The sequence below is a fragment of the Candidatus Enterococcus leclercqii genome (genome assembly GCF_009933135.1).
Lineage (GTDB): Bacteria > Bacillota > Bacilli > Lactobacillales > Enterococcaceae > Enterococcus_C > Enterococcus_C leclercqii.
The window spans coordinates 1-178,292 of sequence record NZ_MAEH01000010.1; the positions used below are offsets into that span (position 1 = coordinate 1).

The window sequence follows — 178,292 nt, forward strand, 5'->3', positions numbered from 1 at the left end:
TTTGACGAAGAGCCGTTTTTTATTGCTACAGATAGGAGTAGGCTCAATTTCTAAGGGAAAAATACCAAACGTGAACCACACGAAAAAGACAAGTGACTTCCACTGTTTTTAATGGAAGGTACTTGCCTATTCATTGATAAAACGTTCAAATACAAAGGCGCTTCGAATGTATTCGGAAGCAGGGACCGTCCTCAAGAAAGAACAGACAAATCAACCTTTTTTCAATTGAATCATATGGAAGCTTTGCTTTTCCAGAATACCGGAAAGATGACCGTTTTCAAAGGTAACACTGGTGCCAGCTGTTGGTACGACGGTGGCAGGAGCGCCTTCGGTATTGACGGCTTTTAGATTGTCGTGGTGCAAGATTGTGTGTTTAGCCAAGAGATAGCCTTCGTATTGACGGAAATCACAAGTTAGTTCTAGATCATCGGTGAGGTCTTTGTTGACAGCAAAAATTGTCAGCAGGTCTTCGTTGTCATTTTCAATTACTACGGCATCCAAGTAGGAAGAGTCGCCATAACGGCTTGCAAATGTCGGTGCTTTGGTTTGAGTGTGCAGAACATGTCCGCGACCATGATTGGAGATCATTTCAAAAGGATAAAAAATAGTCTGTTTCCAGGCGCCAGTGTCAGAAGTCATAATTGGAGCAATCACGTTTACCAGTTGTGCTAGACAGCCGATTTTCACCCGATCTGCATGGCGCAGCATGGTGATCATCATGCTAGCTACTAAAAGCGCATCTTCAAAATTGTAGACATCTTCTAGCTGATGGGGATGTTGGCTCCAAGGCTCAATCTGCTTGTCTTGCTCATTGGAGTGATACCAGACATTCCACTCGTCAAAGGAGATGTTGATGTTCTTTTTGCCACGACGCTTGGCCTTTACTGCGTCGCAGATAGCGATGACTTCTCGAATAAATTGGTCCATCCCGTCTGAATTTGCCAGGTATTGCTGGCTATTGCCGTCGTGGTTACCATAATATTGATGCATAGAAATGTAATCTACTTGATCATAACATTGGTTTAAGACGGTATCTTCCCAGAATGCAAAAGTGGGCATGTCTAAGTTGGAGCTACCGCAAGCCACGGTCTCAATGTTGGGATCCACCATCCGCATGGCTTTACCGGCCTCTTCAGCAAGGCGCCCATATTCCAGTGCTGTCTTATGGCCTTCTTGCCACGGCCCATCCATTTCATTACCTAGGCACCAGAGCTTGATATCGTGGGGTTCGGCAACTCCGTGTTGGCGGCGCAGATCGCTGTAATAGCTGCCCTTTTTTAAGTTGGTGTATTCGATGATATTTTTTGCGGCTTCGATGCCGCGAGTTCCCAAGTTGACGGCCATCATTGGCTGGGTGTTGACGGTTTTGGTCCACTCCATAAATTCATTCAAACCGAACTGATTGGATTCCACCACTCGCCAAGCAAGGTCGATTTTATTTGGACGCTCTTGCTTAGGCCCGACACTGTCTTCCCATTTGTAGCCTGAGACAAAGTTACCGCCAGGGTAGCGAGTGATTGGAACATTCAGCTCACGAATTAGCTGTGCAACATCTTGTCGCAAGCCGTTTTCATCTGCTGCCGGATGTCCAGGTTGATAAATTCCTTCATAAACACAGCGACCCAAGTGCTCAACGAAGGAACCATAGATCCGTTGGTCAATTTCGGATAAAATAAAGTGTTTGTCGATCATAATTGAGGCTTTTTTCATAAGAAGTACTGCTCCTTTACTTTGTTTTCACCTAAAGTATAAAAGCAGTGCGCTCCTGAAAAAAGGAACTTATGTCGCAAAAGATTGATGCTTTCTCCGATAAATTTCTTTATCAAAAATAGCATCTTTGCTTAGACAGTAATTTACTGATAGAGGATTGACAAAATCTCCCCTTCTTGGGAAACTTGAGAAAATGAAAAAAGGCAGGAAATAAGATGGAAGTCACCTTCTGCGGGTATCATACCCACAATGTTAACCACGACCGAATCTATCGACCAGAGGGACTGGGAGAATACTTGTTTTTGTTGGTGTTGTCCCCTATGACCTTTATTTTTGCGGATGGGAGCACACAACAGGCTAAGCGGGGGGCATGTATTCTTTATACGCCAGGGACTTTTCAACACTATCAGGCGGAAAAGGAGTTTTTCAATAGTTTTGCTGAATTCACTGGTGCGACTGCTGCGGATTTGCCGGAAAAATTGCCAGTGAACCAATTGTTTTATCCAGGCAAAGATGAAAGTCTTAATCGGCTATTGCAAAAAATTCATCGGGAATACCTCCAACGGTTGCCGGAGAGCAGCGCATTAATCCACTTGTATTTGCAGGAATTATTGCTTTTAGCGGCTAGAGGTGCGGCCAATTATCAGGTACAAACCAGTGATCCTTCCTTGTACCACGAAATCCATTCGTTACGTCTTTTGATGCTGGCCAACTGTGAACAAGATTGGTCAGCAGAAAAAATGTGCCAATTATTACAACTAGGGAAGAGTCAGTTTTATCGATTGTATCGGGAGTATTTCCATACGACACCAAAAGAAGAATTGATTCAAGCAAGGCTGCAATTGGCAGTTTATCATATGACCAATCGCTCCATAACCATCCAAGAAGCAGCGTTTCAAGCAGGATTTGCCAATATCAATCACTTTCACCGTCTCTTTAAAAAACGCTATGGCTGTACTCCCATGCAATATCGTAGTTGAGGCTTGTCTATTCGGATAAAGGCAGCTTAAATGTGATGTCGCTGCCGATTTACTAAAGGAGCGCTACCCGTTAATAAGTAAAGTGAATAAAATATTTTGGCTCATGCAAAAAAAGCCGTGACATTTGTCCTGTCAACCTCCCCGAAGCGAAAAATACCAAACGTGAACCACACGAAAAAGACAAGTGACTTCCATTAAAAATAGTGGAAGTGACCTGTCTTTTTGTTGTTAAAAATTGGTTCAAGCGCTGACTAGCTTTTCAAAAAGCGCTCTTTGTATTCATCGTATTCTTCCTGAGTGATCAGACCGGCTTCTAGCGCCTGTTTTCGTTCTTTGAGTTTTTCATAATTGGTTTCTGTGGTCAATTGACTATTGTTGGCAGGTGGAGTAGTGGATAACTTGTGCCGATTGGCGGTAGTAATTCCATCCATCACGCCGTCTTGCATGTCACTTTTGCTATCTTCCAAAAGTTTGGCGATGTCAAAAACTACCCGTTTGGTCCAGAAGATACTGAAGACTTCGCGAAAACTCTCGATTCGCAGGGAGCCCCAAATGATACGGGTATTGGGATTGATGGTATTGATATTGTTCAAAGGGATACTCTTGTAATCGTTGTTGAAGGGTACCCAGCGGGCAAAAATCAGCCGACCAGAATTGGTGATAGCATAGGCGGAAAAACCTTTACAGCTGAAATAGCGGACTTTGCCTGTTTGGGAATCATGAACGCGTTCATGAAAATCTTCGTGGGATTCACCGGTTTCTGGATTGAAATTTTCCTTGTCTTCCGGATGATGACGAGCGATAAAAGTCGCCAATGCTTCTTCATCTTTTCCCAACGCGTTTTCGATTAGCTTGAAGTGTTTCTTCTGCAGCCAGCCACCAATCAGCGGGGTCATATTAAAGCCCAACTTGTGGTTGCGGGCGTAGGCATACATTTCCTCAGCTTTTTTCATAAACAACCCAACTCCTTGTATTCTGTCGAAAATAGGCAATATAGCTAGTAGTCGACGAGTTCAGCTCAGTCGTACTGGTGCTGTTTTCTTGCTATCAGTATAGCATACTGTCGCTGTTTTTCTGCCGAACAAGGTTGTAAGCTAATGCACATGAACAGTAAAAAACGCCTGCACCGAAATCAAGTTCGGCAACAGGCGATATCTTGTAAACTAAGCACGTATGGTGTTGTCATACAGAGTTTAGCGTAAATCTTGTTTTTTCAGCGGGTCTCTAAGTCGTGAAGAAATAGGCCGCTCAGCAGTTTGGGCTCAAACCACGTGGATTTCGGCGGCATAATCTCGCCGGCATCCGCAACATCCAGAAGATCTTGCATCCGAGTGGGGTACATAGAAAAAGCCAGATTCCAATCGTCCTCGTCTACTAAGCGTTCCAGCTCTTTAGGGCCACGAATACCGCCAACAAAATCAATCCGCTTGTCAGTACGAATGTCCATAATGCCAAAGATTTTTTCAAAGACTTGTTTTTGCAGCACAGAGACATCAAGACTACCCACAACATCCTCCGGCAGGATTGTCGGTTTGATGGTCAGTGTGTACCATTCATGAGCGACATACATCTGGATTTGTCCTTTGGCAGCAGGTTTCTTCACACCAGATTTGGCCACTGTAAAGGCGGTCGTTAACTGATCAAAAAAGTCTGAGGGAAGCGGCACCTGTAACACTCGGTTGTATTCCCAAATGGCTAATTGATCATCTGGAAAGATGATAGAAAGAAAATAGTCGCTTTCTGGGCTATTGGTTTGGTCCGCGCGTTTTTCCAAACCGACTTTGACTGCCGATTCTGTCCGATGGTGACCATCTGCAATATATAGCGCTGAAATTTCTGCAAAGCCGTCTGTGAGCGCATTGACTACCTCAGTGTCATCAATCACCCAGACTTTGTGGTTCACATCGTGGAAGCTGTCGAAATCATAGACCGGTGAGTGCTCTGTCTGCCAGTTGGCCATCAATTCTTGGAGGGCATTATTTGTACGGTAGCTCAAAAAGATGGGACTTGTATTGGCATCGCAAGCTTTAATGTGATTGATGCGATCGACTTCTTTTTCCGGGCGAGTAAATTCGTGTTTCTTAATCTTGCCTGAGACGTAATCATCGATAGCAGTGGTCGCTACCAGGCCAGTCTGGCTGCGGCCCATCATAGTCAGCTCGTACAAATACATGGTAGGAGCAGTTTCTTTTTTCAGCCACCCCTGCGCTAGAAAAGCTTGTAGATTAGCTGCAGCCTTTTGGTAGACCGCCGGATCATAAGGTGACAATTCTTCCGGTAGGTCGATTTCTGCCTTGTCGATATGGAAAAAGCTATAAGGATTGTCTGCAGCCAAGGCTTTTGCTTCTTGAGAATTTAACACATCGTAGGGCAGGCAGGCGACTTTATCAGCTAAATCTTCGGCGGGACGAATCCCTTCGAAAGGGCGTACCACAACCATCAGCAGCCACCCTCTTTGTTTTTAATAACCCGCACACGAACAATCTCAGGGTTTTTCGTCAACTTAGCTGCAACAGCTGCGACTTTATCTGCATCGTCTTCGTTGATATCCACCAGCGTATAGGCAAAATCATCCCGTCCGCGATTGATCATATTCTCGATATTGATCCCTTCTTCGGCGACAGCTGTGGAAATTTGCCCCAGCATGTTGGGGACATTTTTGTTGATAATGGTTAAACGATAGGGGCTGTTGAAGGCCATTTCAACAGTAGGAAAATTGACGGAGCGTTTGATGACGCCGGTTTCCAAGAAACGTTTTAAAGTCCGGGCGGCCATTTTGGCACAGTTAATCTCCGCTTCGTCTGTTGAAGCCCCCAAGTGAGGGAGGACTAGAACTTTATCATTGTGCAGTAGTGCTTCATCGGCAAAGTCTGTCGTGTAACCCGCCAAATCTTCGGCTTCCAATGCCGCCAAAACAGCCGCATCATCCACGATGCCACCACGGGCAAAGTTGAAAAGTTTTGCAGTTGGTTTCATCTTGGCGATTTCAGCAGTACCAATCATTCCTTGGGTCTTTTCGGTTAAGGGCACATGGACTGTGATAAAGTCGCAGGTAGTCATCAGTTCATTAAGATCATTGGCGCGCTGGACGCGACGAGAGATGCTCCAAGCCGTATCGACGGAAACAAAAGGATCAAAGCCCATGACTTCCATGCCTAAACGATAAGCATCATTAGCCACCATCGCACCAATTGCCCCCAAGCCGATAACCCCTAGTTTTTTGCCTTCCAGTTCGTGACCGGCAAACTGCGCTTTATTAGCTTCCGCTTGCGCTTCAACATCAGCACCAGCTAGAGTTTGGACCCATTGGGCACCTTGCAAGATTGGTCGCACGGATAATAATAGGCAGGCGATTACCAGTTCTTTCACCGCATTGGCATTGGCACCGGGCGTATTGAACACAACAATGCCTTTTTCTGTGCAGGCTGGTACGGGAATATTGTTGGTGCCCGCGCCGGCCCGAGCAACAGCTAACACAGATTCGGGAAATTCATAATCGTGCAGTTTTTGGCTGCGGAGAATGATTCCCTCCGGTGTGTCGCTTTCGTTGATGGCGTAATTTTCCTTGTCAAAACGAGCCATTCCTTCTGGGGCGATGGCATTGAATGTTTTAATATCGAACATCTCAGGCACCTCCATTTTCTTTTTCAAATGCTTCCATGAAAGCAATCAGATCCCTGACCCCTTGTTTGGGAAAGGCGTTGTATAGACTAGCCCGCATGCCACCAACCGAGCGATGACCTTTAAGATTTTGGAAGCCAGCCGCCAAAGCTTCAGCGTTGAACTTTTTGTCCAACTCGGCATCGCCAGTCACAAAAGGAATATTGGTGATGGAACGGCTGTCTTCTCTTACCGGGCTTTTAAACAGGGCAGAGTTGGCGATAGCCTCATAGAGTAGGCCGGCTTTTTCCTGATCTTCTTTCAAAATTCCCGGCACGCCGCCTTTTTCCTGTAACCATTCAAAGACCAATTTGGCGATGTAGATAGCAAATGTCGGTGGAGTATTATACAAGCTGTCATTGTCTGCTTGAATTTTATAGTCTAACATTGGTTCCGCTACTGGGCACAAGCCGATGAGATCATCACGAATGATGACTACCGTCAAACCAGCAGGACCGATGTTTTTCTGGGCTCCCGCGTAGATAATACCGAAATCTTCTACTTTATAATCATTTGCTAAAATATTTGATGACATATCAGCTACGATGGGAACTTTGCCAGCTTTAGGAATACTTTGATAGGCAGTACCTACAATGGTGTTGTTGGTGGTGATGTGGAGGTAGGCAGCTTCTTGGTCAATCATATCTTCTGTGATTGTCGGGATATGGGTGAATTTATCAGCTTCTGAAGAGGCGATGACTTCCACTTCAACGTTTTCCAAAGCTTTAGCCGCGCTGATAGCCTTTTTCGACCAAGAGCCGGTATTTGCATAAAGGGCCTTTTTGCCTTGAGCTAAGTTCAAAGGAACCATTGAAAATTGCAGGCTGGCACCCCCTTGTAAAAATAAGACCTTGTAATTATCGGGAATACCCATCAGCTCCCGCAGTAAGGCTTCAGCTTTCTTGATGATGTCGTCAAATAAGGAGGAACGATGACTCAACTCCATTACGGACATGCCACTACCCCGGTAATCTAAGAACTCGGATTGCGCCTTCTCCAACACTGGTTTTGGTAACACAGCAGGTCCGGCAGAAAAATTGTAAATCGTCATTGCATTCGCTCCTTTTCAAATTTTCATTCTCTACCCAATCAAGATTGAGTTATCGCTTAGTGTAACAGATGTTGTTGGGAGTTGGAAGAATATTGTGAAAATTTATACACCTTTTCTCTGATTGTTCGGAAAAATCTTGGTATTTTTTCATTCTTTATGCTTCTGTATCCAAAATACCAGCTGGTTTCTGTATATTCAAACATAACGATTGCTATAGGAAGACGTTTATACAAGAGAGTTCAGACAAAGTGGTAGTAGGCTGAAAAAATCCGAAAATAGGCTGAAAACTATCACCTTTTATTTTGAAAACCGCTGATTTCCAAAGTTTCTCTTATTTTAAGAAAGCTCACTGTGAAAAGATCCCGGTTCTGTTGTATAATGTCACTTACTGAACGCGACCTTCAAATCGTTTATTCAGAATCTATAATGAAATGATGGTGAAAACATGACAGACAACAGCAAGACTCGCGTTGTTGTGGGCATGAGCGGCGGGGTGGACTCGTCGGTAACAGCGCTGATCCTGAAAGAACAAGGCTATGATGTCATCGGGATCTTCATGAAAAATTGGGACGATACGGACGAAAATGGTGTCTGTACCGCGACGGAGGACTATAAAGACGTAGCCAAAGTTGCTTCTCAAATCGGGATTCCTTACTACTCGGTGAATTTCGAGAAAGAATACTGGGACCGCGTGTTTGAGTACTTTCTGGCGGAATACCGGGCTGGTCGGACGCCAAATCCAGATGTTATGTGCAATAAGGAAATCAAATTCAAAGCATTTTTGGACTACGCGCTGGAGCTGGGCGCGGATTACGTGGCAACCGGTCATTACGCACAGGTCACTCGCGACGCTGACGGAACTGTCCATATGCTACGGGGTGTTGACAACAACAAAGACCAGACTTACTTTTTGAGTCAGCTTTCCCAAGAGCAGCTACAAAAAACGCTGTTTCCTCTGGGGGGCATGGAAAAGTCCGAAGTCCGGGCAATCGCTGAAAGAGCAGGCTTAGCAACTGCTAAGAAAAAAGATTCCACCGGTGTTTGCTTTATCGGTGAAAAAAACTTCAAACAATTTTTGAGTAATTATCTGCCAGCTAAAAAAGGCCAGATGGTTACTGTGGATGGTGAAGTCAAAGGACAACACGACGGATTGATGTACTACACCATTGGTCAGCGTCAAGGCTTGGGAATTGGTGGCGGCGGAGCTACGCAAGAACCTTGGTTTGTCATCGGTAAGGACCTCAGCACCAACACCTTATATGTTGGGCAGGGCTTCCACAATCCGGCGCTTTATGCTGATCGTTTGGATGCCAGTCAGATTCACTTCACAACTCAGAAGGATAAGCCGCAAGAATTCCGCTGTACTGCTAAATTCCGTTACCGTCAGCAGGATGTGCCAGTGACAGTACGTTTGTTGGAAGGTGATCGAGCAGAAGTGATTTTCGATGAGCCGGCTCGGGCAGTTACACCGGGACAGGCAGTCGTTTTCTATGACGGTATGGAATGTCTCGGCGGCGGGTTGATTGACCACGCTTACCAAAAAGCTGAATTATTGCAATATGTTTAACAAAAGCAGGAGTCTCTCGTTGGAGGGGCTTCTTTTTTGTGTTTTAAAGGTAGAACTTTTATTTTGGGAGTCATAAAAAGCTAAATGAATTCAAGCCTTTTTCACTTTTTTCGATTTTCTTCAAAAAAAACCTGTTTCTAGAAATGAGAATAACAGCGATTTCAATTAGAATGTGGTAAAATTAAACTGCAGAAAACAATGAGAGAAGGAGGCGGCCAGATGCGCTTAAAGGAATTTTTTAGTAAGGAAGAATTGTGGGTGTTGGATGAGGAGCTGTTCCATGAGGCGTATTATGAAATTTTGGAGGGACGCTGGCGACATCACAGTGACAGCTGCGCCCAACAATTTCAGAAGTTGGAGGCGATGGACCGCCGCCGTTATGCCCTTAAAGCTGCCGAGGTCTATTTGCAGGACTTGCCGGAATGGGAATTGGAAACCTATTTCTCCCGTTATGGTAGCCGACATTTGGACACGGTAAGAGAAAGCCGCCAAGATAGCAAACTAAAAATTTGAGCCTATGGGAGCGGCTAGGTTGCTGGCAACAGCTGTAAAAAGAGGCGATATTTAGACGCCATTGTCATGAGAGGCAAAAACAAAGAGCAGAGGGGCTGAAAATTTCAGTTGCCACTGCTCTTTTTTTGTGTGAAATTTCGGTACTTTGAAAATCGGCCTATACTATTTTGCCAACAGCACTAGCAGTTGGTACAGGTTATTGGTATACTCTAGTCAAAATCACTTGTTAGGGGGAATTGTTGTGGTTAATGATCCGTTTTTTGAATTAGGGGAAATGCCTATTTTGTTCAAAGTCATCCCGGCACTGGTTGTACTGCTTTTTGTGGTTATTATTGGAACAGTCCTTTATCGACTAATCAAAAATGTGTCTTCACCAAAAGAAGTGGTATTGGCCACTTTGATTGACAAAAATGCCGCGACTCAATGGAATGGCGAAACTTCTTACACCGATTATATGCTGATCTTTGAAGATAAGCATGGCAAACGAATTGCTTTGGATGTCAATCGTAAGGTTTTCAGTCAGCTGGTGGTAGGAGATAGTGGCCGTTTAACTTATCAAGGCAGCTGGTTCAAAGACTTCGAACGAGTCGCTTAAGCGGAGTCAGCCGATAATTAGCGGCGCTTTGCAATGCTTCTCGTCTTCAGAATAAAAGGAACAGCTAGACACGAATATTATCAAAAGGGAATGTGATGTAAGTTACTTCCAAGTGCTAAACAGCGTATGTTTAACCACAATTAATAAAAAGGATACGGATAAGGAAAATTTGTGACCTTATTTATGTCTTAGTCCGAAGCGAGAACATTACCACACGTGTAAAGAGAAGTGAATTAGGCTGACTTGGCTTGATGAAATCAAGGTTAGTCAGCCTTTGACATTTTTAGCAATGAAAAGCCGGCAATCTTCCAATGATTTTTAATGGAAGATTGTCGGCTTTTGGGGGCTCACATTTGGTATTGTTCGCTTCGTAGGACGGTGACTCAACTATTGGCACAGCCCCTTTGGGTGAGCTCCGTCATCTGAAGGGGTGGACAAGTAAGAGAGCCAGCTACCAAAGTTGGCAACGGTTTGGCTTAATTGCCGGTATTCTCATTGTTTTGGCGATGACGACGGATGTCAGCAGTATTTTTTCTCACTAGCAAGTAGTTAAGCAGGACTAAAAATGAGGTAGAGATAAAGACACCGCGGTAGCCGAAAAAGCTAGAGATAGACGAGCCGATCATAGGCCCAAAAACATTGCCGGTAGCTTGGAAGGACTGGTTGTAGCTGAAGATACGTCCAGCAGCATGATGCGGCGAATATTTGGTAATCAGTGAATTGACTGCCGGCAATAGACAAGCATCGGAAACGCCAATCAAAAAACGCAATACGCCCAGCTGCCAAACATTGGTGACAAAGGCCATCGGGAGATAGACAAAAATGGCTAGGATCAACCCAGCTGCCAATATGCGCTCACTGCCGATGCGGTCTCCCAGTCGACCCATCCGGGGGGCGGCAATTAATGTCGCGATACCGGGGATGGAAGCGATGATACCGCTGACTAAGGTGACATTCCCATGACCACCTAGGAGCTGGCGAATGTAGAGGCTGATGATGGGGCTGATGGAATTATTGGATGCTTGAATAATCATGGTGGTGATGAACATTCCCAGCACCACCTTGGGATATTTCAATTCTTTTAGAATTGCAGAGGCTGGCTGCAGAGCTTCTTTTTCCACCGGAGTAAACTCTTCATGAACAAAAAGCAGGCTCAAAATAAACACGATAAACAGAATGGTACCGGTAATGAAAAAGGTGGTTCGATAGCCAAATGCAGTAGCGGTGAGTCCCCCTAAGAGCGGGCCTAATAGTTGACCGGTGACTGCTCCGGTGGCCAAGGTACCCAAGACTTGGCCACTGCGGGCTTTAGGAGTGCCAGTAGCCACAAGGGCAGTGGCATTTGAAACATAGCCGGAAAAGACGCCTTGTAAAAGCCTCAGACCCACCAGCTGGTAGACGTTAGTGACCAGTCCCATCAGCGAAATCACGACTGCCATACCCAGACTGGCTCGCAAAAGCATCAATTTGCGGCCTTTTTGATCTGCTAAACGTCCCCACCAAGGAGAAATTAGCGTCGTCACCAGAAATGTGGCGGAAAAGGCCAACCCGCTCCACAAGTTCAGAGCCTGGGAGGAAAAATTTCCCAGTGTATCTATGTAAAGGGACATGAAGGGCATCACGAGGCTAAAGCCAATCCCCGCCATAAAGGTACCAAACCACAAAACGATTAGATTCTTTTCCCAGACCGGACGTGGCTGGCTGAGTTTTTCTTTCAAACGTTGAATGAGTATCGACAGCAAATCAAGCGCTCCTTTTAAAAAAATTTAAGATTAAGTAACGGTGGTTCTTTTTAACGGATTTTTGGAGGTGGTTTGCGTAAGAAATACGTAACAACCGTTTTTTGTTAACAAATTTGAACCAATAATAATCATAGTACAGGTAAGATCGAACAGCAAGTTGAGAAATTTTGAGAAGTGACAATCTGTAAAATGTGAGAAAAAAATTTTCACTTCTGCAAATATATAAATACTTTAAGCTTTTCAAACAGAATCCTTGCCCCGCTTTAAAAAGGCGGTTAATATTGTCTTATCAAGTTTGGGTATGGAACTCTTCGAACAAAAGAAACGAAGGACATGTGGGGACATGATTCGTCGGTGACTTAACCGAAGAGCTTTACTACACGAAATCATTTCAGGGGAAAAGGGAGTAATGATATGTATCAAGTCATTGTAATGTATGGGGACAATGAGCCCTGGTGGTTCTTTGAAGATTGGCGCCGTGATATCCGCAGCCAAGTGGAATTTGCCGACGCTGCCAAAGCCAAAGCCTTTTACAAGCAGGAATGGCAGCGACTAGCCCAAAAATTTCCCAATAGCTCTGCCAAAGCAAATTTTCTCAGCGCCTTCTGGAAAGAAGACGATGAGCGCTGGTGTGAAGAATGCGACGATTATATCCAACAATACACCGGCTTGGCGCTGCTGAAGGATTACCAACCTGTCAGCGAAACTAGCGAACGAGATTTATTTGAAAATCTCCATGCTGAACAAAAAATCAAAAGCTGTCAGCGGATCAGACAAGATCCGGCTGTAGTCTGAGGTGTCGCCAGTGAGATGGCCCCAAAATTTACTGTCACCTTATCCGGATCCTACTCTACCACTGCTTGCTCTGTTCTAAAACAGGCGGGCTGGGTCAGCCAGGGTCCGGATTTTGTTGTGTCTGTTAGTAAAAACAGTTTTCGATGGAAGCTGCCGACAGCAGTGTTTTACGACTTCGATCCGCAAGTTTTCTAAGAAGTACTTACAAGGGGAAAGGCGAAGATAACAGAGGTGGCGCCGCAGAGAATTTGATTGTAAAATGGTAGGAAGACAACGCACTGTAGCTGCTGGCGAGAATCATTTTTTTAGCGACAGCTTTTGATAAAGGAGAGAATCATGGGAAAAAAACTAATCGTGACTGAAAAACCCAGTGTGGCTAAGGACTATGCCAAAATATTGGGAGCCAAACCCCAAGGACGGGATTATTTTGAAAGTGATCGCTATTTGATTACCTGGGCTTATGGTCACCTGCTGACTTTAAAACTGCCGGAAGATATCGATCCGGCATGGCGTACCTGGCAGATGGAAACCCTGCCCATGATCCCCAAACAGATTGGCTTAAAGCCGCTACCAAAGACTTCCCGTCAGTTGAAGCTGATTGGCAATTTGGCAAAACGCAAGGATGTCACCGGTGGCATAATCGCTACTGACTCCGGTCGTGAAGGGGAAGCTGTTGGTCGCTATATTTTTGAATGGCTGAAATTCAGCAAACCGTTGGAACGTCTGTGGATTTCTTCTCAGACTGAAAAAGCCGTTAAAACGGGTTTTGCGCAATTAAAACCGGCGAAAGATTATGAAAATCTGTACCAATCCGCAGTAGCGCGGGGCAAGGCTGACTGGTTGGTAGGACTAAATGTGACCCGTGCATTGACGGTAAAATACGAGGATAACCTCAGTGCCGGCCGGGTCCAAACACCGACATTGAACCTCGTGCATAGCGCACAGGAGAAGTCAGAAAAGTTCATTCCTACAACTTACTATTCGATCGACTTAGTACATGGCAACGAAACAGGACGATTGCAGTTGAAAAACCCGCAACAGTTCACCGAGCGGCAGCAGGCTGAAGATTTTGTTAAAGAACTGGCAGGCAAGATTGGTAGGGTAACCGATGTCTCGGTCAAAGAAAAAGCGGTGGCGGCCCCGCTACCCTATGATTTGACGGAGCTGCAACAGACTGCCAATAGCCTGTATCAGTACTCTGCCAAAAAGACTTTGTCGATTGTACAAAGCCTGTATGAGACCCATAAAATCGTCAGCTATCCCCGGACGGATTCCAAGTATTTGCCAAAAGATGTGGCAGCAACGATGAAAGAGCGACTGCAGGCTTTGGCAGGGTACGATGAGCGTGCCAAGCGCTATCTGGCTCAAGGCGCGACGGTTCGGCAGACGGCAGTCTTCAATGATAGCAAAGTGACGGATCACTACGCTTTGATACCCACAGAAGAACGGCCTCGGTATGAAAAACTGAGCACTGATGAAAGTCGCGTGTATAATCTGATCGTGGAACGTTTTTTGGGACTCTTCGCAGAAAAATACGTGACTGCCACCACCAAGGCACAAGTGCAGGTGGCAGATGCTGTCTTCTACTTCAAACAAGAAAAAGTTTTACAAGCCGGTTGGAAAGCAGAAACGAAAGAAACCAGCCAAAGTACTTCTAAAACAGACTGGTCAGCAATCAAAAGCGTCAAAGGTGATTTCAAAATCAACAAAGAGCTCACGAGTGCGCCAAAACTGGCAACAGAAGGTACGCTTTTGGCGCAAATGGAAAAGTGGAACCTGGGGACACCTGCCACTCGTGCTGAAATCATCGAGAAGCTGTTGAAGTCTGAATTGATGGAGCGACGGGGTAACTTTTTAGCAGTAACTCCTAAAGGGCGCCAACTGTTGTCGCTGGTAAATCCTTCATTGGCTTCGCCAGAGTTGACAGCTAAGTGGGAACGCAGCTTGGAAGCCATCGCTAAGGGTCAAGAAAATCCTCGGCGCTTCTTACAAGGCATCGAAGCAGATACTAAGCGTTTGGTGGCTGAAATCAAAGCGTCAAAAGAAACCTACAAAGATTTTTCACTGACTACGAAAATCTGTCCAGAGTGCGGATCGCAATTGCGAGAACGTAACACCAAAGATGGCAAAATCTATATCTGCAGCAACAGTGAGTGTAGTTATCGGCGACGCAAAGATCCTAAAGTATCCAATCATCGTTGCCCACAATGCCACAAAAAAATGGAAATCATTGACGGAAAAAACGGCGCCTTTTTCAAATGTAAATTCTGCGGCATCACCGAAAAGGTTCCCGACAAACAAGAGCGAAAGAAAAAAATGACCAAAAATGAAGAACGACGGCTGATGAAGCAGTACTCGCAAGCAGAAGATAACGTTGAAAGTCCTTTAGCAGCAGCTCTGAAGGCCGCAATGGAAAACAAAGACTGAGCTATAATCTATCGTAATCATTAGTCCTGCTGATTACGATTTAATGAAATGACAGAAAGGAGGAAGAGTTGTGAATTATGTGATCGTCGGTCTTTTTGCATTTTTAGGCGGAAATCTTCGGTATGGGGTTAGCTTACTGTTTCCCAAAGTGAATGGCTTTCCGATAGCGACATTGCTCGTCAATCTGCTGGGCTGCTTTTTGTTTAGTTGGCTGGTGAAGCATATTATGGCAGACCGAGATATGAATGGTCGTCTGATATTAGGTGTCGGGACAGGTTTTTTCGGCGCCTTGACCACGTTTTCGTCCTTTGCACTAGATACGATACAACTCTTCCAAGCCGGAAATATCGGCGGCGCATTCGTGTATCTGTTGGTGTCGATTGTAGGTGGCCTGCTGTTTGCATACCTGGGAGAAGCTGTCTACCATCCCAAAGAAGGCGGTGAGGAGGTATGATGTCTTTTCTGTTAGTCGGTCTCGGTGCCTCGCTGGGGGCTGTCACTCGGTATGGGATCAACCGTTTTTTTGAAAAAAGGCCCCATCCTTACCCATTTGCTACTCAGCTAATCAATTTGACCGGCGCTTTGCTGTTGGGAATTTTTGCCGGCCTCCATCTCAATCAGTCCTGGTATTTGTTTCTGGGTACCGGTATGATGGGAGGCTACACCACCTTTTCTACCTTCAATTTTGAACTGTTTACTCTATACAGAAATGATCGGCCATTGTTTTATACGTATTTTGCTATTTCCTATGGCGGCGGATTGCTATTGAGTTTTGTAGGGGTTTTTCTCGGCAGTTTATTGAGCTGAGGCGTTTTTCAGAAATTGTTGATAATAAAAGCCAAGCTCCTTCCACTGTTTTAATGGAAGGAGCTTGGCTTTTTTGGTTCCCCTTTGGTAGTGTCGCTTTAGAGGAGACTGGAGGATTGTCACCGCCTGCTGTTTTTTGTGCTATCTATGAGGAGATCGAATTTTTCAGTGTCTATTTCATGATATCGTAGACGTCTTTAGAGATTTTGGAAATCGTTTCGTAACTAGAATTATTAGTCATGACGCAGATAATGTAGGGCTGTTTGGTGTAGACAATTCCGCAGTCATGGGCATAGCCGTAGAGATCACCAATTTTGTGGGCGACTCTGACTGGGAGATATTTTGGCAGTCGCTGGCTGTCGTAAGTGGTGTTGGATAAATAATCAAGGACTTTGCCGCCGTTGTGATACATCTCTTTTAGAAGCAGAGCATTTTCTTTGGCGGAAACATAGCGGAATCGGTCCCACTTGCGCCCGACAACGCGACTGATCTCATTTTTCATCTTTTGATCATATTGATTGGCTCCGTAATAGCCAAGAAAATTAGCCCCTTGATTGTCGGAATACTTACAGGTCCAGTTCATAATCGTATCCAAGCTGTACTTTCCGCCAAAAGGCTTCCCTTGCAGAATGCCGGCGCCGCCTCTCATATAAGAAAGTGACATGGTATTGATTTTGTCTGTATAGGTATAGAGCTTTTTAGAATCCAGCTTTTTCTCATTGATTAGTTTTTGCGTGTAATACAAGACCGGGAGTTTACCAGTGCTGGCGGCCATGAAACTTTGATTGCCATTAATCTGGGCGGTTTGCCCATCAGTAAGACTCATGACATAGATACCCACGTTGCCTGCTTTGTATTTCTTGTTCAGCATGGTTTGGACTTTACTCAGTTTGCTTTTGGTAGAAGTTGCAGTTTTGGTGGCATCGGCGTTGATATAGCCGTACCACTTGCCTTTTTCATCATATAAAGAAAGATACTTCGAGCCGTTGAAGTGACGGTAGTAGCCCTGAGCAGTGAACAATTTACTGCGGTAAGAGGAGCTGCTTGCTTTTTTCTTCCAGGAGAAGTTTTGCCACAGACTCCAGTTTTGTTTGGTGAGAATCACCTGTTGGCCGCTTTTCTGCCAAATTCCTTGTTGACCGTTAGCCACTTTGGCTCCACTGACGTTTAGATAACCTTGCCACTTGTTTTTATTGTCATAAAGACTGTAATAGATGGAACCGTTAAAATGGCGGTATTGTCCCTTTGCTAAATAGGTTTTAGTAGCGAGAGTACTACTTTTTTGTTTGGCGTTCCAAGAAAAGCTGCTCCACAAGGTGTAATTTTTGCTTGTAACTGTGACGTATTTGTTCAGCTGCTGCCAACTACCTTGTGCCCCGCTGGTGAGGGTGACTCCGGTAGCGTTGATGTAGCCAACCCAGTTATTTTTATTATCGTAGAGACTTAAATACGTGCTGCCGTTGAAATGCTTGTATTGGCCTTTTGCCCGAAACGTTTGTCCCATTACTGATTTGGAGGTATTCTTTTTAGTCCAGTTAAAGCTGCCCCAGATGGTATAATTGGCACTTTTAATCGTAGCATAGCGGCCGTTGTTCTGATAATTCCCCTGTGGACCGGCGGTATAAGTGACGGTGGCTTCTTCGACATAGCCCACCCAAGTATCTTTGCCGTTGCGCTTTTCATAGACGCTGAGGTAATTTTTCCCATTGGCGTGATAATAGATTCCTTTAGCTAGCAAGACCCGATTCAAAAAAGCGGCAGTATTGTGCTTGTTTTTGAAAGTAAAATCTTTCCAGATCACAGTTTGACTATTTTTCAGATATAGGTAGCGACCGTGGCTGCGATAAGTTCCTTGCGCATCTGTCAAGGTGGCAGCAGACTGAGGCAACCAGCCAATGACTTTGCCGCTGCTGCTGACTTGATAAAAGGTAGTACCGTTGAAATGTCTGGCTTGAGCTGTGATTGTCAATGTGCTTTTTAAAAAGTCGGTTGCGGGGCGAACCTTGCTTCCGCCGGCGTCTTGCCAGATGACTGCTTGAGTATCGCTGATGACAAGATAACCAGAAAGTAGTGTTGGGGTGCCGAAAGCATCAGCAGCAAATGTGCCAGCCGTATCTTTGCCATAAATCAGTTGGCCGGTATTTGTTGCCAATTCCAATAGATGGCCGTCAGCTGCTTCACTGCTACGAAGGATTTGTAATGTTTGACCCGCAGTGATTCCGGTGGCGGGCTGTGTTGTTTGCGGATCATTAAAGAGTGCCTCAGGATCATTTACAGTGAAATAACCTGCCGCTTCGATCCAATCAACCTCTGGCAGGTCTTGCGTCTCAGTGTCACTTGTCGGCTTTTTCTCCCCAATATCCTGGGTGCCAGAAGGAGGAGTTTCCCCTGAATTAGCGGTGCTGCTGTCTTGAGTGGTACTTATCGAGCCTGTCTCGTTATCAGAGCTGCTATTGGTAGACGAGACAGCAGGGGGATTGCTGCTGTCATTGGTCAATGTATCAGAAGACGATTCCTCGTTTTCAACGTTGATTCTTTGACCACTGCTGGTGGATGTAGTGGTGCTGGAGAAAGTTTCCGCCTGAACCACAGGGGAAAAGGACATGCTGACCAACAGTCCTAAAGTAAGTAAACCAACTTTTTTCATTTTTATCCTCCTTAAAAATTGCCGACTACTTTCTTTTTTGCAAGAAAAGAGCCTATTAATTTGATTATAGCATCGAGCGGGAGTTTTCGTCTTGTTTCAAATGAAAAGAGCAGCGTGGAAATCGGTATCTAAAAAAGGGCACGTTATTTGCTGAGTTTTGCTAATTTGCTCAAAAAAAAATCTTGTTTTTTATTGACACACAGACTGAAAGCGTTTACTATAAGTGTGAAGTTAACCGGTTTCTAAAAAATAGACTGGATAAAGGAGGTTCCCAAATGAACCATGTGACCATCCAAGATGTCGCCAAGGCAGCGGGGGTCTCCAAAACCACCATCTCTCGCTTTCTTAACGGTAAATATCAATACATGTCAGAAGAAACCAAAGAAAAGATTCAGGCTGTCATAAAAGAGCTGGATTACATTCCCAGCAAACAAGCTCGCTCATTGAAATCCAAGCAAAAATATTTGATTGGCTTAATTGTAGCTGATATTGGTAATCTTTATTCCATGTATCTGATCAAAGCGGTGCAAGATGCATTGGCAGATACCGAATACCAGTTGGTGATGATGAGTACTGACAATTCGTTGGAAAAAGAAAATCACGCCCTAAAAGAATTGGCAGGTCAAGACATTGCCGGTATTATTTTGCAGCCGGTGGATCGCGTAGATGCGCCTTACGAAAGCTTAAAGAATTTTACGGTACCGATAGTTCTGATTGACCGTTATCTGGAACAGGTCTCTCATCCCAGTGTGTTGACAGATAATTTTGTTGCTACTCGGCGGATGGGTCAGCTGATTGTAGCGGCAGGGTACAAAAAGATTGTCCATGTTAGTGAACCATTGCAGGGAATCAGCGTACGTCTTGATCGTCATGATGCTATGAAGCTCACCGCACTGGAAAACGGTCTGGGCTTTACGCTGATTGAAGCAGAAGGTGGCCGCGGCTTAACCCCCGAGAAAATTACAGCCGAGATTGACGGACCAACAGCATTTTTCGCAGCTAACGGAAATGCGCTGCAATCACTGGTAACTGTTTGCAAAAAAGGTGGTCTTGGCTATCCGGAAGATTTGGGACTGGCAGGGTTTGATGATTGGTTTTGGGCAGAGCTTTTGACGCCTACTATCACTAGCATCCACCAAGACCCAACCGGAATTGGTCGACAAGCATTGGAGTTATTGCTGCAAAAAATTGCTGGTGGAGATTTCAACGGCCGTTTGGAAATTGCTGCCAATATTTTTCAAGGTGATTCCTTGTAATACATTAAATTCACAACTGTTGCCGGGGCAGGTCCTCGGCGCAGCCAGGGTAGTTAACAATCAGAATGGAGTGAAAGAATGCAACCAATTATGATCAATACGATTGTCATGTTAGGGGAAGAAGGACTGGATCAGGCAACATTTGTGAAACGGCTGGCACAAGCTGGACCGGTGATCGGTGGCGTGGAGATTCGCCAAGAATTGCTTCCACAAGATGAATTTGCACGAAAAGCATTTTTTTTGGAACTTTTAGAAACCGGTACACAAAAGAATTGGCAACTCTTTTATTCGGTACCACAAAGCCTGTTTACCGCAACGGGACTAAATCCATTGTTGGAAAACTGGTTAGCAGAAGCCGCTGCGTTCGGTGCCGTTTCAGTCAAAGTCAATATTGGTGAAGTAGCAGGAATTAAAGCTGTTCATCCGCAAGAGCTCACCAATCTGTTAAGTAACTACCAACTGCAACTCACTATTGAAAATGACCAGACCGAAGCAAACGGCCGACTACAACCAGTTACTGAGGCACTGGCAGATGTCACAGCCGCCTCACTGCCTGTTGGTTACACGTTTGATGTGGGGAACTGGCTGGTGATGGGCGAAGATCTGCAGCAGGCATTTACCAAATTGCAGCAGCAAACAACTGTCTTACATTTGAAGAATGTCGCTAGTAACCGCCAGACGACACTCTTGGATGATGGCAGCGTTGCCTGGCGAGATTACCTGTTGGCAAAAGTGCCAGTGATCCTGGAGTACCCGATGGCATTTACAGAAATCGCCGGAGAAGTAGCCAAAACTCGAAATGCATTGTCAGAAAACAAGTGATACAAGCGACTGACAATTTTTGAAAATAAAGAAAGAGGGGAAAAGCAAATGGCAAAAGTAGTCACAATCGGTGAACCGATGATCATGTTCATTGCACAGACAGAAGGCGCGTTAAAAGATGTTGCAAGTTTTGACCGGTTCATCGCTGGAGCTGAAATCAATGTTTCTATTGGCGTCAAACGACTAAATCATGACATGACGTACATTACTCAAGTAGGCAACGACCCATTTGGAGCATATATCAAAGAATTTATCGCCAATGAAGGAATCGCTACAGACAAAGTTTTCACACATGAAAGTTACGGGACAGGTTTCCAATTGAAGAACAAAGATAGCCAAAACGATCCAGAAGTCGTCTATTTCCGTAAAGGTTCAGCCGCTTCACATTTAGGTGATACGGAAATCGAAGAAATTGACTTCACTGACGTGGACTTGTTGCACGTCACCGGCATCTTCATGGCATTGAACGAAAATACTTATGCTTATGTGAAACAGTTGATGACAGCTGCTCGCAAGGCGGGTACCCTGATCACCTTTGATCCAAATCTACGACCAACCCTTTGGCCGAATGAAGAAACCATGATTCAGCGCATCAATCAAATGGCAGCGCTTGCGGATTATGTGCTGCCGGGAATCAGCGAAGGACAACTACTGACTGGCCATGAAACAAAAGAAGAAATTGCTGATTTCTATCTGGCACAAGGTTCCCGCGGTGTAATCATCAAATTGGGACCAGCAGGGGCTTATGTCAAAGTCAAAACGGCTACCGGGGAGTTGGAAGAAACTGTCGCCGGCTTCAAATTAGCAGAAGTCGTCGATACAGTCGGCGCCGGTGACGGATTTGCAGTCGGCGTCATCACCGGACTCTTGGAAAATTTGAGTTGGCCAGAGATCCTGACTCGTGCCAATGCCATTGGTGCAATCCAAGTCAGCCATATTTCCGACAATGAAAACTTACCGACACCGGCACAACTGGCGTCATTTATCGCCGACCATGAAGGGGGCAAAGAGTAAATGAAGATCCAAGCAGCTATCGACCGAGTGCCATTAGAAGCGGCCATTGAACTGGTAGAGCAACTGCAAGCAGCTGACATTATCGAGCTGGGCACCTCCTTATCCAAAGATTTTGGACTGGCATCTGTCACAGAGACCAGAGATTTGCAGCGAGCGGGCAAACTATTGGCAGACATCAAAACCATCGATGAAGGGGAATATGAATTCCGCCGCTATTTTGAGGCTGGAGCTGATATTTTGACTGTGATGGGCGCTTCTGCCAAAGCAACGCTAGACATTTGCTATCAAGTGACGCAAGAATTCCAACGGGAAATGCTGATTGATCTGCTGGAATGCTCTGATAAGCGAATCGCTGCTATCGCTGACAGCTATCCCAATGCCATTTACGGAATGCATTTTGCCAAAGACGCTGGTCGGGTGACTGACGTTGCTGGTCAGGTTGCTGCCTTTAAAGAAAAATTTCCGGAAATTCGACGAGTTGCATTGGCAGGAGGACTGAAGTTGGCTGATATCCCAGCTTTAAAAGCAGCCGGCTTGGAAGTTGCCATCATCGGTTCGGCAATTACCGGTGCGAAAGAGCCAGCACTGGCACTGAAGACATTTATGGAGGCAGCAAAATGAAAAATCAAATGATGGATACCATTTTAGCCGAGGTTCACCAAGTAATCGATCAAGTAGAAGAGCCACAACTGGCGGCTTTTGTCCAGTTGTTACAGCAAGACAAACGAGTTTTTCTTTTAGGTGAAGGCCGCAGTGGTTTGCAAGGGAAAAGTTTTGCGATGCGCCTGATGCATATTGGCCGAAAAGTTTATGTGATTGGGGAAACCATTACCCCTGCGATTGCGTCGGAAGATATTCTGGTGGCTATTTCCGGCTCCGGCAAGACGGGACAAGTCCTGCAGCTGGCACAAAAAGCCGTGGACCAGGGTGTGACTGTCGTAGCTGTCACGAGTTCGACAGATTCACCACTGGCACAGCTGACACCCCATAAAGTGATCATTCCCGGGGCCACGAAAACTGGAAGTGGCGTGGCATCAATCCAACTATTGAGCTCGCTGTTTGATCAGAGCCTGCACTTCGTATTGGATTACGTCACTTTGGACCTCAGCCAAAAGCTGAATATTTCCAATGAAAGTGCCAAAGCTCAACACAGCAATATGGAATAACCTTATCGCTCTTTAAAACCCAGCGTCTAATCAACCTAAACGTCAAAACAAGACTTCAAGTTTTCAAAGTATACTTCTTTGAAACCAGACAATCCGAATCACCGGCAACATCACCGAGAAAATAGAATTTTCGAGGCCAGGCGTCTAATCAACCTAAACGCCAAAACAAGACTTCAAGTTTTCAAAGTATACTTCTTTGAAACCAGACAATCCGAATCACCGGCAACATCACCGAGAAAATAGAAAAAGAAGGAGGAAACATTTATGGATTTTGCAATTGGTATCATTTTATTGATCACGTATTTCCTGTTAATCCGCTTTGCTGCCAAGGGGGGCAACCTGATGGTGGGCTTCTTCGTTATGGCTATCGTCTGGGCCGGCTTTAGTATCTTAGGGGGCCGCCTTACCTGGGACGAGGCTATGGTGAATATTTTCCAAGGGGGGCCTGAAAGTTGGGGAGCCACTGCAGTAATTGTTATTTTTGGTTCTTGGTTCGGCCGGATCTTGATTGAAACGGAGATTGCGTCCAGTCTCATTAAAAAAACAGTGGAGCTCAGTGGTGAAAATCCGCTATTTACGACAATTTTGCTATCGTTAGTTACTACACTGATCTTCACTTCGACATTCGGTGCCGGTGCCGTCGTTGCCATCGGGATCATTGTATTGCCAATCCTCATGTCCCTTGGGGTACCGAAAAAGCTGGCAGTGACTAGCTATCTCATGAGTGTCGGCTCAGGGATGTACGTCAATATCGTATTGTTTAAACAAATGCAGGGGATCTTTCCGGAATACCAATACGACATGAACTATTTGAAATTCGGCTTTGCTGCGCTTGGTGTGCAAACGTTGATGATTATCTTGATGTTGGTTTTCGGATTGCGTAAGAAAAAATCTTTCAACTGGGCGGCGACGGCTGCAACGATCGAACGTAAAAAGGACATTCCTATCTACGCTTTGTTGACACCGGTGATTCCCGTTCTCTTGGCGATTGGCTTTAACTGGCAGCCAATTCCAGCCTTTATCGTGGCATCGTTGTATGCGCTGGCTGTTACCGGTAAATTGCCTAACTACAAAGAAGGCACACGCTTAATTACTCGCACATTTTATGAAGGAGTCGTGGACGTTGCGTCCTTGTTAGGCTTCCTGTTTATTTTGCCGATGTTTAATAAAGCATCTGGCGTGGCAGCACCTTTCTTCCAAGCTGTTCTTGGCGATATTGTGCCAACCAATTCATTGGTTCTTTGTCTGGCCTTTGCAATCTTGATTCCACTGGGCTTGTTCCGTGGGCCACTGACAGTCTTTGGGGCCGGCAGTGCTACCATCGGAATCTTGCAGGCAATGGGGGTCTTTCCTGTCAGTCTGTTGTTCCCGCTGATTTACATCCCAACCATCGCGATGAACCTGTCTACCTGTCCGACGCAATCTTGGAACTTGTGGGCGCTAAATTACACCAAGGTGAGCGCCAAAGAGTTTATGTTGACCGGTGTACCGTGGGGCTGGGTAGCTGGTGCAGTTAATGTGATGATCTGTTACTTCATGTTTGGTTAAGGAGTGGATAATATATGAAACGAGCAATCCGTGTCGGCATTGACGTTGGGGGTACCCATACGAAGGCTGTGGCAATTGACAATGATACATTTGAAATCGTGGGGATTGGTTCTGTGAAGACCACTCATGACGATGAACTGGGGGTTTCTGCCGGGGTTGTCCAAGCATTTGAAAAATGTTTGAAAGATAACGGCATCGCCCCTGAAGAAGTGACTTTTATCGCTCACAGTACGACACAAGCGACCAACGCACTCTTAGAAGGAGATGTGGCGGTGACTGGTGTCGTGGGAATGGGCAACAGTTTTATGGCAAAACGCCAAGCGAAAATCGACGACATTGTTTTGGATGAGACCGGTAAACGTCGTATCAAAACCCATAACCGCTACATTCCACTGAAAAAATTTGACCGAGACACGGCCAAACGTACCATTGAAGAGTTGGTGGGAGCTGGCGCTGAAGTAATCGTGGCTTCTGAGGCTTTCGGCGTGGATGACAATCTGGAAGAGCAGGAACTAGCCGCCGTGGGTAAAGAAATGGGCTTGGAAGTTTCTCAAGCTTCTGATATTAGTAAAATGTATGGCTTGTCTAAACGTACTCGAACAGCGGTGATTAACGCATCAATTTTGCCGAAAATGTTTGAAACAGCTGACAGTACCGAAGATTCTGTTCGCCAAGCGGGGATCAAAGTACCGCTGATGATCATGCGGGGCGACGGCGGGGTAATGGATATTAATGAAATGCGCAAACGGCCGGTTTTGACCATGCTTTCCGGCCCAGCAGCCTCCACAGTCGGAGCATTGATGTATTTGAAAGCATCTAATGCGGTGTTCTTTGAAGTTGGTGGTACCAGTACCGATATTGGTGTCATCAAAAATGGCCGCCCGATGATTGATTATTCCGTTGTCGGCGGGCACAAGACGTTGATCAGCTCATTGGATGTTCACGTTTCCGGGGTAGCTGGTGGTAGTATGGTTCGAGCTGACAAGAGTGCCGTTGTGGCGGTGGGCCCACGTTCAGCCCATATCGCAAAACTGCCTTATGTGGCTTTTGCAAAACCGGAAGACATCGTTGATCCAAAAGTTGTGCGCATTCAACCGTTAGAAAATGATCCAAATGATTACATTGCTATCGAAAGTGCCAATGGCAAACGTTACGCCATCACAGTAACCTGCGCAGCCAATGCACTGGGGCTGGTGAAAGAAGGCGACTACTCCTATGGTTATCCGGAAAGTTGTAGAAAAGCTATCGGAGCTTTGGCAGCAGAACTGGGAGTTAGTATCGAAGCTGCGGCCACGCAGATTATGGACAAAGCCTCAGATGTCGTTATCAAAGTCATCAACTTTTTGGCAGACAAGCACAAGGTGGAGCGCAGCCAGATTTCACTAGTCGGCGGCGGTGGTGGAGCGACAGCACTGTTGCCATACACAGCCAAACGCATGGGTCTAGGCTATGATATCGCCAAACACGCAGAAGTCATCTCTTCCATCGGCGTTGCCTTAGCCATGGTTCGTGACGTCGTGGAACGGGTCATCCCGAACCCGGCACCACAAGATTTAGAAGATATTCGCAACGAGGCCATTCAATCGGCAACTAAATCTGGCGCATCTCCAGAAACCATCGAAGTCCAAATGGAGATTGATGCCCAAACCAATAAAGTACGGGCAATCGCTACTGGTTCTACTGAAGTGAGAACAACGGATCTGGCTGCTAAAGTAGATGAAGCCGAAGCTTTGAAACTAGTGGCAAAATCCATGCAGGTGGCTGAAGAAAAAGTATATCTCATTGAGGAAAATGACTACTTCTTCTGCTTTGGCACAATGAAAAATGACAAGCAAGAGATGCGAATCATCGACAAAAAAGGCTTTATCAAAGTTCAACGAGGGGATGCCGAGGCGAAAAAAGCGACTGTCGGCGGAATTCGCAACATCGTTGACAATTACTGGGAAGATCTGGCTGTCTACAAGAGCGATATCAAACTGGCTCCGGATATCTATCTATGTATTGGTGCTAAAGTTATCGACTACACGGGGATGCTGGAACTGTCTCAGCTGCATATGGTGATGGATACGGAACTGATGCAACACGGAGGCAAAGAAGAAGTGATCGTCGTAGGCGCTCGGAATAACCTATGATAAACGTGAAAGCAGCTCTACATGAGGCGCTGGCCGCTGATCCATATCAAGATGCCTTGGCACAACTAGCTGGTGACCGCTTCGGAAAGAAGATTGCGGCAGCTGAAAGAGCCGAACTGACAACCGCAGCTTTGAAAATCGGTGTGAAGCTGGCAGAAAAACTCTTGCGGGACCACTCACTTGAAATTGAAACCACCCAGGATTTGGCACCACAAACAGATACTGAAGAGCCGTTCGCTGCCGACCTTGAAATTGGTCGTGAACCACAAGCATCAGCAAGTGGCAACAATCAAAAGTGGCAGCCATTACTGGACACGGCCGATTTAGCTATCCGCTTAGGAGCCTTGGTGACTGAAGCTGAATATCCGATTGCCCCGGAATTTACCACCATCGGATATTTTGAGACACCCAATGAAATTTTCATCAATCGCTATTTTGCCCGCTATGATGCACAGCTCGCAGCTGCCAAAATGCCTCTTTTGCGCTACGATTCATGGCGCTCAGTTGTAATCGCCCATGAACTATTTCATTATCTGGATGAAACGCAAAAGGCAGTTCCACTGCAGGAATATCGACTGAAGCTGTGGAAGCTGGGACCGTATACTCATCAGACAGAACTTCCTATCTTGCGGGAAATTTCTGCGATGGCTTTTGCCCAAAGACTGACTGGCTGGCCCTTTTATCCTGGTCGCCTCAGTGAAATGCTTTTGAAACTGACCCAGCTTAAAGAATCTTCAGCCTAAAAAGGATCCCTGCATATCACACGGCAGGGATCCTTTTTTGCTAGTGTTCATTTCTTGCTTGCATTTACTCGCTTATTAGTCGCTGAACCCACAACATTCCGAGCGTGATTTTCTCTCAGGTAGCGGTCTTTTACCGGGCGAGGCAGTTTTTTGAAGGCGGCTTCGGCTTTGGTGGCTTCGCTGCGAGTTTTGAAAACTTCCGCATGGATCATAGTCAGGGGCCGGCGACTTTGAGGATGGGTATACTTGGCCCCGATGCCGGCGTTGTGTTCTGCCAGCCGTCTGGTGAGATCCGTGGTGTAGCCGCCATAATAGCTGCCATCCCGACAATGAAGAACGTAAAAATAATGCTCAGTTGCGGCCATTTCCAAATAGCATCTCCTTGATTTCTTGGGTGTATTCGCCATCTGTGCCATAAGTAATCAGCGGCGGTGCGACTTTAAAGCCGTCTGTCTTACCATCCTTGATTCCTTCGACCAACAAAATATTGGCGTCCTTGTCGGCTTTTGGATAGACAAAACGCACACGCTTAGGAGCAATCCGATAGTCTGGCATCAGTTGCATGATTTCTAAAAAACGCTCTGGTCGGTGAACCATCACAAAGCGGCCGTTCATCTTGAGCATTTTGGCGGAGACCCGCAGGACATCATGGAGATCAGCGTGGATCTCGTGGCGGGCAATCGCCAGGTGGGGATTGGGATTTTTATCGTTTGTTGGCAGATTTTTGAAATAGGGAGGATTACACAGCAACAGATCTACTGAATCAGCGGAAATCACCGACAAACTGTCTTTTAAATCCAACTGATGGACTGTAATCTGTTCTTCCAATCCGTTCAGTGCGACACTCCGCTGAGCCATGTCGGCGAGCCGCGGCTGCAGTTCCACCATTTCGATTTGCGCCAGTGTTTTTTTTGCAACGAACAGACCCACCGCACCGTTACCCGCACACAAGTCGACGATTTTGCCTCGTTTGGGAATTTTGGGGAAATTGGCCAGGAGCACTGCATCCAACGAAAAGGAAAAGACTTCGCTACTTTGAATGATGCGAATATCTTCGGCATACAGCTGATCAATGCGTTCACCAGTATGTAAGTCCATCAAAAGGCCTCGTTTCTGTAGTTTAAGTAGAAAGCAGCAGCCAGCTTGCGGCCACGCTCTTTAACAAAATTTAAAATGCTAAAAAGCAGGGCATCAAGCGTTAGTCACCTGCTTTGCAATAAATTGTATTATACTATGTCCGGCGGTTTTGGCAAACTGCAAAAAGAGACTTGTCACTCTCGCAAAAGTTTTGCATACTAGAGTGTGTCTGAAAACACCTGTGACAATTGGCGCGTCTTTTCATTCAATCAAGATGAGAAGGCCTTTCTGAACTCGCATCTGATTAGTGGTCTTTTATGAAAGTCACGATAATGGTTTAATTTTCACGGTGTTTCTAGCAATTCTCTACCAATAAATCAATTGTAAGAAAAGCCTCAGGAAAGGTTGATAGTATGTTTTATTCGTTTATTCGCGTTGTGGCACGAGTCGTTTTATTTGTGGTCAACGGACGGGCTGATTTTCAAAATCGGGAAGCACTGCCCCAAGAGGAGAACTATATTCTGGTAGCGCCACACCGCACCTGGTGGGACCCCTTGTATATGGCAGTCGGTGCACGGCCGAAAAAATTTGCTTTCATGGCTAAAGAAGAACTTTTCAAAAATCCCATTTTGCGATTTATCTTAGTCCATGCCAATGCATTTCCCGTCGATCGTAATAATCCGGGACCTAGCGCAGTGAAGACGCCAATTAAGTTATTGAAAAATTCCGATCTTAGTTTAATCATGTTTCCTAGTGGCACGCGTCATTCCACTGATCTGAAAGGCGGCATGGCACTAATCGCTAAAATGGCCAAAGTCCGAATCGTCCCCAGCGTATATCAAGGGCCGCTGACTTTCAAGGATCTTTTGAAACGCCGCAAAGTAAAAATGCGTTTCGGCGAGCCTATCGACATCTCAGACATCAAGAAGATGGACAAAGAAGGCATGGCCGAAGTCGAACGTCGTATCCAGGCAAGCTTCGACCAGCTGGATAAAGAAGTCGACCCAAGTTTTAAGTATGAAGTGAAGTAAGAATAATTAGAACAATGGAAAATCCTCTGGCTCAGTGTTGCTAGGGGATTTTTTCTAGGCCATTTTTACTTTTTTTCAAAGCGATCTTTTTTAAGTTGCTAGTTTTCCTGCGTTTTCCATTTTCTCTTTTTGTTTCTAATAAACGAGGGTTTGGAAAAATTTGAAAGAGATGTAACCAATGGGAAAGTTAATTGTTATATAGGTGGAAGGGGGAGAAAGATGGATATTGGGCAATATGAACAGCAGTTGATTACAATTGCAAAAGAGCTCATCGCATATCTGATTAAAGCTGGTGCCAGCAAAGAGGATGCTCAAGATATCTCTCAGGAAGCCTTTGTTAAATTATTGGAAACAGAACTTGTTTTGTCGCCAGATAAATTACGTGCGTGGATGTATCGAGTTGCGATAACCAGATACTACAATCTTTATAAGCGGAAGAAGCGCTACCTTGAATTAATTCCAGAAATTATTTCTAAGTCGCAATGGAGTGACATAATACTTCCTGATAGCGGTCTCATCACTGCTCTAGGAAAGCTGGAATTAGAAGAAAGTCTACTCATTTTGATGCGCTATGAGCAGGAGCTTAGTGTCCGTCAGATTTCTGTAATACTGGAAATTAGCGAGAGTGCGGTGAAAACTCGGTTATTTCGAATCCGAGGCAAGTTAAAACAATTTATTGAAGAGGAGTAAGGATAGATGGAAAAGTTGGATGTAGAATTTGAAAAATTGGCTCGTAAGACAAAACGAAAAAGAACGATAACTACAATACTGATTTCAATAATTTGTGCAGTAATTATTTTTTGTGGCGGAATCTTTGGAATCGAGTATTTGAGTGGGCAACATCGGCAACAATTGATTGAGAAAGTCGGTATGGAAATTCAAATCAATTCACCTAATGTCCAAACCAAGGGGTGGTCATTTTCAAAAGACTCACTTTTTGGAGGGACAGTGATACATGACAGCTATAAGAATATCAATGGCTATTATGTGAAGTGGAGCAATATTTCTTCTAAATATTCATGGTTGGGAGCGGACTTTGGTGGCGATAGATCAGATATGATTTACAATCAAACTAGTAAATTCGATATGGATGAGGAAAATTATCAAAAAATTGCTCATTTTTACAATAGAAAATTAACAGGGAACAATAAAGAGCCAGAGCGGCAAATTAAAGAATTATCAACGATGACGGGGTATGTCGGTGAGCTAGCGGTTACCTTCGATAGAGACTATACGTACCAAGAAATATTGTCATTGATCCCTGATAATTTGATGATTAATTGGTACTGGTTAGGGGTCGCTGGTAAAGATGATCCGAATCTAAGCGATGAACAGGGCTACTTTGGTATCCAAGCAGAAGACACTGAGGGAACCCTGACTAACGAACAATACGATGAATTTCTTCGTGTCGCCAATAAGTATGGCAACCTAAAGGAAAATGAAGGAACAAAGCGCTCACCATTATTGCGTATGCTACCAACTGTGACAAAGGAGTACAAGACACTTGCTGCTACAAAGTTTGCGGGGGTTATCTTGACTGGCAATACCGAAAATTTTGCGCAAATCAGCAACGTCCCATGGATACACGCGTCTTCCATCGGTGCTACGGTTCAGAGACTCCCATATATTCAGTCAGCCAAACAATGAATCGCTGCCGCTTTTCTGGAGTAAAAAAAACGATAGATTACAAATATCGGCTCAAACAAGGACTGTTTGAGTCTTTTTTTATACTGTTGAATGTACTTTACTTGCAAGGAATTTTATCTCTAGAATAAATTTTTCGAAAGAGCTGCAGCTAAAGTGTTGAGTTTTGCTTCAGTTAAATACCTTTGTTTGAAATCACGGAAAAGTACAGGGTGCATCGACAATCCCGACTTTTGAATTGCCATTCCCGACATCTGCTTTTTAAAGAATTGTCTGGCGGTGTTACTATTCGTAAACTGAAGAAAAACAAAGGAGTGTGGCAAGGATGGGGAAAATCGCTGATCGATATTTTGAAGTCGACCCTTGGGTAATAAAAGAGAGGGGCTTGGATTCGGCCTATAGTGAGGTTGCGGAATCAATTTTTTCTTTAGGCAATGAATATGCCGGTGTTCGTGGCTATCATGAGGAAGGAACGACAGATGCTAGCTTGTTGGGCAGCTATTTTAATGGAATTTACGAAAATGGTCGACATTTAAATCGAGTTCAATACAAGGGGATTGTGCAGCGAATTCATTTTATGGTAAATACTGTCGATTGGTTGTACACCAGAATCCGACTAGATGGCGAAGCAGTAACAATCGGTCAAAGTCACATCACAGACTTTAGTCGTGAATTGGATTTGCGCAGTGGCATTCTGACTAAGAATTATGTGGTGACGTTGTCTAGTGGCAAAGCGGTAAAATTATCTTTTCGTCGTTTTTTGCATATGGAAAAAGTAGAAAATATGTTCCAAGAAATCACTGTTACCCCTCTTAACGAGCCAGTCACACTGGAAATGAAATTGGGAGCAGACTTTAAAACCAAACATTTCGGAGAAGATTATCGGTATTGGCAGATTTTAGAAAAGAAAGTCCTGCCTCAAGGTGGCGCAATTTTGGGGGAGACCAACACTACTAAACAGACGCTGTTGTCAGCCTTCACGCTGGATTACTCGCAAGTACCGGATCAAGTAGCTGATATCAATGAAGAATATTTTGTCGGAAAACAGCTCACGGTTTCTTTGGAGCCGCAGCAAAAATTTCTTGTACGAAGACACGCAGTGAATATTGCTGAAAAAAGTGGCAAGGGTCAGAAGGATTGGGTTAGTGGACTTGATACGGTAGAAGAAAATTTCAAGTTGACTTGGGAAACAGCTCAAACTTCCCAACGAGCCTATTGGAAGCGGGTTTGGCAAAATGAAGATATTGAAATCGTGGGAGACGAGGCACAGCAGCAGGGCATTCGCTTTTGTATTTTTCAATTGAATCAAACCTATCATGGACAAGATCCTCGTAACAATATCGGTGCTAAAGGATTGACCGGTGAAGCCTACAGTGGACATGCTTTTTGGGATACGGAGACCTGCTGCCTGCCTTATTACCTGTTTTCAAACCTGGAAGCCGCTAAAAATCTTTTGGAGTTTCGTTATCACACACTGGATCAGGCCCGTAACCGTGCCAAAGAACTTGACTGCCAAGGGGCCTGTTATCCTATTGCCACATTAAATGGAAATGAATCCAGCGATTTGTGGCAACATGCTTCTTTGCAATTCCAGCCAAGTTCTGGGGTGGCTTTTGCTATTTGGCACTATAGTAAATTTGCCGATGATCGTGCATTTCTCTATCGTCACGGCTTAGAAATGCTTTTAGAAATCAGCAGATTTATGGTGAGTCGAGGGGATTGGGATCAAAACGGCGAGTACTTTGGGTTGTGGTCTGTCATGGGTCCAGACGAATTTCAGATGATGGTCAATCATAATACTTACACCAATCTGATGGCCAAGTTCAGTATTGACTACGCACTGACTTTGCTGAAAGAAGTGCAGCAAAATAGCCCACGAGACTATGAAGCCATCCTAGCTAAGACGGCAGTGACTGAAGAAGAATTAGCACAATGGCGTCGTTGTTCCGATCACATGAAGATCATTCAAACTGAAACGGGACTCTTTGAACAACACGAAGGCTTTTTCCAATTGCCGCATGTGGATATCCACAAGATTCCAATTACCGATTTTCCTTTGTATCATCACTGGTCATATGATCGAATCTATCGAAACGATATGATCAAGCAGCCAGATGTTCTAATGTTTTTGTTCCTGCTTAATCAGCATTTCACGACTGAAGTTAAACGTGTCAATTATGATTTTTATGAGCCAAAAACGATTCATGAGTCCTCATTGTCTCCGGCAATTCATTCGATTTTAGCAGCTGAGCTTGGAAAAGAGTCAGAGGCCAATTCATTTTTTGAATTCGCTACTCGGATGGATCTTGATAATTACAATCGCAATACAAGAGAAGGGTTGCATACAACGTCGATTGCCGGTGCTTGGATGAATATCATTTATGGGTTTGGTGGTGTCCGTAGTGACGCTGACAAGTTAGTAATCGCGCCGACGATCCCACAAGATTGGGACAGTTATTCTTTCCATCTTCATTATAAAGGGGCCCATCTTTTCATAGCCGTCACAAAGGCTGACTATCGTATCGATATGATGGACAAAGCTGAGCTATCAATCCTTCTGCAGGGCAAAGAGGTTCTTTTAAAAGAGGGGAGCAATACCTTCAACTGGGGATAAGAAAAGGCGTGAGGCTTGAATTTGATGGCCAAAATCAACAATTCACAGTTAAGAAGAGAAAATCCTAGTCTCAAAAAGCAAGTCCATTATCAAAGAGCAATAATGGACTTGCTAGAAAGGAGCAGAAGATGCAACATATTTTGACGGAAGATGGCTTTCAGCCGGAAGCTGCGGTGCATTTTGGTAACAAATTTTTGGTAGCAAACGGATATTTGGGTGTCCGAGGAACTTTGGAAGAATACACCAAAGAGGAATTAACTGCAATCAATCTTGCTGGTTTATACGATCAGGTTCCAGATAAGTGGCGTGAACCAGTCAATGCGCCGAATCCTTTCTTTACGTTCATTCGTGTAGCTCAACAACTGGTGAGCGTCAAAACGCAGGTGCCAGTGTCCCACAGCCAAAGTCTGGATCTATATACAGCTATCCACCAGCGACGTTCAGAGTTTGCTGTTAAAAACAACCACATTACGATTGAAGCCAAACGAACAGCTTCAGCGGCAGAAGTCCACACTTTATTGCTGGATTACCAAGTAACCGTTACAGAAAAGACGACCTTGGAGATTGTTACCGGAATTGACGGAGACATTTGGGATATCAATGGTCCCCACTTGCAGGACTATCAGATGGAATCTGGTCAGATTTTACAGTTGACAGCTGCGACTCAAGAAAGCGGCCAACAGGTTTCTGTTGGGGAAAAAGTTTTTAGCGAGACGCCGCATGAAGAATATTTCACTGTCGATCAAAAACACTTATTACGACATTTGTCATTCAAACTGGACGCAGGTGAGACGGTCAAAATCAGTAAATTGATTAAGATCTACCATAGCGGTGAGCAACAGAATCCACAAAGAGCATGCCGAGAAAGTTTGGTAACAGCGACAGCAAAAGATATTCAACAAGCTTGGGAAGCCCACAAAAAAGTTTGGCAAGCACGTTGGGCACTGACAGATATAGAAATTGCCGGTGATGAGGCGGCAGATTTTGCCTTGAGGTATAGCCTGTACCAGCTACAAATTATCGCTCCTCATCATTGCAGCGGACTATCCATTCCTGCCCGCGGTCTTTCCGGTCAGACCTATAAAGGTGCTGTTTTCTGGGATACAGAGATGTTTATGATGCCGTTCTTTTTGCATCATGATACAGAACTGGTTCGAAATCTGTTACAATATCGGATTGACAGTCTGACTGAAGCACGAAAAAAAGCCGCTTCATACGGCTATCGCGGTGTATTTTTTGCTTGGGAATCTCAAGAAGGCGGCTTTGATGCTACTAGTGATTACAATGTGGTAGATGTTTTTACTAAACGCCCACAGAGGACTTATTTTAAAGACAAGCAGATCCATATTTCTGGCGATATTGTCTATGCTCTAAAACAGTATTTTCAATATACAGGTGATGATCAACTACTACTTGCAGGTGGTTTGGAATTAGCATTGGAGGCTGCCCGTTTCTATTTGTCTTACTTATATTACAAGCCGGAAAAGGATCATTATGAATTGATCGATGTTCTCGGTCCAGATGAGTATCATGAGCGGGTGTACAACAATGCTTACACCTCTAAGATCGCACAGTTTACGATGACAGCCGTACTTCAGTTGACCGAAGAGCTGAGGAGTCGTCACCCAGAAGCAGTGACAGAGATTTTGGAGAAACTAACTTTTTCAGAGGATCTAGCCGCATTAAAAATCATGGCACCGAAGATATTTGTACCCAAACCGGCTGCTTCTACTGGACTGATTGAGCAGTTCGATGGCTATTTCAAACTGGAGGATACTCTTCCAAAAATTCTGAAACAGCGCTTGCTAGACCCTAAAGAATACTGGGGCGGGGCTTATGGAGTGGCTAGCGATACGCAAGTCATTAAACAAGCAGATGTAATTATGCTCCAGTACTTATTCAGCAATGAGTACACGCAAGAGGAGCTGACCAAAAATTGGCAATATTACGAGCCTCGAACTGAGCACGGGTCATCTTTGAGTGCGTGTATCTATGGGTTAACAGCTTGCTTGATTGGAAAAGAGGAGTGGGCTTACGACTATTTCATGAAGACAGCAGAGGTAGATCTAACCGGTGAAAGCAAAAGCTTCGCTGGTGACTTATATATTGGTGGGACGCATCCAGCAGCTAATGGTGGGGCTTGGATGGTAGCAGTTCTAGGTTTTTGTGGGCTGAAGATTACCAAAAACGGGATTCAATCACAACCACGACTGCCGCAAAAATGGCGACAAGTAAGTTTTAAGATTTGCTATCAAGGGCAAACTTACCAGATTAACTGTAGCCACGAGGGCAGTCAGATGACAATTATCTAATCAAAAAGCAAAGATAAGTCAGGTTTAGCCCTTTTGAAAATGTATTACAAAACCAAAAAAGACGAACGACAGCACATCAAATTGGCCGTTGTTCGTCTTTTTTTAGTTCACTGCCCCAAAAACCTGCAGCTCGGCATCAGGCTGGAAAAACTTCATGCGCTTGCTATCCTCAGCTTATGAACAACGCCAGACACGACACTAGCCGACTGTTTCTTGGGGGCTGTTGCGGTATTCTACCGGTGTAATGCCAACTTCTTTTTTGAAAATTTTAGTGAAATAGGAATAGTTGTCATAGCCTACTGCACTAGCAATCTGATAGATAGGTTCATCGGAGTGTAGTAACAGACTCTTGGCTAAGCCTAATCGTTTTTCGGTGATATAGCTTACCAGGGTCTGACCCGTCTCTTTTTTGAAGACGCGTGCCAAGTGGTCTTCGCTTAAATAGACAATCTCTGCCAATGCTTTACGGTTCAAATCCTCGGTAAAATGCTTGTCAATATAAGTGATTAAAATATTGGCAATCGATTGTTTGGATTCGGTTAAACGAATGTAGTCGCGAGCGGTATCAAAATAGTAAGTCAAGTACTCTAGAAAAGCCTCTAACGAATTGTAACAACGCTGTAAACGATAGTCGTGCTGGGGATTTTGGAAAAGCTTATGGGCTAAAATTCCTTTTGAATCTAAGAAGATTCCAGTTTTCTGAGTGATATCCAAGCGCAGACTTTTTAGGACACCTGCGGCTACCAATCCTTGGAACTCAAAGGTTTTGATTTGATCTGCCAGCTCACTGCGAATTTGGCAAGAATCTGCGCTCAGTAAGAGATTGGCAGTTTCTATCGGTATCTCGTGATAGCTTGGCAGCTCCGGCAAACTGCCTCGAAGTAGATATAGACTTTGCGCGTGACCAACCGTTTTTTCCAGAAAGCTATACAGAAGTTTGGTCTGAGGCAAGATAGTCTCCAAGATAGCTGTTTCTCCGGCTACAATCTGGATATCATGTTGGGTAATTTCAGCCAATCGCTCCCGAAAGAACTTGAGCTTTCCCGGTAAATCTGCACTTTGACTCTGAGGAATTTTCAACAGCAGAAAATATTTTTCCGCGCAGTTGTCTAACTTGAAGAGTGCGGCTAAGCGGTAAGGGAACTCCATCTGCAATAAATCATCTACTGCTGTTTTTAGTAGTTCGCTCCAAGTGATTTCGCTGGCAGAGAGTTCAGAAAATGCTACTTTCAAACTGATAATTAGTGGTAATAAGCGTTGATCAGGTTCCAACCGAATACTCATCTTTTGGATATCATCAATAAAGGAGGCTTGTTGTTCTGCTGTCCGCTGCGGCTTTCGCAGGTGATCATACCAGAAAGTCCGTTCCAACAGATAGCGGTCATTCGGATTCAAGATCGTGGTCTGCTTTTTATCTAGAATTTTACGGACAGCCTTTTTAATGATCAATTCCAGTTTGTCGTATTCAATAGGTTTCAGATAATACTCAAAACTCTCCAACTCGATGGCTTTTTGTGCATAATTGAAATCGGCATAATTGGTCAAAAAAATCGCCTGAACATCATACTTTTCTTGCCGAATCCAAGAAAGCAGCTCCAAACCGCTGCCACGGGGCATTTCAATATCACTAATCAGCAAGTCAATTCGCTGATCTTTAAGTACAGCTTGTGCTTGTTGCATGTTAAAGGCGCTGAAGACCTGCTGAATTCCGAGGTCTGCCCAATGGATTTTTTCTTGTAAGGCTTTGATGATATACCGGTCATCGTCCACTAACAAAATATTCATTTCCTATTTCTCCTCCTGAGTGATGTAAAATGCTGGAACGAGCGGCTGGTTAAGCGTCAGCTGAAGGTTCGGAAAGATCCTTAAAAGGAATGACTAGCTGTATCCAAGTGCCATGTCCTTTTTGATTTTTGAAAGACAGCTTGTATTTGGAACCATACAATAAATCCAAACGTTCCCCGGCATTTGTCAAGCCAACGTGTTTTCCCTCTGGGGTGACTAGCGATTTACGCTGAGTAAGCTTTTCTAGAACTTCTGGCGGAAAACCGTAGCCATTGTCCTTGATGGTGACAGCGTAATGAGACTTTGCCTGATTGGCAAACCCAACGTCAATGTCGATGACTAAGTTTTCATCGACGGTATAAGAATGTTTGACGGCATTTTCGATAAAGGTTTGCAAAATTAGTGGTGGAATAGCAGCTTGCAACAGATTTTTATCTAAGCGTAGATAGGTTTTCAAGCTGTCACCATAGCGTAGTTTTTGTACTGTCAAATAGTCTTCGATATGGCTCAGTTCATCGGCTAAGGGAACAAAATCTTGATTGGATTGAAAGAGGTACCGCAGATATTTAGAGGTGGAGAGAGTGAGCTCCTCGATTTCATGGTAGTTCTCTGTTTGGACCATGCTGTGAATGGTCGAGAGGATATTTAAATAAAAATGCGGCTGAATCTGTGTTCGTAAATAATTCAGTTCCATCCGTTTTTGTTCCAGCTCAGATTCGTAAACATTGATTCTAAGATTTTGCATCTCTCGTACCATGCCGGTAATTTGATCATTGGCATTGTCCAGTTCAGCGATTCCTTCGTCGATTAAAAGAACGGGTTCTTCATTGGAGATCCGAATCAGCCGGTCGGTAAATCGTCTCACTGGTCGGATTACCCGTGTCTGAATATAAAAGAGCATAAACAACGACAATCCGCCGATCAAAATCGGTAGCAGTAGCATCAAAAGCTGTAATAGAATCATATTCTTGAAGGCAGATGGATAGTCAATCGCTACAAAAACGTCAAAAGGCAGCTGCGTGTCGGTTTTTTGAAAGGTCAATATGGGGTTGCCGAAAAGAAGATTAGCAGCACCGACACCAGGATTTTCAGGCCTTGTAGTAGTTACCATTCCTCTATCCCCGACCTCAATAGTCTTTAAGGGGGCTAATATTTTTTCAGTTGCTACCACTGCATAAATGGTTTTTCCTTCGTAATTGACGCTGCGATAGAGATACTCTTCATTGTAAAAAGTCACTTTGTCCCAATTATTGCTAGCGCCACTGGTAGTGATTTGACGCTTGGGTTCTAAAAAAAACTTCTCCAGCTGCTGATAGGCACTGTAATCGATATGGATAGCCGAAGCATTGGTAAATCGCTGATTATCGGCAGTAGATACCAGAAAGGTCCAATCGACATTGGTTGAATACATAAAATCAGTAACCCGAGTGCGAAGCTTGCGCAAGCCAGTGTCGAACTCGTTGTGGCTGGTACTTTTTGAAATCTCATCAATGGAAGGCTCATGAAGTGCACTCCAAAATAGGAAGTGATCCACGGCATTCAACTCTTTTTGCAAAGACCCAGCATAGATTTGGACGGAGCTTGAGAGTTGGTTGATGTTTTGTTTATGAATTGTACTGATACTTAAAAAACTCAAGATAAAGTTAATAATCAAAATCGGAATTAGCAAGATAATCAGCATCTTAGCGTAATAATCGATGGAATGACTGGAATTGGTGATTTTGATATTCTGCATGCGTTTTCACCTCTCTTCTTATTATACTGTATTTCACTTTGGTGCCGGTTGCACTTTTACGACAGCTTTTTGTCAGTTGTCGGAATTGTACACAATGAATAGTAAGCGGATTCACATCATGACGGAATTCTGCCTGAGAAGGCTATTGATTGTTCTATAACCTAAAATGCTGCCCCGCTATAATCAAAAGTGTAAAAGGGAGTCGGCGGACTTGCTAGTGTAATAACGGCCTGCTGATTGAAAAAGAGGAATAAGGAGGAGACAAAGTTTATGGAAAAGTCGATTCGTCCGGCTGTTGAAAAAAAGGGCTTCAAAGATTTGTATAAGCGTAAGATCAAAGGCAGCATACCACTATATGCCTTATTGCTGCCATCCCTGATTTTGCTCATCGTGTTTGCCTATGTACCGATGGGAGGGCTGATCATCGCTTTTAAAGACTACTCACCGGCACTAGGAATTTTGAAAAGTCCTTTTGTAGGGATAAAGCACTTTATTCAGTATTTCAATTCGTTTCAGTTCGGAGTCACTTTAAAAAACACCTTGAAAATTTCTATTTACAGTATTGCTGTGGGATTTCCACTGCCGATCATCTTAGCCTTGATCTGTAATCAGATTCGTTTGGAAAAATTCAAGAAATTCTTCCAGGTAACGACCTACTTGCCGCATTTTATTTCTACGATGGTGATGTGTGGGATGCTCTTATTGTTTTTATCCCCCAATAACGGTTTAATCGCAAATGCTTTGAAATTGCTAAACATTGATATGCCGAATCTGATCTCTAATCCGAATCGTTTTGCATCAGTCTATGTTTGGAGTGATGTCTGGCAGCATGTCGGCTGGGACAGCATTATCTATTTGGCGGCTTTGTCGGCGATTGATCCTACGTATTATGAGGCGGCAACGATGGACGGAGCTACTCGGCTGCAAAAGATCCGCCACATTGATATTCCGCTGATTATTCCTACTGCAATGATTCTGTTGATTTTGCGGGCGGGCGGTATCTTGAATGTCGGATTTGAAAAAGTCCTGCTGTTACAAAACCCTCTAAATCTGCAAGGTAGCGAAATTATTTCGACCTATGTGTATAAAGTCGGAATGCAAAATTTCCAATACAGTCTTTCTACTGCAATCGGTCTGTTTAACACTGTTGTCAATGTCATCGTTTTGGTTTTCGTCAACTGGCTCTCCCGCAAGACGACCAAAACCGGTTTGTTCTAGGGGGTGCAGAATATGGAAATGACGAAACCAACCAAGAAAGCTTCTGTCAGCAAGTGGCGGAAAAAGCCAATGAAGGAACGAATCTTTGACGTCATCATTTATGGCAGTTCCATCTTATTAATTTTATTGATTGTCTATCCTTTATGGTTTGTCATCATCGCTTCTTTCAGTGACCCAGCAGATGTGGCTAACGGAAATGTCTGGTTTTGGCCGAATGAATGGAAGTTAGATGGATACAAGGCGCTGTTTCAGCAATCATTGATCTGGCGGAGCTACTTGAACACAATCCTTTATACGGTGGTAGGTACAGTTTTCGCACTGATTGTTAACATTCCTGCTGGCTACGCCTTATCACGAAGCGACCTCTATGGGAAAAAATACCTTTCTATCTTTTATGTGATCCCAATGTTTGTCAGCGGGGGCTTAATCCCAATTTATTTGACGGTCAAACAAGTTGGACTGCTGAATAATTTTTGGGTGATGGTGATTCCTTTTGCAGTCTCCAGCTACAATATCATCGTTGCCAGGACTTTTTTTGGTAACAGCATTCCTGAAGGCTTATGGGAGGCTGCACAAATCGATGGTTGTAGCACTTTCCGCTACTTTCTCAGTATTGTAATTCCTTTATCAAAAGCTATCTTAGCAGTTATTGGTTTGTGGACGGCGGTAGGAATTTGGAATTCTTGGTTTAATGCATTGATCTATTTGACAGATGAAAATTTGCAGCCATTGCAATTGATTTTACGGCGTTTGCTGATTACCAATCAAACACTGCAAAGTCAGGCTACCGGTAGTCTGGCTTCGGAACTCAGAGCGACTGCCGATATGATGAAATACGCCGCCATTGTGGTTTCAACCGCTCCTATCATGATGCTCTATCCTTTCTTGCAGAAATACTTCAATCAAGGGGTCATGATCGGTGCGATCAAAGAATAATCCATTATATAATTAATTATCTAGGAGGAAGAAAGAATGAAGAGAAAAATGGGCGCTTTTTTGACAGCTGCAGCGGTCTTGGCACTGTTGGCTGGGTGTAGCAGTGGTTCAGGAGACGATGCAGCCAAAGATAGTGATACAAAGAGCAGCGGTTCCGGCGGGGAAGCGAGCTTTAAAGTGGCTACTGTTCGTTGGGCCGATTGGGGAGATGACTTTCAGAAAGGCTTTTTGGCAGACAGCGCCAAAGATGCTGGGGTTAAAATTAATTGGGATGTCTACTTAAATGCCGATTGGGCTGACAAAAAATCTGTCTTGCTGGCCGGTGGAGATCTGCCTGATGCCTTTTTAGGCTCCATTACGCTGAATGATGCCGAAATCGCTCAAAACCAGGCGATGTTTATTCCCTTAGAGGATTACATCGAATCAAGCATGCCAAATCTGAAAGCAGCGATGGAAAAAGAACCTAAACTAAAAGCGTTGATTACCTCACCAGATGGACACATTTACAGTCTACCTAAAAAATTGCCAATGCGTCCGCTGATTGATAATCAATTGTTTATCAATCAAAAGTGGCTAGATAATCTCGGGTTGGAAATGCCAGACACCTATGAAGACTTTATCAAAGTATTGACGGCCTTCAAAGAACAAGATGCCAATGGAAACGGTGATGCAAACGATGAGATTCCTTACGGGGCAGGAAATGCTGACCCAACATTTAGTTTCATTCTGCCCTTTGACAATCGTCGTGGACAAGACCAAACCTATGAAATGTCTCTGAAAGATGGCAAGCCGGTCTACCTACGCACAGAAGAAAGTTACAAAGAAGGGATTGCCTGGATGCATGACGCATATGCTAAGGGACTGATTGATCCAGAACTCTATACACAAGACCAGTCCATGTCTGATGCGAAACGGATGGATAAAAATGTGTCTCTTGTAGGTGTTTCTGTTGGATGGACAGCTGATGCAACATTTGGTCTGCATGCAGATGAATACGTGGCTTTAAAACCATTAAAAGGTCCTGATGGGGAACGGTATGTCTTTTCAGATCCAGACCATTACAACTATGGTCGCAATGAGTTGATGGTTACTACAGCTTGTAAAGATCCAGAAGCATTACTGAAATGGGCAGATTCTCTGTACACAGATGATGCAAGTATCCAAACTTACTATGGATCTTTCGGTGTAGGCACTGAAAAAGACGGCGACAAATACAAAGTTTTGCCTCCACAAGGGGAAGAATCTGCTGACTCTTGGGCGTGGATCAATTCGTTGCGAGATTTTGGACCAAAATATGTTGAAGATGGATTCAATGACAAAGTTGAAATCGATGATACACAAGGTGATGGCTTGAAATTGAAGCTGGATGCTGAAATCAATCAGTATGCATTGCCTGCTTTTCCAAATGTCAACTACTCACCTGACGAGTTGAATCGGTTGTCTGCTATTTACGTAGATATCAGTTCTTATGTGACCCAAATGGCTTCTAAATGGGTTGTTGAAGGCGGAATTGATAAAGACTGGGATGACTATCTCAAACAATTGAAAGCAATGGGCTTGGATGATTTCATGAAGATTCAAAACGATGCCTACGATCGCTACCAAGAAGCAATCAAAGGTTAGTGTTAGTATCGATAGAAATAGGGGGTCTGCGGGTACCCTATTTCTTACATAGCAAAAATTTCGGGGAATATCTCGAGAAAGCAGAGTTTAAAAAGTGTGTAAAAAATGAGCTATGAAAAAAATGCAGAATAGATGCGATTACGAAATGACCGGCAATGCAGCAAATGGTAAGGATAGCTATGAAAGGAAGAAATCACTATGACTAAACTTTTTAATGTGGAGCGACCTTTGATGCGACTGCTGGCTCGAATCACGGATTTGGTGTTACTGAATCTGCTCTTTATCGCGACCGCACTACCATTGGTGACGATTGGAGCAGCTTGGAGTAGTCTTTTAGCAAGTTGGCAGCGAATCCTACGAGGACAAGAAAATAGCGTGACAGTCAATTATTTTCGGTTATTTCGGGAGAACTTGAAGCAAGGTACCATTTTGTGGGGAATCATCTTAGTGCTCAGTGGTACATTCTTTTTGGATTACCTGCTGCTACAACAAGTTACTGGTGGACAACGACTGTTAGGCTTGTTTGTTTTGATGCCTTTTGTTTTTTTGTTGCTGGCATTGTCATCAATCTGCTTTGCCTATATCGGCCGTTACCAGGACCCCCTCAAACAAATCGCTAAAAATGCACTGGCAATTTTGGTGAATTTTTTTCCGCAGATTTTACTCGTGAGTGCGTTCAATGGGTTGCTTATTTACGGCACAGTCAGTTCGCCGGAGCGGTTGCTAACTGCTATTTATATCGCCACGTTTTTCGGGTTTTCACTAGCTGCCCTTTTAAACAGCGTGATCATGAAGACAGTCTTTGACCGCATTGAAAAAGCTACCAGGAAATAAATTTGATGAAACGAAATTAGGTTCTCACAAAAGCAGTACTGTTATTGTAACAGGCTGCTTTTTTATATGCTGCACTTGATATGACAATTCAAGATATTAAAATAAGAAAGATCATGTATATAAACTTGCTAGTCTATCATACGAATAATTCAAAAGGAATTAAGCTGATAAAAATATATGAATGATTAGTGAAATGTCAAAAAAAAGATGATAGTTTCAGGAACAATAAATAGATTCTGATTTAAAAGCCTAGGAGGGAACTCTTACGCTTTTTTAGTGCCTATAGGAGAATTGTCTAAACCTGATTTGAAGGCTTTCAAAATTGTAATACCGCGATAAAGCAGCGTTAAATACAGACTGACAAGGGTCAAATAAAAGAACGCGCTTGATATTTGTGATTAAGTGGGGCAAAAGTCAGAAAACGATATGCTAAACTGTTAATGTAAAGTTGGAATTCGAGAAAAGTCTAGTGTAAGAAATTTAAAAAATGTCCGCTTGAGTATGTCGAAAAATCCTTCAGCCTGCCAATAGCTGGATGACAAATTTCGATGCTAGAGACAGTAAAATTCAGTAGTTTCAGTCCAGCTGCATTGCCAAATCTACATAGAGAATCCTCTATAGCCAAAAAGTGGTTGCCTATTAAACAAGAAATAGGAGGAAAAGATATGAAAAAGTTTGGCATCTCTGTTGGTTTAATTGTTGTTTTAACCTTAGGATATTTGGGGTATTCAATCTATCAAAAGAATCAGGCAGATGAGAAAATCAATCACTACTTAGTTGAGCAGGGGCTCCCCGAAGAGCAAATCATAACAATAAGTGAAATTCGCTATGATGAGAAGCTGGGGGTATATAAGCAATATTCCAAAAGAATTACCACCAAAAAAGATACCGAAAAGTGCCGTCAAGAAGTTATAAAAGCAGGCGCATTTCTGTCAGGAGAAAAACTGCAAAATAAAGAGAGCCTAACCACTGAAAATTGCGAGTTGGCGTATTACTGCGTATTAGATTTGAAAAACAATCGGGTAACAGTTCAGTACGTAATTTCAGGAGACGGAACGACCGATTCGCAGAAAATAAACGCACAGTTTGCCTACCCACTTCTAGGTAAATGAAGAGCTGCAAAAAGGGTCAATTGCTATTAAAGCGGCATCTCCAAATCGCTTGTGACATGTATTGTAGTGGGAAGCGCACCTATAAACAAAGCGGGAAAACGAAATGAATCATAAGTGGATACTTTAGGTGGTGTTTCAAAAGCCAATTGTTTTGAAAAATTGCAGAGAAGTAATATTGATTTACCAATGGCAGTAAAAAATTGATAGTGAACGAATCAGTTCTAACCAATGAACTGGCATAAAATGAATAGATAAGGAAGCGGTAGAATGACCAATATTTTAATGAGTCTATTTTCTAAAAAAGAAGAGTGGAGTCAAGGACTAGAAACGTATCTTGCTGGCAAAAAAGTGTTTATCTTGGCTTTTTCCTTTGCGGCAGAATACATTCATTCTTCAGAAGAGTGGGACCGCGCTTACAGCCGGCCGGATGGTTATTATTATGCTGGTATGATGGAAGCATTGACTAGTTATGGTGTTGCAGAAAAAGATATCAGTTGGGGCAATTATTTTGAAGACACTTCCAGAAAACTGCAAGCAAAGATTCATGAGGCGGATGTTCTCTTTTTACCCGGTGGAGCACCAGATGAGTTTTTCAACCGCCTAAAAGAAAAAAAACTCATAACTACTATTCAGCAGTTCACGGGAACGATTATCGGGTTTAGTGCAGGTGCCATGGTTCAAATTCAAGAGTTCCATATTACTGAAGATGAACACTACAAAGTATACAGTTATCATGACGGATTAGATTTGATCACAGAATTTGATGTTGAAGTCCATTTTGAGACAGAAGACACCATCATGCAGGAAAGTATCCAACGCTGCTTGGAAGAAAAGAAAAACGTTGTCTATGCCATAGGAAATGATGGTGCAGTGATCGTTGAAGGAAAGAGTATTGTAACTCTTGGCAATGTAAAAAAATACAAGAGACAATACCACTAATAAAAATATATCACTATATGTATATTCTATGCATAATGATTTTTGGAGCTCGCGAGCCAATCTTTCAAGTCTCGCAACAATTAGTGGGGGTAAAATATGAATGAGCAAAATGAAGCATTAAAAGAGTATCTTTATACCAATTTTTTGGTTCATGAAATACAAGGTGAAGACCTTTTTACTCACCAAGAGGAATATGAAAAGGACAATGCCGCAAATTCATACATGAATACAGCGGGTTTAAAAGCGAGTGAAATTTCTTTTGTGATCTTGGCCTTAGAAAGGACAAAGGCGACTGAAAAGTATTTTTACGAAGAATTTGGGTATATCAATATCATGGCTCCTAAAGGTGAAGGTGCAGAAACACAGCCGGAATACATCGTCATATTTCTGGCGAAAAACTTTCCCTATTTCTCAGTAACCAGTTCATTATTATTTGTAGAACTAAATGTTATGGGAGGCGTCGATGACAAAGAGATTCAAGAACGGTCTACAAGATATTTGGAGTATCAAAGTCATGTGGGATTTTTAAAAGAGTATCGAGAGCGTCTAAAGGAACTAAACTTGGAGTAGATGATACTCAGTAAGAATCCACATAGATTATCATGGAATTGTTCATTTTACATGGTCTTTTAGGGTATTAATAAAAATACTACTGATGGAAAGCGCAAATATTGAAGCAGTGGCAGATGTTTTTGAAAAAAGTTAGTACTAACTGCCGAGATGAAATGAGTTGTTTGGAGTATGCTCTATTGTCATTTTTAGAAAATATTACTATAGCAGAGTTTGTGAACGGATCATTTGGGTTAGTCAAAACTAATTCACAAAAAGTTGGAAGCTTGGATAATTCTCAAAAATGTTTGATTGAAAATTTTCAAGGCGAATATAAGCAGAGTAGTAAATGTTTTTCAAATACTATAAAATTAATAGTAGTGATTTCTTAAAGGAGAGAAATGGCTAATATGGATTGGTATAAAAATAGAGAAGGACAAGCAGAACATCTAGTTTATCTGGATAACGAGGGGAAAAAATTAGAAAAAATGATTAATGGTCAGAAATCCATGATCATACGCGGTGCTGCGGGGAAAAAAGCCCACTAGGCGGACGCGCAAAAGAGGGAGATATTCTATATTTTGTTGAAAAAGGTGGAAATATGGAAGTGACACATCGCGGTGTATTAAACAAGGTAGTAGAAAAATACAAGATGTCCCCCGAAGAATCTACAGTGTTCATTAAAAGCTTTGACAAAGAACTTAATTTGTCTGAGAAGCAGAAAAGTAGATGGTATGGAAAAAAGTGTATTGGAATATATGAGATTGATCATTTAGAGAAGATAGAGTCTTTCTACTATAACAGAGAAAAAAATATGGATGACTGGGTTATTACCGATAATATTAACGACATAAAAAAATAATTGTCCCAAATAACTATTGTGTTTTTATAATTATAATTCAAATATATTAGGAGGAAGAATATTTATGATATTCTCCTTTTTTGTATCGAAAGGATATACTCAATTGATATCATGAATATTTCAAATTGACAGTTCGACCTTGTTAAATCATTTGATCGGCTGCCGTAGCTGGAAATTCGGGAGCAGAAACTTCAATGGTAGATAACAAGCCAAAGGACAATATTAATGAACTACCTAAAACCAAATGGCAAATCAATTTCATTTCAAATCATCCTAACCAAACCTGTATTTACGTCAAGCTATTGTTTGCCTCTTTTGTTACTCCAATCTTTCAAGATACCTGGCATTTTTGACCAGCTCCAACAAAAAGAACCTAATAAAGCTATACCTATTAAGAGATATATCCATTCCATTGCAATCGTACCCCTTTCAATCAGATGTTCTGAATAGACAATATAAGTATACCATATGTTGAATTTGTCAATTCTTAAAACCGAAAAGTATAGGAATTAGATTGTCTGACATATAAGTTCTCAAAGAGAGCGTGATATGTGTAAAGCGCCTCTTTTATACAGACTTATTTCTCAGAAGGTATACGGTATTACGAAAATGTAAGGGAATACATTTTGTTTGAAGAGTATACTTGAGCTGTAACATATAGTGAGAATACAAAAAAAGTGCAGTTTCTTTTTTGTGTAAAAAGGTAAGAATGGTGAGCCTTCTGTGAGTATTTTTGTATCTTTAGGGTGGAATCTGGATTCAGAGCCTCTTCCAATGGCCTCGGAAAGTATCTGCCAATTTCACTTATAACGTTTCTCAACTTAACATATGAGGCCCCCGTATAGCTGCCCAAATTAACAAGGATTTGAGTAGATACGCTATCAACTAAGACCTATTCCGACAACAACAGACCTATTAAATAATAATTGCACACCATCTAACTAAGGAGAAGGGAGGAAGCACTATGTTTCTATATGTACTGCTAGGAATAATTTCAATAATTACGGGAGCGCAGTTCTATCTATTTTCCAAAATACTGGGGATCACTCTTGTCCCGTCGATACTGCTTATTATTGTTGGAATACTTTCAATCTTAATTTCGTTTATTGTATCTGTGAATGGGGATTCCAAAGATTCAAAGAATGGAAAAAAATCGTAGTGATGGTTAAGGGTTCTTAACTGTCTCAGGCATAGATTGCCGCCTCTTTAAAGGTAGGCAATCTATGCTGTCAAATGTAGCAAAGTGATCAAGGGAAAAAGCGAACGTAGACTTCGATACCTGCAATGCCGAAAATGAAAAGACATAGACTTAGGGCTACCTGAGTAATTTCCACCGTAGCTATTCCCTGAAAGGTTAAATAGGCCAGTAATAGGGTCACCGTAACTGTGGAGCACCAACACCAGATATTAATTAAGGTATTGCGTTTTTGATGGAAACGTTCATCTTTGTATCTAGATTTGGTGATATCTTTTTTTAACCATACTACTAGTGACAACCCAATAATCGTCCCAATCCACCAGCCAGGTTGAAAAACGGACAGTGACGTCCCACCGCGTCCGATAGTAAGACCTCCCAAAGTAGTACCAAAAATTACCGAAGCAATGGTAATGATGAGCTGTTTGATTTTGGATAAATGATCTCTTTTATTCATTTTCATCTTCCTCCAGTTGAAATATCTGTTCGATAGTCACACCAAAAAACTTAGCCAGTAATAGCGATAATTCCAAACTGGGATTATACTTTCCAGACTCAATAGCATAGATTGTCTGACGGGAGACAGACAAGGCGATTGCCAGATCTTCTTGTGAAATTCCAGCAGAATTTCGGAATTCTCTGATTTTATTTTTTACTAGTATGGTAAGACCTCCTTGAGTGATTTATTAGTAAAGATATCTTTGCTTTTTTCGGGTAATCTTCTTAGTGACATCAGAGGAAAATATGGAAGCTTGAGAAAAAGAGATTCAATCGAGAAAAGTGTAAAGAGTAAATGACCTATACTTTTATTGATAGGCAATCATCTAAATTTCGGTAAAATTGAGTTATGAAACCGAATATCCTTCATGCTATTTTCTTTGATCATCACCACAATTGGGAGAATTTCCTAGAAAAGAATAGACGTTGAATACGATCCGTTGTGCAAAAGGAAGTTCGTAAATTTCAATTCTGTGGAGATATTAGAAATGGCTACCGACTATTGGTTTGCGAAGCTTGTCATGATGTGAAACTGCTCCCGCTAAAATGTAAAGGTAAGTTTTGCCCGAATTGTGCTACTGGCGAGAATCAGTAATGGACTGAAATTACGGCAAATGATTTGTTGGTTGGGACTCATCGTCACGTTGTTTTCACCATTTAGAAAACTACTTTTTAATACAAAGTAGTTGACGACTTGGCTACTCTGTAATATTATGTAGCTGTTCAAAGGAGTAATCACAGTAATCAGTTTTAGCGTAGATCAGCTACTAAGTATTACAAGATAGAGGTGGAGACATGAATGATTTAACCGAGATGCTCAAGGGGATTTTAGAAGGTGTGATTCTTGAAGTCATTAGCCGGGGAGAGACCTATGGCTATGAGATTACGAAAACCTTGCAAGATTTGGGTTTTGACGATGTGGTGGAAGGAACGGTTTATACGATTTTGATTCGTCTGGAGAAAAAGGCAGTGGTATCGACTGTGAAGCGAAAAAGCGAAATCGGTCCGATGCGAAAATTTTACAGTTTGAATGAAACGGGAAAAGAAGAGTTAGAACATTTTTGGCAAAAGTGGGGCTTCATCACGGAACGCCTGTCACGCTTAAAGGAGCAATAAGATGAAACGAGCATACTGGGATTTAAAATATTTGAAACAAATCAAGGAAAATTATAAGCAAGAACTCAAACGGCTGGAGGCTTTGCCAGCGGACTATCAGCAAGCGTTCCAAGAGGTTTCGGAGTACTTAACGGTAACTTATGGTGGCTTTGATGGGCTGGATTTGATGGATACTCAGCTTCGTTTAATCGATTTATTGGAAGAGGTTGCTGTCAGACAGATTCCTGCTCGGGAGTTTGTGGGAGAAGATGTGGTGGCCTTTGCTAAGGAATTTGGGCAAGCCAGTGATTTACCCAACTGGCAAGAGCGCTACTTTGAGAAGCGTCAGCGAAAACTCAACCAACGTATTCAACGTAAATTAGGAGGGAAGAAAGATGAAACCCATTGAAGGAATCAAAAAAATTATCGCGGATAAAAAAAAGTGGCGGGCCTACGCCGAAAGAGTAAAAAAACTACCGCCAGACTATCGCATAGTCTACAAAGAAGTCGAAAAATACTTGTTCAATTTTTCCAGTGGTGATGGGATCGATACGGTGGCGGGGATTTATCAGTTAATTGAATTCCTAGAAGAAGGAGCGCAAAATCAGATTCCGGTTCTGGCTTATGTGGGGCAGGATGTGGGGGAGTTCGCAGAGAATTACCGCAAGTCTTTGGCCACCCAGTCTTGGGCGGATGATTGGCATGAAAAGGTACAATAGCAGTATAACTTTGTACCTTGAATGGGTGAATCGCTGCGGATTTAATTCTCGTGATAAAGAGGTGAACGAAATATGATGGATCATATTGAACTATATGTAAATGACTTAGAAGAAACAAGAAAGTTCTATTCTACTTTGCTTTCCCTTATGAATTACCAGCTTTATCAGGAATGGGAGCATGGATTCAGTTACCGGTATAAAACATTTTATATTGTCTTTGTCCAAGCTGAAGAGAACTATCGAGAAAAAGGATTTCATAGAAAAAACATAGGATTAAATCATCTGGCATTTTCGGTTGATAGCACAGAACAGGTAGATCAGATTCGAGTAAGAATGAAGGATTTTGGTGCCAAAGAACTGTACGTTGATAAGTTTCCTTTCGCCGGTGGAAAAGATCGCTATACTTTCTTTTTTGAAGATCCAGATCGTCTAAAATTAGAAGTTGTTACGCAAGCTTGTTAATTAAACTTACTGATAGCGAAGAGTTAAAGTGGAGCATGTATGCAGCAATTGATTATGTTATAATAAGGTTGTTATTGCAATCGCCTTCACGAAAAGGGGGATTTTTATGCTAATCTCTGGAACATTGTGGTTCATATTTTCATTTATCCTATTGGTAGTCAATCAAATATACAGTGATTTATATTATAATTCATCGAATCCCCTAATGATAATCCTTGCTATTATTTCGTTTATGCTAGGCATATTATTTTATTATCAATATTACTCGAATAAAAAACAAGGGAATGAAAGTAAGTGATTTTTTTTTCCGCAATTACGATAGAAGGAAAATTGAACTACAAGAGTGGATTTTCAATGCCAGAAGCTGCATATGTTGAATGACGTTTGCAACTGGGGAAAGAGCATTTAGGGTGACTTGGAAGGTCATACGAAAATAATATCCTATTCCATAGAACGAGGTGAGGAAAAAATGAACAAAGAATTGCGTAAGTCATTTCTATTTGCGCTTATTATGGCCTTGATCTCTGGTAGTCAGATGTTAATGGTTTTGTTTTCTCATCGCGCGCTTTGGATAAAATGCTTGTCAGTACTGATCTTTATCATAATCCTCGCCCTTTGGACTTGGGTTTTTTATTGTAATTTCAAATTTAGTAAAGTATTGAATCAGTATGCACAAGACTTCCATTTAACGCCTGAAGCTGTGGCACATGCCACAGGTCAAAGCCGTTATGATTTTTATTATCTAACCGGTAACAAGACGATGGTTTTTTATAGTGGTAACGTAAAAAAGCGAAAGCATATTATTGAAAGTCTAGTAAAGCAGTATGGAAAAATACAGGATTAAGCTGAAATTACTAGACTCTTTTGATGCTGGTAATGCAGAAGTGAAATAGTTGAATAATACGGAAAATAAGCCCGTCGAATCTCGCTAAAGGTTACGACAGGCTTATTTTTTTCTTGTCATTACTGATTTTCAAAATCAATGTTGCAAAAGCTAACGCAAACATAACGCTTCAAAAACAGTCGAAGCTATTCCTTTCTAAGGAAAAGCACACAATCAAAAGTCATAGGTATTCCCCTTTTATGAGAGTTTGCCATTTTTGTTATTCCTAGATATTAATCAAGCGGAGAGGCACTTCATTTGTCAAACTGGCTATATAGGTGAAGTGCTCCATCGAAAACCTGATAGACTTGGTCATATTTCTTCAACGTCACTGATTGAGTATCATGAGTTACTTCAATGTATATTCCTTGCTGATATTTTACCAGAAAGTCCAAAATAATTTGCTTAGATTTTTGGTCAACTCCAGTAAAAGGCTCATCTAAAAATGTAATTGGAAAATCAAAATTCAGCATTCGAAGAATACAAATAATCTGACGCTCACCGCCACTTAATTCAGAAATGTCATGATAATTTATTACTCGATTTTGAATAGATTCGGGTAGTTCGTTAAGTAACTGATTCACTTGTGGATTCAGAGGATAACTTCCAAATAAAGTTACATTTTCAGTAAAGGAAGCTTCAAATAAATGTTCTCTTTGTTGTAGTGTGAAGATAGATGCAGTTCGATCACTTGTATTTATTGGAACATCATCAAAGTAAAATGAACCAGTAGACGGGGTCAGTTCACCGTTTAGTAACTTAACCAGTGTTGATTTTCCAGCACCGCTCTGTCCAATGATAGCTGTAGGATGAAACTTTTCAAAAGTTACTGCATCAATAAACATCTTGTACTCGTTTCTTTGAAAACTAAGATTGTTAATTTCAAAAACTGCTACCTGTCTTGGTGGATAATCAGATTCCTCTAATTCCGGGAGTTCTAGCTGCTCTTCAATTTCCGCAACAATATCTTTTGAAGAATTCAAGACATTTATACAACTCAAGACTCCTTGCATGGATCCAATCAATTGACCCGTGTAGAGAAATGCTGCACTGACGGCACCTAAGCTTATTTCATCATGTAATAGTAAGTAGCCAGCTAAGGAGAAAACTGCCAAGTTCATCAAATTAGTTCCGATACTATTGGTCATGTCACTAAGAACTCGGAATTGACCGAAGCGAAAGTTTTTTTCTTCGGATTGTGTCAAAGAGTCTTGATGCCGTTTTCGAAAGATCTTAATTGTTTTCTGTTGTACATATTTATAGCCAGAGAGTAAATCCAATAATAGACGGTTGTATAGTTTTAGTTGGCCTAATTGTTCCTTTCGTAGTTTTGCCAATTTTTTCTGTGTAAAAATTGGCAAAAGTGAGGTTCCAACTGAAAAGATTATAATAATCCCCATCAGTCTTAAGTCTAAAACAAATAGCATACTACCACAGTAAATGAGCAAGTTTGCAATACTTTTCAGGAGATCAATCCAAGCACTGAGGTAATCTTCGTATACAGCATCTACATTGTTATTTATGATGCTCAAATAATCTACAGGTTGTGCTTGTTCAAATTTCTTTGGCTTTTGTGAGATAAATTTCGAGAATAATTGCTGCCTGATTTCCAAGTTGAAATCTCTTGATAATTTCCATTCCCACAAACGATTTAAGTATTCAAAACAGTTGTTTAAAACAACCAATATTAGAAACCAAATAAACAGTTTTCCAAGATAAGGCGCTCCAAGGTTATATTTATCCATAAGAAGTTTTGTCATCATTGGAAAAAGAGAAGACGTCAGAGAAAAAATACCGTAAAAAATAAAGCCTGCCATAATGGTCCATTTCAGTTTGTTGATAAGCTTCTTCATCTATCTTTCCTTTCAAAAAAGATCGAGGAAGACCTCGATCTTTTATACCGTTCTTAGTTTTTTATCAAAGCAGAAGGTTTCATAATTTTTCCAAAATTTTAGTGATGAAACGTTTAACAAAGATTTATACGTTTTAATCATACGATTCAGGTTAGCCATTAGTTCGACTAATAGACCGGTATATATTGATGAATTCGAGTTATAGCTGAATTGAACAGTTTAGTTATCCATACCCGTGCGGAGATCTATTTTATTGTGCTGAATAACTCATCTATGAACAGTATAGATGAGTTTTATTTACTTGAATAGTGATAGATTGAGATTTTTGACTCTTAGTATTTCTTTATAACAATAGTTGGATTAGCTGAAAGTGAATCTATTGTTAGCTTGTAGAGAACGGCAACTTTAGTTGATAGATATCTATAGTATGAGATGAAAGGCTATATGGAAAGTGTTCAATAATTATATATTGAAATAATTGGTTTTTGATATACCAATAATTGTATGGTTTATAGAGTTGTTGTTGAAAACGAGATTATACGGATATTTTGTTAAAAATAAAGAGAGGCTCTAGGATTTCTTGGAAAAAAAGAGCCCGTAGTTTGGTGGGAGTAATTGCTAAGTTCTGATAGAAAAAGAAGGTCGGCATTATTTTTTGCGTGATATACTATTTATAACACCGCGAGATTAGTGATGATTTGTAGATATTGCAATACAAAGGGTACGAAACTATTAACGGGACAGTATCACTGTGCAAATTGTGAACTGGATTTTAGTGAGAACCAAAAGGTATCATTTTAGATATATATCAATCAATAGACGAGCAGAGATAGGATAAAAAATAATGCATTTTTAATGTCTTTATATTGAAAATCACATACTGATAAAAATATAATCTATGAGGTGGAAAATGAAAAAGGTGATGCTTTTTTTCTTATGTATCTTAGCAGGTTGCAGCAGTCAAAAACTTGAAAGTACAGCTGTAGAATTAGAAGATTCAAGGGTGTATTCTAAATCGGAGATACAACAAGGTGTGAGGGTAATTGAGCAGAAGTTTTCCGAAGAATTCGAATCTGGGCGGATAACTAAACTACACTATAAAGATGAATATATCGAAAAGATAAATGAATGCTCTGATGAGAAATCCTGCATGGTATTTAGAGCTGAGATGGAGTTTCCAAATAGAGACTCTAATCATGAACAGAATGCGAAAGACAGGTTCGATAACTGGTACTGGTATCTCACTTATAACACAGCTGAAAACAGGTGGGGTGTTTCCAATTATGGCTTTAACTAAGCTTTTTGCTGCTTGGTACACTAAGTATTGTGGAGCTTAAATGAGTCTTTAAGAATTTGAATGTTTTAGCTTGCGATTTTTTTGAGCGGCTTTTTCAGGAAGTTGTGAACTCAACTGGCGCAAACTTAAGCGTCTAAAAGGTTGCTCAATCAAATTATCCACCTTCAGACACAAGGAGTTTACACAAAATTGTACTCGCTTTTCGCTGCGATCTGAACTCGGTTCCGGCGTTTGACTAGGTTCAAAAAGGCGCCCACTAAAAATTTCTCCAAAGCACTTCACGAGTAATCTCAAACAGTTCGTCGTAAAAATTTAATTGAGGAATACTCGAGTAATGTAGGAATCGAGCGTGTGGCCGATAATTCCGAAAAAGTATCGCTTTCCTTATAGGAAGGGGATACTTTTTTGATACATTGACTATCTTATGTTGGTGAGTTTTTGCTGATCGAGTTGTAGTTTAGAAAGATAGCCCAATAAAGGAATAGTATGTTGTGTGCGTCTAATTTTAACACCATGCCTGTTCTATCACTAAATTTGTCTTGATTTTTAAATGTATTGCTATCGTTAGAAGTCAGTTGTGTTTTTTATTAGTGTGTAAAGGGATGCTTGAAATAGGTGAATATAACTCGTAGTATCTAATTTTAAAGCTGTTGTAAGCGCTGTAAATGTTTTGATATTATATTACTATAACCATTAATAGGAAAGACTAAATTATTTTATGGATATCGCTTGTTTTGAAAATGAAGGTGTTGGTAACTGAGAAACGGTGGTTTTCTAGACAATTTAAAAAGCGGGGACTCGTATGAAACAAAGCATGCGCCACTTGAAGCAGTTCGCTACTCTTTTCACTCGACATAGAGCTGTAATTTTTAAACTAGGGACTATCTATTTTTTTCGTGGGATTTTCCCGACAATGTATATGATTGTGCTTGGAAAGATGATTAATCAGTTTCTGGAACAGTTGCAACCTGACACTCTAGTGGTAGAACGTTTGTTACCGCTAATTCTGCTGCTGGGAACGCTCTATTTTCTACAAAGTCTGGTAGCTCATAGATTAGATATAGCAAATGTGCGGTTTGAGCTCTTCTGTGAAAGGACACTTGAGCCGGAATTGGTAAAGCGGCATTTGGCGACTCCTTATGAAGTGATGGAGTCTGAAAATTACAAAGATCAGGTTGAGATGATCTTTAATGATTTTTCAGGACGCATTGCTACAGCTGTGCGGAATACATTTGAGCTTTTGTCGGTAATTTGTTCGTTCTTATTAGTGCTCGCAATCGTTGCCAGCAAAAATATCTGGATTGGCCTGGGTATTCTTGCAATTACGCTGCCGCTAATTAAGATAACTATTGAGAACGGTAAAAACAATTATGCTGTATTTTCAGAGTTGATTCCATTGAGAAGGAAAAATGAGTACAAATTTTCCTTATTTAACAGTTTTGAGTTTGCTGAGGAGCGTCTGGTATTTGATAATAGTGATGCATTGGATAAGTTTTACGATGAAGATTGGGAACAGATGTATCGAAGGGAGAAGAAGCTTGCCTTTCCATTCTTTATGAAGATCAATGCTGTGACTGTTTTTTCAAGTCTTGTGAGTATCTTTACAGCACTGATTCTGATCGTCCCAGTCTATTACGGGCAACTTTCTATCGGATTCTTTATTGCATTGCTTAATGCCCTCATGATGGTGATGAACGCTGTTTCAAATGAACTACTTCCAATTGTGGAAGACTACAGCGAGAACTGGGAATATATGGCTGCTGTAGGGGCTTTTAATACGCAGGCCAGTCAGTTATCGGACTTGGAGAAAATGCAGATGCCGCCTGAAATATTCGAACAAATCCGTTTTGAACATGTTTCTTTCAAGTATCCGGGGGCCACAGCGTATACGCTGAAAGATGTCTCCTTTGAGTTAAATAAAGGCTCAAAGTATGCTTTTTTTGGAGAAAATGGTTCAGGGAAATCTACTATTATCAAACTTTTGCTAGGCTTGTATGGCAATTATGAGGGCAACATCTACTTTGGTGAACTTGAACTCCGGACTCTGAATAAGACCGCCTTAAGGAGTAGCTGCAATCTTATGCTACAGGACTTTAATCATTTCGCAATTCCAGTTTTTGATTTCCTCAATCTCAATGATGGTAGTTGTGAGGCGAATAAAATTGAATGGAATCAGGAGTTAAAGGAATTGCTTGGCCCCGAATATTTGGCTGATTCCTTGATGTTGGGAAATATCCACCAACAAGGCATTGAATTGTCTGGCGGTCAGTGGCAAAAGCTCCTCTTTTTAAGATGCAAGCATCAGATAAAAAAATTGTTCATTTTTGATGAACCTTGTGCTTCACTGGATTGTCGCGCAGAAAAACAATTTTATCAGGAAGTCGAAGGGTTATGCAAAAATGACCTGGCTATCTTTATCTCTCATCGAATGGGATCCGTTTTTTTAGCAGATGAAATTTTTGTTATTCACAAGGGATCCATCGAAGAGTCTGGAGAATTTCGAACTTTGGTAAATAACGGTGGTCTGTTTAGTCACTACTATCACAATCAAAAAAGTTGGTATGAAGATGAAGAAATTTGTTAAGTTATTTACCCTTTGTTTTTCTTTTGACAAGATGCGTACAATCTGGCTGGCTCTCCTTTTATTGGCTACGAGTCTTTGGTCTGTTCTAAAAGTAGCATCATTGTCAAACATGATTGATGTTTTATTTGCCGCAGAAAGTCTGAATGAGCGTATTGCGAGCATTATTGGATGGGGCGGCTTTGTGATTTTTTCTCACTTGCTCCATGCAATGACCAGTTATTCTCTGAATGGAGCTACTCGACGATTGACCCATCAGCTGAATCGTCATGTTGCGAAAAAAATTCCGGCATTGTCACTGGAAGCTGCACATGATCCCGATTTTCTAGAGGCATACACTACATATCATACTGCTGTAAGGGAACTTCCCGTCACTTTCATTGGGGTTCTAAAGATTTGCTTTGATACGATTCCGTTTCTGATATTTATCAGTGTATTAATTGCTAATTATTATTTCCCGTTGATTGCAACTGTGCTTCTATTAATTACTTTGACAATCGTAACCATGCGGCGTAATCGAAGTACAGATACTCTTACCAATGCTTATGAGACAAAGAAAACGGCCGAGTTGAAAAAGTCCTACTATCAATCTCTGCTCTTTAAAGACCGGGCTTTACTGGAAATCATTGCAACACAATCAAAAGACCGTTTTTTCAATTTTTATGCCAATAGCAACAATCAGTTATCTCAAGTTGACGAAGAAATAAGAACTTTTCACCTAAAACAAAAACAAAAAAATATGATTCTCAGCGTTTTGGGATATCTCCTAGTTCTTGCTATCTTTTCTGCCGCGCTGGTGACACAACAAATTACGATTGGTGAATTTATCGCGCTGCTTTCCATCTCCGAAATGCTCGTGGAAAATACCAAGGCTGGCTGGGCCACCTATTTTGAAGCAATCCGCGAAAAGTACGTGTATCTCCAATCTTTCCATGATTTTACCGAAGCTACCTCTTATTCGGTGGTGCCTGCTCGTCTTGAAAAAGCTCATCAAATTCATTTAGAAAACATTAGCTTTCATTACCCGGGTACTTCTGAGAACGTCCTTCACGAGGTCAATTTGACGGTGACAGCTGGCGAAAAAATCGCCTTCGTAGGGGAAAATGGCTCTGGGAAATCTACTCTTTTGAAACTGATTTTGGGTCTGTATACTCCGACAACCGGTCATATTCGCTATCAAGAGGGCAAGGGAAATTCCCGCCGGTTTGGTAAGATTTCCGGGCTTACCCAAAACTATAGTCGCTATAAACTATCCTTTCAGGAAAATATTGCTATTGGCGAAGATGTCACAACAGTCAATCCTGCGTTCTTTCACCAAGCGATTGCTCCTTTACGTTTGCAGCAAAAATTAGAACCTCAGGGGATCACTGGGACTACCAATTTGAGTAAAGATTTCGGCGGGTGCGAGTTATCCGGCGGTACTTGGCAGCGGGTTGCTCTGGGAAGAAGTTTCTACAAACCAGCTAATTTTCTGTTTTGGGATGAACCCACATCAGCGATTGATCCTCTAGAGGAAAAGCGACTTTTTTCGGTCTTTGAGGCTGCTGGGAAACAAAAAACAACTTTGCTCGTAACTCATAAATTAGCTGCTGCAAGACATGCGGACAGAATCTACGTATTAGACAAAGGTGAAATTATTCAACAAGGAACTCATCACGAGTTACTGACTTTAAATGGCAAGTACAAGGACCTGTGGGAGACACAAATTTCACTTTTTAAAGAATTGTGATTTCGTCACTAATTAGAAAGACTCCAATAACAGAGCGTTTCTTCGTCGTGCTTTCCCCTTACTGAGGGAGGTTAACTGCAATGCTAAAAAAGGGCTCTTGATTTTTATTGAACCACTTGATAAATGACAACAACAAAACAGGCCAAAAGGAAGGCGAAAATTGAGCGCAAATAGCGTCTTGTCAAGATAATACAAATAATTAAGGAAAGATGGTTTTGTGATTTGGTCTCGCTTACAATTTCGAATGTTATAATTAGATTGATATACGAAAGGTCGAAAACTGTAGTGGAGAATTCTATTGTAGCGATGTTCTAAGAGTGGAGGGATTTCATGGATTGCAAAAATCATTTTTCCGGAATCAGCTTTTTCAAAAATGTGGCCAACAGATGGTTTTTTCTTATAGGAGCAATGGTGTCCATACAATTTCTTCTGGGGCAAAATATCGCTGAACTGAATGAAACATTATGGACTGTTTTATTTGTAATAGCTATAGGAATAACTATAGTTAAATATTTTAGACAGTCAGATTAGCTGCTCCGGCTCACCTCTTAGAACAATAAGGGAGAAGCTTGGGTCTAATCATTATTTTCTACCTCTGCTCTTAATTTTGGACTGTCGTTCTAATAAGCGCGCTACAAGTAATCAAAAAGGAATACGAAACTGCTAAAGTAGAAAAAGGTACACGCCAATAGGTGAAAAAGAGTGTTCCATTTAGTTTGAAAGAGAATCTTGTGCTGATTCTCTTTTCAAGCGGCACGACTTTTTCAAACCCCAAATTTGGGCTTAGGAATTGCTTATTGAGGGTGGAGTGAAGATATCAAGAGTAGAAACAGCTCGTTTAGACAGGAGTTTTTTATGAAAAAGTATTTATGGGCAATTCGTGGCTATATCATTCTCGGAATTGTATTAAATTTAATTGAAGCATTTCTTACCTCACTTTTTCTACTGTTTCCTGGCTGGATTGTAGACAATTACCACAAAGGACTTTCGTACATCATCTGCCTAACTGCTCTTTATTCCGGTATTTTTGTCCTCTATCTTATAAATGCCTATTTCTCAAATCGTGTTTCAGACTATCGGCGCATAAAATTTGAAAAGGAAATAAAAAAGGATTTTTTTAATTCCACGATTGGAAGGGATTATGAAAGCTTTCATGAGTACAGCAATGCAGGGTACATTTCCATGCAGGCCAACGACATTACAGAGATGTGTCAGAACTATTTAAGTCCGTTACTAGCAATTTATAGATCGATTTTATTAATCCTGGTCTTTGGAATTTCGTTAGTTTTATTTGTGAATGTTTGGGTGGCATTGGTTATTTTGATCTTTTCGATTCTGGTCGTCTTTGTACCTAGAATTACAGCAAAAAAATTAGCACAAAAAAATGAGGTTTATTATGCACGTTTGGGGAACTATACAAATGTGATTAAAAACTTCTTCGATGCCCACGATATTTTGGATAGTTCTAGTCGAAAAACGATTACTTCTCTCCATGAAGATGAGCTGGACGATGTTCTGAATTCAAATATGTCTTTCCGAAAGACGAACAGCTTAGCGATGGTCATCAATGGTGGTGCAGTTGAATTTGTGGCGGTCATCACTTTTATTGTGGTTGCCCTATTGCTCTTTCACAATCAAATTACTGTCGGAATGGCGACGATTTCTTTTACCTATAGCACGCGATTTATCGAGCCTATTTATGAGCTTAATGTTTGTTTAGGTAAGGTAAACTCGGTAAGAAAGGTTCAAAAGAAACTACTTGGAATTATCAATGAATCCAAGCGTCAAGAAAATAGGACAATAAAAAAATTCCGTACCATCGAAACTTCTGTCTTGCATAAGCAGTACAAACACGCGAGTATTCATCTTCCAAGCCTATCGTTATCTTTTCCTAAAAAATATTTGATAACAGGTGAAAATGGCACAGGGAAGAGTGTTTTGCTGCGATTACTAATGAACTTTGAGAAACCCAATCATGGAGCAATCCACCATGATGGTGAAGGCAATCTGGATGTTTCGGAAAGTGTCTGTTATTTACCGCAAAAAGTGGTGATTTTTAATGGATCTTACGAAGACAATGTCACGATTTATCAAACCTATGATTCTAGTCGATTGGAACGGTATGAATCACTTTTTCCAAAAGCAATTATTCAGCATATCAAAGAAAATGAGGATCTTCATAAGCTGAGTGGTGGTGAGAAGCAAGTCATTGCGCTACTTCGAGGATTGTGCAGCAACAAGGATATTTTATTGATGGATGAACCGTTTGCCGCGATGAACACATTGACCATCGAACACTTTGTAAAAAGGATGAATCAAATCGACCGAATGTTGGTAATCGTCGCCCACAATATGGAGAACTATGTAGAATTATTTGACGAAGAAATTATCGTGGTACGCTGATTCCTTCAGATAAAGGAGCGTGGATTTTTTTAAACTGGCTGAAATTCATAAACTGTACGAAGAAAATCGTGCAGTGAAGGCAGTTATTGTTAATTGGTAAATCCAAGGAATTAAAACTGCCAGGTTTGACTTGTTAAACTATAGCTTGAAGCGACTGCTCTATTTAAAAAGAATCAACCCCGATAACTGAGGGATTGGTTCTTTTTTTGATAATGGGGGGAAGCGTCAAGCGTTTCACTGCAGATGCAGCAATGGCAACTGGCAACATCTGTTTCAGCTATCTTCCGGAAAGTGGTATAATGACTGGAAGGAGATTTTTAAGAAGGGCTGTGGCGACGTGCGTTTTTTACATACGGCTGATTGGCATATCGGCAAAAAATTCAATGGCTATGATCTGTTGGCAGAACAAGAGGCAGTCATCAACCAGATAATCGAGATTGCCGTGGCTGAAGCTGTCGATGCAGTAGTGATTGCAGGGGATCTCTATGATCGCGGGGTGCCACCGGTAGAAGCGGTGGCCTTGTTTAACCGACAAGTGGCGCAGTTGAATCTGGAAAAAGGGCTGCCGTTGTTGGCGATTTCCGGAAATCATGACAGTTCGATTCGTTTAGAAACCGGGAGTCCGTGGTTTTCGCATACCCGGTTTCATCTGCACACTCGATTAGAGCAGTCATTTGTTCCGGTGGCAATTGGCGATACGCAGTTCTTTCTATTGCCGTATTTTGAACCAATCGCAGCACGAATCTATTTTGAAGACGACACGATTCGCACAATTGCAGAAGCCATGCAGCTAGTTGTGGCGGAGATGAAAAAAGCGTTTGATCCGGCTATGAGACAGGTATTGGTGACTCACTTTTTCGTAGCGGGTGCCACGCGGACAGATTCAGAAACCAAAATTGAAGTGGGCGGGCTGGACAATGTGCCGGCGGATCTTTTCGATGATTTTGACTATGTGGCATTGGGGCATCTTCATGGCAAGGATGCCGTGAAACATCCCCGAGTGCAATACAGCGGCTCGCCGTTGAAATTCTCGCTGTCGGAAGCGACGCAGGAAAAAGGTGTGTTCATCGTGGATACTACGGCTGCCCAAAAGCGACAATTTTTGCCGCTGGTGCCAGTTCATGATGTTCGAATTTTGACTGCTGAGTATGACCAGTTGCTAAATCCTGACTTTTATCAAGCCGTGGGGCGAGAAGATTTCTTGCAGATCAAGCTTACAGATCGAGCGGTGATTCCTAACTTGATGAACACTTTGCGGGGAATTTATCCGCGCATATTGGGAGTTGAGCGAGTCAGTGGTGTAACAAAAGTGCAACAGAAAGCGGCTGAGCTGCCTCAAGAGCGTAATCCCGAAGCGTTAGTTCAGGACTTTTTTGCTGAAATGACTGGCGAGACACTTTCGAATCAGCAGCAGGAATGGCTACGAGAAGCTTTGCAAGAGATCACAAAAGAATGACCGAAAAAGATCGAAAAAGGACCGGGGTTCCAAGGAAAGTGCTGTGAGCTGCAGCATTGTCAAAACAGCATTGCCAAAACAGATACAAAGGAGGAGCAAAATGCAACCGCGTAAATTGACGCTGACCAATTTTGGGCCATTTATACAAGAAGAAGTAGATTTTTCTGCTTTTGAAACCAACGGACTGTTTCTGATTAGTGGCCGTACTGGCGCTGGCAAGACGACGATTTTTGATGGCATGACGTATGCTTTGTTCGGTCAGACTTCGGGTAAGCTGCGCTCGCCTAAAGAAATGCGTTCGGCTTTTGCTACACCTGAAGAAGAGACCGAAGTGCGGTTTACTTTTGAACACGGTGGCTTTTTATATGAGGTTCAACGACGGCCGGAACAAGAAGTTACTAAAAAACGTGGCAATGGGATGACGAAGCGGGCAGCCAAAACCACGTTGACGATTTTTGACAGTAATGGTCAAGAACAGCGGCAAATCAGTAAGGATGTGGATAACTACATTCAGGAGCTGTTACATTTGACTGCCGATCAGTTCTTTAAGATTGTTATGTTGCCCCAAGGTGAATTTCGAAACTTTTTGGTGGCTTCCAGTTTAGATAAAGAGCAGGTGTTACGACGACTTTTTGACACCCAGTTATACGCACACCTGAATGACTGGCTGAAAGAGCGAGTGACGGTGGGTGGCGAAACACTTAAACTACTGGATATGAAGGCCCAGACATTGGCGGAACATTTTCAGTGGGCATCGGCTACGCCACCGGAAAGTGTCAGCTTGCCGGAATTAGCCGCAAATTGGCAGGTAGATATTGCCGGCCTAAAAGAGAAAGAACAGCTGACTGAAAAGCAGCTGCTGGAAGCACAAAAGGCTGAGAAGGTAGCGGAAGCCGCTTTCTACGATGGCAAGGAACGGCTGGGACAGTTTGAAGAATTGGCAAAACTAGAGGAAGCAGCGGAAGACTTGAAAGCACAGGCTGAGGAGATTGCCGGAGCGAGAAACAAGCTGCAACAGCTCCAGTGGGCCAAGGACAATCGTCATCTGTTGGAGAATCAGCGGGAGCAGCAGCTTCAAGAAAAGCTGCTGATGGACAAACTGGCGTCAGCTCAACAGCTGGCAGATGAGCTGCAGCAGGCTTTTGAAACGTGGCAAAAGGGACAGGCAGCACAGCGTAGTCGTAAAGAAGAGATGACCCAAAAAAGGCAGCACTTGACTGAAAAAGAGCTACAGCTGCCGCTAGCTCGCCGCAGTGAGGAAAAACGGCAAGAAGCTGCTTCTTTGCAGGATTCTTTGGCGCAAGTTACTGAGAGAGTTCAACAACTGATTCAAAAAGAGACTGAAAAAAAAGCACAGCTACAGCAGTTGGCGTTGCAATTGGCTGAAAAAACCGACCTGCAAGAATACAAGTTGCAATTGACGCAGTTGGAAAATCTGGTTGAAAAGTTGACGGACAGTCTTCAGCAAGCTAAGTCTGCAGAACAGGCAGTTACCGATGGACAACAGCAACTGAAAAAGATACAACAATCTCTCCAACAGCAGCAACAAAAGGTACAAGTAACTCATGAAGAATTATTGACATTAAAAAGTCGTCAGGCGGCATTGATGATTGCCAAGCTATCATTGGATTTACGTCCGGGAGAACCATGCCCGGTTTGTGGGGCATTGGAGCATCCTAAAGCACACAAGGAGCGGCCTGAATTTTCCGCAGCTGAAATCAGCGAAAATGAGCTGCAGTTGCAGGTATTGGAAACCACGTGGCAGCAAGCTGAAAAGGATTTAACGGCTCTTGAAACCAAAGCAGAACAACTAGCGGCAGAACTGGAACTGCTGGCTCGTAAGCTCACTGAGGCAAAAGCGGAGCAGGTGCGTCATGAGAATATTTTTGATGAAGCATTGGCTGCCATCAATGCTAAGGCTGTGTCGATCGCTTTAGCTGATCAAAGAGGGGCGACAGCTGATCTTACCCGTGCTACCACTGCAGAAGCCTTGGTAGCAGCCGCTGATTCGGTGGTTGCAGCAGTCAGTGACACCGCAACACCACCACAGATATTGTCCCACTTACAAAAAGCGTTACAACAAAAAGAAGAGCATCTGACAAAGACCGCCCAGCAAGCGGACCTTTTGCAACAAGAGTTAGCGCTTTTAGCAGCAGAGATAAAGAACGAAACCACAACTCAGCAACAATTAACCAGTCAATCTCAAAAGTTGCAGGGGGAATTGGCCATTTTGGAACTACAATTGGGGACTGCTCGGTTGCCAGAGCTGGAACAGGCGATTACTGAGCTGACTGAAACGGTTGCGAATCTGGAAGCGACGAGTGCTGCTTATGAAGAGCAAGGGCGTCAGCTGCAAGAAGAGCAGCTGACTACGGATGTTCGTTTGCAACAATTGACCGAAGCATTGACCACTCAGCAGCAAAAAGCAGCACAGGCCACAACAGCTCTTGAAAAGCTGTTGGAAAGTGCGCCATATGAGAAGGTGACTGCCGCTGATTTGACGGAGTTGGTAGCGGCTTTGTCTGAGCTTGAACCGTTGGAAAAGAAAATTTTTGACTTTACGCAGCAAGAAGATTTTGTGACCCGTCGTCGGCAAGAGTTGCAGGAAAAACTAAAGGAAACCATCACGCCGGAATTGGCGCCATTGGATGCTGCTTTTGAAGCTGCCCGCAAAGTTACCAAAGAGGTTCAAGAACAGCTATCTAAACAGCAACAACAGCGAATAAACAACGAGGCTACCTGTCAAGAATTGCAGCAACTGATTGCAGCCAACGAAGTACAAGTGGCTCAGCAGACGCAGCTGCTGCAATTAGCAGATACCGTCAGCGGCCGTAATGCCTATAAGACTAGTTTGGAACGCTACATCCTCCAGAGCTATCTGCAGGAGATCCTGTTGGTAGCCAATACGCGCTTGGCTCGTTTGAGTCGAGGACGTTACCAGTTTCAATTGGCAGACAAAGAAACTGGTGGTCGGGGTATGAAGGGATTGGACATTGATATTTACGATGACAATGCTGGGGATGCTCGGCGTGTCCAGACCCTTTCCGGTGGCGAAAGTTTTATCGCTGCATTGGCTTTGGCACTATCATTGGCGGATGTAATCCAAAATCGTGCCGGAGGGATTGCCATTGAAGCGTTGTTCATCGATGAAGGTTTCGGCTCATTGGACGAAGAATCTTTGGAGATGGCGATGGAGGCCCTCAGTATGATTGAAACGGAAGGGCGCATGATCGGAATCATCAGTCATGTGCAGGAATTGAAAACCAGTATTCCAAGACAAATCCTGGTGAAAGCTGACGGTGCCGGCCAAAGCCGCATCGAAATGCAGCTGGAAGCCAGTCAATGAATCCGCAGCACCGTTTTTAACACAGCTGACACACTTCCTTTGGTCAAAGTCTGACTATGGACAAGAAGTGGTTACTCTTTTGGTGTCAGGTAGTGGAAACGGCAAAAAGCGGAGGCAATAAATAGGAGGAAACCACATGAAATGGAGTATCCCGGAAAAGGTCATTGAACGGGGACGCGATTATTTGAAAGAGGGCCGGGTGCTGTCAGTGACACCGGATGCGGCGAATAATGTCTGGCATGCAGAAGTGCTGGGCAGCGAGCTGTATTTGGTAGATCTGGACGCCACTGCCAAAGAAGAAGATTACTGTCAGTGCCCTTATTGGGAAGAACACCATTATTGCAAGCATACGGTGGCTGTAGAATTGTATTTGCGGCAAGAGGGGAAGACCCGTCGTATCAAGGCTGACGACTTGGAAAAACCCAATGGCTTCTCTGCCTCGGAGATGTTTTCCAATGGCTTTTCTCGTCTGCGAGACGCCGAAGACAAGAAACCGCAGCCATTGAGTCTGCAGTTTGTCGTAGAAAGCATCCCTACCAATCCGTTTCATCCGGAGCTGTCTGTATTGGGCATCTCGGTGAAACTCGGCTATCGCGGGCAGACTCGCAATTATGTGGTGAAAAATATTTACCGCTTTTTGACGGCTTACCAAGAGGAAAAAAAACTGCTCTTGAACAAGCAATACCAGTTCCAATTGGGGACGGGGGCATTTACTGAGGCGGAAAATCAGCTGCTAAGAGAACTAGCCGGTTTGGCCCAAACGCAGGAATTGATGGGGCAGACGGGAATCCAAAATCGCGGCAAGCTGGATAAAAAATACCTACTGCTGCCGGTGGAATTTGGCCGAGATCTGTTGGAGCAAATGCGGATTTTTCCCACGGTGCTGCAGTTTGAAGAGGGAAAGCTGAGCCCAATACTTTTTGCTGATGAGGGGCAGCCATTAGCCTTTTCAGTGCGTAAAAAAGGAGAAGACTTTCAGCTGAGTATCGATCGGCTGTTTCGCCAACTCTTCAGCCATTATCGCTGGGGAGTTGCCGGCGAAGCCATCTATCCGCTGAGTCCAAAGCAACTGGAAATCTATCAGACATTAGAACAGCTACTGAAGCGCTTGCCAGAGCCGGTAATTGCCTATCCGAAAAATGAACTGTCGGTCTTATTTAAACAAGTGCTGCCTTTGTTGCGAGAATTAGGCGAAGTAACTGTCGCCGAAGAGGTTTACGAACACATCAGTGAGCAACCATTGGCAATCAAGTTTGTCCTGCGACGTAAGCAGGGCAAAATTCAAGTACAGCTGGACTTTCGTTATGGAACGACTACCTTTTCCAGTGATCCAAAATATCAGGTGAGTGCGGACAATCATCCAGAAATTATGCGGGATTATCAAAAGGAAGAGCGGGCACGGCATTTGTTGCAGCGCTTTGGCTTTGGTATCAATGACACCGGCTTTGCAAAAGAGATTCCGACTGGTGGCAAGCTGTTTGACTTTTTCACCAAAGAAGTGCCCGCGCTGCAGCAATTAGGCGAAGTATTGATGGGTAAAAAGCTGCGGGAGCTGTATCTGGATGCAGCCGGCCATCCTCCTAAGCTGACGGTAGATCAGGAAGGCTCCTGGTTAGATGTCCGCTTTGACATCTCAGGTATCGCTGACCATGAAATTGATGCGGTTTTGGCTAGTCTGTTGAATAATGACCGCTTTTACACATTGGAAAATGGGCAGATCATCACCTTTGATTCTGAAGAGTTTCAGCAGACTTCTCAAGCGCTGCAAAGTTTGCGGGACCAGCTGGCTAGTCAAAAAGGTCATCTGCAGCTGCCTTTGAACCAAGGATTGGCATTGCAAGAGCGGCTACAAGGAGATAATATTTCCTTTACGGCAGCCTTTTCTGAGATGGTCAAGGACTTGTTGCATCCGGAAACTTTCACGACACCACTGCCAGAGGGTCTGCAAGCGGAATTGCGAAACTATCAGGTGACAGGTTTCCGCTGGTTGAAAATGCTGAGTCATTACCACTTTGGCGGAATTTTGGCTGATGAAATGGGACTGGGGAAGACGCTGCAGGCAATCACCTACCTGCTTTCAGAAAAACAAGAGGGCAGTAAACTGCAAGCCTTGATCGTCTCACCTGCCAGTTTGACCTATAACTGGCAACAAGAGCTCAAGCGTTTTGCGCCACAGCTGAAAACAGCAGTGATTGGCGGCAATCGCAATGAGCGGGAAAAATTGCTGGCCGAGCCCTTGGATGTCTACATCACTTCTTATGCCAGCTTGCGTCAAGATGTGGATATGTACCAAAATCGACCAATCACCCATCTAATTTTGGACGAAGCACAGATGGTCAAAAATAGTACTACAAAAACCGCGCAAGCATTGCGATCCTTGCAGATTGATCATCGCTTTGCCCTCAGTGGTACGCCAATTGAAAACAATCTGGAAGAGCTGTGGTCATTGTTTCAGATGATTATGCCGGGCTTTTTCCCGAGTCGCCCGAAATTCAAGGAACTCTCCGCTGAAGCGGTAGCTAAAATGATTCGCCCCTTCATTTTACGGCGGGATAAAAAAGCGGTATTGAAGGATTTGCCGGATAAGCTGGAACGCAACTACTACAGTGCGCTGACGGAAGAGCAAAAGACGATTTATCTAGCTTATCTGCGGCAGATGCAAGAGCAGATCAGCGGTATGGATTCTCAAGCCTTTCGTAAAAATCGGATTGGGATCTTGGCCGGGCTGACGCGGCTACGACAAATTTGCTGTGACCCACGGCTGTTTATTGAAGACTATGAGGGTACCTCCGGAAAGCTGGAACAAGTGAAAGATCTGGTACAGGCTGCCAATGAAAACGGCCGGCGGATTTTATTGTTTTCTCAGTTTACCGGGATGCTGGACATCATCGAAGGAGAACTGGCGCAGATGGGGCTGACCAGCTTTTATCTGCGGGGCTCTACGCCGCCTAAAGATCGCATCAAGATGGTGGATGCTTTTAACGCTGGAGAAAAGGACGTCTTCTTGATTTCCCTGAAAGCCGGCGGTACCGGGCTGAACCTGACCGGAGCAGACACGGTGATCCTCTATGACCTCTGGTGGAATCCAGCGGTGGAAGAGCAGGCAGCTGGCCGGGCACATCGTATCGGTCAGAAGAAGGTGGTGGAAGTCTGGCGTTTGATTGCGGAAGGGACGATTGAAGAACGAATCGATTTATTGCAAAACGAAAAACGTGAACTCTTCCAAAAAGTCATCTCCGGCAATGAAGCTCAGATTCAGCAGTTGACAGAAGAAGATATCCGCATGATTTTAAATGCCGGTGCCGAGTAAGAATTTTTGGTACAGGTTTGAGCGAAAGCAGTCCATTCATAGCTGCTTTTGTATTAAAAAAAGGATCTTGTCTCACCTGAATTGGTGAAGCAAGATCCTTTTTGATAGTTGTTTTGCCAAGTTATCTCCGTAGGTAATTGAGATGGCGAGGTGGCATTGATTAGACGGACAGCGGCGCAAAGATTCCGCAAACGGTGTCGTGGAGTTGATCGAAACCGTTCAATTCCAAATCGAAGAGCTCCTGTTCGCCATGGGGGATGTCTCGCAGACGATGGTTGAACCACAGGGCATGCCAGTCACAGCTTTTGGCACCGACGATGTCATTTTCAAAGCTGTCGCCTACATATAAAGTAGTTTTACCGTCAAAGCCAAAGCGCTCTTCGGCCAATTGGAAGATTTCCCGTTCTGGTTTTTGGAAGCCTGTTGCTTGGGAAATAATCACGTTGTCTGGATGAATCCAGTGCAAAAGACCCAGTTGTTTGACTTTTTTGTATTGGTGGTCGGTGGGACCGTTGGTGATGATCCCCATTGGAATCTCATTTTCTTTCAGGAAATCCAGTGTCTTGCGGACTTCTTCGTGCAATGTAATATTGTCCAGTTCTTCTTCATAGATAGCTTGAAAGCGCAGTGCGTTAGTATCAGAAATACTGTCATAGCCCAGATCTCGCAGCGACTGTTGGATGCGATAATTACGCATAGTCACGAGGTCCCATTCGCCAGTCAAGACTTTCGGGAAAAGCTCATCAGAATGAACACGGAAACGGATGTACAGATCGTGCATGTCATCATCACAAAAATCAGTTACGATTTTGTGGACGGCATTTTTAAACGGTTGTTGCTGATCATAAAGTGTATCATCGACATCAAATACGATTGCTTGAATCAAAGTTCGACACGCCTTTCGATTTCTGTAAATTTTCATGTGGCTCACACAGGTATCATTCTAGCAGAAATTCGACGAAAAAAAAGGCGAAAACCGCGGTATATAAAGGTTTATTCTACCTTAAAAGCTCTCGGAGGCGACCTGGCAACAATCCGCTATTTTCAGTTTTCTTTACCGAAAAAAGATTTTGCATTGCCCAAATGCTTTCCTTATAATGAATAGGATCTGTTCTTTGGCGAATTTGCCGTCAACGAGCAAGAGTGAAGAGAAGAGAGGATAAGAGATGTTACGACGTTTTTTTAGTTACTATCGTCCTTATAAGGGCTTGTTTTTGTTGGATTTTGGCTGTGCGATTCTGGTGGGGGCCTTAGAGCTGGCGTTTCCGGTGGCGGTTAATCAGGTGATTGACGACATCATGCCCCGTCATGATTTCAAGCTGGTGATGCTGGCGTGTGCCGGATTGTTTGCCTTTTATGCCATCAACACCGCATTGCAGTATATTGTGATCTTTTTTGGACACAAGTTGGGGGTCAATATTGAGACCGATATGCGTAAAGACTTGTTTCGTCATTTGCAGCGACAGTCCTTTGCCTATTATGACGAACAAAAAACCGGTAATCTCATCAGTCGACTGACCACTGATTTGTTTGAAATCTCTGAAGTGGCGCATCATGGTCCGGAAGATGTTTTCATCACCATCATGACGCTGGTAGGTTCTTTTGCGCTGATGTTTCACTCTCATGCAAAACTGGCGGTGGCAACCTTTGCTCTATTGCCGCTGATTACCATTGCCTTGGTTTTCTTCAATAAAAAGATGACACAGGTAAATACCCGCATCTATGAAAATCTGGGAGATTTCAATGCCGGTGTGGAAGCCAGTGTCAGTGGTATTCGAGTGACCCAATCCTTTGCCAATGAGCCCTTTGAAGGTGAGCGCTTTGACGGACTCAGCCAAGGGTATCGCCAATCTAAAATTAAATTTTACAAAGTGATGGCCGCAAGTTCAGCTTATAACTACTTGCTGATTCGCTCAATCAGTCTTTTTACCCTGATTTTTGGAGCGTATTATGTGATTCAAGGGGAGCTGACGTATGGTCAGTTCGTCTTCTTCATCTTGCTGTCAAACGTGTTTGTTCGGCCAATTGAGAAGGTGAATAACATGATTGAAAGCTATCCTAAAGGTTTTGCTGGTTTTAAGCGGCTGACCGATGAGCTGGATCGGCAACCGGAAATTCAAGATCGTCCGGGGGCGGTTGCAGTCAAAAGCCTGCGAGGAGACATTCATTATGATGACATCTCTTTTGCTTACGGTGACGACAACAAAAAGGTACTGAGTCATATTGATTTGCAGATCAAACCAGGGGAAACCGTCGCCTTGGTGGGCCAAAGCGGTTCTGGTAAGACGACATTGAGCAATTTATTGCCCCGATTTTATGATGTGACCGCTGGAGCCATTACCATTGACGGCATGGATATTCGGGATATGACTTTGGAATCCTTGCGCAATCAAATTGGGATTGTGCAACAAGAAGTTTTCTTGTTCCCCGGCACCATTCGTGAAAACATCGCGTACGGCAAATTAGATGCTACTGATGAAGAAATCGAGACAGCGGTAAGATTGGCACACCTTGAAGACGCTGTCGCCAATATGAAAGATGGGCTAGACACGTCTATTGGCGAGCGGGGAGTGAAACTTTCCGGTGGTCAGCGGCAGCGGGTGGCTATCGCACGGATGTTCTTGAAAAATCCATCAATCCTAATCTTAGATGAAGCCACATCGGCATTGGATAGCGAAACTGAAAAAGTAATTCAAGAATCATTGAATTCTTTAGCCGCTGGTCGTACCACATTGATCATTGCGCATCGTCTGGCAACTATCAAATATGCTACCCGTATCGTAGTGGTAAGTGACAAGGGCATCTTGGAGCAAGGGAGCCATGAGCAGCTATTGAATCAACAGGGACCCTATGCAGCACTCTATCAGTCGCAATTCCGTTAATTGTCAAAAATTTCCAAAATGTAGAAATAAAATGACATAAAACTCAACGTGCTTTCTAGTTTTTTAGCGGATTCTTTCTTAAAAAAATTCTTTTCTACCTTTTTTCAGGTATTAAAAAAATGAGGTTTCAGAGTGAAGGATTTCTTCAAAAAAAACGTTTATTTTGTGGTATTCTGTTTTTCCAAATTTGCCTTTTACTGACTAAAAAATAACTGAACTATACAAGTTGGCGACGATGAGCATGAAAAATTTTCTTTCCTGAGAATCCCGCGTAGTTCTTCATTATTGATCGATGTAAGCTTTTTCATAAACGTAGTCAAAAAATAATTTTTTTGAACAGAATATAAAGTGCGAATCGACTCGAAAAATTCTTAACAGCCGATTTAAGTAAATGTTTCACTAAATATATTGGCGGTTTTAGTTTCGATTAATATGGGAATAAAATTTGTAAATTCTCATTTATAAAAAATGAAAATTCCTGAAAACCGGTAAAAACGTGGGATGAGGCATTAAGGTAAATTTAATTTTACGAATATTTTTTTGAGAAAAGACTGGATATTTGATTTTTCATTGGGTATAATAGAGTCAGATTTAAAGATGAGGGCGATTCAATGAGACCCTCCAAGATATAAAAAGGAGTGATTACGTTGTTGACACTTTATACTTCCCCAAGTTGTACGTCATGCAGAAAAGCTCGCGCGTGGTTGCAAGAGCATGAGATTCCTTTTGTCGAAAGGAACATCTTCTCAGAGCCTTTGAATATTTCTGAATTGAAGGCAATCTTGCAAATGACTGAAGATGGAACCGAAGAGATCATCTCTACTCGTTCCAAAGTCTTCCAAAAACTGAATATTGATTTAGATGAATTGCCGTTGCAAGAATTGCTTGATCTGGTCCAAGAAAATCCGGGTCTACTGCGTCGTCCAATCATGATCGACGAAAAACGCCTGCAAGTTGGTTTCAATGAAGATGAAATCCGTCGCTTCCTGCCTCGTGAAGTTCGCCAATTGGAACTGCGCCACGCACAATTGATGGCTGGCCTTTAAAATTATCTATGACTGACGGAGACAGAAGAAATATATTCTGTCTCTTTTTTTTGCTCTAAACCCCGAATATGATGAAGTTTTTTCAATCAAAGGAGTCCGCTTTTGTGTGACTGATTTTAGGAAGTTTCATGATGCTCTTGATCCTGATGTCCCGCCTTCGTTTGAAGAAACAGCAATGCTCGATGTACCAAAAAAGTACCAGCTGCTGATTCAGCCTGAAAAATTTTAGTCAGGCAGCATTTGAACTATTTCGTAAGTAAAAGACGACTCTCTGCCAATCACTTTGAATGGCAGAGAGTCGTCTTTTGGAATTTTATGTTTGGTAATGCTCACTTTGCAGGAGTGTCACTGCCACTACCTATTTTAAAGTTTAGTCTGTAAAATAGTAGCGGGTCAGCTCAAGTGCATCATGTTCCATCAAGAGCTTGCCATGTTCTGACAAAACTTCTGATGTGGCGCTGCTGCGGCGAGCAAACTCAGCCATATAGGCTAAATAGTCTTCAATCTGGCCGTCGCTGATCAATTCATCGACAAATTCCACTTCCAAAAAGTAGAAGCCGGCCATTTGATAAAGATTGCTGATCACGCAATCCAGCTGTACCGCTTGGGCCATCAATACCAACTGCTCAAAGTCTGTCATCTCATAGATAAATTTACGAGGCAGCGGGTCTTGCGTGTCACGACTGTTTTCTTGCAGCTGCTCACCGATAGTCCGGCGCAAGATGGAGCCGGGCTCATCTGGGAAATCCTCGGCAAACTCATCAAGGTCGTTGAGATCCTCCATGTTGAGGTTCTTGCTGATGAATAATTCCAGGCCGTCTCCTTTAGGTAGTACTTGGAAGGTCACGGCTTCGCTTCCTTTGAATTCTTCATCTATATCGACTTCTTCGAGAATGCTGTAAAAGAAATTTTCGACTTCATTGTGATTGCCTAAAAGATCCAAAAAGGTGATTCCCCGCGCAGCTAAATCTTCACTTTTGATTAGGACCCGGATAGTATTTTCGTTAATGTGTTCCATTTCCATTTTTAGCTACACCTCATTTTCACGTGTTTTCAATATGTATCCATTGTAACGAAACTCCCCCAAAAGTAAAGGAAAACCTGTCACTCTAAAGAGAATCCTAAGGCCCGGCCAAACCGAAAATTGACTGCAGGTGCCACGCCCAAAAGCGGTCTGCAGAAGCCTGAAACATTTCATGGAGCCAAATGCGTATCTCCTTTTGTAAATCAAAAAGGGAGGTAGACAGATGCTGATTGCTAAGGACCAAGAGGGTTGTTTGATTACTGGGGCAGCATACCGGCAGACAGGGAAAGAAAAAGAGCAAAGGGCTTTAGTATGTCCTGGTTGTGGCAAAGGAGTAATCTTTAAAAACGGTAATGAGAAAATTCCCCACTTCGCCCATCGTGCCAACCACGAGTGCTACACGTTTTCTGAAGGGGAGTCACCGGAGCATTTGGCCGGAAAAGAATTGTTGCAGCGAATTCTACCGCCAGAGGCTTGCTTGGAGGCCTACTTACCGGAACTCTCACAGCGGCCAGATTTATTATGGCGACGCTTGGCGGTGGAATTTCAGTGCTCTGCGCTTTCTGCCCAAAGGCTTCAGGAACGAACGGAAAATTATTTGGCGCAGGGATATGACCCTTGGTGGATTTTGGGCCGGCATTTTTTGCCGGAAAAAGGATTGCGCTGGTCACAAGTAGCCAAAGCCGTGGTGCGCGATTCACCTCAAGGGCTGGAACTGTGGGGATTGAATACTTCAAAAGAAAGTTTGCTGTATTATCATGAGTTGGACTGGCATTATCAAGAAGGCACGCTGTTTTCTGTTACAGAGCATGGGGTGGGAGAAGCGTTATTTGCCGGCTTGTTTCATCCTGGTGAGCTAAGACGAAAACGAAAAGTACAGCCGAAATGGCGGATTGCCGAGTATCGTTTGCAGATACAGCGATGGTTGCTCGTTCGTTCAAAGCGGGTCTTGCGCTTGCAAGGCTGTTGCTATGAGCGAGGTGGCAATCTACTGGCTTTGCCGGATTGGTGTTATCTGCCGGGAAGCTGTCAATTTTTGTTAGAGCAGCAGTTGGTGTACTTACGTTTTTTGTTTTTACTGGATCCAGAAGCAAGTTTTGCCGCTTGGCATCTTGAAGCCAGCCAGGTGGTGGAGTGGCCGTTTCTGCTTTTGGATAAAAAAGCCGTGCTGGAAGAAGTTTTTCGCGAATGCTGTCGTTTGTGGCAAGCTATTTAGGAAAGGAGCGGCGCAGCTCAGTTCAATTTCTCGTATTGCCAGTTTATTTGACGCTGCCCTTGGTTATCGAAGATTATTTTTATTGGCTGAAGCAGTTCCTTCATAAAAGCCGCTAGTCTGAAAGTCTTAGGACTAGAAAATTCTGAATACTGTGATAACATAGGGGTGTCCGCTCTTGGTAAAAGCGCTATCTATTGCGTTACTAGCCAAGACACGGGGAAAACAATAGCATTTGCGGAAATTTTCGCAAAGAAAAGGGGAACGGGTATGACTGAAACAACACAATTGCCAACACGAGAATCACTGCCAGCAGATCTGACTTGGGATTTGACGCTGATTTTTAAAGATGATGCGGCCTTTGATGGCGCTTTTGCTGACTTGAAACAAGAGATTACCAAAGTGGGAGATTACAAAGGAACCTTGGCGCAAGGGCCGGAAGCTTTTAAAGCAGCCGTAACTTTCATGCTGGATGTCTATCGCCGTCTCGAAACACTTTATGTCTATTCTCATTTGAAAAACGATCAAGATACAGCGAATGCTGCTTATCAAGGAATGTATGCCAGAGCTTCCAGTCTTTTAGCGGAAACCAGTGAGGCACTGTCTTGGTTTGAACCAGAACTTTTGGGCTTGTCAGATGACGTGATTTGGGGCTACTTTGAACAAGATCCTTCACTGGAAGTCTATCGTCACTATGTGAAACAACTGGTGGACAATCGACCACATATCTTACCAGCAGAACAAGAAGCGTTGTTGGCTGGTGCCGGTGAAATCTTTGGCGCGGCGAGCAATACGTTCTCTGTTTTAAACAATGCCGACCTCGTCTTTCCTACTATTGAAGGCAGCGACGGAGAAAAAATTCAGCTGTCCCACGGTGTTTATGGGCAATTGATGGAAGCGACTGATCGTCGTGTGCGAGAAGCAGCTTTCAAAGGGTTGTATTCTGTTTACGAACAATTCCGCAATACCTTTGCCCAAACGCTGACTACCAATGTCAAAGGACACAACTATAAAGCGAAAGTTCGTAACTTTGCCTCGGCTAGAGAAGCAGCCTTAAGTGGCAACCATATTCCAGAAAGTGTGTATGACACCTTGGTAACGGTGGTCAATAAGAATTTGCCGCTGCTGCATCGATATGTCCAGCTGCGTAAGCGACTGTTGGCTGTCGACGAGCTGCATATGTATGATATGTATACACCAATTATCGGTGAAGCGCCGATCAGCTACACTTATGAAGAAGCAGTAGCCAAAGCCAAAGCCGCTTTGCAACCTTTGGGAGCAGAATATCAAGGCGTTGTGGAGGAAGCCTTCGCTAACCGCTGGATTGATGTCGTTGAAAATAAAGGAAAACGCAGTGGCGCTTATTCTTCTGGCGCTTATGATACGGCACCATATATCTTGATGAACTGGCATGATACACTGGATCAGCTTTTCACTTTGGTTCATGAGATGGGTCACAGCGTTCACAGCTATTTCACCCGCAGTAATCAGCCATATGTCTACGGGGATTACTCGATTTTCTTGGCAGAGATTGCCTCTACGACCAATGAAAATATTTTAACTGAGTACTTGTTGGAAACAGAAACTGATCCTCGGGTCAAAGCTTATGTCTTAAATCATTATTTGGACGGGTTCAAAGGAACCATTTTCCGGCAGACTCAATTTGCTGAGTTTGAGCATTTCATCCACATGGAAGATGCAAAAGGAACCCCGCTAACAGCAGAGTTTCTCAGTGACAACTACGGCGAATTGAACGAGAAATACTATGGCACAGCAGTCGCAGCTGATCCTGAAATCAAACTGGAATGGTCCCGGATTCCCCATTTCTACTATAATTACTATGTCTTCCAATACGCAACCGGCTTTTCTGCTGCTTCAGCACTGGCAAAAAAAGTATTAGATAAAGAACCGAATGCTTTGGAAAACTACCTAAACTATCTGAAATCCGGTTCCAGCGATTACCCAATCGAAGTCATGAAAAAAGCCGGCGTCGATATGACTAAAGCCGACTATATCGAAGACGCGATGAAAGTTTTTGAACAACGCTTGAATGAACTAGAAGCCTTGATTGAAGAAATTGCTGACTGATTGCGCCAGCTAGCGGCACAAACTGCTAAAAAAAGGACAAGCCTAACTTGTTCAAAAATTGCTCTTCTTCAGCCTTTGAAATTCTTAACAACGAAAAGACAAGTCACTTCCACTATTTTCAATGGAAGTGACTTGTCTTTTGTTTCCGGCTCACATTTTGTAATGTTGACCTTGGAAAACGTGATCGGTTTTGCTTTTAATTGAAGCAAGGCGGCCTTTAGCTCTCAAGCATCTTTTACTGTCTCGGTGGTAATGGTGGAAGGGGAGATACCAAACTGCTTTTTGAAGGATTTACTAAAGTGGTAGGCGTCTTGGTAGCCGACTGCTTTAGCCACTTCTTTGATGGTGCTCTTGCCTTTTTTCAACAGGTCCATGGCATGGGTCAGGCGGATATTGATCAAGTAGTTGATAGGGCTCATGCCGACAGATTCTTTAAAAATGCGTGAGAGGTATGTGGGGCTGACGAAGTGATCCAGCGCCAGTTTTTCCAGTGTGATTTCTTCTTGGTAGTTGTTTTCGATGAAATAAATGGTTTGGTTCACGATTTTCTGATGCCGTTTTTCACTGGAAGTCAACTGCGGCAAAATACTGGTATGTTGCTCAGTCAAGCCTCGCAGGATATACGCCAAAATCTGAATAACTTGCCCTTTATGCATCAACTTAAACTCGCTCCCCTCATCATTGAGCTCGCGAATGGCCTCCCACGCTTTGTCGATGACGTTGTGCTGATAGCGCCCCAGCTCTAATAACGGTTGTGTATTAGGAAAAAAGTTACGTTTAAGGCCGTCCAGTGAGATGTTTCGCAAGCCGATGTGGAGTTGGTGAGAACAAGTGTTGGGCGCTTGCCATTCACTGTGTTTGACGCCGGGATTAAATAGCAGAATTTCACCGGCCCGTACTACGAGAGGTTCTTGGGGGCCAAACTGATACATGGCCTCACCTTCCAGCATGATGGTGATTTCTAGAAAGTCGTGGCTGTGCATCTTACTAAAATTGTCCGGCTTGTTCCAAGGATCGAACAAGTAGATGATTTCGGGATTGAAGGTTTGCGGATTTACTAGCTGCATGTTGGATTCTCCGTTGTTTTTATGTGCTTTTGCGGGTCAGGTCAGATAATAATATTCTACATCAAAAAAACTAAAATATCCCATTTCAATCAAAATTAAATGGGTTAAGCTATATAAACGACAGGAGGTATGTCAGAAAAATGAGCAATGCACAGTGGATTTGGCAATATGTCAAACAGTACAAGGGGAAAATCGCTCTTGCCACTTTGTTTTTGATCGGAAATGCGATCTTAATCGTCATCAATCCGTATCTGGGCAAAATGGTGGTGGACCAAGTCATTTATAAAAATGAAGTGAACTTATTGATTCCGTTAATCGCTATTATGATTGGGACCACCTTGGTACGAACGATAATGCGCTATTCCTATCAGATTTTGTGGGAGCGGGTAGGGCAAAATACGATCTTTCAACTGCGGGAAGATATGTATAAAAAATTGCAGGAATTGGACTTTGATTTCTTCAACCATACACGGGTGGGGGATATCATGGCCCGCATGACTGGGGATACCGATGCGATTCGTCATTTCGTTTCCTGGGTCATCTATAACATCATGGAATGTGTCATCTGGTTTATGGCAGCGGTTGCGGTAATGGCTTTCATCAACTGGAAGCTGATGTTGGCGTTGGTAGCGGTGACGCCGGTTATCTTCTTGATGACCAATGGCATGGGGAAAAAAGCCCGTCCGTTGTTCTTTGAAATTCGGGAAAGTTTTTCACGGTTGAACTCAATGGTAGAAGAAAACATCGGTGGCAATCGAGTGGTCAAAGCCTTTGCCAGAGAAGATTTCGAAATCGAAAAATTCAATGGCTACAACGATGATTTCAAACAGCGAAACATGGCCTCGGCCAAGGTTACTCGGACGTATCTGCCGGTTTTAGACGGTTTGGCAGGTTCATTGGGTGCGATTACACTGATTTTCGGTGGTGCTCTTTGTATTCAAGGGACCATGACGATAGGTGATTTGGTCGCATTCAATGGTTATTTGTGGATGTTGAACAATCCGATGCGGATGGCCGGCTGGTTGATCAATGATGTTCAGCGTTTCTCAGCAGCCTGCATCAAGATTCGTCAAATGTTAAATGCGGAGCCCCAAATTGAAGTTTCCGAAGAAAACCAAGTGGTACCAATCAAAGGATTTGTGGAATTCCAAGATGTTTCCTTCCACTTTTCCGATGATCCTAATCACAATGTTTTGGAAAACGTCAACTTCAAGATTGCACCAGGGCAGTCCATCGGGATTTTAGGTGAAACGGGTTCTGGTAAGACAACACTGGTGAATCTGGTGGGACGTTTTTATGATCCGACGACTGGGAAAGTGCTGATTGACGGCAAGGATGCCAAAGATTATCCAGTCCGCCAGTTGCGGGAAAACATCTCCATGGTTATGCAAGACGTTTTCTTGTTTTCCAACACTATCAGCGACAATATCGCATTTGGGAATCCTTATGCTGACAGTGATTATGTTCGGCAAATGGCGGTGGTGGCCGATGCGGACGCGTTTATTTCTCGAATGCCACAAGGGTATGAAACAATCGTTGGTGAGCGGGGTGTCGGTTTATCCGGCGGTCAAAAACAGCGGATTTCATTGGCCCGGGCTTTGGTGAAAGACCCATCGATTTTGATCTTGGACGACACCACGTCAGCCGTTGATATGGAGACGGAAAGTAAAATCCAGCAGGAGTTGGCGAAACTAACAGAAGCAAAGACCACTTTTATCATCGCCCATCGTATCTCTTCAGTGCGGGATGCCGACTTAATCTTGATGATGGAAAAAGGCCGTGTAGTGGAACAAGGAACCCACGAAGAGCTGGTTTCAAAAGGCGGCAAGTATTACGAAGTGTACCAAAAACAACTAGGACTTACTGGAGGTGAGGCAAATGGCACGGAATAAATTCGATGTGGATGAGGAATTGGATCAGGAGTTTTCCTGGTCGGATCTCAAGCGCTTGGCTCAATATATCAAGCCCTATAAAGGACCGATAATCAAAGTCCTGGCTACGATTATCCTGGCCAATACAGCCGGTATGCTGGCGCCCATCTTCACTCAGCGGGCCATCGATACCTCGATTCCGCAAAAAAATATGCAAGAATTGCTGCTGATTGGTGCAGCGTTTCTAGTCACGCTGGTGGTCATTGCTATCTGCATGCGCTACCGGATCTTCCACATTACAGAAATTGGGCAAGATGTCTTGAAGGACATGCGCTTTGATATTTTTGAACATTTGCAACGACTGCCTTTCTCTTATTTTGACAATCGGCCCCACGGTAAGATTTTGATTCGAGTGGTCAATTATATCAATACCTTGAGTGACTTGTTGAGTAACGGTTTGATCAACTTAATCTCTGATATTTTCAACGTGATTATCACGCTGGTATTTATGTTCTCCATTGACTTTAAACTGACGTTGTACAGCTTGATGCTTTTGCCGGTCTTGTTCGTGATGGTCTTGTTCATCCAAGGCAAGCAGCGAGTCGCTTATCAAGTTTTAAGTAACAAGCAGTCAAATATGAACGCCTATATCCATGAAAGTATTTCGGGAATCAAGATTACACAATCTTTTGCCCGTGAAGAAGAAAATCTACGGGTTTTCCAAGAAGTTTCTGAAGACTATCGGAGTTCCTGGATGCATGCGGTTAAAATTCAGTTTCTCTTATGGCCAGGGGTCCAAAATATTTCTGTAATCACTATGTGTATCATCTATTTTGTCGGTGTGCGCCAAATTGGTGTGGAGGTTTCCACTGGGACGCTGATTGCATTTATCGCCTATATCAATAACTTTTGGAACCCAGTAATCAATATTGGGAACTTCTACAACAGCTTGATTACTGCTACGGCCTATTTGGAACGAATCTTTGAAACCATGGATGAAGTGCCGGATATTCAAGACAAACCAGGCGCAATCGAATTGCCACAGATCAAAGGAAATGTTGATTTTGAGCATGTGACTTTCCGCTATGAAGAAGGCAAGGACATTCTAAAAGACGTCAGCTTCCATATTGACGCTGGTCAGTCCATTGCCTTAGTAGGACCGACAGGAGCAGGTAAGACGACTGTCATCAACTTGTTGAGCCGTTTTTACGACATCAATGAAGGATCCGTGAAAATCGACGGATACGATGTTCGGGATGTCACTTTAAATTCACTGCGGCGTCAGATGGGGGTTATGCTGCAAGATACCTTCGTCTTTTCAGGAACGATTATGGAAAACATCCGCTATGGTAAATTGGACGCTACCGAAGAAGAAATCATCGCCGCAGCCAAAGTTGTGCGGGCCCATGATTTCATCAAAGAGCTGAAAGATGGCTACAATACCGTTGTAGAAGAACGAGGGAGCACCTTGTCTGCCGGCCAGCGTCAGCTCATCTCCTTTGCTCGGGCGCTTTTAGCAGATCCAAAAATCCTGATTCTGGATGAAGCCACGTCTTCCATTGATACCAAGACCGAAGAACTCTTACAAGAAGGCTTGTTGAAATTATTGGAAGGACGAACCTCATTTATCATCGCCCACCGATTGTCTACCATCAAAAATTCTGACAAGATTTTCTATGTTTCCGGCGGTACCATTGCCGAAGCCGGCAGTCACGACGAGTTGATGGCCCAAGGTGGCTTGTACCATCATTTGTACCAATCGCAATACGATCTCTTGCAGGCAATTTAAGAGAGCTGATGAACAGTAAAAAAGTCAACTGGCGTATTAATGCCAGTTGACTTTTTTGTGGCGTGCCCCACAGGCGCTCTATTATAAGAAATGCCGCCAAATTTTTGGTAGAGGTTAGTTTTCCATCAGTTTGCCAAATTTACGATTTTGGTACCATGAGCTTCAGAAACGCCCAATTCTTTGACGACTTGATCGACATTTTCAAAGGTAATACCCGCGCCAGGTAAGATTAAAAGGCGACCGTCAGCGTAAGCAATCAGCTCTTTTAGACGGGAAAGATTGTCAAGAATTGGTGTGCCTGCCGCTCCGCCGTGGGTCAAAATACGATCTACGCCGTGACCAGCCAACCAATCGATGGCTTCAAACTGCCGTTCAGCCGGAATTGCGTCGAAAGCCATATGAAAGGTGATCTGTAGACCTTCTGCATTGTCGATGAACAGTTCCAGTGCTTCTTCGTCCAACCAACCGCTAGGAGTCAAGCAGCCGAAAACAACACCGTCAGTTCCAAGTTTTTTGGCTTCAATTAAGTCGGTGTGCATAATCTTCAGCTCAATATCGTTGTAAACAAAGTCACCACCGCGGGGACGGATCATGGTCATTACCGGCACCCCTTTTTCACCAGCATAGCCCAATGCTTCTTCGATGACACCGGTCGAAGGCGTCGTTCCGCCGACAGCCAGGTTGTCACATAGCTCGATGCGGCCAGCACCAGCATGGATGGCCGCTGGAATATCCGTATAATTTTCAGCACAAAATTCTTTAATCAACTAAAGTCACGTCCTTTGAAATAATGAATGATAGCAAGTCTGCAAGGCAACAAAGCTTTGTAAGCACCTGCTCTTCTGTGTAGAATTTTAACATATCTCTGTGGTAAAGTAGAGGACGAGGCGCCGATAACATAGCGGCCATAGGAAATGACACAGCCGCTGGAGCATACGCGGCAGAAAAAAGCAGTAGACGAGGAGAACAGGATGGAAAAGAAGATTGATCGTGGCAAACGCTTTGTCTACGAACAGGCGCAATTGTTTCGTTGCCCACTGTGCCATACCTCAATGAAGGGCAGTGCTGCTGGGCTGATCTGTGAAAACCAGCACCGTTTTGATGTTTCTAAAAAAGGGACCCTGTTCTTTTTGACCCACCAGGTGAAGACGGATTATGACCACGAGATGTTTGCCGCCCGCCGCCGCATGATCCAAAGCGGAATGTATCAACCGCTGCTCAAACGACTAGCAGCGTTGGTGCCGAGTGCGGGAACACTGCTGGATGTCGGTTGTGGCGAAGGTAGTTTTCTGGATTTGTTGTTAGAACAAACTGGTCAACAAGCAGCTATCGGGTTTGATATTTCCAAAGAAGGAGTTTACATGGCAACGGAACAACCGCAACCAGCATTTTGGTGTGTGGCTGACCTCACCAACTTGCCTTTTGCTGATAAGCGTTTCGATACAGTGCTGAATATTTTTTCCCCTTCAAATTATCGGGAATTTGCCCGAATCTTGAAGCCGGCGGGGCAGTTATTGAAGGTGGTTCCGGGCCCTCGTTACTTGCAGGAACTCCGACAAGCCTTCTACCCGGAGGATGTCACCAAGCAACAGTACTCCAATGCGCCTGTGGTAACGAAATTCACAGAGTTTTACCGACACTTCGAAAGTGAAGAAATAACGTACCAGTTTGAAATCCCAGCAGAGCGAAGACTGGATCTTTTGGAAATGTCCCCTTTAGAATGGGGTGTCAAACCAGAGCGAAAAGCTGAATTAAAAAAACAACCTTTAAGTAAAATCACAGTTGACTTATTGCTCCTGAAGGGCGAAAATTCTGCTTTTTTGTGAAGTTTTTGAGATTTTCCTGTTGCAAAAATCTGCGATGGGTGATATAGTTACGTCAAGTCATTTTTCATTGGTTTTTATCAGGTTCCTGTTCTGATAAAAGTTAGTGAAAAGAGCTTCACTAACGTAACAACTTGCCGTGCTTGACACCGAGTTGCTACGTTTTTTTTGTGTTTTTTTCGGGGAGCTTAGGTTGGTCGTGTGAATTGTCTGTTTTTGAAGAAGAACACTTCGAAAACTCAGTGTGTAGCGGAAGGCGTGAGAAGGGAATAGAGGCTTTGGTCTGCAAAGTGAAGGAACGGGCTGTGGCTTGGGCCTTTTTTTGTTGCGATGGTTTTGGTTTTTTAACGATGCAACGATACATATGATCTTGCCATTGGCTTTACGTTGGCAATCGACTATTCCAAAAATAAAAAGATGGTTGAAAAAGAACATTGGGCCGAAGAATTCTGGCCAAGGATGACTATCCAGACTTCGGAAGGTCGTAATTTGGATGAGTTCGCTATGAGAATCGATGGCAATTTGGACAGGGAAAATCATGTGATGGAATATTACTTTGAAATGCAACCAAAACAATTTGCCGGCTATGCAAATTAAGAGGAGATTGATATTTCAATCGATAAAGTTACCGGCTTTGAGGCACGGCAGCCTTCTAAGCCTGGCTTTTATATGTTGGACAGTATAGAAACAAAAGGAAACTGGGATTTTACAGTAAATAATCGGAATATCGAAAGATTGGTAGGTAAAACCTTTTTACCGACAACTGAAACGGAGTTACCGATAGCAGCTGGAATCGCCTATCCTAGCGGGTTTGCAATCAAGATCACTGATTCAAAAGCGCTGCGGGCAATGCTCCATCAGCGGGTCAAAGAAGGAAAGAATAATTCAGAACGCTTACGGGTAGAAAAAAAATGGGGAAATCACTTATTACGAAAGGGATAGTGGCTATGAAACGGTAGAAAATATTTCCTATTCGGTTTTTGCTTACACTGGTTATGATGAGGAGGCAAAAATCTTCTTGGAGAAAGAGGGTTTTGAAGATATCGAACTGAAATTTTCAGAATAGCTTTTCCAAATAGAATATCAAAAGAAACCGGCCAGATGGTATATCCGTGTGGCCGGTTGTTTTTTACAAGGGGGTGTCGGTGGTTTTATTTCAACAGGGCTTTTTTCGGCTTCTGAACGTCAAACTGTTGTCGAAGCTTTTTGAGATACAGCAGCGTACCTGTAAAAAAGACGGTCAGTATAAAAAGCGGCAGCCCCTGGATGACGATGCCTCTACTGGTTAGAAAGCTTATTTTGATAAGTTCCAAAACAGCGGGATGCCAGAAAAAAAGTTCTTTTCCGATGGCTCTGAATTTTTGATCAGGAAGACGTGTAAGCTGAGGTTTTAGTAGACAAGGAACAACAATCAGCAGCAAAGGGATCAAGCTGAATAAAAAGTTTTTGTCATCTCCTTGATTGTGGTAAATCAGCCAACCTTCGCCACTCACGAATAATCCGCTGAAAAACAACTTTAAAGGCAGCTGTTGTTTGAAAAAAGGCTTTTGGTAATTGTCTTGTAAGAAAAAACCAAGCCAAATAAAAATCGGCGCGAAGAAAAGTCCGTTGCGTGTGGTGAAGAAGACACTCTTGTAAAGCTGATACACCGGTTCAACGGCACTGTGGCTGAAATAGGCAGAATAAGTTTCGTAGGAACCGATAGCATACAGTGTCAAAAAAAGCGCAAAGCTCCCGAGATACCCTATATGCTGGAGGAGTTTTTCGGTCAGGCGGGTTGCAAAAAGTAACGCCGGAAAATTCCAAAGGTGGTAACAAACCCCCAAGAAGAGTAAGCCCCAAACGATTGCAAAAGGCAGTAGTAAAAGAGACACCTGTCGTTCATATAAAATAAAGAGACCATAAGGCAGATAAACCCAGCTGAGGTAGCGGTACGTTTTATATTGTTGGCGGAAAAAAACGTACCAGTAGTCTGGCTGTGTTTTTTGACGTTGCCGATAGAAAAAACCGTTGATGACCAAAAAGAAGGGAACAGCCATCCGGCAAAAAATCGACTTGAGTAAAAAATGAAGCCACGGAATTTCCGACAAGCGGCCACAGTGAACCAAAATGACAAGAAGTGAAGCGAGCAATTGTGCTAGTGATAAATAAGGATATGTTTTTTTCACAGGAAAACCTCCTATCAGGTTTAGCTAGTGTAACTTTTTACTGTTGGGCTTAGCCAGCAACGATGGGTAACAAAGGGCGAAAACCTTGATGTATTAGTATGTTCTATTTTGTTGCGGCCTTTTTTTGAATGGAAGAATGTCGTCACAGTCTTTGATTTGCTATACTGTCAGCAAGGAAAAGTTGCGAAAGGAAGTTTGGCATGCGCATAGGGAAAATCATCAAGGAGGAACGTACAAAGCGACAGTTAACCCAGGAGAATCTGGCGGAAGAGTTTTTTGTTACCCGACAGCTGATTTCAAAGTGGGAGAATGATAAGAGCTATCCGGATCTGGATCAGGTCGTAAAACTGAGTGAGTTTTTTCAGCTGCCGTTGGATTATCTTTTAAAGGAAGATCAGAAAATGGTGGAGGAACTGAATTTCGATAGTCGCTCAAAAAAGTGGTTGAAACGTAGTGTGGCGGGTTTGTCTTTTATCATTGTGGGAATCTTGGTAACGATGGGGCTTCTTTTTTGGAACGATACATTGGTATTGGAGGCTGATGATCTGATTATTACAGGAATCGAAAAAAAGGAGCTTTCTCCCGAAGAAGTCACAAATCCGGTCACCGGCCAGAAAGTTCAATTACCTGCGGATGTAGAGTATGTGATCTCGTTTAAAAGTGACCGTTTGTTTTGTGATTTAGCTCGGGTCTCAGGCTATGCGCAAGCGGTGGACCAATCGGGAATCCAAGTGACTGTCCTCGGGTTTAGAAAACTGTTTGGTGGACGAAAAGAAAGTAAAATTTATGTACGGAGTTCTCGGGAAAATATTCTGGAAAAGGAAGGTTCAAATCTAAACAAAGGCATTTATTTTGCTGGGCTGTCTGCTCATTTTGCCAAAATAGACGAGGGCCAGCTGTTGATTCGAAAAGAAATCCTTGCTGAATTACCCAATTCTCCAAAGCTGCGGCTGGAATAGGTCAGGTTGACAGAGCTGCTGGGGGAAATTTGGCCAATAGAAAAGACTGACTCACGGCGGTCTGCCCATTGTATTTTGCGGTTTGAATTTTGATTAAAGCATTTTTTTAAACGGTGAAAAGGCTGGATAATATCCGCTTTCTCACCGCTTTTTGCATTTGTAACAGAAGCAAAAGTTGTCAGAGTGGGCGTGTTCGCTTTTTGAAGATTTGTTTTACATACGTGAAAAGCAGTCTCGGACTACTGCGCAGGGGCGGAAAGTTGTGCTATAGTAGGAGAAGAATTTTGCGGGAGGCTGGTCTGATGATCGCTGTCTACCGTGACAGAAATGGAGATTTTTTGCGTGAATCATATTGTTTTATTTGAACCGCAGATTCCGGCCAATACCGGCAATATTGCTCGAACTTGTGCGGCCACGAATACCCCACTGCACCTGATCGAACCGCTGGGCTTTTCTACTGATGACAAGCATTTAAAACGGGCAGGATTGGACTATTGGGAAGCTGTTGCAATCAGTTACCATCAGGATTTGGCGGCTTTTTTGGCGTACCTTGAAAAAGAAGAGAAGGCACAGCTGCATCTGATCACCAAGTTTGCCAATCGGGTGTATTCTGAGGTGGATTATACCGATGGGCAGGAGCATTACTTCATGTTTGGCAAAGAGACCACTGGTTTGCCGGAGACGTTCATGCGGGAAAACGCAGAAAAATGCTTGCGAATTCCTATGAACGATCAACATGTTCGTTCGTTGAATCTCTCAAACACCGCGGCAATGGTCGTCTATGAAGCGCTGCGGCAACAAGGGTTTCCCAATTTGGAACTGACCCATCATTATGAACACGATAAGCTGGACTAAAAGCCAGTAAAAAGATGCGGCTGAGAAACTATCCCAAAATAGTTTCCAGCTGCAGTAGACTTATCAATTTATGGAAAAGAGCGAGGCGCATATGCAGATTTACTTTACCCGACACGGCAAAACCGAATGGAACAAGGAACGACGCTTTCAAGGCATGTTGGGAGACTCCCCGCTATTGCCTGAGAGTATGAAGGAGCTGGACCTGTTGGGAGAGCATCTGGCGGAGGTGCCGTTTGAAGCAATCTATGCGTCTACTTCACAGCGGGCCCGTAAGACGGCTGAAACTATCGCAAGTCATTTGAAGCAACCGGCGCCGATCTATTACAATGATGGGCTGCGGGAGCTGGGGCTGGGCAAGCTGGAAGGCCAGTTGATTGACGAGATGAGCGGGTTGTACCCAACGGAATTGGATCACCTGCGCAATCGACTGGATCTGTATGATCCACGGGTTTTTGCCGGGGAAGCCATTGAGGACGCGTTAGCCCGTATCGAAACAGTTGTGGCAGATGCAGTGATGCAGCATGAAGGTCCGCTGTTATTTGTCGGGCATGGGGCATCATTGACCGCAGCAATCCAGTGGTTGGCGGGCAAAGAATTGTCTCAATTGCGGGAAATGGGTGGTCTGGTAAATAACAGCGTGACGATGATGGAGGCGATTGAACCGTTGAAATTAACCCCTTATCGGCTAGTCACCTACAATGACGCGTCATTTCTCGGTGATAGTGCCGGAAGAGATGCATTGTTGTAACAAGACGTTTTGTATTTGCCACTGCTTTGAAATAGAAACAGATGAAATTAAGAGAGGAGCGGCAGCTTTTGTCAGAGACACAAGGAACCATCGACGGCACGGTTGCCGCGATTTTTTATCAAAACGGAGGCAATTTTTTCAAAGTCCTCTTAGTAAAAGTAGCAGAAACCGACTTGGATTATCGAGATGACGAGATCGTGGTCACGGGTACTTTCGGTGATGTTCAAGAAGGAGAGGCCTATCGCTTTACCGGGCAACTGGTGGAGCATGCAAAATACGGACTACAGATGAAGGCTGACAGTTATCAACAAGCGCAGCCCACGTCAGCGGCTGGACTGATTCAGTTTTTTGCCAGCGATAAGTTTCCCGGAATCGGCAAGAAGACAGCGGAACGAATCGTAGAAACACTGGGGGATGATGCGATCAACCGCATGCTGGATGACCCCAGCTTACTGACGCAAATCAGCGGGTTGACGAAGGCCAAGCGAGAGATGATTCTTGAAACGGTTCGGGCCAATCACGGCATGGATCAAGTCATCGTAACCTTGACCAAGTATGGCTTTGGTAGCCAGCTGGCCTTTGCTATCTACCAGACATATAAAAATGAAACACTGGATATCATCCACGAGAATCCCTATCAACTTGTGGAGGACATCGACGGAATCGGCTTCAAAAAGGCCGATCAGTTGGCAGAGCAAATGGGGATTTCTGCTGATTCCCTACAGCGAATGAAGGCGTGTGTTATGCATCAAATCTTCCATCATGCGCTGTCTTCCGGGGACACGTATATCCCTGCTCAAGAGCTTTTGGAACAAGTGATGGAGCTATTGGAGAGCAGTCGGCCGGTGGAGATTCCACCAGAAGAGCTGGCTAATGCTATCATCCAGCTGGTAGAAGAAGGCAAGATCCAACAAGACGGCACGGAGCTTTACGACAATTCCCTTTATTTTGCCGAATGGGGCGTTGCTAACTCGGTAGAACGCTTGTTAAAACGAAAAAGTGAGATCGTTTATGACGAAAAGCGCCTGAAAAAAGAGTTGCGAAAGATTGAAAAAGAGCTGGCTATCAGTTACGGAACTTCACAAGAAGAAGCGATTTTTGAGGCAATCAAATCCCCTTTGTTCATTCTTACCGGTGGTCCTGGTACCGGCAAAACCACGGTCATCAATGGTATCGTCAAATTATTTGCGGCCCTGAACGATGTGGATCTCAGCCCCCACAATGCCTCCAGTGATGTCTTTCCTATTAAACTGGCAGCACCTACTGGACGAGCAGCCAAGCGAATGAATGAAACTACCGGACTGCCGGCAGGAACAATCCATCGGTTATTGGGACTTACAGGCCGGGAGAAGACGCCTTCTGCCAGTGCCAAAGAGTTAAACGGTGGTCTGCTGATTGTCGATGAGATGTCGATGGTGGATACTTGGTTAGCTAACACCCTGTTTAAGGCCATCCAAAATGACATGCAAGTCATCTTTGTGGGAGATAAAGATCAACTGCCTTCTGTAGGACCCGGACAAGTCTTACATGATTTGTTGCAAGTAGAAGTGATTCCAAAGCGGGAGTTGACAGAAATCTATCGGCAGGAAGATGGCTCGAGTATTATTCCGTTGGCCCATGAAATCAAAAACGGCCACTTGCCGAAAAACCTTACTGTCAATCAAAAGGACCGCTCCTTTTTTGCCTGTGATGCCTATCAGATTGAACCCATCGTGGCTCAGATTGTCGGTAAAGCCAAAGCAAAGGGCTTCACGCCACAAGACATTCAGGTGTTGGCTCCGATGTATCGGGGGCCTGCCGGGATCAATGCTTTAAACAAGATGATGCAGGAAATTTTTAACCCCAATGATGGCACGAAAAAAGAAGTCTTGTTTAATGACGTGGCCTATCGCATTGGCGACAAAGTGCTGCAGCTGGTCAATGATGCCGAACAAAATGTCTTCAATGGTGATATGGGGGTAATTGTGGGTATCACCTATGCCAAGGATTCAGAAGAAAAAACTGATGAATTGACGATCCGCTTTGATGCCGCCGAAGTTACTTACAAGCGCAATGAATGGAATAAAATCACGTTGTCTTATTGCTGTTCCATCCATAAATCTCAAGGCAGTGAGTTCAAAATGGTGATTCTGCCCATGGTCTACCAATACCAGCGAATGCTGCAACGAAATTTGTTGTATACCGCTGTTACTCGCAGCAAGGACTTACTGATCTTGTTGGGAGAGACCCGTGCTTTTGAAACCGCGGTGCGGGTGGAATCCGCTACCCGCCGCACGACATTGCAACGACGGATAGCCGAAGCAGCTGGCATCACTCCGGCGTTGGTACAAAAGATTCACCAATACGAAGATCAACAAGCGGATGAAGGCCATACCGGATTGGTAACTTCCCTGCCGCTTCCAAAAGCTGAGCTGCCTTCTTTAGCAGCTGAGACAGCTAAAGAATCAGCGGAGCATAAAGTGGTTGAGCTTCAGCCGAGCACTGAAGATCCAAGGGCTGCCATTTCTGTTGCTTCCCAAGAAGAGACACGACAACCTGTGGATTACGCAGCACTCACTCATGAGATGCAGCCGTCTTTGAAATCAGGCGAAGACGTGCAAGAAAAGCCAAGCCTGGAAGAAGACACAGCTGAGCATCTTTTGACTCCGCAGTTGGTTCGTTCCGGGACTGTAGATCCATTGATTGGCATGGCTGGTGTAACGCCGATGATGTTTATGGAGACAAGTGACGGAGAACAGTGAAGCTGATGATAGAAGCAACAGCCAAAAAGACACTCAAACACACCGAAACAATCGGTGAATTGAGTGTCTTTTTTGCGCCTTTGGTTACTAGACCTGAAAACTGTGCTGGACGTGCTGCTAGTCTTTTTTGTACCAGACCCACTGCTTTTTCGTCGTAAAGGTGATGTCAAAAGGGCGTTTACCCATGACTTCACCGTCAGCTTGGCCATATTCCGGAACGGTGGAAACGATACGAATTTTAGAACTGTTGAAGTGGTGATAATATTTGGAAGTTGTGTGGGTCTTGCGAATCAGCTTAATAATCAGCCAAAAGATTTTGAGCATGTTGATTCGTTCGATAACTACGAGGTCAATATTGGGCTTGTCTGCTTTTGCCATGGGAGCAATAGCAACCCCGCCACCAAAATAAGGATGATTGGTGGTGGTACAGAGAAAGGCTTTGTTATAAGCATATTCGGCACCGTTGACTTCTACTAAAATAGGAAAGCCTTTTTGTGTGAAGAGTACTTTCACGATTGAAATAATATAGGCCAACGAACCAAGATTGTACTTATTCAATTGCTGTTTAGTGAGAGAATCGTTGGTGGCGTTGACAATGGCTGCATCCAGACCGATACCGACATTGTTGATAACTACGCCGGTCTCAGCTTGAATTTTTTCGTCGTAGAGCAAGTTGTTGACAGCTTGCGGCTCTTGCGCTTGAACAATCTGCCAAAAGGCTTTTTCTGGCTGAGGGGACAATCCAATGCCCCGAGCGAAGTCATTGCCAGAACCGCCGGGAATGTAGCTGACCGGGATATCTTTGTTTAGGCGGTACAGCTCATTTAAGACTTGGTGCAAGGTTCCGTCGCCGCCAATCACCATCAGTAAAGGAAAGAGCTGGTCGTCGCCAATCGTCTGATTTTCAGGATCCCAAGGGGCCAAAACATCTTCAAAGACTAAATTGCGGACGAGCTCTCGTTCGTGACCGGCGTGATCGGTAAAATATAATGTATGAGCAAATTTTTTATCTTCCAGTAAAGCGATGATTTTCTCGCCGACTTTTTGTCCCCGGCCACTGCCGGAAGCCTGGTTGACTAACACGTGAAAGTGGAATTTCATGAAGGGCGCGTCTCCGTTTCTATAAATGCCGAAACAACAAGCTCTAAAGGCAATCTCTGCACTTTAGTCGGCTGTTTGCGGTGTCTTATTGCCAAGCTTTTGACGAAAAGACGCTGAAAGCCTGACAGCAATTCTCAATGCCCGTATTTTAACAGAGGTTTTTCAGATTTAAAAGAGAAAAAGCCGGCTTAGTCACAAGCCGGCAGTCGTTAGCTATGGTTTTTGGGAGTAGTTGCCCAACTTGAAGGCACAAAAATAGCCTAGTGAGTGAGGAGGGTGTTGCTTTGGTGGTCTTCTAATCAATCCAAGGTTCTGATGTCCACTTGTTTTGATTCCTTCACTCACTAGACCTGTTCAGTTGGTAAGGAGTTCTCAAATTCCCACGTCCTTTTTCGTTTTGTAGCTCATAACAATTCTTTTCAGGCAGCGCCTACATCGGCTGCTTTTACTGGGAATTCCTATGACCCCTTACACCTATTTTATACCATGTATCTAGGGAAAAAGCAAGCGGTTGTTTAAATTGGTATATCTGTATTTAGAAAATTTTATACTTTAGGAGAATTGTTGTGTAGCCACTGATTTTTGAAGTTATAGTTATTTTTTGTTTTCCTTTTTCAGTTTATTTTACCAATAAGATTTAAATTGGTATTGCCGAATGTAAAAAAGAGATAGACTGATAACGGTGGTTCCATTTATTGAAGAAATCTGCTATACTGGCTATCGGATTCGGGAGGGCACTCCCCGCGGTTCGTTTGACTACCATCCCGCGTAACCAAAACTAGGAGAAAGAAGGAAAAACAATGCAAGAAAAACTCAATAAAACTAGCTCAGTGAGCAATGTTCGAGTGCTGACAGTGAATGCTGTCGTGGCAGCTCTCTACGTAGTGTTGTCGCTGATCACACCGCTGGCGGCTGGACCGGTACAGCTACGAATCTCAGAAGGATTGAATCATCTGGTGGTTTTCAACAAGGAATTTTTGTGGGGAATTTTCGTGGGCTGTGTCGTTTACAATGCCCTGTTCGGCTACGGAATCATGGATGTGGTTTTCGGCGGCGGACAGACACTTTTGGCGCTGACAGCTACGAGCCTGTTGGAAAAAAGAATCAAGAATGTCAAAGTTCGCTTGGCAGCCAATACCTTGTTCTTTACTGCAAGCATGTTTTTGATTGCAATCATGCTCACTATCACGGGTGAAGTGCCGTTCTGGGCAACGTACGGAACTCTGGCACTCAGTGAAGTAGCGATTATGGCAATCACTGCACCTTTGATGTACCTGTTGAACGAAAAATTGAATTTTAGTCGCCGGGTTTAATTCCTCGGGACAAATAACCTCCCTTGTATTGTTTGGGAGGTTTTTTGTTTTTTCATGCTAAACTGATAATAGAAGAAAAGGCCCTGGAAAAATAACGCGAGGAGGAATGAAAATGGATGACTTTGATAGTTTTGTTGGCTGGAATCACTTTATGGAGGATGAGGAGCAAAAGGAAGCCTCACTAGCTGCTGATAATGCGGAAACAGATGAGGAGGATTCTGAGGGGGAAGTTAAAGCCGAGCTCGATGAAAATGAGCTGTGGGAGGATGCAGAAGACAGCTTTTCTAATGAAGAGGATCAAGAGTGGTGAAGGGTTCTCTTTACGCTGGCAGGAAAAGAAAAAATCGTTGCCCGCCTGATTGTCACTAGGGGCCGCCGCAACTTGACGGCGGTTTTTTTTCGTGGTATTTTAAATTGTATGAGTTTAGGCACCTATGGTTTGAATCAAGAAAGAGGAAGCAATCAATGGCAACGAAAAAAGCGGCTTTGGCCTGTTCGGTGTGTGGTTCCCGCAACTACACCAAATCAGTGAGTGAAGGTAAAAAAGGCGAACGCCTGGAGATTAACAAATTCTGTAAATATTGCAATCAATATACATTGCATAGGGAAACAAAATAACGACCTGTTGGATGGAGGGATACCCATGAAATTTATCAAAAGCGTCTTTGCTGAAATGAAAAATGTGACTTGGCCCACGAAAAAAGAATTGCGAAAAGATACACTGGTAGTAATCGAGACATCAATTATTTTCGGTCTGATGTTCTTTGTGATGGATACGGCGATCCAAGCCTTGTTCGGTCTGATTTTAAAATAATTTAACTGGTGGATTCCCGCAAAGGGTGCTATAATACCAGTGAAGAAAAACTTCGGGCAACTGAGGTTTTTTTATTTTACCAAAGAACAGGAGTCCTTAAAAATGGAATCATTTGAACGTAATTGGTACGTGTTGCACACGTATTCCGGCTATGAAAATAAAGTCAAAGCAAACATTGAATCTCGCGCCCAAAGCATGGGGATGGGGGATTTCATCTTCCGTGTCGTGGTTCCGGAAGAAACTGAGAAAGAAGTTAAAAACGGCAAAGAAAAAGAAGTCGTTCACAAAACGTTCCCTGGTTATGTACTGGTGGAAATGGTGATGACTGACGAATCTTGGTACGTGGTTCGTAACACGCCGGGAGTTACCGGTTTTGTCGGCTCTCATGGTGCCGGCAGTAAACCTGCACCACTTTTGCAAGAAGAAATTAACCACATCTTGCGCTCCATTGGCATGAGTACCCGTCAATCGGATTTGAAGGTAGCTGTGGGAGACACTGTCAAAATTACAGAAGGTGCCTTCTCCGGTTTGGAAGGTCAAGTGGCGGAAGTTGACGAAGAACGTCAAAAATTGAAAGTCACCATCGACATGTTTGGTCGGGAAACCAGTGCCGAATTGGACTTCGATCAAGTCGACAGCTTATAAAAAGAATGCCGCTCGGGTTTCGGGCGGCTTTTTTGTCAGCAAAACAGGAATTAAAAGACAGAGAGAAGGAAAAGGCGTGATCAAAAAAATGGGCGGCTGGCTAATGGGGCTAGGGCTGGTGATTGTTTTGACTGGATGCGGCGGGCAAAAGAGCCCCGTTTCGTCAAGTTCGGCAGTAGCTAAATCAGCAGATCAGACGACTATCATTTCTGAAACAGCGGAAACGACTACGAATGGGGCGAAAGAGAATTCCATTGTAAAAAGTTCTCGGCCGACAGTGTTTATTCACGGTTATTCCGGTGGCTGGGGGTCATTTGGCGGGATGATTAGTCGTCTCAGTGGTGACGGGACGGGGCTTAACGAATTATCTTTGACTGTGGATGCGGCAGGAACTGTCACGAGTAAGGGGAAACTTTCCGGTGAAAAAACGAATCCCTTGATTCAAGTGCTCTTTGAAAACAATCAAACCACTGATGAGAATTACGCTATTTGGATCGCCGCTTGTTTGGCATATCTCAAACAAGAATACAACATCAATGAAGTTAATCTGGTGGGTCATTCGCAAGGCGGCGTGGCAGTAGTGAAATATTTAGGTGAGTATAGTGAAGATGCCCAGCAGCCAAAACTCACGAAGGCGGTTGTGATAGCAGCCCCCTTTAATGATTTTACCGACACCGCCGCTAATCAAAGCCTCGATGATGAAATCCAGCAAGGACCAACAGTGAAAAATTCCCGTTATACGGAAATTTTTGAAGTCGGTAGTCAATTTCCCGTCGACTTGCCACTATTGGTAATCGCCGGGCAGCTGTCCGAGGAAGATCTTTCTGACGGGACGGTGCCTCTCACCAGTGCATTGGCGGGTATCGCACCACTACGGCAGGCCAAAGTTGCGGTCAGCTATCAAGTCTTCATTGGCAAAAACGCCCAACACAGCCTCCTACATGAAAATACCGCAGTCGATCAAGCAGTGACTAATTTTTTGTGGGGAAAATGAAGGGGAATTTTTTTAGAATAGAATACTATCCTTGTATTGGAGTTGACGAATATCTAGTGAGATGGGATAGTTGTTGGGTTAAAGAAATGACAGGGGTGTGAACATGATAGCACATAGTGATTCTTTCTTTCACGAAGATTCGACGATTGAGGGACTTAAAATTATCAACAGTAAGACGGTGACTGATGAACGAGGAACCGTGCGAGAACTTTATCGTAAAAGCGCTTATTCACAAGTATTGCCAGAAAGTGTTTCTTCTTGGAAGCAGATTAATCTGACCCGTACAAAACGTGGCGCGGTGCGGGGGTTACATGGAGAAGCAATGTCAAAACTAGTCACAGTAGCCTATGGTTCAGCTTTTGGTGTTTATGTAGATACAAGACTAGGCAGCAAAACAGTCGGGGCCGTAGTGACTGTCCAACTGAGACCAGGTATTCAAGTATTTGTCCCTCAAGGAGTCTGTAATGGATTTCAGGCACTTGAAGAAGATACGGAATACCTGTATTTCTTTGATAACGAATGGCAGCCGGGCATGTCTGGTTCTGCGGTGACACCATTAGATCCCGAATTGGGCATCCATTGGCCGATTGTCATTGATCCTACTGATTTAACACAGATTTCTGAAAAAGATTCACAGGCACCTACATTAAAGGAAGTACTTCATCGACCTTCCTAAAAGCAGCCAAACTATTTAAGTGATTACTAAAGGCGAGCGATTACTAAATTAAGTACCTGCATAAAAATAATTATTGAAATAGAGGCCACCGAAGGAATCCCGCCGGCGGCCTCTATTTGTCTATCCTTTTTGAAGATGATGTGACACCTACATTTTTTATATTTATTGTGAGAAAGCTGGGAGAAAGTATTCATGCTTGCCGAGACGTTCACCGCGGCTTAGGTGCCAAGGACTTCATTAACATTTCAGTCCAGTCTTCCGTGTAGTGAATGTTAATCTGTCGATAGATTTCTGGGGCGGCCACGCCACGGACCATCGCTTCCATATATAACATTAAAAATTCATCGGAATATTTCAAGTCAATTTTGCCTTCTTTGCGACCTTGATGAAATAGATCAAGCATCAAGTTGTAAGAACGCTTGGTGTAAGCCGCCATCACAGCAGCTAGCTCTGGGTCGTCTTCTTGCGTGTAAAGATCCATCATATCTACGAAAAACTGTTGGTCTACCCGCTCCAAATGGCGGACCTTTAATTTCGCCATCGTCACCAGTTTTTCCTCAAAAGACATAGGTTGGGCCAACATGGTTTCAGCTTGCTGGCCTAAATCCTCCATGTAATCAATGAAGACTTGCTGAATCAGTTTTTCTTTGCTTTCGAAATATTTGAAAATAGTGGCTTTGGCAGTTCCAGAGGCTTTTGCCACGGCAGCCATAGTTAGTCCGGCAACGCCTTGGGAAGTATTGATTAAATCAAAGGCACTCTGCAAAACACGGGCCTTTTTTTCTTGGGTGCGTTTTTCAAAGCCGTTCATAAGATCACCTGCTCATAAGTTTCTACATCTATTATAATCGGTTTTTTTTGAACTGCAACCATTGTAGTCGTTCAAAACTAAATGGTATTTTCGTTGACTTTTCGATTTTTCAGGAATAATATTGGACTCGAAAAGAATAATCGGTTTAAAATTGTTGAGTGAACTCTCAAAGAAATTAATTTTCGGAATCGAGGAATGATTATGGAAGAGATTGTAAAGGTGTCAGGGCTGCAAAAGAATTTTGGTAAGTTTCAGGCGTTGAAAGAGGTAAGTTTCACCGTTGAAAAGGGGCAAGTAGTCGGCTTTATCGGTCCCAATGGTGCCGGTAAGTCAACGACAATCCGTACGATTTTGGGAATCATCAAAAAAGACGGCGGAACCGTTTCAGTTTTTGGTAAAGATGCTTGGAAGGACAGCATTGAGATCCACAAACAGCTTTCTTACGTGCCGGGAGACGTTGTTTTATGGGGGAATTTAACTGGTGGCGAAATTATTGATCTCTTTATGAAGCTTCACGGTGGCGGTGATCACAACAAACGAGAAGAGCTGATTAAAAAATTTGAACTGGACCCTAAGAAAAAGGCTAAAAGCTATTCAAAAGGAAACCGGCAAAAAGTCGGCTTAATTGCAGCCTTGTCAGTGGAATCGGAGCTGTATATTTTGGATGAACCAACTTCTGGACTTGATCCTTTGATGGAAGCAGTCTTTCAAGAAGAGGTGGAAAAGCTGAAGCATTCAGGTAAATCCATTCTGCTGTCGTCTCATATTTTGAGTGAGGTGGAGCGGTTGGCAGACAAGGTGGTAATCATCAGAGAAGGTGTCGTGGTGGAAAGTGGCACGTTAGATGACATGCGCCATCTTACCCGTTCAACGGTAACGATTGCCGTTGAAGGTGATTTGTCTACTTTGGAGAAACTGCCGGGGGTTCATGATTTTTCTATTCAGGGGACACAGGCCACCTTTTCCCTCGATGATCAACATATGAATGCATTGCTCGCAGCAGCGGCGGGTTTACAGGTGAAAAAATTTGAGGTCGTACCACCGACACTGGAGGATCTGTTTATCCGTCATTATGAAAGCTAAGACAGACCTATGATAAAAGCAGCAGAAACAGCACTGTTGGGTTTTGTGACGCTTATTTTCCAAGAGGAGTGGGGAGCATGAAAGAGAAATTTGCCTTATGGTATTTGTTGTTTATTGAATATTTGAAGCGAGACTGGAAGAAAATTTTGATTTGGGTCGTGGGTCTTGGTAGTTTTAATGGAGGCTTTGTGCCGGCGTTTGAAGAGATCGCCAAAGGGCAAGGTCTGGTTGGGATGTATGAAACGATGCAAAATCCCGCCATGACAGCGATGGTAGGCCCGACACCTATCACTCAGAGCAGTTCTTATACCGTCGGTGCAATGTATGCTAACGAGATGCTGCTTTTTTGTGGATTGTTTGCGATGATTGTCGCAGTCTTGCATGTCGTAGGACATACCCGCAAAGAAGAAGATCTGGGGTTGCAGGAATTGATTCGTTCGTTTCGAGTCGGTCGTCAGGCCAATTCTCTGGCGGTCATTGTAGAGATGACGCTGATCAACCTTTTGATGGGAGCCTTGACAGCTGTTTTGATGGGCAGTTTCGGAGTGCACAGTATCGGTTGGCAAGGCAGCTGGTTGTTTGGCGGCTCGGTTGCATTGGCAGGAATCCTCGGCGGCGTGTTGGGCTTACTGTTGGCACAAATCATGCCAACTTCAGCGGGAGCCACTGGAGCGAGTCTTTCTCTGGTTGGAATCTTGTACATGGCTCGGGCTGCAACGGATGTCTCGGTACCGAACCTATCCATGTTTAATCCGATGGGCTGGACCTATTTAACCTATCCCTTTACGGAAAATCGCTGGTATCCATTAGTGATTGGCTTAATTTTTTCATTGGCGGTAGTTTTGCTTAGCTTTGTATTGGAAGGCAATCGAGATCTAAATGACGGCTATTTACCGGAAAGAGAAGGACGCAGTCGAGCACCGAGGAGTTTACTATCGGTTCCAGGACTTTTACTGCGGCTAAATCGCGGCGTTGCCATTGGTTGGCTGATTTCTTATGCAGTATTAGGGGCGGCTTATGGCTCGATCTACGGCGATATGCAGACTTTTTTGGATGGCAACGAGTTGTTAAAACATATGTTCACTCAAAGCGGAACCTCTATTGAAGCTTCCTTTACCGCTACTATCATGATGGTGATGATCGGGTTGGCCATAATCTTACCAGTGGTTATCGTTAATAAACTGTTTTCTGAAGAGAGCCGGCTACATTTTAGTCAATTATTTTCCACCAAAGTTTCTCGCGGTCAGTTGTACTGGTGGACGATGATTTTGGCATTACTTTTCGGTATCTTGGCAATTGTCTTTTCTGCCGGTAGCTTGGGTGCTGCGGCGCTTTCGGTGATGTCGGAGACTACAACGATGGATCTAGGAGATTTCTTAGCTGCCGGTTTCAACTATCTGCCGGTAATGTTGTTTTTCATAGGCCTAGCAGGAGTGACGCTGGGCTTTGCGCCAAGTCTGGGTAAAGGAATCTACGGCTATTTAGGATATTCTTTTGCGGTCAGTTATTTTGGCGGAATCTTGGATCTGCCAAAATGGTTCAGCAAGACATCAGCCTTGAACTGGCCCTCCCCCATGCCAATGGAAAACTTTGATGGTTGGAGCTTTGGCATCGTTTTGGTGATTAGTTTGCTACTAATCTGTGTCGGCTATCTCGGCTATAAACAACGGGACCTGAAAGAAGGTGCCTGAAAAAAGCGTTCCTCTGCTTTTAGCGGGGAACGCTTTTTTATTGTCTTTGCAAAAATAGCGTGGAAGTAGTGAGTGCTGCTAAACATTGCAATCAAGTCACTGGGCATTTTTGAGAAACTGGTTCCTAATAACCTGCTTTAGGTAAATAATAATTTATTGAATGAAAAACAATAAAACGTTTAGAAAACGCTTTATCGAACGAAGATTATCATAGAATAAAAAACGTTTTGAAGGCAAACGATGAAAAAAAGAGTAAAAAAAAGATTGACCGCTTCGATAGTGCGTGCTATTCTGTAGTCAATAAATCGGAAACGTTTCCAGTTGGTGCAGTTTTGCTGCATCGCTCTTTTTAAAACAAAGTGGAAACGTTTCTAAAATAGAGGCAGGGGGGATTCAAGGTGGAAAAAGTTACACTTGAACCGGAAGAAAGGAAGCTCAAATTGTCAGAACCCGGCGGTAAGGAAAGCACAAAATGGGTCAGATTGAAAAAGCGTCTTCACAGAGATAAATGGATGTATTTGCTACTTTTACCGGGAATTGGATTGACGGTGATTTTCAAATATGTGCCTATGTACGGAGCGATCATCGCATTTAAAGATTACAATCCAATGCTGGGAATCATGGAAAGCCCGTGGGTAGGGTTGGCTCACTTTAAAGAGTTCATCGGTTCGCCAAACTTTGCCATGCTCCTGACCAATACCTTGAAGATCAGTGTCTACGGGCTATTGCTGGGCTTTTTTCCACCAATCTTGTTAGCACTGAGCCTTAACCAGATCCTCAATAAAAAGATCAAGCAAAAAATTCAGTTAATCCTGTATGCACCAAACTTTATCTCAGTAGTAATTATTGTGGGGATGTTGTTTCTCTTCTTATCGGCAAATGGTCCAATCAATGGACTGGTGGAAAAAATTACCGGTCAACCAATCATGTTTATGTCCAATCCAGGCTACTTTCGGACGATTTACATCCTATCCGGCATCTGGCAGGGGATGGGGTGGGCTTCTATCTTATATACCGCAACTTTAGCTGGTGTCAGCACGGACTTATATGAAGCGGCCAATATTGACGGAGCCAATGTGATGCAAAAAATCTGGCACATTGATTTGCCCGCTTTAAAACCGGTTATGGTTATCAACTTCATCTTGTCTGCTGGCAATATCATGAATGTCGGTTATGAAAAAGCTTATTTGATGCAAACGTCTATGAATATTCCGGCTTCTGAAATCATTTCGACCTATGTATACAAGGTGGGCTTGCAGTCAGGTGACTATGCGTATTCGGCGGCTGTCGGACTTTTTAACATGATCATCAACGTCGTTTTGCTGCTGCTGGTGAATGGGATCACCAAAAAGCTTAATGACGGCCAAGGCTTATAAAAGGAGGATGGCTTTATGAATGCCAATGCTTATACGAATTTTGACCGCCGCATCTTATGGGTCAATCGGATTATTGTGGCCTTTTTGGTCCTGATTACTATTGTTCCTTTAGTGTATGTGGTGATTGCGTCTTTCATGGATCCGGCAACGCTAATCAATAAAGGCTTGAGTTTTAACCCGCGGGACTGGACGATCCAAGGGTATCAGCGGGTCTTTGCGGATGACTCCATCCTAAGAGGCTTTCTTAATTCACTGTTTTATTCCTTTACCTTCAGTCTGTTGACAGTGTTTATAACGATGTTGACGGCATACCCCTTATCAAAACCGGATTTGGTCGGCAAAAACATTATCATGACCTTTTTTGTTATCACGATGTTTGTGGGAGGCGGCTTGATTCCAACCTACTTGTTAGTGAAAAATCTGGGAATGTTAGACAGCGTGTGGGCACTGATTTTACCTGGGGCTATTAATGTTTGGAACATCATCTTAGCGCGAACGTATTTCAGTGGGCTGCCTAAGGAATTATCGGAGGCAGCTACCATTGACGGGGCCAATGATTTGCAAATTCTTTTCAAAGTGATGCTGCCACTGGCTAAGCCAATCATGTTCGTCTTGTTCCTATACGCTTTTGTCGGGCAATGGAACTCCTACTTCGATGCCATGATTTACATCAAAGATCCTGATTTACAGCCTCTGCAGTTAGTTTTACGCAATATTTTGATTCAAAATCAACCGTCACAAGATATGGTAGGGGCCAACACAGCAATGGCAGAGATGAAACAGATTGCTGAACTGATCAAATACGCCACCATCGTGATTTCTAGTTTGCCGCTGATCGTTATGTATCCTTTCTTCCAAAAGTACTTCGACAAAGGCGTGCTGGTGGGATCAGTCAAAGGATAAGCTTAAGTTCTGCCACTGATTTTGTTCAATCAAGGCGTGTTCAAACACGACCTAACATTCATATAAAAAGGAGAATCTCACATGAAATCAAAGAAATGGTTTGTTCCCATCCTACTGTCTTCCGCATTGCTTTTAGGGGCTTGCTCTGGTTCGGCAGCGGACAAAGCCAAGTCCAGCCCGGATTATGAACTGGAAAAGGTCAGCTTTCCTCTGAAAGAAAAAGTTTCCTTGAAGATGATCTCGCAAGGTGCGGCATTGGCGCCTAAAGACCCTAATGACAAGCTGATTTTCAAACGTTTGGAAGAAGATACCAACTTGCATATTGATTGGACCAACTACAACACGGATTTCGCTGAAAAGCGTAACTTGGACATTGCCAGTGGTGATCTGCCGGATGCCATCTTCAATGCTGGTGCCGGTGATTATGATCTGCTGAATTGGGCAGAAAGTGGGGTAATCGTACCAGTGGAAGATTTGATCAATGACCACATGCCCAATCTAAAAAAGATTTTTGACGAAAACCCAGAGTATCGCCAATTATCCACGGCTCCTGACGGCCATATCTATTCTTTCCCGTGGATTGAAGAACTGGGTCAGGGCAAAGAATCGATTCATACGGTTAACTGCATGGCCTGGATCAACACGGATTGGTTGGAAAAATTAGGACTGGAGATGCCTCAAACAACCGACGAGCTGATGACCGTCCTGGAAGCTTTTAAGAGCCAAGATCCCAATGGCAATGGAGAAGCAGACGAGATTCCCTTTAGCTTTATCAATGATGGCGGCAACGAAGATATGAAATATATTTTTGGGGCTTTCGGTGAAGGAGACAACGACGATCACCTGATTGTTGACAATGATGGACAGGTTCAATTCACTGCTAACAAAGAGGGCTACAAAAACGCAGTGAAATACTTGAACGAAATGTATCAAAAAGGGTTGATTGATAATGAAGCTTTTGAACAAGACTGGAATACCTATGTGGCCAAGGGGAAAGAACATAAATACGGGGTCTATTTCACCTGGGACAAAGCCAATATTACCGGAGACAACGACAGTTATGATGTGCTGCCTGTCTTAGCAGGCCCGGATGGCACTAAACATGTAACCCGCACGAATGGCATGGGTTTTTCTCGGGATCGTTTCGTAATCACCAGTGCCAACAAAAACTTGGAGCTGACTGCCAAGTGGGTGGACAAGATGTACGAACCATTGCAGTCGGTACAAAATAACTGGGGCACATACGGCGATACGGAGCAGGCCAACATTTTTGAGTTGAAAGATGGAATGCTAAAACATCTGCCACTAGACGGAGAAGCACCCGGAGAGCTGCGGCAAAAAACGGAAGCTGCCGGACCATTGGCAGTTTTGGATGCTTACTACGATACCGTGACTACCATGCCGGATGATGCCAAATGGCGTCTGGATCTGATGCATGAAACCTATCTGCCATATATTACGGAAGAAAATAATTATCCAAAAGTCTTTTTAGCGAAAGAAGAGACCGATCGATTGGCAAAAATTGAGACGGACATGTGGGATTATATTTACCGCAAGCGGGCCGAATGGATTACTGGTGGCAAAATTGACGAAGAATGGAATGCCTATCTGACTGAATTGAAACGAGTAGGCATTGATGATTGGATTCAGATTAAACAGGAAGGTTATGATACCTTCGTGGAAGGAGCACAATAGATGTTGGTTGACGAAGGTGGGGTCTTAGAGAAGGCCGACCGTTTTATTGAAATGATGCAAGGAAAAGTTGATCCTCGTTACCGCCAGCGCTATCATTTGATGGCGCCGGTGGGCTGGATCAATGATCCCAATGGTTTTGTGTTTTTTCAAGGGTATTATCATTTATTTTATCAGCATTATCCCTATGATAGTCAGTGGGGACCGATGCACTGGGGGCATGCCCGTAGCCGTGATTTAATTAGCTGGGAACATCTGCCAGAAGCATTGGCGCCGGATCAGCCTTATGATAGCGGTGGTTGTTTCTCCGGTAGTGCTATCGAAAAAGAGGGAAAACTGTTTTTAGTTTACACTGGTTGCCAAGAAATTGATGGGGTGATGCACCAGCAACAATGCTTGGCAGTGTCAGAAGATGGGATTCATTTTACAAAATTTACCGGCAATCCTATTGTGGGCAAAAAAGAGTTGGGAGATCGAGGATTCATTCAAGATTTTCGAGATCCAAAAGTTTTCCGGCATGAAGACAGCTACTACATGGTGGTAGCGACTAAAACTGCGGATGAGCGAGGACGAATCCTGCTGTTCAAATCGCCGGATCTTTTCAAATGGGACTTTTTCTCTGTTTTATTGGAAGGGCAAAAAAACCAAGGCATCATGTGGGAATGCCCAGATCTCTTTTCTTTGGATGGACGTGATGTGTTGATTATCTCTCCAATCCAGATGGAAAAAGAAGGTTTATCTTACCACAATATCAGCTCAACGGTTGCCTTTATTGGGGAGATGGATTGGCAATCAGGCAAGCTGATGGTGGCCAATTACCATGAGCTGGACTTTGGTTTGGACTTTTATGCGCCGCAAACAATGGAAGATGAACAAGGACGGCGGCTGATGGTAGCTTGGATGCAGATGTGGCATCGGACATTACCGACACACGATTTGGGCCATCATTGGGCAGGTTCCATGACGCTGCCACGAGAATTGCGAGTGAAAAAAGACCGCTTGATTCAAAAACCAGTCTCCACAGTTTACAGCAAGCTGGTTTACCAACAGGGATCGGAAAATATTCGCGTGACAGAGAGTCCTGTCGTTTTTCGCAATGTGATGGAAGACACCTGCTACTTGCATTTGGTAGCCGATCTTTCCCAAGCTGAAGCGTTCACCATCCAGCTGATGCGCAGCCAAAAAGAAGCGTTGCTGCTGAATTATGATGTATTTGCACAGACCTTTTGTCTAGATCGTCGTGGTTTTGGCCGCCCGTTGACTGGCAGTGAAGCGGAACCACTGAATGCCAGAAAAGTTCATGTGCCGTTGGTGAATGGACAGCTGGTTTTGGAAGTCTTCCGAGACACGAGTTCAGTAGAAATCTTCATCAATGGCTCTCAGGTGATGACCGCTACTTTTTATGAACTAGAAAAAGGCCGAGATATCCTCTTTAATTCCGTGGGAGAAACGATCGTGAATGCCTTTGAGACAGCTAAAGTCAGCAGCTAATCGGACTTTTGGATAAGAGAGCAGCAATCCGCAAATTAAAGAAGTGATCATTGGCGATTGCAAAGAGCAGCGCCAATCACCAAATTTCTCAAAAGAGCAGTCAAAACAGATTTCGATGAGTTTCAGTTTTGACGTTATCAATTAGACACCAGGCTTCACCCTGTCGCCTTTGCCGGTGAAAACACGGTAGTATTTTTCGCAAAAGTTCAATATACTGGACGAAGAGCAGAAAGGTGAGGAATCAGGATGAAAGCAACTATGAAGGATGTCGCCAAACTGGCTGGTGTCGGCGTTGGGACTGTTTCCCGCGTCTTGAACAATGGATCAGTAAAAGCCGCCACTCGGCAGAAGGTAGAGGCCGCCATGCGAGAGCTGGCCTATCAGCCGGACTTTTATGCCCGGGGCTTGAAAATGAACCGCACCAATACCGTGGCATTGATTTTACCGAGTGTATGGCATCCCTATTTTGGCGAATTTGCTTTTCACGTAGAAACCGCTTTGGAGCGGCAACACTATAAATTGTATCTTTGTAATTCCAATGGTAACAGTGAAAAGGAACAGGAATATATCCAAATGGTGACCCAAAATAAAGTAGACGGCATTATCGGCATCACTTATTCGGATATTGATGAATACATTTCCAGCAATTTGCCTTTTGTCAGCATCGATCGTTATTTTACAGAAGAAGTTATCTACGTCACTGCTGACAATTCTGCCGGCGGGCGACTGGCGGCCAACGAGCTTTTTCGCCGTGGCTGTCGCAAAGTCGCTTATATCGGTGGCTATCAGGAAACACCTAACGAAACCAAAAGTCGGCGCAAGTATTTCGAAATCGAATGTCGTGAACTGGGGTTGCCTTGTGTAGTGCTGGATATGCTGGAGCCGTTGGAAAATGTGCCGGAACGAGTCACTGAGTTTTTGCAGACTCATCCAGATATTGACGGGATCTTTACCATCAATGATTCCATGGCACTTGATGTTGTAGCGGTTGTTCAAAAATTAGGACGACAGGTGCCTGATGAAATCCAAGTGATTGGCTTTGATGGCCAACAGCTGCGAGAAGGCGGCGGTTACTTGGTTTCTACTATCGTTCAGCCGCTGCAATTGATGGCAGAAGAAGCCGTGGCTAAATTATTGGCGGTAATCAATGGTCAGCAGGTAGAAAAACGTACGGTTTTACCGGTTCATTTTGGTGCTGGCGGCACGACTAAACCTGTTTGAGAACTTGTGGGAGACCGAAGTGGCAGTTGCCGCGCAGGTTTCCCTTTTTTTGAAAGAAGCCACGGCTTCAAAAGAACCGCTATCTCTTAATTCAAAAGCAAGCACTAGGAAGATCTTGAATTTGGAAAGAAATGTAGGAGGAAAAGCAAGATGAGAAAGACCTGGTTTTGGGCACTACCGCTGGTTGCGGGGAGTCTTTTGGCCGGTGGGCTTTGGCTGAAAGAGGCGAGTACCGGTGAAAGGATCGTCAGTCGCTTTCCCCGCAATAGCGAAACATTTGTAGGAGATCCGATGCCTTATTTTGACGGTAAAAAAATGGCGATTTACTATTTGGAGGATCATCGAGATGCAGCGATAGGCTTTCATCCTTTCAGCCTGTTAACCACTGAAAATTTTCGTGAATACAATCATTTCAGCGAGGTGCTGCCTTATGTAAATGAGGTTCGTGATCCTGAGCGGGCACTGGGGACCGGGACGGTGATGCAAGACCAAGCGGGGGGCTACCATTGTTTTTATACTGCTCATAACGGAGAGTTGTCTCCAAAAGAGCGAATCATGCATGCAGTCAGCCGTGATGGCAAAACGTGGCAGAAGTTGCCAGAAGATACGTTTTTTGCCAGTGGGGACTATGAGGGCGATGATTTCAGAGACCCATTTGTAATGCAAGCACCGGAAAGTGATGAGTATTGGATGTTGCTCACGACGCGCCAAAAAGGCACCGGCGTGATTGCTAAATATGTTTCCCGTGATCTGAAGAATTGGGAAGATCAGGGAGTCTTTTTTGTGAACGATTTTGGAAACGACTCCAATCTTGAGTGTCCGTCGTTGGTAAACTTTGAAGATCGGTGGTATCTGGCTTTTTCAGATCAATGGGACAAGCGAGTTGTCCACTATCGGGTGGCAAAAAAGGCAACTGGTCCATTTGAGCCCTTGGCTGAAGAGGTGGACCATGTGGATGGCGCCGGCTTTTATGCTGGGCGCCTGGTAACTATGAAGGAGCAATTGTATCTTGTGGGTTGGATTCCTACAAAAGAGCGCTCTGATGACAATTTTGCTTACAATTGGGCGGGAAATTTGGCGTGGCATCGCTTGAAAGTCAATGGGGCGGCAAACTTAGTAGCTTGCCCGGATTTAGATTCAACGAATGAAGTTGAGACACTAAAAGCAGGAGATGCCAGGTTAGCAACCAATGGCGCAGGAATCACGATTCCCGCTGAAAAGTCCGGCTCGTATGAGTTAGATTTAGTTGCTGGTGGAATCGAAAAGCTGATAATCAGCTTTGGCAAAAGTAATCATCTAGTAGTTGATCGCAAGGCCGGCCGGATGGCGTATTACAATACATTTGAAGACCAAATTGCCGATAGTAAAGCGATTACGGAGATGTTTTTGCCGCAAATCATAGAGCAAGAGTCGCCACTGACCATTGTTAAAGAAGGCGAAATCATACAACTATATTACCAGGGACGGGCTTTATCAAATCGGATTTACGCTGCTAAGACACAGCCGCTGGTGATCCGACGCAACAATTAGAAGGGAATGAAGACTATGTATTATGGTGGAATCGAAGCCGGAGGGACGAAATTTGTCTGCGGTGTCAGTGATAATGAGTTGAATTTAGTGGAGCGAATCAGTTTTCCCACCACCACTCCCACAGAGACAATGGCACAAGTACGGACTTTTTTCAAAAAGTATCAGGAGGAGTTGGCAGGAATTGGCGTGGGTTCTTTTGGTCCCATTGATATTCAGACGGACTCTTTAACATATGGATATATCACCACCACACCAAAAGTGGCTTGGCAGAACTATGACTTTGTCGGCACTCTGAAAAAGACGCTGGAAGTTCCTATTGCTTGGACCACAGATGTAAATGCGGCTTGCTTTGGCGAATATGTTGCCGGTCACGGTCAGGGACTTAAAAGCGTTGTCTACTATACGATTGGTACCGGTGTTGGCGGTGGGGCAGTATTAAATGGTCGCTTTGTGGAAGGCTTCAGTCACCCGGAGATGGGACATATGTTATTGCAGCGCCATCAAAAGGATGCATATCTTGGCAACTGTCCTTTTCATGGCGAGTGTTTGGAAGGGCTGGCTGCTGGACCGGCAATCGAAAAAAGGCTGGGAAAAAAGGCACAGAATCTGACTGCCGATGATCCTTTTTGGCAAATTGAAGCAGATTATATCGCCCAGTGCGTCTACAATACGACACTGCTGTATGCGCCGGAGATTATCATTTTAGGTGGAGGTGTTATGAAACAGCCACAATTATTGCCGTTGGTACGACAGGCTTTTGCTGACAAGCTGAAGGGTTATGTGGCAACCCCAGAGTTGTCTGCTTACTTGAAGACGCCGGCATTGGAAGATGATGCGGGTCTTACCGGCTGTCTGGCATTGGCTAAAGAGATTGTTGTTTGCGAAAAGTTGTAATCCTTGCAGAAAAAAGTGAGCCTTTGCAGTAAAATTTAGATCCAAATTTAGATAAGAACAGCAAGACATTTAGTAGATAGGTAGTGATAAAAAAAGATCTTACCAATGATTTAAAAGATGAGTAGTACAGTTAGAATCAAAAAAGACCGACAAAAGTCAGCTAAGCTTATGACTTTCGTTGGTCTTTTAGTCATGTTTTAGTTTCCAAAAGGCGTTAGAGAAAAGTGGAGAAGTCCAAATAGTAGCGGTATTTTTTGCCGATATAATAACATTCGGTGTACTCTCGAAAAGATTCATTAGCAGCCGTAAAGCGAACTCGTTTCAAGATAGGCTCATCTTTTGTGATTTTTAAAATTTTCTGCAGCTCCTTTGTGGGCATCATCGCTTCAACGTACTCCTGCTGGTTAGTCATTAAAAGCCCATGGCGCTTTAACTGATTGTAAAAAGAGCCTAGATAGTCATTTGCCGAGAGGGAAAGAAACGGTCGATAAGGAACGAAGGTTTTAAACAGACCCACTAGTCCGTCCTCTGTACCTCGTAGGCGAGTTAATGCTAGGACTAGAGAGCCCAATGGTATCTGTAAATTAGCTGCTATTTGGGCGTTTGCCGGTACTTTTTCAACTGTCGCCCACAGTGTTTGGACGGTTTTTCCTTGTTCAAGAAGTTCCCGAGTGAAGCTTTTGGCCAACGTCGAGTATTCGGTAGTATCAGCAGAGTACTCGTTGACAAAAGTACCTTTTCCTCTGTGGCGCAAAAGTAGACGTTCGCGTACCAATTCATCGATAGCTTTACGGATAGTAATCCGACTGACATGGTAATCTTCACTCAATTTCAATTCAGCGGGAATTCGAGTTCCTTGAGGCCATTTTCCCAAGCGAATATTTTCGCGAAACAGCTCAGCAATCTGTATATATAAGGGATGATGACTCATATTCTCAGTCATGCTTTTCTTCCTTCCTTGTGACAAAACAGCTGCAAAGGGCATTTTTTTGTCAGGCATCATTTCTTTTGCCGAATTCATCGATATCAAGTTTGAGTGTTTTTTTGATCGTATTAACAAAAAGAGCTCTCAAAAAGTAGAACAACGTCTAAAAATCCCGTCAGATCAGCTTCGAAAATAGACAGAAACTAGCGAACCATCGTGATATAGTTTGGATATCAATGACAGACGGAGGAACGACTATGGATTATCAATTTGCACCGACAGTTCGACTGCAGGGCAAGTATAATTTTTTTGAAGGCTACAGTGCCATTATAGCGGAGCTTAGCCGAGATGCAAGGTTTGCACCGGGGAAGGTTATCGCTTTTGAAACATATCCTGGCAGCGATGAAAAATTATTGCAGGCAGCATTACTGGATGCGTTCTCAGATGCGCTGGTTTTTTCCAGTGAAACGCTCTTTTTACCTCGATTAGCATACGAAAAAATGGTGGCACGTAATTTGACTGACGACCGGGTTTTTGGTGTCATGAGCAATCATCAGTTGAGAGAATTTATCGATCCGTCAGGTCAGAAAAAGCTTCAGAGGCAGCTTGCTGACGCTAATCAAAAGCTAGTAATTATTTATGGAATGGGAGCTAGCTTGGTGACGGCTGCCGATCAGGTGGTCTATGTGGATGTACCTCGTTGGGAAATTCAATTAAAAATGCGCGCTGGGGAGGTAGCAAATTGGCGCTGTGACAATGCTGGAACAGACAGCGAGCAGCTTATCAAGCGTGGTTTTTATCTAGATTGGCCAATCGCAGATCGCTACAAAAAGGAACTGCTGTCCACAGTGGATTATGTTCTTGAGCTGCATCGTAAACAGCCAGTTATGATGAGAGGGGAAGAGTACCGGTCTGCTATGAAAGAAGTAGTAAATCAGCCGTTTTCATTGGTGCCTTTCTTTGATCCTGGTGTCTGGGGTGGACATTGGATGCAGCAAACTTTCAATCATCGTCAGGAGGAAATTAATCTTGCATGGAGCTTCAATGGTGTTCCAGAAGAAAACAGTTTACTTTTAGAAGCTCAAAACCATACCTTCGAGACTCCAGGGACGAATCTGCTACTGCTAGCCGGCGAAGAACTTCTTGGTCCGCGAGTGTATGGACGATTCGGAGATTCTTTCCCTATTCGTTTCAACTTTCTTGATACGGTAGCAGGAGAAAATCTAAGCTTACAAGTACATCCAAAACTAAGTTATATCCAGAATGTTTTCGGTCTACCTTATACACAAGATGAAAGCTATTATATCTTGCATGCAGAACCAGAAGCTTCGGTCTATCTCGGAACAAAAAGCGGTGTGACTAAAGAAGAGCTGATGGCAGCGTTAAAAGCAGCTCAAGCCCCTGAGACAGGTTTTGATAGTGAAGCCTACATCTATCGACGACCAGCAGCTGCTCATGACCACTTTTTAATTCCCGCCGGAACGATTCATTCAAGCGGTAAGGGAATGGTGGTGTTGGAAATCAGTGCCACACCAAATCGCTTCACCTTTAAAATGTGGGACTGGGGCCGAGTTGATTTAAACGGACGCCCACGACCAGTCCATTTGGAACACGCTGAAAAAAATATCGACTTGCGATGCAATCAACATTTTGTAGAAAAAGAACTATGTAACCAGTTTGAGGTTTTGGCAACTGGAGACGGCTGGCGCGAAGAACGCACCGGACTTCATGAGCTGGAGTGGATTGAAACACGGCGACATCGGTTTACGGTACCTGTCATCCACGAGAACCCATATGGAGTCAATGTCTTGAATCTTGTATCCGGTGAAAAAGCTATTATTGATAGTCCCGACGGTGAATTTGAGCCAATGACTATCACCTATGCACAAACGGTCATTATTCCAGCACAGATTATGCGATATCGAATCACGCCAATGGGAGATTGTGAAAGAACACCGTGCATGACAGTCAAGGCTTTTATTCGCTGAATAAGTTGCGAGGTGAAAAAGATGGATGATTTGCTTTTTGATGTAGGCGGTACCAGAATAAAATGTAATATTTGGCGAAACGGCCAACGACTTTTGACTGAGGATCTGCAGTTTTCTGCTATTTCACAGTCAAATAAAGAAAACTTACTTGCTCACTTTTGTGAAATTGTTCAACAGGTGATGAGTTATTCACAAAAGACGGGTGGAACAGTTCGTGGTGTTGCTTTTGCTTTTCCGGGCCCTTTTAATTATGAGATGGGAATTAGTCAAATGCAGGGGTTGGGCAAGTACGATGCCCTCTATGGTGTAGACCTAAAATCTTTTTTTCTGACGTGCCTGTCTAATCATGGAGTTCAAGAAGTGCCGATATTGTTTGAAAATGATGCCAGAGCCTTTGCTTTAGGAGAATATCAAGACTCTACGCCAGTACAAAGGGGTATCTACCTGACTTTAGGTACTGGCTTAGGTTCGGCTTTTATTCAAGAGGGCGAATTCGTAACAGAACTTTCTGGAATCAATCGAGAAGGTATGATCTATGATATTCCGTTTCGTGGGGATATATTGGATAATTGGCTATCGGCAGCTGGTTTACAAAAACTTGCGGCTGCAGCAGGATATCCAAAAGTAGAGGCCTTCGTATTGGCAAAAGCTGCTCGAAGCAAAGAGCCACAAGCGCAAGCAATCTTTGGTTCCTTTGGCGAATTATTGGGGGAAGCTTTGAAAGACTATTGTCGTAGTTTTCGACCAGATGAAATGGTCTTTGGGGGCCAAGTTAGTCGTAGTTTTCCACTCTTTGAGGGACGGCTGCGGGAAGTGCTAGCAGAGGAGTGCCCTGCAACTCTACGGGTCAGTGGGGACTTAACTACTGCGGCATTACGAGGCTTGTATAAGCGGTTGGAGGAAAGACGTGGGGTAAATCCGTAAAAACCAAAATAGATCCAATTTGAAATTGCATAAGGAGTTTATTTATCATGACTGTTAGAACTATCTATTTGATTCATCATTCCCATACGGATATTGGTTATACAGATCGCCAGGAAAAGATTAGCCGCTACCATGCAGCGTACATTCGTGACAGCCTTCGCTTCTTGAAAAAGATTGAAACCGGTGAGATGCCTCAGTGGAAAGGTTATCGATATACCTGCGAAAACTTTTGGCAGGTAGAACAATTTTTAAAGAGGGCAACTCCTGATGAGATTCGGACTTTTGAAACGTATGTTGCTGCCGGTACCATTGATCTGTCACTAACTTATTTAAATATGACTGAACTGGTGGATAACGAAATCTTGTTGCGAAAACTTACTGAAGCGAAGAACTACACAGAACGCTTTTCACGAAAGTTTGACTCAGCGATGACAGCAGACATCAACGGATTTTCTTGGGCGTATGCTGAAACGATGTATCAGGCGGGAATTCGGAATTTCTTTTCTTGTTTGCACACGCATCATGGAATGTTCCCATTGTTTCATAAGCAGGTACCATTTTGGTGGGAGACAGCTACTGGCAATCGTCTATTGGTTTGGAATGGCGATCATTACCAGCTTGGCAATGATTTTTTGTTCAGCCCGAATACGGACCAAAGTCGTCAGTTTGATGTAGAAGGATTTACTGAGTCTGATTGGCAGGAGCAACTGAAGCTCACGGAGCAGCGAGTCAGCGAGTATTTGACAATACTGGATCAAGAAAGCTATCCCTTTGATTTCATTCCCGCCATGATTTCTGGAATCGTGACAGACAATTCACCAACCTCACCTAGGATGATGGAGGGAATTCGACGATGGAATCAGCGCTATCAGGAACAGGTAATGGTCAAATTAGTGACGTTAAGTGAATTTTTTGAAGAGCTTCGCAATTCTGATTTAGAATTACCGGTCTATCGAGGCGATTGGCCTGACTGGTGGGGGGATGGTGTGGGTTCGACACCAGCGGCTACCAAGCTGTATCGAGATGCTCAGAGAAAACGACGATTAATTCGTAAACTAGATCCTCATGGAAAACTAGGAGATGCTGAGCAGCTGCAAGAAGCAGAAAATCAAATGATGCTTTATGCCGAGCACACTTGGGGCTTTCATTCTTCCGTTGAGGAGCCTTGGGACAGCTTCGTGAATGTTCTAGGAATGCGCAAGATGTCTTATGCTGTCAATGGGCATCAACTAATTTCTGAAGAACTAGACGATGTGTTGGCAGCTTATGGAGAGACCACCAATCATCTGGAGGGGGAAAATAGGTATCGGATTATCAATCCCCATGATTTCCAGATAAAGACAATTGCTGACGTCTACTTGCAACATTGGCAGACCGTCGACGGTTCATACTTTCCCTGGACCGGTGAAGCGATTGCTGAAGTTGTATCTCTTAGCGATAATCAGGTATTGCCTTCTCAGACGAGTCACAGTTCACGGGGCAAAAAAATATCATTTATGGTAGATTTGGCTCCTGGGGAAATGTTGGAGGTCGGTTTGCGACGAAAAAAAGTTTCCACCCCATCTGTAAAGTTTTCCAATCGTGCGCATATTGGGACGGAGTTAGTCGCAGACATCGCGTCTTATGAAGGCTATTCTCATGATGTCTCTGCCTATGGTGTATTGACAAAAGATTTTCAACTGACTTTGGATGGCGAGGTTGGAATTCGCTCCTTACGGCATTTGCCAAGTGGTCGTGAACTGATACATCCGCAAGCTGAGGAAGCATTGTTTTCTGGAATCTATGAAGTAACACCATCAGATGGAGATCCTTGTGGAGTCAGACGAAAAATGGGACGTAATCGTAAATCGCCAGCTACCAGACGTAGTTTTTCTAGCTTAAAAGACTTGCGCTTATTGGAAAATGGCCCCATATATGCCAAATTATTGTTATCTTACACACTGGTGGGCACCAAGATGTACGATGTAGAGCTGACTGTTTACAAAGAAATCCCCCGCATTGATAGTAAGATTAGGCTGCAAAAAGAGATTGAGTGGGCCCCAGAAAATCTGTATGTTGCATTGCCGTTGACTTTAGGAACACCGATTGAAACCACCTGCTATCTTGAAAAATCTGGAGGGATAATGCGGCCTGGAATCGATCAGCTACCAGGCACAAATACCAGCTTTTATTTAGTCGACAGTGGCGTTTATTACACCAACCAAGACCAACAGCTGTTTGTTGCAGTCAAAGATACGCCGTTAGTGACATTTGGTCCAATGACAAGTCAGCTAGTAGCTCTTTGCACACCAGAAAGCCACCTTCTCAACAGGAATGTGATGTATTCTTGGGTCATGAATAATTTTTGGGAAACCAACTTTAATGTAGATTTAGCAGGATTTTATGAGTTTGAATATGTGCTCTATCTGCCAGATGTCCAAAGTGAGGTTGCACCAGCTACTGCGATTGCCAAAGCTCAGGTTGAGGGGGTTCCAGTGATTGCTTTCAAACAAGATACAGAAAAGAAGGAGAATTGATGTGAAGAAAAAACTACATGTGGTTTTCAAAACTCATTTGGATATCGGCTTCACCGATTTGGCAGAAAATGTGATTAATCAGTATTTGGAGGATTTCATCCCGAGGGCCTTGGAGCTGGGAGAAGCACTTCCCGACAAGTTTATTTGGACAACAGGCTCGTGGCTGATAGATTTCTATCTGAAACATCCTTCTGTTTCGGCGACCGACAAAGAGAGAATGTGTCGCGGGATTGAAAAAGGAACAATCCGTTGGCACGGACTCCCCTTTACAATTCATACGGAATTGATGGATCGTGAACTGGCGGAATATGCCCTTTCAGTTTCTCAGCGGTTGGATCAAGCTTTTGGTCAGACGACTATTGCTGCTAAAATGACGGATATTCCTGGCCATACGATTGCACTAGTTCCGCTACTAGAAAAAGCTGGAATACGCTATCTGCATATTGGGGTTAATGCCAGTTCAGCATTGCCGCAAGTACCAGAGCTATTCGTCTGGGAAGCACCGGATGGCTCTCGAGTACTTTGCCATTATGCAAAAGACTACGGAGCGGTATTTGATCGTTCTGATTGGCCGGATGCTTTATATTTTGCTCATAGCCATGATAATGCCGGGCCGCCAAAGGATCAAGCGGAGATCCTTAATCTCTACGAAAAGCTTCATGAGGATTATCCTGACTATGAAATCGTTCCATCGACATTAGATGAGTTTGCTAAGGCAATCTTGCCTTATCAAGAAACTTTGCCAGTAATCAAAGAAGAAATTGGAGATACTTGGATCCATGGGGCGATGTCTGATCCAAAAAAAATGGGAACTTACCGTCATCTGCTGAATTTGCGGGAGCAGTGGTTAGCGAAGGGTAAACTGACAAAGGATTCCCCTGTATATCGCCGTTTTTCTTCCTGGTTGCTGATGGTGGCCGAACATACTTGGGGGGTGAACTGGAATGTTTATCTACCAGACTATAAAAATTTTTTGCCACAAGAGCTGCAAGTTGCTCGTCAAAAAGATCTGATTACTTTCAATCATAATCGCCAGACGATGGATTACGGAGATTTGATGGCTGTAGTCAGTACTGATATTGATTGGGAAGAAAAGAGTAATCAACGTCGATATAGTCTAGGCGAACAATCATGGCAAGAACAACGAGGATACCTAGAAAAAGCGGTTGCTGAATTGCCAGAAACGCTACAAAAAGAGGTCGCTGAGTATCTTGAAAAGAAAGGTCAACTACCTTTGACTACCGGCGAAACGCCACTAACTCCTGGTGAAACCTATATTTTTGGTGATTGTCGGATTCGTTTTACTGTGAGCGGGGGTATTGATGATTTTCGGGTAAACGAGCACCAGCTAATCGGTGCAAATGGTCGCTTTGGAGAGCTTTCCTATCAGCGTTTCGATGCAGTTGATTATCAGAATTTCTTTAAAAGCTACAGTCGGTTGAATCGCTGGACGGCTGGCTGGGCAATGGGGGACTTCGGTCGTCGCGGCATTGAAGCGATACCGCAAATCACAAGCGGGTTATTGAAACCAGTTATTCAGGAGGCTACTTTTACCAAAATGGGTGAACAAATAGTTTTTTTGCTCTCAGTAGCCTATCCAAAAGAACAACAACAAATGTGGGGACTGCCAACAAGCCAAAAATTAGTTTATACGCTAGATTTGTCAGCGCGACGGTTGGAGTTACACTGTCAGTTAACGGGTAAAGTTGCTAATCGAGCACCCGAGAGTTATTGGTTAGAGACCAGTTTGTTGACAGAAAATGCTTCTCGTTGGCAGATGAACAAGTTGGGGTGCTGGATTGACCCATTGAATGTAGTAAAAAAAGGCAATCGTAATTTACATTTTTTGTCCAGTAAGGGTATGACTTACCAAGGAAGTGAGGGAAAATTACGTCTCATGAGTCAAGAAGCACCGTTACTCTCATTAGGTGGACGCAAACTGCTTCAATTTGACAATCAGCTACCAAATTTAAACGAGGGGTTCTACATGAATCTCTTCAATAATGTTTGGGGAACCAACTTCCCAGCATGGTACGAAGGCGATTTTAATTGTCATTTGGCATTGGAATGGGAACTATGGGAAACTATCTGATCAGATAGTAACCCTTGGAAATACTTTGCCAGAAACCTGATAAAGCTGCAAAAATCGGAGCGATTCTGGAATTGCCACTTTTGATTTTCAAAAAAAAATGACCCGCAAACATCGTGTTTGCGGGTCGTTTTTGTCCTTAAATGAATGGTTAAACTGGGTTGCCAGTTTGTCGTTCCAAGATTTCTTTTTGTAAGCGCAGAGCTGTTGGCGTGACGGCTAGGCCTCCTTCTGCTGTTTCTTTGAAAATACTAGGCATTTGGCGACCGACTTGGTACATGGCAGCGACGACTTCATCCGGCGGAATCACACTTTCGATCCCTGCCAAGGCCATGTCCGCTGAAACAATGGCTTGGGAAGAACCTAGCGCGTTACGTTTGACACAAGGAACCTCCACTAAACCAGCGACGGGATCACAGATGAGCCCCATCATATTTTTGAGGGTAATAGCGACGGCCTGTGCAGCTTGGTGAGGCGTGCCACCTTTGGCACAAACCAAGGCTGCGGCTGCCATGGCGCTGGCCGAGCCCACTTCTGCCTGACAACCTCCTTCTGCACCAGAGATAGAAGCATTATTGGCGATTACCAGTCCAAAAGCGCCGGCAGTAAATAGAAAATTCAACTGTTGCCGGCGATTCATATGCAGACGATCACGGACAGCAGTCAGAACGCCAGCCACCACGCCGGCACTACCGGCAGTCGGTGTAGCACAAATCAGGCCCATCTTGGCATTGACTTCGTTCACGGCAATGGCATTGCGAACGGCGGTCAGTAACGTGTCACCACTTAAAAAATCGCCCGCTGCCAGGTAGTCATTTAGTTTGGTAGCGTCTCCGCCAGTCAGACCCGTGACTGAACGAACGCCGGCAACTCCTTCGGCAATTGAGTTTTCCATGACGGTTAAATTACGTTCCATCAACTCCAGAATTTGTTCTTCGCTGCGGCCGGTCATTTCCATTTCAGTGGCAATCATCAGTTGAGCCACGCTGTCGTAGTCGCGGGCTTGAGTCACCAATTCAGCTATTGATAAAAACATCATTGTTTTCCTCTTCTCTTGTGATAGGCAGTAGACAGGTTAGGGTAATCAAATCAGTCGAAGTAAGTGACACTATCGATGTGTTCTAACTGCTTCAACTGTTCTTTAATATCTGGTCTGGGTTCGTCTACTTCAATGATCATGATGGCTTTTTCGCCTTTTGATTCCCGTGTGACGGTCATCGTCCCGATATTTACTGCAGCATTGGAGAAAATATTGGTGACTTTGGCAATCATTCCCGGAACGTCTTGATGAACCGTGATGAAAGTCGGAGTTCCCATCGTCAATGAAATTTTGAAGCCGTTAAGCTCACTAATCTGGATATTCCCCCCACCGATAGAGATACCAGTGACGGTCATTTTACGCTTGCCTTTGGTCAGTAACATTTTAACGGAGTTGGGATGTTCTGCTTTTTCCTTACGGGGAACGAATAAGACCTCCATGCCAGATTCATAGGCAATCTTCAGCGAGTCTGCCAAGCGCGCGTCGTCAGGGGCCATTCCCAAAAGACCACCCACCAGCGCTACATCGGTACCATGGCCGCGATAAGTTTTCGCAAATGATTCATACAAATAGATATCCACGGAATCCGGCTGTTCGCCGAAGATGGAGCGGACGACTTTCCCGATGCGAGCAGCACCGGCTGTATGGGAGCTGGAAGGACCCACCATGATGGGTCCGATAATGTCAAAAACACTGCGGTATTTCAATTGATCCATTTTTGCACCTCATTGTCCGGCTGTGGCCGGTGCTATCATTCAAATCAGATCCTCTAAAAAAGGGACTATTCCAGAGGTAGTGTACCACAAATTTGCGGGAATAAAAGAGCCGCTTTCTTGGCGTTTGATTTTTTTTAAGAATTGGCTGGAGTCTAGTAAAATATGTTTTTAAATGAATAAGAATCGATCTGCGACTATCCCGCTGTTTTTATGGAAATAACTTGGCTTTTACTTAGGGCTCATAGTTGGTAGTGTTCGCTTCGAAGGTCAGTGATCAGACGATTGGCTCAGTTCTGACGGTGGTAATTTTTAGCGGCGTTTGCTCGAAAAAAATGACGTCTGTTTGGCTTGTCTGATGAAAAGGAAATGTTATACTTTTTATGTAAGCGCTTTTTAAATAGAGGGAGTAGGAAGGTGAATCTATGAAGATTATCATTGAAAAAGACTATGAAGCCATGAGCCGAACCGCGGCAAATCTGTTATTGGGAAAAATGTATAACAATCATCGAGTCAATCTGGCCATCACTGCCGGGGCAACACCAGTGGGCATGTATCAGATGCTGGTGCCGGAAGTGAAAGGACGCAGCTATTTGGAAAATGTCCACTTCTACAATTTTGACGAGATTCCTATCGTGGGAGAAAAACAAGGAGTAACAACACGTAATTTGACGACTCTCTTTTTTGAGCCAGCGCAGATTGCTGAAGAGAACATCCATGAGCTCAACGAAACCAATTGGGAAAGCCAAGATCAGCGGCTGCAGGCGGCAGGAGGTCTGGATTTAATCTTGATGGGAATCGGCAGTGACGGTCATTTTTGTGGCAACCTGCCAGGAACCACTAAATTCGGAGACCTCACCAGTAAAGTTGCCATTGGTCCGAAGTTAAAAGAAGGATTGGCTCATGAAGTTGGTGGGGATAGTAGTAAGGTGCCGGATTTTTATGTAACGATGGGTCCTAAAAGTGTCATGCAAACGCGGCAGCTGGTCATGATTGCCAACGGACAAAAGAAAGCTGCCATTATTAAAGAGGCTTTCTTTGGACCTGTGACAGAAACAATTCCTTCTTCTGTTTTGCAGTTGCACCCAGATTTGACGCTGATTTTAGATGAAGAAGCAGCAGCTGAGATCAAGGACCTGCTTTAAGAATAGCCTCGAACAAATTGTTTCATAATAAGATACCAATTATCTGAGAACAAAAGGTGGGAAAACCGAAAGCAAGGTTTCCCACCTTTTTGTGTACCGGGGAACGAAAACATTAGTAATTCGCAAAGCTGCTAACGGCGAAACACCAATAAAAATTTCTTGCATTTCTCATAGAGGATGCTATAATATTCAGGTGTGTGTCAACACGTCTGTTTGTGTTGCCATGGCGCACGCACGTATGAGCACCAAGTTTTCACAACGTGGGAGGAGAAATCTTCATCTCCAATTAACCACATCACGGACTCAAGGAGGTATGTCTCGTGGCAAAAAAAGTAGAAAAACTCGTTAAATTGCAAATTCCTGCAGGGAAAGCAACACCAGCTCCCCCAGTAGGTCCTGCATTGGGTCAAGCAGGGATCAACATCATGGGCTTTACAAAAGAATTTAACGCCCGTACCGCTGACCAAGCAGGTTTGATCATTCCAGTAGTGATCTCTGTATACGAAGACCGTTCATTCACCTTCGTAACAAAAACTCCGCCGGCAGCAGTATTGCTGAAAAAAGCGGCTAAAGTTGAAAAAGGTTCAGGCGAACCAAACAAAACCAAAGTTGCTAAAGTTACTCGCGATCAAGTAAAAGAAATCGCTGAGTTGAAAATGGAAGACCTAAACGCAGCTGACGTTGAAGCAGCAATGCGCATGGTCGAAGGAACTGCACGAAGCATGGGGATTACTGTAGAATAATCTACAATACCCCGATTACGTAGCTTCTCAGTTGGTTCTGTATTGAAAGATATGGAAAGACGTGGGAGGTTCTACCGTTATAACCACATCAAGGAGGAAACAAAATGGCTAAAAAGAGCAAAAAAATGCAAGATGCATTGAAAAAAGTTGACAATACAAAAGCTTACGCTGTAGAAGAAGCTGTTGCATTGGCTAAAGACACAAACATCGCAAAATTCGACGCAACGGTTGAAGTTGCTTACCGTCTGAACGTAGACCCTAAAAAAGCGGACCAACAAATCCGTGGCGCGGTAGTTCTGCCAAACGGTACTGGTAAAACACAAAAAGTTTTGGTTTTCGCAAAAGGCGAAAAAGCAAAAGAAGCTGAAGCTGCAGGCGCAGATTTCGTAGGCGAAGCTGACATGGTTCAAAAGATCCAAGGCGGCTGGTTCGATTTCGACGTAGTTGTTGCAACACCTGACATGATGGCTGAAGTTGGTAAATTGGGTCGTGTCTTGGGTCCTAAAGGCTTGATGCCTAACCCTAAGACCGGTACAGTTACAATGGACGTTACAAAAGCAATCAACGAAGTAAAAGCTGGTAAAGTAACTTACCGTGTTGACAAAGCTGGTAACATTCATGTGCCAATCGGTAAAGTATCATTTGAAAATGATAAATTGGTAGAAAACTTCAAAACAATCCACGACACCCTGGTGAAAGCAAAACCTTCAGCAGCTAAAGGTGTTTACATGCAAAACATTTCTATTACAACTACTTTCGGACCTGGTATCCACGTAGACGCTGCTTCTTTCTAAGCCGCGACTGCCAATACCTAACGAAAAAATGAAAAACTAAACTTGACTTGACTGCCTTGTCTATGATAAGGTGGTCAAGGTTAAAGTTTAACTGTACCGAAGACAGCAGGTGGCCTAGCCTTAATTTCCTGCCGAGGACAACGTTGAGAACAGTCAATGGTCCCTCTATGTCTACGGTGGCATAGGGTTTTTTTGTATGTTTGCGACTGGTAGCCGATTTTTCGGAACTTCATAGCAGCAAACACACTGAGACGAAAAGGGCGTGCCCTTTGCAGTCGAGTAGGCATTTAGTCTGCGACGACCGTATCAGCCGATGTACAAACGACTCTAACCCATCAAATCTTGGAGGTGAAATACAAATGAGTGAAGCAGCTATCGCTAAAAAAGCGCAATTAGTTGACGAAGTCGCTGCAAAACTGCAAGCAGCCGCATCCGTAGTCGTAGTTGACTACCGTGGTTTGACTGTAGACGAAGTGACTCGTTTGCGTAAACAATTGCGTGACAACGGCGTGGAAATGAAAGTTATCAAAAACTCTATCCTTTCCCGCGCTGCCAAACAAGTAGGTCTTGAAGGATTGGATGAAGTATTCACAGGTCCGACTGCCGTTGCTATCAGTAACGAAGATGTCGTGGCACCTGCGAAAATCGTCAACGATTTTGCACAAGACGCGAAAGCTTTGGAAATCAAAGGTGGTATCATCGAAGGTAAAGTTTCGACAGTCGACGAAATGGTCGCACTGGCAAAACTGCCAAACCGCGAAGGTCTCCTTTCTATGTTGCTGTCTGTATTGCAAGCGCCAGTCCGCAATGTTGCATACGCAGTCAACGCAGTTATCGAATCAAAAGAAGGCGACGCAGCTTAATCGCAGCGTAGCTTGATCTGCAACACAACCTAAAACTTACCTAAAATGGAGGAAATCAATCATGGCATTGAACATTGAAAACATTGTCGAAGAGCTGAAAGGCGCGACAATCCTTGAATTGAACGACTTAGTTAAAGCTATCGAAGAAGAATTTGGCGTATCTGCTGCAGCTCCTGTAGCTGTTGCTGCTGGCCCTGCGGCTGCTGCTGAAGAACAAACTGAATTTACAGTTGAATTGACTGCAGCTGGCGACCAAAAAGTTAAAGTTATCAAAGCAGTTCGTGAAGCAACTGGCTTGGGCTTGAAAGAAGCTAAAGCAGTAGTTGACGGCGCTCCTTCAGCTGTTAAAGAAGGCATCTCTAAAGACGAAGCAGAAGCTTTGAAAGCTGCTTTGGAAGAAGTAGGCGCATCTGTAACAGTAAAATAATCACTCGCTGATTAAAAAGACCGGAAACCTTGTTAAATCAAGGCTTCCGGTCTTTTTTACTTTAACTCAAAAATGAAGAGAGTTAAGGCGTAACTCTGCCTTCTCAGTTTCAGAAAAGTCAGTTTCAGCAAGAGTAGTGCGATATGTCAATCTGGATTCGGTAGTGGGTAGGCAAAATTATTTCAGAAATTTTTTAAACCGCAGTTTTTTAGACTTCGGCAACAAGGCGTGTTAGACTGGAGGGAATCATGGCAATGGGGGGAATTCTGATGAAAGAAAAAAACTGGAAGCAAAATCTGTTGGCAGGTCTCTTGCTGGCATTGAAAATCTGGGTGCCTATCGCAGTGCTCTTGCTTTTGGTCAGTTGGCTGTTTCATCCGGAATTTTTGCGCACCTCTGGGGTATATGTCCAATCATTTGCAGTAGTCTGGATAATGGCTGAAACAGCTGTAGTTATCAGACGACGCTAACTTCTATCTTGATTAGCGTGGCAGATAAATCGCTGCTCCCTCAGTAGGCGGTGCTAGTGGCTTAAAAGTTGCAGGCACCTTTTTTATTTTCCCGGAGTAGTCTACACAAAAGTGACACTCTTTCGCCTAGTAAAATCCATCTATGTTTTCTAATGTGGCAGGTAGCTATCCGTTTAAAAAAATAGTAAGTCATTTTTTGTGGATATGAGATAATGGAGGAAAGTCAATTCCAACAAGGAGGAAAAAAGATGTCACAGCCTCACTACAAAATCGCTTTTTTCGATATTGACGGTACGCTGGCGGACAATGAATTGCCGCAAGATATGGGGATTTATGCACGGATTCCTGAATCTGCGCGCCAAGCACTGAGAAAACTAAAGGAAAATGACATTGAGCCGGTGATCGCGACTGGCCGCAATTATCAAGCAATCCACCGGCTGGCAGAAAAATTGGGAGTTGAAAGTGTGATCTCATCGAACGGCGCCCATGTGGTGTATCAAGGAAAAACACTGGTGACCCATCGGCTGGGAGCGGAGATTTTGACTAGCATCCAACAAGAATTGACGGCCCAGGGATTGCCTTATCTGGTGGAAACCCCTCATCAGCTGTATTCTTCTGATTTGGCTAGTTTAGGCAATGATGGTGGTGTAACGGATATTGCTTCTTTAGCTGAACTCGAAGAATTCCCCAAAGATGTCATCCAAGTAATCTGCCACAGTGAAAATTCTTCTCAGGTTACATTGTCGTTACCAGAAGTAAAGGTAGAAAAAGTGGCGCCAACAGTTGTAGATATTCATTTGGCTGAGATCTCTAAGGCAACAGGAATTCACGAGATTTTGGCGCAGTTGGCGATTCCTGCTGCAGCAGCGCTAGCCTTTGGAGACGAAGAAAATGATTTTGCCATGTTTGAAACGGTGGGGATGCCGGTTGCGATGGGCAATGCTGCGTCAGCGTTGAAGGAAAAAGCAGGGCATATCACAAGCAAAGTTAGTGAGCATGGCATTTGGGAAGCCTGTCTGGCATTGCAACTGTTTGAAGGTGAAAAGTGGCCTAGTGAGTAGTCTTGGTAACTGAGAACCTTTTTCGATTAGTTTGTGATAAAAAACACAATTAGAGCACAGTCAGAGCTTTTTTATCAAAGCGGATGGCTGTGCTATTTGTTTTACTGGTAATTTGAGAGCGATTCTCTAAAATGCGATTTGTGAAGTATTCCTCTGCGTTATTGTTGGATAACGAATGATTATTTCTTATTTTTAAAGGATTCCCTTATGATCGGTCATGTAGAAGACGGTTGAATGCAAATAAATATGTTCATATTATTACAATGAAATCGCAAAGGAGTCACTACTATGACGAAGAGCTATGCACTGACAGTTGCTGAGATGGACACTCTCTTTGAAGCCTTGTCGGAAAAATATGCCATTTACGCCCCAACTCGGCTGCATAATGGCGGTCGCTACGCACTAGACGATACGATTCTTTACAAAGAAGTCACTAAGTATGAGGAGATCGAATGGCAGCAGCGCTCGATTTTTTCTATGAAGGAAGTCCTGACGCCGTTGAGTCAGACGTTGTTTTACTTTACCGAAGAGGATTTTAAAGAAGCCAAGTTGAAAGATGAACGGGAACTGTTAATTTTCGGTCGCGCGTGTGATTTGAATTCGGTGAAGATTCAAGACCAAATCTTTCTGGAAAATGGCGGGGAACAAGATTATTTTTACAAGCGGCTGCGAGAAAAAGCTCACTTTGCAGTGATGCAATGTGATGACCAATATGACGGTTGCTTTTGCTGTAGTCTAGGAACCAATGTCACGGATATTCATGATTTTGGGGTAGCATTTTCAGAAGTCGGTGCCAAAATTCAGCTGAATTCCGAATTGTTTGAGGGGTATTTTAGTGATGCCCAGGAGACGTTGTTTGAAGTCAGCTTTCCACAAGAAAATCAGTTGAAGGTCGCTTTTCCTCAGATTGAATCTCAAGAAGAATACCAGCGTCTACGGGTGCATCCGATGTGGGAAGAATACGACAAACGCTGCATCGCCTGTGGGAAATGCACCATCGCCTGCAACACATGCACCTGTTTCACCACGACTGATATTTTTTATAGTGAAAACCAGAATGTCGGTGAGCGCCGTCGCGGTTGTGCCTCTTGTATGATTGCAGGATTTGATACGATGGCCGGGGACCATTGCTTCCGTAAAACTGTCAAAGATCGCTATCGCTTCAAGATTCTTCATAAAGTCTATGGACACGATGCCCGCTTCCATACTGGGGCGATGTGCACTGGCTGTGGTCGTTGCGATGCGGATTGCCCCGAGTTGATCAGTTATTCCCAGACATTAGCCAATATCAACGCGGCTCTGATCGAAATCCGCCAAGAAATCAAGGAAGGAGTGCCATTCCATGTCTGAAATGCACCATAAGCTTCACTCTGCCGAAAGTGTGGCGACCATGATTCCTCCCCATAATCCAGTGTTGCCCACACCTCACAAAATCATAGAAATCATCAAGGAAACAGACACTGAATGGACGTTTCGAATGGAAAATCAGCTGCCAATTCAAGATGGTCAATTTATGCAGCTGTCTATCCCTCGAGTAGGAGAAGCGCCGATTTCGGTTTCCGGTTATGGTCCAGGTTGGTGTGATTTTACCATCCGGAGTGTCGGTCGGGTCACCAATGCGCTTTTCGGATTGCGTAAAGGAGAGACGATCTTTATGCGTGGGGCATATGGTCACGGTTGGCCATTGGAAAAATTTGCCAAGAAGAACGTGTTGGTGATTGCCGGTGGTACCGGTGTGGCGCCAATCAAGACATTAGTAGAAAAATTCTTCGCTAATCCGGCGCAATACGGGGAAATTTATCTGATTTTTGGCTTTAAAGATGCCCAATCGATTCTGTTTCGAGAAACGCTGGAAAGATGGAGAAAAGCACCAAATTTCCATGCAATCTACACATTGGACAAAGACGTTTATCAAGATTGGGAAACCGGTCTGGTGACGAAGTTTGTCGCTGAGGTACCCTTTGCAGACTTTGGCGGAAATTATGAATGTGTCGTCGTGGGACCGCCTGTCATGATGAAATTTGCGACACTGAGCTTGGCGGAAGCCGGAATTCCTGATGAAAAAATCTGGGTTTCTTATGAACGGAACATGTCCTGCGGAATTGGAAAATGCGGCCATTGTCGAATGGATGCAACGTATGTGTGTGTCGATGGACCGGTCTTCAATTATGCCTATGCTAAAAATCTAATCGACTAGAGAGGGAACCAAAATGGAAGATATCAAAATCAAAGAACTTCGACAAATGTGTTACCGCCAGTCGAAAATTCCTGGGGAGTTCATGCTGCAACTCCGCTGTGCCGGTAATTATATGGATGCCAAATGGTTAGCAATGGTCCAACACGTCTGTCAAACTTGGGGCAATGGGGATTTTCACATTGGCACTCGAATGACTTTTGACATTCCCGGCATCAAAGCCAAATCGGTGCCAGCTATCAACAAATATATCGAACCTTTCATCATCGAGATGGAAGAGAAGATGTGCGGCGTAAAAATGGATACTCGTGACGGCTATCCTTATATCGGTCCCCGCAATGTCGTAGCTTGTGTCGGTGGCATTCACTGTATCAAGGCCAACATCAATACGCAGGACATGGCCCATAAAATCGAAAAATTAATCTACCCTAACCCCTACCATGTGAAAATTGCTGTTGGGGGCTGTCCCAATGATTGTGCCAAAGCGCAATTTCAAGATATCGGGATCGTGGGAGTAACCATGCCAGTATATGATGCTGACCGCTGTATTTCCTGCGGTGCTTGTGTAAGAAAATGTCAAAAAGTAGCCACAGGAGTTCTCGAACCCGATGGCCATGGCCGAGTTGCCAAAGATATTTGTTGCTGTGTTGGCTGTGGAGAATGTGTTACGGCGTGTCCAACTGGTGCTTGGTCCCGGCAGGAGCGAGTCTTTTATAAGATTTATATCGGTGGTCGCTCTGGAAAGCAGTACCCGCGGATGGGCAAGATGTTTGCCAATTGGCTCAGTGAGGAAGCCGTGCTGGCGATTATTAAGAACTGGCCAAAATTCTCGGAAATGGCATTGGAAGGCAAGGCGGAATACCTTCACGGTGGGCATTTGATTGATCGTGCAGGTTACCACAACTTCAAGACCTTTATGCTAGCAGGAGTGAAATTGAATCCAGAAGCATTAATTGCAGATAACGTTTATTGGGCTGAACAAGAGTACCGTAGCAATATCCACTTGAAACCTCTAAGTCGTCACTTAAACGTTACGCCTTGATTTGAAGTGATTGAATGGATGAAGGACCTGTCGCTGTTTTTGCCATCCTAACCAACCGTGGCTGACTATTTCACGATATAAGCCAAGTAAGACGGCGGCAGGTAATGATAGAGGACACCTTTCTTTGGGGAAGGTGTCTTTTTTATTGAAAGGAAGAGCTGAGAAGTACATAGACGGATACTGCTTTTGGAGCGTAATTTTTTGGCTGGTAAGGAAGTTGAGAGGGTTAATGATTTTGGAGAATCTATGCCTTTACACGAAAAGAAAGCTGCCCAATTTTCTTGTACGGAAAAAATCGCTGCAATGAAAAATGACAATCGAGTTCAGAAATTGCTGGTTTGCACTTTACTTTTGGAAAAAAACGGTGTAGTATTGCGCCATAAATAATTCGAAAAAGAAGCTTAACACCAAAAAGAGAAGCGAGGAAGTAAAATGAACGTATTGGATCAAATCTATGGTGGAGTCATTGTTTCTTGTCAGGCACTAGAAGACGAACCGCTCCACAGCTCTTTTATCATGGGACGTATGGCATTGGCTGCTAAAGAAGGCGGTGCAGTGGGGATACGGGGAAATTCCGTCGTGGATATTGATGAAATCAAAAAGCAGGTGTCCTTACCAGTGATTGGTATTATCAAACGCGATTATTCAGACTCAGATGTTTACATTACCGCGACTGCTAAAGAAGTTGCAGAATTATTGACCACGAAGGCAGAAATCATTGCTTTGGATGGCACTAAACAAAAACGGCCACATGATGAACAGACTGCTAATTTAGTGGCCCAGATCCATGCTGCTGGTAGATTAGCAATGGCAGATTGTTCGACATTGGCAGAAGCGATTGCCTGTGAAAAGATCGGTTTTGATATCGTTTCAACGACATTGGCTGGCTACACCCCTTATTCTAAAAAAACGGACACGCCAGATTTTGAATTATTGGCAGCTATGATTGAAGCTGTCTCCGTACCTGTCATCATGGAAGGTCATACGGATGCTCCTGTACAGGTCACGAAAGCCTTGGAACTTGGTGCTCATGCGGTTGTCGTCGGCTCCATCATTACCCGACCACAGCTGATTACCAGAAGATACACCGCCGCTGCTGGTGAGGCAAAGATAAAAAAAGAGAAATGAGAGACATAGATGAAAGATAAATTACTGGTTTGCGATTTAGATGGTACCTTGTTGGATGAAAAAGGTCAGATTGACCAAGAAAGCTTGCGATGGATTAAGCAGTTTTGCCAAGATGGCGGTCGCTTTGTAATCTGTACCGGACGCATGGACACGGATATTAAGTATGTAGAAAAACAGCTGGGCTTTGAAAGTGATTACCGTATTAGTCAAAATGGCGCGGTAGTTTATGATCGAAAGAATCAGCTCGTTGCATGTGAAACAATTCCTTCAAGTTATATTCCTAAGCTGAACGAGGCAATCTTTGGAATGGGGTTGCGTACAGAAGTGTCCAACGCTAAAAACCGCCTGTTTCCTAGCCCAAGAGACCCAGAGAATGTGGCGGAGTTCGTGGATTCCTCTATTATTATTGAGGATTTGCCAACCTTTGTGGGAGAAACAGAAAAAAATCCCACCATCTACCTGACTTTCGGAGATAAAGAAACCTTTGACGTAATCCGTCAACAGATTGAGGCGCGGCTAGGAATTGGCAAAGTCAATATCGTTATGACCAGTCCCTCGTCATTGGAAGTCTTCTCAAACAAAGTGTCTAAAGGGGCCGCATTGAAAGATGTGATGGTCAGATTGGCAGTAGCTCCCGAAAATACTTACGTTGCCGGTGATGCAGAGAGCGACGTCACGATGTTTACCGTAGCAGACCACTCTTATGCAGTTCAAAAAGCACCGGCGGAAATCCGAGCACAAGCTAAAGATTATGCCAAGAATGTCGGTGAAATCGTCGAAAAGCTGTATCACGAATCAAGCGGCCAACCAGCATAATGATGACTGACGTGAGCAACAAATACCCAGTCCCTTTGAAACTTATAAACAGGAGGTTCCTATGAAAATCGTATATATCCCCTTGGACGAACGCCCCTGCAATACCGATTACCCAATCCGCACAATCACGGCTAAAGGTGATGTTGATTGTATGTCGCTACCAAAATCTTTGATGGGGTACAAAAAAATAGCTGGTAACCGAGAGGAAATTTGGCAGTTTTTAGAGCAGGCTGTAGCAGATGCTGATTATGCGGTTATATCAGCAGAAATGCTGTTATACGGTGGTTTACTGGCATCGCGACTGCATCATTTACCGATGTCTGAGCTACATTCTTATGAAGAAAAAATTCGGCAGTTAAAGATGGAAAATCCTAAGCTCAAGCTGTATTTTTCCAATTTGATTATGCGCACGCCAAAATATGATAGCGCTGACGAAGAGCCGGACTACTACGAAGCATACGGTGCCAAAATTTTTCGCCATGGCTGGCTGCAGGACAAACAACAACGAGAAGGCTTATCAGAAAAAGAAGCTGCTGAGTTAGTACAGTTGCAAAATACGATTCCGACTAGCTTCATCGAAGACTACGAAGGGCGGCGAGCGTTCAATGTGGCAGCTGATTTATTACATGTTCGTCTAGTTGAAGCAGGAATAATTGATTTTCTTGCCATTCCACAAGATGATTCTGCGCCTTATGGATATACGGCTATCGATCAGAAAAAAGTTTATGGTGCGATTAGCGAAAAAAATCTCAAGGATCAAATTATGGTCTACCCAGGGGCGGATGAAGTGGGCTTTACCTTGCTAGCCCGAGGATACAATGATTATCAACAAAAAGCACCTAAGCTCTTTGTTCACTTTTCGTCAACATTGGGGCCAACGTTAGTTCCGTTATACGAAGATCGCATCATTAATGAGAGCCTCAAAGCGCACGTGATGGCTGCGGGGATGAGACTGACTACCAACCGAGAAGAAGCCGATGTAATCTTGGCCTACAACACACCGGGAAAAGTGATGCAGGAGTCTTGGGATCAAGTAACCCAAAAGGATGTGACCTATGACTCTTATCGTCATCTGCTAACCTTCTTGCAAGAAATCAAAGATGATCTGTCTTTGAAAAAGCCAGTGGGTATTTGCGACAGTGCCTATGCCAATGGCGGGGATTTAGAATTGGTGAGACTGTTAGATAAGTGGGGACTGCTGGAGCACTTGGCTTGTTATAAAGCCTGGAATACCAATTGCAACTCACTTGGTAGCGCTTTGTGTGGACTGACTTTTGCTACAAATCAGGAGTCTTTGAATCGTCATCAGTTGGATAATTTAGTGAGCAGCTTATACGAAGATGTGTTTTACCAGGCATTGGTGCGGCGACAGACGACTGAGAAGCTGCTGCCTGGTCTTGGAAAAAATTATTTCGATATTGCCGGTAACGAGGAGCAAGTGACAGCATACGTCAAAGCCGAATTGCTGAAATGTGGGGAGCGTTGGCTGAAAAACAGCTTCAAGGACAAAGCGCTGGTATTCAAAGAATTGTCCTTTCCTTGGAAGCGAATGTTTGAGTGCAACTGTCAGCTGACACTAACAGAGAAATAAGTATTTACAGAATCCTTTCCCACCTGAAGGTTAGGGTGGGAAAGGGGGGCAACGGGTTTTACGAAGCGGTTGCTATTGTCAGCTGCTTTGGCAATTAGATAGTTTCTAAAACAGGCAACGATGGAGGAAAGAAAATGGAAAACAACAGTATCGTGAACAAAATGTTGGTTTTTGCCAACAAGTTTTCAAGTCAGCGGCATATTGCTGCCATTCGTGATGGCTTTGTGGCTTTGATTCCACTGACAATCATCGCATCTTTTTGGGTGTTGGTGAACAATTTACTTTTGAGCCCTACAAATGGTCTTTTGAAGAATGTGACTGCAGCGGCAAAATGGATGGATTTAGGCAATCAAGTTTACAATGCTTCATTGGGAATTTTGGCTATCTTAATCGCAGCTACGATTGGCTATAAGCTCGCAGCTAGCTACAATCATGATGGCTTGTTCGGAGCTGTCATGGGGATTGTATCATTTGTGCTCGTATTGCCGGCGCAAGTTGCACTGACGGATGTAAATGGGGAAAGTTTCACTGCCGGGGCCGTCTTAACCCAGGCCCAGACAAGCGCTACAGGGATGTTTTTGGCGATTATTGCTACTTTGCTTTCAGTGACATTACTCGTGAAATTTTCTAATATGGACAAGTTGAAGATTCGGATGCATGAAAGTGTGCCACCTTCAATTGCAAAATCTTTCAATGTTTTAATTCCGGCATTTCTCGTGACCACGATCATCGGATTGTTAGAAGTAGTGATTGTGTGGACTGTGAAATCGGATATTCCAACACTGATTGCGAAGTTTTTCCAAGCCCCACTGATGGCTTCATTTCAATCGTTGGGAGGCATCTTAGTATATGTCTTTTTGTGTAACCTGTTGTGGGCATTCGGACTGCACGGTACATTTATTCTGGGTTCAATCGGTGAACCTGTTATGCTGACAGCCATTCAAGAAAATATGGATGCGCTGAAAAATAATGCTGAGCTACCAAATATCGTAACCAAACCTTTCTTAGATTCATTTGCCTGGATGGGGGGCGGCGGGATGCTCTTCTGCTTAGTCATCGCTATCTTCATCGGTTCTAAACGAGAAGACTACCGCTCCATCACCAAAGTTGGCTTGATTCCTTCGTTGTTTAATGTTAGTGAACCATTGATGTTTGGGTTGCCAGTAGTCTTCAATCCACTGTTGGGAATCCCGCTGATCTTAGTTCCAACGGTGACCACAACAATTGCTTACTTTGCCACCAGCATGGGAATTATTGCTAAAACCTCAGCGCTGATTCCTTGGACCACACCACCTGTGATCTCTGGCTATCTGGCAACAAACGGAGATTGGAAAGCGGCGCTGCTGCAAGTGATCTTACTAGCAATCGGCGTAGTGATTTACTTGCCCTTTGTCCGGATGACAAATAAAGAAAAATTCTAGTAAAAGTGAAAAATCCTCCCTTGTACCAAGTGTGCGATGGAGGTTTTTTTGTTAGTAAATTATATATCGCCTTATTAAGCATAGAGCAAAGGGTTAAAGTCGGGTTGCGGGATTTTTTACGCAAGTTTTCTTTGCGGAAAAAGCTTTTTTAAGGGGAAAATTTTAGGTGGGAAATGACAGAAGCTGATGGTGTTCTGAAATCATTTATGGGGAGATGGTGGTGTCATCTTTCTTTTTATGGTCGAAAAATCTATAATATAAGCAGCAGTTGACGTTTGAGTCAGCTAAGACAGGAGGAGTGACATGGAACTGTTGCCGATGATTAGCAGCTACTTTCCGTCTTTGAGCAAGTCGGAAAAAAAGGTTGCACAAAGTATTTTAGCCAACCCCGATGAGGTGCAGAAGATGTCTCTCAATGAGTTTTCCATGATGGCTGGTGTTGGGGAGAGCACAATCGTTCGTTTTGCTCGCAAAGTCGGCTTTGGTGGCTATCAGGATTTGAAATTCGAGTTGGCTAAAAGTCTGGCCACTGCCGAAAAAGATCAGAATTTGGTGGAAGACAACGATTTTGACAAAGTCTTCAATCAATACCAGCAGTCTTTACTGGATACTAGAAATCTGATAGAAGCTGGGAGTGTGGGCAAGGCGGCAGAGCTGATCCATGGTGCCAGCCGTGTGGTACTATTTGCGGTGGGAAATTCAGGTATTATTGCTGAACAGTTAGCTAATCGCCTGAAGCGGTTGGGAAAATTTGTGGAATTTGTACGAGACGGTCACTTACAAAGTATCAATTCTGCGTTTATGACAGCTGCAGATGTCGCTTTGGCTGTCAGTACCTCTGGCAATACAACAGAGGTCATCACCAATATAGAACTAGCCCAAAAACACGGCAGCAAAGTGGTCGCTATCACCAACTTTCTGGGCTCCAAGGTGGCAACCCTCAGCGATGTTGCCTTGATTGCTTCTTCTAAAGAATACCAGTCGGATGCGGGTTCCTTTGCTGCAGCTGTCAATCAGCTGTACCTCATTGATATTTTGATGCGTGCTGTCGTTGAGCTGGATCCAGAATACTACCATCAGTATCGGCTGATGACTAACGAAGTATTGATGAAACGTATCCAAGAAATGTAAACAGATGCCTAAGTGAACAAGCTAAGAGAAAAACGGGCCTGTTGCATTGCTCATAAGGGCGGCTGAGGGGATTTTTATTGAAAAGAGGGCAAATTGTTATGACCAAAGTGTATCTTGTGGGAGCCGGTAGCGGTGATCCGGCATTGTTAACCATTAAAGGACGACGGGCATTGGAAAAGGCCGATATCGTCTTTTATGACCGATTGATGAACCCTTTGCTGCTTTATTTGGCACCAAAAAGCGCAGAACTGGTATTTGTCGGCAAAGAACCGGCGCATCATGCCATGAAACAAGAGGAAATCGAAGCGGCAATGATTAAAGCAGCACAGGCCGGCAAAGAGGTGGTGCGTTTAAAAGGCGGCGATCCCGGCTTTTTTGGCCGAGTAGGAGAAGAAATGGCGGCACTGACCCAAGCTGGTGTATCCTATGAGGTTTATCCAGGAGTCACCAGTGCCAGCGGGGCCTCTTTGTATGCCGGCTTTGCAGTGACCCATCGCCATTTGGCAGAAAAGTGCTTAATCGCCACACCGACTGCACAGTTGCAGGAGTTTGCAGCAGAACCATTGGCGCAGATTGCCGCCGGCGGAACGGTGGTTGTCTATATGGGAATGGAACAATTGGCAGAGCTGATTGCAATTTTATTGCAACAAGAAGCGGATCCCAGTATACCAGTGGCTGTTCTTCAGTGGGGAACGTGGGGTCGTCAAAAAAAAGCAGTGGGAACGTTGGCGGATATTGTCGAAAAAGTGGCTGATGCACATTTAAGCAACCCAGCATTGATTATTGTCGGTCCTACTGCAGCACAGGCGGCAGAACCTTCCTGGTTTGAAGAGTTGCCTCGCTTTGGGCAGCGCCTGGTCTTAGTGACAGATATGCCCCTGAGTTTCGATCAGCTGTTGGATTTCACAGATGCCGGTGCAGACCTTTACCCAGTGATGGTGGGAGCGGCAGCAGATTCGCGGTTTGACACACTTCATCGGCGGCTTTTGCCGGAGTATCTGGCAGATTCACAAGTTCAGATGGAATATACCAGCCAAACTGCGGCAGCGGCTTATCAGGCGTTTTTGACAGAAGTATTGGAGGACAAGCATGAAAACTGATTACCGGATTGGCACCCGAAAAAGTAAGTTGGCACAAATTCAAGCAGATTATGTCATTGCTCGACTGCAAGAGGCATACCCTGACAAGCATTTTGAAAAAGTGCTGATGGAAACCCGAGGAGATCTGGACCGTAAGACGGATTTGGTGAAAATGGGTGGTCAGGGAGTCTTTGTCAAAGCCATCCAAGAAGCACTGTTGACCGGAGAAATCGATATGGCTGTTCATAGCGCCAAAGACTTACCCTCGGTGGAACCGCCGGGGCTGACACTAGGTGCTTTTCCACAGCGAATGCCAGTAGGAGACAGCCTGATATTGCGGGGACCTTACGACAGCTTGGCAGACTTACCGACAGGTGCAGTAGTGGGGACGAGCAGTCGTCGCCGTCGTTTCCAATTAGGAGCACAGCGACCGGATCTAAAGCTGGTCCCATTGCGGGGCAATATCGATACGCGACTTGATAAGCTGGCTTCTGGCGAGTACGACGGAATTATTATGGCCCAAGCAGGACTCAGGCGGTATGGGCTGCCTGTAAAAGAACGGGGACTGACAGAATTTCCCTTGCCAAAGACTACATTTTTGCCGGCAGTGGGACAAGGCGCCATCGCAGTGGAATGCAGAGAAAACGCAGTGGAAGCGGAGCTGCTACAGAAGATTGATGATTTGCCAGTGCGACAAGCAGTAACCTGCGAACGCGCTTTTTTGGCGGTATTTGGTTTGGGGTGTAATGTCCCATTGGCCGGGTATGCCCGGTATGATAAGGCTGAAGCACGAGAAAAGCTGCTCTTCACCGGTCAGCTGGGAGATGAAGCAACCGGCAAAGTCATTGAAATTCAGTCAGAAGTTTACCGTCACGAGATTGATGAGCATCAGATAATGCCAGAAATGCTTGGAAAAACAGTGGCCGAAAAAATCCGTAAGCAGGCTGATTTTTTGCCCAAATAAGCCTGGCTAATCTATTTCTTCACTTGACAAAGTGCTTGAAACGGCGGGAGTTTCGGCTTTATTTATACGCATTACAGCTGGTGTATCTGCTTAAAAGGAACCGACAGGAGTGTGGGAGCATGCTGGATTATCATTATCTAACTTTTTTGATAGTGTGCGAAACATTAAATTATACAGAGGCAGCCCGCCGCTTGAATTTGACGCAACCGGCTGTCTCCAAACATATCGCTCAGCTGCAAGATGAACTGGGTGTGACACTGTTTGAGTATAAGCAAAAGCACCTGTATTTGACAGAAGCCGGGCATTATTTGTATCAGTTGGTCGCTCATATGAAAAAGGAAGGGGAGCTGGGGCTACAGTCTCTTTTTGATGATGATCTGCCTTTGAATATTGATCTAGCTTGTACCTTTACCATTGGCAATTTTCTGATTGCCCAACCATTGATGAAGTTGTTGCAGCGTTTTCCTAAAACGCAGCTGAATCTGGTTGTGGAAAATACCCGAACATTACTGCGAGATCTCAATTTGGATCAAGTCGATTGTGCCTTTGTGGAAGGGCAATTTGATCACAAAGAATTTCAGCACCGCCTGTTTCGTTGTGAACCATTAGTAGCCGTTGCTGCACCGACCCATCCTCTGGCACAACAAACCATCGTCAGGTGGGAGGCGCTGCGGGAGTATCCCTTGATTACTCGGGAAGTCGGTTCGGGCTTAGGTCGTCTAGTTGAAAATTTGCTGTTGGCCCACGACTTGCCAGTAACGGAGCTGACTTGTAGCCATCTGGGCAACTATCAGGTAATCAAAGACTTTGTTGCTAATGGATTGGGCATTAGTTTTTTGTATCGCTCCTCCGTAGAAAAGGAGCTGGTTACTGGGGGATTGACGGAGTTGACCTTTGAAACGCCACTGCCGGCACCGGAGATGTATTTCATCTATAAGCGCTGCAATGCCGCAGTTGAACGGATTTTAGCCAACTATGACCTGTTTGCAACAGAATAGTTCAGCACGTTTACTACGAAAACGGTGACTAATCAAAAGATATAGGAAAAGAGACAGTTTGGTAGGATTCAAGAAATCTCCGACAGTGGACGTTCCGTAGATTTTGGTGCAAACTGGATATAAAGAAATTTTGTGGTAACTCATGGGTTTGCCGGAAATATTGGGGGAAAAAAGATGACAAAAATTGGATTTATTGGTATTGGCAATATGGGACGAGCTATGGTGCGGGGCTTAGCCGGCGCGGAGTTGTACGCTAAAAAAGACATTTTGATCTACAATCGTACGACCAAAGTGGCCACAGACTTAGCTGACGAGCTGGGAATTACTGCCGTCAAAAGTTTGGCAGAACTTGCCACATGCCAGCTGCTGGTTTTGGGTGTGAAGCCGCATATCCTACCCAAAGTAGCAGAGGAACTTTCGCCGTTACTAAATCAGGAAACCGTAATCATCTCTGTAGCTGCAGGGGTTTCATTGGCTGATATCCAGAATTTTTTAGGTAACGGTCCTCGCAAAGTGGTACGAGTGATGCCAAATACGCCTGCCTTGGTGGGGGCTGGGATGTCTTCTGTTACACCAAATGACGCAGTCAATGAAATAGAGCTGACACAAGTTTTAGCTGTTTTTCGTAGCTTTGGCAAAGCTGAGGTGGTGCCAGAAGCGCAAATTGATGCTGTGGTGGGGGTTTCTGGTTCCGCACCGGCTTACGTGTATTTGTTCATTGAAGCTTTAGCCGATGGGGCGGTCTTAGAAGGCATGTCACGCCCGCAAGCCTATGAGTTTGCAGCCCAGACTGTTTTAGGCGCAGCCCAGATGGTATTGGAGACCAATCAGCACCCCGGAGCTTTAAAAGACATGGTCACTTCACCAGGTGGCACCACGATTGCTGCGGTCAAAGTGCTAGAAGATAACGGCTTTCGATCCGCTGTCATCAATGCGGTTGCTGCTGCCGCCAAAAAGAATCACGAGCTGGGTGAAAAATAATAAAAATATGACGAATCCGTCGCCTTACTTCACACGAGGCGACGGATTTTTTTGTGTCATCAAAAAAAGATTAAGCTTGCATTAATAATTTTCAGTTTACTCGAAAAAAACTGAACAAGCTTTAGTAGCACCTCGCTATGAGTTGTCACAAGAAAACGGAGAATGATGACTGCTAGTGATCTAGTGAATCGCTTGCTACAGCGCCAATCAAGAAAGATTTTAATGAAAAGCGCTTACTCTTGTAAGTGTTAGGAAGTGTACCATTGTATTTAAGTAAGGTGGCTTTTATTCACAAGCAGAAAACTTCTCTCCTCAGCGGCATTAAAGGATAATAATAAAAATCACGACTCGTTGCTTATCATTCTCAATTAGCGTAAAATGAATGAGAATGAAAGAGTCATCCACCGCAACCAGACCATCAGTCTAAGCGGTAAGCTAGACTCATAATGGAGGGAAAATCATGTCAACGTTAGAAATCAAAAACCTGCACGTGTCCATCGAAGACAAAGAGATTTTAAAAGGAGTAGACTTGACTCTTAATACTGGCGAAATTCACGCTATCATGGGACCAAACGGCACCGGTAAATCCACTTTATCGGCAGCTATCATGGGCAATCCCAACTATGAAGTAACCGAGGGCGAAATTTTGCTGGATGGCGAAAATGTTTTGGAGATGGAAGTCGACGAACGGGCTCGCTTAGGTCTGTTTTTAGCGATGCAATACCCATCTGAAATCCCCGGCATCACCAACGCTGAATTCATGAGAGCAGCGATCAATGCCAAGCGAGAAGAAGATGACAAACTGAGTGTTATGCAATTTTTGAAGAAATTAGATAAAAAGATGGACCTGTTGAACATGCCTGAAGAAATGGCAGAACGTTATTTGAATGAAGGCTTTTCCGGTGGTGAAAAGAAGCGCAATGAAATCCTGCAACTGTTGATGCTGGAACCAAAATTCGCTATTTTGGACGAAATCGACTCCGGCTTGGACATTGATGCTTTGAAAGTTGTTGCTAAAGGGGTCAATGAAATGCGTGGTGCTGACTTTGGCGCCTTGATCATCACCCATTACCAACGATTGTTGAATTACATCACACCAGATGTGGTGCATATTATGATGGACGGCCGTGTCGTATTGACCGGTGATGCTGATTTAGCTCGGCGTCTGGAAGCTGAAGGCTATGCAGGCATCAGTGAAGAATTAGGTATCGAATACAAAGAAGAAGTGTAAGGGGGCATTTGACATGACACAATTGAAAGACCATCTTTCCGCCGTGAAAATGTTCTCTGCCACTCAGGAAGAACCAGCTTGGATGTTAGCGCTGCGAGAAGCGGCACTGGCACAAGTTGATGAACTGCGGTTGCCGCGAATTGATCAGGTGAAATACAACGATTGGCCGCTTTTGGCTATAGACGGCGACACCATGGAAAACGACAGCCTACCTGATACAGTAGGTGTCATCGGCTTTGACGAAATGCACGACCACCCGTTGCTGGTACAATACGGGAGTCTCACGGTAGCCCAACAACTGCCGCAAGAATTATTGGATCAAGGTGTAATCTTCACAGACCTGTTTTCAGCTATGAAAGAGCATAGCGAGTTGGTACAAGAATACTTCATGACCAAAGCAGTAAAACCTGATGAAGACAAGCTGACTGCCGCTCACTTGGCCTTTTTGAACAGCGGTGCTTTCTTATATGTGCCGAAAAATGTCGTAGTGGAACAGCCTATTGAAGCCTTGTTTAACCAAAACGGCAACAGTCATTTCTTCCATCATGTCCTGATTGTGGCAGAAACCAACAGTCAGTTTACTTATTTAGAAAGATTCTCATCTGATCCAGGAAATGACCAACCGGTTGCTGCCAATATCGTAGTGGAAGTCATTGCCAAAAATGGCGCACAGGTGAAATATTCTGCGATTGATCGTTTAGGAAAAAATTTAACGACCTATTTGAACCGTCGTGGCCACATCATGCGAGATGCAATGGTGGATTGGGCCGTGGGAGTCATGAACGCTGGCGATGTTATCGCTGACTTTGACACAGATTTGGTAGGAGACGGCGCGCATTCGGAAATCAAAGTAGTCGCAATCTCCGGTGGTGAACAACGACAAGCAATCGATACTCGAGTCACCAACTTCGGTAAGAACTCAATTGGCCACATCCTGCAGCACGGCGTTATTCGTGACCATGGAACGCTGGTTTTCAACGGCATCGGCCATATCATTAAGGGTGCCAAAGGAGCAGACGCTCAACAAGAGAGCCGGGTTTTGATGCTTTCTGATGGTGCCCGCGGTGATGCTAATCCAATCTTGTTGATCGACGAAAATGAGGTTACTGCCGGTCACGCTGCTTCTGTTGGTCGAGTAGACCCGGATGAAATGTATTACCTAATGAGCCGCGGTCTTCACAAAGAAGAAGCCGAACGTCTCGTAATTCGTGGCTTCTTGGGCTCGGTGATTACCGCGATTCCAATGAAAGAAGCGCAAAAGGAATTTATCGATGTGATTGAAGGGAAGTTGGAAGCATGACACTAGATGCTGCAAAACTGCGCCGGGAATTTCCCATCTTAGACCAATTGGTGAACGATGAACCACTGGTCTATCTGGATAATGCTGCTACAACCCAAAAACCGCAGGCTGTCCTCGACGCTCTGACGGCTTATTACCAACACGACAATGCCAACGTTCACCGTGGGGTGCATACGTTGGCCGAACGAGCAACCCACGCTTATGAAGGCGCGCGGGAAAAAGTTCGCCGTTTCATCAATGCCAAAGAAAGTGCCGAAGTGTTGTTCACTCGCGGCACTACCACCAGCCTGAACTGGATTGCCAAAAGCTTTGGGGATGCCTTTGTGGAGGCGGGAGACGAGATTGTTATTTCTTATATGGAGCATCACTCCAATATCATCCCCTGGCAACAGCTCGCAGCTAGAAAACAAGCCAAGCTGGTCTATATAGACGTGACGGCCGACGGGTTTTTAGATTTAGAAGATGCGCGCCGCAAAATTGGCCCTAAAACCAAAATTGTCGCCATTGCCCACGTTTCAAACGTGTTAGGCGTAATCAATCCTGTCGCTGAGTTGACACAGTTGGCTCACGAAAATGGTGGGATCATGGTGATTGACGGTGCCCAATCCACGCCCCACATGCCAGTCGATGTCCAAGCATTAGACTGTGATTTTTATGCCTTTTCCGGTCATAAGATGTGCGGGCCTACCGGAATCGGCGTCCTTTATGGCAAACGGGCATGGTTGGACCGGATGGAGCCGGTGGAATTTGGCGGCGAAATGATTGATTTCGTCAATCTCTATGACAGCACTTGGAAAGAGCTGCCTTGGAAATTTGAAGCTGGAACGCCCAACATTGCCGGTGGCATCGCATTAGGTGCAGCCATTGACTACCTGACGGCTATCGGGATGCAAACTATTCATGAGTACGAACAAAGTCTGGTAGACTACGCATTGCCAAAACTGTTGGCTATTGACGGACTGACAGTTTACGGTCCCCAAGATCCGGCCCACCATACCGGCGTAATTGCCTTTAATCTGGAAGGTCTGCATCCCCATGATGTGGCCACTGCTCTGGATATGGAAGGCGTCGCTGTGCGGGCCGGTCACCATTGCGCGCAACCGCTGCTGAACTATCTGAAAGTACCGGCAACAGCCCGCGCCAGCTTTTATTTTTACAATACCAAAGAGGACGCCGACCGCTTAGTCGACGCCATCCTTGCGACAAAGGAGTTTTTCCAACATGGCCCTATCTAAACTCGACAATCTCTACCGCCAAGTGATTCTGGATCACTCCAGTCATCCTCATCATCACGGCAGTCTCGGCAAATCCACCTTGACTGTAGAAATGAACAATCCCACCTGTGGCGACGTGATCCATCTGGAAGTGGAAGTCAAAGATGGCGTTATCCAAGACATCGCCTTCGACGGCTCCGGCTGCTCTATCTCCACTGCCAGCGCCTCTATGATGACAGACGCGGTCATCGGCAAAAAAGTGGATGAAATCAGCGACCTGACCCTATTGTTTTCTGACCTCGTCCAAGGCAAAGACGTTCCAGACGCTGAACGCCTTGGAGAAGCGGAAGTGTTAGCCGGAGTGGCCAAATTTCCCACCCGTATCAAATGTGCTACCTTGGCCTGGAAAGCCTTGAACAAAGCGGTCAATGAAACAGACGGTGTTGCCGACAGCGGCCATATCCACCGCCACGACGAAGAGTAAGGAGTGAAACAGCACAATGGCTGATATGATTTTACCTGATTCAGAAGAATACAAATACGGCTTTCATGATGACATCAAACCGGTTTTTACCACAGGTGACGGTCTCTCAGAAGAAGTTATCCGCCAGATTTCTGCTGCCAAAGATGAACCGGAATGGATGTTGGACTTCCGTCTGCAATCATTGAAAACCTTCAATGAGATGGAAATGCCCAAATACGGTCCTGACCTCAGCGAACTGGATTTTGACAAGATTAATTACTTTATCCGGTCTTCCGATCGCAAGGCCCGCAGCTGGGATGACGTACCAGAAGACATCAAAAACACCTTTGAACGTCTGGGAATTCCAGAAGCGGAACGTGCGTATCTGGCCGGTGCCTCTGCCCAATATGAATCAGAAGTGGTTTACCATAACATGAAAGAAGAATTTGAACAGTTGGGCATCATCTTCACCGATACAGATTCGGCGTTGAAGGAATACCCAGAACTATTCAAAGAATACTTTGGGACTCTTGTGCCACCAAAAGACAATAAACTAGCGGCCCTAAACTCGGCAGCTTGGTCTGGCGGTACCTTTATCTACGTACCAAAAGGTGTTCGCACCGATATTCCAATCCAGTCCTACTTCCGAATCAACGCCGAAAATACCGGACAGTTTGAACGGACACTGATCATTGTAGACGAAGGCGCCAGCATCAATTACGTGGAAGGTTGTACCGCACCGACCTATTCTAGCGACTCACTACACGCAGCAGTGGTAGAAGTCTTCGTCAAAAAAGATGGCTACATGCGCTATACTACCATCCAAAACTGGTCCAACAACGTTTATTCCCTTGAAACCAAGCGCGGTGTTGCATACGAAAACGCCACGATGGAATGGGTGGACGGCAACCTGGGCTCCAAAGTTACAATGAAATACCCAAGTGTCTATATGAACGGTCGCGGTGCTCGTGGCACAATGCTGAGTATCGCAGTTGCCGGAAAAGGCATCGTCTTAGATAACGGCGCCCGCATGATTCATAATGCGGAAGACACCTCGTCAACAATCATCTCCAAATCAATTTCCAAAGATGGTGGGGAAGTCGATTATCGTGGGGAAGTCCGCTTCGGTGAAAACTCCGCTGGTTCCAAATCCCATATTGAATGTGACACCATCATCATGGATGACCTGTCGAAATCTGACACGATTCCTTACAACAAAATCTTAAACCACGACGTCACTCTCGAACACGAAGCCAAGGTCTCCAAGATCTCCGAAGACCAACTCTTCTACCTAATGAGCCGTGGCCTCAGCGAACAAGAGGCTACAGAAATGATTGTCATGGGCTTTGTCGAACCATTCACCAAAGAACTTCCAATGGAATACGCAGTCGAAATGAACCGACTGATTAGTATGGAAATGGAAGGGTCTGTGGGCTAAGTGCAAAATTGAAGCTAGAACCTTTGAGAGATAGGGCTTCTAGCTTTTTTTGTATGTAGTTTGCATATAATGACCGATATTAAAAATCACCTTCGTTTGATATAATGTGTTATATAAAGCGGAATCGAGGCGGTATATGATGTTTTCAATATACATGAACGGACAGGATAAAACGAACCAAATAACGGATTGGAGATTATGGAGTAAAGAAAATCAATTGATGGTAACCGTAGATTTTCCGTCTGGTAAATCATTCACAAAGCCGTTAGACTTTTGTAGAATTATGCCTCAGCAAGAAATACGAGCAGGACTTTTATCTAGAGAAGGAAATGTTTATCAACAAATAGATAAAGCAATTGAGTACGGAGGTAAATATATTGTTGTAAACTATCAGAGTGATCAAAAAAAATATGTTATGAAGTCAGAAAATGTGAATGTTATTGAGAGTTCTAATTTTAAAAATGAAAAGGTATTTTCTTACTTTACTGAAGTTGTAAAGGAGCGTGTACTTCAAGCTAGTTCATCAAAGAGGACTATGGTTGAAAATATAGAGAGACAATTAAAAAAAATTATTCCCTATGAAGGAACAGCTCTACATGCGTATTGCTATGGTAAGAACGAAATTAGAGATTCTTTGGAGCATTTTATTTTTCCCTTTGGATTGAACGAGAGTCAATTAGAGGCGGTTGAAAATGCCTTTTCCTCCCAGGTTAGCATTATTGAAGGACCTCCGGGTACAGGAAAGACCCAAACTATTTTAAACATTATTGCTAATATTTTAGTGAATAAAAAATCTGTTGCAATTGTTTCAAATAATAATCCCGCAGTTGAAAATGTGTATGAAAAGATGGCAAAAAAAGATTTGGACTATCTTGTCGCCAAATTAGGTAGTTCAAAGAATAAGGCGGATTTTTTTTCGGATATAACGAAAGTGCCGCTTTATAATCATGAATCTGTAGAAATTTCCATAAAAGAAATCGATAATATATTAATGGAATTGAAAACAAGTCTTGCTGCACAAAATAAGGTGGCGAAGTTGACTGCAGAAATCAATGAACTGCTTGTTGAAAAAGAGTACTTAGAGGAATGGCATAAGGAAAGTGAAAGTGTAAATTTAATTGATGTTAATCGATACAAGCTGAGTCCGGAAAAAACGTCTGATTTACTTGCTTACATGAGTTACCTTTCTCAAAAAAAGTTTTCTTTTAAGGAACGATTCCGGTTATTGTTAGAATTTAGGATATTTAAAACCAAATTTTTAGATATTTACACCGATCGAATAAGTTTCATTTATTCTCTGCAGTTCTATTACTATGAAAAAATGCTGCGTCAAAAAAATCAGCAGTTACAAAAATATGAGAAAGAGTTACAAAAAAATCAATTCAAAAAATTACTAGAAGATTTGACGAATAAATCAATGCAATATCTTAAGCAACAATTATCAATTACAATTCCATCGAATTCAAATTTTACTATGAGTAACTACAAGAAGAATTTCAGCAGTTTTATTAAACGATTTCCTGTAATCGGTAGTAGCACACATTCAATCATCAATTCGATAGCAGAAGGCGCCGTATTGGACTATGTTATTATTGACGAAGCCTCACAACAAGATATTGTTCCAGGAATTTTGTGTCTGGGCTGTGCAAAGAATATTATTGTCGTGGGTGATCGCAAACAACTTCCCCATATACCCGAAAAGTCAGAAATGGTAGCGCCTTCTGATTGTTACTCATGTACAAAATATAGTCTGCTTGATTCTTTTGTGAAGGTATTTAAGGAAAACGTGCCTATAACTTTATTGAAGGAACACTATAGATGTCATCCCAAAATTATCCAATTTTGTAATCAGCAGTTTTACAATAACCAACTTATACCAATGACTTTAGACGAAGGAGAATCATCAATTGAGTTAGTTATTACATCGAAAGGAAATCATACAAGAAATCTAACTAACTTGAGGGAAATCGAGTCTCTAATGGAAGTCGGTTGGTCTGATGAAAAAGAAATCGGATTTATTGCCCCATATAATAATCAAGTGAATTTGGCAGGAAATTATTTGCCAGAAGAGTTTACTAGGGCAACAATTCACAAATTTCAAGGTAGGGAATGTAAAGAGATTGTTTTTTCAACAGTGTTGGACAAGAAGAAAACTAGCCAAGAATCTATCAATTTTGTTGATAATCCCTATTTGGTAAATGTAGCTGTTTCAAGAGCTATCAATAAATTTACTTTAGTAACTGGAGACAACGTATTTACAAAAAATAATCAAAGTTTAGCGGCCTTAGTTAGATATATTAAGTATTACGCTTCTGATGGATATGTTTATAATAGCCCAGTGATCTCTGCGTTTGACTTATTATACAAAGAATATGATCGTTCTCTGGAAAGGCTAAACAGTCGATTGATTCTAAAGGATTCTCGTTTCAAATCTGAGCAAATTATGGCTTCTTTGTTGAGAGATATTTTAATAACTAGTGAGTATGCTTCTTTGATGTTTCACATGCAGATTGATTTGATTCAACTTGTTTCAATTAAAAATAGTTCATTTACTAATCGAGAAATAGAATTTATGAAGCAAAAGGCGAGCTGTGATTTTGTCATTTATTATAAGGTCGGGAAGAATCCTATAGGAGTAATCGAGGTTGATGGGGGAAGTCATGATGAGAAGGTGCAACAAGAACGCGATACACTTAAAAACCTTATTTTGGAAAAGACTAAAATTCCTTTGCTTAGGTTGAAGACAACAGAGGGAAATATTGAGAGAAAGACAAAAGTATTTTTAAGCGAATGTATCATTAAGAGTAGTATTTAAGATGGTTAGGCAAACTGACTTAGAAATTGCTACTATCCTTAAGCTATGATTTTGTTAAGGACACCACAGCCTATTTGTAATAATTAGCATCTTTAAAATCAAGGAGTGCTGCCTTTTGGTAGTGCTCCTTTTTTTGACGAATGATAAATCGTGGGGACACTGTAAACGTGGTTTGTCAGTTTCCCGAGATATGTTTGTCTTTCGTGGGTAGAATACTAAGCGGCGTCTCACTTCTTAAAAAAATTCTCGATTTTGTATATTCATACAGGAAAAATGAATGTATAATAACAAGGACAAACTTTTGGCCGTCTGCTAGGCGGTTGTCTAAAAATGGTCGGAAGGCTGCTAGGCACTGGATGACTGAAGATGAGAAAGGAAAAGAAGATGACGACAAAAAAACGTGACCTCACGAAAATGAAGACACCCCATACCTACGTAATCATTTTTGCGGTAGTGGTGCTGGCTTGGATACTGACTTTTTTGGTACCAGCAGGTAAGTTTTCCACAGAAGATGTGGAATATCAAGATGCCAATGGAGATACCAAGACGCGGACAGTATTGAAGCAGGAGACTTTCCGCTATGATTACAATCTGGACAAGGACTTCGTTTATCAGCAACTGGAAGAGTTGGCACAAGAGCCGGCAGAACTAGAAAAGCTGGACGTGGATCAAGAACAACTGGAAGCTGTTTTGGCAGAAGGGGAAGACAAGCTGGACCAGGGACAACTGGACGGCGTCAATCTGACCGATGATACCTTATACGAGTTGTATGGGGACAAAATTTACGACAAATCTGAGAAACTGCATAAGACTGCAAAAATCTGGGGAACCGATGATTTCGGTGGCTTCGGCTTTTTGAACTTCATCTTTGAAGGGCTGGTATCTGGTGATAAATATGGTTCGGCAGTCGGAATCGCAGCACTGATTTTGGTGGTCGGCGGGGCCTTTGGAATCATCATGCGCACTGGAGCCATTGATGCTGGGATTTACGCATTTATTTCTAAAACCAAGGGATTGGAACGCTTAGCAATTCCGTTGTTGTTCTTCGCCTTTTCTTTTGGCGGGGCGACTTTTGGGATGGCCGAAGAAGTGATTCCCTTCTCGATGGTAATGGTACCTTTTGTGATTGCGCTGGGGTATGACTCTATTGTGGCGGTGACAGTGACTTACGTGGCTTCGCAGGTGGGGAATGCCGCCAGTTGGATGAGCCCGTTTTCCGTAGCCGTAGCCCAAGGGATTGCCGGCGTACCGGTACTTTCAGGTGCTAGCTTCCGTTTAGTTATGTGGTTTGTAATCACGGCACTGTCCGCGACTTATCTGAGTATTTATGCGGAGCGGATCCGGAAAAATCCGTTGCGATCAGAAGTGTATGAATCCGATGACTACTTCCGCAACCATATCCAAAAAACGGCAGAAGAAAATAAGCCATTTCTTTTAGGACACAAACTGATCTTGTTGGAAATGCTGGCGGTTTTGATTTGGATTGTCTGGGGTGTAACCCAAAAAGGTTATTACATTCCGGAAATTGCCTCTCAGTTTTTCGTGATGGGACTGGCAGCCGGTATTCTGGCAGTCATTTTCAAGCTAGATGACATGGGTATTAACGATATTGCCAAAGCTTTCCAATCCGGTGCGGCAGATTTGGCCGGAACTGCTATCGTGGTAGGGATGGCTAAGGGGATTCTCCTGGTATTGGGTGGCTCTGAGCCAAACATGCCTTCTGCACTGAACACGATTCTCCACAGTATTGGCGGCCTATTGAATGGTGTACCAGCAATGATTGGCGCTTGGGTAATGTATATCTTCCAAAGCCTCTTCAATCTCGTGGTCACTTCAAACTCTGGTCAGGCTGCTTTGACGATGCCGATTATGGCACCTTTGGCAGATTTGGTGGGTGTTTCACGGCAGATCGCCGTCCTGGCTTATCAGCTGGGTGCCGGTTTCGTGGATGCCTTCACGCCAGTTTCCGCCAGCCTGATTGGTGTGTTGGGGGTTGCTCGAATCGAATGGGCGAAATGGGCAAAATTCCAGATTAAGATGCAAGGTTTCTTCTTTATTTTGGGCTCTATCTTTATCTTTATTGCCATTGCTATCGGCCTTCAATAACATAAATGAACTTGCTGCAGACAGCTCCTTTGTTTGTCTGCAGCTTTTTTGATTTGACAAAGCTATTAGCAGATACTTTATACATATCTTCTGACAAGTAATCAAATGCTTGTTGTTGTTCTGAATTTTTTTACGATGAGGCGTCTTTCTCTCTGTGTTTGGATAATGAAAATTATGTTCTGGTATCTTTTCTTCATTCAAGTCGATAGTAGATGATTTTGGCAGGCTTGTTGTCATATCTTTTTTCAAAACGACACAATCAAGCTATACTCGAAGTACCAGCCCCTGGAAATGACAGCAGATGCTAAAAGGAGGAGATAGGATGCAAGCAGAACAGGAATTTCGCGTAGACGGCAGCCAAAAGATCAAGCTCAAGGACTTGGCTACTGCTCCTGCCAAAGAGGTGGATAAAGAAAAGGTTAAAGCCGAGATCCAAAAAGACATCAAAAAGCTAAAAGAAAATCAGGAAATGCTGTACGCTCAGGACCGTCGCGGAGTGTTGATTGTTTTTCAGGCAATGGATGCAGCAGGTAAAGATTCAATGATCGAGCATGTCATGAGTGGTGTCAATCCTCAGGGCACCAGTGTCACTAGTTTCAAGGCGCCTTCTACACTGGAGTTGGATCATGATTACCTGTGGCGAATTCACACGCAAATCCCCCAACGTGGTGATATCAAGATTTTCAACCGTTCGCATTATGAAGATGTCTTGATTGCCCGTGTCCATCCCGAGATTCTGGTAGGTAATCATCTACCAGGAATCAACAGCGTCGAAGATATCAAAGAAAGTCTTTACGAAAAACGGTATCAGCATATCCGCCATTTCGAAGACTATCTAGCTGATGAGGGTTTTGTGATCTTGAAGTTTTTCCTCCACCTCTCCAAAAAAGAACAGAAGAACCGTTTTGTCCGTCGCATCGAGATTCCAGAAAAAAATTGGAAGTTTTCCGAAGCCGATGTTACAGAACGCCAATACTGGGACGACTATCAGAAAGCTTATGAAAAAGCGATCAATGCCACAGCAACGAAGGAAAATCCCTGGTATGTGATTCCCGCTGACGACAAGTGGTATTCACGCTACCTAGTGTCGGAGATTTTGAATGAACGGATCAAAGAGATGAAACTGAGCTATCCCGAAGTCACTGATGCCAGAAGAGCTGAACTGCAGACAATCTTGGCAAAGCTGGAAGATGGTGAAGATTGAAAAAAGTTGGCGTTAATCAGTCAACAATAAAAATAGTCAAGATTTGAAGACCTGCCCTTGAAAACAGCCGTATCTCCGCCAATGTCGCGGAATGAGTTTTCTGGGTAGGCTTTTTGGTTTGGCTAATTGGTTAAAAAGGACCACAGAACAGTACAGCGAAACATAGAGCCAAGACAGTGCCACCGGAGCAAGTGGTTTAATTTCAATCTGACGGAGTTATCTTTTTTCTTTCAAAAATGGCTGGCGTATAATGAATGTAGTAAGTAAAGCGACCTGAGACAGTTTTTTAATCGCGGAGCTCCGTGCTTTCTAAAAACGTCTTTTGCAGATAGACGGGGAGGAAACCTTATGGCAACACTCAAACACGTAGCCGTGATCGACATCGGCTCCAATACTGTCCGGCTGGTAATCTATCAGCTAACCGAGCTTTATGATTTTCACGAGTTGCAAAACGTCAAGCTACCGGTGCGGTTGTATCAATATTTAGATCAGGATAAAACTCTGGAGAAAAAAGGGATTGATAAGCTAGTGGAGGTGATTCGACTCTTTCAAAAAGTCATGGGTCATTATCAACTAGATGATGTAATCGCTACTGCCACCGCGGTGATTCGTCAAGCTAATAATCAGGAAGAAGTGTTAGCGTCAGTCGCGCAGGAGACTGGGCTGAGCTTGCGCTTATTGTCCGATGAAGAAGAAGCCTCTTATGGGCAGTACGCTATCACACGTTCGACCCAATTCAATGAAGGTTACACGGTGGATATGGGTGGCGGCAGTACCGAGGTCACCTATTTCAAAAATGGTGTAATCAAACATTACCATAGCTTTCCTTTTGGGGTAGTGACTTTACAGGAACTTTTTTATGCCACCGCAGATAAGAAAGCTGACGAAAAGGGCGCGGCTTACATCAAGGAACAAATCAGTCAATTTAGCTGGATCAAACCCCGTAAATTACCAATCATCGCTATCGGAGGGAGTTCGCGAAACATAGCCAGCGTCCATCAGCGAATGATAGATTACCCAATGTCCGGAATTCATGAATACGAAATGTCTCGGGAGGACCTGCAACAAACTTATGAACTTTTTGACCAGCTGACGGTGGCACAAAAACAAAATCTGGATGGACTCAGCCGTGATCGGGCAGACATCATCACCCCTGCCAACCTGTTGTATCTGTGTCTGTTTGATGCTGTCGCTGCTGAAAAATTTGTTTTCTGCCATCGTGGACTGCGAGAAGGACTTTTGATGGAACGGATCAATCAGGAAGCCGCTTCGGCCTATACTCCCAACAATGTCCGTAAAATGACAGTGCGACGTTTAGCTGACTTATATCTGGCGGATGCTGTCGGGGCTTCGCAGCGACTGACTATTGCGAAGACGCTGTTGGCTGAGTTAGAAGCAGCCGGTCTATTGTATCCTACACAAAAGGTGATGGACTATTTGGAGGCGGGCACTTATCTCTATCATTTGGGAGCCTATGTAGAAGAAGACGATAGCTCCATGCATTCGTTTTATCTGTTGGCCAATTCAAATCTCAGCGGGTTTTCACACAAATCCCGACTATCGCTGGCACTGGTGGCTAGTTATAAGAACAAATCACTCTTTAATCAATTTTTGCGTCAGTACAAAAATTGGCTGGATCCGGAAGCGCTGCAAGTGATTCGAGAAGTTGGCAGTATCATCAAGTTTTGTGATGCGCTGGCTATCACGCGAGTCAATGAGATTCGCAAGCTAAAATTCCGCAAAAAAGATAAAGGCACATATACACTGAAAATTATCTGGAAATACGATCCTTTAGCAGAGTACTACCGGGCGACCCGTCAAAAGAAAAATTTAGAGTATGTCTTGGGTAAGACCATCGAATTGGACTTCCAAAAAGAGGAGGGATCGTGATGGGAGAACAAGAAGCAAGGCCGCTGTTTTTCCATCGTGACCTCAGTTGGATTCTCTTTAATCGGCGAGTGATCCTGGAGGCTGAAGATAAGCGCAATCCTTTGTTGGAACAGTTACGTTTTTTGGCAATTGCCGCAAATAACCTGGACGAGTTTTTCATGGTCCGGGTACCGCGTTTGCAGTCTTTGGCTCGTTTGCCAGAGCGGCAGGTGGATAAGTTGACAGGCAAGACACAAGAAGAGCTGTTGTATGAGCTCGCTCGATTAAACCGAGAAAATCTGCAGCTGCAATATGGTCGTTTGCAAGAGCTGGAAAAAGCATTGGCAAAAAAGCATTACTTCGTCAAACGCTATCAGCAATTGACAGTTCGAGAACTTAGTCAGGTAAAACGACTGTTTGAAGAAACGATCTTCCCTACTTTGGCCCCTGTCGGTGTGGATGTCTACCATGCATTTCCTCGCTTGCTGGAAAAAGCATTGCATCTTTGGGTAGAGCTGAAAGATCAAGTTACCGGTGAAAAACGGGAGGCAATCCTACCGATTTCTCCGCGGTTGCCACGGCTGTTCAAATTGTCGGCACGACGATTCATTCTGATTGAGGAGATTATTGCTCAGTTTTTGCCGACTGTTTTTGTGGGCAACGAGGTGGAAAGTGCCTATGTATTTCGGATTACCTATGACCACGACTTGACGTTTCAAGAAGATGCTGATGAGGATTTGTCCATGCAGATGTCAGAATACTTGGAAGAGCGCAAGAAGGGGCTGCCTTCTCGCTTGGAAGTGGGTAGCTGTTGTCGCACTACAAGCTGGGATACCAGTCAGCTGTTGACCGAACTGGGGTTGTTAAAACGAGACCTGTATCGGATTGAGGCTCCACTGGATTTGACGTTTTTATTTCAAGTAGTGGAAGAATTGACCGACAAAAACAAGGAGCTGCTGTTTCCACCGTTGAAGCCGTTATTCGAGACCCGTTGGAATGCCGGACATCTGCTGAAAACACTGGATCACGAAGATCTGTTATTGCAACATCCTTATGATTCTTTCAAAGCGGTCTTGGCAATGCTGAAGGCTGCTATCGATGACCCGGATACGATTGCTATCAAGCAGACCTTGTACCGAATGGCCAGCCATTCAGAAGTCATCAAGTTGTTAAAAAAAGGCGCACAAAGAGGAATTCAAGTAACGGTTTTAGTGGAAATCAAAGCGCGATTCGATGAAGAAAATAATCTTCATTGGGTAGCTGAGCTGGAAGCTGCCGGTTGTTTTGTCAGTTATGGTTTTCCTAATATGAAAACCCACAGTAAAGCGCTGCTGGTCGTGCAAAACAAAGGTGGTGAAATCAAGCGCTACGGTCAATTTGGTACTGGTAATTATAATGAGAAAAACAGCCAGCTATATACAGATCTCAGCTTCTTTACTTCACGAGAAGAGTATGTCAGCGATCTGACGGATTTCTTCAATTATTTGACGGGTTACCGCAATCATCCTGATTATCAGAAAATCGTGACTTCACCGGATGATATCCGTGAACTGGTGATTGAAAAAATCAAACAGGTGATTGCTTATCACAAACAGTCGGGCAAGGGCGCTATTTTTGCCAAGATGAATGCACTGACAGATGAACCAATCATTCGACAGCTGTATCAGGCAAGCAATGCAGGAGTTAAGATTCATTTGCAGATTCGCGGAGCATGTTGTTTGGTAGCGGGCGTCAAAGATCAAAGTGAAAATATCCGCGTATCCAGCATCGTGGGGCGTTTTTTGGAACATGCTAGGATTTATGCCTTTACGACGGCAAAAGGACCGGAGTGGTGGCTATCTTCTGCTGACTGGATGACTCGTAATATGACAGGCCGGGTGGAAATCGCCACGCCGCTCCAAGGAACTGACTGCGAAAAAATGATTCAACATCTGGTGGATGTCTATGACTGCGACGAAGCAAAAGCGTATTTTATGGATGCTGAGGGAAACTACCGGCGATTGGTGGAAAATAACGGTTTGTCGGCACAGGAACTTTTTGTCAAAGAGACATTGCGAAAGACGACAAATCTGATGGCTCGTCAGCAATTGTTGATGGATCAGTTGCGAAGAATCCCTAAATGACTCTTGAAGCAGGGGCAACCTTTTTGATCTTGACAAGTGTCAAAATTAGATGAAGAATGGGAAATTTAGCAAGAAGACAGGCCCTTTGTCTGTAGAGCTTTGCTGAGAAGCTACCAGAAATTTAGACAAAAGAAGAACCGTCACAAAAGCAAGGATGCAACAGGCAGCTGGCTTAAGAGACGGTTCTTTTTTTGTCTTGGTAACGGCGGCGAAACAAGGAGATATCCACCACTTTATCAGTTGGCTCAACGGCAGGTGCGGCAGGGTCCGGAGTGACTGCTGGTTGCGCAGGAGCTGTTTTAGGTTGCGGAGCTGAAGGATCGGTTGACGGTTCTCCTGACTTTTCTTGGGTTTCGACGGGCTGATTCTTCGAACTCTTTTCTTCTTCAATCAAGGCTTTGAAATCGAAAGGATTTTCCGCTTTTCTAAATGGCTCGGTCTTGTGAGAGAGGTGATAATAAACAATCTCTGGTGGTACACCGAAACGTAGCGGCAGGCCAGTTGTTCCGATGCCGGTATTCACTGATAGCAGGGTATTTTCAGAAGGCAAGTACAGACTTTCAGTGTAAGTTTTTGCTCCAGCTGTTTTCGGATAGAAGGAGGCAAAACGAATCTGTCCGCCGTGGCTGTGACCGGAAAGAACTAAATCATACATATCAAGATTTTGGATACGATTGATATAATCTGGCTGATGCAGCAAAAGAATCTGCCACTCTGCCAATGTCGGTTCAAAATAAAACTGAGATTTTTCAGTTGTTGGATCGGCTATGCCTACCACATTTAGCGAGATTTTTTCATCAGAACCAAAGACATCTTCGTTGATTAGGACGGTGAAGCCGGCCTTCTGGAGAATCTCTTTGACGAAATAAGAACCGTCACTTTTATAATCATGATTGCCCAAGACGGCAATTTTACCCATCGGTGCTTGCAGTCTTTTTAATTTGTCCACCAAGGCGGGTGTTTGCTTGACCGGCCACTTTTTGTAGTCATCAATCAGATCGCCGGTAAAGACGATCAAATCTGGTCGAGTTTCCCGTAGTGAATTGATCACTTTGTTGAGACGACGGGGTTTGAACCAGCGGGAAAAATGCAAATCGCTGATATGAGCGACTGCAATGTCCCCTTCATTTTGAAACATATCATAAGCATCGGAAATATCCAATACGCGGGACTTGTCTTTACGGATGAGAAAATGCTTTTCCGACAGCCTTCGTGGTTCAATGAACATGGCATAAAAGCCGATTGCAAAAAGCATCACAATGATTGCGACTAGAATTTTGGCAGCCAAAAAAAACGTCCCCTCCTTTAAATCAACTATTGAATAGCATATAAGATACGCCTGGAAAATGCAATGTAACTGTGAAGAAATAATGATTAAATTTGCAGTGGTATTATTGCGAATATATTTCAAAGTTTGCGGTAAATATTACCAACAAAACGATTTTTTCTAGAAACCGAACACACGTTCTTTCTTTTGAACTGATTATAGCGGATAAATTCAAAAAAGGCGAGCTCTTTTTTTTAAAAGAACGCGCCTCGATAGTTGACTTGATTTTCTTTATTATCATAGAGTTGGCTAGTTTCTCAAAAGTGTGAAGAAAAGAACAGGCGCTCAGGGGACGAAGGCTGTTCAAAAATATCAGTGAAAAGTTATTTTTTTGTTTTGAAAAAAACACGGGGCGTATTTTTTCTGTAGCTGGTAGTAAAGGTGTTTTTTGAATAGCGATCCACGGCTGTACGGCGGGCTGATGTAAAATCGGGTGCGATTTTGCTTTTAACGCGGCGAGGCAAAAACAGTAGCAGAAAGTCAAAAGGTGCTTGGAAAAGCGCCAAAGCCAGGCTGCGACTGTCCAAGCCACGGTGATACAAGGCTGTCAAACTCAAGTGACCCCAAAGTAGTGCCAAGCCCACCGTAACGGCTATTGTCAGGTGGTCCGAGCCTAAAACTCCAAAAGCTTCCAGCGCAGATACTCCTAACGGCCAACTGTAGAATAGGCCTGCAAATAAATAGAAACGCCAGCTTTTTTGCAGCTGCCATAAGGAAAGTAAAAAGAATACGGCAGTCAGCACTAGTCCTAAGGGTGGAAAAAAGCCGATTACGGCGGCGTAGCATGCAGCCGCCAGTAGCATACCAGGGCCGCGAAATAGTGCAGTCAATGCAACTATCAGAACTAGACCTAACAGTTGCCAACGAAAATCAGCTGCTGTCAAGGCAGCTAATGTACCTAACATCAGCCAATGACTGATTCCCTGTTCTTGACGATCAGGATGGGCTGCCTTTTTTTGACGCAGCCAAGCGGCAACCGTAGGATAACGTTGTTCGAATCGATCCATCAACAATAACCTCCTTTAATGAATCATGTCATGATTTCCGCTACCTATTATAGAAGAAACAGGATTGGAAAAAATCCGGCTGCAGACGGATTTTACAGATTGAGGGTTCTGATCTCTGCCAGCTAGCTGAAGAAAGGGGCAAAAACAAGAGCTCGTCAGCTTCAGAAAATGGGCAGGAGGTGGCTCCGACAGCAATAACTGTCGTTTTCCGGCATTCGTGGGAAGGCGGGGTTTTGTGGGGATTTTTCCAAGAGGGGCGCTGTCCGTTTTTCTTTCCAGTCATTTGTGCTAAAGTAGGAAGGAAAAGAGCGGCAGTGCCGTCAAAGAACAGGAGCATGACCTATGATTTTTGATTCACATACGCATTTGAATGCTGAACAGTTTCGTGGCGAAGAAGCAGCGGTTGTTACCCGCGCCCAGGAGTTGGGGGTAAGTAAGATGGCAGTCGTGGGTTTTGACGGTCCCACCATCGAAAAATCGTTGGAACTCAATCAGCAATTTCCCGGAGTCTACAGCATTATCGGCTGGCATCCGACTGAAGCCGGTAGTTATACCGCAAAGGTAGAAAAACAGTTGGAAAAACAGTTGGAGCTTCCAAAAGTAGTTGCTTACGGAGAGATTGGCCTTGATTATCATTGGATGGAAGATCCTAAAGAGGTGCAAGAACGGGTTTTTCGCCGACAGATTGCAGTTGCTAAAGAACACGGCTTACCTATCAGCATTCACATGAGAGAGGCAACAGAAGATACCTATCGCATCTTGAAGGACGAAGATGTGCGGGATATCGGCGGCATTATGCACAGCTACAGTGGCGATCTGGAATGGGCGCAGCGCTTTTTAGACTTGGGTATGCATATTTCCTTTTCCGGAGTGGTGACTTTTAAGAAAGCACTTGATGTACAAGAAGCGGCTGCGGGAGTGCCTTTGGAGCGGCTGCTGGTAGAGACGGATGCACCGTATTTGGCACCAATGCCCTATCGAGGAAAGCGCAATGAGCCGGGGTATACGTTTTACGTTGCCGAGAAAATCGCACAGCTGCGGGGAATGGCAACCGAAGAAGTCGCCAAAATCACTTGGGAGAATGCTCACCGACTGTTCAAAATTCCTATGACTGATAAATAAGAAGGGAGAATGTGTAGATGACAGAAACCAATCAGCGGCAAATGCGGCAGAACAAACAACGACAGCAAAGTCTGGCAGGCGAACTGAGCCAACCAATAGAACGCCTAAAAATCGAAGAAATCATCGTGGTTGAAGGCAAAGATGATACTCGACGATTGCAAGAAGTGGTGACTGCCGATACGATTGAAACGATTGGATCAGCAATCAATGAGGAAATCTTGGCTCAAATCGAGCATGCGCAAGAAACCAGAGGGGTGATTGTCTTCACTGATCCTGATTTTTCCGGTGAGAAGATTCGCAAGACAATCATGGAGGCGGTACCGGATGCCAAGCATGCTTTTTTGTCTCGCGGGCAAGCAGCACCTAGCAACAATCGCGGCAGTCTCGGTGTCGAACATGCTTCAGATCATGCCATTGTAGAAGCTCTGCGAAAAGTTGTGACTCCATTGACAGCGGAAGAGGTAGCTGCAGAACCGAGAATACCTAGACAAGTCTTGATGGAATATGGTTTAATAGCCGGAGCTGGAGCAAAGACCCGTCGTGAAAAGTTGGGAGACCAATTGCGAATCGGCTACACGAACTCCAAACAATTGGAAAAACGGCTCGCTATGTTTCGAATAACAGAAGAAGAACTGGCTGCAGCAATGACAACCGTTGAAGCACAACTGGTCGACGAAAATTGATTAGAGCTACCGCTAGTCGTATAAGTATAAGAAAACGAGGACGAATATGAAAGATAACCGTGATATCGCCACCCCTTCCAAAACCAGAGAAATTCTGAAAAGGCATGGCTTCACTTTTAAAAAGAGTTTAGGACAAAATTTTTTAACAGAGCCAAATATTTTGCGTAAAATCGTGGAAACCGGCGACATTGACGAAAACACCAATGTCATCGAAGTTGGTCCGGGGATTGGTGCTTTGACAGAGCATCTCGTCCGTAGCGCGCATCAAGTACTGGCTTTTGAGATTGATGATCGTTTGATTCCCGTCTTGCAGGATACGCTGCGGGAGTACCCCAATGTGACAGTGCGCCATCAAGATGTACTGGCGGCGGATCTGCCCCAAGTAGCAAAAGAAGTCTTTACAAAAGAATTGCCGATTAAAGTGGTAGCTAACTTGCCTTATTACATCACTACGCCAATCATGATGCACTTTTTGGAATCAGATTTGGCGGTGGCGGAAATGGTCGTTATGATGCAAAAAGAAGTAGCAGATCGGATTTCGGCTGCTCCTGGAACTAAGGCTTACGGCTCTTTGACCATTGCTGTCCAGTATTATATGGAAGCTAAATTGGCTTTCATCGTGCCAAAGACCGTCTTCGTACCACAGCCCAATGTGGATTCTGCTATCTTGAAATTGACCCGACGTCCACAACCGGCGGTAACAGTCACTAGTGAAAAAGAGTTCTTCAAATTGACCAAAGCCGCCTTCCAACTGCGACGCAAGACACTATGGAACAACCTGTTGCACAGCTATGGCAAAGACGATGCTGCGAAAGTGTGGTTGACCGCCAGCTTGGAGCAAGCTGAGATCGATCCCAAACGCCGGGGGGAAACCTTGTCGCTAGAAGAATTTGCACGCCTCAGCAATGCTATGGAAGCACTGAAAACTGGCAATTAATCGTTAGCCACAGTATCAGGTAGCGACAAATCAACGGAAAATTGCGCTAGATTACTGATAGGCAACTGCATTTGTGATCCTCTGAAAAATTAAAAGAAGTCTCAAACTACTGATGATTTGATAGTTTGAGGCTTTTTTGTGCGTTCTGGGATGTTTTTTTCGGAAATCTGTTGAGAGAAGAGAGGGGCGTTTGCGTCAGAATCGAACCCCAGGACCAACAGCAGCCTACTGTATTGAATATCCACGTTAGCGGAAATATAGTCGGCATGTGAAAATTTACATAAAAATTGCATCCATTTCACAATCTGTCTTGACAGGTTGGCGGTGTCCGTTTAAAATAAAGCCAATCCAAACTGTCATGACAGTGATTGGCAGGAAAGATGACGTGTTATGAAATAGTATTTGGTCGTTGGTTGAAGAAAAAGTTTTCGTTGTAAATAAATGGAGGAATGTCAAAATGAAAAAAATGTCAGTGCGTGAAATTACTATTGGGGCGCTGTTGATCGCCTTAGCAATCTTGATTCCTAACGTGATGCCCAAAGTTGTTATCGGACCGGCTTCCTTTACGCTGGGTAGCCATGTGCCGTTATTTATCGCAATGTTCTTCTCGCCACTTTTGGCGGTGATGGTGGCTATTGGCACCACCATCGGCTTCTTTATGAGTAGCTTGCCCATCATCATCACGTTGCGGGCAGCAAGCCATCTGGTATTTGCTGTTTTGGGGGCGTGGTATTTGCAGAAACATCCGGAAACGGTGCTAACAAAGGGCAAATTTCAATTGATTAATCCTCGCTTTCAACTGTATAATTTGGTGATTGGCTTGATCCATAGTGCAGTGGAAGTATTGGTAGTTCTAGCTTTCAATTTAGTGGATAGCGGCAGCATCGGCAGCTATCAAGGCGGCGCTTTTTACTTCTTCTTTGTGCTGATGGGCATAGGCGGCCTGATCCATTCTTTGGTGGATTACAACATCGCTTATTTTGTGACAGCGGCGGTTAGCAAGCAATTCACAATTCCAGTCTTTACCGCAGCCAAGACGTTGTTCCGTCAAAAATCAGCTGCCTAAGAAAATACTGACAGAAAAAGATTAATCCGATCCAAGCTTTCCTTGCCAAAATATTGGCTAGTTCAGATCTTAAAAAAATACCGATCCAAGCAGACAGTGAGGTTGCTTGAATCGGTATTTTTTGTACAGGGAGATAACTTCTCACTAAAAATGTAAGAGGGCAGCTGCGTTGGTGAAACGACAATATTCACCTTGGATGGTGCTGCTGAGTCGTCATAGACTTGGAAAAATACTATTTTCATCTCAATTTCCGAAAGTTACAGGAAAAAGTAGGAAATGAATGGCTCAAAGAATTGTCCTCGTTTGTGAAGCGTGCTATATTTGCCTTGGACAGGCATCATCGGCCTGAACAAATTCCAGAGTAGGAAATGAAGCGTTAAGTGCTTAGAGGATGGGATGTTGCCTCTTTGACGAAGAAGGAGAAGTCTGGCCGGCTTGTCTTTCGCGGTTTTGTTTCCGCATTCGCTGCAGAGAACTGCGGCAGCTCTTACTAAAGGAGATGCTGACGATGAAACAAAAAATGGATGCCCACAAGATTGCGCTGATGGGACTTTTGATTGCGATGGTGATCGTGTTGACACGAATCTTTGTGTTCGATACGACCTTTTTGCGAATCAGTTTTCAATTTGTCCCAGAGATGCTGATGGGGATGCTCTTTGGACCATTTTGGTCTGGTGTGGGGGCGGGCTTGGCGGATGTCATAGGCATGGGCTTTTTTGCCAAAGCGCCGTATTTTCCCGGTTTTACACTGAATGCTGTGATTGGAGGCCTGTTGTATGGTTGGTTCTTCTATCGCAAGGAAGTCACCGTAAAGAGTGCTTTTTTGGTGACACTGATCAATACTCTATTGATCACTTTGATTTTGACGCCGTTGTGGTTGCACATGATGTATCAAGTACCGTTGAATTGGGCATTTTGGAGTGTCCGTCTGGCGAAAGCTGCAGTGATGCTGCCGGTCCAAACGACGATGCTGTATTATGTCGGCCGCGCGATCCCTTACAAACGTTTGGCCAAACGTTTCGCATAAAGGGCGCAAATTTCGGCGTTACCATCCCAAACGCTGACAGCCGTGATCCGTATTTCGGATTGCGGTTTTTCTATTTGAATCGAAAACTGCTGAGATGCTTCGGGCGCAAGGTTTAACAGACAGCTTCAAAGGAATAGCAAAAGTTTGTTGTATAATTAGACTGTAATCGAACAGAAAAAGGAGGCGTTCAAGATGCAGGAGTTTTCAGGGATATTCCGTAAAATGAGACTTGTCAGTGTTGTTTTGGCAGGAGGATTAGTATTGCTTTATGGGGTGATTTATTTGCGATTGCCTACTAGGGTGCCCGTACATATGACAGGATTAGGTAAAATTGACGGCTATGGTCCCAAGCAAACGATTTTTTTGTTGCCGGTGACTAATTTGATATTCGCCTTGTCGTGGCCAGTGCAGCTGCAGAAGCTTCAAGCCTATTCTTTTCCTGGTTTGCGACGAGTTTTGATTTGGCTTTCGGGGTTGTTGTTTTTAGTTTTATGTTTGGGGACAGTCTATTTTTCAGTTATTTATCTTTCGCTTGCCAGCAGATGACCGAGTAGTTTTGACGGATGAAAAATCACAGTACCCCACAGTCTTTGGGAGTATGCTATCATAAAAGTAGTTGAAATTTTGGAGGATGAAAATGAGAGCATTTAAATCAATTCTGCTGGTGTTAGGGCTGGCTGCTTTAATCGTAGTTCCGATTGCTGCCGGTATTTACTTTTTTACCGGGATCGGGAAAAACAGCGAAAGTGGCGCATCGGATAGCACCGCTGCTGTTAACGCATCCTCAGATCAGGGGAAAAGTGAGCAATCGGCAAGTGGAACAGCTGACAATAAAAGCTCAGCTGCCTCAGAGTCAGACACAGAAGCTGACGATCCGGTGAATCGATTGCTGTCTGAGATGACTGTAGCAGAAAAAGTTGGTCAACTGTTTTTAGCGCGGGTGCCGGAAAGTGGCCAGATTGAAGCGTTGCAGACGTATCACTTGGGAGGCTACCTGTTGTTTGGTCGCGATGTGGAAGGCATTACGGCTGACGAATTAACGGCGAAGATTCAGGAGTATCGAACAGCCTCTAAGTACCCGTTATTAATCGGAGCTGATGAAGAAGGGGGCACGGTTAGCCGTGTCAGCCGCAATTCTCAGTTGGTGTATCCGCCTTATTCTTCGCCTCAGACGTTGTATGCCGAGGGCGGCTGGCAGGCAATCACCGACGATACATTGATCAAAGCCCGTCAATTGAAGGCCTTTGGTATCGACACCGGGTTGTTTCCAGTGGCAGATGTGGCGACTGATCCCAACGCGTTCATCTATGATCGCACCATTGGACAGGATGCTAAAGGAACTGCAACTTATGTAACCACGGTGGTACAAGCGCTGCAAGAAGCCCATTCCGGCTCTACTATGAAGCATTTTCCCGGCTATGGCAATAACGCTGACAGCCATACGTCGATTGTCACTGATGAGCGGCCACTTTCGGAGTTAAAGGCCAATGATTTCGTACCTTTTGTTGCTGGTATTAAAGCTGGAGCAGACAGTGTGCTTGTGTCCCATAATATTGTCAACGCCATTGATGCCACTAAGCCGGCTTCCATCTCTGCAGCTGTCCACAAAGTATTACGCCAGGAACTGGGATTTGAGGGAGTAATCATGACTGATGACATGGATATGGCAGGGCTGGCAGATTTTATTTCTCAAGAAGAAGCGGGTTTGGCTGCGTTGCAAGCGGGAAATGATTTGATCTTGTCCTCGACTTATGCAATCCAGATTCCCCGAATTATCACCGCTGTGGAAAATGGTGAGTACAGTGAAAAACAATTGGATGCCTCTGTACGCCGCGTTCTTACGTGGAAAAAACAGTTGGGGCTTTTGGAGAGTATCTAAACGAAGCTCAGTTTTTTGATTAGCTGTCTTCTAAACAGCAGAGTCGTGGCAACATGTAAACTGCCTGTTTACCCTGTATTGATGTCCACGAGTCTGCAAAATCTGAGCTTTGCTGACACTATCCTATCTAACCGTTCTCCTGGTGAGAACGGTTTTTTTGTTTGCTGGCCTTGTGTTATGATGAGTTGACGATTGCAGGGCGGCGAGACTCTTTGCTGCTACCTGCTGAAAGGACGAAGACCATGAAAATCTGTCAAAATTGCGGGGCGCAAATCCCCGCCAAAGCTCAATTTTGCCCCGTCTGTGGAGCAGCACAAAAAACCGAAAAAGAAGTAGCTCAAATTACCCCAGAGGCTACGCCAGCGCTAGAAAAAGCAGCGATTGAAGTTAGGCCCACTGACGACGAAACGTCGTCAGAAATCAACACTGCTACCTCAGAGACACCTAATGATTCCTCAAAGGCAGCAAAAATGGCGGGGGTTTCTGAAAGTGGGGAGCTGATTGGTGCCACCGATTCCTCAGAATTACCAGTAGAAACTAAATTGACCGAGGAAAAAAGAGCGCCTGCCACTGATGCAACCCCACCGGTGCAAGCTGCATCGACGGTCACTTTTGCAGGCGACTCATCAGCAACGGCAACCACGGCTGAGTTGGCAGAGATACCAAGTGACGAAAAACTATCAGAATCGGCTGCTACTGTCGAGCTGAAAGAAGGAGAACCCACGTCAGAAATTTCTACAAATTCCACAAAAGATACTGAACAGACGGCAACCACGGAATTCACTGAACCGAGGAATCAGGGGCAATCCGATACAGCTGCTGAACTAGGCGACCAACCCACTACCGAAGCGGTTGCCAACGCTAAGGAGGTGTCATCAGAAGAAGCCGCTACTCCTATATGGGGTTCCTTTGAGTATTTGAAAGGCTATCTGCGCTATTTGAAAGAGCATGTCAAAGAGCCGCGACTCAATCAGAAGTCGCAACAGCCGGGTTTTGCGGCGGCCAGTTTGGTGATCGTAATTTTGACCAATACGCTGGTTCTCAGCGGTTCTGCGACGGCAGCGCTACAGCGGATATTGGCACAATTGGATCTTTTCGGGCTTCACTATGTGTATGAAGGACCAGGCCTGGTGTTCTTTTTTGAAATTCTGCTGGCGCTGATTGCCGGTTTTGCCATCACATTTGGCGCATATTATGTGGCAGCAACGCGAATCTATCAACGACCTCTGACTTGGTGGCAAGCTGTCGAAGAGCTTATGGCACCGGCTTCTTTAGCGGTCTGCACCAGTTTAGTTTCGGTCTTGTTGGCACCGGTTTTTGTACGCGTGCCGGCGGTGGGACTGATGGCGGTGATTATCAATCTGTTTTTGATGCTGGTTTCTTTTGTGGGCAATCTCTGGCACACGCCAAACCTCAGTGGCCGCGCCAACCGCTATTACACTGCGGGTGTGACGATGTTGGTCGTCTTGCTTTTACTGATTCTGGTGGGGCGGATTTTTGTAGCTGGCGTGTTGCCGGATTTGCCGATTCGCCAGCAACTACCTACCGGCTATGAAGATTTCTTCAATCAAAACAATGCACCATTTTATTGAAAAAGATCGCAGGAAAAATAATCTGCGCTGGGATACAAAGCAAATTTCCATGATAAATGACGAACACTTAAATCGAAAACGGCCGCTAAAAAACAGCTGCGACGATTGTTGACTCTGGGGCCACAAAAGAAAAAGACCTGATTTTCCTTGAGAGAATCAAAGTTAGTCAGGACTGTAATTTTTATAAAAAAACAGACAAGTAACCGCCACTAATCGTTAATGGAAGCTGCTTGTCTGTTTGTTTTATCCGCCATTTTCTGAAGGAATTTTTCATCTGCTGGTTTACTGTTCAAATTGGGCTCGATACAAGCGGGTATAGTAGCCGTTTTTTGCCAATAATTCTTCATGGGTTCCTTGTTCTACGATAGCGCCGGCATCCATCACAAGAATGTGATCGGCTGCTTGGATTGTTGCCAACCGATGAGCGATGACAAAGCTGGTCCGACCTTTCATCATTTCCAGAAAGGCCGCTTGGATATTGCGCTCGGTGAGGGTATCCACGGAGCTGGTGGCTTCGTCTAAAATCAGCATAGCTGTCTTAGCAATCATCGTACGGGCAATCGTCAGCAACTGTCGCTGCCCATCAGAAATTTTGATGCCCTGCTCACCGATAACTGTGTTCAGTCTGTCCGGCAGGCGCATGACGTATTCATACATATAAGTCTTTTTCAAGGCAGTCCAGACTTCATCATCGGTAGCCGCCGGATTGCCGTAAGTGAGATTGTCCCGCAGTGTACTTTCAAAAAGCCAAGTGTCTTGAAGAACCATGCCAAAACTTTGGCGTAGGCTATCGCGAGTAATTTGCTGGATGTCGTGGCCGTCAACGGTAATCCGACCGCGGTCAGCATCGTAAAAACGCATCAGCAGATTTACCAGTGTCGATTTACCGGCACCCGTTTTGCCCACGATTGCTACGGTTTCGCCAGGTGCTGCTCGGAAGCTGAAATCAGTAATCAAAGGCTGTGCGGAATCATAAGCGAAGTCAACCTGTTCAAAAGCCACTGCCCCTTTGACTTGTTTCAAGACCACAGCATCTGGGCTATCCGGAGTTTCCGATGGCTGATCCAAAATTTCAAAGGCCCGTTTCATCCCAGCAATGGCGGTCTGGATTTGCGTAGTAATCCCAGACAGCTCAATGAAAGGCTTAGTAAACTGGCTGGCATAAATGGTGAAACTGGAAATCATTCCCACCGTCACCAGTGTACTGCCGCCAAGTAACAGCAAAGCACCGACAAATCCGACAGCTACATAGGCTAAATGGTCCACAAAACGCGACATGGGATTGGTGAGGGAAGAGGAGAATTGCGCTTTTTGTCCCCGCTGGTAAAGCTCTTGATTCAGAGCTTCAAAGGCCGCCTGATTGGCTGCTTCGTGACCAAAGGCTTTAACAATCTTTTGGTTTCCTACCATTTCGGTGACAAAGCCGGAAATCTGTCCGACGATTTCTTGTTGGGCGACGAAATCCGCCTGGGAGTTGCGGGCAACCCACCAACTCACTAAAAAGATTATCGGAGTTGCCAACAAAACGACCAGCGTCAGTACCGGACTCATCTTCAGCATGACAATCAATGCGATTATCACCACAGCCAATCCAGAGAAGACTTGATTAAAGACGGCTGACACCGCGACGGAGATGTTGTCCATGTCATTGGTAAAACGGCTGACGATATTGCCGTGAGATGTCTGGTCGTAATAACGCAAAGGCAGTGTGTTCAAATGACGAAAAGCTTCCTGACGCAGGTCAGCCGCCGCCAGATAGGCCACCTTGTTTCCCAGCCGTTGAATGAATAGTTGACTGATTACCGTGAGCAACACGACACTGGCGAACTGTATCAGAACCTGATACAAAACGGCAAAATCGACCTGACCGGCTCCTACCAGCTGATCAATTCCATGACCAATCTGCCATGTCATGAAGACAGAAGTCCCACCGGCCACTACGCCTAAAATCATAGCCAAGACAAAGTACACGGGGTAGGAAAGAAGATAAGGCATGAAACGCCGCAATGAGGGCCAATCCATTGATCTCGTTTTCATGAAAGACCACCTTCTTCCTGCGATGCCACAATCGCTTGATATTCGCGGCTGGTTGCCAACAGCGAATCATGAGTTCCGCTACCGACTAGCTTGCCTTCTTCCAACACGAGAATCTGTTGTGCTTCTTGGATGGAGCGCACCCGTTGAGAAATAATCAAAACCGTGCCTTGCAACTGTTGCCGCAGCGCTTGGCGTAGTTGCAGGTCCGTCTGGTAATCCAAAGCGCTTAGAGAATCATCTAAAATCAATAGTGGTGGTTGGGCAATCACTGCACGGGCGATAGTCAAGCGCTGCTTTTGACCGCCGGAGAAATTTTTACCGCCTTCAAAAATGGGGGTATCGAGACCTTGGGGCAGTTGTTGGACGAAATCTGCAACTTGGGCTAAAGTCAGTGCTTGCCAACATTCTTCATCTGTAGCATCTGCTTTGCCCCAACGGAGATTGTCTCGAATTGTGCCGGTGAATAAAACCGCTGTCTGAGGCACTAGTGCGACTTGCTGCCGCAGTTGCTCAAGGGGCCAGTCCCGCACGTCCACGCCGTCCATTTGCACACTGCCACCAGCGACGTCGTAAAAGCGGGGAATTAATTGGGTCAAGGCTGATTTGCCGCTGCCGGTGGGACCAATAATTCCCACAGTCGTGCCAGGTGTTATGGTGAAGTTTAAATCTTTTAGCACCAGCCCATAGTTATCCGCAAAGCGAAAATCTACATGAGAAAAGCGAATGTCAGCCCCGGCAGGATTCGTTTGTGGTAATGGGTGTTTAGTAGATGACGTGGAGGCACTTGTAAGAGGGGAGTCCGCAATCGCCGGGACTACATCTAAGACTTCGTTGATCCGTTGTGCGGAGGCTGCCGCCCGGGTGAAGATGATTACCAGATTGGAAACCACGATTAAGGCCAAGAGCATTTGGTTCATATAGTTGACCAATGCTAGAATCTGTCCCTGTTCTAGGCGGCCGGATTGGACTTTGAAGCCTCCCAGATAAAACAATACCAAAATCCCCAGATTCATAATCAAGGTAGTGGCCGGCGTCAGCAGTGCTGAAATGTTGGAGACCCGAATGTAAATCCTTGATAATTCATCGGTACTTTCGTCAAACTGGCCCACTTCTCGTTGGCGGCGGGCAAAGGCTCGAATCACTCGAACACCACTGAGATTTTGAGTCACCAGTTCATTTAAGCGATCGAGAGTTTGCTGCACTTTTTTATACAATGGTACTGTAGAACGAATGATGAAAAATAACACGAGGCAGAAAACCGGTAACGTGATCAAAAAGACCAGGCCTGCTTGCCAGTCGATCACAAAGGCCATGATGACTGCCCCGACACTGAGAAAGGGAGCTCGTACCACTAGCCGAATCAGCATCGCCAAAGCCAGCTGGAGTTGATTGATGTCGTTGGTGGTGCGGGTAATCAGCGTATCGGTACCAAATGTATTCAGTTCCCGGTGAGACAACTGGTTGATTTTTGCCATCAACTGGTTGCGGAGTTCGGTGCCGAAGCCTTGCGAAGCCACTGAAGCAAAATACTGACAGATGACAGCGCATATTAGCCCAACCACCGACAAAGCAAGCATGGCAGCCATCATACGCCAAACCTCGCCGGCGTCATTGGCCCGGATGCCCTGGTCTACTAATCGTGCCATCAAAAGCGGTAAAAATAACTCAAAGACCGCCTCGAGAAATTTAAAAAAAGGCCCTAAGATGATCTGCTTACGATAATCTTTGGCATAGTTCAATAATCGGATCATGTCGCCACTCCCTCATTTTGCGACTGATAGAAAACACCAGCCGTTTGTTATGATCTTCTTCATTCTAGCGGAAAAACGGGATAGAAAAAAGAGTGGCGCCCTTGAATTTTGCCAAGTTTACTCAAAGAACGGCGCTTACAATCGCAAAAAAAGTGTCAGAAACCAGTGTCGTGGAAAAGTTGCATTCAAGAGGAGCACTGATTTTGAGAAAAAGCCTGTCTCAGTGTCTCTTGTCGGAAAAGTACGTTATACTGAAAACAGTGCCGCTGTTTCTAATGGCAGAAAAACTACTATATAATTATGATAATTATGCGAAACCGTCAGTTCTCACAACATAACGCTGAGCTGGCTCATACTAGCAGGTTGTGAAAACTGACAGACAAGCAGGAGGGATTTTATGGAAGAATTTATTCGCGTCGTGCTCTTATTTTTTATCTATTCATTTATCGGCTGGCTGTGGGAGACGGTTTTTTGCTCCATCAAAGCCAAGCACTTCGTTTATCGAGGTTTTTTGGTGGGACCAATCACCCCTATTTACGGTTTCGGAATTTTAGCGGTGCTGTATTTTTTACGGCCATTTCATGACAATCTGGTGCTCTTGTATTTTGGTGCGGCTCTCTTGGTCACAGTTTTGGAATATGTCACCAGCTTTGCATTGGAAAAACTGTTTCATGCATCCTGGTGGGATTACAAAGGCGTGCCACTGAATATCAATGGTCGCGTTGCTATTCCGGTATCGCTGTTTTGGGGATTGGGCTGTGTGTTGATCGTCAAAGTAGTGAATCCCTGGGTCTTGGGCATCGAAAGCTGGCTCTCGGCAAGCTTTGGTTTTTGGCTGCCGGTCCTGTTAATGTGCATCACTTCAATGGATCTAGGCTACACATTGGCCAATATGACTGCCTTCCAAGCAGCTGTCAAACGCTTGAATGGCACTGTCGAAAAACGCCGAGAGGATCTGAAGGAATCTCTAGAAAACTCAAAAGAAGAGGTGGCACGCCGCTTGGAATGGGTCAATTATTTCCGAGAGCATCCCGAAGAGCAAGAAAGCCTGCCACGACTGAATTTTAACCAGCGGCGACTTTTAAAAAACTTTCCCAGGTTGAAATTAGAGGATGTTAAGAGTGTGGACGACTTGCGGGGACTGGTAGAAGACCTTAAAAAGAAAAAACGGTAATGTTACGATTCTGTTACAACTTAAAAAAGTGGGGGAAAGGGCGACCAATCCCCCACTTTTTTTGTTTTTTCTCAAAGCAATCCCCCCTTTTTTTCCACTGAGCACAGGACTTGTAACAAATTGTTAAGAAAATGAAACAATTTCGGCTTTTTCTATTTGTATAATGAGTCACGTTGGAGAAATCTCCGAATGGTAACAGATTAGGATGAAGCTGTTGCTGAAAAGGGATTTTGAAGTTATTTGAAGGGGTGTTGGATTTTTGAAGCAGAAATTGACTGTGGCAATTGTTGGACTCTTGTGTCTGAACCTTGTCGCGCCGGTTGCAGCCAGCGCAGATACGATGGATGAGCTGAACCGAAAAGAAAACGCCGTACTAAAGCAAAGTAATCAAATCTCTGGTGAAGTCCAGACCGCATTGACTGCGGCCAACGAGACCTACGCCAAAGTGACTGCCGCTCGTAAAGCTGTCGCTGAAAACCAACAGGCCATCAAAAAGGCCCAAGCAGAGATTGTCACCACCGAAAAGACGATTGAAAAGCGTAAAGCCGCAGTTGGCCAGCGTTTGAAATCAATCCAAGTCAACGGCGGCATGGAATATAGCTGGACGGCGCTGTTAGACGCCGAAAGCATCACTGATTTTATCAACCGTGCTGTAGCTATCAACCAGCTGCAAAGCTCGGAAAAAGAAAAAATCGACAGCCTTCACGCAGAAAAAGACAAGCTCGTTGCTCTGCAAACAGAGGTTGAAGAAAAGCAAGCGACCCTTAAGGAAAAAGAAGCTGATTTGGAAGATGAAGCCGCTGAATTGGAAGACCGCATCAGCGATCTGCAACAACAGTTGGCAAAAAATCAAGACACCTTGACGAACATTGCTGCTTCTAAAGAGGTGGAACAAGCTCGTCTAGCCGCTGAAAAAGAAGCTGCCGCAAAAGCCGCTGCCGAAAAGAAAGCTGCTGAAAAAGCCGCCGCCGAGCAAGCTGCCGCGAAAAAAGCTGAAGAAGAGGCCGCCAAGGAATCACAAGCCGCAACTGAAACACCAGCTTCAAGCACTGGCAATAGCAGCACCGGCAACACATCCGAAAGCACTGAGGATGCGCAAACACCGGAGAGTTCTGAAGAACCGCCAGCAACTGAAACACCGGCTCCTGGCAACAGTGGTTCCGAAACTGGTGGCAACAATGAGAGCGGCTCTGAATCCGGTGATAATTACACCGTCATGACATTTGAGACCACCGCTTATTCATGGAAGGAAGCCGGTGCCTCACCATACACCGCTTCTGGTACCGATCTGCGCACCAATCCGCAGGCCGTTGCTGTGGATCCTAGCGTCATTCCATTGGGCACTGTTGTAGAAGTTGAAGGCTACGGAATCGCTGTGGCACTGGATACCGGCGGCGCCATCAAGGGTCACATCATGGACGTCCACATTACGGACCTGGATGCCATGCACGCTTGGGGTAGACGCAGTGTACAGGTTAAAGTGTTTAAATAGTTGAGTGAACCCCCTGACTATTTGATAGGGAGGCTGAAAAAGTCCACTTGCGTCAAAGAGAGAAACTGTCTCTGACATGAGTGGTTTTTTTGCGCGCATTGGTTATGAGGAAACCGAAAAACCAAGGTAGATGAGTCTGGCTTTAGAGACTTTGATTGGTATTGATTTGAGGCAAGTGACGAACGTTGACGAGATGTTTTGCAGCTGGTTACTGCAATAAAAGGTAAGGCTGACACGTTTTTACGCTAGTTGTTACAGCAAAGACCAGCACTTGGTCAAAATATCAGCTATATTTGTCCGATAGTAGGGAGATTTAGGACAGTTGCGGCTTTCTAAATAACTATTTTTTTTCTATAATGGTAGGAGAGTCTTTACCAAAAGACGGACATCGATACCGGGGTCGCAAGTAAGTTGTGTGCTCAAAGTCCTGTAACCACGTTTGTGTAGAGATTCAGTAGGTGTAAAGAAATGGAGCTCCCATGTTGAAATCATTGTATCTGCAGCTGCTGCGACATTTAATACCCCCAGCTGTTGTGAAGAAGTCGATACCACCGTTGCGGGTCGCCTATATCATAAGTTTTGCCGACAATGATGCCGGCCTGATTTGCCGACTGGCTGAGTATTACGGCAGCGGCTTTTTGCTGTGCTATACGCCAGCCATGGGTACTGCTGTGGCTGCCATTGAGGCCAAGCTGCCAGAGGGCCAATCTTTGAATAAAGCGGTTTATACACCGAAAGGACTACTTCTGGGTCAAACCTTGCGGCAATTGAAGCAGGCACAAGTAATCTTGGTGGATAACTATTTTCCGGAGTTGGCAGTTCTTTCCGCACCTCAACGCAGTATCATTCAGCTGTGGCACGCGACTGGGGCAATCAAGGAATTCGGCTGGGGAGATCCTAAAACAGCCCAGCGAAGTCAAGGGGATCAGCGGCGGTTCCAACAGGTTTATGACAGTTTTACCCATGTTGTCGTCGGCTCAGAAGCGATGGCGACTGTTTTCAAAGAGTGTTACCGTTTGAAAGATAACGTGATTTGTCGAATAGGGGCCCCCCGTACGGATGCCTTTCAGCCGGCTGTAATTGCCGAAAATTCATCACAAATGACGCCAGTAAACTCAGCGTCTGCTCGGAAAAGGATATTGTATGTCCCAACCTATCGTGATACTATAGAAGAAATGTCCACTGTTCTCAATGAGGCTTTTGCTGTCTTTGCTCAGGAGGCGAAACATTTAGATTTCCTGGTGAAACTGCACCCTCATGCAGCGGATAAGATAACGATGCCGCAAGCGGATAATATCCACACAGCCACGGGCACATTGGAGCAACTGATGGCTGATTGTGACGGTTTGATTACGGATTATTCTTCATGTGTGTTTGATTTCATGCTGATACAGCCAGCGCAGCCTTACCTGTTCTTTTGCCCGGATTTGGCCCATTACCAGGCGACTACTGGCCTACAGGGAAATTTCTTAATTCAGATGAAACCGAGGATTGCTAGCAGCGCTGCTGATTTGGCAATGCTACTGCAAACGATTGATGCAGAAACAGGAGAACATCTAAAGACTGCGACAACTAGTGGTGAAACCACGATTGCGACTGCTGCTTCAAAATCAGATTCAGTTTCAGAGATATTTGATGCAGATCAAGTACGCACAACCTGGCATCAATACAACGATGGGCAGGCAGTAAACCGACTTTTGAGTCTGGTAGCTCAACTGCTTAATCGACAATAGCCGGCTATGAAGACAATGCTGTTACAAAATAAGCAACTGCCCGCTTTTTGGGCAGCTACATAAAGATTCAATGCAGTGGTTGCTGTCATGTCAGTGACTGACTGTAAATCACTTACTTTAAAAAACTGGAAAGGCGGCCGGAAATGGAAACCGAATATATCAGCGGTCTGCCGGTGGACAATCTCACCCGGCAGGACATCATCGACGATTTGCCAGCCTATCTGGCCTCCGATAAAAAAATGATCATCACCAGTGTCAATCCTCAGATTGCTATGCAGGTGGAGCAGTACCCCGAGGTTCGCAAGTATATCCAACGTGCCACTCATCGCTTGCCAGACGGTGTGGGTGTAGTAAAAATGTCTAAATACTTAGGCGGCAATATCCGCGAACGAGTCACCGGGATTGATGTGATGGATGATTGTCTTCATTATGCCGATGCCCATGGTTGCCGCATCTTCTTATATGGTGCCAAAAAGGAAGTCGTGAAAAAGGCAGCTGCTAACATCGCCGCCGATTACCCTAACTTGAAAGTAGTCGGCTATATCGACGGCTATACTGAGCTTTCTGGTGATGAAATCACCACTCGAATTAACGCAGTCCATCCCGATTTCCTTTTCGTGGCATTGGGCTCACCTAAACAGGAACTCTTTTTGGAAGAACAAGTAGACGCACTGAATGCGAAAGTCTATCTAGATGTCGGCGGCACTTTTGATGTCTTGTCAGGGACTGTCAAACGAGCACCCCAGTTTTTCATCAAACTCAATCTGGAATGGCTCTATCGTTCCTTGAAATATCGACGACCAGAGCGCCTGATACAAATTTTGCAATATATGGTAAAAAGTTGGCGTATGCGAGGACATTCGCGTCAGATGGCTGGCAATAAAAAGCCGCAAGTTGGCACTGGAAAATCATTAAAAACACCGTCAGAGCAAGCTTCAGATCGTGACGTGAAAAAGAACAGCTAAGAAGTCGATTTTATGGTAAAATGGTCTTTGTTCGTAAACGGGCAAGCTGGTAGAGTAGGCTTTGCAGTAGGAAATCCGCGCTGAAGACCACCACCATAAAACCTGCACCGTCTGTCTGACAAGACGGTCGCAATAGAATGGAAGAATCAGATATGAACACTCAACTCAACTGCCCGCAGCCTTAGCTGAAATCGGCAAATATCCTGTCAACATAATGGCCGTCACACAGTGCCGTTAATCGTAGGTATGCCATGAAACGGAATCGACCGGAGCTGAGCAAAAGGAGCGACCTTTTACTGCCGGGATCCCGTCATCAAGACCAGCGGGGTGCCGGATTTTTTGTGTTTATTGCTACCTGATCCACTTGCCACAGCATACTGATTAAAGGAGAATTTCATTTGGAAAGCAATCAAGTAAAGATTAAAGCGACCCTCTTGACCAAGGAATTTGACCTGTTGAAAAAGAAATCTGACAAGATCAAACGTTTATTCCATTTAGGTAAGCAGGATGTGCAGACCTTCTGGGCCATCAAGGGCGTCGACTTCACCATCTATGACGGCGAAAGTGTCGGCTTGATCGGGGTCAACGGTTCCGGCAAGTCTACCTTGTCAAACGTCATCTCTGGGATCATCCCGCCGACTTCTGGTGAATTGGAAATCAACGGGGACACGTCTATTATCGCCATCGGTGCCGGCTTGAAAGTACAACTGACTGGGATCGAAAATATCCGTTTGAAATCGTTGATGAGCGGGTTATCCCACAAAGAAATCGACGAAAATATGGATGATATCATTGCCTTCGCTGATCTAGGAGACTTTATTAATCAACCAGTTAAAAGCTACTCTAGCGGGATGAAATCGCGGCTAGGCTTCGCAATTGCTGTTCACCAAAACCCTGATATTCTGATTATTGATGAAGCTTTGTCCGTGGGTGACGAAACTTTTTATCAAAAATGTGTGGACAAGATTTTAGAATTCAAGGCACAGGGGAAGACCATCGTCTTTGTCAGCCACTCACTAGGTCAGGTCCAAAAACTTTGTGATCGGACTATCTGGATGCACTACGGTGAGATGAAGGCATTCGGACCGACGGAAGAAGTCATTGAAGAATACAAAGAGTTTACCGACTGGTTCAAAACACTGAGCAAAGCCGATAAAGTGAAATATCAAAACGAGCAAAAAGAAGCACAAAAGTCTTTCAAGCTGCAAGAATTGATGGAACGTAAGTTGGCTGAAGGGGATGGCAAAGATGTTAAAAAGGTCCAATCGCTAACCCAGCGTAATAAGATTGGGGAGAAGATGGCACTCTCTACGAAGCTCATTCTGGCATTGACGATTCTGATTACCATGTTCGCTTCAATCGTCAGCTTCAATGACGCTGCGCTATCTGGTATCATGCACTCACCTATCGAATTCATCCAAAAACAATTGGAAAAATTTGGGAACAGCATTGAGCGTCATCGCAATGGCAGCCTGCCAATCAGTGAAATAGCCTCAGAATCTAGGCAGCAAATACTTCTTACTGATAAGAACGGTAAGTTTCTAGTACCTGTCTATACTTTCCAAAGCCAAGAAGATTGGCAACAGAAAAGTCACTGAACGTTCATTTGAACCTATTTTAAGGAGGAACACCTTTGTCTGAAGTTTGGTTGATTATAAAAGAACAGCTGGTTAACATCCGGACAATTTTCCGGCTGTCCAGCTATGAAGAAAAAGCAACATATCAAAGTCACTATTTGGGTCTAGCTTGGCAAATACTGAATCCGGCAATCCAAGTAGGAATCTACTATCTAGTTTTCGGTCTTGGAGTTAATGGAGGGAATAAAGTTGATGGCGTTCCATTTTTTGCTTGGATGATGATTGGGATTACCGTCTGGTTCTTCATCAATTCCTCCATGTTGGGAGGTTCAAACAGCATTTATCGACAGGTGAATATTGTTTCTAAGATGAAGTTTCCTATGAGTATCTTGCCTACTACGAATATGGTAAGTAATCTGACCTCCTTTTGGCCAATGATGGGAATCACAATTCTATTTTTATTTTTGTTTGGTAAAATGCCTACAGCATATTGGCTACAATTCATCTATTACTTCTTTGCCATGATCATGTTGCTGTTTGCCTTTGGTGTATTGAATTCTACCATCACAGTGTTAATTCGTGACTATCATATTATGTTGCAATCTGTGCTACGTCTGTTGTTTTATTTATCAGGACCAATTTGGAATATTGAAAACCGCAATCTGCCTATCTGGTTAGTAAAAATCATGAAGTTAAATCCATTCTATTACTTGATTGATGGCTTTCGAGATACGTTCTTGTCTAAACGTTGGTTTTGGGAAAAAGGCACTTACGGCTTGATCTTTTGGGGAATCACATTGATTATCTTGATTTTGGGGAGCCACTTGCATTTGAAATTCCGCAATAAATTTGTTGATTTGGTTTAAAAGAATTCTGAGGAGGAACAGTTATGAAGCGCGTTATCACTTATGGAACATTCGACTTACTGCATTATGGTCATATCAATCTGCTACGACGGGCAAAATCGATGGGCGACTATCTGATTGTCGTATTGTCGTCTGATGAGTTCAACTGGGATGAAAAGCAAAAGAAGTGTTATTTCTCTTATGAAAAACGTAAGCAGCTGTTAGAAGCAATCCGTTATGTTGATCTAGTAATTCCAGAGAATAGCTGGGATCAGAAAGTTTCTGATGTCAAGGAATACCATGTAGATACCTTTGTGATGGGGGATGATTGGGTTGGTAAGTTTGACTTCGTTGAAGAAGAGACAGATGCCACAGTTGTCTATCTGCCACGAACGCCAGAGATTTCTACTTCACAGATTAAGAAGGATTTAGAAGAGCAGAAAAGAAAAAAATAGGAACATCATAGAGCCAAAAAGAAAAGAACCAGTTTG

General features: G+C 44.1%; 148 protein-coding genes, 2 pseudogenes, 1 riboswitch and 1 other annotated feature. Of the genes and pseudogenes, 122 read left to right on the forward strand and 28 right to left on the reverse strand.

Going from position 1 to position 178,292, the window contains the following annotated elements; all coding sequences use genetic code 11:
- Positions 1-210 precede the first annotated feature (210 nt).
- Positions 211-1,710 carry an alpha-N-arabinofuranosidase gene (locus BAU14_RS04020; protein WP_161898801.1) on the reverse strand — a complete coding sequence of 500 codons (1,500 nt, stop codon included), beginning with the start codon at positions 1,708-1,710 and terminating at the stop codon, positions 211-213.
- Positions 1,711-1,925: 215 nt separating this feature from the next.
- On the opposite strand from BAU14_RS04020, the gene BAU14_RS04025 reads away from it, so the two are divergent.
- Entirely contained in the window at positions 1,926-2,690 is a 765-nt protein-coding gene (locus tag BAU14_RS04025; RefSeq protein WP_161898802.1) for a helix-turn-helix transcriptional regulator, read from the forward strand.
- Positions 2,691-2,941: 251 nt separating this feature from the next.
- On the opposite strand, the gene BAU14_RS04030 is transcribed toward BAU14_RS04025, so the two are convergent.
- The 4 genes from BAU14_RS04030 to serC form a co-directional block, all read right to left on the reverse strand.
- A complete protein-coding gene (locus BAU14_RS04030) occupies positions 2,942-3,643 on the reverse strand; it encodes a hypothetical protein (protein WP_161898803.1) in 702 nt (233 codons plus the stop codon).
- A gap of 260 nt (positions 3,644-3,903) precedes the next feature.
- The gene (locus tag BAU14_RS04035) at positions 3,904-5,130 is read right to left on the reverse strand and encodes a DUF1015 domain-containing protein (RefSeq protein WP_161898804.1); all 1,227 of its coding nucleotides are present in this window, start codon (positions 5,128-5,130) and stop codon (positions 3,904-3,906) included.
- Positions 5,130-6,314, reverse strand: a complete 1,185-nt coding sequence (locus BAU14_RS04040; RefSeq protein ID WP_161898805.1) for a 3-phosphoglycerate dehydrogenase family protein — start codon at positions 6,312-6,314, stop codon at positions 5,130-5,132. The genes BAU14_RS04035 and BAU14_RS04040 overlap by 1 nt, the downstream gene beginning before the upstream one ends.
- A 1-nt stretch (position 6,315) precedes the next feature.
- Positions 6,316-7,401 carry a 3-phosphoserine/phosphohydroxythreonine transaminase gene (serC, locus tag BAU14_RS04045; protein ID WP_161898806.1) on the reverse strand — a complete coding sequence of 362 codons (1,086 nt, stop codon included), beginning with the start codon at positions 7,399-7,401 and terminating at the stop codon, positions 6,316-6,318.
- 445 nt (positions 7,402-7,846) lie between these two features.
- Here serC and mnmA point away from each other — a divergent pair, with 445 nt between their 5' ends.
- The 3 genes from mnmA to BAU14_RS04060 all read left to right on the forward strand — a co-directional run bounded on the left by mnmA (position 7,847) and on the right by BAU14_RS04060 (position 10,076).
- Positions 7,847-8,968: a tRNA 2-thiouridine(34) synthase MnmA gene (gene mnmA, locus BAU14_RS04050; RefSeq protein ID WP_161898807.1), complete on the forward strand. Its 1,122-nt coding sequence runs from the start codon at positions 7,847-7,849 to the stop codon at positions 8,966-8,968.
- 219 nt (positions 8,969-9,187) lie between these two features.
- On the forward strand, positions 9,188-9,481 hold the full coding sequence (locus BAU14_RS04055; protein WP_161898808.1) for a hypothetical protein: 294 nt from the start codon (positions 9,188-9,190) through the stop codon (positions 9,479-9,481).
- 241 nt (positions 9,482-9,722) lie between these two features.
- The gene (locus BAU14_RS04060) at positions 9,723-10,076 is read left to right on the forward strand and encodes a DUF2500 domain-containing protein (RefSeq protein WP_161898809.1); all 354 of its coding nucleotides are present in this window, start codon (positions 9,723-9,725) and stop codon (positions 10,074-10,076) included.
- Between the two features lie 476 nt (positions 10,077-10,552).
- Here BAU14_RS04060 and BAU14_RS04065 read toward each other — a convergent pair whose 3' ends face one another.
- Entirely contained in the window at positions 10,553-11,809 is a 1,257-nt protein-coding gene (locus BAU14_RS04065; RefSeq protein WP_420022077.1) for a multidrug efflux MFS transporter, read from the reverse strand.
- A 423-nt stretch (positions 11,810-12,232) separates the two neighbouring features.
- On the opposite strand from BAU14_RS04065, the gene BAU14_RS04070 reads away from it, so the two are divergent.
- The 4 genes from BAU14_RS04070 to crcB all read left to right on the forward strand — a co-directional run bounded on the left by BAU14_RS04070 (position 12,233) and on the right by crcB (position 15,847).
- Positions 12,233-12,613, forward strand: a complete 381-nt coding sequence (locus BAU14_RS04070) for a DUF1033 family protein (RefSeq protein WP_161898811.1) — start codon at positions 12,233-12,235, stop codon at positions 12,611-12,613.
- Between the two features lie 336 nt (positions 12,614-12,949).
- Positions 12,950-15,040 carry a DNA topoisomerase 3 gene (locus BAU14_RS04075; protein WP_161898812.1) on the forward strand — a complete coding sequence of 697 codons (2,091 nt, stop codon included), beginning with the start codon at positions 12,950-12,952 and terminating at the stop codon, positions 15,038-15,040.
- 70 nt (positions 15,041-15,110) lie between these two features.
- On the forward strand, positions 15,111-15,494 hold the full coding sequence (locus tag BAU14_RS04080) for a fluoride efflux transporter FluC (RefSeq protein WP_161898813.1): 384 nt from the start codon (positions 15,111-15,113) through the stop codon (positions 15,492-15,494).
- The gene (gene crcB, locus BAU14_RS04085) at positions 15,494-15,847 is read left to right on the forward strand and encodes a fluoride efflux transporter CrcB (protein ID WP_161898814.1); all 354 of its coding nucleotides are present in this window, start codon (positions 15,494-15,496) and stop codon (positions 15,845-15,847) included. The genes BAU14_RS04080 and crcB overlap by 1 nt, the downstream gene beginning before the upstream one ends.
- 172 nt (positions 15,848-16,019) lie before the next feature.
- Here crcB and BAU14_RS04090 read toward each other — a convergent pair whose 3' ends face one another.
- Positions 16,020-18,494 (reverse strand): serine hydrolase, encoded by a 2,475-nt coding sequence (locus BAU14_RS04090; RefSeq protein ID WP_161898815.1) that lies wholly within the window; start codon positions 18,492-18,494, stop codon positions 16,020-16,022.
- A gap of 275 nt (positions 18,495-18,769) precedes the next feature.
- Between BAU14_RS04090 and BAU14_RS04095 the strand changes: the two genes are divergently transcribed.
- From BAU14_RS04095 to BAU14_RS04130, 8 genes are all read left to right on the forward strand, one after another.
- Positions 18,770-19,750 carry a LacI family DNA-binding transcriptional regulator gene (locus tag BAU14_RS04095; RefSeq protein ID WP_161898816.1) on the forward strand — a complete coding sequence of 327 codons (981 nt, stop codon included), beginning with the start codon at positions 18,770-18,772 and terminating at the stop codon, positions 19,748-19,750.
- Between the two features lie 78 nt (positions 19,751-19,828).
- On the forward strand, positions 19,829-20,572 hold the full coding sequence (locus tag BAU14_RS04100) for a sugar phosphate isomerase/epimerase family protein (protein WP_161898817.1): 744 nt from the start codon (positions 19,829-19,831) through the stop codon (positions 20,570-20,572).
- Between the two features lie 48 nt (positions 20,573-20,620).
- The gene (locus tag BAU14_RS04105) at positions 20,621-21,586 is read left to right on the forward strand and encodes a sugar kinase (RefSeq protein WP_161898818.1); all 966 of its coding nucleotides are present in this window, start codon (positions 20,621-20,623) and stop codon (positions 21,584-21,586) included.
- Positions 21,587-22,207 (forward strand): orotidine 5'-phosphate decarboxylase / HUMPS family protein, encoded by a 621-nt coding sequence (locus BAU14_RS04110; RefSeq protein WP_161898819.1) that lies wholly within the window; start codon positions 21,587-21,589, stop codon positions 22,205-22,207.
- Complete coding sequence (gene hxlB, locus BAU14_RS04115) at positions 22,204-22,752, forward strand: 6-phospho-3-hexuloisomerase (protein WP_237580401.1); 549 nt, start codon at positions 22,204-22,206, stop codon at positions 22,750-22,752. The genes BAU14_RS04110 and hxlB overlap by 4 nt, the downstream gene beginning before the upstream one ends.
- A 264-nt stretch (positions 22,753-23,016) precedes the next feature.
- On the forward strand, positions 23,017-24,300 hold the full coding sequence (locus tag BAU14_RS04120; RefSeq protein ID WP_161898820.1) for a citrate transporter: 1,284 nt from the start codon (positions 23,017-23,019) through the stop codon (positions 24,298-24,300).
- A 14-nt stretch (positions 24,301-24,314) separates the two neighbouring features.
- On the forward strand, positions 24,315-26,432 hold the full coding sequence (locus BAU14_RS04125) for a hydantoinase/oxoprolinase family protein (protein ID WP_161898821.1): 2,118 nt from the start codon (positions 24,315-24,317) through the stop codon (positions 26,430-26,432).
- Positions 26,429-27,175: a hypothetical protein gene (locus tag BAU14_RS04130; protein ID WP_161898822.1), complete on the forward strand. Its 747-nt coding sequence runs from the start codon at positions 26,429-26,431 to the stop codon at positions 27,173-27,175. Before BAU14_RS04125 ends, BAU14_RS04130 begins: the two co-directional genes overlap by 4 nt.
- Before the next feature lie 47 nt (positions 27,176-27,222).
- Here the strand turns inward: BAU14_RS04130 and BAU14_RS04135 are convergent, their stop codons facing one another.
- Both BAU14_RS04135 and BAU14_RS04140 read right to left on the reverse strand, forming a co-directional pair.
- The gene (locus tag BAU14_RS04135) at positions 27,223-27,540 is read right to left on the reverse strand and encodes a GIY-YIG nuclease family protein (RefSeq protein WP_161898954.1); all 318 of its coding nucleotides are present in this window, start codon (positions 27,538-27,540) and stop codon (positions 27,223-27,225) included.
- The gene (locus BAU14_RS04140) at positions 27,527-28,273 is read right to left on the reverse strand and encodes a tRNA1(Val) (adenine(37)-N6)-methyltransferase (protein WP_161898823.1); all 747 of its coding nucleotides are present in this window, start codon (positions 28,271-28,273) and stop codon (positions 27,527-27,529) included. The genes BAU14_RS04135 and BAU14_RS04140 overlap by 14 nt, the downstream gene beginning before the upstream one ends.
- A gap of 392 nt (positions 28,274-28,665) precedes the next feature.
- On the opposite strand from BAU14_RS04140, the gene BAU14_RS04145 reads away from it, so the two are divergent.
- The 5 genes from BAU14_RS04145 to BAU14_RS04165 all read left to right on the forward strand — a co-directional run bounded on the left by BAU14_RS04145 (position 28,666) and on the right by BAU14_RS04165 (position 35,853).
- Entirely contained in the window at positions 28,666-29,283 is a 618-nt protein-coding gene (locus BAU14_RS04145) for a lysophospholipid acyltransferase family protein (RefSeq protein WP_161898824.1), read from the forward strand.
- Between the two features lie 219 nt (positions 29,284-29,502).
- Positions 29,503-29,973 (forward strand): RNA polymerase sigma factor, encoded by a 471-nt coding sequence (locus BAU14_RS04150; RefSeq protein WP_161898825.1) that lies wholly within the window; start codon positions 29,503-29,505, stop codon positions 29,971-29,973.
- Between the two features lie 6 nt (positions 29,974-29,979).
- The gene (locus BAU14_RS04155) at positions 29,980-30,930 is read left to right on the forward strand and encodes a sigma factor regulator N-terminal domain-containing protein (RefSeq protein ID WP_161898826.1); all 951 of its coding nucleotides are present in this window, start codon (positions 29,980-29,982) and stop codon (positions 30,928-30,930) included.
- Positions 30,931-31,252: 322 nt separating this feature from the next.
- Positions 31,253-33,541 carry a glycoside hydrolase family 65 protein gene (locus BAU14_RS04160; RefSeq protein ID WP_161898827.1) on the forward strand — a complete coding sequence of 763 codons (2,289 nt, stop codon included), beginning with the start codon at positions 31,253-31,255 and terminating at the stop codon, positions 33,539-33,541.
- 128 nt (positions 33,542-33,669) lie between these two features.
- Complete coding sequence (locus tag BAU14_RS04165) at positions 33,670-35,853, forward strand: glycoside hydrolase family 65 protein (RefSeq protein WP_161898828.1); 2,184 nt, start codon at positions 33,670-33,672, stop codon at positions 35,851-35,853.
- Positions 35,854-36,051: 198 nt separating this feature from the next.
- Here the strand turns inward: BAU14_RS04165 and BAU14_RS04170 are convergent, their stop codons facing one another.
- Together BAU14_RS04170 and BAU14_RS04175 are read right to left on the reverse strand one after the other, a co-directional pair.
- The gene (locus tag BAU14_RS04170) at positions 36,052-37,638 is read right to left on the reverse strand and encodes a response regulator transcription factor (protein ID WP_161898829.1); all 1,587 of its coding nucleotides are present in this window, start codon (positions 37,636-37,638) and stop codon (positions 36,052-36,054) included.
- A 49-nt stretch (positions 37,639-37,687) separates the two neighbouring features.
- Positions 37,688-39,373 (reverse strand): sensor histidine kinase, encoded by a 1,686-nt coding sequence (locus BAU14_RS04175; RefSeq protein WP_161898830.1) that lies wholly within the window; start codon positions 39,371-39,373, stop codon positions 37,688-37,690.
- A 270-nt stretch (positions 39,374-39,643) separates the two neighbouring features.
- Here BAU14_RS04175 and BAU14_RS04180 point away from each other — a divergent pair, with 270 nt between their 5' ends.
- The 9 genes and pseudogenes from BAU14_RS04180 to BAU14_RS14465 all read left to right on the forward strand — a co-directional run bounded on the left by BAU14_RS04180 (position 39,644) and on the right by BAU14_RS14465 (position 47,446).
- Complete coding sequence (locus tag BAU14_RS04180; RefSeq protein ID WP_161898831.1) at positions 39,644-40,591, forward strand: ABC transporter permease; 948 nt, start codon at positions 39,644-39,646, stop codon at positions 40,589-40,591.
- Between the two features lie 69 nt (positions 40,592-40,660).
- On the forward strand, positions 40,661-41,527 hold the full coding sequence (locus BAU14_RS04185; RefSeq protein WP_161898955.1) for a carbohydrate ABC transporter permease: 867 nt from the start codon (positions 40,661-40,663) through the stop codon (positions 41,525-41,527).
- Positions 41,528-41,563: 36 nt separating this feature from the next.
- Positions 41,564-43,150: a sugar ABC transporter substrate-binding protein gene (locus BAU14_RS04190; RefSeq protein ID WP_161898832.1), complete on the forward strand. Its 1,587-nt coding sequence runs from the start codon at positions 41,564-41,566 to the stop codon at positions 43,148-43,150.
- A gap of 198 nt (positions 43,151-43,348) precedes the next feature.
- Positions 43,349-43,984, forward strand: coding sequence for a YesL family protein (locus BAU14_RS04195; protein ID WP_161898833.1), 636 nt, complete (start codon positions 43,349-43,351; stop codon positions 43,982-43,984).
- 665 nt (positions 43,985-44,649) lie between these two features.
- On the forward strand, positions 44,650-45,096 hold the full coding sequence (locus BAU14_RS04200; protein WP_161898834.1) for a DUF3139 domain-containing protein: 447 nt from the start codon (positions 44,650-44,652) through the stop codon (positions 45,094-45,096).
- A 267-nt stretch (positions 45,097-45,363) separates the two neighbouring features.
- Complete coding sequence (locus BAU14_RS04205; protein ID WP_161898835.1) at positions 45,364-46,035, forward strand: Type 1 glutamine amidotransferase-like domain-containing protein; 672 nt, start codon at positions 45,364-45,366, stop codon at positions 46,033-46,035.
- A 96-nt stretch (positions 46,036-46,131) separates the two neighbouring features.
- Positions 46,132-46,605 (forward strand): hypothetical protein, encoded by a 474-nt coding sequence (locus tag BAU14_RS04210; RefSeq protein WP_161898836.1) that lies wholly within the window; start codon positions 46,132-46,134, stop codon positions 46,603-46,605.
- A 116-nt stretch (positions 46,606-46,721) separates the two neighbouring features.
- Positions 46,722-46,976, forward strand: a complete 255-nt coding sequence (locus BAU14_RS04215; RefSeq protein WP_161898837.1) for a hypothetical protein — start codon at positions 46,722-46,724, stop codon at positions 46,974-46,976.
- Between the two features lie 9 nt (positions 46,977-46,985).
- A pseudogene (locus BAU14_RS14465) lies at positions 46,986-47,446 on the forward strand (hypothetical protein).
- A gap of 1,247 nt (positions 47,447-48,693) precedes the next feature.
- On the opposite strand, the gene BAU14_RS04225 reads toward BAU14_RS14465, so the two are convergent.
- Positions 48,694-49,098: a hypothetical protein gene (locus tag BAU14_RS04225; RefSeq protein WP_161898838.1), complete on the reverse strand. Its 405-nt coding sequence runs from the start codon at positions 49,096-49,098 to the stop codon at positions 48,694-48,696.
- Positions 49,091-49,324: a helix-turn-helix transcriptional regulator gene (locus BAU14_RS04230; protein ID WP_420022078.1), complete on the reverse strand. Its 234-nt coding sequence runs from the start codon at positions 49,322-49,324 to the stop codon at positions 49,091-49,093. The genes BAU14_RS04225 and BAU14_RS04230 overlap by 8 nt, the downstream gene beginning before the upstream one ends.
- A gap of 164 nt (positions 49,325-49,488) precedes the next feature.
- On the opposite strand from BAU14_RS04230, the pseudogene BAU14_RS14525 reads away from it, so the two are divergent.
- From BAU14_RS14525 to BAU14_RS04260, 6 genes and pseudogenes are all read left to right on the forward strand, one after another.
- Positions 49,489-49,797, forward strand: a pseudogene (locus tag BAU14_RS14525) (transposase zinc-binding domain-containing protein); the annotation flags it as partial.
- A 137-nt stretch (positions 49,798-49,934) separates the two neighbouring features.
- The gene (locus BAU14_RS04240) at positions 49,935-50,255 is read left to right on the forward strand and encodes a PadR family transcriptional regulator (RefSeq protein ID WP_161898840.1); all 321 of its coding nucleotides are present in this window, start codon (positions 49,935-49,937) and stop codon (positions 50,253-50,255) included.
- Position 50,256: 1 nt separating this feature from the next.
- A complete protein-coding gene (locus BAU14_RS04245; protein ID WP_161898841.1) occupies positions 50,257-50,643 on the forward strand; it encodes a DUF1048 domain-containing protein in 387 nt (128 codons plus the stop codon).
- Positions 50,630-50,953 (forward strand): DUF1048 domain-containing protein, encoded by a 324-nt coding sequence (locus tag BAU14_RS04250; RefSeq protein WP_161898842.1) that lies wholly within the window; start codon positions 50,630-50,632, stop codon positions 50,951-50,953. The genes BAU14_RS04245 and BAU14_RS04250 overlap by 14 nt, the downstream gene beginning before the upstream one ends.
- Positions 50,954-51,025: 72 nt before the next feature.
- On the forward strand, positions 51,026-51,415 hold the full coding sequence (locus BAU14_RS04255) for a VOC family protein (protein ID WP_161898843.1): 390 nt from the start codon (positions 51,026-51,028) through the stop codon (positions 51,413-51,415).
- 469 nt (positions 51,416-51,884) lie between these two features.
- Entirely contained in the window at positions 51,885-52,259 is a 375-nt protein-coding gene (locus BAU14_RS04260; RefSeq protein ID WP_161898844.1) for a hypothetical protein, read from the forward strand.
- Between the two features lie 293 nt (positions 52,260-52,552).
- On the opposite strand, the gene BAU14_RS04265 is transcribed toward BAU14_RS04260, so the two are convergent.
- Positions 52,553-54,151: an ATP-binding cassette domain-containing protein gene (locus BAU14_RS04265; RefSeq protein WP_161898845.1), complete on the reverse strand. Its 1,599-nt coding sequence runs from the start codon at positions 54,149-54,151 to the stop codon at positions 52,553-52,555.
- A 910-nt stretch (positions 54,152-55,061) separates the two neighbouring features.
- Between BAU14_RS04265 and BAU14_RS04270 the strand changes: the two genes are divergently transcribed.
- The 8 genes from BAU14_RS04270 (at position 55,062) to BAU14_RS04305 (ending at position 70,273) form a co-directional block, all read left to right on the forward strand.
- On the forward strand, positions 55,062-55,448 hold the full coding sequence (locus BAU14_RS04270) for a hypothetical protein (protein WP_161898846.1): 387 nt from the start codon (positions 55,062-55,064) through the stop codon (positions 55,446-55,448).
- An 802-nt stretch (positions 55,449-56,250) separates the two neighbouring features.
- Positions 56,251-58,032, forward strand: a complete 1,782-nt coding sequence (locus BAU14_RS04275) for an ABC transporter ATP-binding protein (protein WP_161898847.1) — start codon at positions 56,251-56,253, stop codon at positions 58,030-58,032.
- The gene (locus tag BAU14_RS04280; protein WP_161898848.1) at positions 58,016-59,758 is read left to right on the forward strand and encodes an ATP-binding cassette domain-containing protein; all 1,743 of its coding nucleotides are present in this window, start codon (positions 58,016-58,018) and stop codon (positions 59,756-59,758) included. Before BAU14_RS04275 ends, BAU14_RS04280 begins: the two co-directional genes overlap by 17 nt.
- Before the next feature lie 330 nt (positions 59,759-60,088).
- Positions 60,089-60,289, forward strand: coding sequence for a hypothetical protein (locus BAU14_RS04285; RefSeq protein ID WP_161898849.1), 201 nt, complete (start codon positions 60,089-60,091; stop codon positions 60,287-60,289).
- A 324-nt stretch (positions 60,290-60,613) separates the two neighbouring features.
- Positions 60,614-62,161, forward strand: a complete 1,548-nt coding sequence (locus BAU14_RS04290; protein WP_161898850.1) for an ATP-binding cassette domain-containing protein — start codon at positions 60,614-60,616, stop codon at positions 62,159-62,161.
- 337 nt (positions 62,162-62,498) lie between these two features.
- Positions 62,499-63,617 carry an exonuclease SbcCD subunit D gene (locus BAU14_RS04295; RefSeq protein ID WP_161898851.1) on the forward strand — a complete coding sequence of 373 codons (1,119 nt, stop codon included), beginning with the start codon at positions 62,499-62,501 and terminating at the stop codon, positions 63,615-63,617.
- Between the two features lie 100 nt (positions 63,618-63,717).
- A complete protein-coding gene (locus BAU14_RS04300) occupies positions 63,718-66,963 on the forward strand; it encodes an AAA family ATPase (protein ID WP_161898852.1) in 3,246 nt (1,081 codons plus the stop codon).
- A gap of 136 nt (positions 66,964-67,099) precedes the next feature.
- The gene (locus BAU14_RS04305) at positions 67,100-70,273 is read left to right on the forward strand and encodes a DEAD/DEAH box helicase (RefSeq protein ID WP_161898853.1); all 3,174 of its coding nucleotides are present in this window, start codon (positions 67,100-67,102) and stop codon (positions 70,271-70,273) included.
- A gap of 160 nt (positions 70,274-70,433) precedes the next feature.
- On the opposite strand, the gene BAU14_RS04310 is transcribed toward BAU14_RS04305, so the two are convergent.
- The gene (locus BAU14_RS04310; RefSeq protein WP_161898854.1) at positions 70,434-71,159 is read right to left on the reverse strand and encodes an HAD family hydrolase; all 726 of its coding nucleotides are present in this window, start codon (positions 71,157-71,159) and stop codon (positions 70,434-70,436) included.
- A gap of 280 nt (positions 71,160-71,439) precedes the next feature.
- Here BAU14_RS04310 and BAU14_RS04315 point away from each other — a divergent pair, with 280 nt between their 5' ends.
- Both BAU14_RS04315 and spxA read left to right on the forward strand, forming a co-directional pair.
- Complete coding sequence (locus BAU14_RS04315; RefSeq protein WP_161898855.1) at positions 71,440-73,155, forward strand: ABC transporter ATP-binding protein; 1,716 nt, start codon at positions 71,440-71,442, stop codon at positions 73,153-73,155.
- A gap of 647 nt (positions 73,156-73,802) precedes the next feature.
- Entirely contained in the window at positions 73,803-74,201 is a 399-nt protein-coding gene (gene spxA / locus BAU14_RS04320; protein WP_161898856.1) for a transcriptional regulator SpxA, read from the forward strand.
- A 370-nt stretch (positions 74,202-74,571) separates the two neighbouring features.
- Here spxA and BAU14_RS04325 read toward each other — a convergent pair whose 3' ends face one another.
- The gene (locus BAU14_RS04325) at positions 74,572-75,225 is read right to left on the reverse strand and encodes an adaptor protein MecA (protein ID WP_161898857.1); all 654 of its coding nucleotides are present in this window, start codon (positions 75,223-75,225) and stop codon (positions 74,572-74,574) included.
- A 223-nt stretch (positions 75,226-75,448) separates the two neighbouring features.
- Here BAU14_RS04325 and BAU14_RS04330 point away from each other — a divergent pair, with 223 nt between their 5' ends.
- Both BAU14_RS04330 and pepF read left to right on the forward strand, forming a co-directional pair.
- Positions 75,449-76,441, forward strand: coding sequence for a competence protein CoiA (locus BAU14_RS04330; RefSeq protein ID WP_161898858.1), 993 nt, complete (start codon positions 75,449-75,451; stop codon positions 76,439-76,441).
- A gap of 267 nt (positions 76,442-76,708) precedes the next feature.
- Entirely contained in the window at positions 76,709-78,526 is a 1,818-nt protein-coding gene (pepF, locus tag BAU14_RS04335; RefSeq protein WP_161898859.1) for an oligoendopeptidase F, read from the forward strand.
- 224 nt (positions 78,527-78,750) lie between these two features.
- On the opposite strand, the gene BAU14_RS04340 is transcribed toward pepF, so the two are convergent.
- Positions 78,751-79,593 carry a helix-turn-helix transcriptional regulator gene (locus BAU14_RS04340; RefSeq protein ID WP_161898860.1) on the reverse strand — a complete coding sequence of 281 codons (843 nt, stop codon included), beginning with the start codon at positions 79,591-79,593 and terminating at the stop codon, positions 78,751-78,753.
- A gap of 140 nt (positions 79,594-79,733) precedes the next feature.
- On the opposite strand from BAU14_RS04340, the gene BAU14_RS04345 reads away from it, so the two are divergent.
- Positions 79,734-81,485, forward strand: coding sequence for an ABC transporter ATP-binding protein (locus tag BAU14_RS04345; protein WP_161898861.1), 1,752 nt, complete (start codon positions 79,734-79,736; stop codon positions 81,483-81,485).
- Entirely contained in the window at positions 81,472-83,253 is a 1,782-nt protein-coding gene (locus BAU14_RS04350; RefSeq protein ID WP_161898862.1) for an ABC transporter ATP-binding protein, read from the forward strand. The genes BAU14_RS04345 and BAU14_RS04350 overlap by 14 nt, the downstream gene beginning before the upstream one ends.
- 125 nt (positions 83,254-83,378) lie before the next feature.
- On the opposite strand, the gene BAU14_RS04355 is transcribed toward BAU14_RS04350, so the two are convergent.
- Complete coding sequence (locus BAU14_RS04355; protein WP_161898863.1) at positions 83,379-84,020, reverse strand: copper homeostasis protein CutC; 642 nt, start codon at positions 84,018-84,020, stop codon at positions 83,379-83,381.
- Positions 84,021-84,224: 204 nt separating this feature from the next.
- Between BAU14_RS04355 and BAU14_RS04360 the strand changes: the two genes are divergently transcribed.
- The 3 genes from BAU14_RS04360 (at position 84,225) to BAU14_RS04370 (ending at position 86,018) form a co-directional block, all read left to right on the forward strand.
- Positions 84,225-85,079 (forward strand): methyltransferase domain-containing protein, encoded by an 855-nt coding sequence (locus tag BAU14_RS04360; protein ID WP_161898864.1) that lies wholly within the window; start codon positions 84,225-84,227, stop codon positions 85,077-85,079.
- 456 nt (positions 85,080-85,535) lie between these two features.
- The gene (locus BAU14_RS04365) at positions 85,536-85,673 is read left to right on the forward strand and encodes a hypothetical protein (RefSeq protein ID WP_161898865.1); all 138 of its coding nucleotides are present in this window, start codon (positions 85,536-85,538) and stop codon (positions 85,671-85,673) included.
- A 72-nt stretch (positions 85,674-85,745) separates the two neighbouring features.
- Entirely contained in the window at positions 85,746-86,018 is a 273-nt protein-coding gene (locus BAU14_RS04370; protein WP_161898866.1) for a hypothetical protein, read from the forward strand.
- A gap of 209 nt (positions 86,019-86,227) precedes the next feature.
- Here the strand turns inward: BAU14_RS04370 and BAU14_RS04375 are convergent, their stop codons facing one another.
- A complete protein-coding gene (locus tag BAU14_RS04375; protein WP_161898867.1) occupies positions 86,228-87,244 on the reverse strand; it encodes an acyltransferase in 1,017 nt (338 codons plus the stop codon).
- 200 nt (positions 87,245-87,444) lie between these two features.
- On the opposite strand from BAU14_RS04375, the gene BAU14_RS04380 reads away from it, so the two are divergent.
- From BAU14_RS04380 to BAU14_RS04395, 4 genes are all read left to right on the forward strand, one after another.
- Positions 87,445-88,203 carry a helix-turn-helix domain-containing protein gene (locus BAU14_RS04380; RefSeq protein WP_161898868.1) on the forward strand — a complete coding sequence of 253 codons (759 nt, stop codon included), beginning with the start codon at positions 87,445-87,447 and terminating at the stop codon, positions 88,201-88,203.
- A gap of 327 nt (positions 88,204-88,530) precedes the next feature.
- Positions 88,531-89,058 (forward strand): tRNA (uridine(34)/cytosine(34)/5-carboxymethylaminomethyluridine(34)-2'-O)-methyltransferase TrmL, encoded by a 528-nt coding sequence (trmL, locus tag BAU14_RS04385; RefSeq protein ID WP_202622163.1) that lies wholly within the window; start codon positions 88,531-88,533, stop codon positions 89,056-89,058.
- 91 nt (positions 89,059-89,149) lie between these two features.
- Positions 89,150-89,806: a histidine phosphatase family protein gene (locus tag BAU14_RS04390; RefSeq protein ID WP_161898870.1), complete on the forward strand. Its 657-nt coding sequence runs from the start codon at positions 89,150-89,152 to the stop codon at positions 89,804-89,806.
- A 41-nt stretch (positions 89,807-89,847) separates the two neighbouring features.
- On the forward strand, positions 89,848-92,547 hold the full coding sequence (locus BAU14_RS04395; protein WP_161898871.1) for an ATP-dependent RecD-like DNA helicase: 2,700 nt from the start codon (positions 89,848-89,850) through the stop codon (positions 92,545-92,547).
- A 117-nt stretch (positions 92,548-92,664) separates the two neighbouring features.
- On the opposite strand, the gene BAU14_RS04400 is transcribed toward BAU14_RS04395, so the two are convergent.
- Positions 92,665-93,648, reverse strand: coding sequence for a diacylglycerol/lipid kinase family protein (locus BAU14_RS04400; RefSeq protein WP_161898872.1), 984 nt, complete (start codon positions 93,646-93,648; stop codon positions 92,665-92,667).
- Positions 93,649-94,448: 800 nt separating this feature from the next.
- On the opposite strand from BAU14_RS04400, the gene BAU14_RS04405 reads away from it, so the two are divergent.
- From BAU14_RS04405 to BAU14_RS04435, 7 genes are all read left to right on the forward strand, one after another.
- Positions 94,449-94,961 carry a QueT transporter family protein gene (locus BAU14_RS04405; RefSeq protein ID WP_161898873.1) on the forward strand — a complete coding sequence of 171 codons (513 nt, stop codon included), beginning with the start codon at positions 94,449-94,451 and terminating at the stop codon, positions 94,959-94,961.
- Between the two features lie 112 nt (positions 94,962-95,073).
- On the forward strand, positions 95,074-95,271 hold the full coding sequence (locus BAU14_RS04410) for a hypothetical protein (protein WP_161898874.1): 198 nt from the start codon (positions 95,074-95,076) through the stop codon (positions 95,269-95,271).
- Between the two features lie 155 nt (positions 95,272-95,426).
- Positions 95,427-95,579: a 50S ribosomal protein L33 gene (gene rpmG, locus BAU14_RS04415; RefSeq protein ID WP_161870291.1), complete on the forward strand. Its 153-nt coding sequence runs from the start codon at positions 95,427-95,429 to the stop codon at positions 95,577-95,579.
- Positions 95,580-95,604: 25 nt separating this feature from the next.
- Complete coding sequence (secE, locus tag BAU14_RS04420; RefSeq protein ID WP_161898875.1) at positions 95,605-95,775, forward strand: preprotein translocase subunit SecE; 171 nt, start codon at positions 95,605-95,607, stop codon at positions 95,773-95,775.
- 102 nt (positions 95,776-95,877) lie between these two features.
- On the forward strand, positions 95,878-96,420 hold the full coding sequence (gene nusG / locus BAU14_RS04425) for a transcription termination/antitermination protein NusG (RefSeq protein WP_161898876.1): 543 nt from the start codon (positions 95,878-95,880) through the stop codon (positions 96,418-96,420).
- Between the two features lie 76 nt (positions 96,421-96,496).
- Complete coding sequence (locus BAU14_RS04430; protein ID WP_161898877.1) at positions 96,497-97,414, forward strand: alpha/beta fold hydrolase; 918 nt, start codon at positions 96,497-96,499, stop codon at positions 97,412-97,414.
- Positions 97,415-97,517: 103 nt separating this feature from the next.
- Positions 97,518-98,090: a dTDP-4-dehydrorhamnose 3,5-epimerase family protein gene (locus BAU14_RS04435; RefSeq protein WP_161898878.1), complete on the forward strand. Its 573-nt coding sequence runs from the start codon at positions 97,518-97,520 to the stop codon at positions 98,088-98,090.
- 208 nt (positions 98,091-98,298) lie between these two features.
- Here BAU14_RS04435 and BAU14_RS04440 read toward each other — a convergent pair whose 3' ends face one another.
- A complete protein-coding gene (locus BAU14_RS04440) occupies positions 98,299-98,901 on the reverse strand; it encodes a TetR/AcrR family transcriptional regulator (RefSeq protein ID WP_161898879.1) in 603 nt (200 codons plus the stop codon).
- Positions 98,902-99,102: 201 nt separating this feature from the next.
- On the opposite strand from BAU14_RS04440, the gene BAU14_RS04445 reads away from it, so the two are divergent.
- From BAU14_RS04445 to BAU14_RS04485, 9 genes are all read left to right on the forward strand, one after another.
- A complete protein-coding gene (locus BAU14_RS04445) occupies positions 99,103-99,984 on the forward strand; it encodes an ABC transporter ATP-binding protein (RefSeq protein WP_161898880.1) in 882 nt (293 codons plus the stop codon).
- A 77-nt stretch (positions 99,985-100,061) separates the two neighbouring features.
- Complete coding sequence (locus BAU14_RS04450) at positions 100,062-101,675, forward strand: ABC transporter permease (RefSeq protein ID WP_161898881.1); 1,614 nt, start codon at positions 100,062-100,064, stop codon at positions 101,673-101,675.
- 512 nt (positions 101,676-102,187) lie between these two features.
- Entirely contained in the window at positions 102,188-103,051 is an 864-nt protein-coding gene (locus BAU14_RS04455) for an ABC transporter permease subunit (protein WP_161898957.1), read from the forward strand.
- Positions 103,052-103,066: 15 nt separating this feature from the next.
- Positions 103,067-103,954, forward strand: a complete 888-nt coding sequence (locus BAU14_RS04460) for a carbohydrate ABC transporter permease (RefSeq protein ID WP_161898882.1) — start codon at positions 103,067-103,069, stop codon at positions 103,952-103,954.
- 81 nt (positions 103,955-104,035) lie between these two features.
- Positions 104,036-105,649: an ABC transporter substrate-binding protein gene (locus BAU14_RS04465; protein ID WP_161898883.1), complete on the forward strand. Its 1,614-nt coding sequence runs from the start codon at positions 104,036-104,038 to the stop codon at positions 105,647-105,649.
- A complete protein-coding gene (locus tag BAU14_RS04470) occupies positions 105,650-107,137 on the forward strand; it encodes a glycoside hydrolase family 32 protein (protein WP_161898884.1) in 1,488 nt (495 codons plus the stop codon). It begins immediately after the preceding gene.
- Positions 107,138-107,383: 246 nt separating this feature from the next.
- Positions 107,384-108,358 (forward strand): LacI family DNA-binding transcriptional regulator, encoded by a 975-nt coding sequence (locus BAU14_RS04475; protein WP_161898885.1) that lies wholly within the window; start codon positions 107,384-107,386, stop codon positions 108,356-108,358.
- Positions 108,359-108,508: 150 nt separating this feature from the next.
- Positions 108,509-109,888: a family 43 glycosylhydrolase gene (locus BAU14_RS04480; protein ID WP_161898886.1), complete on the forward strand. Its 1,380-nt coding sequence runs from the start codon at positions 108,509-108,511 to the stop codon at positions 109,886-109,888.
- A gap of 15 nt (positions 109,889-109,903) precedes the next feature.
- Positions 109,904-110,782, forward strand: coding sequence for an ROK family protein (locus tag BAU14_RS04485; protein ID WP_161898958.1), 879 nt, complete (start codon positions 109,904-109,906; stop codon positions 110,780-110,782).
- Between the two features lie 214 nt (positions 110,783-110,996).
- Here BAU14_RS04485 and BAU14_RS04490 read toward each other — a convergent pair whose 3' ends face one another.
- Positions 110,997-111,725: a GntR family transcriptional regulator gene (locus BAU14_RS04490; protein ID WP_161898887.1), complete on the reverse strand. Its 729-nt coding sequence runs from the start codon at positions 111,723-111,725 to the stop codon at positions 110,997-110,999.
- Between the two features lie 239 nt (positions 111,726-111,964).
- On the opposite strand from BAU14_RS04490, the gene BAU14_RS04495 reads away from it, so the two are divergent.
- Genes BAU14_RS04495 through BAU14_RS04510 form a run of 4 tightly spaced genes read left to right on the forward strand, consistent with a single transcriptional unit; the run spans position 111,965 to position 119,227 of the window.
- On the forward strand, positions 111,965-113,695 hold the full coding sequence (locus BAU14_RS04495) for a class I mannose-6-phosphate isomerase (protein WP_161898888.1): 1,731 nt from the start codon (positions 111,965-111,967) through the stop codon (positions 113,693-113,695).
- Between the two features lie 21 nt (positions 113,696-113,716).
- Positions 113,717-114,619 carry an ROK family protein gene (locus BAU14_RS04500; RefSeq protein ID WP_161898889.1) on the forward strand — a complete coding sequence of 301 codons (903 nt, stop codon included), beginning with the start codon at positions 113,717-113,719 and terminating at the stop codon, positions 114,617-114,619.
- A 47-nt stretch (positions 114,620-114,666) separates the two neighbouring features.
- A complete protein-coding gene (locus BAU14_RS04505) occupies positions 114,667-117,135 on the forward strand; it encodes a glycosyl hydrolase (protein WP_161898890.1) in 2,469 nt (822 codons plus the stop codon).
- Between the two features lies 1 nt (position 117,136).
- Positions 117,137-119,227, forward strand: a complete 2,091-nt coding sequence (locus BAU14_RS04510) for a DUF5054 domain-containing protein (protein WP_161898891.1) — start codon at positions 117,137-117,139, stop codon at positions 119,225-119,227.
- Between the two features lie 148 nt (positions 119,228-119,375).
- Here BAU14_RS04510 and sdaAA read toward each other — a convergent pair whose 3' ends face one another.
- Together sdaAA and sdaAB are read right to left on the reverse strand one after the other, a co-directional pair.
- On the reverse strand, positions 119,376-120,260 hold the full coding sequence (gene sdaAA / locus BAU14_RS04515; protein WP_161898959.1) for an L-serine ammonia-lyase, iron-sulfur-dependent, subunit alpha: 885 nt from the start codon (positions 120,258-120,260) through the stop codon (positions 119,376-119,378).
- Positions 120,261-120,313: 53 nt separating this feature from the next.
- A complete protein-coding gene (gene sdaAB / locus BAU14_RS04520; RefSeq protein ID WP_161898892.1) occupies positions 120,314-120,979 on the reverse strand; it encodes an L-serine ammonia-lyase, iron-sulfur-dependent subunit beta in 666 nt (221 codons plus the stop codon).
- 422 nt (positions 120,980-121,401) lie between these two features.
- Between sdaAB and BAU14_RS04525 the strand changes: the two genes are divergently transcribed.
- From BAU14_RS04525 to ppk1, 30 genes are all read left to right on the forward strand, one after another.
- Positions 121,402-122,121, forward strand: coding sequence for a glucosamine-6-phosphate deaminase (locus BAU14_RS04525; RefSeq protein WP_161898893.1), 720 nt, complete (start codon positions 121,402-121,404; stop codon positions 122,119-122,121).
- 320 nt (positions 122,122-122,441) lie between these two features.
- A complete protein-coding gene (gene rplK / locus BAU14_RS04530) occupies positions 122,442-122,864 on the forward strand; it encodes a 50S ribosomal protein L11 (protein WP_161898894.1) in 423 nt (140 codons plus the stop codon).
- Positions 122,865-122,968: 104 nt separating this feature from the next.
- Entirely contained in the window at positions 122,969-123,658 is a 690-nt protein-coding gene (gene rplA / locus BAU14_RS04535; protein WP_161898895.1) for a 50S ribosomal protein L1, read from the forward strand.
- Between the two features lie 78 nt (positions 123,659-123,736).
- Positions 123,737-123,861: a sequence feature (ribosomal protein L10 leader region), on the forward strand.
- 156 nt (positions 123,862-124,017) lie between these two features.
- Positions 124,018-124,521, forward strand: a complete 504-nt coding sequence (rplJ, locus tag BAU14_RS04540; protein ID WP_161898896.1) for a 50S ribosomal protein L10 — start codon at positions 124,018-124,020, stop codon at positions 124,519-124,521.
- A 61-nt stretch (positions 124,522-124,582) separates the two neighbouring features.
- Positions 124,583-124,948 (forward strand): 50S ribosomal protein L7/L12, encoded by a 366-nt coding sequence (gene rplL / locus BAU14_RS04545; protein WP_161898897.1) that lies wholly within the window; start codon positions 124,583-124,585, stop codon positions 124,946-124,948.
- A 269-nt stretch (positions 124,949-125,217) separates the two neighbouring features.
- Positions 125,218-125,418 carry a hypothetical protein gene (locus BAU14_RS04550; RefSeq protein WP_161898898.1) on the forward strand — a complete coding sequence of 67 codons (201 nt, stop codon included), beginning with the start codon at positions 125,218-125,220 and terminating at the stop codon, positions 125,416-125,418.
- A 248-nt stretch (positions 125,419-125,666) separates the two neighbouring features.
- Positions 125,667-126,479, forward strand: a complete 813-nt coding sequence (locus BAU14_RS04555) for a Cof-type HAD-IIB family hydrolase (RefSeq protein ID WP_161898899.1) — start codon at positions 125,667-125,669, stop codon at positions 126,477-126,479.
- 288 nt (positions 126,480-126,767) lie between these two features.
- The gene (gene asrA / locus BAU14_RS04560; protein WP_161898900.1) at positions 126,768-127,829 is read left to right on the forward strand and encodes an anaerobic sulfite reductase subunit AsrA; all 1,062 of its coding nucleotides are present in this window, start codon (positions 126,768-126,770) and stop codon (positions 127,827-127,829) included.
- Positions 127,822-128,676 carry an anaerobic sulfite reductase subunit AsrB gene (gene asrB / locus BAU14_RS04565; protein WP_237580405.1) on the forward strand — a complete coding sequence of 285 codons (855 nt, stop codon included), beginning with the start codon at positions 127,822-127,824 and terminating at the stop codon, positions 128,674-128,676. The genes asrA and asrB overlap by 8 nt, the downstream gene beginning before the upstream one ends.
- Positions 128,677-128,689: 13 nt before the next feature.
- Positions 128,690-129,715: a sulfite reductase subunit C gene (asrC, locus tag BAU14_RS04570; protein ID WP_161898901.1), complete on the forward strand. Its 1,026-nt coding sequence runs from the start codon at positions 128,690-128,692 to the stop codon at positions 129,713-129,715.
- Positions 129,716-129,916: 201 nt separating this feature from the next.
- Entirely contained in the window at positions 129,917-130,102 is a 186-nt protein-coding gene (locus BAU14_RS04575; RefSeq protein ID WP_161898902.1) for a hypothetical protein, read from the forward strand.
- 45 nt (positions 130,103-130,147) lie between these two features.
- The gene (locus BAU14_RS04580) at positions 130,148-130,843 is read left to right on the forward strand and encodes an N-acetylmannosamine-6-phosphate 2-epimerase (protein WP_161898903.1); all 696 of its coding nucleotides are present in this window, start codon (positions 130,148-130,150) and stop codon (positions 130,841-130,843) included.
- A 9-nt stretch (positions 130,844-130,852) separates the two neighbouring features.
- Positions 130,853-131,659 (forward strand): Cof-type HAD-IIB family hydrolase, encoded by an 807-nt coding sequence (locus tag BAU14_RS04585; RefSeq protein WP_161898904.1) that lies wholly within the window; start codon positions 130,853-130,855, stop codon positions 131,657-131,659.
- 61 nt (positions 131,660-131,720) lie between these two features.
- Positions 131,721-133,250, forward strand: a complete 1,530-nt coding sequence (locus BAU14_RS04590; protein WP_161898905.1) for a DUF4127 family protein — start codon at positions 131,721-131,723, stop codon at positions 133,248-133,250.
- A gap of 134 nt (positions 133,251-133,384) precedes the next feature.
- The gene (locus BAU14_RS04595) at positions 133,385-134,671 is read left to right on the forward strand and encodes a PTS sugar transporter subunit IIC (protein WP_161898906.1); all 1,287 of its coding nucleotides are present in this window, start codon (positions 133,385-133,387) and stop codon (positions 134,669-134,671) included.
- A 303-nt stretch (positions 134,672-134,974) separates the two neighbouring features.
- Positions 134,975-135,802, forward strand: a complete 828-nt coding sequence (locus tag BAU14_RS04600) for a MurR/RpiR family transcriptional regulator (RefSeq protein WP_161898907.1) — start codon at positions 134,975-134,977, stop codon at positions 135,800-135,802.
- Between the two features lie 98 nt (positions 135,803-135,900).
- Positions 135,901-136,902 (forward strand): uroporphyrinogen-III C-methyltransferase, encoded by a 1,002-nt coding sequence (cobA, locus tag BAU14_RS04605; protein WP_161898908.1) that lies wholly within the window; start codon positions 135,901-135,903, stop codon positions 136,900-136,902.
- Complete coding sequence (gene hemC / locus BAU14_RS04610) at positions 136,892-137,845, forward strand: hydroxymethylbilane synthase (protein ID WP_161898909.1); 954 nt, start codon at positions 136,892-136,894, stop codon at positions 137,843-137,845. The genes cobA and hemC overlap by 11 nt, the downstream gene beginning before the upstream one ends.
- A gap of 119 nt (positions 137,846-137,964) precedes the next feature.
- A complete protein-coding gene (locus tag BAU14_RS04615) occupies positions 137,965-138,843 on the forward strand; it encodes a LysR family transcriptional regulator (RefSeq protein WP_161898910.1) in 879 nt (292 codons plus the stop codon).
- A gap of 174 nt (positions 138,844-139,017) precedes the next feature.
- Complete coding sequence (proC, locus tag BAU14_RS04620) at positions 139,018-139,824, forward strand: pyrroline-5-carboxylate reductase (protein WP_161898911.1); 807 nt, start codon at positions 139,018-139,020, stop codon at positions 139,822-139,824.
- A 460-nt stretch (positions 139,825-140,284) separates the two neighbouring features.
- Positions 140,285-141,055: a Fe-S cluster assembly ATPase SufC gene (gene sufC, locus BAU14_RS04625; protein ID WP_161898912.1), complete on the forward strand. Its 771-nt coding sequence runs from the start codon at positions 140,285-140,287 to the stop codon at positions 141,053-141,055.
- Positions 141,056-141,068: 13 nt separating this feature from the next.
- Entirely contained in the window at positions 141,069-142,355 is a 1,287-nt protein-coding gene (gene sufD / locus BAU14_RS04630) for a Fe-S cluster assembly protein SufD (RefSeq protein WP_161898913.1), read from the forward strand.
- Positions 142,352-143,590, forward strand: coding sequence for a cysteine desulfurase (locus BAU14_RS04635; RefSeq protein ID WP_161898914.1), 1,239 nt, complete (start codon positions 142,352-142,354; stop codon positions 143,588-143,590). The genes sufD and BAU14_RS04635 overlap by 4 nt, the downstream gene beginning before the upstream one ends.
- Entirely contained in the window at positions 143,577-144,053 is a 477-nt protein-coding gene (gene sufU, locus BAU14_RS04640) for a Fe-S cluster assembly sulfur transfer protein SufU (protein WP_161898915.1), read from the forward strand. The genes BAU14_RS04635 and sufU overlap by 14 nt, the downstream gene beginning before the upstream one ends.
- Positions 144,054-144,078: 25 nt before the next feature.
- Positions 144,079-145,470, forward strand: coding sequence for a Fe-S cluster assembly protein SufB (gene sufB / locus BAU14_RS04645; RefSeq protein WP_161898961.1), 1,392 nt, complete (start codon positions 144,079-144,081; stop codon positions 145,468-145,470).
- 154 nt (positions 145,471-145,624) lie between these two features.
- On the forward strand, positions 145,625-148,285 hold the full coding sequence (locus BAU14_RS04650) for an AAA domain-containing protein (RefSeq protein WP_237580406.1): 2,661 nt from the start codon (positions 145,625-145,627) through the stop codon (positions 148,283-148,285).
- Between the two features lie 366 nt (positions 148,286-148,651).
- The gene (gene yfcC / locus BAU14_RS04655; RefSeq protein WP_161898916.1) at positions 148,652-150,391 is read left to right on the forward strand and encodes a putative basic amino acid antiporter YfcC; all 1,740 of its coding nucleotides are present in this window, start codon (positions 148,652-148,654) and stop codon (positions 150,389-150,391) included.
- 322 nt (positions 150,392-150,713) lie between these two features.
- Complete coding sequence (locus BAU14_RS04660; RefSeq protein ID WP_161898917.1) at positions 150,714-151,595, forward strand: polyphosphate kinase 2 family protein; 882 nt, start codon at positions 150,714-150,716, stop codon at positions 151,593-151,595.
- Positions 151,596-151,943: 348 nt separating this feature from the next.
- Positions 151,944-153,485 carry a Ppx/GppA family phosphatase gene (locus BAU14_RS04665; protein WP_161898918.1) on the forward strand — a complete coding sequence of 514 codons (1,542 nt, stop codon included), beginning with the start codon at positions 151,944-151,946 and terminating at the stop codon, positions 153,483-153,485.
- Positions 153,485-155,587: a polyphosphate kinase 1 gene (gene ppk1, locus BAU14_RS04670; RefSeq protein ID WP_161898919.1), complete on the forward strand. Its 2,103-nt coding sequence runs from the start codon at positions 153,485-153,487 to the stop codon at positions 155,585-155,587. The genes BAU14_RS04665 and ppk1 overlap by 1 nt, the downstream gene beginning before the upstream one ends.
- A gap of 172 nt (positions 155,588-155,759) precedes the next feature.
- On the opposite strand, the gene BAU14_RS04675 is transcribed toward ppk1, so the two are convergent.
- A complete protein-coding gene (locus BAU14_RS04675) occupies positions 155,760-156,875 on the reverse strand; it encodes a metallophosphoesterase (RefSeq protein ID WP_237580407.1) in 1,116 nt (371 codons plus the stop codon).
- 362 nt (positions 156,876-157,237) lie between these two features.
- Entirely contained in the window at positions 157,238-157,921 is a 684-nt protein-coding gene (locus BAU14_RS04680; protein ID WP_161898920.1) for a hypothetical protein, read from the reverse strand.
- A 342-nt stretch (positions 157,922-158,263) separates the two neighbouring features.
- Between BAU14_RS04680 and BAU14_RS04685 the strand changes: the two genes are divergently transcribed.
- The 8 genes from BAU14_RS04685 (at position 158,264) to BAU14_RS04720 (ending at position 166,227) form a co-directional block, all read left to right on the forward strand.
- Positions 158,264-159,043: a TatD family hydrolase gene (locus BAU14_RS04685; RefSeq protein WP_161898921.1), complete on the forward strand. Its 780-nt coding sequence runs from the start codon at positions 158,264-158,266 to the stop codon at positions 159,041-159,043.
- A 41-nt stretch (positions 159,044-159,084) separates the two neighbouring features.
- Entirely contained in the window at positions 159,085-159,726 is a 642-nt protein-coding gene (gene rnmV, locus BAU14_RS04690) for a ribonuclease M5 (RefSeq protein WP_161898964.1), read from the forward strand.
- Between the two features lie 46 nt (positions 159,727-159,772).
- Positions 159,773-160,663, forward strand: coding sequence for a 16S rRNA (adenine(1518)-N(6)/adenine(1519)-N(6))-dimethyltransferase RsmA (gene rsmA, locus BAU14_RS04695; RefSeq protein ID WP_161898922.1), 891 nt, complete (start codon positions 159,773-159,775; stop codon positions 160,661-160,663).
- A 457-nt stretch (positions 160,664-161,120) separates the two neighbouring features.
- Positions 161,121-161,729, forward strand: coding sequence for a hypothetical protein (locus BAU14_RS04700; protein ID WP_161898923.1), 609 nt, complete (start codon positions 161,121-161,123; stop codon positions 161,727-161,729).
- Between the two features lie 355 nt (positions 161,730-162,084).
- A riboswitch (THF riboswitch) is annotated at positions 162,085-162,199 on the forward strand.
- Between the two features lie 29 nt (positions 162,200-162,228).
- Entirely contained in the window at positions 162,229-162,756 is a 528-nt protein-coding gene (locus BAU14_RS04705) for a folate family ECF transporter S component (RefSeq protein ID WP_202622164.1), read from the forward strand.
- 192 nt (positions 162,757-162,948) lie between these two features.
- Positions 162,949-163,302, forward strand: a complete 354-nt coding sequence (locus BAU14_RS04710; RefSeq protein WP_161898925.1) for a DUF1648 domain-containing protein — start codon at positions 162,949-162,951, stop codon at positions 163,300-163,302.
- Positions 163,303-163,393: 91 nt separating this feature from the next.
- Complete coding sequence (locus BAU14_RS04715; protein ID WP_161898926.1) at positions 163,394-164,635, forward strand: glycoside hydrolase family 3 N-terminal domain-containing protein; 1,242 nt, start codon at positions 163,394-163,396, stop codon at positions 164,633-164,635.
- Between the two features lie 242 nt (positions 164,636-164,877).
- A complete protein-coding gene (locus BAU14_RS04720; protein WP_161898927.1) occupies positions 164,878-166,227 on the forward strand; it encodes a zinc ribbon domain-containing protein in 1,350 nt (449 codons plus the stop codon).
- Positions 166,228-166,509: 282 nt separating this feature from the next.
- Here BAU14_RS04720 and BAU14_RS04725 read toward each other — a convergent pair whose 3' ends face one another.
- On the reverse strand, positions 166,510-168,264 hold the full coding sequence (locus BAU14_RS04725; protein WP_161898928.1) for an ABC transporter ATP-binding protein: 1,755 nt from the start codon (positions 168,262-168,264) through the stop codon (positions 166,510-166,512).
- The gene (locus tag BAU14_RS04730; RefSeq protein ID WP_161898929.1) at positions 168,261-170,015 is read right to left on the reverse strand and encodes an ABC transporter ATP-binding protein; all 1,755 of its coding nucleotides are present in this window, start codon (positions 170,013-170,015) and stop codon (positions 168,261-168,263) included. Before BAU14_RS04730 ends, BAU14_RS04725 begins: the two co-directional genes overlap by 4 nt.
- A gap of 397 nt (positions 170,016-170,412) precedes the next feature.
- On the opposite strand from BAU14_RS04730, the gene BAU14_RS04735 reads away from it, so the two are divergent.
- The 7 genes from BAU14_RS04735 to tagD all read left to right on the forward strand — a co-directional run bounded on the left by BAU14_RS04735 (position 170,413) and on the right by tagD (position 178,256).
- Positions 170,413-171,189: a putative ABC transporter permease gene (locus BAU14_RS04735; protein ID WP_161898930.1), complete on the forward strand. Its 777-nt coding sequence runs from the start codon at positions 170,413-170,415 to the stop codon at positions 171,187-171,189.
- 259 nt (positions 171,190-171,448) lie between these two features.
- Positions 171,449-172,681 (forward strand): 3D domain-containing protein, encoded by a 1,233-nt coding sequence (locus tag BAU14_RS04740; RefSeq protein ID WP_237580408.1) that lies wholly within the window; start codon positions 171,449-171,451, stop codon positions 172,679-172,681.
- A gap of 479 nt (positions 172,682-173,160) precedes the next feature.
- Positions 173,161-174,414, forward strand: a complete 1,254-nt coding sequence (locus tag BAU14_RS04745) for a CDP-glycerol glycerophosphotransferase family protein (protein WP_161898931.1) — start codon at positions 173,161-173,163, stop codon at positions 174,412-174,414.
- Between the two features lie 143 nt (positions 174,415-174,557).
- Positions 174,558-175,379, forward strand: a complete 822-nt coding sequence (locus tag BAU14_RS04750) for a WecB/TagA/CpsF family glycosyltransferase (protein WP_161898932.1) — start codon at positions 174,558-174,560, stop codon at positions 175,377-175,379.
- Positions 175,380-175,777: 398 nt separating this feature from the next.
- On the forward strand, positions 175,778-176,977 hold the full coding sequence (locus BAU14_RS04755; protein WP_161898933.1) for an ABC transporter ATP-binding protein: 1,200 nt from the start codon (positions 175,778-175,780) through the stop codon (positions 176,975-176,977).
- 35 nt (positions 176,978-177,012) lie between these two features.
- A complete protein-coding gene (locus BAU14_RS04760) occupies positions 177,013-177,822 on the forward strand; it encodes an ABC transporter permease (RefSeq protein WP_161898934.1) in 810 nt (269 codons plus the stop codon).
- Between the two features lie 23 nt (positions 177,823-177,845).
- Positions 177,846-178,256 (forward strand): glycerol-3-phosphate cytidylyltransferase, encoded by a 411-nt coding sequence (tagD, locus tag BAU14_RS04765; RefSeq protein WP_161898935.1) that lies wholly within the window; start codon positions 177,846-177,848, stop codon positions 178,254-178,256.
- The last annotated feature ends 36 nt before the right edge of the window (positions 178,257-178,292 follow it).

Bases quoted from the DNA above. Each gene is read 5' to 3' on its own strand.
- BAU14_RS04020 (WP_161898801.1), bottom strand. From the start codon at position 1,710: ATGAAAAAAGCCTCAATTATGATCGACAAACACTTTATTTTATCCGAA.
- BAU14_RS04025 (WP_161898802.1), top strand. From the start codon at position 1,926: ATGGAAGTCACCTTCTGCGGGTATCATACCCACAATGTTAACCACGAC.
- BAU14_RS04030 (WP_161898803.1), bottom strand. From the start codon at position 3,643: ATGAAAAAAGCTGAGGAAATGTATGCCTACGCCCGCAACCACAAGTTG.
- BAU14_RS04035 (WP_161898804.1), bottom strand. From the start codon at position 5,130: ATGGTTGTGGTACGCCCTTTCGAAGGGATTCGTCCCGCCGAAGATTTA.
- BAU14_RS04040 (WP_161898805.1), bottom strand. From the start codon at position 6,314: ATGTTCGATATTAAAACATTCAATGCCATCGCCCCAGAAGGAATGGCT.
- serC (WP_161898806.1), bottom strand. From the start codon at position 7,401: ATGACGATTTACAATTTTTCTGCCGGACCTGCTGTGTTACCAAAACCA.
- mnmA (WP_161898807.1), top strand. From the start codon at position 7,847: ATGACAGACAACAGCAAGACTCGCGTTGTTGTGGGCATGAGCGGCGGG.
- BAU14_RS04055 (WP_161898808.1), top strand. From the start codon at position 9,188: ATGCGCTTAAAGGAATTTTTTAGTAAGGAAGAATTGTGGGTGTTGGAT.
- BAU14_RS04070 (WP_161898811.1), top strand. From the start codon at position 12,233: ATGTATCAAGTCATTGTAATGTATGGGGACAATGAGCCCTGGTGGTTC.
- BAU14_RS04075 (WP_161898812.1), top strand. From the start codon at position 12,950: ATGGGAAAAAAACTAATCGTGACTGAAAAACCCAGTGTGGCTAAGGAC.
- crcB (WP_161898814.1), top strand. From the start codon at position 15,494: ATGTCTTTTCTGTTAGTCGGTCTCGGTGCCTCGCTGGGGGCTGTCACT.
- BAU14_RS04090 (WP_161898815.1), bottom strand. From the start codon at position 18,494: ATGAAAAAAGTTGGTTTACTTACTTTAGGACTGTTGGTCAGCATGTCC.
- BAU14_RS04095 (WP_161898816.1), top strand. From the start codon at position 18,770: ATGAACCATGTGACCATCCAAGATGTCGCCAAGGCAGCGGGGGTCTCC.
- BAU14_RS04100 (WP_161898817.1), top strand. From the start codon at position 19,829: ATGCAACCAATTATGATCAATACGATTGTCATGTTAGGGGAAGAAGGA.
- BAU14_RS04105 (WP_161898818.1), top strand. From the start codon at position 20,621: ATGGCAAAAGTAGTCACAATCGGTGAACCGATGATCATGTTCATTGCA.
- BAU14_RS04110 (WP_161898819.1), top strand. From the start codon at position 21,587: ATGAAGATCCAAGCAGCTATCGACCGAGTGCCATTAGAAGCGGCCATT.
- hxlB (WP_237580401.1), top strand. From the start codon at position 22,204: ATGAAAAATCAAATGATGGATACCATTTTAGCCGAGGTTCACCAAGTA.
- BAU14_RS04120 (WP_161898820.1), top strand. From the start codon at position 23,017: ATGGATTTTGCAATTGGTATCATTTTATTGATCACGTATTTCCTGTTA.
- BAU14_RS04125 (WP_161898821.1), top strand. From the start codon at position 24,315: ATGAAACGAGCAATCCGTGTCGGCATTGACGTTGGGGGTACCCATACG.
- BAU14_RS04130 (WP_161898822.1), top strand. From the start codon at position 26,429: ATGATAAACGTGAAAGCAGCTCTACATGAGGCGCTGGCCGCTGATCCA.
- BAU14_RS04135 (WP_161898954.1), bottom strand. From the start codon at position 27,540: ATGGCCGCAACTGAGCATTATTTTTACGTTCTTCATTGTCGGGATGGC.
- BAU14_RS04140 (WP_161898823.1), bottom strand. From the start codon at position 28,273: ATGGACTTACATACTGGTGAACGCATTGATCAGCTGTATGCCGAAGAT.
- BAU14_RS04145 (WP_161898824.1), top strand. From the start codon at position 28,666: ATGTTTTATTCGTTTATTCGCGTTGTGGCACGAGTCGTTTTATTTGTG.
- BAU14_RS04150 (WP_161898825.1), top strand. From the start codon at position 29,503: ATGGATATTGGGCAATATGAACAGCAGTTGATTACAATTGCAAAAGAG.
- BAU14_RS04155 (WP_161898826.1), top strand. From the start codon at position 29,980: ATGGAAAAGTTGGATGTAGAATTTGAAAAATTGGCTCGTAAGACAAAA.
- BAU14_RS04160 (WP_161898827.1), top strand. From the start codon at position 31,253: ATGGGGAAAATCGCTGATCGATATTTTGAAGTCGACCCTTGGGTAATA.
- BAU14_RS04165 (WP_161898828.1), top strand. From the start codon at position 33,670: ATGCAACATATTTTGACGGAAGATGGCTTTCAGCCGGAAGCTGCGGTG.
- BAU14_RS04170 (WP_161898829.1), bottom strand. From the start codon at position 37,638: ATGAATATTTTGTTAGTGGACGATGACCGGTATATCATCAAAGCCTTA.
- BAU14_RS04175 (WP_161898830.1), bottom strand. From the start codon at position 39,373: ATGCAGAATATCAAAATCACCAATTCCAGTCATTCCATCGATTATTAC.
- BAU14_RS04180 (WP_161898831.1), top strand. From the start codon at position 39,644: ATGGAAAAGTCGATTCGTCCGGCTGTTGAAAAAAAGGGCTTCAAAGAT.
- BAU14_RS04185 (WP_161898955.1), top strand. From the start codon at position 40,661: ATGAAGGAACGAATCTTTGACGTCATCATTTATGGCAGTTCCATCTTA.
- BAU14_RS04190 (WP_161898832.1), top strand. From the start codon at position 41,564: ATGAAGAGAAAAATGGGCGCTTTTTTGACAGCTGCAGCGGTCTTGGCA.
- BAU14_RS04195 (WP_161898833.1), top strand. From the start codon at position 43,349: ATGACTAAACTTTTTAATGTGGAGCGACCTTTGATGCGACTGCTGGCT.
- BAU14_RS04200 (WP_161898834.1), top strand. From the start codon at position 44,650: ATGAAAAAGTTTGGCATCTCTGTTGGTTTAATTGTTGTTTTAACCTTA.
- BAU14_RS04205 (WP_161898835.1), top strand. From the start codon at position 45,364: ATGACCAATATTTTAATGAGTCTATTTTCTAAAAAAGAAGAGTGGAGT.
- BAU14_RS04210 (WP_161898836.1), top strand. From the start codon at position 46,132: ATGAATGAGCAAAATGAAGCATTAAAAGAGTATCTTTATACCAATTTT.
- BAU14_RS04215 (WP_161898837.1), top strand. From the start codon at position 46,722: ATGTTTTTGAAAAAAGTTAGTACTAACTGCCGAGATGAAATGAGTTGT.
- BAU14_RS04225 (WP_161898838.1), bottom strand. From the start codon at position 49,098: ATGAATAAAAGAGATCATTTATCCAAAATCAAACAGCTCATCATTACC.
- BAU14_RS04240 (WP_161898840.1), top strand. From the start codon at position 49,935: ATGAATGATTTAACCGAGATGCTCAAGGGGATTTTAGAAGGTGTGATT.
- BAU14_RS04245 (WP_161898841.1), top strand. From the start codon at position 50,257: ATGAAACGAGCATACTGGGATTTAAAATATTTGAAACAAATCAAGGAA.
- BAU14_RS04250 (WP_161898842.1), top strand. From the start codon at position 50,630: ATGAAACCCATTGAAGGAATCAAAAAAATTATCGCGGATAAAAAAAAG.
- BAU14_RS04255 (WP_161898843.1), top strand. From the start codon at position 51,026: ATGATGGATCATATTGAACTATATGTAAATGACTTAGAAGAAACAAGA.
- BAU14_RS04260 (WP_161898844.1), top strand. From the start codon at position 51,885: ATGAACAAAGAATTGCGTAAGTCATTTCTATTTGCGCTTATTATGGCC.
- BAU14_RS04265 (WP_161898845.1), bottom strand. From the start codon at position 54,151: ATGAAGAAGCTTATCAACAAACTGAAATGGACCATTATGGCAGGCTTT.
- BAU14_RS04270 (WP_161898846.1), top strand. From the start codon at position 55,062: ATGAAAAAGGTGATGCTTTTTTTCTTATGTATCTTAGCAGGTTGCAGC.
- BAU14_RS04275 (WP_161898847.1), top strand. From the start codon at position 56,251: ATGAAACAAAGCATGCGCCACTTGAAGCAGTTCGCTACTCTTTTCACT.
- BAU14_RS04280 (WP_161898848.1), top strand. From the start codon at position 58,016: ATGAAGAAATTTGTTAAGTTATTTACCCTTTGTTTTTCTTTTGACAAG.
- BAU14_RS04285 (WP_161898849.1), top strand. From the start codon at position 60,089: ATGGATTGCAAAAATCATTTTTCCGGAATCAGCTTTTTCAAAAATGTG.
- BAU14_RS04290 (WP_161898850.1), top strand. From the start codon at position 60,614: ATGAAAAAGTATTTATGGGCAATTCGTGGCTATATCATTCTCGGAATT.
- BAU14_RS04300 (WP_161898852.1), top strand. From the start codon at position 63,718: ATGCAACCGCGTAAATTGACGCTGACCAATTTTGGGCCATTTATACAA.
- BAU14_RS04305 (WP_161898853.1), top strand. From the start codon at position 67,100: ATGAAATGGAGTATCCCGGAAAAGGTCATTGAACGGGGACGCGATTAT.
- BAU14_RS04315 (WP_161898855.1), top strand. From the start codon at position 71,440: ATGTTACGACGTTTTTTTAGTTACTATCGTCCTTATAAGGGCTTGTTT.
- BAU14_RS04325 (WP_161898857.1), bottom strand. From the start codon at position 75,225: ATGGAAATGGAACACATTAACGAAAATACTATCCGGGTCCTAATCAAA.
- BAU14_RS04330 (WP_161898858.1), top strand. From the start codon at position 75,449: ATGCTGATTGCTAAGGACCAAGAGGGTTGTTTGATTACTGGGGCAGCA.
- pepF (WP_161898859.1), top strand. From the start codon at position 76,709: ATGACTGAAACAACACAATTGCCAACACGAGAATCACTGCCAGCAGAT.
- BAU14_RS04340 (WP_161898860.1), bottom strand. From the start codon at position 79,593: ATGCAGCTAGTAAATCCGCAAACCTTCAATCCCGAAATCATCTACTTG.
- BAU14_RS04345 (WP_161898861.1), top strand. From the start codon at position 79,734: ATGAGCAATGCACAGTGGATTTGGCAATATGTCAAACAGTACAAGGGG.
- BAU14_RS04350 (WP_161898862.1), top strand. From the start codon at position 81,472: ATGGCACGGAATAAATTCGATGTGGATGAGGAATTGGATCAGGAGTTT.
- BAU14_RS04360 (WP_161898864.1), top strand. From the start codon at position 84,225: ATGGAAAAGAAGATTGATCGTGGCAAACGCTTTGTCTACGAACAGGCG.
- BAU14_RS04365 (WP_161898865.1), top strand. From the start codon at position 85,536: ATGACTATCCAGACTTCGGAAGGTCGTAATTTGGATGAGTTCGCTATG.
- BAU14_RS04370 (WP_161898866.1), top strand. From the start codon at position 85,746: ATGTTGGACAGTATAGAAACAAAAGGAAACTGGGATTTTACAGTAAAT.
- BAU14_RS04380 (WP_161898868.1), top strand. From the start codon at position 87,445: ATGCGCATAGGGAAAATCATCAAGGAGGAACGTACAAAGCGACAGTTA.
- trmL (WP_202622163.1), top strand. From the start codon at position 88,531: ATGGAGATTTTTTGCGTGAATCATATTGTTTTATTTGAACCGCAGATT.
- BAU14_RS04390 (WP_161898870.1), top strand. From the start codon at position 89,150: ATGCAGATTTACTTTACCCGACACGGCAAAACCGAATGGAACAAGGAA.
- BAU14_RS04395 (WP_161898871.1), top strand. From the start codon at position 89,848: ATGAAATTAAGAGAGGAGCGGCAGCTTTTGTCAGAGACACAAGGAACC.
- BAU14_RS04400 (WP_161898872.1), bottom strand. From the start codon at position 93,648: ATGAAATTCCACTTTCACGTGTTAGTCAACCAGGCTTCCGGCAGTGGC.
- BAU14_RS04405 (WP_161898873.1), top strand. From the start codon at position 94,449: ATGCAAGAAAAACTCAATAAAACTAGCTCAGTGAGCAATGTTCGAGTG.
- BAU14_RS04410 (WP_161898874.1), top strand. From the start codon at position 95,074: ATGGATGACTTTGATAGTTTTGTTGGCTGGAATCACTTTATGGAGGAT.
- rpmG (WP_161870291.1), top strand. From the start codon at position 95,427: ATGGCAACGAAAAAAGCGGCTTTGGCCTGTTCGGTGTGTGGTTCCCGC.
- secE (WP_161898875.1), top strand. From the start codon at position 95,605: ATGAAATTTATCAAAAGCGTCTTTGCTGAAATGAAAAATGTGACTTGG.
- nusG (WP_161898876.1), top strand. From the start codon at position 95,878: ATGGAATCATTTGAACGTAATTGGTACGTGTTGCACACGTATTCCGGC.
- BAU14_RS04435 (WP_161898878.1), top strand. From the start codon at position 97,518: ATGATAGCACATAGTGATTCTTTCTTTCACGAAGATTCGACGATTGAG.
- BAU14_RS04440 (WP_161898879.1), bottom strand. From the start codon at position 98,901: ATGAACGGCTTTGAAAAACGCACCCAAGAAAAAAAGGCCCGTGTTTTG.
- BAU14_RS04445 (WP_161898880.1), top strand. From the start codon at position 99,103: ATGGAAGAGATTGTAAAGGTGTCAGGGCTGCAAAAGAATTTTGGTAAG.
- BAU14_RS04450 (WP_161898881.1), top strand. From the start codon at position 100,062: ATGAAAGAGAAATTTGCCTTATGGTATTTGTTGTTTATTGAATATTTG.
- BAU14_RS04455 (WP_161898957.1), top strand. From the start codon at position 102,188: ATGTATTTGCTACTTTTACCGGGAATTGGATTGACGGTGATTTTCAAA.
- BAU14_RS04460 (WP_161898882.1), top strand. From the start codon at position 103,067: ATGAATGCCAATGCTTATACGAATTTTGACCGCCGCATCTTATGGGTC.
- BAU14_RS04465 (WP_161898883.1), top strand. From the start codon at position 104,036: ATGAAATCAAAGAAATGGTTTGTTCCCATCCTACTGTCTTCCGCATTG.
- BAU14_RS04470 (WP_161898884.1), top strand. From the start codon at position 105,650: ATGTTGGTTGACGAAGGTGGGGTCTTAGAGAAGGCCGACCGTTTTATT.
- BAU14_RS04475 (WP_161898885.1), top strand. From the start codon at position 107,384: ATGAAAGCAACTATGAAGGATGTCGCCAAACTGGCTGGTGTCGGCGTT.
- BAU14_RS04480 (WP_161898886.1), top strand. From the start codon at position 108,509: ATGAGAAAGACCTGGTTTTGGGCACTACCGCTGGTTGCGGGGAGTCTT.
- BAU14_RS04485 (WP_161898958.1), top strand. From the start codon at position 109,904: ATGTATTATGGTGGAATCGAAGCCGGAGGGACGAAATTTGTCTGCGGT.
- BAU14_RS04490 (WP_161898887.1), bottom strand. From the start codon at position 111,725: ATGACTGAGAATATGAGTCATCATCCCTTATATATACAGATTGCTGAG.
- BAU14_RS04495 (WP_161898888.1), top strand. From the start codon at position 111,965: ATGGATTATCAATTTGCACCGACAGTTCGACTGCAGGGCAAGTATAAT.
- BAU14_RS04500 (WP_161898889.1), top strand. From the start codon at position 113,717: ATGGATGATTTGCTTTTTGATGTAGGCGGTACCAGAATAAAATGTAAT.
- BAU14_RS04505 (WP_161898890.1), top strand. From the start codon at position 114,667: ATGACTGTTAGAACTATCTATTTGATTCATCATTCCCATACGGATATT.
- sdaAA (WP_161898959.1), bottom strand. From the start codon at position 120,260: ATGTTTTTATCAATAGCTGAATTGGTGACTCAAGCCCGCGACTACGAC.
- sdaAB (WP_161898892.1), bottom strand. From the start codon at position 120,979: ATGGATCAATTGAAATACCGCAGTGTTTTTGACATTATCGGACCCATC.
- BAU14_RS04525 (WP_161898893.1), top strand. From the start codon at position 121,402: ATGAAGATTATCATTGAAAAAGACTATGAAGCCATGAGCCGAACCGCG.
- rplA (WP_161898895.1), top strand. From the start codon at position 122,969: ATGGCTAAAAAGAGCAAAAAAATGCAAGATGCATTGAAAAAAGTTGAC.
- rplJ (WP_161898896.1), top strand. From the start codon at position 124,018: ATGAGTGAAGCAGCTATCGCTAAAAAAGCGCAATTAGTTGACGAAGTC.
- rplL (WP_161898897.1), top strand. From the start codon at position 124,583: ATGGCATTGAACATTGAAAACATTGTCGAAGAGCTGAAAGGCGCGACA.
- BAU14_RS04550 (WP_161898898.1), top strand. From the start codon at position 125,218: ATGAAAGAAAAAAACTGGAAGCAAAATCTGTTGGCAGGTCTCTTGCTG.
- BAU14_RS04555 (WP_161898899.1), top strand. From the start codon at position 125,667: ATGTCACAGCCTCACTACAAAATCGCTTTTTTCGATATTGACGGTACG.
- asrA (WP_161898900.1), top strand. From the start codon at position 126,768: ATGACGAAGAGCTATGCACTGACAGTTGCTGAGATGGACACTCTCTTT.
- asrB (WP_237580405.1), top strand. From the start codon at position 127,822: ATGTCTGAAATGCACCATAAGCTTCACTCTGCCGAAAGTGTGGCGACC.
- asrC (WP_161898901.1), top strand. From the start codon at position 128,690: ATGGAAGATATCAAAATCAAAGAACTTCGACAAATGTGTTACCGCCAG.
- BAU14_RS04580 (WP_161898903.1), top strand. From the start codon at position 130,148: ATGAACGTATTGGATCAAATCTATGGTGGAGTCATTGTTTCTTGTCAG.
- BAU14_RS04585 (WP_161898904.1), top strand. From the start codon at position 130,853: ATGAAAGATAAATTACTGGTTTGCGATTTAGATGGTACCTTGTTGGAT.
- BAU14_RS04590 (WP_161898905.1), top strand. From the start codon at position 131,721: ATGAAAATCGTATATATCCCCTTGGACGAACGCCCCTGCAATACCGAT.
- BAU14_RS04595 (WP_161898906.1), top strand. From the start codon at position 133,385: ATGGAAAACAACAGTATCGTGAACAAAATGTTGGTTTTTGCCAACAAG.
- BAU14_RS04600 (WP_161898907.1), top strand. From the start codon at position 134,975: ATGGAACTGTTGCCGATGATTAGCAGCTACTTTCCGTCTTTGAGCAAG.
- cobA (WP_161898908.1), top strand. From the start codon at position 135,901: ATGACCAAAGTGTATCTTGTGGGAGCCGGTAGCGGTGATCCGGCATTG.
- hemC (WP_161898909.1), top strand. From the start codon at position 136,892: ATGAAAACTGATTACCGGATTGGCACCCGAAAAAGTAAGTTGGCACAA.
- BAU14_RS04615 (WP_161898910.1), top strand. From the start codon at position 137,965: ATGCTGGATTATCATTATCTAACTTTTTTGATAGTGTGCGAAACATTA.
- proC (WP_161898911.1), top strand. From the start codon at position 139,018: ATGACAAAAATTGGATTTATTGGTATTGGCAATATGGGACGAGCTATG.
- sufC (WP_161898912.1), top strand. From the start codon at position 140,285: ATGTCAACGTTAGAAATCAAAAACCTGCACGTGTCCATCGAAGACAAA.
- sufD (WP_161898913.1), top strand. From the start codon at position 141,069: ATGACACAATTGAAAGACCATCTTTCCGCCGTGAAAATGTTCTCTGCC.
- BAU14_RS04635 (WP_161898914.1), top strand. From the start codon at position 142,352: ATGACACTAGATGCTGCAAAACTGCGCCGGGAATTTCCCATCTTAGAC.
- sufU (WP_161898915.1), top strand. From the start codon at position 143,577: ATGGCCCTATCTAAACTCGACAATCTCTACCGCCAAGTGATTCTGGAT.
- sufB (WP_161898961.1), top strand. From the start codon at position 144,079: ATGATTTTACCTGATTCAGAAGAATACAAATACGGCTTTCATGATGAC.
- BAU14_RS04650 (WP_237580406.1), top strand. From the start codon at position 145,625: ATGAACGGACAGGATAAAACGAACCAAATAACGGATTGGAGATTATGG.
- yfcC (WP_161898916.1), top strand. From the start codon at position 148,652: ATGAGAAAGGAAAAGAAGATGACGACAAAAAAACGTGACCTCACGAAA.
- BAU14_RS04660 (WP_161898917.1), top strand. From the start codon at position 150,714: ATGCAAGCAGAACAGGAATTTCGCGTAGACGGCAGCCAAAAGATCAAG.
- BAU14_RS04665 (WP_161898918.1), top strand. From the start codon at position 151,944: ATGGCAACACTCAAACACGTAGCCGTGATCGACATCGGCTCCAATACT.
- ppk1 (WP_161898919.1), top strand. From the start codon at position 153,485: ATGGGAGAACAAGAAGCAAGGCCGCTGTTTTTCCATCGTGACCTCAGT.
- BAU14_RS04680 (WP_161898920.1), bottom strand. From the start codon at position 157,921: ATGGATCGATTCGAACAACGTTATCCTACGGTTGCCGCTTGGCTGCGT.
- BAU14_RS04685 (WP_161898921.1), top strand. From the start codon at position 158,264: ATGATTTTTGATTCACATACGCATTTGAATGCTGAACAGTTTCGTGGC.
- rnmV (WP_161898964.1), top strand. From the start codon at position 159,085: ATGCGGCAGAACAAACAACGACAGCAAAGTCTGGCAGGCGAACTGAGC.
- rsmA (WP_161898922.1), top strand. From the start codon at position 159,773: ATGAAAGATAACCGTGATATCGCCACCCCTTCCAAAACCAGAGAAATT.
- BAU14_RS04700 (WP_161898923.1), top strand. From the start codon at position 161,121: ATGAAAAAAATGTCAGTGCGTGAAATTACTATTGGGGCGCTGTTGATC.
- BAU14_RS04705 (WP_202622164.1), top strand. From the start codon at position 162,229: ATGCTGACGATGAAACAAAAAATGGATGCCCACAAGATTGCGCTGATG.
- BAU14_RS04710 (WP_161898925.1), top strand. From the start codon at position 162,949: ATGCAGGAGTTTTCAGGGATATTCCGTAAAATGAGACTTGTCAGTGTT.
- BAU14_RS04715 (WP_161898926.1), top strand. From the start codon at position 163,394: ATGAGAGCATTTAAATCAATTCTGCTGGTGTTAGGGCTGGCTGCTTTA.
- BAU14_RS04720 (WP_161898927.1), top strand. From the start codon at position 164,878: ATGAAAATCTGTCAAAATTGCGGGGCGCAAATCCCCGCCAAAGCTCAA.
- BAU14_RS04725 (WP_161898928.1), bottom strand. From the start codon at position 168,264: ATGAAAACGAGATCAATGGATTGGCCCTCATTGCGGCGTTTCATGCCT.
- BAU14_RS04730 (WP_161898929.1), bottom strand. From the start codon at position 170,015: ATGATCCGATTATTGAACTATGCCAAAGATTATCGTAAGCAGATCATC.
- BAU14_RS04735 (WP_161898930.1), top strand. From the start codon at position 170,413: ATGGAAGAATTTATTCGCGTCGTGCTCTTATTTTTTATCTATTCATTT.
- BAU14_RS04745 (WP_161898931.1), top strand. From the start codon at position 173,161: ATGTTGAAATCATTGTATCTGCAGCTGCTGCGACATTTAATACCCCCA.
- BAU14_RS04750 (WP_161898932.1), top strand. From the start codon at position 174,558: ATGGAAACCGAATATATCAGCGGTCTGCCGGTGGACAATCTCACCCGG.
- tagD (WP_161898935.1), top strand. From the start codon at position 177,846: ATGAAGCGCGTTATCACTTATGGAACATTCGACTTACTGCATTATGGT.